The following is a 200326-nucleotide window of genomic DNA, read 5'->3' as shown; positions in this document are numbered from 1 at the left end:
CGCGTCGCCGGCACCCGCCGGGTGGAACTCGAGATCGGCGGCGAACGCCAGCGCGTCGAGATCGAGCTGCCCGTCGATCATCCCGCGGCCCAGAAGAGCCGGGTAGCGTTCCGCCCGGGCCGCTGGAAGCTGTTTTTTTCCGACCAGGCAGGCAGCTCATTCGCGCCGGCGGAACAGAACCCTCGCCAAAACGAGAAGACGCTTCCCCCAGATATCAGGAAGCGGCGTATGGCTGACGCAGGCCCGCTGATTTGAATTGTCCGTATGGAGGTGAGGCGGTTGCGAGCCGCCAGCCCAATGCTGGTTTGCCCAAGCAACCTCGGTTCGATCTAGCGACATGCAAAACAAGACCTAAGCGGCTCGCATGAATCCGTTTCGGCGTGCCGCGCTTCAAACAAAACGAGTGAGCTTGTCGCCAGATTGTTCGGCCCGCCACGCATTTGCTCCTGCGCTGGTCAAGGATCGCGCAGCTTCAGCACAGAGGCAAACAGCGCTCGCAGGCACACGGCAAACGCCGGCGGCTTCAGCTTCGGTGACCAGCCTTTCGCTGTGCGCCCGGCAGACATGCGGGACCGATCGGTTCGAAAGTCTTGTAGGTCAGGATGAATTCGCGGTGCCCGAGTTGTTCGGATTTCGTCGCATGGCCATTGGCGACAGCAAGAACCAGATTGAAGATTTCGTCGCCGACATCCGACAAGGTGGCGGCCCCTTCGAGGATACGTCCGGCATCGACGTCCATGTCGCCCGACAGGCGACGGTATGTTTCGGGATTGGCGCAGATCTTTATGACCGGTGCGACCGCCGACCCCGAGACCGAACCGCGGCCGGTGACGAAGAGCGTGAGGTGACAACCGGAAGCGATGAGCTCCACGATCTCGGCATTGTCCGAGATGTTGGGGAAGCCAAAACGCACGTCCCCGTCCGGCACGACATCCATCAGGTAGAGTCCGCCGCCAGGGGGAATGTCGCCCGGCTTGATGAGGCCCGAAATCGGCGACGAGCCCGATTTGGCATAGGCACCCATCGATTTCTCCTCGATGGTGGATAGGCCGCCATCGGCATTGCCCGGAGCGAAACTGCCATAGCCTAGCGTCGCGTAGTATTGCGCTGCCTTTGCCACGGAGGCGCGCAGCTCGACGCCGAGTCCAGGCGTCACGGCACGGCTCGCCATGATCTCTTCGCAGCCGATCAGCTCGCCGGTCTCCTCGAAAATACAGGCTGCTCCCGCACGGACCAGCCGATCGAAGGCAAGGCCGGCGGCGGGGTTGCCGGTCATGCCGCTGGTGCCGTCCGACCCGCCGCAGATCGTGCCGACGATAAGTTCACTCGCATCCATTGGCACTCTCGCGACCGCGCCCAGCTCTTGCAGGCGTTGCCCGACCCATTCGATGCCGTCGGAAATCGTCGACAAGGTACCGCCGTTTTCCTGGATCGTCAGCGTGGCCACCGGCCGTCCGCTTGCCTCGACGGTGCGGGCGAGCGAGAATTTGTTGAAGCTTTCGCATCCCAGTGACAGCAGCAGTACCGCGGCGACATTGGGATGCGTACACAGACGCTCCATCATCCGCTGCGCATAGGGATTGGGAAAGCAGCCTGGAAAGCCGATCAGATGCACGTCCCTGCCGCGGAAATGGGAGACAATTTCGCGACCGACATGATGCGCGCACTCTACCAGATAGGCCACGATCACAATGTTGCGGATGCCCTTGCGACCGTCCGGCCTGAGATAGCCGAGGATGGTGGACTGTTCGCCGGTCATGATCCGGTCTCCGCTATTACGTGCGTTTTGGTGTAGTCGCTCTTCAGATTGTGAATATGGACGTGCTCGCCGGGTCCGATCGACCGCGTCGCCGAGCCGATCGGGACGCCGTATTTGATGACCTTCATCCCCGGGGCGATCGGCAGCCGCGCCAGCTTGTGGCCGAGCTCCACGGCCTTGATCAGAATGCGCGACTCGCCGCCGACGATGATGGTCTCACCGGCTTCGATGCGCCGGCAGGCGACCAGCACATTGTCGTGATCGCAGAGCAGGAGCAGACGAGGATCGTCCATCGTCGGCTCACATGACGCCGAAGGTACGGAAGGCTTCGCAGGCGCTCATGCCGTCGCGGATCGCGGTTGCGACCTTGTTCTCTGTGCTGACCTTCTCGATCGCGCGCTCGATCGCTTCCTTTTCCGCCTCGCGCGGGATCACAAGCACGCCCTCGCGGTCGCCGAAGATCAGGTCGCCGGGCGTTACCAGGATGCCTTCGATCTCGATTGGGCAGCCATAGTCGATCACCTTGCCTCGCGGGCCCTGGTCCTGGGCATAGATGCCGCGCGAGAAGACCGAAAAGCCGAGCTTTTCGATTTCCCAGGAGTCGCGGATATAGCCGTTGAGGACGGCGCCGGCAGCCTTCAGCTTCTGGGCCCTGGTGGACATCAGCCCGCCCCACAGCGCGTAGCGGAAGGAGGAGCCGCTGGCGATGTAGACATCGTTCTCCGTCAGGCTGTCCAGCGCTTCCATCATGAGGCCGAACGGTTTGTTCGCGAGCGGACCGTGCGCATCCGGCGAACCGCCGGAAAACACGTCCGCCTCCAGCACCGGCATCGCGCGGCCGATGACTTTCATCTCCGGCTGCAACGGCACGATCCCGGCCGGCAGGAACTGCCGGCGGTGGCCCATTACATCGAGCACGTCGCCGACGACGGCCGTGAAGAGTTCCTTGCGGATGACTTCGAAGATCGCCTTGTCAGTATCGGTCGTCATCTGTTTTCTCCCTCGAAAAACTATGGTGTCAGAAGCCGTGCAGCGCGCCGCCGTCGACCACCAGTATATGGCCGGTCACATAGGCTGAGGCGCGTGAGGCGAGATAGGTCATGGCCCAGCCGATATCGGCGCCCTCGCCGAAACGACCCATGGGAATGCGGCTGTTGATCTTGCGCGCCCTTTCCGGATCGGCTGCGGTGGCCTGGCGTAGAAGCGCGGTGTCGATCCAGCCTGGTGCCACACCGTTGACGCGTATCCCGCTGGGCGCAAGTTCGGTCGCGAGCGCCCTCACCATGCCGACATAGGCGGCTTTCGCCGCCGAATAGCCGATCACGTTGGGAATGCCGAGGAAAGAGCTCATCGAGGCGGTGAAAAGAATGCTGCCCCTTGCTTCCGTCACCTGCGGCAGGAAGGCGCGCGAGAGGGCGAAGGCGCCGCCGACATGGACGTTCAGCACCGAATTGAAAGCCTCGACGCTCATCTCGCCGAGCGGCTTCTTGACCGTGTTGCCGGCATTGTTGACGAGGATCGAGACGCGTCCGGATTTTTTTGCCACCTCGCTGGCGAAACCCGTGGCACCGGCAGTGTCGGTCACGTCGAAGACATGGCTCGTGGCGGAAGGCCCCAGCGTCTCGCAGGCGGCAGCGAGCTTCGCGGCGTTGGTGCCGACGATCGTCACCTTGGCGCCGGCTTCGACGAAACAGGTGGCGATCGCAAGGCCGAGACCGCTTCCGCCGCCGGTCACCAGCGCATGCTGCCCCTCCAGCCCGAAGATATCCTTGATGCTCATGCGTCTTCCTTCGCTTCGATCCGGACGACGATCTTGGTGAAGCCTCCGGGGTTCTTGTCCCAGGCTTGCATGGCCGCACCGGCTTCCTCGATTGGCACGACGCGTGAGACGATGCGGTCGCCGGCGTCCCGATGTTGCTTCAGATAGCCGATAACATCGTGGAAATCGGCGATCTCGGAGCCGCGCGACCCGCGGATATCCATCTCCTTGAGCAGGAAGAACTTGGTGTCGTAAGCGATCTTGTTCTTGGCGTAGCCGACATAGACGACCCGGCCGCAGGACGCCACGAGATCGATCGCCTGCCGAAAGGTCGCATCCGCGCCGACCGCCTCGATGACGACCTGCGGACCGTCCCCACTGGTCAGTTCCAGGACATGCGCCAGGACATCTTCGCGCGACGCATCGATGGTGTCAGTGGCGCCGAGCACCTTGGCAACGGCGAGTTTGTCGGCGCTAAGGTCCACTGCGATCACGCGTGAGCCCCGCCTGACAGCGCCGAGCAAGGCGCCGAGCCCAATGACGCCGCAGCCAAGGATGACGACGGTTTCTCCAGCCGAAAGCTCGGAGCGGCGGACGGCATGGAAGCCGACGGCAAGCGGCTCGATCAGCGCGAGGTCCCGCTGGCGCATGCCCTCGACCGGAATGACCTTGCCCGCGGGAACGACGACGATCGAGGCCATCGCGCCCTCGCGCTGGACGCCCATCGTCCGGTTGTCCTTGCAGGCGTTCGGCCTGCCAAGGCGGCACGCATGGCACCTGCCGCAATTGAAATAGGGAAGAATAGTCACGGACTGGCCGACCGCAAGCGCGCTGACGCCGTCGCCGAGCGCCGAGATGGTGCCGGAGATTTCATGGCCCAGGACGCGCGGGTAGGAGATCAGCGGATTGAGGCCGCGAAACGACGTCAGGTCGGAACCGCAATACCCCACATACTCCATCCGCACCGCGACTTCGCCCGGGCCCGGTTTTGGTTCGGGCAATTCGACCAGCGAGATCTTGCCGGGTTCCTCGAGGCAGACAGCTTTCATCATGGCGCTCAGGCCTCACAGATCGTGCTGTTGTCGATGGCATCCCAGTCGATCTCGACCCCGAGGCCGGGGGCTGACGGCGGCGCGGCGTAGCCGTCCTTGATCGGCAGCGGCTGCTTGAGGCCGAAGGCGAAGTTCTCCATTGGATAGAGCACTTCGAAGAAGTCGCAGTTCTTGATCGCCGCGGCGCAATGCAGGTTGACGATCTCCATCGGGTGGAAGATGGCGGTATGGATCTCGCAATTGACGCCGAAGGCTTCGGCGAGGCGGGCCGTCTTCATGACGCCCGTGACGCCGCCCGTCCAGGAAACGTCTGCCCGGACGCGATCGACGACACGCGTCGAGATGCATTCGGCGATGCTGTAAGGGTGCTTCGCAAGGACTTCCGTCCCGACGAGCGGGATTTCGAGGGTGCGGGCGAGCTCCCGCAGCGAATGCACGTCCTCGTCGTATAAAGGCTCTTCCAGCCAGTAGAAGTCGAGCCTTTCCAGCTCGCGGCCGAAGCGGATCGACTGCTCGAGATTGAACATCGAGACCGGATCCGACATCAGCGTGAAATCCGGCCCGACGGCGGCGCGGACCTGGCGATGGACGTCGATATCGTAGTCGAGATCGAGACCGGGTGTATGGAGCTTGTAGGCCCGCAACCCTTCGGCCCTGGCGCGCAGCGCCTCTTTCACATAGTCCTGCGGCCCCGACAGGATCATCGAGCTGCCATAGACCGGCACGCGTTCGCGGAAGGCGCCGAGATATTTGTAGAGAGGCTGCCCGGCGGCGGTGGCCGACAGCAGCCAGAGGCAGGTGTCGAATGGTCCGTAGGCATAGATCGGCAAGTGGCCCCACCAGCGGTCGGCCACCCGGAAATCGTGCCATGCCTTTTCCCGGTCGAGCGGGTCACGGCCGATGAAGAACGGACGCAGCGTGTCGGCAATCAGCCTGCCGGCGCCCGCCGCCGAACGACCGGCGAACCCGAAGGCGGTTGCCTCGAGCCCGGTATCCGTCATCATGGTGACGGTGAGAAATTCGAACTTCGCGAAATCCCCGGTTCGAAACGCGCTGGCGGCAAAATCGCCTGGTTTGCGCTGGCAGCAGCGCACCTTCACATCCGTGATTTTCATGGAAAAACCTTCGATAAACCGATCGCAGCGGCATGTGTGGATCCGGGGGAGTCCCGGATCCAGTCATTCTCAGAAGCGGGGCAGGTCGACTTCGACACCCATCCATTTTTTCTGCAGGGCCTGCAGCTCACCTGTCGACTGAAGCATGAAGAGCTCCGTGTTCAGCCAGTGCAGGAAGTCCGGGTCGTTGCGGCGCAGGCCTATGCCCATCGGCGCCTGCGCCACAACGAACTGCTTCTTGAGGTTAGGATCGTGCTCCTCGACGGCGCGGGCAAGCGCGCCGCTGGTCACGATGCCTTCGACCTGGCCTGCGAACAGCGCCTGGGATGTCGACGCGTCATCGTCATAGCGCTGGATCTGTGCGCCTTCGACGGCCTTTTTGGTCATGACGATGTCGTTCGTGCTGGCCCGCGTCACGCCGATCTTCCTGCCCGCCAGATCCTCGATCTTGGTGATCGGCTGGTCGGCGGGACCGACATAGACCTGCTGGTCGACATAGTACGTGTTGGTGAACGCGATGGCCTTGGCGCGCTCGGCGGTGATCGAGAACGAATAGATCACGATGTCGAGCTTGCCCGAAGTCAGGTTCGGGATGCGGTTGGCTGCCGTCGTGTCGACGATGTTGACCTTGACGCCGAGATCGCGGGCGATTGCCTTTGCCACGGACACGTCATAGCCGTCGGGCTGCATGCTGCTGTCCATCAGGCCATAAGGCGGCGTTCCAAGGCCGACGCCGACATTGATAGTGCCGCGCTGCACGATGGCGTCCAGCGTGCTCTCGGCCTTTGCGGGCAATATCATGGCCAGCATCGCGGCGACCCCGACAGCAAGTCTCTTCAATAGCATGATACTTTCCTCCCTGGTGTGATGAACCGGATCTTCAGTTGGCTGCCTGCTGCAGGCGGCGCTCCAGGCGGCGGCTGGCATGGGACAGTATGGAGCAGATGCCGAAGTAGATGGCCGCGACCGTCAGATAGACGGGCAGCGGCTGGAACGTGGCGCTGGAGACGATCTGTCCTGCTCTCGTCAGTTCGATAAAGCCGACGACCGAAGCAAGCGCGGTGTTCTTGACGACCTGAACGGAGAAGCCGACCGTCGGAGGAATGGCGACGCGAAGCGCCTGCGGGATGATGACGTCGGTCATCGTGTGCCGCCAGCCAAGCGCCAGCACGAACGACGCTTCCCATTGCCCCTTGTTGATCGACTGGATCGACCCGCGCCAGATCTCGCCGAGGAACGCGCTGCTGTAGAGCGTAAATCCAAGGCCGGCCGCGTAGATCGCCGGAAGGTCATAGCCGAGATTGGCGACGCCGAAATAGGCGATGAAGAGAATGACGAGCAGGGGCGTTCCCTGGATGACATAGATATAGGCCTGTGCGATCCAGCGCATCCAGGCGAAGCGGGAGAGGCGCATGAGGGCGACAATCGATCCGCCGATGGCGCCGCCTGCAAGCGCAATTCCCGAGAGGACGACCGTCCACGTCGCACATTGCAGCAGAAACCCGACATGATGGAGATTGAATGTCTGGAACATCGTCATCGCCCTGCAAAGCGGAAGGAGAAGAGGGCACGGTCAATCAGTGCGAAGACGCCTTTGAATGCAGCCGTCAGGACAAGGTAGATGGCCGCGACCACGAGATAGGCTTCCAGGCTTCGGAAGGTCAGGCCCTGCACATCATTGGCGACGCCGGTCAGTTCCGGGACGGAGATGACCGAAACGACGCTGGAGGCCAGCATGATCAGGATGAACTGGCTGGTCAGTGCCGGAAAGATCGCTGAAATCGCCGGCAGCAGAACGACATAGCGGAAGGTGAGATACGGTGACATGCCAAGCGTGTGCGCCGCCTCCCGCTGTCCCTTGCCGATCGTCTGGATGCCGGCACGGACGATCTCGGTGATATAGGCGCCCGCGTAGAGCGTCAGGGAGAGGATGGCCGCCGTCACTTCGGAAATGCGAATGCCGACCGAGGGCAGGCCGAAATAGACGATGTAGATCTGCACCAGAAACGGCGTGTTTCGGATGATTTCCACATAGGCGGCCGCGATTGAGGAGAGGACTTTCGAGCTCGAAAGTCTCATCAGGGCGCCGACGATGCCGACGCACATGCCCAGAACCAGCGCGGCGGCCGACAGGCCGACAGTCAGCATGGCGGCGTGCACGAACAGGTCGCCGCGCGCGAATGTCCCGGAAAAATCTAGGTACCCCACACTCGTCCCCGGTCTTCAAACAAGGTTCGGTTCGATCGCTCGCGCAAGGACTTTTACCTGGCGCAAGGTGTTCTGCCGGCTTCTCTCGAGATGTCGCTGAAGCGCCGCGAGGATCTGGCTCTTCTTGCCGGCGACGATGGCATCGAGAATATCCTGGTGCTCCTCGACCGAGCGGCTGTAATCGCCTGGAATCGAGACGAAGACCGTATGCGTCTGGCCGACAATGCGGGAGTGGACCTCGGAGATCATCGGTATCCCCGCGGCGCCGACGAGCGAACTGTGGAAGGCCCGGTCATGGGAGAGCGCCTTCGCCAGATCGTCGAGCGACGACCCTTTGGCGAAGCGCCTGTGGTTTTCGAGGCTGTCCTGGAGCTTCGCCCGCAGCGCCTCATCGAGCCGTCCTGCGTCGAAGGCTGCTTCCACGGCCCCTTTCTCGAGCAGTGTCCTGGCCGCGTATAATTCCTCGACGGCTTCCTCGTTGAAGCTGCGGACCACCATGCCGCGCCGCGAGGAATTGACGAGAAGCCCGTCCGCCTCCAGCCGCAGGCAGGCTTCCTTGACAGGCGTGGGACTGATGCCCAGTTCCGCCGCCAATTCGTTTGGCAACAGGCGCTGCCCGCCTGCCAGCCTGCCGCCGACGATCCGGGACCGCAGCTCCTGGTAGGCCTGCTCGGCCAATGTTGTCTTGATCATGCTCATGGCCCAAGCATCGGTCAGGTTCCGGTTCGGCGCAACAGAAAAATTAAAAATAGAAAATTTTTTATTTTCCGATTTCGATCTTTCGGGTTACAAGCCAACTTCGCAACAAGGAGGAGTTCATGGACGCCAACGGCAGCGCCTTTGTGAAACTGCGCGATGCGGTGAAGATGTTCGGCGGGTTTCAGGCGCTCGATCACGTCAGCCTTGAGGTGGCGAAGGGCGAAAAGATTGTCGTCTGCGGGCCGTCGGGCTCAGGCAAGTCGACCTTGATCCGCTGCATCAACGGCTTGGAAGACCTGCAGCAAGGCTCGGTGGAAATCGACGGCAAACCGCTGGTCGAGAAGTCCCACGGACGTATGGTTCCGCGCCGGGACATCGGCATGGTGTTCCAGCAGTTCAACCTCTTCCCGCATCTCAAGGTGATCGAGAACTGTACGCTGGCGCCGATCCGCGTGCTCGGAAAATCGCGCAGGGACGCTTCGGAGAGAGCGCTGGAGATGTTGCACAAGGTTCGGATCGCCGATCAGGCGGACAAGTATCCGTCCCAGCTTTCCGGCGGCCAGCAGCAGCGCGTCGCGATCGCCCGCGCGCTCTGCATGCAGCCCAAGATCATGCTCTTCGATGAACCGACCTCGGCTCTCGATCCGGAAATGGTCAAGGAAGTGCTCGACACCATGGTCTCGCTGGCCTCCGAAGGCATGACGATGATCTGCGTGACGCACGAAATGGGCTTCGCCAGCCAGGTGGCCGACCGGGTCGTCTTCATGGACAAGGGCCGGATACTCGAGGAGGCCACGCCGAAGGAGTTCTTCGCAGCCTCGAAGCATCAGCGTGCACGCGAATTCCTCTCGCAGCTCCTTCATTGACAAATTCATATCCCCCAAGGGTCATAGATGAAAATCGCCTCCGTCCGCCCGTTCATTCTCCATCTTCCACTCACGTCGGACTCCATTTCGGACTCGACCCACAGCATCACCCATTGGGGTGTCGTGGGTACGAAGATCGTCACCACGGATGGGCTGGAAGGTTATGGCTTCACCGGCACGCATGCCCATCTGGCCGCCGACCGGCTGATAACGTCCTGCATCGGTGAGTGTTACGCGCCGCTTCTGGTAGGCGAAGACGCCTCGGATCATCAGCGTCTATGGACCAGGCTTGCGCGCCATCCTTCACTTCAATGGGTCGGTCGGGCCGGCATCACGCATCTGGCGCTGGCCGCAATCGATATCGCGCTGTGGGATCTGAAGGCGAAACGGGCGGGCCTGCCGCTGTGGAGTTATCTCGGCGGCGCGCGCACCGATGCCCTGGAGGCCTACAATACCGATATCGGCTGGATTTCGTTCGACCTGGACACGTTGCTGCGCGGCTCCGCGAAAGCCGTCGAGGAGGATGGATTCACACGCATCAAGATCAAGGTCGGCCATGACGACCCAAATATCGACGTCGAGCGCCTGGCGGCTGTGCGCAAACGTGTCGGATCAAGGATCCGGATCGCAATCGACGGCAACGGCAAGTGGGATCTTCCGACCTGCCAGCGGTTCTGCGCGCTGGCGCGCGACCTAGATATCTACTGGTTCGAGGAGCCGCTCTGGTATGACGATGTCGCCAGCCACGCGACGCTCGCGCGCAATACATCGATCCCGATCGCGCTCGGCGAGCAGCTCTACACGATCGACGCGTTCCGCTCCTTCGTCGATGCAGGAGCCGTCGCCTACGTCCAGCCGGACGTCACGCGGCTCGGAGGAATAACCGAATACATCCAGGTCGCGGACCTGGCACTGGCGCATCGGCTTCCCGTCGTTCCGCATGCAGGGGAGATGAGCCAGGTGCATGTGCATCTGAGCTACTGGCATCCTGCATCGACGATCCTCGAATACATCCCCTGGATCAAGGATCACTTCGAGGAGCCGATCCGCGTCGAAGGCGGCATCTACAAACGGCCCGAACGGGCCGGTGCGAGCACGACTGTCCTGGCCGAAAGCTTTGCCCGCTACGGCAAAAGCCTGGGCTAGGGCATTCCAGGAAAATCGCCCGCGGCATCGGGGCGGCGCTATTCCTTCACCGCGCCGGTCATCGAGGAGACATAGTGCTCGACGAAGAACGAATAAAGCACGACGACCGGCAGGGATCCGATCAGCGCGCCCGCCATCAGGGCACCCCACTCATAGACGTCGGAGCGGACGAGTTCGGTGAGCACCCCGACCGGCACGGTCTTGTTTTCGGACGACTGGATGAACGTCAAGGCATAGATGAACTCGTTCCATGACAGGGTGAATGCGAATATGCCCGCCGAGATCAGGCCTGGCACCGACAGGGGCAGCACGATCTTGCTCAGGATCTGCCAGCGGCTTGCCCCGTCTATGAGCGCACATTCTTCCAGTTCGAACGGGATGGAGCGGAAGTAACCCATCAGCAGCCAGGTGCAGAAGGGGATCAGGAAGGTCGGGTAGGTGAGGATGAGCGCGAAGGGTGTGTCGTAAAGCCCGAGGTTGAACACCATCACCGACAAGGGGATGAACAGTATCGAGGGCGGCACGAGATAGGCGAGGAACACCGCGAGGCCGACCTGCCGTGCCCCGGAGAACCGCAGCCGCTCGATCGCATAGGCCGCGAAAACCGACGCCACCAGCGACAGGAAAGTGGCGGCGGTCGAAATGATGATCGTGTTGAGCAGCCAGCCCGGATAGGACGTCTCGAAGAGAAGATAGCGGATGTGCTCCAATGTCGGATGCACGACCCAGAGCGGGTTGAAATTGGCATAGTCGGTCATTTCGACATTGGGCTTAACCGCTGTGATCGTCATCCAGTAGAACGGGAACAAGAGCACGATGACGAACACGAGCAGGGGGAGATAGACCGTCACCACACGGCGCGGCACGCTCTGCAAATAGCCCATGCCGCCTTCGTCGAGCTGCGGCTGTTTTGTCTTCCTGGTGGCAGCCATGTCAGTCTCCGCCCCCCTGCTGCCATTTGCGGCGCTGCAAGCCGAAATAACTGAACAGGATCGCGGCAAGGAGGAAGGGGATCATGGCGACCGCGATCGCGGCGCCCTCGCCGAGCTGGCCGCCCGAAATGCCGCGCTGGAACGACAGCGTCGCCATCAGATGGGTGGCATTTACCGGTCCGCCGCGGGTCAGCACATAGATCAGCTGGAAATCCGTGAAGGTGAACAGCACCGAGAACGTCATCGTGATCGCGATGATGGGGGTGAGCAGCGGCAGCGTCACATGGCGAAACAATTGCCAGCGGCTGGCGCCGTCGAGCGTGGCGGCCTCGTAAAGCGATTGGGGGATTGTCTGCAAGCCGGCAAGCAGCGTGATGGCTACGAAAGGGATGCCGCGCCAGACATTGGCCGCGATCACCGAAGCACGCGCGTTCTCCGGATCGCCGAGGAAATTGATGCGATGGTCGATCAGGCCCATCTGCTGGAGTGCCCAGGACAGGATCGAGAACTGCGAATCGTAAATCCACCAGAAGGCGATGGCCGACAGCACCGTCGGCACCACCCACGGCAACAGGACAATCGCGCGGAAGAACGATTTGAAGGGAAGGTTCTGGTTGAGGATGAGCGCCAGCCAGAGGCCGAGCGCGAATTTCAGGATCGAGGCGCTGACGGTGTAGAGCAGGGTGTTGAAGACGGAGAGCCAGAAGACGGCGTCGCTCCACAGATATTCATAGTTCTCGATGCCGATGAAGATGCCGGGACGGCCGATGCGGGCATCGGTGAAGCCGAGCCAGACGCCGAGCCCAAGCGGATAGGTCAGGAAGACAAGCAGCAATGCCGCCGCCGGCAGCATGAAGCCGAAGCCAAGCGCGTTCCTGCTCTCGGCCAGGCGCGACAGCATCGAGGAACGCGGCTGAGCGGCGACGGACGGCACGGCCATGGGGCGGGCTCCCTGCAAGGGTCTCGTTGATCGGCCTGGCGGCCGCCCTGCGCTTCCGGAGGGTCGGATAGCGCGGGGCAGAGCCGCCAGGCTCAGCTGGCATGGATCAAACGCGATAATACCGGTTTGCGCGCTTCTCCGCCTCTTCCATTGCCTCCTGGGGCGTGGCCTGCCCCGTGACGGCCTTGGCGAACATGTCGACCAGGACATAGTCGGCCATGGTCGCCGCCGAGGCATAGCCGAGCGGCCCGGCATAGCCGTTGGGCCGCAGCGTCGCCGAAGCCTTGGCGTAAGCGGCATTGTTCGGATCGGCTGTCCACACCGGATTGTTGTCGAACGCCTTGAGCGTCTGGCAGCAGTAGCCCGCCGAGGAGGTGATCCAATCTGGCATTTGCGGGTCCTCGAACATGAATTGCAGATAGGCTTTGGCCGCGTTGGGGTAGGGCGTGTAGTCGAAGATGACGGCTGTGGTCACCTGGAACAGTTCGACGGATTTGCCGACAGGACCGATCGGCAGGTTGGTGGTGCGTATGTCCTTGGCCATTTCCGCCAGCTTCGGATCATTGTCCTTGTTGATCTTGGCCGTGTTGTAGGCGGAAATGCCATTGGCGATCACACTGAGTTCGCCGGCCAGGAAGGCGCGATTGTTGTTGACGTCGAGCCAGCTTTCGGTGCCTGGAATAAAAGTCTTGTAGAGTTCCTGCGCGTATTCGATCGCCTTGAGGGTCTCGGGGCTGTTGATCGTCACCTTGCCGCTCTCGTCGACCATCTGGCCGCCATGGCTCCACAGCAGCCAGTGCGCGTAGTTGTTGCCGTCGCCGACACCATGGCCGTGCGTGAAGCCGGCCGGATGCCCCTTCGCCTGCAGGGCCTTGCAAAGTTCGAGGAAGCCTTTCGTATCCTTGGGGAACTCCGAAAAGCCGGCCTCTTTCACCCAGCTTTCCCGATAGACGATGGCATTTCCGATGGTGGCGAGCGGCAGGCCGATGAATTTGCCTTCCCGGGTCGCATATTGCTTTGGTCCGTCGTGCCAGCCGCCATATTTCGACCCCAGATACTCGCCCAGTTCCGTCACGTCGTGCAGCTTGTCGGGATACTGATGCGGGTCGTCGAACCAGACGAACATCAGATCCGGACCTGAACCGACATTGGCGGCGACCGCTGCCTTGGGGCGAATGTCTTCCCAGCTTTCCTTGTCGACACGTACCTCCACGCCCGTCGCTTCGGTGAACCGCTTGGTGTTTTTCAGCCACTGGTCCTCGTCACCCTGCACGAAAGGCGACCAGCGCAGCAGCCTGAGCTTCGCACCGTCCTCCGGCTTGTACTTCAGCCCCTCCTGGGCGAATGCCGGAGAGCCGGCGAAGCGGCTTCCCAAAACGCCGGCAGCAGCGCCGGCCGTCGTGCGGATCACGTCACGTCTGGTGAATTTCATGCTCGTTCCTCCTGTTTGTTTCTCTTGCCCTTTGGTCTCTACAGCTTGCTGCGCGTTTGAAGCCGCTGCCCGGTTTCGCCGTGGAAGAGATGAATGAGGCCGGGTTCGGCGGTGAGCCGGATGGTTTCGCCCGGCGTGAAGGAATGACGTTCCCGGAAGTTGGCCACGATCTCTTCACCGCCGGCTGTCCGGCCGATGAGCTGTACCTCCGACCCGGTCGGCTCGATCACCGCGATGGTGACCGCAATGCCCTGGTCGGACAGCCGCAAATGCTCGGGCCGTATGCCCAGCACCACCGGCTCGCCGCCTTTGACGGACGATGCTGCGTCCAACGGCACGGAAATTCCGCCCGCGCCCCGAAAGGACGGCGACCCGTTCGTCGCGATTTCGCCCCGCAGCAAATTCATGGCGGGCGAGCCGATGAAACTGGCGACGAAGAGATTGTCCGGCCTGTCGTAGAGTTCCAGCGGCGGCCCGATCTGCTCGACGATGCCGTCATGCATGACCACGATCTTGTCTGCCATGGTCATGGCTTCGATCTGGTCATGGGTAACATAGACCGTCGTGGTTTTCAGGCGCTGGTGCAGTTCCTTGATCTCGGCGCGCATCTGCACCCTGAGCTTGGCGTCAAGATTGGACAGCGGCTCGTCGAACAAGAAAACCGCCGGATCGCGCACGATCGCCCGCCCCATGGCAACTCGCTGGCGCTGTCCGCCGGAAAGCTGGCGGGGATAGCGCGCCAACAGCGGCACGAGCCCCAGAATCTCCGCTGCGCGCTGGACGCCGGCGCCGCTCTCAGCCTTCGAAACGCCCTTCAGCATGAGCGAAAACGCCATGTTCTCGGCGACGGTCATATGCGGGTACAGCGCATAGTTCTGGAAGACCATGGCGACGTCGCGTTCCTTCGGCGCAACGTTGTTGACGACACGCTCGCCAATCGCGATCTGGCCCCGCGAAATCTTTTCCAGGCCCGCGATCATCCTGAGCAGGGTTGATTTTCCGCAACCCGACGGCCCGACCAGCGTGACGAATTCGCCGTCGTCGATGTTCACGCTGACGCCGTGCAGAACCTCGACGGTCCCGAATGATTTGTAAACCTCGCTAATCGCGACAGACGCCATCGATCCTCCTCCCGAACGATTCCCGCGACGTCTCTTCGAAGGAACCGCTGACCTCTCCCGGCGACGGCCCTCCAACCTTCATGTGGTCACGCGATACGGAGACGGTAGCGCTACCAAACCTGCCTGTAAAGCAGGCGCTTCGATAAACATCCAGGCTGCATTCCCGGTTGCTCACTGGACTGCCCACCACATGGCTGGAGACAGCAGGGAGATCGGCCACGGGATGAATATCAACCACTTGCACCGTCCGCCGGCCTGGGCAGCCGCGCATGGAATTCGCCGACGATGCCGCGCCGGAAGACGAGCACGCAGACCATGAATATCAGGCCGGTGGCGATGGTCACCGGAAAGCCTGAGGTGGCGAGTGTGTTTTCAAGGCCGACGACGAAGCCGGCGCCGACGACCGGCCCGACCATGGTACCGATGCCGCCAAGCAGCGACATCAGGATCACCTCGCCCGACATCTGCCATGTCACGTCGGTGAGCGTCGCGAACTGGAACACGATTGCCTTGACCGCGCCGGCAAGCCCCGCAAGTGCGGCCGACATGACGAAAGCGGCGAGCTTATACCTGGCGACGGAATAGCCGAGCGAGATGGCGCGGTTCTCGTTCTCGCGGATCGAGCGCAGGATCATGCCGAAGGGCGAGTTGACGATCCGCCAAATGGCGAAGACGCCGATCAGGAAGATGGCCAATACGACATAGTACATGTTGACCGTAGCGTTCAAATCGATGATGCCGAAGAGGTTGCCGCGCGGAACGCCCTGGATGCCATCCTCGCCTTGCGTGAACGGTGCCTGCACGCAGAAGAAGAAGAACATCTGCGCCAGCGCCAGCGTGATCATGGCGAAATAGATGCCTTGCCGGCGGATGGCGAAGAAGCCCATGACCAGCCCGAGCAGGGCCGCGCCGGCGGTACCCAGCAGAATGCCTGCCTCCGGCGGCCAGCCCCATACCTTGACGGCATGCGCGCAGAAATAGGCGGCGCCGCCGAAGAAGGTCGCGTGGCCGAAGGACAACAGGCCGGTGTAGCCGAGCAACAGGTTGAAGGCGCAGGCAAACAGCGCAAAGCACAGCATCTTCATAAGGAAGAACGGGTAGACGAAGAACGGCGCGGCGATGAGCGCCAATACCGCCAGCGCCACCAGCGCGCGTTCCAGCCGCACGGAGGCCGCGGCGCGCTTTTCGTGAAGCGTCAGCTCGCTCATCTCAGGCGTCCCTTCCGAACAGGCCGGCCGGCCGCAGTAGAAGCACGATCGCCATGATGACGAAGACGACAAGGTTCGACGCCTCGGGATAGAACACCTTGGTTAGGCCCTCGGCGAGGCCGAGCATGTAGCCGGTGACGATGGCGCCCAGGATCGAGCCCATGCCGCCGACCACGACGACGGCGAAGACGACGATGATCAGATCCGACCCCATCAGCGGACTGACCTGGTAGACGGGAGCCGCCAGGATCCCGGCAAGACCGGCAAGTGCCGCACCCAGTCCATAGGTGAGTGTCAAAAGCAGTGGCACGTTGACGCCGAAAGCCTGGACCAGTTCTGGATTTTCGGTCGCGGCGCGCAGATAGGAGCCAAGCCTGGTCTTCTCGATCAAAAGCCATGTGCCCAGGCAGACGAGAAGCGATGCCAGCACCACCCAGCCGCGATAGTTGGGCAGGAACATGAAGCCGAGATTGGTGCCGCCCGCAAGTAGCGCCGGCACCGCATAGGGATTTCCCGAGACGCCGTAATAATAACGGAAGACGCCCTCGATGACCAAGGCCAGGCCGAAAGTGAAGAGCAGGCCGTAGAGAGGGTCGAGCTGGTAGAGCCGCGAGAGCGCTGCACGCTCGACCGCAATGCCGAACAGCCCGACGGAGAGCGGCACCAGGATCAGCGCCGGCCAATAGCCGATGCCGAGATGGACAAGCAGCAGATAACCGATGAAGGCGCCCAGCATGTAGAGCGCGCCGTGGGCGAAATTGATGATGCGCAGCAGGCCGAAGATGACGGCGAGGCCAAGGCTCAGCATCGCATAGAAGGAACCGTTGATCAGCCCGACCAGCAGCTGCCCGAGAAAGGCCTGGATGGGGATGCCGAAGATCATCGTCATGGCGCGATCATACTCCGAGCACCTCGTGAAGTTGAGCGTCGTGGGCGGCCAGTTCGCCGACCGGAAACCCGCTCAGCATCTTGCCGTGCTCCATCAGGTAGAAGCGGTCGGCAATGCGGGCGGCGAAACGGAAATTCTGCTCCACGAGCAGGATCGTCATGCCGCGCTTTTTCAACGTCGCAAGCAATTCGCCGATGCGCTGGACGATGACCGGCGCCAGGCCTTCGGTCGGCTCGTCGAGGAGCAGCATCCGGACACCCGTCCTCAGGATGCGGGCGATCGCCAGCATCTGCTGCTCGCCGCCGGATAGCCTGGTGCCCGGGCTGTTGCGGCGCTCCTTCAGGTTGGGAAAGAGCTCGAAGATCTCCTCGACGCTCATGCCGCCCTTGGCCACCACCGGCGGCAGGATCAGGTTCTCGTCGACTGTCAGCGTGGCGAAAATGCCGCGCTCCTCGGGAACGAAACCGATGCCTTGGTGGGCGACACGGTGCAAGGGCAGGCCGATCAAGTCGTTGCCGTTGAAGACGACACTGCCGGTGCGCTTGCGGATCAGCCCCATGATGGCGCGCAGCGTCGTGGTCTTGCCGACGCCGTTGCGGCCAAGCAGCGTCACGGTTTCGCCGCGGAACACATCGAGGTCGACGCCGTGCAGCGCGTGGCCCTCGCCGTACCAGGCATGGAGATCGCGCACGGCAAGCAGCGGCTCACTCATGCTCGGTTCCCATATAGGCTATCCGGACGCGTTCATCCTGGCTGACCGTCGGATAGTCGCCCGCGGCGAGCACCTTGCCGCGCTGCATCACGGTGATCCAGTCGCAAAGATCGGCAACGACGGTCAGATTGTGCTCCACCATGAGCACGGCCCGATCGCGGGCCAAGGCGCGGATGATCCCGGAGATCATGCTGACATCCTCGTGCCCCATGCCGGCCATCGGCTCGTCGAGCAGCAGCACCTTTGGATCGAGCGCCAGCGTGGTGGCGATCTCGAGCACGCGCTTGCGGCCATAGGAGAGATCGCCGGCGAGCCGGTGCGCCGCGTCGTCGAGGCCGACCGTGCCGAGAAGCTCGCGCGCCCGCGGCGTCAGTTGGTCGAGCGCCGAAAGCGGGCGCCAGAACTGGAAACCCAGCCCGCCTGGCCGCTGCAGCGCGACGCGCACATTGTCGAGCACGCTCAGATGCGGAAAGATCGCCGATATCTGGAACGAGCGCACGAGGCCCATCCGCGCCACCTTGGCCGGCGGTGTCCGGGTTATGTCGGTGCCGAGCAGTTCAATCGTGCCGCTGGTCGGCTGCAGGAACTTGGTCAAAAGGTTGAAGATCGTGGTCTTGCCGGCGCCGTTGGGTCCGATCAAGGCGTGAATCCTGCCGTGATGAACGTCGAGATCGACATCCTTCACCGCAACGAACCCGGCGAAATCGCGCCTGAGGCCGCGGGCGGAAAGCACCACCCGCGGCACGGCTCCATCGCCGTCAGGCCTGACGGCCGCGGCGGTTGCCGTCGTCACTTGCTGACGAGCGGGCAGCCGCTATCCGTGGCCTTCATGAAGGCCTGGTCGCCCGGAATGGTCGCAAGATAGGTGTAGTAGTCCCAATCCTTCTTGCTCTCCTCGGGCTTCTTGACCTGATAGAGGTACATGTCGTGCACCATGGAGCCGTCGGCCTGCACCTTGCCGTTGGCGGTAAAGACGTCATTGACCGGCATCGAATGCAATTCCTTGGCCACCGCTTCGGTTTCGTCGGTGCCGGCCTTGTCGATGGCCTTGAGATACTGCGACACCGCCGAATAGGTCCCGGCCTGGATCATGTTCGGCATCCTGCTGGTGCGTTTGAAGAAGCGGTTGGCGAACTCGCGGCTCTTGTCGTCGCGATCCCAGTAATAGCCTTCGGTCAGCACGACGCCCTGGGCCGCCTGCAAGCCAAGGCCATGCACTTCGGCCAGCGTGAACAGAAGCGCCGCGAGCCGCTGGCCGCCGGCGACGATGCCGAATTCGGCAGCCTGCTTGATCGAGTTGGAAGTGTCGAGACCGGCATTGGCAAGGCCGACGATCTTGGCGCCGGAGGATTGCGCCTGCAGCAGGAAGGATGAGTAGTCGGTCGAGCCGAGCGGATAGCGCACTTCACCAAGCACCTTGCCGCCGCGATCCTTGACGAGCTTGGCGGTCTGCTCCTCGAGCGAATAGCCGAAGGCGTAGTCGACGGTGATGAAATACCAGCTGTCACCGCCTTGCTGCACCAGGGCACCGCCTGTGCCGACGGCCTGGGAATGGGTGTCGTAGGCCCAATGGAAACCATAGGGCGAGCACTGCTTGCCGGTCAGGTCGGTCGCAGCAGCGCCGGTGACGATGTCGATCTTCTTCTTTTCCTTGGAAAGCCCCTGCACGGCGAGCGCCACCGAGGAGGTGGTCAGTTCCATTATGGCATCGACCTGCTCGGTGTCGTACCACTGGCGCGCGATGTTGGAGGCGATGTCCGGTTTGTTCTGGTGGTCGGCGCTGATGATCTCGATAGGCGCATTCTGGACCTTGCCGCCGAAATCCTCGACAGCCATCTTGGCCGCCTCGACGGACCATTTGCCGCCGAAATCGGCATAGACACCCGACTGGTCGTTGAGGATGCCGATCTTGACCTTGCCGTCGGAAATTTCGGCTGCCGCCGCTGGCATCGCGGTCCCCACAAGCAGCGCGGCTGAGATGAGATAGGATGCTTTCACTGGTATTTCCTCCCTTGTGGCCACTGTCGAAAACGCCCATTGCGGCCCTGCGACGGCTTCGAGTGCACCGTCTGGTCCCGCGTGAAGAATACGTCCTGTGCTCGCCACAGTTCCAAAGTGCCCGGACACATGGTCACAAGCGCACATTCGGAATGCACAGAGATTCGTAACATCGACATGGAACGTCGAGAACCACTATTTTCGTATCAGCCGCACCGGTAGCGGTGTGCGCTGCTGGCTAGGACTTGTCGCGCGCTATCAGCACGATCTTTGCCGGATCGAAATCGACCGCGACGACGCTGCCTTCCGGCAGGGCGGGTGTGACGACCGGCGACGTCGCAAACAGCTCGACCGCCGGATCGTTTATCGCGACGCGGTATTCCATGTGGTCGCCGAGATAAGAACTCTTGACCACGCGCCCTCTCATCCCGCCGGCTGCCGGCTGGCCGGCGACGAGGCGCACGGCATTCGGCCGGACGGCCAGCACCGCCGGCCCCGCCGCGATGCCGCGATGCCGCATGTCGAGCCGCAGCGGCCCGACCTTCACCTCCGCATTCGTTTTGTTGCTGGCGAGAACCTCGACGTCGAGCAGGTTGGCGTCGCCCATGAAGTCGGCGATGAAAGGGTTCGTGGGTTCGTTGTAGAGGTCGCGCGGGGTCCCGTCCTGGGCGACGCGGGCCGCGTTCATGACGATGATGCGATCGGACACGGCGAGCGCCTCCTCCTGGTCATGCGTCACATAGACCACGGTCAGCGCGAGATCCTGCTGCAGACCGCGGATTTCATCGCGCACGCGCCGGCGCAGCTTGGCATCGAGATTGGACAGCGGCTCGTCGAACAAAAGCACCTTCGGCTCCAGCACGATGGCGCGCGCCACGGCCACGCGCTGCTGCTGGCCGCCCGAAAGTTCGCTCGGCTGGCGCTTCTCGTAGCCGGACAGGCCGACCTGTGCCAGCTTCTCGGCGGCGCGCCCTGCGGCCTCAACCTTGCCGAGCCCCGTCGCCCGCAGGCCGTAGCTGACATTTTCCATGACGTTCATGTGCGGGAACAGCGCATAGGACTGGAAGACCATGCTGACGTCGCGCTCTGCGGCTGACAGCAAGGTGACGTCCTTGCCGTCGATTACGATGCGCCCGTGGCTTGCGTGCTCAAGCCCGGCAATCAGCCTGAGCGTCGTCGTCTTGCCGCAGCCGGAGGGTCCCAGCAGCGTCACCAGGCTGGCCGGTGCGATGTCGAAGCTGACATTGTCGACGGCAGTGACGGCGCCGTATTTCTTGGTGACGCCCTCGAAACGCACTGCCGGTCTGTCCACCACGCCGGGGGCAGCGTTCTTCGCCGTTTGATCCATACGCTTCTCCCGATCAGATTGGTGCCACCACGGCTTGCGCCTCGGCCCGGCGCCGGCCAAGCCGGCGTTCCCCGACCAGCAGCTGGATGGCGATCAGAATGATCATCATGACGACGATCAGCACCGCCGAATAGACGATGGCGATGCCGTATTCGCCGACATCGGCTCGCCCGACGATGTAGACGGTGGCGAGATTGAAGCGGCCGGTCGCCAGGAAGATGACGGCGCTGACGGCGGTCACCGCACGCACGAAACTGTAGATCATCGCGGTCACGATCGCCGGCTTCAGGATCGGCAGGATCACCCGCCGCAAGGTGGCGAAGGAACGCGCGCCCAGTGTCAGCGATGCCTCGTCCAGGCTCTTGTCTATCTGCCCCAGATTGGCGAGGCCGGCGCGGATCGCCACCGGCATGTTGCGGAAGATGAACGAGATGACGATGATCAGTCCGGTGCCGGTCAGTTGCACCGGCGGCACGTTGAAGGCGAGGATATAGCTGACGCCGACGACCGTGCCGGGAATGGCAAAGCTCATCATGGCGAGGAATTCGAACATCGTGCGCCCGGCGAAATGCTGCCGGTCGAGCAGATAGGCGGTCAGGATGCCGAGCGCGGCGGTGAACGGCATCGCCACCAGCGCAAGGCCGATGGTCATCAGCAGCGACGGCCAGGCCGACCCGCTCAGGAACCAGCCATTGACGCCTTTCTCGACGGAGAAAGCGGTGAGGAAATATTCGAGCGTCGGCGTGTTGTCGCGGCCGATCGATTGCACGAAGCCGCCGCCCAGGATGATGCCATAGACCACGACGGTCAGAAGCAACCAGGGAACGACGGCGGCGTAGCAGCCGATGCGCAAGCCCTTGGGCAGCGTGGCCGGCACACCGCCATCGCCCTTGCCGGCGACGGTGACGTAGCTGCGGCTGCCGATCCAGCGGCGCTGGATGACGAAGGCGGCGAGCGTGAATCCCAGAAGCACGATCGCCAGCACCGCCGCACGGCCTTGATCATGCGCAGCGCCCACCACCGCAAAGAAGATGTCCGTCGACAGCACGTTGAAGTTGCCGCCCAGCACCAGCGGGTTGGCAAAGTCGGCCATGCTCTCGATGAACGAGATCAGGAAGGCGCTGGCCAGCCCCGGGCGGATCAGCGGCCAAGTGATTGTGCTGAAAGTGCGCCAACGGCTGGCGCGCAAGGTCTGCGAGGCCTCCTCCATGCTCGGGCTGACGCCCTGCAGCACGCCGGCCAGGACCAGGAAGGCGATCGGCGTGAAAGCCAGCACTTGCGCGATGGTGATGCCGGCCATGCCGTAGATCCAGCGGCTGCGCGGAATACCGAGATGTTCTGACAAAAGATTGGTGACGATGCCGGCCCGGCCGAACAACAGGATCAGCGCCAGGCCGATGACGAAAGGCGGCGTGATGATCGGCAGGATGGAGAGGCCGCGCAGCAGCCATTTGGCAGGCAGCCTGGTGCGCAACGCAATCAGCGCCAGCGCCAGGCCTAGCGCCGTGCAGAAGAATCCCACCATCACCGCGATCGCCACCGTATTCCACGCCACCCCGCAGGAACCGTCGCCGTAGAGGCAGCGCAGGCTCCAGATGTTGGCACTGAACAGCTTTTCGGCAAACAGAGCCGGCACGACATTGCCGTCATTGTCCTCGATGGCGGAAGCGAGGATCGACAACAGCGGATAAGCCACGAACAGGATCAGCGAAGCGATCACGATCAGCAGCGAGCCGACGACAAAACGGTCGCCCTTGCACCAGCCACGCGCGGCCAGCGCCTCGGCGATGAACATCAGCATCGCCACCGCGTACAGCACGGCACCCCAGCCGAGACCCGGCTGCACCGGCCCCGGCGTACTGGCGAGATGCCCAAGCCAGGCAAATCCCCAACCCGAATGGATGATGGAAAAACCCTCGACCGCCAGCCAGGCGAGACCGGCAGCGCCCGCCGCCGCCAGGCCGGGGAGGTTCCGGCGCGCGACGAGCCAGCTTGCCAGGAGAAGTGGCAGGACCAAGGGGAGCAGCCAGAGCCGGCCGTTCAGCGACAGCAGGATCGCTGGTGCCGCCTCCGCCGGACGCGCCAGCCAGTCAAAGGAAAGCAAGCCGCCTTCGACTTGGTACCATGGCAGCACAATGAAGCTCGCCCATGCCAGCGCCAGCCATCCGGCGGCACTGCGCCCCGGGAGGTCATTGGCCATGGGATAGGGCGAAGCCCGTGCCATTCGACATCTTCCTTTGGTATGGTCGGGGTTGCGCCCGCTGCCCCGCAGGCAGCCGGCGGATCGGCCGTACGGACCAGATCAGCCGCCGTTGCGGACCTCATCGGTGAATTTCTTCAACAGCCGCTTGCGCTCCGCTGACGATCCATATTTGGCGAAGTCATAGTCGATCAGCTTGATCTTGCTGAGGTCCGGCGCCTCGGGCGGCACCGGGGTGCCGGTGTTCGACGGGATCTGGTAGCTGCCGTTCGGAGCCGCAAGTTTCTGCGCGTCTGGCGTCAGCGCCCAGTCGTAGAATTTCCGCGCCTCGTCGATATGCTTGGCCCCGGCAACAATGCTCATCGACCCGATCTCGAAGCCGGTGCCTTCACAGGGCGAGACCACCTTGACGGCCGGATTCTGCTTGGCGGCGTTGATGACGTCGTGCTGGAAGGAAATGCCGACCAGCGTCTCGCCCTTGCCCACGGCGAGCGCAGGTGCGGCGCCCGCCTTGGTGTATTCGGCGATGTTCTTGTTGAGCTGCTTGAGATAGTCGAAAGCCTTGTCCTCGCCCATCAGCTGCACGATTGTCGCCAGCATCGTCCAGGCAGTACCCGAGGAATTGGGGTCGGCCATCTCGATCTCGCCCTGGAAATCGGGCTTGACCAGATCCGCCCAGCAGGCCGGCGCCGTCAGGCCGCGCTGTTTCAGGTCTTCCTCGTTGTAGCCGTAGCCAAGCGCGCCGAGATAGATGCCGACGGTGCGGTTCTTGGCGCGTTCAGCCTGCCTCAAAGCCCAGTCGCGCAGGTTCGTCAGCTGCGGCGACTTGTATTCCTGGGTGAGACCTTCTTCCGCCGCCTGAAGATGCGGGTCGCCGGTGCCGCCCCACCAGATATCGGCTTGCGGATTGTCCTTCTCGGCCCGCAGGCGCGCATAGATCTCGCCGGCGCTCATGCGGGTCATGTCGACGCTGACGCCGGTTTCCTTCTGGTAGGTCGTGGCCATGGCCCGGCACCAGGCTTCGTCGACGCCGCAATACATCACGAGGTTGCGATCCGCCGCATGGGTGCCGCCGGCCAGACCGAAAATGGCCAGCACCGCAAGGCCAAGCCACGTCCTGCCTTGTCTGCGATCAAATGGACCTTTCATCGATATTCCTCCCTTTCATGCTCTCTGGAATTGGTTATTCGTCGTCGAGCGGCACTCCGATCACCTGGGACAATCTCGCCGCCACACCCGGCGCCGCAGCAAGCACCGGATTGCCCTTCGCCATGCCGTCGCCGTCGAGAAAGCGGTTGACGCGCCCGCCGGCTTCCTCGACCAGCAGCAATCCGGCCAGGCAGTCCCATGCATTGATATGAAGCTCGGCATAGGCATCCGAGCGGCCGTCGGCCACATAGGCAAGGCCCAGCGCCCCCGAACCGGAGCGGCGCACATTGGCGCCCAGCGACCAGACCAGGGCCACCTTGTCCAGATAGTCGCGGTTGGGAATCCGCGGCGACCAGCCGAACTCCACGGAGGCGCGGTCGAAGGCCTGGGTGCGCGAAACATGGATCGCCGCGCCGTTGCGCGTCGCACCGTGCCCGCGGCGGGCAAAATAGACCTCCCCGATCGCCGGATTGGCGATCCCGCCGATCTCGCTGCGGCCGTTCTGAACGAAGACGATCGAAACGCAGAAATGCGGAATGCCGCGCATGAAATTCGCCGTACCGTCGATCGGGTCGACGACCCACATGCGATCAGAGCCGCCGCTGCCGCCGGTTTCCTCGCCCAAAAACCCGTCCTCGGGAAAGGCCGCGGCCAACGTCGTACGGATGTGATGCTCGACCTTGCCGTCGGTCTCGGTCAGGAAATCCTGCGGCCCCTTCATCTCCACAGGCTGCGCTGCGTCGATTTGGCTGTAGCCCTGCATCGCCATGTTTCCCGACGACAAGAGCAGTTGCCGGCAAACATCGGCGCGCCTGTCGAGTTCGGCTTCGGACATCCGGCTGGCTTTCGGCTGCACCGCCATGCTGTTCACGCTGTCCGTCCAGGCAATGGCAGCTCCGATGCGGTCTGCGAAGAAATGGGCAAGGTAGCCTCCGGCGCCGGCTTCATGCACGGCTGTGCAAAGCTGTTTCATTTACGCATGTGTGTCAAGGGCGGCGGTGACACCTGTGACCGGCTTGCGCTATGCTGCACGTGCGTGCAAGGAATCGGTAAACGGCAGTGGGAGTGTGCATGACGACGCCAAGAGGCCGTAATGGCTTTTCCAGTGCCCAGCAAGTCGCGGACCTTGCCGGCGTTTCGCGCTCGGCCGTGTCACGCACGTTCACGCCCGGCGCCAGCGTTTCGGAAGAAACCCGGGAGCGGGTGCTGCTGGCGGCCGAGCAGCTCGGCTATCACGTCAACCACCTGGCGCGCGGTCTGATGCGGGCATCGACGGGCATCGTCTGCCTTGTCGTCGCCGATGGCGACACGCCCTACCAAGCCCGTATCCTGCGGGCGCTGACACAGCATCTGAGGGATGCCGGCAAAGTGGCCATGGTTTTCAACACGTCGGGCCCCAGCCACCATGTCGACCAGGCGCTGCGCAACACGCTGAACTACCGTGCCGATGCGACGATCGTGCTGTCCGGCACGCCGCCGCAGGAGCTGATCCGAACCTGCCTCGAGAACGGGCAGCGCCTGATCCTGATCAATCGCGACGACCAGTTCGACGGGCCGCATAACATCGGCGTGGACAACGCCGCCGCCGCCGAGGCGGCACTTCACGCCTTTCTTCGTGCCGGTTGCACCAGGCCTGCCCTGGTGACGTCGGCAGCCGGCACGCCCAGTCTGGTGGCGCGCGAGACGGCGTTTCTTGCCGCGGCGCGGAAGGAACGGCTGGAGGTGATCCAGTGGCGCGAGGGCCGCACGGGTTATGCGACTGGGGCAGAAGGCGCAAGGCGCCTGCTGTCGGGCCGGCAGCGACCGGATGCGGCGTTCTGCGTGACCGACCTGATCGCCTGCGGTTTTCTGGACGCGGCGCGCCACGAGTTCGGCGTCGACGTCCCGCGCGATCTCTGCGTCGCCGGCTTCGACGACATCGAGCAGGCTGACTGGGCTTCCTACCGGCTGACGACCTTTGCGCCGCCGATTGAGGAGATTGCCACGCACGCCGTGCGACTGGCCGCCGGTTCGCGCGAGGAAGCAGGCGCCGGCAGTCGCCTGACCTGCCACGCGCCGATGGTCTGGCGCGGCACTGTGAGGCCAGGTCGGGGCTGATGCCGATCGGACTATAGTCCCGGTCGGTGAGCGTCTCGTGTGCTAGATCGCAATGCTGCCGATCGCGGCATCGACGGCGTCGCCCAAACGGTCGACGATAATATCGACCGTGCCGTCGTCGACGATGAATGGCGGTGCAAGCAGGACGTGATCGCCAGCCCGCCCATCGACGGTGCCGCCCATCGGATAAACCATCAACCCCCGCTGCATCGCTTCCGATTTTATCCGGGCATGGACCTTCAGGCGCGGATCGAACGGGGCCTTGGCCGAGCGATCCGCGACAAGTTCGATGCCCTGGAAAAGGCCGCGCCCGCGAATGTCCCCGACATGGTGATGGTTGCCGAAGCGCTCACGCAGCCGTCGTTCGAGCGTGGCGCCTCGCGCCGCGACATTGGCAATCAGACCATCACGCTCGATGACCCGCTGCACGGCGAGGCCGGCCGCACAGGCGAGCGGATGGCCGATATAGGTGTGACCGTGCTGGAAGTCGCTGCCTTGCGAAAAGGCATCGAATATCCGCTCGGACGCCAGCACCGCGCCGAGCGGGGCGTAGCCGCCGCCGAGTCCTTTGGCGACCACCATGATGTCGGGAGCGACGCCCTCCTGCTCGCAGGCATGCAGTGTTCCGGTGCGACCCATGCCGCACATGACTTCGTCGAGGATGAGCAGCACGCCGTGGCGATCGCAAATCTCGCGGATGCGCCTGAAATAAGCGGGTGCGGGTGGCACGGCGCCGAGAGTCGCTCCAACCACGGTCTCTGCGACAAAAGCAATGACCGTTTCCGGCCCGAGTTCCTGCAGCTTCGTCTCAAGCGCATCGGCGGCGCGCAGCCCGTAGGCCTCGCTGCCTTCATCCGGCCGCTGATGCCGATAGGCATAGCATGGTTCGATATGATGGTTTTCGATCAGCATGGGCTCGAACGGCGCCTTGCGCCAGGCGTTGCCTCCCACCGAAAGCGCGCCCAGCGTATTGCCATGATAGCTCTGCTGACGGGCCACGAAGCGGCGGCGCTGCGGCTCGCCGCGCTCGACGAAATATTGCCGCGCCATCTTCAGGGCGGTCTCGATGCCTTCCGATCCGCCGGAGACGAAATAGACGTGATGAAGATCGCCCGGCGCGTGAGCGGCAAGTTCGTCCGCCAGTTCCTCCGCCGGCCGGGTGGTGAAGAAGCTGCTATGCGCATAGGCGAGCCGGTCGAGTTCGGCATGCATCGCGGCAAGAACAGCCGGATGCTGATGGCCAAGGCATGAGACGGCCGCGCCGCCGGAGGCGTCGATATAGCGGCGTCCCTTGCTGTCGATGACGGTGACGCCATCGCCGCCGACGGCAACGGGATAGTCGTGGTGGATCTGGCGATGGAGGATATGTGTCATGACCGTTGCCTGGTTTCGTAGATATGGGTGGAAAGGGTGTCGAACTGACGTTCGACGTCGCGCATGGCGGCCAGCGCGCGATCGCCGGCGGCGGCCGCCAGGATCGCGGCCAGCGTTTCGGCGATGGCAAAGGCCGGCGCCATGGTGTGGAAAAAGGACGGGCTCTCGGTTGGCACGATGATGACGGCGCCCGCCCGGTTGACGAGCGGCGAGACCACGCTGTCGGTAATCGCCACGATTTCGAGCGCGCGGCTGCGTGCATAATCGACGAGTTCGACGGCGGCGCGCGTATAGGGCTTGACGCTGATCGCCAAAAGCACGTCGCCCGCTCCCGCTTCCCACAAAGGATCAGGTCCGGTTCCGCCGACGCCGTCAAGCAGACGCACCGCGCCGCCGGCGAGGCCATAGACGTAGGCGAAATGGCAGGCGACGGGGTAGCTCGACCGATAGCCCAGCGCATAGATGCGCTTGGCGCCTGCCAGCACCGAGGCTGCCCGGGTCACCGCCTCCAGCGTCGCCGGATCGCAAAGCTTCGCCATATGGCGCTCGAGCGTTTCGGCCAGCTCGAAGGCCAGCGCGCCGTCTCCTCCGCGCTTCCGCCGCGCCATCAATGCTTCGGCCTTGCCCAAGAACTCCTTCTCGCCGCGGCGAAGTTGCTCGGCGTAGAGGTCGCGCAGGCTATCGTAGCCGTCGAAGCCCATGCGCTGGGCAAGCCGCGTCATCGATGCCGGGGTCACCCCGGCGCGCTGCGCCTGGACGCGCATCGACAGGAGGGCAACGTCACGCGGATTGTCGAGCACCCATTGCGCCGCCGCGCGAAGCTGGCGCGGCATCGTCTCGAAACTCTCGAGCAGGCGCGAGCGGAAGGCGGGTTCCAACATGGCGCGAATTTACGCCGGCCGTTGACGAGCTGCAATGAATATTTCAATCTGCCAGAAATGAGCGTAGTGTTTCATTCAATCAGAAAACAAGAACAGGGGAAATTCGCATGAAACAGACCATATCCAGTCATTTGGGAGCGCTGGCGGCACTCGCGCTGGCTTCCTTGCCGTTCGCAGCCGCACCGGCTCTGGCCGAGGATCCAATCGCGCTAGGCTGGGTGGGGCCGCTGTCGCCGCCCGGCAACTATTCCGGCGGCCAGGAAATGCAATGGGCGGTGCAGCTCGGAGTTGACGAGGTCAACAAGGCCGGCGGCGTGCTCGGCCGTCAGCTGAAGGTGAGCTACGAGGACACCAAAGGGCAGCCGGCCGACGGCAGCGCGGCGGCGGTTCGGCTCATCACCAAGGACAACGTCGCCGCAATCTTCGGCGAATTCCATTCCTCGGTCGCCCTCGCCGAAATCGAGGAGGCGCACAAATACGGCGTCGCCTGGGTCGGTACAGACGTATGGGCGGATGCCATCACGGCCAAGCAGTATCCGGAAGTCTATCGTCTCGCTCCGGCCAACTCGCTCGTTTACGTTAAGGCAGCCGACTGGACGGTCGAGCAAGGTTTCAAGAACATCGCCATCATCGCCGAAAACACGGACTTCGGCCAGGGCGGGGCCAAGGTCATCGCCGATGAGCTGAAGGCCAAGAACGTCCCCTATACGCTGGCAACGATCGATCTGAACCAGCAGGATTTCACGCCCGCGCTGCTGCGCCTGATGAACCAGAGCCCGAAGCCTGATGCGATCCAGATGGTGATCGCCGGACAGGCACAGTATCAGCTGGTCAAGCAGGCCTGCCAGCTCGGCCTCGCACCGACTGCCGAAACGGCCCTCATCGGCTCCTCGGGTCTGCTGCAGAAGGAAGTGTGGGAAGTCGACGGCGAATGCGCCAACAATCTTCTCATCGTCAACGTCGCGCAGCCCAAGTCGCAATGGAACGACAAGGCCAAAGCATTCGTGAAGGCGTTCACCGAACGCTACAATAGGGCACCGACCGGCGTGGCCATGGAGGCCTATGACACGTTCGGTGTCGTCGTCGAAGCGATCAAGAAGGCAGGCTCGGCTGACCGCGCGGCGATCGTGAAGGCACTGGAAGAGATCAAATATGAAGGGGTGAACGCCACCTACACCTTCCCGACCACCAAATCTCCCGACTGGGCTTTCCATCAGTTCGTCGACGTGCCGTTCACGATCATCCAATACACGGCCGTGAACCAGGCGCCGGAGGATGCTGCGATCGTCTATCCGAAGAAGTGGGCCACCACCGACAAGGTCATGCCCGGCAAATGAACGGCACGCCGGCGGCTCCATAGCCGCCGGCGGCCGCTTCACTGGACAGGCGGCCGACAACGAGGTGATGTGAACCCATGAGCTATTTCCTCCTCCTGGCCGTCAACGGCCTGGTCATCGGCCTCATTTTCGCGCTGACGGCGGCGGGGCTCACTTTGGTCTTCTCGGTGTTGAAGGTCGTCAATTTCGGCCATGGATCGCTCTATATGCTGGGCGGCTATGCGTCCTACTACATCATCGCCTGGTTCCATGCGCCGCCGCTTGTCGGTGTCGCCGGCGCGATGGTGGCCCTGTTCATCTTCGGCGTGCTCTTCGAGAGGCTCGTCATAGCGCCGATGTATACCGACAAGGTCGAGCGCAAGGACGAATACGCCATTATCGTCACCTTCGGCCTCACCATTCTGATCACCAATCTCGGCCTTGTCGTCTTCGGTCCCTTCGCCAAGGCGCCGCCGTCCTTCATGACAGGAGCGCTGATCCTCGGTCCGTTGATCCTGCCTTACGACCGGCTGATCGCTGCGGTCGCTGCCGTCGTCCTGCTTGTCGGTCTGACGCTTTTCCTGAAGCGCACCTCGCTTGGCCAGGCACTCGATGCGGTGAGCCAGAGCCGCGAGTCCGCCGCGGTCATCGGTATCGATCCACGCCGCATGTACACCATCGCTTTCGGCATCGGCTCGGCGCTTGCCGGCGGGGCAGGGGCGTTGATCGCGCCGATCTTCGCCCTGTCGCCGTCGATGGGTGAGTTGCCGGCCGTGCAGGCCTTCATCATCATCGTGCTCGGCGGCATGGGTTCCGTCGGCGGAAGCATTACCGGCGGCATCCTGCTCGGCCTGGTGCAAGGGCTGGGTGTCGGCTATCTGCCGGATCCCAATCGCGCGCTTGCCTATACGCAGGCGTTCGGAGCGCTGCTGCTCGTCATTGCGTTGCTCTTCCGGCCGACCGGCCTGTTCGGCCGCTCGCATCTGCGGCTGGAATAGGGGCACGGCAATGATCCGTCCAACATTCTCGCAATCGGCTCAGGCGATTCTGCTCGTGGTGGCGTTGCTGGTGCCGCTCGGCGTCGGACCATACTGGACCCACGTCGGCGCCATCGCCTGGTACTATGCGCTGCTTGCCGCGAGCTGGGCGCTGCTTGCCGGTTTCGCCGGTCAGTTCTCCTTCGCCCATGTGGCTTTTGCCGCGCTGGGCGGATATGCCTCGGCCTTGTTCGTTGGCCAGATCGGCATGCCGCTGCCGCTTGCCATTCTTGCCGCCATCGCTCTTGCCGTCGTGGCCGGCGCCCTGATCGGCGCGCTCGTCCTGAGGCTTTCCGGGCCTTATCTGGCCCTCTTCACGCTTGCCATTTCGGAAATCTTCCGCCTCGTGCTGGTCGCGGAGGAGGACATCACACGCGGCATGCTGGGCTTGCCGGTGCCCGGCCTCTTTTCCGGTCGATCGGACCTGCCTTATTACTATTTCGGTCTTGCGCTCGTCGTCCTGGCGGTATTGGGAATGAATGCCTTGTTGGCGACCCGCGTCGGTCTTTTTCTGCGTGCCATCCGGGAAGACGAGGGCGCCGCGCGCGCCAGCGGCGTGGATACCACGCGCTACAAGATCCTCGTCTTCGTGGTAACCAGCGTGATCGCGGCGATAGCCGGCATTTATTACGGCCATTTCATCGGCATCCTGACGCCCAACATGGCTATCCTGCCGGAGATGGGTCTGGTTATCGCGATGGCGGTGATCGGCGGCATCGAAAGCCTGCCCGGCGCCGTGGTCGGTGCAGTCGTCGTCTTCCTGCTTTCCGAGACGCTGCGGTCCTACGGCGAATGGCGTTTCGTGCTGATGGGTCTGGCGCTTATCCTGGTGCAACGCTTCGCGCAGAACGGCCTGTATCCGATGGTCGAAAACTGGGCGCGCTTCCGCGCGCGGCCACGGGAACAAGCGCCTGTTCCAACTGCTACCACCGAGGAACCCCATGCCGGTTGAGAAGGACACCGCTTTTTTCTCGGTCAGTGGTCTTGCCAAGCATTTCGGCGGCATCCATGCCGTCGAAGGCTTATCCTTTGCCTTGGCCCGCGGCGAAATTGTCGGGTTGATCGGTCCCAACGGCTCGGGAAAGACAACCACCATCAACATGGTGACGGGCGCGCTCAAACCCGACGGCGGTGCCATCCTCGTCGAGGGCACCGATATGGCGCGCTCGCCGGCCAATCTTTTCGCGCGCCGCGGTGTTGCCCGTACTTTTCAGGTTCCCCGCCTGTTCCGCCGCATGACCGTCCTGGAAAACCTGATCGTGCCGGCGCTTTCCGATCCGGCGGAACGGCGCGCCGCGGCAGAGGACCGCGCCCGTGGGGTTCTTGCTTTCCTGAGGCTCGACCATCTCGCCGACAGTTATGCAAGAGCGCTTTCCGGCGGCCAGCAGAAGCTGCTGGAACTCGGCCGGGCGTTGATGCTCAAACCGAGATTGCTGCTTCTGGACGAGCCCTTCGCCGGCGTCCACCCGCGCCTGCTGGAGGAGATCATCGAGCACATAAGGAGCCTCAATCGCGACGGTCACACCATCGTCGTTGTCGATCACAACCTCGAGGCTATCCAGTCGGTCGTAACGCGCGTCATGGTGATGGCGCAGGGGCGCAAGATCGCCGACGGCGCGGTCGCCGAGGTGCTGCGCAATCCCGAGGTCGTGCACGCCTATACGGGATCCCGCGCAACGCATCGGGAAGCACGATGATGGAAACCGCTTCCCTGCCATCGACCCCGCCGCTGATCGCCTGCGAGAACCTTGTCGCCGGCTATACGCGCGACATCGACATATTGCGCGACGTTTCGGTCAGAGCCTGGTCTGGCAGCATTTCCTGTGTGGTCGGGCCGAACGGCACGGGCAAATCGACGCTTCTCAAGGCGTTGTTCGGCTTCCTGAAACCGAGTGCCGGCCGGGTGCTTCTGCGAGACGTGGACATCACCGGAAACCCGCCCTTCCGGATGCTGGGCCTTGGCCTGGCCTACCTGCCGCAGCGGCCGAGCCTCTTTCCTCATCTCTCGGTCGAATCGAACCTGAAACTCGGTCTCTGGCATGCCAGGCCGAAGAAGACGGTGCTGACCGAGAAACTGGAACATGTCTATGAGCGGTTTCCCGTCGTTCGGGAGAAACGCACGCAGCCTGCCGCCCAGCTCTCGGGAGGCCAGCAGCGACAGGTCGAGATCGCACGCAGCCTGATGGCCGATCCGTCGGTCTACCTGATCGACGAACCGACCGCCGGCGTCGATCCGCAGACCAGCGAGACGATCTACGACATCGTCCGCGATCTTGCCCGCGAACTCGGCAAGGCCGTGCTGCTGGTCGACCAGGATATTCGCGCCGCGCTTGCCATCACCGACTACGTCTATGTGGTCAAGAACGGCACGGTTTTTTCCGAAGGCGCGCGCGCGGATTTCGGTGCCGACACCGACGCTCTTGTCGCACGTTGGCTGTATGCGAGCGGTGAATGAACGGGCAGCTTACGGCGTGGCGTAGCCCGGCGGCTGTTCGAACAGGCCGCCGCGCCGAATCTCGAGCGCCCGCCCGATCCTCAGCGCCAGCGGATCCTGGAAGCGGCGAACCGCGATCTGCAATCCTGCGGGCAGACCATTGACGAGACCGATGGGGACGCTGAGCGCTGCCATGTCGAGGAGGTTCACCATGCGGGTAAACGTCCCAAGCGGCGTCGTTGTCTCATCGATGTCGGCCAATGGCGGCGCGGTAATCGGCGCCGTTGGCGTCAGGAACGCATCGGCGCCTTCGAGATCGCGATGAAACTCGATCTGCGCGGCTCGGCGCCTTGCAATCAACTCGTGATAAGCGGCGAGGCCGATTTCCCTGCCCTTGAGAACCCGCATGCGGATCGCCGTGCCGACGCCGCTGTCCGCGGGTTCCACGTAACGGCCGAGATGATGCCAGGCTTCGACGGCCATGATGTCGCCGGCCAGGGCCTTGTAGGTGTCGTAAGATTGCGGCATCGGCATCCGATCGACATTGGCACCGAGCGCCTCCAGTTCAGCGACGGTGGAGTCGAAGCGGTCCAGGATGCCGGGGTCTACGCCGGCAAGGTCCACGGCCGAGGGGATGCGCAGGCGAAGGCCCGATATGCTCCGCTCGAGCCCGTCGAGCGGCGAGGTCGGCGCCACGCCAAAGGTGGCCGGATCGCCGGGATCGGGACCCTCGAGCGCGGCCAGCAGAAGGGCTGCATCCTCCACCGACCGGGTCATGGGACCGATGCTGTCGAAGGACATGGCAAGCGGCAGCAAGCCGCCGCGCCCGATAAGGCCGAAGGACGTCTTCAGGCCCACGATTCCGCACATGGCGGACGGATTGCGGATGGAGCCCGTAGTGTCGGTGCCGAGCGCGACCGGCACCAGTCCGGCGGCGACGGCCACGCCCGAACCGCTCGACGATCCGCCCGGCGCGCGCGGGATGGCGCTGTCACGCGGGTTCAGGGGCGTGCCGGCGACCGGGTTGGTCCCCCAACTGCCAAAAGCAAATTCCACGGTGTGCACCTTGCCCAGCAGGATCATCCCGGCCGCGACAAGGCGTTCGATTGCCGTTGCCGTGGCGGTTGCGAGTTCGCCCGCAAGCGCTTTCGAGCCTGCCAGGGTCGGATAGCCTTCGACGTCAAGCAGGTCCTTGGCCGCGAAAGGGATACCGTCCAGCGGCCCTTTCGAGACGCCGCGACTGCGACGCTCGTCGGCTTCGCCGGCGGCCTGGAGCGCAGCCCCAGGAAACAGCCGGACGAACGCATGCAGCGAATTGTCATGAACGTCGACACGATCCAGCGCGCGCCGGACGATCTCGGTCGAGGATGTGTTGCCATCGGCGAGCGCGCGGCTGAGTTCGGCGGCGGTGGCGAAGGCGGAAATCCCTTGGGCGGTGGCGTTCATGCTGTCCTACCTGTGCGAGTCGGTGAAATGAAGCATGGAAAACCACGTTGCGGGAGAGCCAATTGGGCCCGGAGATGAAATTGAAGCCGTTGCTGATCATGGTTGCGCCGAACGGGGCGCGCAGAACGAAGGCCGATCATCCGGCTCTGCCGATGACCGCCGACGAACTTGCCGAAACGGCGAGGCAGTGTCTCGCTGCCGGCGCCGCCGCCATCCATGTGCATGTCCGCGATGCTTCAGGCCGGCACACGCTTGACGCCGCGCTTTACCGGGATGCCATCGCGGCGATCCGGGAGCGGACGCAGGGCGTCATGGCGATCCAGATCACGACTGAAGCGATCGGGCTCTATTCGCCACGCGAACAGATGGACCTTGTTCGGGCGCTTCATCCGGTTTCCGTCTCGATCGGCTTGCGTGAGATAATCAGCGATGGCGAGGCGGAGCCGGCCCGCTTCTTCGCGTGGGCCGGTCGGGAAGGCATCGCGGTCCAGCACATTCTCTATGATCGGGCCGATCTCGACCGTTTCATCGATCTGCGGCGGCGAGGCATTCTGGCGGAGCCCACAAGCCCCCGGCTGCTGTTCGTCCTTGGACGCTATGCCGCCGATCAGGAAAGCCGGCCCGAAGACCTCGATGTCTTCCTTGAAGGGCTCGATGCGCATGGTCTTGAAGGCGCCGTATGGTCGGTCTGCGCCTTCGGACGGGGCGAGACCTTGGCGCTGACGGCGGCGATCGCGGCGGGAGGGCACGTGCGGGTCGGCTTCGAGAACTCTCTCTGGCACGCCGATGGCAGCCTCGCCCGCGACAATGCCGAACGGGTCGCGGCAATCGTCGAAGCCGCTGGCCGCACGGGGCGCCCGATTGCCTCTGCCGCGCAGGCGCTTGATATTCTCGGAATTGCCCGCCAGCAGTGAGGGCCCGCGCGCCTTGTTAGGGGATCGGCCGCGCGCCTGCAAATTCGCCAGGGGAGGACGGGCACGGTCTCGAACGGACCCGTCATATCCTTGCATCCAAATCGGGCGGCTTGCCTTGCGAGCCGTCTTCCTTGTGCGTTTTATCGCGGATGGCCCGGAACAATGGCCCCGATGAGGGGTTTGGTCGCGACATAGCGAGCGACGGAGCCAGCGATGTCCGAGCATGTTCCCCCAAACTCCTCCAGTCTCAGCAGACGAAGCTTTATGACCGCGACCGTCTCCGCGGCTGCGGTGACTCCGCTTCTGGCCTCGACAGCCAGGTCCGAGGAGCCTCCGGCTGTTGCCGCCAAGCCAAACGAGCCTGTCATGACAACACTGACCATCAACAAGCAGCCATACAATCTGGCGCTCGACAGCCGAACCAGCCTGCTCGACGCCTTGCGCGACCATGTCGGCCTGACGGGCACGAAGAAAGGTTGCGATCATGGCCAATGCGGTGCCTGTACGGTGCTGGTCGATGGCCATCGCGTGCTCTCCTGCCTCAGCTTCGCGGTGATGAACGAGGGCAAGGCGGTAACCACCGTCGAAGGGTTGGCGTCGACGGATGGCGGCCTGCATCCGATGCAGCAGGCCTTCATCGATCACGATGCGTTCCAGTGCGGCTATTGCACGCCCGGCCAGATCATGTCCGCGATCGGCTGCGTCCACGAAGGACATGCCGGTTCAGAGGACGACATTCGCGAATATATGAGCGGCAACCTTTGCCGATGCGCGGCATACCCGAACATCGTCGCGGCAATCGTCCAGGCCCGCGACCAGATCAGGAGGGCCTGAGATGCATCCTTTCGTCTATGAGAGGCCCGCCAGCCTCTCCGCGGCGGTCGCCCTCGCCTCGCGCTCGGCCACCAGGCATCCGCCGACGCAAGCCCCCGCGCAGTTCATTGCCGGTGGCACCAATCTCGCCGACTATATGAAACTCGGCGTCGCCCGGCCGGAACGCTTGCTCGATTTGAACGGTCTCTCCGAACCGGCATTGCGGCGGATCGAGACCGATGGTGAGGGTCTGCGCCTTGGCGCTCTTGTGCGGATGGGCGACGCGGCCGAGAATGCCGAGATCAAGCGTCGGTATCCGGTGATCGCGGAGAGCCTGCAACTGGCGGCAAGCGGCCAGCTGCGCAACATGGCAAGTCTTGCCGGCAACATCCTGCAGCGCACCCGCTGCGAATATTTCCGCGAAACCTCATGGCCATGCAACAAGCGCGAGCCAGGCTCGGGCTGCGCCGCGATGGACGGGTTCAACCGCCAGCATGCCGTGCTGGGGACCAGTGAGAACTGCATCGCGACCTATCACGGTGACTTTGCCCAGGCCCTGATCGCGCTTGACGCCACGGTTCATGTCCAAGGCCACAACGGGCGGCGAAAGAATCCGTTTGCCAGCCTGCATCGCCTGCCCGAGGACAGCCCTCACATCGAGACCGACCTGGCACCCGACGAGATCGTCACCGCCATAGAGGTGCCCGCCGGCGCATGGACCAGGCGTTCGCGCTATCTCAAGATCCGCGATCGGCAATCCTATGCGTTTGCCCTTGCATCGGCCGCGGTCGCCCTCGACCTCGACGGCGAGACCGTGAACGAGGCGCGCATCGCGCTTGGCGGCGTGGCGACCGTACCCTGGCGGGCAAGAGCGGCGGAGGAGATCCTGCGCGGCAAGGTGCTCGACGAGGCAGCGGCGGCCGAGGCCGCCGAAGCCGCGTTCGCCGAGGCCCAGCCGCGTCGGCACAACGCATTCAAGATAGAACTCGGCAAGCGAACCTTGATCAGGGGGCTGCTCGAAACCCGTGACATGAAGGTGTGATCATGAACGTCGCCGCTCCACAGCCGAAGGAAAACATGGGACAGCCGCTGCCGCGTATCGATGCGCGGCTGAAAGTGACCGGCCAGGCCGAATACGCGGCGGATCTCCCGGCCGCCAACATTGCGCACGCCGTGCTCGCGACGAGCAGCATCGCCAAGGGCAAGGTCGCCAGGCTTTACCTGGATGACGCGCGCTCGGTGCCCGGCGTCCTCGACATCGTCACCTATGGCGACCTCGACAAGGTCGAGACGCCGAAATTCGGAAATACCGGCGCGAGTTCTATCGGGCCGCTGCATGACAAGGCGATCTTCCATGACGGTCAGATCATTGCGCTGGTGGTCGCCGAGACCTTCGAAGCAGCCGAGGAGGCGGCGCAAAGGATCCGCGCGGACTATGCCGAGGAAAAGCCGACCGCCAGTTTCGACATGCCGGGGACAAAGACCATCGACGCCGCCGGCAAAAGCCCGTTGTTCAAGGAGGACGTCAAGGCCGGCGATTTCGATGCCGCCTATGAATCGGCCCCGATGAAGATCGATGCGCGGTATTCGACGCCGACCCAGCATCACAACCCGATAGAGCTGTTCTCGACCACCGCTGTTTGGCAAGGCGACCAACTCACCGTTTACGAGCCCTCCCAGAACGTGACCGGCTGGAAAGTCGAGTTGGCGCGGCAATTGAGGCTCGACCCAGCGAATGTGCGCATCGTCTGCCCCAACGTAGGCGGCGCATTCGGCTCGAAGGGGCCGATGACGGCGCGAACGGCCATCGTGGCTGTGGCCGCCAGGCGGCTTGGCCGGCCGGTGCGCTGTGTGGTCAGCCGCATGCAGGCGTTCGGCACCCAGACCTATCGGGCCGAAACCCGGCACCGCATCCGCATCGGCGCCGGCAAGGACGGCCGCATCACTGCTTTCGGCCATGAGGGCTGGGAGGTGACCTCGAGACCCGATTCCTATGTCGTCGGCGGGACTTCGGCCACCGGTCGCATGTATGCTTATGGCTCGGTGCTGACGCATGTCTCGCTGGTGCAGGCGGATCGCAACACGCCCGGTTATATGCGCTCGCCGCCCGAGACGCCCTACGTCTATGCCCTCGAGAGCGCCATGGACGAAATGGCCGTCGCACTCGGCATGGACCCGATCGAATTTCGCCGGATCAACGAGCCCCAGAAGGAGCCGATCGGCGGCAAGCCGTTCTCCAGCCGGTCGCTAATGAAATGCTACGATCAGGCCGCTGATGCCTTCGGCTGGACGAGACGGGATGCGAAAGTCGGCTCGATGCGCGACGGCGACTGGCTCGTCGGCATGGGCTGTGCGACGGCAGTCTACCCGACCGCTGCCGCGCCATGCGCGGCCCGCGTGCGCCTGACCGCCGAAGGAGACGTGCGCGTGCAGTGCGGCTCGCATGAAATCGGCACAGGTGTGCGAACCGTTGCCGGCCAGATGGCGGCGGAACGTCTCGGTGTCGACATCGGCAAGGTCGCCGTCGAGATGGGCGACAGTGCCTTGCCGCCGGCGCCGGTATCGGGAGGTTCGATTTCCACTGCCAGCGTCTGTTCGGCCGTGCTCAAGGCGTGTGATGCTGTGCGCACGAAATTGTTCGCCGCAGCGGTCGCGGAGGGTGGCCCTCTTGCAGGCTCGCACAATGAGGAACTGGACCTCCACGGGGGACGGATCCTCACCAAGGGCGGGGCGTCGGCAAGCACCGCCGATATATTCAAGGCCATGCAGGTAGGCGCCATCGAGGAATATGCCGAATTCGCGCCGAAGGGCTCGACCCCCGAAGCGCTCAAGAAGCTCTATGCCGGCCAGTCGGAATTCCACGGCGGCGAGTCCGACGCGGATTCGGTGAAATATGCGTTCGGGGCCGAATTCGTGGAGGTGCACATCAACAGCTACACGCGCGAAATCCGTGTGCCGCGCATCGTCGGGGCGTTCGCGGCCGGCCGCATCATGAACACGCGCACCGCGCGCAGCCAGCTGATGGGAGGCATGATCTGGGGCATTGGCCAGGCCCTGCATGAGGCGACCGAGATCGATACCCGCTATGCCCGCTATGTGAACCGCGACCTGCAGGATTATCTGGTCCCGGTGAATGCCGATGTCAGGGACCTTGACGTCATACTGGTTCCGGAGATCGACCATGAGGTCAATCCGGCTGGTGTGAAGGGCCTGGGCGAACTCGGCAATGTCGGCACCGCCGCTGCCGTCGCCAGCGCTGTCTACCACGCGACCGGCAAGCGGATCCGCGACTTGCCGATCAGAATTGACGATCTGATCGTTTGAGGACCGAGACAAAGAGGATTGCTCCGCCGCAACAAGCGTGGGTTTGTCCTCGCCCAGTTTCACTGCCTTGCGGATCGGGATGCTGATGCGTCAGGAACCGACTGTTTCATGCCAGGTGATCCGGAACAGCCGGAACCCTTCTCGCCCCATCGAACGGAACTGACCGTAGGAGCGCTCAGCCTTGGCCGCGCAGGATGCTGACGACGAGCAGCGTCAGCGCCGTATTCCACAGCGCCGGCTCGGCCCGGTATTTGCACCGGCAGCCACCACGCCCTGCGCCTGGTCGATGGCGTGTCCCAGCAGGCGCGGAATGAAAAGCTGCAGCGTCGCGGCGATGAAGGTCGAGACGATGGTGATGGCGACCTGCCAAGGGTGGCGCAGCGTCATGCGCATGATACGTAGCAAGGTGCCAGGGCCCTTGCCCCAGGAGGCTTGCGCCACATGGGCAAACGATTTGCCGCGCCCCGCCGCGCTGCCGATTGCTTGCGTGTTCAAGGACCTATCCAAACCGATCCGGACTTTAGCCCGGACGAATGAAACAGATTCAAATTCAAGTGCCACGATGTTACGCGCCTCCCGCGCGGCCGTTCAAGGGCCAATGACAGCTTCGCGCTGTGCCTGAAATGACACGCCGCTGTTTCGCGCAATGATCGCGCTCATCGTCAGGCTGCCCGCCCAAATAGAAAAATTGTTCGTCCCGGCGGCATCGAAAAGCCGATCGTTCCTTTCCCGGCGCACTGAACTCCGTGAGATTTGGGGCATCGATGGCGGCTTCGGCCGCTGGAAAAGGAGCAGCACATCCACGGGCCCGGGTTTCCGGGCGAAGTTTTCAAGCAGCACCCGGAAAGAACCCGAAAAGGAGCTGACATGCCCAGAATAGTGCCCGTGCTCGATCTGAGCCGTCTCGAACAAGGCGCATCGGAGCGCCGGACGTTTCTGGCGGATCTGCGCTCCGCCTCGCGCGATATCGGTTTTTTCTATTTGGCGGGCCACGGCATCCCATGGGCCGACATCAGCGAGACGCTCGCCGCTTCGCGGCGTTTCTTTGCCTTGCCGGAAGCCGACAAGCTGTCGATAGAGATGGTCAATTCCTCGCAGTTCCGCGGTTATACCCGCGCTGGCGGCGAACTGACCAAGGGCAAGGCCGACTGGCGCGAGCAGCTCGACATCGGCGTCGAGCGCCCGCCCATCGCGCAAGGCCCGGGAATTCCTGCCTGGACGCGGCTGCAGGGGCCGAACCAGTGGCCGTCGGCGTTGCCGGAGCTGAAGCCGGCGCTGCTGGCCTGGCAGGCGAAGGCGACGGCCGTGGCCATTCGTCTGCTCAAGGCCTTCGCGCTGTCGCTCGACCAGGCCGAGGACGCTTTCGATCCGATCTATGGCGGCGAACCCAATCATCGCATGAAGATCGTGCGCTACCCCGGCCGCGAAGCGACCGGCGGCGACCAGGGCGTCGGCGCGCATAAGGATGGCGGCTTCCTGACGCTGCTGCTCCAGGACGACAACAAGGGCCTGCAGGTAGACTATGACGGAAGCTGGGTGGACGTGGATCCGATTCCCGGAACGCTCGTCGTCAACATCGGCGAGCTGCTGGAGCTCGCCTCGAACGGCTATTTGAGAGCCACCGTGCATCGCGTCGTGACGCCGCCCGCCGGCGTCGAACGCATCTCGGTGCCGTTCTTCTTCAGCGCCAAGCTCGATGCCACGATACCGCTGCTCGAGCTTCCCGAGGAACTGGCGGCGCAGGCGCGCGGGCCGGCCAGCGATCCCGACAATCCGCTGTTTCGCGATGTCGGAACCAATGTGCTGAAGAGCAGGCTGCGCTCCCATCCCGACGTTGCGCGGCGTCATTATGCCGATCTGTTTGAGCCCGAGACCCGGGCAGGCTGAGCCATTCGGCAGGTAGAAATTTTTGTAGGGCGGCAAAATTTTAGAATTCTATTCGTCGCCAGCGCGCGAAAATGGGCTCAAGATAAAATTATCGTTCGAGGTTTCCTCCCATTCCTCCGAACGGTGTTCCCCTCTGAAGGTTATGACCTTCTTTCTGGCCGGGCCGTCTTCGCGCCCGGCCATTTTTCTTTGCCGGGAACAGTTTTTGCGGCCTGGGAAGCGCGCCACGACGACACCCCATTTTCTTGGAAATGCTTTCTCTTGCGTTCCACTTGGGAAGGCGCAACCCTGTCCAATCCAGTCACCACCGCGAAAGAGAGATGCTCATGACATCCAATGTCGCCGTCATTGCCGGAGCGGGATCCGGATTGAGCGCCTCGCTTGCGCGCCTTCTCGCAAGGGAAGGTTTTCGTGTCGTGCTGGCCGCCCGCAACGTCGAGAAGCTCGACCCGTTGCTGGCGCAGACCGGCGCCCAAGCCGTGGCAACTGATGTCTCCGATGCCGCGTCGGTGCAGCGCCTGTTCGAGGTCGCTGACAAGGCCGGCCCGCTGTCGCTCGTGGTCTTCAATGCCAGCGGACGCGCCCGTGGCCCGATAGCCGAACTCGATCCAGAGGCTGTCAGGCAGGCCTTGCTGGTGGGGGCCTATGGCGGCTTCCTGGTTGGCCAGCAAGCAGCCAACCGGCTGCTTTTGCAAGGCTCGGGCTCGATCTTCTTCACCGGCGCGACGGCAAGCGTCAAGGGATTCGCCGGCTCGGCCGGTTTCGCGATGCCCAAATTCGGCTTGCGTGGACTGGCGCAATCCATGGCTCGCGAACTGGCCCCCAAGAACATCCATGTCGCGCATTTCGTCATCGATGGTGCCATTGCCTCGACCGTGCCGGGAGAGGCTCCCGACCCGCAGGATCGACGGCTATCGCCGGACGCGATCGCCGAGGCCTATCTCGGCATCCATCGCCAGAACCGCAGCGCCTGGACCTGGGAACTCGAGCTCAGGCCCTGGGTCGAGACCTTCTGATCGGCACGGTGACCTATGCGGCTTTCGCGGGGCTTCCATGCAAGGCGGCGGAGAGAGTCGACATTGCATGGGGATGTCACTATATAGCGGCGGCTTCGATGGCTTGTGCCTGGAAACGGCAACGTCATCGGGCAGCTGTTGTGACAGCCATTGAGATGCAAACGGACCTGAAAACCGTAAGAAGCAAGTAGAAGCAGCCTCTCGAGGCGGGACAGGATTCCCGCCAAACGATACCCGCCCCCCAGAAACAGAAAATGTTCTTCAATCCTCTATTTCCTTTGGCTCTGTGGACCTTGGACGACATCGGCTTGCCGTCCGGTGGCGACTCGGCTGGAATGGGGACATGCATCCTTCACCGGATGCCGACGTTTATGATTACCAACCGGCTTCGCCGCCAGGGAAAAGCAATATGAGTGAGCACGCCATCGAATTCTTGCAGGGATGGATTGGCGAAAAAGTCCATTGCCAGTCCCACGCCAGGATCGAGAAGCAGGCCGAGACGCTGGCCAGGGAATGCGCTGCCAAGGCGGCCGAGGTCGGCATACCGCTGGAGGATATCCAGGAAGAAGTCGGCGATATCCAGGAACTCATCGCCTCCCGGCTCGAGGAAGCGGCCGAGGCCGACGAGCACCAGCAGGCCGCGAGCAAGGCTGCGGAATAATTCAGGAGCAATCCTGTATGAATACGCGGACCATTCGGTCCGCGTATTTGTCTCAGCCGAATTTCTCCTTCAGCCACGCCTTCGGCAGCGCCGGCACGAAATTGCCGTCGCGGCCGGTCATGTCCTCGTTGGCGACCATCGCATTGAGGACGGCTTCCTCGACGCCCTGGACCACGGCATCGAAGAACGGATCGATGTCGCTGTCGGGGATGAACTCGGCGCGAGCGATCCGGCCCGGCGGCGCCAGGGCCGCGTCGGGATTGGCGGTAGAGAAGGCGAGGAAGATGTCGCCGGAACTGTGATAGCCGAAGCCGCCGGTCATGGCGACGCCGAGCGGCACACGGCGGGCCAGCCGCTTCATCTGATGCGGCAGGAACGGTGCGTCGGTGGCAATAACGGCGATGATCGAGCCTTTTTCGGCACGTGGCGTGCCTTCGCGGATCGCGGGTTCGACGAGCTCCGGCCCGGCGCGCAGGCCTCGAAGCGTGAAATTGCGCCGCTTGCCGAAATTCGCCTGCACGAAGGCGCCGACAGTATAGGCACGCCCTTGCCATTCGGTGATGCGCGACGCGGTGCCCGAACCGGCCTTGAAGCCGAAGGCGATCATGCCGGTGCCGCCGCCGACGCTGCCTTCCTCGATCGGTCCGCTGGCGGCACCGTCGAGCGCCTCGGCAACATGCCCTGATGTCACGTGGTGGCCGTTGATGTCGTTGAGGAAGCCGTCATAGGTTTCAGCTGCCACCGGCAGTCCCCAGCCGCTGTCGAGTGCGGCTGGCAGCACCTTGCTCATCCAGCGCAGCGTACCGTCGCGCGAAACGCCGCAGGAATGCGTGTTGGTGACGGTGATGGGGAAGTTGAAGGCGCCGGTCTCCTCGACGATATGCGAGCCGGTCAGTTCGCCATTGCCGTTCTGGCTGAAGATGCCGGCGAAGACCGGTGTGGCAAGGTCGGCCCGCGGCCTGGGCAGGATCGCGGTCACGCCGGTGCGCACCGGTCCCTGGCCTACGACGAGCGGGCCGTCGCCTGAAATCAGCGTGGAATAGCCGACCGACACTCCAGCCACGTCGGTGATCGCGTTGAACGGGCCGGGCGTGCCGTCGAAGCCGATGCCGAAGCTTCGCGCGCGCGGCTTGCCGGAGGGCGTTTTGTGATGATGCGGATTGTCTGTCATGTCACGGTTCAGAATAGGGAGCCCTGGCTGCCGGGCTCCTTGGCCTTGATCGCGGTTTTGGCGGCCGGTCGTGGCCGCGCCGAGCCGCTGGTCGCGACCGCATCCGCCGTCCCGTCGGCGAACTCCAGGGACAGCGCCATCCCCGCCGACAATTCCGCCGCACGCTTGACGACGGCGCCGTCGGCATCCTTCACCAGGGCGAAGCCGCGTGCCAGCACGGCCTTGTGCGACAGCGTCGCCAGCAAGCGGTCGGCCTGGGCGACGCGACTGCGCAGCCGCTCCAGCCTCAGCGATGCCGCATGCGTGCTGCGCCGCGTCAGCGCGGTCAGGAAATCCCTTTGGGTCCGCTGCCGCCGCGCCGTGGGCTCTATGGTGATGCGGCCCTGCAGCGCCGCCAATTGCTGCCGGTGCCGCTGTAGCGACGCCCGGGCGCATTTCGGCAATTGATCGGCGGCGCGATTGAGCTCCGCGCGCCGGGCTCTCGTCAGCGTGCGCAACGCGCCCTGTGCCCGCAGGAGATTGCGCTCGTTGGTCCGCCGCGCCTCGGCGATTCGCTGCGACAGCATTGCCGGCGTCAGTTTCAGGGCGAGGAAGCGTCCCCGCTTGCGTTCGGTCGAAACCATGAGGCCGCGCCCGAGCCGGCTCGCCGCCTCGTCGAGGCGACGACGTGGCAGCGCCAGCAACTGATCGGGCGAGGGCAGCGCACGCGCCGCCGCGCGCACGGACTGGCGCTTGCGCTCGAAATTGCGCGAAACCGCAGCCTTGAGCCGTGCGCCGAGACTGGCGAGCGCCGCTTCGAGGTCGGCCTTCACCGGAACGGCGATTTCGGCCGCCCCCGTTGGCGTCGGCGCCCTCACATCCGCGACGAGGTCGATCAGCGTCCAGTCGGTTTCGTGGCCGACGGCCGAGATCACCGGAATGGCGGAGGCGGCGACGGCACGGGCCAGGGCCTCGTCGTTGAAGCCCCACAAGTCCTCGAGGCTGCCGCCGCCCCGCGCCACGATCAGCAGGTCCGGGCGCTCGATGGTGCCATCCCTTGCCAGCGCGTTGAAACCGGCGACGGCGGCGGTCACCTCGGCGCCCGCGGTTTCGCCTTGCACCCGCACCGGCCAGACGAGCACATGCAGCGGAAAACGATCCTTGATCCGGTGGATGATGTCGCGGATGACGGCCCCCGTCGGCGAGGTGACGACGCCGATGACGCGCGGCATGAAGGGCAGCAACCGCTTGCGGCCCCCCTCGAACAGGCCTTCGGCCTGCAGCCGGCGCTTGCGCTCCTCCAGCAGCGCCATCAAGGCTCCAGCGCCCGCCGGTTCCAGATTGTCGATGACGATCTGGTAGTTGGATTTGCCGGGATAGGTGGTGAGCCTGCCGGTGGCGATCACCTCCATTCCTTCTTCGGGGCGGAATTTCAGCCGGCCCATCGTGCCTTTCCACACCACGGCGTCGAGCCGCGCGCGGTCGTCCTTCAGCGTGAAATAGGCATGGCCGGAGGAGTGCGGCCCGCGATAACCCGAGATTTCACCGCGCACCCGCACATTTCCGAAGGCATCCTCGACCGTGCGCTTCAGGGCGCCTGATATTTCGCTCACCGTATATTCGGTGGCGTTGCTGCGTGATTCGGATGCTGCTTCGCTCATCGGCCGATTGGGGGGTGGTTGCGCGCCGGCGTCAAGCTGGCTGTTTTCAGGTCGGCGTTCAGGTGCGTCTGATCGCTTACCAGCCCGGCAGGATCTGGTTCGGCTTGGTTCGCCGCATCTTGCTGAAGGCGAGTGCCGCGAAATCGAACGTTCCCGCCTCTTCGCCAAGCGGCACCGAGATGTTGTCCAGGCTTTCGGAAATGTGCCGGGCCAGCGCATCGACGATCTCCGGCCGCGAGGTTTGGCCGCGCATGATGCCGATGCGGCAGTCGGGCAGGGCGCCGAAGCCGTCGGCCTCGCCCAGCACCCGCATGCCGGGCCTGAGCGCGCATTCCGGCAGCACCGAGATCGCCAGGCCCGACAACACCGCGGCGGTGATGACCGTTGCGGAAAAGCTGGTGAACAGGATGCGATAGTCGCGGTTCTGCTGGTCAAGCACGTCGACGGCGGCGCGCCGCCAGATACAGTTTGGCCGGCCAAAGGCCATAGGCAGCGTTTCCTGCTCGTGCGTGGCATGGTTGGCCGAGGTGACCCACAGCAGCGGTTCGCGCCGCACCACCTCGGACTGGCCGCGCACGTCGTTATGCGTCACCAGCGCCAGGTCGAGATTGCCGCGCTTGATGTGTTCGACCAGCCCCGGCGTCGGTTCGCAGACGACGGTCAGTTCGACGCGTGGATTGGAACGCGTGAAGCGCGCCATGATCTCGGGCAGGAAACGGTCGGCGTAGTCGTCCGGCGTACCGATCCGGATCGTGCCTTCGAGCCGCCGGTCGTCGAAGGCGGCCAGCGTTTCGCGGTTGAGATAGAGCAGCCGTCTTGCGTAGGAAAGCAGCTTGTCGCCTTCCTCCGTCAGTCTGTTGCTGCGCCCTTCCTTTTCGAACAGCGGCTTGCCGATCCGCTCCTCCAGCCGGCGCATCTGCATCGACACCGCCGACTGGGTGCGGTGCACCTCTTCGGCCGCCCGGGTGAAACTGCCAGTGTCGGCGATCGAGATGAAGGTCTGCAACTGATCGAGATCGAGCGGCGCTTTCATCGGCATGATCCATCACTAGTGTTGATGCTTAAGATTAGAAACATTCGTTGGATTAATCAATCGAGCAATGGCAAATTACTGATGTCCACATGAAGGCATGTGAATCGAAGCCGGAACGGCCGCTGTCGCCAGCGCCGATCGCTTGGTTTTGCCCATTCGAGTCTGAAGGAGACCGACATGGTTACGTTTGATTTCGCCACCGAGACCTCGCGCATCACCACGCGTCCGGCCGTTGCGACGCGCGTGATCAATGCGGTCTCCAATGTCTACCAGGCCTGGAAAAACCGCCGTGCCTTCTATCGCCTCGGCGAGATGTCGGACGCCGAGCTTGCCGATATCGGCCTGACGCGCGCCGACCTGCACGTCGCCATCGACGTGCCGTTTGGCCGCGATCCGACGGCGATGCTGCGCGAAATCGCCAGCGATCGCGTCGAAACCATCGAGGACATCGCCCGCAGGGTGGCCTGATCGGTTGAATTTCGGTCCCGCTGAACCTTTTCATCAGTCAGCGCGACCAAGGTTCATGCAGGCTTCCCACTCCCTGCCGGTCCCCCGCCGGCCTGCCTGCACGCTGCCCGGTCCTCCCAAGGACCGGGCTTTCTTTTTGCGCGAGGCAAAAGCCAAAACCTGGGCGACGGCTACCGCCGATCCATGCCGCGCTTGAACTGGTCGAAAATCGACTCCATGCCTTTCTGGTAGTCGTCGCGCTGCTGCGCTCCGGTCTCGAACATCTTGCCAAACAGATCGTCGAACGGGTTCGTCGGCCTGCCGCTCGGATTGGCCTGCGGCTGCGGCGCCTGGGGCTGCCGCCGAGCTTGGGGCTGCGGCGCCGGCTGCTCGCCGCCTGATGCACCGCCACCCTGCCGCAGCATCTCCTCGAAGATCTTGCCTAGCGGACTGTCGCCATAGGGGCTCTGGGTCTGCTGCGGCTGAGGCTGGTCCTGCGGCGGCTGCGCGCCACCGCCGAACATGTCCTGCAGCACCTTGCCGAGCGGATTGTCGCCAAAGGGGTTCTGTGTCTGCTGCGGTTGTGGCTGGGATCGGCTTTGCGGCTGTGGCGCGCCGCCGCCGAACATGTCCTGCAGCACCTTGCCAAGCGGGTTGTCCATCGGGTCTTGCGATGGCGGGCTCGGCTGCGGCGCCGGCGCCTGGGCGCCGCCCAGGCCGCCTCCCTGGCGCATCATCTGCTCGATGATCTCGCCCAGCGGATTGCTGCCGGCGGCGCCGAAGCCGCTGGCCGCCTGCATCTGCCCCCCGGCCAACTGATTGGTGGTCTGCTTGAACAGCCCGCCCATCATCATCGAGGCCAGGGCCGGCAGCATCTGTTGCAGCACCTGCTGGCTGATACCGGTCGCTTGCGCCGCCTGGCCGGCAACCGCGCGCGACAGATCCTTCGAGCCGAACAGATGCCCCAGAATGCCGTTGCCCTCATTGATGCCTTGCGGCGAGAAGGCCCGGGTCGCGTCCTCGAAATACTTGGCGTGCTGACCGCTCGCCATCGCCGTCATGAAGGCGCCGAGCCCATAGGGATCGGCGGTGTTGCGCCTCAGTCCTTGCGAAAAGGCAGGCAGCAACGCCTCCACCGCAGATTGCGTCTGCTGCATCGAGAGCCCGTATTGTTGGGCAAGCGCCTGCATGCCGCTGCCGTTCTGGGCTTGTGCCAGCATGTCGAACAAGGAAGGCATTGGTCTCTCCTCCGGAAATCCCCGCCGGAGAAGCCTAATTCGTTTCCACCGCCGATTGAAGCGGCTTTTGCAGGAGCTCGGCCGCCTCAAAGCCGAGGGTCAATAGGCGTATTCCATGAACACCGGCTCGATCGAGCCGCCCCAGCGTGTGTGGTAGGCCGACAGCATCTCCTCGGCGCTGGTGGTGCCGCGCGCCACGACCTCGTCGAGCGTGTTGAGGAACGAGGTCTCGTCATAGCCGTCGCGGTTCTTCTTGCCGCGGTTCTTCAGCCCCATGCGCGAGATGGTAAGCACGTCGCGAGCGATGTCGCGCAACGTGGCGTTGCGGAACGGCGCCGAAATGCCTTGTTCGGGCACGGCGTTGCGCATCGCCAGCACTTCCCCGTAGGTCCAGCTCGAGGTCAGCGCCTCCGCCGCATCGAGCGCTGCCTCGTCATAAAGCAGCCCGACCCAGAAGGCCGGAAGGGCGCAGATGCGCCGCCACGGCCCGCCATCGGCGCCGCGCATCTCGAGAAAGCGCTTCAGCCGCACGTCGGGGAAGAGCGTCGACAGATGGTTAGCCCAGTCGCCCATCGTCGGCAATCCGTCCGGGATTTCATTGCGGACGGCCCCGGCCATGAACTGACGGAAGGTGACGTGCGTCATGTCGTGGTACTGGCCGTCGCGGATGACGAAATACATCGGCACGTCGAGTGCCCATTCGACATAGTCGGCAAAACCGAAATCGGGCGAGAAGCAGAATTCGAGCAGGCCCGAGCGTTGGTTGTCGGTGTCGCGCCAGATGTCGCCGCGCCAGCTCTGCAAGCCGTTCGGCCGGCTTTCCGTGAAGGGCGAATTGGCGAACAGCGCCGTCGACAGCGGCTGCAGCTTCAGCGACACCTGCATCTTGCGCCGCATGTCCACCTCGCTCTCGAAGTCGAGATTAACCTGGATCGTGCAGGTGCGGTACATCATGTCGAGGCCCTTGGTGCCGACCTTGGGCATGTAGCGCGTCATGATCTCGTAGCGCGACTTCGGCATTTTCGGCGTCTCGGCCAGCGACCATTTCGGGCTGCCGCCAAGGCCAAGGAAGCGGATGCCCATCGGCTCGGCGATCTCGCGCACCTGCGCCAGGTGGGCATTGCCCTCGCGGCAGGTCTGGTGGATCGTCTCCAGCGGCGCGCCGGAGAGTTCGAATTGGCCGCCGGGCTCCAGCGAAATCGCGCCCTGGCCGGTCGGCTCGACCAGGCCGATGATGCGGCCGTCATCGATGATGGGGTCCCAGCCGAGCTTTGACTGCATGCCTTCGAGGATGGCGCGTATGCCGCGCTCGCCGCCATAGGGCACGGGCCCGTTGCCGTCGACGTAGAACGGGAATTTCTCGTGCTCGGTGCCGATGCGCCACTTGTTCCGCGGCTTGTTGCCCTCGGCCAGATGCGCGACGAGTTCGTCCATGCCTTCGATCGGCCGGAAATCGGTTGTGTCGCGCGCCATCATCAAGCCCCTGCGGCGCTATGATCCCGAAATCGACCTCGATTTTCGGGATATGCGCCAAAATCAAAGTACTACAGCGGCCTTTGCGCGTCGACGCGCGGCACTGCAGGGCGGCCGGAAGACCGCCGGCGCTAGATGGACGAAATGTCAGTAGCCGATCAAGCGAAAAATCCTGAGCCAGAGGTCAACAGGAATTGAACGATGCGGCTCTTCCCATCTCCACAAGAGGGGAGGAAGAAACCCTCACCAATCGCCGATTGTGGCCTGCATCACCGCCAGTGCGGCCACGGCGGCCGTATCGGCGCGCAGGATGCGCGGGCCGAGCGGAATGGCAGTAACGAAAGGCAGAGCGCGCAACAGCTTGCGCTCCTCATCGGAAAATCCGCCTTCCGGCCCGACCAGCAGGCCGAGCTTCCTTTCGCTTACCGCTTGCAGCGCGGGCAGGGGATTGTTGGTCGAAGCGTCCTCGTCGCAGAAGACCAGCCGCCGCTCCGTGTCCCAGCCGGTCAGCAGGCGTTCGAACTTTTCCGCTTCCCGCACCTGCGGCACCGCAAGTATGCCGCACTGCTCGGCCGCCTCGACGACATTGGCGCGCAAGCGGTCGATGGAGGGTTTGGCCACTTGCGTGTGCTGGGTGATGACCGGCTGCAGCACGCCGGCGCCCATTTCGACAGCCTTTTGCACCAGATAGTCGAGCCGGCCTTGCTTCAGCGGCGCGAAGCAATAGACGAGATCGGGCAGCGGCGGCTGCGGCCGTTGCCGCGCCAGCACCCTCAGCTTCACCGCCTTCTTGGATTTGGCCGCGATGGCCGCCGACCATTCGCCGTCGCGGCCGTTGAACAACAGGATCTCGGCGCCCTCGCCAAGCCGCAGCACATGCAGAAGATAATGGCTCTGCTGGTGGCCGGCGTCGAACTCGATCTCCGGCCCGAGATCGTCGGGCACGAACAGGCGTTGCATCTTGTAATTGGCGCGCATGGCCGAGGAATGGGCGAGCCGGCGGTTGCCGTCAAGCCTTGGCGGAAGGATGCCAGACGGGTTCGTAGCCTCGCCTCAGCACCCCGATCGTGGTCGGCGGCGTCAGCAGCCGTAGCGACCGATGAGCGAGGTCGTTGAAATCCTGCGCTCCGCAATATCCTGCGAACGACCAGCGCAGCGCCTTGCCGCGACGCAAGGCGTAGGCATTGCCTCCACCCTCGACCATCGTGCCGTCGGGCAGGCCTGCAAGCTCGTCAGCCTCCACCACCGGCGGCTTGCCGCCCGCGGCCAGCCGCTCCTTGTGCAGCCGCTTGTCGACCTGCGGCGCGCGCGGCTCCGTTATGCCGAAGGCTTCGCCGAAGCGACCCACAAAATCCCTGGCCCGTTCGCGCCGGCAGAAGAAGCAGGGCCGATGGCCCGCCGCCAGCGCCGTCACCTCGTCGAGGAAGAACAGTTCCGTCCAGCCCGCCTTGGGTCCCGATAGATCATCACGTCGCCGGTTGCGGCCCATCGGCTCGCGCCGCACGTCGCCGAAGTCGCAGACGCAGATGATCCAGGCGTGAAGCGCCCAGCGTTTTTTCAACAGCGTCCTGGTCTCGGGATCGTGGATGATGCCGCGATTGCCCATGAACAGGCCGCGCTCGGGCACGGCGTGGATAGCGCCGAACGGATCGACCCGGTTTTGCAGTGGCATAGTTTTCTCCGCGCGCCCGCATCTTGGCTGAAATGCCGGCGCCATGATATCGCTCGTCGCATCGTTTTCACGTCAGCAGGGTTTTGCGATGCGGGTGCTGGTGGTCCAGAACTACGACAACACCGGCCTCGGCCAGGTCGGCGCGGCACTTGCGGAAGCCGGTGCCGATCTCGACATCCGCCTTCCTTACAAGGGCGATCCGCTGCCGGATGATGCGAACGGCCACGACGCCATGGTGGTGCTCGGCGGCGGCCAGAACGCGCTGGCCGATGAGGAATATCCCTATTTTCCGGCGCTGCTCGAACTGACCCGCGATTTCGCCGGCAAGAACCGCGCGGTGCTCGGCATCTGCCTCGGCAGCCAGCTGGTTGCCCGCGCCTTCGGCGGCGAGAACCGCATCGGCGGCGCCAACGAATTCGGCTGGCGCGGCGTTTCGCTGACGCCGGACGCCAAGGCCGATCCGGTGCTGGCCGAGCTTCCGGAAAAGTTCCCGATCTTCCAATGGCACGACGACACCTTCGTGCTGCCTGAAAACGCCGTGCGGCTCGCCGGCAATGATGTCGCCGAGAACCAGGCGTTCCGCGTCGGCCGCGCCGTCTACGGCTTCCAGTTCCACTTCGAGGCCGATCGGCCGCTGGTGAAGGACTGGAGCACCTCTTTCGCGCCGATCATTGCAGCGCGCCACCCCGACTGGGCCGGCAAGCTCGAGGGCGAAATGGCCCGTAACGGACCGGATGCCGATGCTGCCGGCCTTGCCATCGCCCGCGCATGGGTGGCGACGATCTGAGCATCATCTCTGCGGACCAGGGCGTGGCATAATTGGCACGCGGCGGTGAATCCGCCTGGGGAAAACCGGTTTCGTCCTTGGCTTGTGTACGCCCGCCATCCTAGAAGGCGCGCGCTCTGCATCACCGGTGCAACCGCGACGGACCTTTGTGTGGCCCGTGCGACACACCGCCGATACAGAACGTGCCTAGAAGCGCGAAATCGTCGAAACTTTGAGACGTATTTTCGGTTTCAACGCATTGGTAACCGCCTCGTGCACAGATGCAGGAAGCTCAACAAGAGATGACGTCCGTGAAAGCAGCGCTTCTGTCCTTTGCCATGATGTCCGCCATCGTGATTTGCGGTCTCGGCATCTATGCGGCCGATGCCGCCAACAACCACAACGCCGTCGACGGCTACGGCGTCACCGCTTCGCTGCGCTGAATAGCCGGACCGTTCGCGTCGTTTCCGCGACGCGCGCCACTCAAGCTTCCCTTATTGTCATTGTCAGAATGCGTTTGTCGGCGTCCTCGACAACGAGCGCGCTCAGCATGCCTGATTGCCAGGCGAGCGTATCGACATTGACGCGGTTGGCCATGACCTCCGCCTCGGGAACGGGCGTGTGGCCGTGCACCACGATCTTCGGGAAAAGGCCGGCGTGATCGTGGAAAACGTCGCGGATCCAGATCAGATCCTGCGGATTCTGGTTCTCCAGGGCAACGCCTGGCCGGATGCCGGCATGGCAGAAGAAGAAGTCGCCGAAGCTGATTGAGAAGGGTAGCGAACGCAGGAAATCGATATGGTGTTGCGGTACTGCTTCGAGCAGAGCCTGATGCCCCCGTCTCATCGTCTCCATCCTGCCGAACCAGCCGGCGTCGGCCGCGAGGGGCACACCGTAGGATAGCGCCGTCTGGACCCCGCCATAGCGCATGAAAAGCCCGTCCGGGTCAGGGGTATCGAGAAAATCGAGAAATCCGAGATCGTGATTGCCGGCAAGCATCAGGTTTCGCGGATCGCGTTTGCGCGCCTCGATCAGGAAATCGACGACGTCCTTGGAGTCCGGCCCACGGTCGACATAGTCGCCGAGGTGGATGACGCGCCAGTCGCGAGCCGGCTTCCATTCGAGCTCGCTCTCGATCCGCTGATGCATGGCGGCCAGCAAATCGAGCCGGCCATGGACATCGCCGATTGCGTAGAGACGCATGCCGTCCGGTCCGCGCGCGTCCAGGAAATGAATGTCGGGTTCTGCCAACGTATCGCTGTCTCCGTGATCAGGCCGTCGCCGACCTGGCTAGCGCCGGATCTGGTCCTTGCCCATGTCGGTCACCAGACGTTTTCCGCACAGGGCCAGTGTGATGTCCATCTCCTTACGGATGATTTCCAGCGCCTTGGTAACGCCTTCCTTGCCGAGCGCGCCCAGGCCGTAGAGAAACGGCCGGCCGATATAGGTGCCCCTGGCGCCGAGGCACAGTGCCTTCAGCACGTCCTGGCCGGAGCGGATGCCGCCATCCATGTGCACCTCGATCCTGTCGCCGACCGCGTCCGCGATTTCCTCCAGCGCCATGATCGACGAGGATGCGCCGTCCAACTGACGCCCGCCATGGTTGGAAACGACGATCGCGTCGGCGCCCGTTTCAGCGGCCATCAATGCGTCTTCCTTGTCGAGAATGCCTTTCAGGATCAGCTTGCCGCCCCAGCGTTCCTTGATCCAGGCGACATCCTTCCACGACAGATGCGGGTCGAACTGCTCCGTCGTCCATGACGCCAGCGAAGCCACGTCGCCGACGCCCTTGGCGTGGCCGACGATGTTGCGGAACGTGCGGCGCTTCGTGCCGGCCATGCCCATCCACCAGCGCGGACGGACCGCGATGTTGGCCATGTTGGCCAGCGTCATCTTGGGCGGCGCCGAAAGTCCGTTGCGGACATCCTTGTGCCGTTGGCCGAGGATCTGCAGGTCGAGCGTCAGCACCAACGCCGAGCATTTCGCCGCTTTTGCCCGGTCGATCAGGTCAAGCACGAAGTCCTTATCGCGCAGCACGTAAAGCTGGAACCAGAACGGCTTCTTCGTCACCGACGCGACATCCTCGATCGAGCAGATGCTCATCGTCGACAGCGTGAACGGCACGCCGAATTCCTCGGCCGCCTGCGCCGCCAGCATCTCGCCGTCGGCATGCTGCATGCCGGTCAGGCCGGTGGGGGCCAGCGCCACCGGCATGGCCACCTTCTCGCCGATCATGGTCGATTCCAGTGAGCGGTTGCTCATGTCGACCAGCACGCGCTGGCGGAACTTGATCTTCTGGAAGTCCTCCTCGTTGGCCCGGTAGGTGCTCTCGGTCCATGCGCCGGAATCGGCATACTCGAAGAACATCCTGGGCACACGCCGTCGCGCCAGGTCCTTGAGGTCGGCAATGGTGAGAATGTCGCTCATCGTGTCCCCGCTTGATCGATATCGTTCAGGAGCGTTTGCGCGCCGGTTCGGCATCGCCGGCTTCAGAGCGTTGCCTGAGCCTGAGCCGCGATACGCGCTGCCAGTCGCCGCTGCGCTCGGCTTGCGCCATCGACCGCTCGACATAGATCATGTGGTCCATCGCCGCCTGCCGCGCGCCGGCCGGGTCGCCGGCCTTGACCGCGATGTGGATCGCCCGGTGCTGGGCCAGCAGCGCATCGCGCGCGCCGGGCACCGTGAACACCAGCAACCGGTTCTGGAACACGCCTTCCGACAGCAGCCTGTAGCAGGAGCGCAGCGTATGCAGGAGCAGGATGTTGTGCGCGCATTCGCAGATCGCATGATGGAATTCGACGTCGATCTCGGCTTCGTCGTCGAAATCCCCGGTGCGGTGCGCTTCGTCCATGCGTGCCATGATGCGGTCGAGCAGGGCCAGGTCCTCCGGCGTGGCGCGCCGCGCCGCATATTCGGCGGCGATCCCCTCCACCTCGCGGCGATACTCCAGGTAATCGGCCACCGCCTTGCGGTGCGTCGAGATCAGGTCCGCCACCGGCTTGGTGAACAGCTGGCCGATGATGTCGGCGACATATGTGCCGCCGCCCGGCCGCGTCGTCAAAAGGCCGCGTCCCTCGAGCGCCTTCAGCGCGTCGCGCAGGATCGGCCGGGACACATCGAACTGGCGTGCCAGCTCGCGCTCGCCAGGCAGCCGGTCGCCGGTGCGCAGCACGCCTTCGAGGACGAGGCTTTCGATCTGCTGCACCACCTCGTCGGCGGTTCGCGAGTGCTCGATCCTGGAAAAAATGTCGCTCAACGGCATGCCTGGGAGTGTTGAACCGGTGTCGCGCAAGATAAAGCCAGCGTCGCCAACTGGTCAAATTATTTATCCAATTGGCCGAAGCGTGTCGGCTTCCCCGCTCGCGCCCCTATCCTCTTCGGCTAAACTTTGCTGTTTGCGTCAGGAGCCTATTGGCTCTAGAGGACGCAACTGCAAGAGGGTTCAAAGAAACCCGGGGAACAAGCCGTGTCGCACGACCCGTCCAATCTCGAATTTCAGCCGCGCGCCAAGGGCAGCGTGCTCGGATTTCCGGCGCATGAGGGACGGCCCGGCGCGCTGGGCGAAGTCCATGCCCGTCCGCACCCGCTGATCGAGAAGCCGCGTGTGCTGATCCAGCTCGCCTTCATGACCGAGGGTGGCGCCGGCGTCGATCATTCGGTGCTTTCCGAGTTGTCGCGCCGGCTCGGCATAGCCGCGCCCGACCGTCAGGCCCGCCATCACGCCATGAGATGGGGCCAGGGCTCGTTGCGCTGGGAGCGGCATACCGAATTCTCCACCTATCTGTGGGAAGGGCCGCTTGCCGAAGGCGGCAAGGGCCAGGAGGATTCGCCGTTCGGCAACGGATTTTCTCCACCCGGAACCGTTATTTCAGGCATCCGGCTCGAGATCCGCAAATGGACGCAGGCGGGCGAGCGGTCGATCGCCGGCTTCGATCCGACCAGCCTCTGCTATTCGCTGGTCGAACGCGGCAATGCTGCAATCGTCACCGATTTCCGCCAGGATGGCGACGGCCTGACCCGTATGCTGATCCTTGACCGCGGCCTGACGCCGGCCAGCACCGGCGCCTTGTCGCAGCGGCTGATCGACATCGAGACCTATCGCACGCTGGCCATGCTCGGCCTGCCGCTGGCGCTGGCCTTGTCCGGCCGCGCCCGCCGTATCGAGGACAGGCTGGCCCAGATCACGCTGGAGATGAAACTCGCCGAGACCCGCGACAGCCAGAAATTGCTTGCCGACCTGACCGAACTCGCGGCTGAGTTGGAAGCTGACGCGGCGTCGAGCCTCTACCGGTTCGGGGCCAGCCGTGCCTATGACGGCATCGTCGGCGAAAGGCTGGAAGCGCTGGAGGAAGAGGCCGTACAGGGATATGACACCTGGGCGGGGTTCCTGCGGCGGCGCATGGCGCCTGCCATGCGCACCTGCCGTTCGGTCGAGGAGCGTCAGGCCAATCTGTCGCGCAAGCTGACGCGCGCCACCACGCTGCTGCGCACCTGGGTCGATGTCGAGGTCGAGAAGCAGAACCGCGACCTGCTCGCCTCGATGAACAATCGCGCCCGGTTGCAACTGCGCCTGCAGCAGACCGTCGAAGGCCTGTCGGTCGCGGCCGTTTCCTACTATGTCGTCGGCCTCGTCGGCTATGTCGCCAAGGGCGCCTCGATCTTCGGCCATGCCTTCGCGCCCGAAGTGGTCACGGCGGCGTGTGTGCCGCTCGCCATCCTGCTGGTCTGGTGGGGCGTGCGGCGGGTGCGGCGCATGCATTCCGAGCCGACGAAACATCCGGGCGAGTAGGCGCGCCTTTACTTCCCACAGCGTAAAGCGCGCCAGCGGCAGATTGCCGCTACGGAAGGCGTCCGTTGCGTCCGTGTCCGCTCTCGGTCAAAGCGGGGTTTGCAACCGACGCCCTTCACTGGTAAAAGATTTTGACCAGTCACGCGAGATGAGGCTGCCGATGTCCGGCCTTGCCATGCCCAAGCCAGACGACGCCACGATGCGCCGGCGCGGCGAGATCGTCGCCGACATGCGCATTATCGTGCCGGGCGAGGGTGTGGTCGACGCGGCCAACGAAATGCGCGCCTTCGAAAGCGATGGCCTGACCGCCTACCGGCAATTGCCATTGGTCGTGGTGCTTCCCGAAACGGTGGCACAGGTTTCGCGCGTGCTGAAATACTGCAATGACCGCAACATCCGCGTCGTGCCGCGCGGCTCCGGCACCTCGCTGTCGGGCGGCGCGCTGCCGCTGGAGGACGCGGTGCTCCTGGTCATGAGCCGCTTCAACCGCATTATCGAGATCGATTTCCCCAATCGCATCGTCGTCGCCCAGCCGGGCGTCACCAATCTCGGCATCACCACCGCCGTCGAGCAGGAGGGTTTTTACTACGCCCCCGACCCATCTTCCCAGATCGCCTGCTCGATCGGCGGCAATGTCGCCGAAAATTCCGGCGGCGTGCACTGCCTCAAATACGGCCTGACCGCCAACAATGTGCTCGGCATCGAGATGGTGCTGATGAGCGGCGAGGTGGTGCGGCTCGGCGGCAGGCATCTGGACGCGGAGGGCTACGACCTGCTCGGCGTCATGACCGGCTCCGAAGGCCTGCTGGGCGTCGTCACCGAAGTCACCGTGCGCATTTTGAAGAAGCCGGAGACGGCACGTGCGCTGCTGATCGGCTTCCCGACCAGCGAGCAGGGTGGCCAATGCGTCGCCGACATCATCGGCGCCGGCATCATTCCGGGCGGCATGGAGATGATGGACCGCCCGGCGATCCACGCGGCGGAGGATTTCGTCCATGCCGGATATCCCCTGGATGTCGAGGCGCTGCTGATCGTCGAGCTCGACGGGCCGGGCGTCGAGGTCGATCATCTCATCACCGCGGTCGAGGCGATCGCCATCCGCAACGGTTCGACCACCTGCCGCATTTCGCAGTCGGAGCAGGAGCGGCTGAGCTTCTGGGCAGGGCGCAAGGCAGCCTTCCCCGCGGTCGGCCGTATCTCGCCCGACTATTATTGCATGGACGGCACCATCCCGCGCAAGGAACTGCCGCGCGTGCTGGCCGGCATGCGCGAGCTCTCCGAAAAATACGGGCTCGGCGTCGCCAATGTCTTCCATGCCGGCGACGGCAATTTGCATCCGCTGATCCTCTATGACGCCAACGTGCCGGGCGAACTCGACAAGGCCGAGAGTTTCGGCGCCGACATATTGCGGCTGTGCGTCAAGGTCGGCGGCGTCTTGACCGGCGAGCATGGGGTGGGCGTCGAGAAACGCGACCTGATGCCGGAAATGTTTAACGGGATCGACCTCGACCAGCAGATGCGCGTCAAATGCGCCTTCGATCCCAATCATCTGCTCAACCCGGGAAAGGTGTTCCCGCAGCTGCGCCGCTGCGCGGAGCTGGGGCGCATGCATGTGCATCGCGGAGAGTTAGCGTTTCCGGACATTCCGAGGTTTTGAGGGTTATGTCAGCGCCTGAACGCCCCCCTCTGTCCTGCCGGACATCTCCCCCTCACGGGGGGAGATTGGCAGCTTCGTCGCTTCGCCCTTCCGCCAACGCTGGAGATTGGCGAAACCCGGCGCGGCATCCAATCTCCCCCCTTGAGGGGGAGTTGTCCGGCAGGACAGAGGGGGGCGCGAAGGAACGCGGCATTCCCGCATATTGCGCATCGGCGCCATGACCACCTTCACTCCCATCACCCCTTCCGAAGTTCTCTCCACCGTCGCCTGGGCGGCGGCGGAAGGCTCGCCGCTCGAAATCCTCGGTCACGGCTCCAAGCGCGGCATCGGCCGTCCGCTGCAGACCGAGCACACGCTCGACCTGTCGAGGCTCGCCGGGGTCACGCTCTATGAACCAGCCGAACTGGTGCTGTCCGCAAAGGCCGGCACGCCGCTGGCCGAAATCGAGACGCTGCTGGCGCAAAACGGCCAGCAACTCGCTTTCGAGCCGATGGATTACGGCCCGCTGCTCGGCGGCGAGCCGGGCAAGGGCACGCTTGGTGGTGCGCTTGCAGCGAACCTCTCCGGCCCGCGCCGGCTGAAGGCGGGGGCGGCGCGCGACCATATCCTGGGCATCAACGTGGTGTCCGGCCGCGGCGAGGCATTCAAATCCGGCGGCCGCGTGGTCAAGAATGTCACCGGGTACGATTTGTCCAAGCTGATGGCCAACAGCTGGGGCACGCTGGCGGTGTTCACCGACGTCACCTTCAAGGTGCTGCCATCGGCCGAGACCGAGGTCACGCTCGCTGTCCGCGGCCTGCTCGACGATGCGGCCGCCGCGGCGATGGCGCTGGCGCTCGGCTCCAGCGCGGAAGTATCGAGCGCCGCGCACCTGCCGGAGCGGATTGCCGCACGGGTTGCCGCAGGCGTGCTCGGCAACGATGCGGCCACGCTGCTGCGGGTGGAAGGTTTTGGCCCCTCCGTCGTCTATCGCATCGCCGCGCTGAAGACGTTGCTCGGAAATGCCGGACCACTCGAAGAGATTTCCAGCGAAGCGTCGGCTGCCCTGTGGCGTGACGTGCGCGATTGCAGGCCTTTCGCGGACAACAGCGACAAACCGGTCTGGCGCGTATCGATGGCGCCTGCCCAGGCGCACCAGATGGTTTTCACGCTGCGCATGCAGGCTGCCGTCAGCGCCTTCTATGACTGGCAGGGCGGACTGGTGTGGCTGCGCATGGAGGAGGGTGACCCGGAAGCGACGCTGCTGCGCGGACTTCTGAGAAAACATGGCGGCGGCCATGCGACATTGGTGCGCGCGGCTCCTTCGCACCGTGCCGCCCTGCCGGTGTTCGAGCCGCAGGCTCCCTCACTGGCAGCGCTCAGCCAGCGGCTGAAGCACGAATTCGACCCCAAGAACATCCTCAATCCCGGCCGCATGGCCTAGGACATCAAGAGATGCAGACCAATTTCTCGCCCGCACAGCTTGCCGACCCGCATGTTGCCGAGTCGGAAAAGATTCTGCGCAAATGCGTGCATTGCGGTTTCTGCACCGCTACCTGCCCGACCTATGTGACGCTGGGCAACGAACTCGATTCACCGCGCGGGCGCATCTACCTGATCAAGGATATGCTGGAAAACGGTCGCCCCGCCGACAAGGAGATCGTCACCCATATCGATCGCTGCCTGTCCTGCCTCGCCTGCATGACCACCTGCCCGTCTGGCGTCAACTACATGCATCTGGTCGACCATGCCCGCGCCCATATCCAGCAGACCTATAGGCGGCCGCTGCTCGATCGCCTGACCCGCGCCATGCTGGCCCTCGTCCTGCCCTATCCCCAGCGTTTTCGCGCCGCGCTCAAATTGGCGAAACTGGGCAAGCCGTTCATCGGCCTGTTCGAGAAGATCCCGGCATTGAAGCCGCTTGGCGCAATGCTCAAGCTCGCGCCGGAATCGATCCCGGGAGCATCGCCGATGGCTTCGCCGGGCACCCATACCGGGCAGGGGGCGAAGAGGGGCCGCGTCGCCATCCTCACCGGTTGCGCGCAATCGGTGCTCGATCCCGCCATCAACGACACGACCATTTCACTGCTGACGCGGCTTGGCGTCGAGGTCCTGGTGCCGCCGGGCGAGGGCTGTTGCGGCGCGCTCGTCCATCACATGGGCCGCGAGCAAGCCGCCCTTGCTTCTGCAAGGCAAAATGTCGATGCCTGGACCCGCGCGATTGAACAAGGCGGGATCGATGCCATCATCATCACCGCGTCGGGCTGCGGCACGACCATCAAGGATTACGGTTTCATGCTGCGGCTTGATCCGGCCTACGCCGAAAAGGCTGCACGTGTCTCCGCGCTGGCCAAGGACATTACCGAATACCTGACCGCCATCGACCTGCCCGAACCGGTGCGCAAGCCGGGCACGGTCGTCGCCTATCATTCGGCCTGTTCGATGCAGCACGGCCAGAAGATCACCCGCCAGCCTAGGGAATTGTTGGCCAAAGCCGGTTTCATCGTTCGCGAGCCGCGCGAAGGGCATTTGTGCTGCGGTTCGGCCGGCACATACAACATTCTGCAGCCGGATATTTCGGCCAGGCTGCGCGACCGCAAGGTGAAAAACATCGAGGCTACCGGCGCTTCGGTCGTCGCGACCGGCAATATCGGCTGCATAACGCAGATCGCGTCTGCCGCGAAGCTGCCGGTGGTGCATACGATCAAGCTGCTCGACTGGGCCTATGGCGGGCCGAGGCCGGAAGGTGTCGCGGAACCCGGCCTGATCGCCGCTGAGTAGGGGCCGCCCCGGCGTTATTCGGCCGCCAGCCTGTCGATCGTGCCGTAGGTCGCCTCGTAGAGCGCGCGCTGGCGGCTGAGCGCCACCATCGTGTTGCGCAGCAGGATCGCAACGGTGATCGGGCCGACGCCGCCCGGCACCGGCGTGATCCAGGAGGCCACGTCCTTCACGCTGTCGGTGTCGACGTCGCCGACGATACGGGTGGAACCGTCCGGCAGCGTCTCGGAATTGATGCCGATATCGATGACGGCCGCACCCGGCTTTACCATGTCGGCCTTGATCAGGCGCGGCTTGCCGACGGCGACGAACAGCGCATCGGCGCGGCGCGCGTGCGCGGCGACCGAGCGCGTCATGTGGTGACAGACCGTGACCGTCGCGCCTTCGCTCATCAACAGGAAGGCGATCGGCTTGCCGACGATCTCGGAGTGGCCGACCATCACCACTTCCAGGCCCTTGAGGTCGAGGCCGGTTTCCTTGAGCAACTCGACCGAGGCGGCCGCCGTGCAGGGCGCCAGATCGAGCTGGTTGTAGACGATGTTGCCGATCGAGGCCGGATGCATGCCTTCGACGTCCTTCAGCGGATGCACCGCCGCCTGCAACGTCCTGATCGGGATATGTGCCGGCACCGGCCGCTGGATGATGATGCCGGTAACGCGCGGATCGGCGTTCAGGCCGTGGATCGCCGCTTCCAGTTCGCCCGCGGTGATGGTGGCGGGAAAGCGCCGTTCGTCGAAATCGATGTCCGCCAGCTCTGCCTTGGCGCGCTGGTTTCGTACATAGACATCCACCGCCGCCGTATCGCCGACGGTGATCGACACCAGTTTGGGCGGGAACCCTTCGGCCCTTGCGATCGCCGCATCCTCGCGCACGGCGGCGATGATGCGCCGGGCAACCGGGCCGCCCTTGAGATAGCGGCTGTCGTCGGACAGTGACATGATCGGACTCTTCTGACCTGAGCGTTGCCTTGCCATAGCAAAAGAACAGCGGCAATGGCAGCACGAATGCGAACCGTCATGCCTTTTGCGCGACGTGCGGGCGCGGCAGTGCTTCGTCCGAAACGGAAAGGGCAGCACGGTTTCCCGTGCCGCCCTTTCTGACCGGCCGCATCCCCATACGGCCCGTCCCCCGTTATTCCTTCCGATCCCGGGAAGCGCTGCGCTTCCGGATCGGGTGATTCGCAGCAACTATTATATCACCTCGACAGTGGTTCCGACATCGACCCGTTCATAAAGGTCGACGACATCCTCGTTGCGCATGCGGATGCAGCCCGACGACACGGCGCCGCCGATCGTCCAGGGCTGGTTGGTGCCGTGGATGCGATATTCCGTACTACCGAGATAGAGCGCGCGCGCGCCGAGCGGGTTCTCCATGCCGCCGGCCAGGTAGGTTGGCAGGTAGCGCCCCTTGGCGGCCTCGCGCTTGATCATCGCGGCCGGCGGGCGCCAGTCCGGCCAGACCCGCTTGTTGGTGATCTTGTGCGTGCCCGACCATTCGAAGCCCGGCTTGCCGGTGCCGACGCCATAGCGCCGCGCCTTGCCGTCCTTCTCGACCAGATAGAGGAAGTTCTGGGTCGTATCGATGACGATGGTGCCCGGCTTCTGGGAGCCGTCATAGGCGACTTCCTGCGGCAGGTAGATCGGATTGATCTGCGGGCGCGCGACCATGCGCTTGGCCGGGGCCTGCACGGCCGCCGTTTGCACGCGGTCGGGCTGCGCATAACGCGGGCGCGGCTGCTGCGCGACCTGCCGGTTCTGCCGCACGATGCCCGGCGCATGGCCAAGCTGCAGCACCCAGGGCGCGGAAAGGTCGGGGCTCACCATCACCGGCGGTCTGTCGGCATAGCGGTCTCCGGCCGTGGAAGGTGTGACGCCGGCAGCAACCGCAGCCACGGCGCCGAGCACGGGAAACAAAACTCTCTTCATCGGGAAAGCACCTTGATCGTCTGACAAACCGGGTGGAAACGACCTCCCGGTTCAGCGATCATTGGCGCGGGAACAGCAACCGAAACATGAATCGGAATGTGTAAAATGCGGAACTGTCGGTAAACCTTTCGGTGTGGTTACCGCCGCGTTCAGGAATCTGGTAAAGCCAAGGTAAAGCAGCGCAACCAGCGCGTTAACGAATGGAATTCTCGCCATGGACAAGGAAAAAACCGGCCTTCTCGCCGGACCCGACGGTGTCGCGCGCTGCTTCTGGCACGGCAATCTGCCCGACTACCTGCATTATCATGACCATGAATGGGGCCGCCCGGTGGCGGACGACCGCCGGCTGTTCGAGAAGATCTGTCTCGAAGGCTTCCAGTCGGGCCTGTCCTGGCTGACCATCCTGCGCAAGCGCGAGAATTTTCGCGCCGCTTTCGCCGGATTCGATTTCGACAAGGTCGCCGCCTTCACCGACAAGGACGTCGAGCGCCTGCTCGGCGATGCCGGCATCATCCGCCATCGCGGCAAGATCGTCTCGACCATCAACAACGCCAAACGCGCCCGCGAAATGGCCGATGAATTCGGCTCGCTCGCTGCCTGGTTCTGGAAGTTCGAACCCGGCAGGGAGGAACGGCCGCAGGTCGTCGACCTCGCCCATCTGCGCGCCAATCCGACCACGGCGGTCTCGATCCGCATTTCCAAGGATCTGAAGAAGCGCGGCTGGACCTTCGTCGGCCCGACCACGGTCTACGCCTTCATGCAGGCGATGGGTCTGGTCAACGATCATCTCCAGGGGTGTGTGTGCCGCAAGGAGGTCGAGAAGGAGCGGAAGGCTTTCAAACGGCCGAAATAGCCTCAGGCGCCGTTGGCACTACCCAGGAACAGGCCGGCGACGATCGCGACCACGGTGGCGACGGTTGGATAGATCACCAGCAGGCCGGTCACCAATGCGTCGCGCAGGGAAGGTCCGGTATCGGCGTGTACCTCGAACGGTCCGGCCGGCTGGCCGATCATGCTGGGAGCATGGACATCTGCGGCGCGCAGGCGTGCCGGCATGTCGCCCGCATCCCTGTTGTCGTGAAATTCCACCGCGCTCATCATGTCCCGAACCCCTCCATTGCGGTGCGCTGTATCGGCCTCGATTATGTCGGCACGATGCCGCGCCGATGGCGGGATTGTTTCATTTTCGGTGCGTTTTTGTTTCGGCGAACGCCCGCGTGCCTTCTCGCATGCATGGAGACAGCGCCTGCCGCCGGCCTTGCCCGGTAGGACCTGTTCGGTTAGGACACGCCCGTTGCGAAAATCGCAACGCTGTTGAGTTTTCAGCAACACGAAACACCGGGCGAATCCATGGCCGACAAATCGGAAAAGACGAAAGCGCGGCTGCCGCGCGGTTTTGCCGACCGCAGCGCCGAAGATATCCGCGCCGTCGAGAAGATGATGGCGACGATCCGCTCGGTCTACGAACTCTACGGTTTCGAGCCCGCCGACCAGCCCCTGATCGAATACACCGATGCGCTCGGAAAATTCCTGCCCGACCAGGACCGGCCGAACGAAGGCGTGTTCTCCTTCCAGGACGACGACGACCAGTGGCTGTCGCTGCGCTACGACCTGACCGCGCCGACGGCGCGTTTCGTCGCCGAGAATTTCGAGCGCCTGCCAAAACCCTATCGCAGCTACCGTTCCGGCTGGGTGTTCCGCAACGAGAAGCCCGGTCCCGGCCGCTTCCGCCAGTTCATGCAGTTCGACGCCGACACGATCGGCACGCCGGGCGTCGCGGCCGACGCCGAGATGGCGATGATGATGGCCGATGTGATGGAAGCGCTCGGTATCAAGCGCGGCGACTACGTCATCCGCGTCAACAACCGCAAGGTGCTGGACGGCGTGCTCGAGGCGATCGGCCTCGGAGGTGAAGGGAATACGAGTCGTCGGCTGACCGTGCTGCGGGCGATCGACAAGCTCGACAAGCTCGGGCCGGAAGGCGTGCGGCTTCTCTTGGGACCAGGGCGCTGGGACGGCGGCAAGGAAGGCGAGGGCGACTTCGCCAAAGGCGCCGGGCTGAATGATACGCAAGCCGAGGCGGTTCTTCTGGCGACGGCGCGAAACGCGCAGGCCGGCCAGGATGCCAGCGTCGGTGCGAACGCCGTCTACCAGGAGGGCGTTGGCGAACTCGCGACCATCGAGGCCCTGGTCAGGGCGGCGGGATACGGCGAAGATCGCGTCGCCATGGACCGCTCCGTCGTGCGTGGTCTCGAATATTACACCGGCCCGGTCTTCGAGGCCGAGCTCCTGGCCGAGATTCCCAACGAGGATGGCCAGATCGTGCGCTTCGGTTCGGTCGGCGGCGGCGGCCGCTATGACGGGCTGGTGTCGCGCTTCCGCGGCGAGCCGGTGCCGGCGACGGGCTTCTCCATCGGCGTTTCCAGGCTGATGACGGCGCTGAAGAACCTCGGCAAGCTCGACAGCACCGACGTGATTGCGCCGGTCGTCGTGCTGGTCATGGACAGGGACACCGAAAGCCTCGGCCGCTACCAGAAGATGGTCAGCGAACTGCGCGCCGCAGGCATCCGCTCGGAAATGTATCTCGGCGGCGCAGGCATGAAGGCGCAGCTCAAATATGCCGACCGTCGCGGCTGTCCGGTCGCGATCATCCAGGGCGGCGACGAGCGCGCCAAGGGCGAATTGCAGATCAAGGACCTGATCGAAGGCGCGCGCCTGTCGGCCGAGATCACGGATAATGCCGAATGGCGCGCCGCCCGCCCGGCACAGGTCACGGTGGCGGAAAGCGAGCTGGTGGCGCAGGTGAGAAAGATCCTGGCGGAGCAGGCTGAGGAGAGGGCGCGTGGCAAATAGAGGCCGCGTTCTACGGCGCCCCCCTCTGTCCTGCCGGACATCTCCCCCTCAAGGGGGGAGATCGGCTGTCACCATGGCTTTCGCCAATTTTCAGGATTCCAAGAAGGGCACCAGCTGCGAAGCAGCCAATCTCCCCCCTAGAGGGGGAGATGCCCGGCAGGGCAGAGGGGGGCGCCGTAGAGCACCAGCCTTGACCTGGATCATTGGCGTCTCCGGTTTGGGACCAGAGGGTCGTACAGCGCTGAGGTTTGCAAATTGACCTCCCGCTATCCCGCCATCGCGGCCGACATCGCCGGCCTGTTCGCGACCCGCGACACGCATGCGGTGGAGGTCGCCGTGCTGCAGCCGGCCGATCCCTTCCTCGACATGGCCGGCGAGGATTTGCGCCGCCGCATTTTCCTGACCGAGAGCGAGACCGGGCAGACGCTCTGCCTACGGCCGGAATTCACCATTCCCGTCTGCCTCGATCATATCGCCAGCCAGGCCGGTACGCCGCGTCGCTACTCCTATCTGGGCGAAGTGTTCCGCCAGCGCCGCGAAGGCGGCAACGAGTTCTTCCAGGCCGGCATCGAGGATCTCGGCGACCGCGACACGGCCGCTGCCGATGCCCGTTCGGTGGCCGACGCGCATGCACTGCTGTCGCTGGCGCTGCCGGGCCAGCCGCTGGCGATCACGCTCGGCGACCAGGCCATCTTCGAGGCGGTGCTGGCGGCTCTCGGCCTGCCGCGCGGCTGGCGCATGCGGCTCGCCCGCGCCTTCGGCTCGGCGACGATGCTGGAGGCAGCCCTTGCCGATCTCGCCAATCCGCCGCGCAACAGCCAGCTCTCCGGCCCGGTCGCGGCACTCGTGCTCGACGGCGATCTGGACGGTCTCTCCGCGCATATAGCCGGCGGCATGGAACAGGCCGGCCTGTCGGCTTCGGCCGGACGCGCGCCGGCCGATATCGCGCGGCGGCTGATCGAAAAGGCAGAACTGCGCAGCGTGCGGCTGTCCAACGAAGCCTTCGCGGCGCTGAAGACCTTTCTGGCGATCGACGTGCCGCTCGATGGCGCGGCCCAGGCGCTCGAGAGTTTTGCCGGTGCCGCCGGGCTTTCGCTGGGAGCCGCGCTGGAAAAGTTCGCGGCGCGCGCCAAGGCCGTCGAGGCGAATGGCCTGCCGGCGCAAAAGATCCGCTATGACGCGGCCTTCGGCCGCCCGCTCGATTATTACACCGGCCTCGTCTTCGAGATCGCGGCGCAAGATGGTGAAAGGCCGCTGGCCGGCGGCGGCCGCTACGACCGGCTGCTGACGCTGCTCGGCGCCAAGACGCCGATCCCCGGCGTCGGCTTCTCGGTCTGGCTCGACCGCATCGAGGCATTGCGGGAGCGCGCGCCATGATCACGCTGGCGATCCCGTCCAAGGGCCGGTTGAAGGAGCAGGCGCTGGAGGTGCTGGCGAAAGCCGGCCTCGCCATCAGCCTGCCCGGTGACGAGCGCAAATATCACGCCCGCGTCGAAGGCATGGACAATGTCGAGGTCGTTTTTCTGTCCGCCTCCGAAATATCGGGCGAGATCGGGCAAGGTGCCGTCGATCTCGGCATCACCGGCGAGGACCTCGTGCGCGAGAACCTCGCCGACTGGGAGGCGCGCGCCGAAATCGTCGCCCGTCTCGGCTTCGGCCATGCCGATGTCGTGGTGGCCGTGCCCGACATCTGGCTCGACGTCGAGACCATGGCCGACCTCGATGATGTCGCCGCCGATTTCCGCCAGCGTCACGGAAGGCGGCTCAGGATCGCCACCAAATACTGGCGGCTGACCCAGCAATTCTTCTCGCAGAAGCACGGCATCCAGGTCTATCGCATCGTCGAGAGCCTGGGCGCCACCGAAGGCGCGCCGGCGGCCGGCCTTGCCGATGTCATCGTCGACATCACCACCACCGGCTCGACGCTGCGCGCCAACCATCTCAAGGTGCTGGCCGACGGCGTCGTGCTGCGGTCGCAAGCGTGTCTCGTCGCGTCGCGAAAGACGCGTTCCACGGCCGACGAGGCGATGCTGCGCGACATAGCGGCCAGCATGGCCTCGGTGAAGGGATAGCCTGTCCAGCATGCCTCGGCGATCGTCGTGCCTAGCGGCGGACAATTTTGTTCTTGCTTTGTGCCGGCCACTATGCTACAAATATCGCTATGGTGATGATTTGTGCCCCCGCCCTTCGAGGCGGGTTTTTCGTTTCTGCGCCATTCTCACGACCCTGCCATTCTTATGACCGTGGAAGGCGGTGCGGCCCGTCTTCGAAGCCTTGGCCCTACCTTCGGCGGGATTTCCACCATCGCGGCAGGCTGATAGGCTCGGATGTCCTGGGAGGAGAGAGCGATGCCGGTCAATCTCGACGAGCTGAAGAACGCCACCAATCTGCGCGGACGCGGCGCGTACGCCGGCAGCGTCTTTGTCGCGCCCGTCGACGGCAGGGCGCATGTCTCGGGCGAGCGTGGCGTGCCGCTGCTCGACAAGACCATTCCCGCACTGTTCTCCGACACGGCCGGCAAATACGGCACGCTCGATGCCGCCGTCTTCGTCGGCCAGGATAAGCGCTTCACCTGGAGCGAGCTTTCCGACACGGTGGATGCGCTGGCCGCCGGTTTCCTGGCGCTGGGGCTCGAAAAGGGCGATCGCGTCGGCATCTGGTCACCCAACCGCTGGGAATGGCTGGTGACGCAATTCGCCACCGCCCGCATCGGCCTGATCCTGGTCAACATTAACCCCGCCTACCGGCTCACCGAGCTGGACTATGCGCTGAACAAGGTCGGCTGCAAGGCTCTGGTCACCGCGGCCAGCTTCAAGACCTCGGATTATCTCGGCATGATCGAGACGCTGGCGCCGGAGATCGCGATGGCGACACCCGGCAAGCTCAGGGCACAGAAACTGCCCGCGCTCCGGATCGTCATCCGCATGGGCGAGGAGAACTCGCCCGGCATGTTCAATTTCGCCGATGTGCTGGCGATGGCGGGGCGCGACGAGCATGACAGCCTCGACCGCATCTCCGAGGGGCTGAAGCCGGACGACGCCATCAACATCCAGTTCACCAGCGGCACCACGGGCGCACCCAAGGGCGCGACGCTGACCCACAACAACATCCTCAACAACGGCAATTTCGTCACCTCGGCCATCAGGTTGACGGTCGACGACCGGCTTTGCATTCCCGTGCCGCTCTACCATTGCTTCGGCATGTCGATGGGCACGATGGGCTGCGTCACCAAGGGCGCGACCATGGTGTTCCCTGGCGAGGGCTTCGATGCCGGCGCCACGCTGAACGCCGTGGCGCAGGAACGCTGCACCGGCCTCTACGGCGTGCCGACCATGTTCGTCGGCCTGCTCGACCATCCCGATTTCGCCGTCTTCGACCTGTCCACCCTGCGCACCGGCATCATGGCCGGCTCGCCATGCCCGATCGAGGTGATGAAGAAGGTGGTGTCGCTGATGCATATGTCCGAAGTGACCATCGCCTACGGCATGACCGAGACCAGCCCGGTCTCCTTCCAGAGCAGCGTCGACGACCCCTTGGAAAAACGCGTCTCGACCGTCGGGCGCGTTCATCCCCATGTCGAGGTCAAGGCCATCGATGCCGATGGCGCGACCGTTGCCGTCGGTGCGCCGGGCGAACTCTGCACACGCGGCTATTCCGTGATGAAGGGCTATTGGGACGACGAGGACAAGACCCGCGAGGCGATTGATGCCGACGGCTGGATGCATACGGGCGACCTCGCCACCATCGACGCCGAGGGCTATTGCAACATCGTCGGCCGGGTTAAGGACATGGTCATCCGCGGCGGCGAGAACGTCTATCCGCGCGAGGTCGAGGAGTTCCTCTATCGACACCCCAAGGTGAGGGAGGTGCAGGTGTTCGGCGTTCCCGACGCCAAATATGGCGAGGAGCTCTGCGCCTGGATTGTGCTCAAGCCCGGCCAGATCGCCACCGAGCAGGAGATCAAGGCCTTCTGCGCCGGCCAGATCGCGCATTACAAGATCCCGCGTCACATCCGCTTCCGCACGGAATTGCCGATGACGGTGACCGGCAAGCCGCAGAAATTCCTGATGCGTCAGGCGATGGTGGAGGAGCTGGGGTTGGTGGCGCAGAAGACTGCGTGAGGGCGTTTCCGCGCGCCCGGGTGGGCTGCGTGGGCCAGGAAGGCGCGGTTGCCAAGACGGTGGGCAGATTACAGAACCCCCGCTGCTCGCCGCACTGAGGCCGGCATGTCCCACAAGAGGGACCGTGTCGATCAGATTGTCGAGCCTATCGTGCGAGATAGGCTCGAGCCCAGCTTGAGCAGATCGTCGTCTGATTCATCGATTATTTGTCATCCCTCCAGGTAAACGCGATGACACCAGTCCATCCAGCGAACCTTCAACGAGTGCCTCTCATGCCTCCCGCGTACTATTCCTTGAGGCTGCCCTGGCGGCTTAGGTTTGGGTTCGAGACCCAAGTCGCGATGTCGCGCAGAAATTTCCACACATCATCCTGTGCAGGTCTGACATATGCAGGCAGGGACGGGTCCGATCCCAGGGCGGCAAACACCTCGCTCAACCAGACCGACTTGTTGCGGTTACAATCCAAATGGGGAAGCCATGATTCAAGTTCGCCGGAGCGCACCGTGAACAGGCCATACGTCTCCATCTGGTTGAAAAAAGCTACAGCTGTAGCGAGCTCATCGCCGGCTAACAGAGCGATCCCTCCCTGCCTTTTATAATCAGGGTTGGCGGCATTGAGATATCCTCTTACCGTTTGGCGGGTGTTCCGGAGGCCCTGTCGTAGTCCTTCCGGTATGCCGGCGGCATCGAAGTATTTGGTGCAGACCTGCCCGTCCTCTTTGATCCAGTCGATATCGACCACCAACGCTGACGGCACGCCAACTTGGCGTAGCTCCGCCACGATTTCCGAAGCGGTTTGCTTGTTGTGGGCATTCAGGAATGTCGCATGGCGAACGTTTGGCGGAGAATATAGACTTAAGCGATTATTGATTTCCTCGTAGAATGCGCGATCGGCGTCGGCCTCCACGACCACGGCAGATTCATAAAAAAGAGCTGAGACTACCCCCACAGATCGCAGCAAGGGATCGTTCATCATTTGCGACAGCCGCGTTGCTGGTAATAGCTGTGCCGTTCCCCTTCCCGCCCGATGGGTAAGTCGCACGACATCGATTGGCACGCCTGCTGACAAGCATCCCATAAGGAAATGCGGGCTGTGCGTCGCGGCGAAAAGCTGTTTGTCAGCTCCGATCTTCAACCCTATCTGCCTACCAAGCGTATAGGCAAGGCCGGGATGTAAGAACGCCTCAGGCTCATCGATAATGAGCACTTCGACCTCGCCTGCAATGACCTCCGACAGCACACCAACAAACGCCTTTGTCCCGTCACTCGATGCGGATAGAGCGTGCGTATTTCGAAAAAACTCAATGGCTTCGGCTGTAAAAGCGCGCTCGATTTCTGCAGGCGGCCTCGTTTCCGACAATGCATACGAGAATGCGCCCATGTTGGTCGCATCGATCACAAGATGCATGTGGAAGGAATCAAAGATGATGTCCGATAGAGCATGTCGAAGGGCATCATCTTGGAACAACGCAGCGATCGTCGTCTGGGCCGGATCGGTCAGTCTTTGTGCCTGAGACTGGGTTACAAGCCCCAGGCGATTCTCGCCGGTCAAATTGAGCGCGAACATGCTTAAAAGATGCTGAGAAATGTATTGCATGTTTAAGCTTGGATCGCGCGGACTCTGGTTGAATTGTTTCAACAGGTGATCGAGCAGGTATTGTTCATTGACTTCTTGGCGACCCATATTCCTACGGATAAATATTCTTCGCTCGGGCGTCTCTCCGGCTTCGGGAACGCGAAATTTTGAAATTTTTTGCTCCGCGAGCTCTCTCGTAACATTTGCGATTTTTACTGCAGAAATCACATGTTGGTCGCGGGCGTGATTGAAGATAAATTCGTTGGTGATGTCGCGAAGAGCGGAACTTTTGCCGCCGTTGTTTGGCCCAACGAATACCGTCACGCGCCCTGGAATTATTTCCAGAGGCAGCGCTTCGGGCTTAGGACCGTGTTTGAATGTGATCCGTTCGACCAACATGCTTGTGATGATTCCTCTTATGAATACTGCACGGTTTCCAGCTATTCCAGAAATCTACAACTGCGCAAGCATTCAATGCACTTTCGGTATTGAGTTTAGGCCCGGCAATCTATTAATGACTGCAATTGGCGCAGAGACGCCGTGACTACGCGACCAAGGCGGTGTCTGCTTTTCAGGTATACGCTACGGTGGCCTCTACGTCCGACTTGGGGCGCATAGCAGCCGTTCAACAAACGCGAAGTTTGCCTTGCACCGGCAGCAAGCCTGGAGGGCATCGCCTCAGTCCTCACTCCTTCACCGCCCCCCGTCGTCGAGGAGGCTCGACGAGAATGAAGGCACCACCACCGGCAGCGAGCCGATCAGCGCCGCCATTCATAGACGTCCGGGTGCACGAGGTCGGTAAGCACGCCAACCGGCACGTCTTATTTCGCGCGTCACATCCGCTTCCGCACCGAATTGCCGATGACGCTCACCGGCAAGCCGCAGAAATTCCTGATGCGCCCGGCGATGGTCGAGGAGCTGGGACTGGTGACGCAGAAGACGGCGTGACGGCGTTTCCGGGCGCCGAGGAGCGGTGTTCCTCGTGACGCGCAGGGGTAAGGAATTGCACGCGCAATGGATTCCCCGGTGGCTATCTTCCCCTGTGAAGGAATGCGCGACGAGGAATCGGAAAAGCGCTCGCTGCGGCATTCGAGAACGGGGGGGCATAGGAGGGTGACGCGGCTGTACCGCAACGATGAGGTGCCAGCCGAACGATGTTGGGTTCGCGCTCCCGGCTGGTGCCTTGCCTATGCTTAGGTAACAATCCGGCATCATACCGCTTCGCGTGAACGGCTGAGGACTTCCCGCCACGCGTCCGACGCAGAAGCGGGAAGTCTCCGTCTCTCCCGGACTTACGCCTTGGCGGCGTTCTGTGCAGCCTCGAATACATCGCGTGCGGACGTCGTGCCCGCTACGTGCTCCGTTCCCTCGACGCCGAGGTCCATCCACCCTGCATTCACGGCTTCGAACATTTCTTCGGCAGGTCCGGAGTGGCCTTTCGGGATGCCGAATTGCTCGAAGGCTTCCGCCCACCCTGCACGCGGGATTGCAAAGGCTTTCACGTCGCGATTGAGGACCTCACCCAGCTGCCCCGCGACGTCATCGGCGGTGACCATCGAACCAACCTCGATGACGCGCTGGCCCGACCACGCCGGCCCGGTCAAAAGGGTTGCGACCTCCGCGCCTATGTCGTTTGTCGCGACCATGGTCGATTTCCGGTTTGTCGGATTGTAGTAGACCGGTAGCGTTCCGCCTTCGGCGACCTGCAAGCCGTAGAGGAAGTTTTCGAAGAACCCGCCGGCGCGCACAAATGCGATTGGCGATTTCAGGTCGCGAAGACCTTGCTCCAGAAGCGACAGGGCCGTGATCACCCCGTGCCCGCTGGTTCGGTTCGCGCCCATCGACGAAAGCGCAACCACTCGCGGCGGCGCTGCCTTGGTGAGCGCCTCGACATAGTTTGCAATCATGCCCTTTGCTTCTTTGTAATCGGGCGAGGGCGCCCAGACAGGGGGCAACATGACGAACGCGCCTTCGACGCCTCCGAGCGCTTGCTCGATGGCTGCCGGATCATTCCAATCGCCCTCCACCAGCTCCACGCCCTTGTTCGCCCAGTTGGCAGCCTTCTCGCGATTGCGGACGAGCGCGCGTACATCCTTGCGGTGCGCCAACAGATGTTCTGCCGTTGCGCCGCCAACTTTTCCCGTGATTCCCATGACTAGAAACATGTGTTTTCTCCTGATGTCGGGGGACAGGGCACTGCCCCGGTTGGTTCAATGGATGAGTGGTAGAATGGCCCGGACTCGGGGATCGCGCAGATAGAGGCCGCCCCACGCCAGCGCGCCCAGAAGCAGGGAAATGATCTCCGGCGGCGATCCCAACTCACCAATGCGGACGTGGGCGCAGATGGCGCCGCCCAAAAAGCCCGTTACCAGGATCGCGCCGAGGACGGCGGTGGCCGGAATGGCGTAGAGGATGGCGCAGGCGAGTATGATCGGGCCCATGACACGGGTCAGGTCCATCGCGAACCCGGTTTCCTGCAACATGCCCGCGATCTGTGCCGGCGCGAAAAGCTGAATGGTGCCGTCTGCCACCAGAGCGATAACGACAAACGCGCTCATGATCCGGCCGGCCCACAGGGCGCGATGCAAGGTCACGGTTTCGGCTGCCTGACGCGGGTTCATGGTTTCGGACACTTGTCGTTCTCCGATGGGGAGATCCCATATCCGAAACTTACTGTGCCTCCTGAGTGTGATAAACACCGAGAAAATGAACCAACTGTTCTCTTTATAAAAAACAATAGAGGTACGAAAATGCAGAATCTCGAGCACGTCCTCATTTTCATAACGGTAGCGGAAATGGGCAGCTTCACCCGCGCGGCCGATAGCCTGGGCATCCAGAAGGGGAGGGCCTCGACGGCGGTCCGGAAGCTGGAAGAAGACGTCGGTGCCAGGCTCCTGCACCGCACCACGCGCAGCGTGCGCCTGACGGAGGACGGGCGCGCGTTTCATGCCCGTGCCCGCGATCTGCTGGCTGAAGTCGATGATCTGCACTCGATGTTCGCCGGCGATCGCGTGGCGCTTCGCGGGCGCTTACGGGTCGATCTTCCGACCGAAGTGGCGCGCACGACGATCGTGCCGGCCTTGCCGGAGTTCATGGCGGCTCACCCCGAGTTGGAGCTGGAGGTGTCGAGTACCGACCGGCAAGTCGATCTGGTTCAAGAGGGGTTTGACTGCGTCTTGCGACTTGGTCCCATCGGAGACGAGACGCTGATTGCCCGCCCGCTGGGCCTGTTGCGCATGGTCAACGCCGCCAGTCCCGCTTATCTGGCGCGCTATGGCGTCCCTCGGTCGCTGGACGACCTCCAGCGCCAGGAACATCGGACAATTCATTTTTCGACGATGCTGGGCGCGAGACCGCATGGATGGGAATATCCGGACGGCGACGGCTACTCGACGCGTCAGTTGCCAGGCGCGCTACACGTCAACAGCGCGCAGACCTACGACGCTGCCGCCGTCGCCGGCCTTGGCCTGATTCAAGCGCCGCTTCTGGGGATTGGCCAATACTTGAAGAGTGGAGCGCTGGTGGAGATCATGCCCGATTTGCGTCGCCGGGCGATCCCCGTGTCCTTCGTCGTAGCACATCGCAGCAATCTGTCGCGCCGCGTCCGCGCATTCATGAAATGGATCGAAGATGTACTGGCGCCGTATCTCGAATAGCGGGACGAACATCTTCGTCCCGCCTCGAAATCAACATTCTGGGTATGTCTGCCGGTCGGCGGCCCGGCGGGCCAACAGAATGCGACACCGAAACCGGCGGGGCCGACATGAGATATCGCTGCTCGCAACCTATCCGGGGCCGCCCGTCTGGACGAAATCGGGGAGAGAGGAACCGTCCCTCTCTCCCCCAAGACCTCACGGGCGAACGCGGATGACCGTTTTCCCCGCGCGTCGCTCGGTCGAGTTGAAGGCGGCGATCGCCTCGTCGAGAGGAGCGACTTTGCCGATGTTCGTCCGCAGCCGTCCGTTCCGCACCCGCTGGACGATCTCGCTCAGCTGGGCACGATCGGCTTCGACGACGAAGTCGACCGCCAGGCCATCCACGGGCCTCGCCTCGGCCGGGCCGACGACAGTCACCATCGTGCCTCCGGCTCGGATCAGCGCCGCGGACCGCTTCTGGATGTCGCCGCCGATGACATCGAACACCAGATCGACGCCGCGCACGTCTTCGAGGGCGTCGTTCTCGAGGTCGACGAATTCGTTTGCGCCGAAGTCGAGCGCCTTCTGGCGGTCGGCAGAGCGTCCGGTGCCAATGACGTAGGCGCCGGCCTCTCGTGCGAGCTGCGTCACCATCGACCCGACGGCGCCGGCCGCGCCATGCGCAAGGACGCTCTGCCCCGCCTGAAGACGGCCGTGCTGAAACAGTCCCTGCCACGCGGTCAGGCCCGAGATCGGCAGGCTAGCGCCCACCGTGAAGTCGACATCGCCCGGCAATGGCGCGAGGTTGCGGGCCTCGATAGCGATATACTCCGCCAGGGTGCCGTCGCGATACCAGTCGGCGAGGCCGAACACCCGCTGGCCCACCGACAGTCCCGTCGTACCGTAGCCCAGGGCGGTGACCACCCCGGCCAGCTCGTGCCCGGGGATCGATGGCGTCCGGTCGCCGTCGACGCGATCGGTCCAGGTCGAGGGCCACGTCAGCTCGGTCGGGACGAACCCCGACGCATGGATCTCGACGACGACATCGTTTATCGCCGCCTGCGGCTCGGGCCGCTGCACCACCTTCATCCCGGCCGTTCCTGCAGCCTGGTCCGTCACTACGATCGCTTTCATGGGAATTGTCTCCTCAGACATTTGTTGGTTCGGGGTAATTTACGGGCGTGGAAGGTCTTCGATCTCTCACGCAATCAGCCATTGGCGCGGCGCCTTCCACGAGAGCGGCAGTTCTTGCCATCCTTGTCTCCGTAAGATCTGGAGTTGCTGGGGATTATGCAAAGTCCAGGACATCGGCCACCGGCATGCGCGGCTTCTGCGGCCAGTTGCCGGCTCGCTCCGGGCCGACGGTCAGCAGCATCACCGGCACTTCGTCTTCGGCCAGGCCGAACTCGCGGTGCACGGCCTCGGCGTCGAAACCGATCATCGGCGTCGAACCCAGGCCCAGCGACCGGGCCGTGTAGATGATCGCCGCGGTGCCAAAGGTCGCGGAGCGTACCGCCTCGTCGCGCTGGCGCCGCGGCTGATCGTCATACAAACCGCGAGCGGGGATCTCCCATTCCGGCACCAGGTGCGCCGGCATGATGCCGGCCTCCACCACGGGCGCCAGGCGGGCTGGGACGGTGCTGGCATCGGCCAGCCTGCCGATGATGATGAAGGTCACGGCCGCATCGGTGATCGCCGGCTGATTCCAGGCGATCGGGCGCAGCCGTGCCTTGGCTTCCGGCGAGCGTACGGCGATGAAGCGCCAGTTCTGCAGGTGGAAGGAGGTTGGCGCGGACGTGCCGATACGCACCAGGTCGCGGATTTGGTCGTCGCTCAGGGTGGCAGCGGGATCGTAGTACTTGGCGGCGCTGCGGCTTAGGATCGTTTCGATGACGGCATTCGTCGCGAAAGCGTTTTCGCTCTTCCCGGTTTGCGCGAAGATCTGGGCGGCTACGCGGGTTGCGGGTCCCGTGGTGGCGAGGCAGTTCATTGGATGGCTCCCTTATCAAGTGATTGCGGAGCCTAATCTACGGGGAAGAGTGATTATTTCGAGGCTGAATTAGCTCAATGTGATGCGCGAAAGGATCAAATTGCGCTTTCTCGATTCCGGACCGCGCGTCTTACTCGCCCTTGTGCGCCCGTCGCCGCCACTCCCCCGGCGTCATCCCCGTCCTTTCGGCGAAAACACGCCGGAACGCCGAAACGGATTGATACCCGACGGTCTCGGCCACGGCCTCGGTGCTGATCGCCGGCTTCTTCAACTCGTTGGCGGCCAGGCTCATGCGGAGATCGGTCAACAAATCGAGCGCGGAGCGACCCAGCTTGTCCTGGAACTGGCGCATGAACGTAGCGCGCGACATCCCGCACAATTCGGCCAGATCGGGCAGTTTCCAGGGCCGTGCCGCATCGGCGAACATCGCGGAAATGGCTGGAGCAAGCCGGGGATTGCCGGCCAGGGCCAACAAGCCTTCGGGGGCTTTCCCGGATTGGCTCGCCGCGCGCAGTACCAGTGTGAACAGGGCCGAAGAAAGCGCGTTGAGAATGGCGCGTCCTCCGGCTCTGTCTCCGGCGGACTCCATTCGCATCAGCGTCACCAGGCCGGCCAGTTGGCTGGAGGCGGAGCCGATGCCGTTTTCTTCATCGCCATCCTTGGACCGCGCCACCAGATCCGCAGGCAGGTAGTTGCGGACAAGCCGATCATGGGGCGGCGCGATAAAAAATCGCCCACACAGCAGATCCAGTTGCTCGCCCTGGCCATCATTCTCGCTCAGCATCCATCCGGCAGCCCCCCGCCGTTGCTGGGTAGGGATTGGTATTTGCCCGCTGCCGTCGTGCAGCACATGCGCCGCGCCGTGAGGCAGCAGCACAATATCTCCACTCACCAGCTCCCTTGCTGCTCTCGTGTCCGGATCCTCCAAAATGGCCCGGCCCCTGACGATGACATGGTAGGGAATTTCGTTTGCGGCAGCCTTGCTCCAGGCAATGCGCCACGGCGCACCGTAGGCGCAGCGGACCTCGAGCTGGCCGGTAACGGTGATGATTTGCAAGAGATGGCTGAGCCAGTCCACTTCAGACATTGGACCTCGAAAACCGGAAATGGTGAAACATCTTATCGCAATTGTGCACTGGTTCTATCTGTCGCTCACATTTCCAAACCCGGCTACGCTCGCGCCTGGATCGCGAGCGAGCCACCGAGCGCCGCACGATCGGAACAGGGGGCCTGTATCAGGCGCCGCGGCCAAGTGCAGTTTCTTTCGCCTTTCAAAACGGATGCACGACCCAACTGCGCAGGCTATATTGTCCCATCGGGCCGACGTCATCGAAGGGGAGGGCATGACATGCAGGCAATGCCGATAGCGCACCACGTCGCGCAACCCGAGGTCGTGCCCTCCGTGACCGGCTATCCGGCCGCCGTCCTGTGCTGGCTGCTTTCGGCTGGCGTCTATATCGCGGCCAAATGGGTGGCGCCTGAAATGCCGCCCTGGGGCCTCTGCTTCTGGCGGCTGACGCTTGCCTGCGCCATCCTGCTGCCGATCGTGCACCGTCATCACGACGCGATGATCGGACTGTTGCGAACGCGCGTCGTGGAGGTCGTTGCGGTGGGGGCGATCGGCCTCACCCTATGTCAGGGTATGATCTATCATGGCCTCAACGACACCGACGCCACCACGGCCGGCATCATCATGGCGCTGTCGCCTGTCATGACGATGGTGCTCGCCCGTTTCGTGCTTGGCGAGCCGCTCGGGCTGTGGAAGTCGCTAGGCGCGCTGGTTGCGCTCGCCGGGATGATTTTCATCGTTGCCCACGGGAACCTGACGGCGCTGCTGCAACTCAAGTTCAACGCCGGCGAGCTCTGGATCGTCGGCAGCGCGTTCTGCTGGGGCCTGTACACCGTGCTTTTGCGCCGTGCCAAATTCGGCATCGAACTCCTGCCGATGGTCGTGCTGCTGCTCGGCGCCGGTGCGCTGGTCGCCTTGCCGTTCCATGTGTGGGAATTGTTCAACGACGAACGCTCCGCCATGGACGTCCACAGCATTCTCGCGCTCGCCTATCTGGCCGGTCCGGGCGGCGCCTTGATGTACTATCTCTACAACAAAAGCGTGGAAACGCTCGGTGCGAGCCGAGCGAGCATGCTGCTCTACCTGCAGACGGTGTTCGTCGCTGTGTTAGCCTATCTGCTGCTCGGCGAGGGCTTGCACGATTACGATCTGGTCGGCGCGGCCTTCATTGTCACCGGCATCGTACTCGCCACCGTGGTCAAACCCAGGCCAGCTCAACCACGCGTGGCGTAGATAAATCGAAGGTCAGGGCGGTTCACTGTCGAAACAGGCGCGCAGCAAATGCAACCCTTCTTCGATGCGGGGCGTCGGAATGGCGCCATACCCCAGCATGATGCCGGCTCGCGGTATGGCGTTCACGGCGAACCGTGACAGGATCTGGACGGCGACGCTGCGATCGGCTGCGCGGCGGGCGACCTCGGCGATCCGGTCCGCCGACATTTTCCGGGCAAGAGCGGTGAGATGGAGGCCCGTTGTCGATGGGATGAGCTCGAGATGCCCGGCAAAATCATTGACGATGGCGTCCGCGATGATCTGGTGCCGTTCCCGGTAGATCGCGTTCACCCGACGGATGTGACGCGCAAAGGCGCCCTCATCGATGAAACGCGCGAGCGCTGCTTGCGCCGGGGTCGATGAATGCCAGTCGCTGACGAATTTCGCTTTGTGCACGGCCGCTCGCAGCGATGGCGGCGTCAATATGAAGCCCAGCCGAAGCGTCGGCAGCATTGTCTTCGAGAAGGAGCCGACGTAGATGACCCGGCCTTTTGCGTCGAGCGTCTGCAACGGCTCGAGGGGACGGCCCCCGAAACGGAACTCGCTGTCGTAGTCGTCTTCGATGATGGCCGCGTTATTTCGCTCGGCCCAGGCCAGCAGCGCCTGCCGGCGCGGCAGCGTCATCGTCACCGAAAGCGGAAATTGATGAGACGGCGTGACATACACGGCTCGGACTCCGCGCGGTAGCGCATCAACGACCAGGCCCTGGCGATCCACCGGTACACCGACCACACGAATACCCAAGGCCTTGAACAAATGCCTCGGAGGACCGTAGCCCGGATCTTCAATGGCAATTGCATCGCCCGGTGCCAGCAGGACGCGTGCCAGGACATCCAGTGCCTGCTGCGTACCGTTTGTGACAATGATGTCGTCCGCAGCCGCCCCGATCCCTCGGGAGATGCCTATGTGCCTGGCGATTGCGACCCTGAGATCGTGATGTCCGGCGGGATGCTCGTAAGTGCCGGCGGTCGCTTCGCCCGAACGCAGCGCCCAAACCACCGACCGCCGCCACGCCCCGTGCGGAAACAGCGAAGCATCGCAAAACCCGGCGTGAAAGTCGAACCGAACCGGCTCGAATGCGGGTGGTGGGGCTATCGCCTCCCAGATCTGGCGTGGCTGGAGCACGCCGGTAGATCGGCGTCCGGTCTTTTCTCGCCCGGCCGGCACGACCAATTCGCTGATGAACGTCCCAGACCCCTGCCGGGATGTCACGAACCCTTCCGCGGCGAGCCGTTCATAAGCCACGGTCACGGTGGCACGCGACACGGCAAGCGTCCGCGCCAGTTCGCGGCCAGGCGGCAGAGGGTCGCCGGGCCGCAGCCGTCGATCCAGAACGGCGCGCCGTATCTGACGATAAATCTCGCCGCTGAGATTCTTGCGCCCGACCAGGCTTATGTGAAAGGCGGTCATTGTTCAGCAACTGGAATTGGTCTGACGCAGGCACTGGAATTCAGCCTGCCACCAGTCCTCCTGCGTCCTGCCGGCTTAGCGGCAGCGCCCTGCAAGTGTCGTCATGCCAATTGGAATTGGACTGGCCAAGAATCCATGAATTGGCACTTCTATCGGTCCTCTAGCCTCCTTACCATTGCTTCGGCGGCAAGGGAAGAAGCGGATGGCTGGCTATGGGAGGCTGAAATGCCTCGAGCGGAGACTCGAATCCATCACCCGTCGAGCGTGCGACTACCTTGGTCTGTGCCGAAAACCACAGTCGCGGCCCTCAAGACTTGGCAATTATCCGTCTCAAGAGGTCGGGCAATCGCGGATTTGTCCCCCGAGCTGTTGAGGGACATTCGGGTCCATGCCATCGATCTGCCGGACCACGGGGCCGATCCTACGCCGGTCGCCACGGCTGACCCTATTCGCGCCATCGGCGCGGCCTTGCGAGCACAAGGCCGCCGCCGCATGCTGGTGGACCATTCGATCGGCGGCATTTTCGAAACCCGCGCCGTCGAGACCACCGCGCGGCTCGAAGCTGCGAACCAACCGTCAACATTTTGGGGAGAGTGCCATGCCCAACCATCAGCGCTCTGCTACGCGCACGACAACGCTTGCCCACCAGCCCGGTTCGATCCCGGGCGAGACAGGGCTGCGCGCGGCCGACCGACCAATCGTCACCAAGCAAGAGCTTCCTTCCGCTGTCCCACTGATGGCGCTTTCGACCGGTTTCTGGGCCTTCAAGACTCTGGCCGCCGCGCACGAGTTGGACCTCTTCAGCCGCCTTGCGAGCGGCGCCGCCATCACGGTTGCCGGTTTGGCGGAAGCGCTCGGCCTGCATCAACGACCGGCCGAGATGCTATTGACCGGCTGCGCTGCACTTGGGCTCCTGGAGAAAACGGACGGCCGCTATCGCAACACGCCCTTAAGCGAAACTTATCTCGTGAAGGGTAAGCCGTATTACTTCGGTGGCTTCGTGCAGATGGCCGACAAGCGACTCTATGCGGGCTGGGGAAGGCTTGCAGAGGCGCTGCGCACGAACCGGCCAACCACATGGGATCCGGCAGTGCAATCCTCGATGTTCGAGGGCGAGGATCCTACGATGCTGGCGCTTTTCTGGGAGGCGATGCATTCGCTTTCCACGATGACCGCGCGCAAGCTCGGCGAAGCCGTGGATCTCAGTCATTTCCGCCGCCTCCTGGACATCGGCGGCGGATCGGGCGCGTACGACATCGAGCTTTGCAAACAATATGGGGCGCTGCGTGCGACCGTGTTCGACTTGCCGCATGTCGCCGCGATCGCCGCGGGAAAGATCGCCGAGGCCGGCTTGACCGACCGCATCGAGACCGCGGACGGCAATTTCTTCGAACAGCTTCCCGGGGATCACGACGTGCATCTCCTGTCGATGATCATGCACGATTGGGACGAGGCGAAGAACCGCGCCCTGCTGCGCCGATCCTTCGAGGCTTTGCCAAGCGGCGGCGCGGTCGTCATCAGCGAGCTTCTCGTCAATGATGAAAAGACCGGCCCGGCGCCGGCCGCGCTGATGAGCCTCAACATGCTGATCGAGACGGAAGGACGAAACTACACCCCGGCCGAGTATTCGGCGTGGCTCGAGGAAGCCGGATTCAGGCACGTCGAGACGGTCTGGTTCGATGCTCCCGCCGCGAACGGCGCCGTGATCGGCCGCAAACCGTAAGGCGCAACGTAGAGCGGATCAGGTGCGCCGCAATCGGCTGGCCGGGCTGCGTAACGGCAGCCCCCGACGGGAGCACGACAAAGGTCATAGGAGAAGCCAAGAACAAACCCAAGGGAGAAAACCATGTTTCCAGCGTCAGTTCGTCTCGCATTGCTCACGGCCTCGGTCGTCGCCCTTCCATCATACGCCGCCATGGCCGACGACGCGCAGGTCGCGCGTGGCGAGTACCTGGTCACGATCGCCGGCTGCAACGACTGCCACACGCCCGGCTACTTCTTCGGCAAACCCGATATGTCGCGTTTTCTTGGCGGCTCGGATGTGGGCTTTGAGATACCTGGCGTCGGTGTCTTTCCCGGTCGAAACATCACACCCGACAAGGAGACCGGCATCGGCAGCTGGACCCCGGAGCAGATCGTCGCTGCGATCCAGACGGGCCAGCGGCCGGACGGCCGCACCCTGGCGCCGATTATGCCCTGGCCTGCTTTTGCGCATCTCACAGCGGACGATGCCATGGCGATCGCGGCGTTCCTGCAAAGCGTGAAGCCGGTAAGCAACAAGGTCCCGGTCCCGTTCAAGCCTGGCGACACGGTGTCGAGATCCATGATGCGGATCATACCGCCGGGCGGAACCGCTGCCGCTGCACCGAAATAGGCCGAAAACCGGCCTTCCACCGGACGTCGTGCTCGACGCCGCCCGGCGTCGTCCCGGAGCATGGCCAAAATGGCATCCGCGCCGGCCTCGCCATTCGCGGTCAGTCCCACAGCCATTTCCACACGCGGAACTGACGGCGGCTGACGCCGCAATCGCGCATCAGCTGCTTCGTGCAAGCGCGCTGATGCTGTCGAGCAGCGGCTGTTGGTCGCCGACCCAAAACCAGTGGTCGTCACCGGCGACCTCGATGAACCGCGCGCCCGGGATCCCGGCGGCCAGGAGCCGCCCCGCCTCGACGCGCACGGCGCGGTCGCCGGACCGGTGCAGGACAACCGTCGGGACGGAGACCTTTGCGAGCAGGGAACGGACATCGGTATCACGCAGGGCTTCGAGCAGGCCCGCGACCGCGCCGGGGCTGGAGGCTGCCCTGAGCAATCCCGCCCACCAGGTCTCCGCCTGGCGGTCTCCGGTGAGGCCCGGGGCGAACGTCTCGATTTCCGCCGGGCCGCCCCAGCCGGCGATCAGCCGCTGCTTCCACAGATCGTATTGCGCGGCGGTCAAGGCGAAGGGATAGTCCGACGCGCGGCTGCCTTTCGCGAGCGAGCCCCACAGGACAAGGCCGATGAGCCGATCCGGATGATCGATGGCGAAACGGACACAACCCGGCCCGCCTTCCGAGGCGCCGATGAGCAAGGCCCGGCTGCTGCCGGCCGCGTTCATGACTGCCAGAATATCCTGCGCTGTCGTTTCGACTGTGGCACGGACACCGACACGGTCGGAAAGTCCCATGCCGCGCCGGTCGAACAGGATCAGGCGGCCCAAGCGCGAAACCGCTGATATCCAGGCGCGGCAGCGTCTGTCTTCCCAGATACGCTCGACATGCGAAATGAAGCCGGGAACAAGCACGATGTCCGTCGGTCCGCTGCCGACGATCTGATAGGCGAGATGGATGCCGTCCACTTCGACGTAGCGCGTCCTGGGCACGTCCAAAGTGACATCTTGAGTTCGCTCCCGCACCAGGGCAAGCGTGGCCGGGTCCGGCGCTACGCCGAGTTCGTCTCGTAACAGCCGGACACAGCTTTCGGCCTGGCGCTCGGCTGCCGCCCTGTCCCCGGCCGCCAGGTGGGCGCGGATCAGGTGACGGTGCGCACTTTCGCTCAAGGGGTCGAGTGCCGCCAGGCGCGTCGCATGCACCACCCCGCTGCGTGGTTCGCCGCCGGCGATCTTCGCTTCGATGGTACGCTCCAGCGTCTGCACCAGTCGGCTACGCAAGGCCTCGCGCCTGAAAAAGACCCATTCGTCGAATTCCGGACAATCCGGGAGTGAGAAGCCGCCGAGATAGTCGCCCTTATAGATGTCGGCCGCCTCGTCGAGCGGGCCGACATTGCAGGCATGCTCGAAAACCTTGGAGTCGAGCTCGACGAAAAGCGCCGGGTGTAGGCTGAGGGATGCCCCCGTGGCGGCGATGACCTCCGTGCCGAACGCGATGCGAATTTTATGCAGTGTGCGCCGAAGGCGTGCTCGTGCGGCTTCTTCGTCGGTTTCGGGCCACAGAAGCGTGGCGGCGACCTCGCGCGCCACGGGCCCGCCGGCCTCGGCGACATAGATGAGGAGCGCGGCCGCCTTGCGCAAGGCGAGCTCCACCGGCTGCCCGTTCAGACGGAACTCCGGAAACCCCAGAAGTCGGAACTCCAATCTTTCCATCGACCCGTACGCGGCCGAGCGGGGACGTTCAGGGGACGCCGGCCTTCTATCCATCCCACGACGTCGGGCCGATCGGGCCCGATCAGGAGACTCCTTGGAGCGAGAAATGTCACCGGTCAATACTCTCAGCCAGCATTGCACGTCCGAGGCCATTGCCGGGGGTGGCGTTCCCATCGGCGTCAAGAACGCAGGGAAAGGAGGCTGAGACATGTGCCAATCCTGTCTCTCCTGGTACGCACGCTGCATTGCTCCCTACCTCGTCCACGCCGGCTGTTCGGCAAACGTGTTCGCGCGCATGCGAAGGCGCCTGATCCCGCGGGCGCAGGGCATTGTCGTCGAAGTCGGCTTCGGGTCCGGCCTGAACCTTCCCTATTACGACGCCGCCAGGGTGGAGCGGCTGGTCGGCATCGATCCCGACGGCACAATGCTTGGCCTGGCCGAACCGAAGATCCGTTCCCTGCCGTTCGACGTCGACTGCATCCGGGCCAGCGGCGAAAGGCTGCCCTTGATCGATGGCCTCGCCGACACGGTCGTCGTCACCTATGCCTTCTGCACCATTCCCGACCCTGACGCGGCGCTGACCGAGATCCGCCGCATATTGAAACCTATGGGCCGGCTGATCTTCATCGAGCACGGCCAGGCCGAGGGGCCGCGCGGCCGCAGATGGCAGGAGCGGCTGAACAAGCCGTGGGGACAGATCGCCGGCGGCTGTCATCTCAACCGCCAACCGCTGCACTTGATCCGAGAGGCGGGCTTCCGCATCGTTGAAGAGGAGCGCGGGCGGTTCCCGCTGCCCTTCTGGCAATTGGGAAGCCACTACGCCGGCGTCGCGGTGCTCCGACAGGGTGACGGGCCATCACCCCAGGCCAGATCGTGCATTACGAGGTCCCACGCACATCCGCTTCCGCGCGGAATTGCCGATGACGGTCGTCGGCATCCCGTTCCTGATGCGCGAGGTCACAGAAGATGGCGTGAGGGACAGCTTCTCGCACCGGAGTTAGCCGACATTCAAACCGGGTGCATCCACGTCTCAGATGGGGCTTTGCAACCCTTCTGTTATCAGCGTTCCGATCATTGAATCATAAACCGCGAGCTGAACGGCAGGCTGGCTGCGCCGACGGCTTTCGGGCTGATGGTCACCCGCGCTGGCAACGCTTGGACAGTGGCAAATTCCCGGCCGATATCGGCGCACAAGGCCTTGGCGATTTTCTGCGGCGCATAGCTGGACAGGAGGACCGTCCTGAACTCGACAAACTGGGTCAGCGCCGAGATCGATGCTTTCAGGCGGTTTGAGCATTCCCCCAGCCATTCGGTGTAGGCCTCTCCAAGATCAGGCCACTCAGGGCTGCTGCTCCAGATGATTTCGGACGAGCGTCCGCGCATGGCCAGTTCGCTTTCCAGGCGCATGAGGCCATGATCGAAGCTGGCACTGGAGTTTCCCTTATAGATCTGGTGGTTGAGGATGAGCCTGCTCTGCAGCCTAGCTCCGAGATAGAAGAACAAATAGTCGTTCAGCGGCTTTGCGACGCCGAACATGCTCTCGCCGCCGGCCGCCGCGGTGATGTCGTTCTGGACGAAGACCGGCAGCTTGATCTGCTCTTCGATCTCGCTTTGCAAAGCCTTCAGGGACGTGCTCGATCCGTTGCCGGTTGCAGCCATGGCGTCGACCTCATCGGGAACGGCCAGCCCGATACCCGCGACCCGGCTGCGCGCCTCGACCGGCAGGCTCGTCATGGCTTGCCTGATCGTCGCAAGCAAATCGCTGCTTTGCGGAAACGGATTGGCTTCATCCGCGGGCAACTGCGTGTGGAAGCGCACGGTGCCGATGAAGTCGATGAGCGCGATGTCGATCCTGCGCCGGCTGAAGCCGACGCCGACCGCGTAGGCGCCTTCCGGGTTGAGTGAAAGCGGGATGGTGGGGGGCCCGACACGGCCGCGCTGCGCCTCGCCCTGCGAGACCAGCCCTTCCTGTTCGAGGGAGCGGACGATGACCGAGGCCGTCTGCGCCGACAGACCGGTCTTCTCGCCGATTTCCATCCGCGATATGCCCTCGTTCTGAAGCAGCAGCGACAGCACCAGACGCTCGTTGTAGCTGCGCACGCTCAACGCGTTCAGCCCGCTCGCACGATCGGCGATGCGCAAGGGATTGGGTGGTGCAAACCTCATGTCAGGCAAGGGTCGCCCCATCGGTAAGAGCGCATTGCCGGGCGGCGGTATGGTTGCTCATGTCGAGCGGCTCCAGCCGATCGCATCGACCGCGCGGGCGAGTGCGATGCCAAGCAGTCTGTGCGCTTCGGCATCGATGTGAAATCCGTCCGCTTCGCTGCAGGACACCACCGAGCCAGCATCGAAAAAGTGCAGTTCGAGCGAATCCGCCAGCACCTCGAACTCGAGCGCCAGCAGCCGCGATTTCTCCGGTGCGCCGGCGAAGATGGACTTCCACTCCTTGACGTCGTCCTGCATCGGCGGCGGTGCGACGATCATGATTTCGGGTGTGGTGCCGCCCGGACCGGGCGCCAGTTCCTTGATGTCGTAGACAAGGCAGCCGATGCCCATAGCCACTTCCGACGGCGGTTTGTTGAAGCGGATCTTGAGGTCATTGGTGCCGAGCATGATGATGACGAGGTCGAGCGTCGCATGGCTCTGCAGACAGGGGCGGAGATAGGTTCTACCGTTCTTGTGTGTCCCCTCGATCGGATCGTCGTGGACGGTGGTTCGACCGCTCAATCCTTCCTCGATGACATACCAGTCGGGGCCTAGCTGAGCGCGCAGTATCCCCGGCCAGCGCTCAGCCGGGCCATAGCGCTCGAGCGGCCCCTTGCCGGGGATCTGGCCGTGCGTGTTGGAGTCGCCGTAGCACAAGACTGATCGCATGATTTTCCCGCCGGGACTGACCGCGCGCCGGTGCAGGACGAGCGCTCTTCATGATGAATAGCGGAGTGGCGAAAGGCAAGCAACGGAATAGTCATTCAACATGACTAACTATTGACAGGTCAAACCCACTATGCTTCTAAAGTGCCCGGAGGAGTTCTCGACCGTCATCATTGTCCAGCCGAAATTGGGCCTCGACACACATGTGTTCGGGGGCGGGAGAATTGCGTGCATAGGTCGGTTCGCGACGACAAGCATGCATCGGGAGAGCGTCTCGCGGCCCGTGCGCGTCCGTACGGCCGGAGCAACCACAAGGAGGAGTTCAATGTTAGGATTGCTGAAAACCGTCGGGCTGGGGATGCTCGTTGTATCAGCGCTTGCCGTAACGTCCCTGGCGCACGCGGAAGATGTCAAGCTGATGGACGGCGTCGCGCCGCGCCCCGACGACACGCGCATGACCGAGGCCGGCGCATTCAAGAAGGATCCCCCTTGGGTCATCGGAATGAGCGACTTCGGCGTCAACGCCAACACCTGGACCGTGCAGGTCGCGCATGAGGCGGAAAATGCCGCGGCAAAGGACAAGCGCATCTCGAAGTTCATCCTCCTCGATGCCGGCTTCGATCAGAAGAAGCAGGTAGCCGATATCGAGGATCTGATCGCCCAGCATGTCGACGCGATCATCGTTCAGCCGGTGACCAGCACGTCGGCCAACGCCAGCATTGCCAAGGCGGTCGCCGCCGGCATCCCCGTCATCCTTCACACCGGCCGCATCGATTCCGATGCCTACACCACCGAAATCCAAGGGGGAGCCGAGCACTTCGGCAAGGTAATGGGCGACTGGCTGGTGAAGACCGTTGGCGACAACGGCAAGATCTGGGTCCTGCGCGGCCTTGCCGGCCACCCGGAAGACACCAACCGCTACAATGGGCTACTGGAATCGCTCAAGGGCACACATGTGCAGATCATCGCCGAGGAGCATGGCGACTGGCAGTATGACAAGGCCAAGAAGCTGTGCGAGACGCTCTATCTGAACAATCCGCAGGTCGACGGCATCTGGTCGTCCGGCGCCGACATGACGCGCGCCTGCGTCGATGTCTTCAAGCAGTTCGGCACGCCGATCCCGCCGATTTCGGGCGAGGGCAACAATGGCTATTTCGGCCAGTGGATCACGGATGGATTCAAGTCGATCTCTCCGGAATACAGCCCGGCCCAGGGTGCTGCCGGCGTGCGCGCCGCTGTAGCCCTGCTCGAGGGCAAGCAACTCTACAAGCGCTATGTCTACAACCCTGATGGCTGGGACAAGGACAAGGCCGCGAAATACTATCGCGACGACCTGACGGCCAATGTCTGGTGGCCGAGCGAACTCCCCGAAGACAAGCTCAAGGAATATTACGGCAAGAAGTGACACGCCGTGGCCGGCGGGGAGTGGACAAGCGTCCCCGCGGGCCCTTCCAGTGGTGAAGCGAGGGTTTAGTGGCCAATCTTATCGAGATGTCGCACATTTCGAAGGCATTCGGGGGAAGCAAGGCGCTCCACTCCGTTTCCCTCGATCTGAAGGCCGGCAGCGTTCACGCCCTGATGGGCGAGAACGGCGCCGGAAAATCGACCTTGATGAAGATCCTGGCGGGCGTGTATCAGCCCGATTCCGGCGGGATCTTCATGAATGGGGAAAAGCTCGATCTGAAGTCACCGCGCGCCGCGCTCGATGCCGGCATCTCGACCGTTTTCCAGGAACACTCGCTGCTGCCTAATCTGTCGATCGCCGAGAACATGTTTCTCGGCCGGGAGCCGACGAACCGGTTCGGCTCGATCGACTATTCCGCGATGAACAGCCGAACCGCCAAGGCACTCGGCGAACTCGGTCTCACGCTAGACTCCTCGCAACTCGTTTCCAACCTGACCATTGCCGAGCGGCAATTCGTCGAGATCGCGCATTGCATCCAGGCCGACGCCGGCGTGCTTATTCTCGACGAGCCGACAGCGGCGCTCAACGCGGCCGATGTCGATGTGCTCAACCGCAATATCCGCCGCCTGCGCGATAGGGGAAAGGCAATCGTCTATATTTCGCATCGCATGGAGGAAATCTTCGAGCTGTGCGACACTGTGACGGTGCTGAAGGACGGCGCACTGGTCGGCACCAGAACGGTGTCCGAGATCACCACAGACGAACTCATCGCCATGATGGTCGGGCGCGAACTCCAGGACCTGTTCCCAGATCGCACGGGCGACAGGGGCGGCGAAATCCTGCGCGTCGAGAATCTCAGGATCACCGAGACATCGCAGCCTCTGTCGCTGACGTTGCACAAGGGCGAGATCGTCGCCCTCGCCGGGCTTGAGGGACAGGGCCAGCAGCGCTTCCTGCGCTCCTTGATCGGCCGCTACCATCCTTTTGGCGGGACGATTTCCATTAGCGGCAAAACGCTCGACATGCCGCTCTCGACATCATCAGGCGTTCGCCATTTGCAGCAGCTGAAGGTCGGTTTCGTCCCCGAGGACCGCAAGGAGGAGGGGCTCTTTCTCGCTTTGCCGATCGCCCACAACATCGCCATCGGATTGCATTCGAGGCGACGCGAACTTGCGCCGGCGCGGCCCTATCGAAGCGTCGTTGCCAGCATGATGGATGTCATGAACATAAAGGCGACAGGGCCGTCCGCTCCGGTCGGTTCGCTGTCGGGCGGCAATCAGCAAAAAGTGCTGCTCGGGCGCTACCTCGCCGCGGATCTCGATCTTCTCCTGGTGGAAGAGCCGACCCGCGGCGTCGACATCGGCGCCAAGTCCGAGATCTACCATCTGCTGCGCGACTTCACCCGCAAGGGTGGCGCGGTGCTGGTGCTGTCGCGCGAGACGATCGAGCTGATCGGGCTGTGCGACCGCATCTATGTCGTCCACCACGACACAATCGTGGCCGAAATGCCGGCAGCACAGGCGACGGAGCACAAGATCCTCGACGCGGCCCTGACGGGCGGCTCGGCGCGCCGGCACTAGGGGCCTTCCATGTATCGTAGCCTGTCCAACATCGTGAGTGGCCGGAACACACGGCAGGGCCAATGGGGTCTTCCATTGTTGGTTGCCTTGCTCATTTCGCTGTGGCTGTCGGTTCAGACGACGCAGTTCGCAACGGCCGAAAACCTTTTCAACCTGGTTGCGCAGGCGATGCCGCTGGTCATCGCGGCGGTCGGACAACTCGTCGTCGTGCTCGTCGGCGGGCTCGATCTATCGGTCGGCTCGGTCATCAGTTTCACGACGGCGGTGCTGGCGCTCGACCAGCCGGCGATCGTGCTGATCCCGGCGGTCTTCGTGCTGGCCGCATTCATCGGGCTGATCAACGGCCTGGCGATCACCCGTTTCAACGTCCATCCAATCATCGCCACGCTATCGACGCAGTACATTGTCCTTGGCATCACGCGCATCTTGCGTCCCGTCTCCGGCGGCACCGTTCCGGAGATCGTCATTGCTGCCGTCTCAAGCAGTTTCCTCGGTATTCCTTATCCGGTCTTTTGGGGAATCGTCGTGATGCTGTTGGCCTGGAAGCTGCTCTACGGATCGCGATACGGCCTGCATCTGTTTGCGATCGGCGGCGGCATCGCGTCGGGGGCCGAAAGCGCTGCCCGCAATTTCGGCGTCTCCGATCGCCGAAACATCATCCTCGCCTATGTGGTCTGCTCCTGTTTCGCGGCCGTTGCCGGTGTCTTCCTGGCCGGGCGCATCGTGTCGGGTGATCCAAATGTCGGGTTGCTTTTCGAACTCGACACGGTCACCGCCGTCGCACTTGGAGGCACCCAGCTTTCAGGCGGAATCGGCAGCCTGCACGGCACGGTGATCGGCGCGCTTGTGATGGCACTGCTGGCCAATGGCATGAACCTCGCCAACGTCTCGCCCTTTGTCCAGACGGCGATCAAGGGCGGCATTCTCTTGGCCGTGGTCGGGCTGCAATCCCGCAAGAAGATGGGGCTCTGAGCGATGACTGCCGTTCTCGCAAACCCGATCGCCCAGCGTCTGCTTCGCATACCGCCGTCCTACTTTGTCTTCCTCGTGCTTCTGGCCACGCTGTGGGTCGCACGGCCGAACATGCTCAACCTCAACATCATGGGCATCTTCATCAGGCAGATCGTTCCGCTCGGCATTCTCGTGCTGGGGCAGCTCGTCGTCATGCGCGTGAAGTCGATCGACCTCTCCGGCGGCGGCATCATCCTGCTGATCAACTATTTCATCTCGTCGGGCAGTTTCCCGGGCGCGTCGCTGCCCTTCTTCGTCGTACTGGCGCTCGCCACGGGCCTCGTCATTGGCCTGTTCAACGGCTTCATGATCGGCATCCGGCGGGTGTCGGCCGTCATAGTCACGCTGGCCGTCAGCATCATCCTGGTCGGACTGGTGCAGTTCCTGTCGAGCGGCAATCCACCCGGCGATGTGCCGAAACTGTTCAACGACCTCTACAACACGAAGTTCCTGTCGGTTCCGACGCCGGTGCTGTTCTGGATCATGCTGACCGCCGCGGTGTGGCTGCTTCTGTCGCAGACCGTATTTGGTCGCTACGTGGCCTCGGTTGGCGAGAATGCCGACGCTGCCCATTTTTCCGGCGTGCCCGTCCAGCGCACGGTCATCCTGGCGCATACGCTCGCTGGCCTGATCGCGGCGATCGCGGCCCTGGTACAGACCGGTTCGATCGCCGTCGGCAGCGTGCGCGTCGGTCTCGACCTGCCGATCCTGGCAGTCGCGGCGACGATCCTTGGCGGCGTCGCCTTCGGTCGCGGCGACGGCGGCGTCTGGGGACCTTTCTTCGGCTCGCTGTGCTTCGCGCTTTTGTTCGTCGTGATGACGGTGCTCGGCATCGACGAACCCGGCAAGCTCATCGCCCAGGGCGTCATCATCCTCGGCGCGGCGATCTTCTATGGAGTGCGCGTGCGAACGCCATAAATCGAAACAGCCAAAGGCAAGCCGGCACCGGCGTTCGCCTGGATCGATAAATCTGCACGTTCAGACAACTGCAAACAGATGGAGAAACATGGATGTCACCGCCAAAAAACATCATGTGCTACGGCGACTCGCTGACCTGGGGCTGGGTTCCGGTCAAGGAAGGTTCGCCGACCTACCGCTACCCCTATGACCAGCGCTGGACGGGCGTGATGGCGGCGGCGCTGGGAGCGGGCTACCACATCATCGAAGAAGGGTTGAGCGCGCGCACGACCTGTCTCGACGATCCCAACGATCCGCGCCTCAATGGCGCCAATTATCTGCCCTCGGCCATCGCCAGCCATCTGCCGCTGGATCTGGTCATCGTCATGCTGGGCACCAATGACACGAAGTCCTATTTTCGCCGGACACCCTACGAGATCGCCAACGGAATGGCGAAACTGGTCGGGCAGATCCTGACGAGCGCCGGCGGTATCGGCACGCCTTATCCGGCTCCGAAGGCGCTGGTCATCGCGCCGCCGCCGCTGACCCCGATGCCCGATCCCTGGTTCGAGGGTATGTTCGGCGGCGGCCACGAAAAGTCCAGGGAGCTGGCCAGGCAGTACAAGGCGATGGCGGATTTCATGAAGATCGACTTTCTGAATGCCGGCGATTTCGTCACCACGGACGGTATCGACGGCATCCATTTCACCGCTGGCAACAACGCCGATCTCGGCCGCGCGGTCGCCGACAAGGTCAAGTCTATTCTTGAGCCAAGCCGCGCCAGCACCGCCGCCTGAAGTCGCGACGCCCGCCGGCTTGCGCAACAGGCCGGTTCGCAGGCGTGTCGCATTCTTCCTGTATGCCATTATGGACCCAACGATGAGCCCGGTCCGTAATTCTGCCCAACACGTTCCGTGGCACTTGACCCACTTGCTTTTATGAAGACGAGCTATCCACTCAAGCCGTTCAACAAGCGCACATTCGAGGTTTGCCTGGGCCGATAGTAAGCTTGGGCTCCTCGTCCTTCACACCGCCTGCACCGCCGCCGCCAATCCTCGTATGATCTTCGCCAGCTCCCTGCACTCATTGTGCAAGGTGCTGTTGCGCCGCCAGGCAAAGCAGATCGTGCGCTGCGGCATGGGTTCCTGGAACGGCACGATCTTGAGATCGGGGATAGTGCCGGCAGGTCCCGTGGCCATTTCCGGGATCAGCGTCACGCCGAGCCCGTGCGCCACCATCTGCAAGAGCGTGGTCAGGCTGGTGGCGCCGTAGCTTGCCATCGCCACCGGCCGCACATTGCCGCAGACAGCCAGTGCCTGTTCGCGCAGGCAATGGCCCTCCTCCAGCAGCATCAGCCTTTCCAGCGCCGGGCTTTCAGGCGGCACCGGCGGCGAGGCGAAAGCCGGATCGCCTGACGGCACGGCCAGGAAAAACCGGTCGGGGAACAAAGCCTCGGTCACCAGGCCGGGATGGTCGAGCGGAAGCGCGGCGATGAAGGCATCGAGCTTTTGCGACGCGATGTCCTCGACGAGCGAGGCGGTCACCGCCTCGCGCAGTTCGAGCAGCAAGTCCGGGAAATGCATTTTCAGCTCGGGCAGCGCACGCGGCAAAAGATAGGGCGCGACGGTCGGAATGATGCCCAGCCGGAAGCGCCCTCCCATGGCAGGGCGGCCACGCCGGGCGATGGTCTCGACCTCGCGTATGTCGGAAAGGATGCGTTCGATGCGCGGCAAAAGGGCTGCCGCCTCGTCGGTCATGCGCACCGATTTGCCGCCGCGTTCGAACAGCCGGCAGTTCAGCCGCTGCTCCATTTCCGCGATCTGCGAGGACAGCGCCGGCTGGCTCACGCCTGCAAGTTTCGCCGCACGCCCGAAATGCAGCGTCTGCGCAAGTGCGTCGAAATAATGCATCTGGCGGACGGTTAGGCCTATCATAAGAAAATCCTATTGAAAGGAACAGGAAAGGCAATTTGTTTTTATCGGCAGGCTGGCCTAGTCTGGAATCATTCCAGGATGGCGGCGCTGGCTGCCCGGAACCCTCGGCAAAATTGGAGTGCAAGATGGACGCGAAAACCGACGACAACAGCGCGGGCAACTGCCCTGTCGCGCATGGACCCGGTGCCAGGACCAACCGTGACTGGTGGCCCAACCAGCTGGACCTCGGCGTTCTCCACCAGCAGTCGAACCTCTCCGACCCGATGGGCGAGGACTTCGACTATGCCAAGGAGTTCGCGAGCCTCGATCTCGACGCGGTGATCAAGGACCTGCACCATGTCATGACGGATTCGCAGGATTGGTGGCCGGCCGACTTCGGCCATTACGGGCCGCTGTTCATCCGCATGGCCTGGCACAGCGCCGGCACCTACCGCATCGGTGACGGCCGCGGCGGTGCCGGCGCCGGCCAGCAGCGTTTCGCACCGCTCAACAGCTGGCCTGACAACGCCAACCTCGACAAGGCGCGCCGCCTGCTGTGGCCGGTCAAGCAGAAATATGGCCGCAAGATCTCCTGGGCCGACCTGCTGATCCTCACCGGCAATGTCGCCCTGGAATCGATGGGCTTCAAGACCTTCGGCTTCGCCGGCGGCCGCGCCGACGTTTGGGAACCCGAGCAGGACGTCGATTGGGGATCGGAAACCAAATGGCTCGACGACGAGCGCTACTCCGGCGACCGCGAGCTTCGCGGCCATCTCGGGGCCGTGCAGATGGGCCTGATCTACGTCAATCCGGAAGGCCCGAACGGCAAGCCTGATCCGCTTGCCTCGGCACGCGACATCAGGGAAACCTTCGGCCGCATGGCGATGAATGACGAGGAGACGGTGGCGCTGATCGCCGGCGGCCACACCTTCGGCAAGACCCACGGCGCCGGCGATGCCTCGCTGGTTGGCGCCGAGCCGGAAGGCGCCGGCATCGAGGCGCAGGGCCTCGGCTGGTCGAGCAAGCACGCGTCGGGCATTGCCGGCGATGCCATCACTTCGGGGCTCGAGGTCACCTGGACCACGACGCCGACCAAATGGAGCAACAACTTCTTCGACAACCTGTTCAATTACGAATGGGAATTGACGAAAAGCCCGGCCGGCGCCCATCAGTGGACGCCGAAGGGCGGCGCAGGTGCCGGCACGGTGCCGGACGCGCATGATCCCTCCAAGCGCCGCGCGCCGGCCATGCTGACCACCGATCTCGCGCTGCGGGTCGACCCGGCTTACGAGAAGATCTCGCGGCGGTTCCACCAGAATCCGGATCAGTTCGCCGATGCCTTCGCCCGCGCCTGGTTCAAGCTCACCCATCGCGATATGGGCCCGGTCGTTCGCTACCTTGGCCCGCTCGTGCCGAAGGAAGAGCTGATCTGGCAGGATCCGATCCCGGCCGTCGACCATGAACTGGTCAGCGAACAGGATATCGCATCGCTGAAGGCCAAGATCCTGGCCTCGGGCCTGTCGGTTTCCGAACTGGTCTCGACCGCCTGGGCTTCGGCCTCGACGTTCAGGGGTTCCGACAAGCGCGGCGGCGCCAATGGCGCCCGTATCCGGCTGGCGCCGCAGAAGGACTGGGACGTCAACCAGCCTGCTGAATTGGCCAAGGTGCTTGCCACGCTCGAATCCATCCAGAAGGCGTTCAACGCGGCACAGACCGGCGGGAAAAAGATCTCGCTGGCCGATCTGATCGTGCTCGGCGGCGTCGCCGCGGTCGAGAAGGCGGCAAAGGATGGCGGCAACGAGGTGAAGGTGCCGTTCACGCCGGGCCGCATGGATGCCTCGCAGGAACAGACCGACGTCGCCTCCTTTGCCGCGCTTGAGCCGAAAGTCGACGGCTTCCGCAACTATGTCCGGGGGCCGCAGCCGATGTCGATCGAGGCGATGCTGGTCGACCGGGCACAGTTGCTGACGCTGACCGCGCCGGAGATGACGGTGCTGGTCGGCGGCCTGCGGGTGCTCGGCGCCAATACCGGCAAGTCCAGGCACGGCGTGTTCACCGACAGGCCGGGCACGCTGACGAACGACTTCTTCGTCAACCTGCTCAGCATGAACACGGTCTGGGATCCGGCCGCCGGTTCGGATGAGATCTACGAAGCGCACGACCGCAAGACCAAGGCGGTCAGGTGGACCGGCACCCGCGCCGACCTTATCTTCGGCTCGCATGCGCAGCTGCGTGCGCTGTCTGAGGTGTACGGGTCCGCGGATGCCGGGCAGAAATTCGCCAGGGATTTCGTCGCGGCGTGGACCAAGGTGATGAACGCCGACCGGTTCGACATCGCTGCCTGATCCGAGCAAGGACTTCTCGACCCAAGAAAAAGGCGCGGGGCTTGGCCCCGCGCCTTTTTCTTGTCCAGGCTTCCGAAGTCAGTCCTTTTCGAAGACGCGCGCCTTGGCGACGACGCCGGCAATGGCGCCGCCGATCAGCGGCGCGACGATGAACAGCCAGAGCTGGCTGATCGCGGCGCCGCCCGAGAACAGCGCCGGGCCAATGGAACGGGCCGGATTGACCGATGTGCCGGTCACCGGGATCATGGCGAAGTGGATACCCGCCAGCGTCAGGCCGATGACCAGTCCAGCGAAGGCCGTCGCATGCCTTTCCGCGGTAACGCCGAGGATCACGGTGACGAAGGTGAAGGTGCCGATCAACTCCCACAGGAACGCGGAAGAGACGCCCCATTTCGTCTCGTCCCAGCCATTGGCGCCGAAGCCGCCAGTGTGTCCCCCGGCCTGGCCGGAGACGATGATCCACAGCGCCAGCGATGCCAGGATGGCGCCAATGATCTGTGCGATCCAGTAGGGGATGACGTCCTTGGCCGGCAACCGGCCGGCAAGGAACACGCCGAGTGTTACAGCCGGGTTGAGATGCGCGCCCGAAATGGGGCCGATCGCGTAAGCGGCCGCGATAAGGCCGATGCCGAAGGCCAGCCCGATGCCTTCTTGTCCCAGCGGCAGCGCGCCGCCGAAGCCGCCCGTCACCACCGACCCGGTGCCGATGAACACCAACAGGAATGTGCCTAGAACTTCCGCCAGATAAGTCTTCATTGCCCTCTCCTCGTGACGATCCGCCGGTCCACGCTTTCCGCGCCGCGAATCATGGCGGCAAGAGTATTCCCAACCGAAAAACTTGGAAAGCTGAGTTGTCGCATCCCTACCGTGCTTGCAGCCGCCAGTTAATAACATTAGAGAGCTTGCATTTATTGACGATCTGCTGTTGACCGCACCGGAAGATTTATTGATCGAGCGGTTTTCGCCGATCTCAACAGGCGGCCTGCCGTCGCGAGAGGGGGCGGGGTTCAATCTCACCGTGAAAGGCTCTAAGAGCAGACCGAGATGATGCGCTCGATTTGGTGGACTGAAGAATGCGACTAGGCGGACGGCTGGCTGCGGCCATCGAAGTGCTGGAAGACATTGGCCGGCGTCACCGGCCGGTGGCCGATGCGCTGAAGGACTGGGGCCTGTCGCACCGCTTCGCCGGCGGCGGCGATCGCGCGGCGATCGGCAACATCGTCTACGATGCGCTGCGCCGCAAGCGCTCGGCAGGCTGGCTGCTGGGCGAGGACACGCCGCGCGCCATCGGCTTCGGCGCCCTGCTGCTCGAATGGGGCCAGACTGCGCGCTCGCTCAACGAAGCGCTCGACGGCGACAAATTCGCGCCGCCGCTGCTGACGGCTACCGAACTCCAGGCAACCGACGAGCGGCGGCTTGCCGACGCCTCGCCCGCGGTGCGCGCCGACATACCGGATTGGTGCGAGCCGCTTTTGCAACGCGCGTTCGGTGAGGCCTGGGTCGAGGAGGGCGCGGCGCTCGCCACCCGCCCGCCGCTCGACATCCGCGTCAACACTTTGCAGGCCGATCGGGCCAAAGTGCTGGCGGAACTTGCCGAAACCGGCGCCAAGCCAGCCCAAATCGCGCCCCAAGGCATTCGCATACCGCCGATCGACGGCGACGGCCGGCATCCCAACGTGCAGGCCGAGCCGGCTTTCCAGAAGGGCTGGTTCGAAGTCCAGGACGAGGGATCGCAAATCGCCGCCGCTCTTGCCGGTGCCGAGCCTGGAATGCAGGTGCTCGATTTCTGCGCCGGCGCCGGCGGCAAGACGCTGGCGCTATCGGCGGCGATGGGCAATACGGGTCAGGTCTTCGCCCATGATGCCGAGAAGGCGCGGCTGGCGCCGATCTTCGACCGCATCCGCCGCTCGGAAAACCGCAACGTGCAGATCGTCACCAAGCCGGCGGAATTGTCGCCGCTCACTGGCCATATGGACCTCGTCCTGGTCGACGCGCCTTGCACCGGCAGCGGCACCTGGCGGCGGCGCCCGGATGCCAAATGGCGGCTGACGCAAAGGCAGCTCGACGCCCGCAAGGGCGAGCAGATGGCGATCCTCGATGCCGCAAGCAGCTTCGTCAAGCCGGGTGGCCTGCTAGTCTACGTCACCTGTTCGGTGTTCGACGAGGAGAATGGCGACCAGGTCGCAGCGTTTTGCCAGCGCAATGGCGGTTTTGCCCCGGTCGACCATCGCCGGCTCTGGGACAGCCGTTTTCCCGGCCATGAAACGGCGATGCGGCTCGGCGCGCTGGGCGGTATCTGCCTGTCGCCGGCGCTGAGCGGCACCGACGGTTTCTACATCTGCGCGCTGCGTAGGGCTTCCTGAATGGAGCGGAAAGCGAAGCCGTCCTGCGCGCCCTCGAGACCAAATTGCTGCAGTGCAGCATTGGATGATTGCTTGCCGCTCACGCCTCTGCAATAAGCTTTTCCGGCAAAAGTGAAAGCAGCGACGGCCATGGCAGCAAAGATCGTACCCGCTCCGGACTATGAGGACCGCGTCAGGGCGTCCTTCGCGCGCCAGCAGGCGATGGCGACCATCGGCGCCGAATTGACGCTGGTGACGCCCGGCATCATCGAAATCGAGATGCCCTATTCGGCCGCACTCACCCAGCAGCACGGTTTCCTGCATGCCGGCGTCATCTCGACCGCGCTGGACTCGGCCTGCGGCTATGCGGCCTTCTCGCTGATGCCGGAGAATTCCGGGGTGCTGACCATCGAATTCAAGGTCAATCTGCTGGCGCCGGGCAGGGGTGAGCGCTTCCTGTTCCGCGGCTCGGTCACCAAGCCCGGCCGCACCATCATCGTCGCCGACGGCCAGGCCTATGCCTTCGCCGCCGACGGCGAAGCCAAGTTGATCGCCACCATGACCGGCACCATGATGACGATGGTGGGCCGCGACGGGATTGCTGGGTGAGTCGCAGGTTCGCCGCAGGCGAATTCATCGTGCCAGTGGCACGATGAAAGGCCACGAACGCCGGGAGCTGCCGCAGGCAGCGGGTCCCGGCGAGCAGGCGGTGAAGACTGCAGGACAGGGAGGAGTAAATCATCATGACCGACAAAGTGTCGCGCCTGTCCGGCAAGGATGTCCTTTTCGTCATGGCTGCACAGGCCGAATACGGGCCGCATCTACAGCGGCTGTTCACCCCGCTGATGACCGGTGTCGGCCCGGTCGAGGCAGCCGTCCGGCTTGGCGCCGAATTGTCCTGGCTGAAGTTGCAAAAGGCGCTGCCGGACCTCGTCGTGTCGCTCGGCTCGGCCGGCAGCCGGACCTTGGAGCAGACGGAAATCTATCAGGCGGTCTCGGTCAGCTATCGCGACATCGACGCCTCGCCGCTCGGCTTCGAGAAGGGCGCGACGCCGTTCCTCGACCTGCCGGTGACGGTGTCGCTGCCGTTGCGGATTCCGGGCATAAAGCAAGCCACGCTGTCGACCGGCGGCGCGATCATCACCGGCGCGGCCTTTGACGCCATCGCGGCAGACATGGTCGACATGGAGACCTTCGCCTGCCTGCGCGCCTGCCAGTTGTTCGACGTGCCCCTGATTGGGCTGCGCGGCATTTCCGACGGTGCGGCTGATCTCAGGCATGTCGGCGACTGGACCGAATATCTGCACGTCATTGACGAAAAGCTGGCGGATGCCGTCATGCGCCTCGAACAGGCGATCGGCTCGGGCTTGCTTCGGACGGCATCTCCCGGTGACGTGACGGGACCGGTCTAAAAGTCAGGTTCGCAACCCATTGCGTCGACTCGTTTCTTTCTCTAAACGCTCGCCATGAAAACAGCCAATCAACCCGACACCGTCCTGATTGTCGATTTCGGCAGCCAGTTCACCCAGCTCATTGCCCGCCGCATCCGCGAGGCCGGCGTGTTTTCCGAGATCGTGCCGTTCCAGTCGGCCGAGGCGGCATTCAAGCGCATCAATCCAAAAGCCGTGATCCTATCCGGCGGTCCGGCCTCGACCACGGATATCGGCAGTCCGCGGGCGCCGCAGATCGTCTTCGAGGCCGGCGTGCCGGTGCTCGGCATCTGCTATGGCCAGATGGCCATGTGCGTGCAGATGGGCGGCGTTGCCGAAAGCTCCAATCATCGCGAATTCGGCCGCGCCTTCGTCGAGATCGAGAAGGAAAGTCCGCTGTTCGAGGGCCTCTGGGCAATCGGCCAGCGTCACCAGGTGTGGATGAGCCATGGCGACCGCGTCATCTCCTTGCCCAAGGGGTTCGAGGTGTTCGGCAAGTCGGAAGGCTCGCCCTTCGCCATCTTCGGCAATGTCGAGCGCAAGATGTATGGCATCATGTTCCATCCGGAAGTGGTGCATACGCCCGACGGCGCCCGGCTGCTCAGGAATTTCGTCCACAACATCGCCGGCATCGAGGGCGACTGGACGATGCGCGCCTACCGCGAGCACGCGGTCGAGGCGATCCGCAAGCAGGTCGGCAAGGGCAAGGTCATCTGCGCGCTCTCGGGCGGGGTCGACTCCTCGGTCGCCGCGCTGCTCATCCACGAGGCCGTCGGTGACCAACTCACTTGCATCCTCGTCGACCATGGCCTGATGCGTAAAGACGAGGCCGCCGGCGTCGTTTCGATGTTCCGTGAACATTACAATTTGCCGCTCATTCTGGTGAACGCGTCGGATCGCTTCATCGGTGCGCTCGAAGGCGAGGCGGATCCCGAGAAGAAACGCAAGACCATTGGCCGGCTCTTCATCGAGGTGTTCGAGGAAGAGGCCAAGAAACTCGGTGGCGCCGATTTCCTGGCGCAAGGCACGCTCTATCCCGACGTCATCGAAAGCGTCTCCTTCACCGGTGGCCCGTCGGTGACGATCAAGTCGCACCACAATGTCGGCGGCCTGCCCGAGCGCATGAACATGAAGCTGGTCGAGCCGCTGCGCGAACTGTTCAAGGACGAGGTCCGCGCACTCGGCAAGGAACTCGGCCTGCCCGAGAGTTTCATCGGCCGCCACCCGTTCCCGGGCCCGGGCCTTGCCATACGCTGCCCCGGCGGCATCACGCGCGAGAAGCTGGAGATCCTGCGCGAGGCCGACGCCATCTATCTCGACGAGATCCGCAAGGCGGGGCTGTACGACGCCATCTGGCAGGCCTTCGCCGTGCTCTTGCCGGTGCAGACGGTCGGCGTCATGGGCGACGGCCGCACCTACGAATTCGTCTGCGCGCTGCGCGCCGTCACCTCGGTCGACGGCATGACGGCAGATTTCTATCACTACGACATGGCCTTCCTGGGCGCCGCCGCCACCCGCATCATCAACGAGGTCCGCGGCATCAACCGCGTGGTCTATGATGTGACGTCGAAGCCGCCGGGAACAATTGAGTGGGAGTGATTCAGGCCCACTCAAACGCCGCCGAAAATACGCCAATCCGCGACTTAAGTACGTCGGAGCAATGAGGCTCGTGACGGTGTTTTTTGCCTAAGGCATAGAGGAAAAAGGAATTTCCTGCCACGAGCCTCCAAATTGTACTGACGGTACTTTTCAGGACGCAGTAGGGATGTTGACGGATGCCGCCCTTAAGGCCCTGAAACCAAAAGAATATCTACAAGATTGCTGACCGAGATGGCATGTATGTCCGGTCATGCCCGGTGGGGCGATCTCATTTCGGCTTGATTACAGGCGCCGCCTGAACGACGCCAAGAGTTTTGGCGAGTTTGGAAAGAACTGGCTCTCCGCCGCGCCGATGGCCGACAGTACGCGCGCCATGCGGCGCTCCATCCTCGAGCGAGAGCTTCTTCCGGTCTGCGCAATCGCCTGCTGAGGGAGATCACTCGGACAATCTAAGAGCCATTGCGGCAGCATCGTCGAATGTGGTGCTCCGGCGACCGCTATCCACGTGCGAGAGATCCTGAAGCAGATTTACGGTTTTGAGATTCTCCACGGGGAGAAGATCGCCAACCCCGGCTGATGACGCGAACGACGTCTTTGCGCCGTATATCAGTCGAACAGACTTGCTCTGCAAACTTCTGAAAGGGGACATTTGTCCCTGATCGCAGCATAGCAGCATATGACCCTGGCAGTTGCATTGGCCCCTCGAACGCAAGGTCGGCTTTCTAGCCTAAGGCCATCCCGAACGCGGCAGATCCGCTATCGACCGGGTGTTCTCACGCCTCCTGTCTGGCGTGGATATCGGCTCCACCGGGGCCGAAAGCGTGCCGCGCCAAGCACGCGCACTCAGGCCTCTAGTGGTCGAAACGCTTCATCCAAGCAAAGGAATCGGTAGTGGGGCGATATTCGGCGCCGAATGCGCCATCATAGCCGGCGTCCGCGATTGCGCGCAGGAGCCAGCCATAGTCCACCTCGCCGTGATCGGGCTCGCTACGATCCGGTACGGCGGCGAATTGGATATGGCCGATCTTGTCGGAAAATTGCCTTACCGAGTTAAGCAAATCGCCTTGAATGATCTGCATGTGATAGCAGTCGAACATTACCTTTACCGCACCGTCTGTCGCATCGATCACACGCAATGCGGTGGAAAGGTCGGAGAGGAAATAGCCCGGCGCATCGCGCGGGTTCAGGGGCTCGATCAATATGCCGATGTTGTGCCGTGCCGCCGCCTTCGAAGCGTACCGCAAATTGCCGGTGAACGTCGCGAAGGCTTCGTCGCCGATTGCCTTTCCTGCCATCACATGGATGTTGCGGCAGCCTGTTACGGCTGCCCATTGAACCGCCTGGTCGATCGCCGCGCGCGCTTCCGTTTCACGGCCCGGCAGCGCGGAGAGACCGAAATCACCCGCCCCAACATCCCCCCGGGCCGTGTTGATGCCAAGCAGCGGAAGACCGGTTTCGGCGAGCAGCGCCGCGACCACCGATGCGTCGGTATCGTACGGCCAATGCATCTCGACCGCCGCGAAACCGCGCCGCTTGACCGAGCGGATCGCATCCGGAAGCGATAGGTCACGAAAGAGAAATCCCAGATTGGCCGAAAGTTGCATCAGTCGTCCCACTCCACGTCAAAGTGTTCCACCAACTCGCGAATTTGCGGAGCCGCGAGGATCCTGGGCCGCAAGCCCTGGGTGAGAAGCGTGAGCTTGGCCGTTTCCTCAAGTTCCTCCATCGCGTAGGCGGCGGCTTCGAGATCCTTGCCGGCGACGACGGGTCCGTGGTGGGCCAGCAATACGGCCGACCGTTTCCCAGCGAGTCCGCGCACGGCGTCTCCCATCGCCGGATCGCCGGGCCGGATGTAGGGCAGCAGTTTCACCTTTCCCAGCCGCATGATCGAATAGGCCGTCAGCGGCTTGAAGACGCTGTCGGGATCGATGTCGGGCAGAAGCGAAACCGCGACAGAATGGGTCGAATGAAGATGGACGACCGCTCCGGTGCGCGCGCCGCGTGTCTCGTAGAACGCCTGATGCAGCGGCATCTCCTTCGTCGGCTTGTCGCCGTCCAGGAACCGTCCCTCAGCGTCGAAGAGCGACAGGCGGGCGGGGTCGAGCGCGCCAAAGGACGATCCTGTCGGCGTGACGAGCAGCCGACCATCGCCGAGGCGGGCGGAGATGTTCCCCGAGCTTCCCGCAGTGAGGCCGCGCGCGAACATGGACGCAGCGATGCTGCAGATCTGATCCCTGAGTCTTGTTTCATCGCTCATCGTAGAACGCCTCCCGTAAGGACGTCGGCTGCCTTTTCGAAGAACCCGGCCGAACCGAAATTGCCCGATTTAAGGGCGAGCACCATATCCGGGTCACGGGCCTTCAACGCCGGAACACCGGGGTCGATCTCCGGTCCGATCTCGAATGACGAAATGTTGAGCGCTGATACGACGGCCCCCGATGTCTCGCCGCCCGCCGTAACCAGCCGGCGTACGCCACGCGCCGAAAGCTGACGCGCCAGTTCGCCGAAAAAACCTTCAACCGCCGTCGCGACGCGCTCCTTCCCGTAGCGGTTCTGTGCGGCGGCGACGGCTTCGGGATCGGCCGACGAGAACACCAGTGGCAAGCCGTGGTGCTGATGGCCGATCGCCCACTCGGCATATTCAACAGGATTGGCCGTGCCGTCCACGACCGCATCCACCTCCACAATGCGCGTCGGATGGTTTTTCCGGTGCTCGGCAATCTGGCGCCGGCTCATGGTCGAGCACGAACCGCAAAGCGCGGCCCCTGGCCCCTGTATTCCCTTCCAATGCGTGGCCGCCGTGCCGATCAACCCGGCCCGACGAAAGTTGGCCGGAAGTCCCAGCGCTATTCCCGAACCGCCGCTGAGCAGGATATCCGCTTCGGCAGCCTCGCCAATGGCGACAAGATCCTTGTCCAGAATGGCATCGACCACGACGTAGCGAGAGCCGCTGGCAGATGCCGCCTCCAGAGCATCCCTGATCGGGAGGGGGCCTCCCGCTACGACATCGTAGGGGACATGGCCGATCCCGCGCGCGGTCTGTCGCGCAAGCCAACGCCGCAGATCGGGATCCGTCATCGGCGTAAGCGGATGTTTCTCCATGCCGGATTCACTCAACAGCCGATCGTTGACGAAAAGATGCCCCTGGTAGATCGACCGGCCGGTTGCGGGAAACGCCGGACAGACGATCGCGCGTGCCGCTCCCAACGCGTCGCCAAGAGCGTCCAGCACGGGACCGATATTGCCTTCGGGCGTCGAGTCGAATGTCGAGCAGTACTTGAACAGATATTGGCGGCAGCCTTGGCGTCGAAGCCACTCCAACGCCGCGAGCGACTGCTTCACCGCCTCCGAGGCGGATATCGTTCTGGTCTTCAGGGCAACGACGCCCGCGTCAACCGAGCGGTCGGAGGCGGTGTTGGGAACGCCGTTGTACTGGACCGTGCGCATGCCCCCCTTGGCAAGCGTGTTGGCCAGGTCGGAAGACCCGGTGAAATCATCGCCTATGCAGCCCAGAAGCATCGGAATTTCCCACATTCAACTTTCACGAAATGCCCGCGATCGTGCGCTGCCTCAAGGGGTGGTTCGAGGGGCGTCGTCCGCCAGGTAAACCGCGATCAGTTCGTCGACCGTGCTTTCGGCCACAAAGCCCAGACTGGTGGCCAGCCTGGGCGTGAAGGATTTCGGCCAGCCGGCAATGATTGCCTCGATCGCCTCGTCCGGCGTGCGGTCTATCAACGCCTCGGCTTCGGCCCCTGCCACGCGGCGGAGCGCGGCAATCTGGTCGGAGACCGTGGCCGCGACACCCGGCATGTTCAGCGTGCGCCGGGCACCCAGCGCGGATGTATCGAGCATCGCGGCATGGATGAGGAAGGCTACCGCCGAGCGCGGGCTCGCCAGCCAATGCTTGACGGTCTCCTTCACCGGCAGCACGGAGCGCTGCCCGGCGAGTGGCTCGCGCAGGATGCCGGAGAAGAAGCCCGAGGCTGCCGCGTTGGGAATGCCGGGCCGAATGACGATCGTCGGCAGGCGTATCCCGACGCCGTCGAGGAAGCCGCGGCGCGAGTAGTCGGCCAGCAACAGCTCGGATATCGCCTTCTGGGTGCCGTAGCTGGTCAGCGGGGCAAGGATGTAGTCGTCGGGAATAGGGTCGGGCAGAGGCGCGCCATAGACAGCAACCGAGGAGGTGAACACCAGCCTGGGGATATATTTCCGCCGGGTTCCTTCCAGCCGGATCGCCTCGAAAAGAGCGCGCGTGCCGTCCATATTGATGCGATAGCCCTTCTCGAAATCGCGTTCCGCTTCGCCGGACACGATGGCAGCGAGATGGAAGATCACATCCGCGCGGCGCGCGGCCAGATCCTGCGCTGTGCCGGGAGCGGAAATATCGGCGGCAATGGCTTCGACAAAACCTATGTCACCGGTTGGCACCGGCGGCTTCGTCACGTCCGCCAGCGTCATCCGGTCGATCTTTCGATCTCCAAGCGATGCTGTCCGCGAAAGCTCGGCCGCGAGTTTGCGGCCGATCATTCCACCAGCGCCAATGATGAGTATATGCATGGATGCTCCGTTCTCTTCCGGGACTGGTTTGTGATGCCGCTTCAGACCTGCCTGAGCGCGCGCACGACTGCGTAGGCTTCGAGCGACAGGGTTTGCGTTCCGTCATGCGTCAGCCGATCGAGCAGATCCGGTTGGCGCGATGCCGCGACGAAAGATGAGGCGTCAAGAATTGCAGCGCGCGCGAAGCCTTCGGGGAGGCGCACCTCCAGCGCGTTGGGCGAGGGGTTGCATAACCACAGCTCGGTGCCTTTTTCGGTAACCGCCGCGATCCCTCGCACTGCGCCAGGAACCGACGATCGCGGCGGACGGAGCGGGCAGCCTTTGAGCTTCGCCAGGCCTCGCACGATGTGCCAGACAGGATAGAGCTCGCCCTTGCCTTCGAACCAGGGCTGCGGAAACGACGTCGGCACGGAGAGGACGCCGAACGGGCCGACCGCGGCGCCGAGCGCGATGGCCGCCGCGCCGCCTTCCGCGAAGGCGGCGAAGTAGCCGAGGTTCCAGGCCGCTCCCATGACGCCCCGCTGGCGCGGATCATTGAAATTGACCGCCTGCCGGATGTTGGCGGGATTGGCGACCGGCGCTTCACCATAGGGATTGTCGCGCAACCCGATTGCGGACGGCCCAACGGAATATGGGCGGCCCTTGGCGATCGCCGGCACGGTCCTGGCAATATGCGGCAGGCATTCGAGCGTCTCCATCAAGGAGCGGTCGTCACCAGCGTGGAAGATCGCCGCCGTCGTGAATGTCACGAGGTCTATCGCCTCGGCCGGGGGACGTTTGCGGTTGAGCTCGGTGAAGAAGCTGAACATGCCTCCGCCGATGCGAGATCCGGGGAAGGCCGCGCGCGCGGCCGTATAGAGCTTCGCCGCATCCGGCGCTGGCGGCCAGATGCTGCCGGGCAGCGTGCATTTAAGATCGGGTGCGGGCGACACCAGAACCGTCGTGAAGCGATGATCGAGCCTCGCGGCCACCTTGCCCAGGGAGTCGATTTCCGCCGCGGCGCCAGCATCGTCGGCATGCTCGACCACTGCTTCGAGCCAGGGTTGGGCGCCCATTGCGATGGCGATCTCGACCTGCCTCGCCAGCGTTTCGGCATCATGGCCGAGCCGCGGATCGTAATGGCAGATGACATGGGCGACGCCGAGCTGGGCAAGCGTCTCGACATGCCGCAATGCGGCCGAAGCGTCATCGGGATGCAATCCGACGCCGAGAGGTGGAATCGCGTCCGCCGCCTCGCCGAGCGTCAGGGCGGCGATGCCTCCCGCCTGACGCGACGGACCCTTGGGAGAGCCCTTGACGGTCAGGGTGATCTTCTGTTCGACGACCTCGCCGGGCTCGATCCTGTATGGCCAGGGCAGAGCGAGGGGACGAACATAGGTCTTGTAGGAGGCGTCGGTCCAGTTCCGCTGGTCCTCCATCTCGAACGCGTCGCCCTCCATAAGGCAGCTGACCTCCAGCCCGCCGGGAGTACGGTGCGAGATTTCACGCAGATCCATCATCGGCTGCACCGGATCGATCTCCACAGGAAACCGTGTCTCGACCCTCTCGCCGCTTGTGTGCGTGATCGTGGCGGCCGCGCCGCTTATGCCCTCTATGGGATGCAGGACGACAAAGCCGGTCCGGTTCGTGAGAAGCCCGGTCGGCGTGGTTCCGCGAGCCGAATAGGTCAGAACGCCTGCCGCGGTACCAGCGATGCCCACGTCATAGCCGAAGGTCTCGCCTTTGCTGGCAACGCTTGCGCGATAGGCCACACGAAAGCGATCGTCGTCCTTTTCGACGACCAGGTCGGTGATCTTCGGAATGAGCGTCGCCCAGTCCTTGTCGCGGACCACGAACGAGATTGCGCGGATCACCTCTTCGCCATGCATGCGGCAGTCGCGCAGGTTCGCGCCGTCGAAAAGCACGCTGAGGGGCCCGGCGCTCAGTAGCCGCTCCTCTGCCGGTAGTTCTTCGGTGCCGTAGAGGCGGACGGCGCGGGAAGGATCGGACTGTGTCATAGGATTCTCCCGGTCTCAAACGCGGCGCGATTTCCAGGTGATGAGGCGCTCGGCCAGCAAGGCGAGGATGATGATGGCGCCGATGGCGGTCCCCTGCCAGAACGGCGAGACGCCGAGCAGGTTGAGGCCATTGCGGATCATCACCATGATCAGAACCCCCATCAGCGTGCCGAATATCGTGCCTCGTCCGCCGTAGAGGCTCGCGCCACCGATGACCACGGCCGCGATGGCGTCGAGTTCAAGCTGGTTCCCCCCGATCGGGTCAGCCGACATGATCTGCGCCAGCGAAAAGGTCATCGCCGTCGCCGAAAGGGCACCGGACGCCACGTAGGGAAAGATCGAGTAGAAGAGGGTGTTGAGGCCGGCCGCCCGGGCGGCTTCGATGTTCGAGCCGACCGCGTAGATGGTTCGCCCGCCCTTGGAATATGTCAGCCACGCCCAGGTGGCGAGGTAGAGCGCGATGAGGAAGATGACGTTGGCGGGGATGCCCAGCAGGTTCGTGTAGACGATATTCTGCAGCCCCATGGGCAGTCCCGAAATCGAGCGCTGTCCCGACACGATGTAGGCGAGACTGCGCCCCATCGCCATGACCCCGAGCGTCACCACGAAGGGCGCCAGGCCGAACACTGCGATGAGAACGCCGGAGAAAAGCCCGATCAGGGCGCCGCAACCTATGGCGAGCGCGATCGCCACCGGAATGGGGAATTCCTTCAGGAGTAGGGCGAGGATGATGCCGGTCACGCCCGCGACCGACCCGACGGAAAGGTCGATGCCGCCAGTCAGGATCACCAGGGTCATGCCGACGGCAACTATGCCAAGCACCACCGATTGGTCGAGTATGTTGAACATGTTCCGCTCGGTGAAGAAGTGCGGCGAGATGAACGACAGGATCACCGCAAGCACCATGGCGAGGCAGAGCATCCGGAACTCAAGCGTGCTGGCGAATCTGGGCATCGCAAAGGATCGTGTGGGCGCGTTCATGCGTCGATCTTTTCGTCTTGAGGTGTATCGAACAGGCCGGCGATCCGGGCCGACAGGGCCCCGGCGTCCGGCAGCCTGGAGCCGGCCGGCAGGCTGAGCCCGATCCATCCCAGATCGTGCCCTCGGCGATTGGACAGTGGTGCAAGCAAGGTAGAGCGGCCGTCATTCTCGGTCACGATGCCGGGTTGACGCCTTCCAAGCGCGAGGGGGATTGCCGTCTCCTGCGCAAGATAGACATGCCCGGCCGCGAGTCCCATCGTTGCACCCGGCGTACCCTCGGCGAGGGCGAGGCAGACGAACCGGTCGTCGTCGATCAATCCCCAAAATGCCGTGCCGCCATGGCTGGCGACAAGATCGCGCAGGAATGCCGTGTTGCGCTCGGCTGAGCTTCGGGGCGCGGCGAGCAGCGTCAGGCTCTCTTCGCTCAGTCGCGAGGCGGGCAGGTCGGCGATGGTATAGCCGTCACTCACCACGACGACCCGCTCGCAGATCCCCAGTAATTCCTGGAAATCCGAGGAGATCACGACTACGGCTATCCCCCTTTCGGCCACCTCGCGCAGCAGCTCGTAGATTGCCTGGCGTGTCCCTATGTCGACGCCTTTCGTAGGCTCGTCGAGGATGAGCACTTCGGGCTCGATCAGCAGCCAGCGCGCGATAATGATCTTCTGCTGCATGCCGCCGGAGAAGTGCAGAAGGTTTGCATCCATGCGGTCGGTCGGAAGGTCGAGACGCGAAATCAGCTCGCTGGCCTGCTTGCGGCGCGCCGAATGGCCTCGCCCGAAACCCCTGTGCTTGCCCATCTGGGCGAGGAAGAGATTTTCGCCGACCGTCATGTCGGGCACGATGTTCTGGGCCCGCCGGTCCTCGGCGACCATTCCGAGACCGGCGCGGATTGCCGCGATAGGGCTGTTGGGGGCAATCTCCTTGCCGCCGACAAGGACGCGCCCGCGGCTGCGGTGGCGCAGTCCGAATATCGCTTCGGCGCTCTCCGAGCGTCCAGCTCCGACAAGCCCGCCGAGGCCGAGAATTTCACCCCTGCGCACCGTGAACGAGACGTCACGCACGAAAGGCGGGGCTTTGAGCCCAATTACCTCCAGAGCCACCGGCTGCTCGTTAGTGGTCACTCGCGAGACGGCCTTTCGATACACATTTCCGATGTCGCGTCCCACCATGTGGCGGATGACGTCGGCCTGCGTGAGCCCCGCCGTAGGCACGCTTTCGGCCACGGTCTTGCCCTCGCGCAGGATTGTGACGCGATCGGTGACTGCGAAGACCTCCTCGAGCCGATGCGACACGAAGGCGAGTGCCTTCCCGCTGTTTTTCAGCCGTCCCATGATCTCGAACAGCCGGTCAACCTCGATCGGCGAGAGGGAGGCCGTCGGCTCGTCGAAGATGACAAGATCGGCGTTGAGGGCCAACGCCTTGGCTATTTCGACGAGTTGGCGTTGCGCTGCCGAGAGCCGGCGCACCTCGATGTCGAGTGGCAGTACGTGGTCGTGGCCAAGTTCCGACAGGATGGTCTGCGCCCTGTGTCGCAACTGGCTGAAAGACAGACGGCCCGGCATCGCGTAGCTGGGTAGGAAGATATTCTCCAGCACGCTCATGTCGGGCGCCAGACTGGTTTCCTGTGCCACGAGGGCAATGCCGGAACGCAGCGCGTCGCGCGCGGATCCGACGGTCAAGGGAGCACCCTTGAAGAGTATCTCGCCCGATGAAGGCGGCAGGTGTCCGCAAACGATCCGTGACAGCGTCGATTTTCCCGCGCCGTTCGCGCCCAGCAATCCGCAGATCTCGTACCGGCAGAGCGCTATCGACGCGTTGCTGAGCGCGTAGGCGTTCCCAAACAGGCGGGTGACGCCACGAGCCACGAGAAGCGGCTCGGGAATCTTGCTGCTGTCTACCATCCGAGGACACACTCCAAGTGGTACGAATAAAGCGTCCGGGGGAGGGTGCCCCCGGACGGCCTATGTCGGCCAGGCCCCGATTACATCTCGTTGGCGAAGACCGTTTCCTTGATGGTTGGAAGCTCCTGCTCGATGTTCTTGCTGGTCACGATCTTGATCGGCACGAGGATTTTCTTTTCGGGAGTCTTGCCGCCGAGATGGTCGACCATCGCGCGTCCCGATTCCTGGCCCATCAGATACGGCTGCTGCATGCCCGAAACGACCAGTTCGCCCGACTGCAGCAACGGCACGAATTCCGGCACGCCGTCGAAACCGGCAACCAGCACGTCGCCGGTGAGGCGGGCCGCCTTGATTGCCTGCAAGGCGCCCAGCGTCGGGCCGTCGGTCTGGACGAAGAGGCCCTTCATGTCCGGATTCGCGGTCGTCATATCCTGCGTGAACTTGAAGGTTTCGTCCGCGGTGTAGGTCTGCATCTGCTGCAGCCCGGCTTCCTTGGTGATGCCAGCCTCTGTCATCGCGTCCTTGAAGCCCTTGGTGCGGGCCTGGCCGTTGAGGCGGGCCTGGCTGATGCCGACAATGCCCACGCTGCCGTCCTGCTTGCCGGCGGCCTTCATTGCCTCGGCCAGCGCTTTGCCGACGCCGTTCGCGCCCTGATAATTGTCAGAGATGATGAAGGACACATAGTCGCCGCTGTCCGTGCCGATGTCGGCGATGACCACGGGAATGTTCGCCTGCTTGGCGAGATCGAGCACGGCCGGCGCGGTTGAACTGTCTGTCGGAGAGATGATAATCCCGGCGACGCCGCGGGCGATCGCGTCCTTGGCATTTTTAAGCTGGGTCTGGGCATTGTTGCCCGAATCCAGCGCCTGATAGGTGTAGCCTCCCTTGGTTGCGACATTCTCGATGCCCTTGGAGAGGTATCGCCAGAAGGCAAGATCAAGGCCTGGAGTCAGATAGACCAACTCCTTGGATTCGGCGAGAGCGGCGGTCGCCGTCCCGGCAATGCCGGTCAGCGCGACAACGCCCGCGAGGGCTGCGGTGGCAAAAAGGCGTCTTGTCAGCATGGGAACTCCTCCTGTTGTGCTGCATGGTTGCCCGGCAATCCGCCCCTATTCTTATCCCTTTCGAGCGGATTGCGTTAAAAGCTGCTTGGTCGTGGTGTAGATGCGTGTTTCGTGGATCGCGAAGGCCCTTGCGGCCGCCTCGGAATCGCGCGCCTCAAGTCCCGCAAGAATGGCACGGTGATCGGCGATGCTCGTTGCGATGCTTGAAGGCTGGGCGACTGCTCGCCGCCGATGGTCGAGAAGGTAGGAATAGAGATCGGCGGCGATATCCGCCAGCGCGGCATTGCCGCCCGCCCGATAGATGGCCGTGTGAAATTCGCGATCGCAAATGAGGAAGCGAACGGGATCGTCGATCGCCGCTTCCTGCGCCTCGATCGACTTTTGCAGGGTCTCGAGCGTCGCGGCTTCAACCCGGACGGCCGCGGCCCGCGCCACCTGATCTTCGATCAGCAACCGCGCCTCATGCACGTCGTCAAGACTGTATCTGGAAATGTCGCGATAGCGGGCCGATTGAACCGCGAGTTCCCCGACTTCCGTCGAGGCCACCACTGTCCGCGTGCCCTGGGCGACGGAAAGGATGCCCTTTGTGGAAAGGATCAGGATCGCGCCGCGCACCGTCTCGCGGCTTACCGACAAAGCGCCCGCAAGTTCACGCTCGCTTGGCAACGGGTCCCCCACGTCAAGAATGCCGGTCGCAATGAATGTCGCGATCTTCTGGACGACGAAGTCCTTCATCGAATGCTTCGGCACGCCGCCAAGCGCACTCCCGTCGTCGGTCAGAATCGCTCGTAAGTCCATCCGTCCTTACATCCGAAGAGGTCTAGTGGTCCGGTATATGTACCAGTAGGCCTGCTTCAGCTGTGCGTCAATAGCGAGACGCGGCCGTCAAATCTCGGCTGACAAGAGATATTGCTTTGGGAGCGGTGAGAACGTTCTCAGCCCGCATACTCTCCGGCACAGCTTCGCCACTCACCTGCTTGAGCAGGATGTCGACATCAGGGTCATCCAGGTGCTGCTCGGGCACAGCAAGCTCGAACGACAGCGCTCACCGGCGGAGCGGGAGTCTTCCTTCCATGGATTTCGGGCTGCTCTTGTTCTAACCCTAATACGGCCAATTTCCGGATAAATCGATATGAACGCCCGATACTCGTGATGGATAGGAGTGGCGGGACCATGCTAGCCACGAGGCAGACAGACCGCAGGCCTGTCGTGCTTCACTCCAGCTTAAGCGCTTCGGCTCATATCGAAGGTCGCTGCCGGATGGCGTGAGGGTTATCCGAAAGGGAGAGTTTCGATGTCTGGACACGGGTATGAGGGTGGGCGGCTCGATCTCCCCTTCGTTGGGCTTAGCACCTTCGGTAAACGGCCGATCTGCCTTGATTGGGACAAGATCGACGCGGATGTCGCCGTGCTGGGTGTGCCCTTCGACATGGGGACCCAGTACCGCTCCGGTGCACGTTTCGGCCCCCGCGCCATCCGCGAGGCCTCGACGCTGTTTTCCTTCGGTCATGCCGGCGCTTACGACCATGAGGACGACCAGATCTATCTGCCGCTCGACAAGGTGCGGATCGTCGATATAGGCGACGCGGATATCGTGCATACCGATACCGTGGCCAGCCACGCGAATACGGAAATGGCGGTCCGCAAGATTCTTGAACGCGGAGCGCTGCCCGTCGTTCTGGGCGGCGACCATGCCATCAACATTCCCTGCGTCAGGGCGTTCAGCGAACATGGCCCCATTCACATCGTGCAGATCGATGCGCATCTCGACTTTGTCGACGTGCGTCATGGCGTGCGCGAAGGACACGGCAATCCGATGCGCCGCGCGGCCGAACAGTCGCATGTTAGCGGCCTCAGCCAGATCGGCATCCGCAACGTCTCCTCGACCGCCCGCGACGGTTACGAGGATGCGCGCCAACGCGGCTCGACGATCCTTTCCGTCCGCCAGGCCCGCAAGCTCGGCGTCGAAGGTGTTCTGGCGACCATTCCGGAAGGCGTACGCTACTATGTGACGATCGACATCGACGGTTTCGATCCGTCGATTGCGCCGGGCACTGGCACGCCTAGCCATGGCGGCTTCCTGTATTATGAAGTAATGGAAATGCTCCGGGGCCTTGTGAAGCGCGGCGACGTCGTCGGCATCGACCTCGTCGAGGTGGCCCCGGCTTACGACCCTTCGGGCATCACCGGCTTTCTCGCAGCACAGGTACTCCTGAACTTTCTCGGCTATATCTTCGTCGAACACGGAGCGCGCGGACGCTGAACGAAAGGAATTCAACGATGCCAACGAACGCAAGTAACGGTCAGGTTCACGTCATTCCTGCCCGCAAGGGCGTGGCGACGCGCGTTGCCCAAGGCCAGGTGATCACCGTCATCAACACCCACGGCACCCAGGTGGTGGACACCTGGGCCTTCTGCGCCGACGATATCGCGGAATTCATGTCGATGGAGCACAGTCGTGGAGCCATGCTCAAGGTGAACCCACAGAACGGCGACACGCTGTGCAGCAACAAGCGGCGTCCGATGCTGACTCTGATACAGGACACGTCGGGTGGCGTGCACGATACGCTGATCGCCGCCTGCGACCGCTATCGCTACCAGCAGTTGGGCCATGTCGGGCACCATGACAACTGCACCGACAATCTGGCGGCGGCCCTCGGCGCGGTCGGGCTGACGCCACCCGAAACCCCTTCGCCGCTCAACCTGTTCATGAACATTCCCGTCGGCGAAGACGGTTCGGTCGCCTTCGAGGCACCGGTGGCGGGACCGGGCTCCTATGTGTCGATGTGCGCGGAAATGGATTTGATCGTCGCGTTCTCAGCCTGCCCGCAGGACCTCATTCCGGTAAACGGTCAAGGCTGCGTTCCCACCGAAGCGCATTATCGGATCGACGCCAAGGCGCCGCGCCTTTAAAGCGCAGCCCTGCATCCAGACCATTGATCCCGAAAGGCGGCTCTCGCTTTTCGGGATCAATGCATAACGGAATTTTTACATGCCGCGTACCTTGGGCATCTTGTTTTTTGCGTCGGCGGCTTGCCCTTTTCCGGTCGATTTTTCGGCGCTCCCCACCCTTTTGCGCAGTTCCTGAAAAAAAATCCTCTGCGACAGCGAGGCTTTCTTGTGCTTTGGCGCGATGATGACGAAGGGCGAGCGGATCTGCGCCTCGGGAATAAGCAGCGCCTTAAGCCGGTTGTTCTGTCTAAACGTGACGGTCATGTGATCCGGCAGATAGCCGACGAAGTGGCCGCTCAGGATATACATCGCCTGCGCCTCTATATTCGAAGCATAGGCGCCGACATGCGCGTTGGGGAAATGCTGCAATTCCGACTTGTTGGCATAAGGGCGCACCACCATCTGCGATGCTTCCACATCAGCCTTTGTCACCAGCTTGCGGGAAAACAGCGGGTGGCGCTCGCTGCAGTAGAGCGAGTTGATTTCATAATGGAACTCGGTCTGCGAATAGCCGGGCAGCAATTTGATGCGGGGGGAGATCGCGAAGTCGATCCCACCCTTGGCGGTTTCCGCGATAAGCTGTTCAGGCGAGCCGATGGTGATGCGCAGATCGACTTCGCTGGCTTTCTTGATGAACTGATGAATGACGTCATCGAGGCCCAGGGCTGAATCGGTAACGGTGGCATCGACGATTCCGACGCGTAGCACACCCGTCGCCTTGGAGCGCAGTTCGCCCAGCTGCATCTCGAACGCCGACAGCGCTGAAGTCAGCGAATGGGAATATTCATAGACCGCGGTGCCCCTATCGGTCAGTTCGAAGCCGCGCCTGCCGCGTTGGCACAGCGAAAACCCCAGCCGTTCCTCCAACGCATTGATTTGGAAACTGATCGTCGACTGGCTCATCGCCAAAGCAAGCTGCGCTCCGGTAAATCCGCCATGCTCGACCACCGAGCGGAAAACCCTGAGCGCACGAATGTCGGCAACCGACAGACGCATTCTGACACTCCTCCCTGAGCCTCTCAGACGGTGTTGGGTATCAGCCTTACATCGTCAACTTCGATGTATAGTCTATTCCTTCCATGTTTATCAAAGATTCAATCCTGCCATGCTGCCCTACCAGATGGTGCCGTGCCGTCATGCCACTGGGGAAGCAAACAATCGGGCCGGCATTGCAGCCGGCTGACGACCTGGAGGTCTAAGGCTCGTCACGCATGCGAGATTCCTGAGCGCGTACAGAAGCCTCGGACTCCAAATAATCCATAATAAACGGGAACATACGAAACTGGAGGAAGTTATGCGATCCGCTTTGAAACTGTGCACTTCGACGCTGTTGGCCGCGTCGCTCTCGCTCGCCGTGGCGAGCATTGCCACCGCCGCCGATCTTCTGGATCGGATCAAGGCAAAGGGGGAAATCACCATCGCGTCCGAGGCCCGCTACCCGCCGTTCGAATATGTCGAAAACGGCAAGATCGTAGGCTACGGAGTTGACCTCTTCGAAGAAGTCATGAAGGCGCTGCCGGACGTGAAGGTGAACCGGCTCGACCTGCCGTTCCAGGGCTTGCTGCCCGGTTTGCAGACGGAGAAGTTCGATGCCATCATAACCTCCGTCACCGTTAACAAACAGCGCTACGATACCTACAGGCTGTCTCTGCCAATCGCCGACGCGTCGTTCTCCTACGTCAAGCGCAAAGGCGACGCCGCCTTGAACACGCCCGAAGACCTGAGCGGCAAAAATGTCGGCACGCAGGCCGGCTCGGCACAGCTCAAGGGCACCGAGGCCTTTTCCGAGAATTTAAAAGCAAAAGGCCTAGCGCCGATCGCCAACATCCAGACCTATGTCGACTTCAATGAAGCCTATGCCGATCTCGCTGCCGGGCGCACGGATGCCGTCGTGAATTCCCTGCCCAATCTGCTCTACCTGCAGACGCAGCGCGGCGACGTCTTCGAAACCATCCGCACAACGTTCGGGGACCCGACCTATTTCAGCTGGGCCTTCCGCAAGGACGACGACAGCAAGGCGCTTGCCGACTTCATCGATGACCAGTTCCGCAAGCTCGCCGCCGATGGAACCATGGCCAAACTTCAGGAAAAGTGGTTCGGCTTCACCATGAAACTGCCGACGGACGCTCTGCCCGAACCCAAGAGCTGACGAGTCGGCATCCAACGCCCGGATAAAGGTGAGGCTTTCCAGCCTCGCCTGCCTAAAAACGCACAGGCTGCAAGCCTGGCCTCAAGTCCATAAGGTCTGACGACTTGGCAATGTTCGCCCTCATCCAGAACAACCTGCCCATCATGCTCTGGGGCGCGGGCATGACCATCCTGGTGTCGGGCGTCGCCATCATCCTCGGCATGCCGCTCGGCCTCGTCCTGTGCTTCGGCGTCACCTCGAAGAAGGCGTGGCTGCGCTGCTTTTCGCGCATCTATCAAAGCGTGTGGCGCGGCACGCCCATCCTCGTGCAGTTGCTGATTATCTATTATCTGCTGCCGCTCATCGGCATCAATGTAGCGCCCATCCTCGCGGCCATCCTCGCGCTGACCCTGAACACGATCGCCTTCCAGGCCGAGATATTTCGCGGCGGACTTTTGGCCATTCCACCAGGGCAACTGGAGGCGGCGCGCATGGTAGGCATACGCAAATGGGCGGGGCGCCAGCATATACTCGTGCCCCAGATATTGCGCCTCGTCATCCCGTCGCTGGTCAATGAGACCATCAGCATCCTGAAAAACTCATCGCTGGTCTCCGTTATCGCGGTGACGGAACTGATGCGGGTAAGCCAGCAGATCGTCGCGACCACCTATCGCCCGTTCGAAATCTACATCACCGCCGCCGTCATCTATATCGTCATCAATTTCCTTCTGTCGCTGATCGGCCGCATGGCCGAGCAACGGCTGGCGCGGAGGGCCTGAGCCATGGCGCAATTCTTCGACCTATGGGTGCAATACGGACCGCTGATGCTGGCCGGCCTGGCGACGACGGCCTGGATCTGCGCACTTGCCACAGCCCTCGGACTGGCGATCGGCCTGTTGCTCGCCTGCCTCGAGAGCACGCCGTTCACGCCACTGCGCTGGGCCGTTCGTGCCTATATCGAGATCATGCGCGGCCTGCCGATCCTGATCCTGCTGTTCGTGCTCTATTATGGCGGCCCGAGCATAGGCCTCCGGCTGAGTGCCGAAGCGGTGGGTGTTTTCGGCCTCGGCTTCTATGGTGCCGCCTATTTCGCCGAAATCTTCCGCTCCGGTTTCCAGTCGATCTCCAAAGGCCAGATCGAGGCGGCGCGCATGGCCGGGCTCTCAGGCACGCAGATCATCCGCCATATCAAGCTGCCGCAGATGCTGGTCATGATCACGCCACCGATGGTCAACCAGATCATCATCCTCATCAAGGAATCCGCGGTGCTGTCCATCATCACCGTTGCCGAGCTGACCAAGAACACGACGCAATTCGTCAACGAGACCTACGCGGTCATCGAACCTTATCTCGCCGCCGCCCTACTGTACTGGCTGCTGGTCGAGGCAGTCGCGCAGCTCGGCAAATATGTTGAGCGCCGGGTGCGGTTCTAGGCCGCTCAACCACCAATTTGGGAATAAACGATGGCCACTGAAACCACCGAACCCGTCATCAAAATCCGGAATCTGACCAAGGATTTCGGCACATTCGCGGCCCTGTCCGGGATCTCGCTCGACATCAACCTCTCCGAGGTCGTCTGCATCATCGGACCCTCGGGGTCGGGCAAGAGCACGTTGCTGCGTTGCGCGAGCTTCCTCGAGGAATATACGAGCGGCGAGATCGAGATCGAGGGCCGGTTGCTCGGCTACAAGCGCGGTGCCGAAGGACTGGTACGAGAAAGCGACCAGAACATCGATTCCGTGCGCCGCAACGTCGGCATGGTGTTCCAGCACTTCAACCTATGGCCGCATATGACAGTGCTGGATAACGTGACGCTGGGATTGCGTCTTTCCAAGCGCGCTCCCGCCGCCAAGGCGAAGGAAAGCGGGCGCCGTGCGCTGGCCAAGGTCGGCCTCGCGGATTTCGCCGAGCGCTACCCCTCGCAGCTTTCCGGCGGCCAGCAGCAGCGCGTCGGCATCGCCCGGGCGGTCGCGATGGAGCCGCATGTGATCCTGTTCGACGAACCGACCTCGGCGCTCGATCCCCAGCTCGTTGGCGAGGTTCTCGACACCATGAAGCAACTGGCCGTCGAGGGCATTACCATGGTGGTGGTGACGCACGAGATGGGCTTTGCCGCCCAGGTCGCCGACCGTGTCGTCTTCATGGACCGCGGCAAGGTGATCGAACAGGGCCCGCCCGCCAAACTCTTCAACGATCCGCAAAGCCCGCGCTTGCGTGAATTCCTCGACACTTGGAGACAGCGCAACATGCTGTTCCAGAGCGAGCCCACCGCCGGCCAGTAGGGCAGCGGCACAATCGACACGACAAGACGGAGGACCGTACCATGAGCGAAGGTTTGAGCCCGGCAGGTGTTCCCCGCATGTATGGCGACGTGCCACCCTTCATGGCATTTCCCTATGTGCGCGATCTGGCAGGTCTTTCCGCCGACGCTGTGGTGGTGGGCATGCCCTATGACGGCATCGCCACCTTTCGCGGCGGCGCGACCCGCCGCGCCCCGCAGGAAATCCGCAAATACTCGCTTCTTTATGGCAGCTACAGCTTCGACTGGGACCTCGACATGCTGGCCCATATCACCGTCGCCGATGCCGGCGACATCGATGTAGTGCCGGGCGACAATGCCGCCAGCTACGCCCGCCTCGAAGCGCGGCTTGCCGCGGTGTTGGTCAACGGGGCGGTGCCGCTGACCATCGGCGGCGATCACGGCATCAGCTATCCGGCGGTACGCGCGGTCTCCGATGCCGGCGACACCCCGGTCGGGCTCATCGTTTTTGACACCCATCTCGATCTCAGCGAATCCTTCGGCGGCGACCGCCTCACCCGCGCCTCGCCCCTGCTGCGCATTGCCGAACTCGACAAGGTGGCCCCTCGCCGCATCGTTGTCATCGGCGCGCGCGGCCCCCGCAACCTGCTCGAATGGACCCCGCTTTACCGCAAGCTCGGCATCACTGTGTTTTCCATGGAGGAAGTCGAGCGCCTCGGCATCGAAACGGTTGCCGAACGCGCACGCGCCATCGCCAGTGCCGACGGCGCGCGCCTCTATATCAGCCTCGACATCGACGGCGTCGATCCAGCCTTTGCCCCGGCAACCAACAGCCCCGAACCAGGCGGCCTTACCTCGCGCGAGATCATTCGCGGCGTAAGGATAGTGGCCCGCGACGGCTTTGCTGGGTTCGACCTCGTGGAGGTATCGCCGGATTTCGATGCTTCCAGCGGCACCACCAGCATCCTGGCCGGCCGGCTGCTGGCCGAGGCCCTGTTCTGCCTCGCGGCCAAGCGCGCCGGCAAGCAGAACGCCTGGCGCGACGCCCACAGGTCCGACTTCCAACAGAAATAGCACCACCTTCGGAGTGCGCCTCGCGGTCAAGCGACCCGATGCGCCAACAGGACACAAGACCATGAGCATTACAAATTTCCAGCCACTCGATTCCGGCAGCGTTCCGCGTTTTGCCGGCCCTTCAACCTTCATGCGCCTGCCCATGGCTACCCCCGAGCAGGTCGACATCGCGCTGATCGGCGTCCCCTTCGACGGCGGCACCACCAACCGGCCGGGCGCGCGCCATGGACCGCGCGAAATCCGCAACCAATCCAGCCTGGTGCGGCGCGTCCACCATGTGACGGGCGTCTCGCCTTTCGAACAGGTGCGTGCCGGCGACTGCGGCGACGTGATTGTAAACCCGCTCGACCTGCCCGGCTCGCTGGACACGATCAGCGCCTTCTTCGAAAACGTCCACCACTCCGGCGCCCGGTCTCTGGTCGTCGGCGGCGATCATCTGATCACGCTGCCCATCCTGCGCGGCATCGCCAAGGAACCGGCCGGCCTCATTCACTTCGATGCCCATTCCGATACCTATGACGAGTTCTTCGGCAACCGCTATAATCACGGCACCCCGTTCCGCCGTGCCGTCGAGGAAGGCCTGCTCGATCCCAAGCGCATGGTCCAGATCGGCATCCGAGGAGCGATCTCCGATGTGGAAAACTACGATTTCGCCCGCGAGGCCGGCATCCGGATCATCTTCATCGAGGAATTCATGGAGCGCGGCGTGGGCGCGGTGATGGCCGAGGCGCGCTCGATCGTCGGCGACGCGCCGACCTACGTCTCGTTCGACATCGACGCGCTCGATCCGTCTTTTGCCCCCGGCACCGGCACCCCGGAGATCGGCGGCATAACGACGCGCGAGGCCCAGAAGATGATCCGAGCGCTGGCCGGCGTCGACATCATCGGCGCCGATCTGGTCGAAGTCTCGCCGCCGCTCGATCCTTCGGGCGTCACCGCGCTAACCGGTGCCACCCTCCTGTTCGAGCTTCTCTGCGTCATGACGGTGCAAATACCGGCTAAATGAGACCCATGTGTGGAGTGCGCCCCTCGGGCCGGACAGGATGAACAAGCAGAATTGACTTGGAAGCCGGGCTTTCGAAGGATGGAAGCCCATGGTGGCTTATCGCACGCACAGCATCGAGTTCAAACGTCAGGTAGTGCAGGAGTTCCTGTCCGGCGAGACGCTGCATGGTCTCGCCAAGCGGCACGAACTGCCGCGTAACCTGATCCGCATCTGGGTTCAGAAATACGAGGCCGGCTCCTTCGACGAAGACGTGGCGGCGGCCGACACAATGCAGACCTATGAGGCGCGGATTGCAGCGCTGGAGCGGCTGGTAGGCCGGCAAGCCTTGGAAATTGAGTTTCTAAAGGGGGCTCTGAAAAGCGCACCACGTCCAAGAAGCGGGACTACATCCGGATCAAAATTCCTCCCGCCTCCAACGCCCCTGCTACCGATTGAGCCCCGGAGGCAGGGCAAGGAAGCCATAGTGCGTCGGGAACAAGCGGCGACACCGATCCGCCGATCTCGAATTCCCATCCGAAGAGTTCCGCGTAAAGCGGCGCAGGTTCGCAGGATCACGCCCTATTGTCTCAAAGTGGATGATTGGCCTGGCCATGATGTCCAACCTTTTAGACGGTTCGCAAAACAGTCGCAGCCCGAGCGGCAGCGGCTGCTGGCTCGGCAGGTGAAACACCTCCCAGGTCGCCCGCATCTGGCCACAATCGTTCTGTGCGACAACACCGCGGGACCGTCAGATCGGGGCGACGATGCGGAGAAGGCAACGGTTCACCGACAAAAAAGGCACGAGAGAAAAGAGCGCATCTCGGATGTTGCGCGCGAGTCGATCGAGGTCGAGCGGGCGGCACGGGATGCGAAGACAGCTCGGCTCCGAGAGCAAGGGCTGATGACTGAGATTCGCAGCTCAGCACCTAAGAAGGTGCAGCCCCGATAGCTGCTTAAGGGAGGCAGCGATGCTCGATACCCATACAGACATTGCGCGGGCGGCTATTGAAGCCACCTTCCTGCCACGTCGCGCCGCATTTCCGCGCGATATTGATCACTCCCGACGCGTGCTCGCGGCATCACGCGAGCTTCTGAAACGGCTGCGCCAAAGCCATGGCGATGACACCTCCCGAGCTTGGGAGGATGCAGACCCGGTTCCCTTCGCTATCTCAGCGTTCGATGCCGATGTTCTCCGGGCAGTGTTCAAAGATTTGGTGTTGGGAACATACGCGCCCAAATGTCAATGGCGCGATCTGGCTAAGACCCTGGTACTCGAATACGCCGGGTGCGATCAGGTCGAAGTTGGCTTGCTGGATTGGATCACCAGGAAGTAAGTACCTTGTGCCAAGTCGAGTTGAGCGCGTGTTCTAGATCCACCAGGCGCGCCACGAGGGGGTTGCGACGTCTCGACTTCAGGAGTTTATCTCAACTGTCCGAAGGGCGATTTGACATACCCAACCCGCCGCCAGCTATGGCGGAGGTCGGGTTCGTTCTAGGTCTCAGTCGTAGACTTTGACGATCTTGCGGGTGCCCGGGTCCACCAAAACCGTGCGGTTGTCGATCACCACATACCGGTATTTGACATTGGGGACCTCATGGAGCTCGACCGTGTCCGGCAGAGCCGTGCCGACATTCAGCTCAAGTCCGAGAAGGTTCACGGAAGCCAGCGGTTGCTTCTTCACGTATTTGCGCACGACGGTGTCCTGTTCCGGTGTGATGACAACATCCTGTGCCGCAACTGCGCCGACGCCGGCCAAAAGCAATAGCGCGGCAGCGGTGCTGGTAAGGTGGATCCTCATGGTTTTTCTCCTGTTGTTCCGGCGACAGCACAAGTCTTCTGTGCGCCAGGCAACTGAACACGTCGGCAGGCCGAACGTTCCTCGATCAGGCTTCAGTCGGAATCCTGACCAGACCAAAGGCCGATCACAAAACGCAATGGTCTTATCTCTTGAGACTAGGCGGAACGGCTTAGGGCTAGGCTAGTTGCTTCTCCAGACTCGGAGAAAGCAGATGGATAAAAGCATTGGCCAAGCGCGTTGGTTGCTCGCGCCAACTTTCGCCGCAGCCGTCACATTTTTGGTGATCGGCATATTCCTTGGCTGACATGTCGTGGATCGGCACAGCTACGTCCCTTCCTGTGCTGATAGGGCCCGCAAGCCGCTTCGGTGGCTGGCGGGCCCTCTATTTCCAGTATGTTTGGTGAGCAAAAGACAATGACATCGATCCAGAGAACCAATGAGAGTGGCAACGCAAACCAACCGGCAAATGACAACGATGATCATGCGCCTGCGCTACTGGACGCTGTTTCTTTGACGAACGAGGAAAACATTGCCGACCTTGTCAGGCGAACCGAGCGCGTGGCGATTTTGGTGGTGTTGGGAATGGGGGGCTGGTTGATGTTAGTCCCCGCTATCTACCTTGTACTGAGCCACCGAATATGAATGAACAATTACGCCAGCATATCCTAGGATCGCGCATCTTATTGGGCTGCAGCACCTGATCTGGAACTCGAGCGCGGCCCATTGTTGACCGGCTCGCTATCGTCCATACGCGCAGCAGACGTAGCGCCGGAAACTTCAGCGCACCTCTGCCGCCGTCAACGCAAGCTGCGCCGCGATGGACTGACGCGACGTGGTCCAACCTAAAACACACCACCAATGCCTATGCCGCCACTGATGTCCGGTGGGGGAGGCGCGGGACGTCTCGGGGCGGCCTGCGAGCGTTTCGCAGTCGTCCGTACGGAGCCGTTTCGTGAAGGGGCGGCGTCCGACGCTATCTTAGCCGGCTTGGCCTTCACGATGACCGGCTGCTTGCAGATTCTGCCTGAGCGCAAAAAGAGATCGCCCAGCAGTCCGACGCTCGGCTCCGTCGTCGCCGCGACTTGCTTGGTATTCTTGTAGTAGTCGGTGAGAGCACGGATTGAACCCGTGCCCCAATCTCCATCAATCTGCATCCGGTAGCAACCCAAGCGACGAAGTTCGGTCTGAACGTTGCGCGCAAGATCGGCTGTCTTGTCTTTGTCCGCCTCGCCCATGGATGCGCCGACAATGAGCGTTTCGAGACCGGAGACGACGCTTTGGCGAGCGTCCTCAACCCTTTCGGTCGGAGACAGATTGGCGACCTGTGTGCCAACCGGCTCGGGTGAACTGGCGGACGGTGCCGGAATCTCGACCGACCGCAACGTCTGTCCGACGATTAGCACGGCGGTCTGCAGGTCATTGGAGGCAAGCTCGACTTGCAATCTCTTCTTTGCCGCGGGGTCCGCAAGGATGCGTGAAAGGCTTGCGCTCAACTGTCCCGGATCGAGTACCTGTTGCTCCGTGAAATAGAACTGCTCACGCAGGTTCGATTGATCCCACGGCACTTGACGGCCAACCGTCAACGCTTCGGTTTCGTTGCGGACGCGGATCATCATATCCGAAATGCTGAGCCCGGGGATCTCGAGATTCTTCAGCAGCGCAATGGTGAACGGGCTGTTTTCGCCGCCGCCATCGGCCGTGACATTGCCTGGCTGGGTGGCAAAGGCAACGAACGTGTTTTCACCGACTTCAACTTGCGCCAGACCATTGCCGGCACCGGCACCGAGCGGATTGTTGCGGCACGCGTCCAGGAATATGAACGTCTGGCGGTCGCGGCGCGCGAACCGCGCGATCACATCATTCAGCTTGATGGCCGTGGCGGTGAGTTTTTCCAGGCTTTCAGGATCGGGCGTATCGACCGGGAGCAGGTAGTTTTCGCCGTTCAACTGCACGCCATGACCGGCGTAGATAATCAAAACTGCGCTGACGGTAGGCAGCCTTGCATCAGCTTCTCGAAAGATTCTGGAAAAATCTTGGGTCGAAAGATCGGTGCCCGTCAGGACCTCAAAATTTAGCCGCTTCAAGCTCTCTGAGAGCTTTGCGGCATCATTTGCGGCATTGGGGAGATGCTCAAGTCGGCTGCTTTGATAGTTCGAATTCCCGATGACGATCGCTAGCCGGTTGCGTGGCTGCGGCGCCGCGGTCGGCTCGACCGCGGCGCGAGCACCAGCTGAGCCAAGAAGCAGGAAAATGAGAAACAGTGGGACACGAAACAGAAGTCCGTTGCAGTGGGTCATGTCAGCACGCTCGCTCCGGCCTGCCTCAATCTTGGTCCAGCAACTTCCCGACGCACCACGACGCAACCACAATCAGCCTGAGCGCCTGCCCTCATACCGGCGAAGGTCACCAAAATTTATACCAAGAATCCTGTCAAAGATAGGGAAAAGGGATTTGTATGCGATCAGTCATTGGACTGTGGAGGACAAGATGCCGACCAAGATCAATCTTGCGCTGCCGGTTTATGGAGCAGCCTACAAAAGCGTGTTCGTTCGCAGCCTGTTCGCGGCCTTAACTCATAAGAGCCTGTCCAACTACGCCTTCACGCTGTCGGAAATCGAGTACACGGATATTCCATTTTCGCGGAACTATCTGCTCACGAATTTCTACTACAATAAACCGGATTGCAGTCACATTCTGATGATCGACAGTGACATGGGCTTTTCACCTGATCTTATCGCGGCGATGCTGGCGCTGGATAAGCAAGTCGTCGGCACCCTTTATCCGCGGCGCCGGATCGATCTGCGCAAACTCCATTCCCTCTCGACACTGCCCTTCGACAAAGCCTTTGCGCAAAGCCTGGAGTTCATCGGAACCGTCGTCGAACCTCGGGAAGAGCAAGAAGGCTTTGTCCGGGTAACGTCATGCGGCACGGGCATCTTTCTGGTCTCCCGCGACTGCGTGACGGCCATAATCGAGAAGTTACCCGAGACGGTCGACCGGTCTCGTTACAGAAAGAGCAAGTACACCGCTCAGTTCGAGAATTTCCTGACGCCATTTGCGAAGATTGTGACGCCGGAACTGGACCTCCCTACCGATTTCTCGTTCTGTCACCGCTGGGTTGAGCAGTGTGGTGGCGAAATATGGGCAAGCTACCATCGCAAGATTGCACATGCGGGAGATCTGACTGTTTCGGCGGCCTATTCTGATCTTTAAAGATGCCTTTGAAGTTTGGCCACTGCTTTTGACAGGCTCATTTAAGTTTACGATAGTGTCCTTGTCGCCACAGATAGCCTTATAGTCTCCTGAGAACGAACGCCAAACCATTGCCGCCCAGCAACGCGACGCGTACAGTGCCGGTTAAGCAGTCAACGATCCCATGAGATGGATCGTTGATCTATTTAATTGCCTTGATTTGTGACGGTATCGATTTCTCGTAAGGTGGGGTCGAATGAGAGTGTCGCGCGAGGCCTATCAATGGACGGGAGTCTCGTTGCTCGCCTTAGCGGCGGCGTCCACGTTCCAAGTCTCTGGCGCGGCGGCCTGCTCCGCTACTGCAAACGGCGGCGGCACTCCCTTCCAGGCGACATCGGTTACCGTGAACTGCACGACGACCGGGGATTTTCAGGACGTCGATGGCGTATTCACCACCCGATTTAGCGGGTTCGAGAACTCGTCGGAAGTCATCGTCAACGACTACGACGGCAATGGCGACGACGTCGTGAGAATTTTTGGCGGCCTCCTGACCGATAAAGCGGCGACAACACCCGGTGTAGGCGGCCTGCCTGCGGGAGGGTCGACCTCCTTACAGCCGGCGGACGGTACAATCGAACTCCTCGGCGGCAACGACCGGTTTGAGATGTTCTATGGGGATTTCTTGGGGGTTCCGTACGCCCCAACCGTCGCGGCCAATCTCAATACCGGGGCCGGGGATGACCTGGTCGTCATTCAGGCCGGCAGTATTCAGGACATTGACCTTGGAGATGGTGCCGACAGCGCCGTGATATTCGGTGACGGTACACAGGTTGGCAATGTGACCGGCGGCAGAGGTGACGACCTGTTATCGATCGGCATCCTCACTACCGAGGAGGGAATTTTTTTCAGCGCGCCGACCGTCGGCGTTCTCTCCGGGGGCGATGGCAATGACACCATCATCATTGCGGGGGGCACAGTTGATGCCCTGGATGCCGGGGCTGGCAATGACCGGGTCAGCGTCAGCGGCAGTGCCGCGGTCGACCTCGACCTCGACGGAGCTGCCGGAAACGACACGATAACGGTCGCTGGCAACGCCACCATTGGCGGCAGCATATTCGGCAATGACGGCGACGACACCGTCAACATAAACGGCGGAACCATAGGCGCCACGACAGGCGGCAACATCACCGGCGGCCTAGGCTTCGACAGCGTCTCGGTCTTCGGCGGCGACATAAAGGGCGGCATCGACGCCGAACATGTCCATTTGTCGGGTGGCACGATCGAGGGTGACATTACCGGCCTTGGACCCAACACGCTAACCATTGATCATATCGGCGCCGTCGAGCCGCTCATCCTTAGCGACGGCGTGCTGTTCAGCGGTACAGGCGCCAACGGCACAGCCGTCGACACCGACCTTGCCGCCGGCGGCAAGAGCCAGAACTTTGCCGGCTTCGACAATTTTTCGGCCGACCATTCGACCCTTCGCTTCAGCGGTGGCACGCAGGGCATAAACCAACTCAACCTCGGTAACGGTTCAACGCTGTTCATCAACGGCAACGTCGCTATGCCGGGTTCGATCATCGCGACAAATTCCCTGATCAACATGATGGACGGTGTCGCCGATGACGTGTTGACGCTCGGCGGCCTCGCCCTCAACAGCGCCACCATCAGCCTCGACATCAACCAACAGACGCTACGGTCGGATCAACTCGTTGCCAATGCGTTTTCGGCCGCCGGCACCAGCACCATTATTGTCAATCTGCTGGGCACCCCCCAATTCGCCCAAGTGACCAGTATCCCGATCATTGTCTCGGCCAGCGGACCGGTTGCCGGCACCTTCCGTCTCGGAAGTATTTCCGGCACGCCGGGTTCGCTCTTCAGCTATGAGATCGTAAACGGCCCGAATGGCGGCTTGTTCCTGCGTGCCACGCCGGCCAGTTTCGGTATTGCGGCGGCGCCGACCAGCGCGACCAACGCGGGCGCGGTCGAGGTGGCACTCGACGCTCTCTACGGCATAAACCGCGACGCGATAGATGCTGACCTCCACCTTTCGCCTGCATCCGGATCTGGAATGGTACCGGTTTCTTCGAGCTTCGGGGTCTTTGCTTCCGGCCAGTTCGCTCATACCGAGCATGACGGCTATAACATCAGTGGCGGCGGCTTGAATGGCCCGGGCCCGAGCTTCGATGCCAATGATTTTTCGGCCGCCATCAGCCTGGACTTCAATGCCGCCAAGCATTTCCAGTTCGACAATGAGTATGGCCTGAACATCGGTGTATTCGCCGGCTACGCCTCGACTGACGTCAATCTCGGGGCCTTCCAGGGATTTGATGCCATAGGGGAAGGTAACAACAAGGCCGGACTGTTCGGCGGCTACGCACTGTTGCGCAAGGACTACAATTACGCGCTGGTCTCGGCCTCCGGTTTCTTCGGCCGAAGCGACGTGATGAACGGGGTGCTTGACACCACCGGCAGCTATGACACCGAGGGCTACGCGGTCACGGGATCTGTCGGCCACATCTTCGCGCTGGGCGAACGCACCCGTTTCGATCTGCGTGGCGGCCTGCTTGGTGTTTCATTCCGCGGCGATCCCTACACTGACAGCGGTGGCAATCAGTTCGGCAAGAGCCGGCTTTCATTTGGCGCCATCAAGTTCGAGCCTGGCATTTATGGCGATTACACGCTGAGCAACGGTATGGTGTTCAGCCCCTATGCGCGTGGCGAATTGCAGCAGCGTTTCGGTTACAAGAACACGACCGAGATCGGTACCAGGACGATCGCCTTCGACGATGCGGATTTTTCCGTGGCGCTATCGACGGGGTTCAACCTGAAAGTTTCGGAGTTGACGACCGTCAACGGCGAAGTCCGTGGTAAGGCCTCGTCGGATAGCTCCACTATTGGCGCCAAGCTCGGACTTAAGATAGCTTTCTAGCGGTTCCTCGATCCGCGGATCATCCGCGCCCGCGCTGAGTTCCTGACGTCTTTGGGATGGGAATAGCAGGACCTTCGAATCCCCCGCACTCAGGCAAGGTGCGGTATCGCGATGCCGGGATCGCGGGCTGGCCAAACACACCAACCGGGATGCTCGCCAATTGGCAGCAAGTGCTCTATGCTCTCTGGAGACACCGCATGGTCGTGATGTCGATACGGGGTTCTGTTGTCGTAGGCAGGGGGAGCCATGTTCGAAGTTCTCGGAGTCTGGCGCAAAGCACGGTCAAGAAGCAGAGTCGCCGCGAAGACGCTTGGCTTGATCGTTTCGTTGTTCGTGTTGTTTTTGCCCGGACTGGGAACGGCGAACGCGCAGACGAACTGGGCGCTCGATCCGACCGCTTCGGTCCTCACCTATCAGTCGGTCAAGAAGAACACGATCGTCGAAACCAACAAGATCAGGAATATTTCCGGCAGCCTTACTTCGACCGGCGACGCCAAGGTCTCCTTTGACCTCAACTCAGTGGATACCGGGGTCGACCTGCGCAATGTCCGGATGCGGTTCCTTTTCTTTGAGACCTACAAGTTTCCAACCGCCGAACTGACAGCGAAAGTGGATCCGGCGGCATTTGCCGACCTCGCCACCAAGCGACGTATGAAGGCGGTTCTTCCATTCCGTCTCAACCTGCATGGGGTCGACAAGGATCTTGAGGCCAACGTCGTGGTGACCATGATCAGCGACACCATGGTGTCGGTTGCCTCGGAGGCCCCTGTCGCGGTGCATGTGGAGGACTTCGGTCTATTGCCCAATGTCGACAAACTCCAACAGGCGGCCAGTGTGACCAACATTGTTCCTACCGCATCGGTGTCGTTCGATTTCGTGTTCACGGCCGAGGGGAGCAAGCCGCTCCCCGCCCAGACCGTTGCGGCAAGCACTGAGGTCGGGCCCGTCGTCACCGATGCGACGAAGACCAACTTCAACGATGAGGAATGCCTCAACAGGTTTGCGGTGTTGTCCCGTACCGGGGCGATCTATTTTCGCCCCGCGAGCGCGCGGCTCGATGCCCAAAGCCGCCCGCTCCTCGCTGAGGTCGTCGGTGTCGTCAGCAAATGCCCAGGCCTAAAGGTCGAAGTTTCCGGACACACCGATGCCGATGGACCGGTTGCAGAGAACAAACGCTTATCGGAGCGCAGGGCTCAGGCAGTGGCCGACGCCATTGTTGGGGCGGGCATTCCGCGCACGCAGATCACGGCGACCGGCTACGGCGAGGAACGCCCAGTCGCCGGCAACGACACGCCGAAGAACAAGGCGCTCAATCGGCGGATCGAGTTTTCCGCCACCAAGCTCGTCAACTGAGGAAGGATCTGTTGTCCCGGTGGGTTTCGATCTGATCGCCCGTCGCAGTAGCCTTCTGCGCGCAATCGGGCTCGCGGCAGTTGCGCTGCTTTTCACTTTGACGGCAGCCGATGCCGAGCGCCGTACAGCGCTGGTGCTTGGCAACTCCCAATATCTGCACGCCCCGGCACTCGCCAATCCGGTGCGCGACGCCAAAGCCATCGCTGAAAGCCTGAAAGATCTTGGTTTTGAAGTCGTTTCCGGCTTCGATCTGACCAAGTTGCAGACCCAGACGACAATAGCGCAGTTCGCAAAGCAGGTGCGCGGGGCGGACATCGCGCTTTTCTTCTATGCGGGCCATGGCTTGCAGGTTTCAGGCAGCAACTATCTTCTTCCGATCGATGCCGCCTTGGAGGACGAGACTTCGCTCGATTTCGAGGCGGTGCCTGTCGATTTCGTTCTGCGACAGATGTCTCGCGAGACCAGCATAAGGCTTATTTTCCTCGACGCCTGTCGCGACAATCCTCTAGCCGAGGTGCTGGCAAAGACCGCCGGCGTCAGGGGAGCAAAAAGCGGCCTTGCGGAAATCTCGATCGAGAATGGCGGTGCCGGTACGCTTGTCGCGTTCGCCACCAGTCCAAATCAGGTCGCCTACGACGGATCCGGCAAACATTCGCCGTTCACCTCGGCGTTGCTTGCGCACATTGGCGAGACAAATGTGTCCATCACTGAGGCGATGAACCGTGTTACCGCCGATGTGTTCAAGGCAACCGCTAGCAAGCAGCGCCCCTGGAGCAACGTCTCGCTGACCACCGAGGTCGTCCTGCACAAGGTTGATCTCAACTCACCGCTGATCGTCGGTGAGGCGGGCGTTCCCGGACCGCAAGGCGACTCGGATACGCGCAATGCCACTGCTAATCCGTCGAGCTCCGCCAATGACGCCCAACTCGCACTCAATGTGCTCCGTCAGAAAATCCCAAAACTCGCCTCTGACGACCCGATCTTTTTCGACGTTCCGATCGATTTCGGCGACCCCGAAATCGATGGGAAGAGTATTGCGGAACTCATAAAAGGCGAGCCACGCTTCAGTCCGGTGGAGGGCCTCGACAATTCGGTATGGCAGGGCAAGCACTGTGACGGCTGCCATGAGTGGAACGAGACCCGACTGTGTGATCAGGCAAAGAATTTTGCCGCCAACGATGTCTCCGTTCTGCGCTTGCAGCATCCGCTTGGGACACGCTTCAAGGTGGCGCTCGCCAAATGGGCTCAAGGCGGTTGCAAGTAGGCGGGACGGAGGGCGTCCTCCAGTTCTGTGGGTGCCGGTCCTGTGGGCGAGTGCCCCTAAGATGCATCCGTTGACTGGTGGAGGGCCTCGATCTCGGCCATCTGGATACCGATTTCGACGAACGCCGACAGCACCGAGAAACGGTCCACGAGCGCCACGCGTGCCAGACCGGCCAGAATTCCGGCATTGATTGCATAGGCAGCAGGAGAAGGCTGCAAATCCAGTGCCGGCATCGCGGCCACGGCCGACCGATCTTCACGCGATCCCGCAGCCAGGATAATCCAGCCGACCGGGGTTGTTGGCGATTTTGCCGCGGCGGCTCTGATCTCTGTTCGATGGCGGGGGCTGTCGGGTTCGCTCACCCAGTCGCGGACAAGACCGAGCAACCGGTGATCGGTCTCATCGAAGAGGTCGCTCAGATGGCTTAGGCATTCGTGGGCCCACCAGACCGCGGCCCGCTCGGGAAGCAGGTAGGCGCAAAATGTAATCGCTTCCTCAGGAATACGCCCGGCGAGGAGGTCGCGGCAAAACGCGATCGAGTGCTGTTCGGTCGGAGGAGTGCGCATGTCCCTGGTGATAGCGGGACAAGCTGCGAAAAGATCCCGTGCCGTTTTGAATCGGAGCCCATGGGCCATGAACGCCGCGCTTTCATCGAGGAACTTTGGCCACTCAAGCCTCCGGCACGGCGCGGGTCAAGTCTCAAGCCGTGCCACGGCCAAAACAGTCGCGATGATCGCACCTCCAACGTTTGGCCACAGACAATTGCGCTGGAATTTGATATGCTGGCGGTCGATCAAAATCGGATACTCAAACAGGAGGAGCGCTATGCAGTGGAGTCGTTCAGCCTTTGTGTTGGCGGTCGTGTTTTTCTCGAACCATGCTTCCGCCGATCCGGCTCGGAAATCAGAAGACATCGTGAAGTTTTTTGCCGGCGCAGCCGATCTTGGCAAATCTCGAGGAATTTGTGTCGGTTCCGAAGAGGAGTGCAACAAGAGCAACACCAATGGGCAGCAGGAAGGCAGATCCAACCTCGACATGCTGATCAATTTCGGGCTGGATTCGGCCCAACTCGACGCAACCGCGCGCGCTGAGCTCGAAGAGTTCGCCAAGGCTTTGAAAGACAACCGGCTGAGCACGTTCAACTTCGTCGTCGAAGGCTACACCGATGCGACGGGCACGCTGCGCTACAACGAAGGTCTGTCACAACGAAGAGCGAAATCGGTGGCAGCTTTCCTGACGGCCAGCGGTGTCGAGGCCGCGCGCATCAACGCCGTCGGCATGGGCGAGAAGAACCCTCGCAACGCCAACCCGTACGATCCTGCCAACCGCCGCGTGGAAATGCGGATAAAAACGCAATAACCGTCGAAACTGCGCGGCAAACCGAGGGGGAACCCTTCTGCGCAAGAAACTCATGCCAGACCTGACGCTCAGAGCGTATTTGGGATCGAGCCCATGAGAGCAGTGATGGCCTGTTTGTATTTTTCGAACTCCGGCGACGTCTGACGGATTTCGGTGGTCGTTGTCTGTGACCCGGCGTCGGTTGCCAGATGAGTCAGCTTCTGGCCCATTTTTCTTTCGGCCCAGTCCACCACGTAGCTGGCTGTCTTGCCGGTGAGGAACGGGTTGGCCTGGATGACGGCCGACCCCAGGACAGCGCTCAGCTGCGCCGAACCTGATGCCGACAGAACCTGATGCGCGCCTTCCATTCCAAGGAAATGACAGAGATAGAGCCGGCCGGCCGTGATTTGGTGGCCGCGCTGGCGCAGGTAGGCCTCGCCTTCGCGCGCCAGGTTGCGCACCATCTCTCGCGAGATCGTGGCGTCGTAGCGCAGGGCGAGTAGGTCGTCGGTCGACAGCGTGCGTGCAAGCTCCGGGCGGTAGGTATTCATCATCCTGATCCAGGTCTTGGTTATGAACTGGCCGGCGCCCGTCGCGGAAGAATTAGGATTCTTGGCGCGAGCACTACCGCCACTTTCGACGTGAACGATGCGCTCGGTGAGCGTTTCGACCGCGGAATCGTTCGATGCGACCGCGGTAACCGTGCCCAAGGGGTCGATCGCCTCGCCATTTTGGTAAAGCTCGAAATGCAGGTGAGGGCCGGTCGATAATCCGGTGGTGCCGATATAGCCGATGACGTCGCCTGCCTTGACCTTGGTGCCGACGCCGGCTTCGATTGCAAATTTCTGCATGTGCGCATAACGCGTCTCGCGGCCGTTTTTGTGCAAAATCTTGACCAGATTGCCGTAGCTTCCCCCATCGCCCTGGAAGGTGATCTCGCCATCGAAGGCGGCTGTGATCGGCGTGCCGACGGGTGCCGCCCAATCGACGCCCTTGTGGATGCGCACGGTCCCCAGAATGGGGTGCTTTCGTGGTCCGAAGGTGGAGGTCATGACGCCATTCACCGGCGTGACCATGCCGTTGGTGACTGTCAGCGAGCGTACCTGATCGTCACCTGTAACACACGCAAACTGGCCGTCGCTTTGCTGGAAGACAAAACAGTCGAGGCTTTTCTCGCTCCCCTGCACGCCCACATACAGAACCCGTCTCGCGCCCTCGTCCTTGCCCCTGGGCGTCTGTGAATAGATCATCACCAGACGCTGGTCCTCGCTTGCAAAGGCGTCCAGATCCTGTCCTCTCGAAAGATACATGATCGCCTCGCCGATCACGCCGGTTGGAACATTGTTGCGGGCTGCCGTCGAATAGATGGCGTCGAGCAGACGATACTGTCGTTTATGCGTGCCTTCTTCCTGTGCGCCCGAATAGTTGAACAGATCTTCGCGAACCCAAGGATCAACACCCGACACGAAGGCGCCCGCGCCGTTGCGCGTCAGCGTGCCGACGAACAGGTTCTTGGCGTAGATCGAAACCTGCATCAGGGACATTGCGCTCGTGTCGCGCGTCGGCCTGAACCCTCGCATCGCAACGACGTAACCCGCTGCCAGGCCGTCCCGGTGGAAAAGCGCGCTCAGGGCCTCGCCTGCCAGCTTGGCATCCTGCGCGGAGAAGTGCGCATCCAACGCTACGCTGTCCAGACTGCGATCATTGAGAACCTTCACGAACGTGTCTTCGGTCGCCGCGAATCGCTGGTACTCATTGGTGACGGCTACGACGCTCGTGTTGTTCTCGATCTCGGTCTTCTGGAATGCCGGCAGGGCTGCATCGCCTGCATCGATCGTCTCACCCCATCCGGCTTCGGGATCGTCGCTGTCGGCTTTCTGACCGGAAGCCGCTTCAAGTTCCCTGGCGGGAGGCGAGGGTTGAAGATCGTTCTCCAGATCGCCCGATGGCGCGGCAGCGGTTTTTCGTTGCGCTTGGAAGAATGCGAAATCCTCCTGCGTCGACGGTATCGTCGTCATGAATTTTTCGCTGGCGCTCAGCATGACGTCTGACAGGACTTCGAGCTGGGGAGAAACGTCGGCCTGATCGAGTTCTGCCGGACGCGGGACCACTCGGCCTTTGGTTGCGGCGCCGGCATCTGGCGCAAGGGTGATCCACATCGGGTCCCCCGCCAGATCGATCAGCGCTGGCACGTAGACGGATGCGTCGGCCGGCACATCGTCCGCCCCCTCGACCGCATGCAACTCCTCGTCTTCGTCGCCGAATGACCAATAGTCCGCGGTCAGGTAAAAACCGGCGGCCACGCAAAGCAGCACAGCCGAGGTCAAACCCACCATCAACCTACGCCATAGCGTGCGCCTGCGAAGGGCGGCGCGCGCCTGCTTCTTCTGTCTGAAGCTCGTGTCGATATGGTGTGTCACGGATTGCTTGCGGTCAGGAAGAAGGTCCACCGCACCTGTTCGAGGGTGTCGACTTCCAGAAACCGGGCGGTGATGTGGCCGCGCTGCCAGCATTCGTCACTGCCGCGGATCGAGAAACGTCGCCGTTCGATGCACATTTCGGTCAATCCGGCGAGGATGGCATGACCAAACACGTCAGTTGCATAGATGTAGACGTAGCGGTTGGTCAGTTCCTCCCGGATAACGTTCACGCATTGGTTTGCGCCGATGGTCCACCATCCATCGGTCTGGTCCGCATTGTCGACCTTCTGGCCGACGGCGAGATTGACGACATCGAGTGTCTGATTGCAGACCGTGAACTCGGCTCGCGCTTGGCTGGACAACAGCAGGGCGAGGAGAGCGCCCAAAATGATCGCGAGTTTCATGCGCGCCCTCGGGGCAGATAGGGCTGGAACCGGACCTGCTGCTTTTCGGGCAGGGCAGACCAAGCGGTCAAACACCAGCGGCGGCGTTCCATGCTAGGCCCACGCTATCCGCCGAGCCGGAAATACTTGGCAGTGGCTGAGAACCGAGATCCGTCGGTCTCGACTTCCTCGATGATTTTGGGCAACAGCGCCGAAGCTGGCGTGGGATCGGAGAAGGCAGCCGACTGAATGTCGCGAGGGCCCGTGATCACCAGTATTATCTGCGGCACGGACTTTCCAGCAGCCTTATCGGCCGCGCCGAGACCAATCGGGATCCTGAAGGTCGCCTTGTCCGACCCCGTGACGATGCGGTCGTCGAGATTGAACACCATGCCTTTGTGGTCGATCAGCAGAACGCTGGAGATGAGCCCTCTGCGCGTTACCAATGTACCGCTAATCGGCGTACCGTTCGGCACAGATGTTCGGTCGAGAACAAGCTGCGGCTGGTCGGCCGCGGTCTGTCCCAGAAAGCGCAGAAAATTGGTTACCTCGCATTGGCTTGGCTCAATGAGGCGGACGCTGATGTCTGGCTCGACATGGAATTTTGCCTGGAAATCGCCGAGCATGCGTTCGAATGGCTGGACGGCCGTGCCAAATCCTTCGATTGCGGCGGCCTTGTCGGTAGCAGATGTGACGGCGGCATAGAAACAGTCGCCGCCGCCGAAGGCGCGAACCCAGGCGACGCGTTGAGCGATATCGTCGACCGCCGGGGGGATCGCTGGTTTGGGCACGTTCAACGCTACAACGCGTTGGTTCGGCTGCTTGCCTGTCGGCAACGCAGAAATCTGGCTGTTGCCGTTGGCATCCACCGCTGGACCTGCATTCGATTTCAGTTCCGGGATTGGGGCCGCCGGCGGGCTGGCCCGTGGTTCGGGCTTTTTGGTCTCGACAACCTCCGTCTCAGCCGGCGGCGGAGTTTGGACCGTTTCGGCTTCTGGCGGAGTTGGAGCGGTCGTAGCGGGCGAAGTCGGCTTTTGCCTATCGCCGGCCGTCGTGTCAGGCTGGATTGCCGGCGATGCCCTTTCGGGCGGCGGCGCGTTCGTCGCGATTGGCTTCGGCGGCGCCTCGGTTCGTAGAGGTATGTCGACGGGCTTGGCCGACGGCAGTCTTTGAGCTGCCACAGCATGTGGCTTATCCTCGGCGGGCGGTGTGCCGGCCTGCGTTTCCGGCTGCGCCGGCGGAACAACCTTTGGCGGCTCGGGCGCGTTCGCTACATCCTGCGTAGCGGCGGGCTGTGACGTTTGGGGCGTGGGCTTTGCTGGCTCTGCCGCGGAAAGCGACGTCTTGCCGACAGTCGGCGTCGCGGGCGTCATGACGCCGCCCAGATAAAGGCCGCCTCCAGAGGCCACGGCTAGCGCCGCCAAGGCACAGAGCGCGATCGTTCGGGTCCTTGTGGATTTGCCAGGCACCTCGGCCATGGCCGTACGTGCAGCGCCGAGGGGGGCCGGGCGCGGCGGTCCAGACAAATGCGCGGGCCGCACATGCTGGACGAAGCGCGGCCTACCTGAACCCGTCGCGTCTGCGTCGTCGTGCCGCTCGACCTCATTCTTGCTGGCTGGAGCAGCGGCTTGCCCTATCGGCGGCAAACCCGGCCGAGCGCGGGGCGCGAGGGAAGTCGGCGGGATTGTCTCCTCGTTGTCGTCACGTGTCATCCTGGCGATTTCGGCCATGCTGACGGGCCGGTCTCGCGGATCCGGTTGAAGCATGGCTTCGACAATGCCGCGAAAATCGTCATCGATATCGGAGAGATTGGGCACGGTCCGGCGCTTTTCGATGACTTCGAACTGCGAGCCGCTCATATCGACCGGCTTGCCGCGCAAGGCGGCAACCAATACCAGCCCAAGGCTGTAGATGTCGGACTGCTCTCTGACGTCGCCGCTGTAGAGCCCGAGTTGTTCGGGCGAAACATAGTTGTACTTTCCCGCGAACCTTCCGCCTATCAGGGTCTCTCCGCCCACCGTCGCCGAGCGTGCGATGCCGAAATCGATGATCTTCGCACGGTCAACCCGGTCCCCCGGCAGAATAATGTTATCCGGCGAGAGGTCGCGGTGTATTGCTCCGGCCTGGTGCACGGCGCTTAGACCGGAGGCGAGGCGATGGCACAGCTTTCGTACCTCTCCCGTCGGCATCGCCCCACGTCGCATGATGTCGAACAACGACGCTCCATCGACGAATTCCATGGCGAGGTAGGGACGACCGATCCCCGGATCGATCGTGAAGACGTGATAACGCACGACCGCGTCATGCGACAGGTGGTTCAGGATAGTTGCCTCTTTGCGAAACAGGGACAAGATCGTTTGGTCGCGCGCGAATTCCGGCAAAACGATCTTGATCGCGACGTGGTCGCCGGTCTGGATGTTGTGGCCCCGGTAGACTTCGCCCATGCCCCCGAATGCGATCCGCTCGTCAAGTTCGTAGATACCGCTCAGTTGCGTGCCCACGGCAGTGTTGGCCGCGCCTGGCGATATCCGCGTCTTGTCGTCGGCGCTCATCAGCCCCGCCCCCGCGCTTTGTACAGAGCTGGACGGGGCGACTGGCTATCGTATCCGCCCGCGACCCTGACAAGCACGATGGTCACATTGTCTGTTCCGCCACGCGCCAGAACCGTTTCCAGCAGGTTTTCACACGCCGACTGAGGTGTCGCGGACACTGTCGCAGCCTCGATCTCGGCATCGGTGACATGCGCCGTCAGGCCATCGGTGCTCAGCACAAAGATGTCCCCCGGCAGAATTTCACCTTGCTGGAAATCGATGACAATCTCGTCGCTGACGCCGACTGCCTGCGTGATGACATTGCGGCGCGGCCAGGTGAGCGCTTCGGCTTCGGTGAGCATGCCTTTATCGATGAGTTCCTGAACCTCGGTATGGTCCTTCGATATTTGCGAGATCGAGGCCTCGCGGATCAGATAGACGCGGCTGTCACCAGCCCAGAGGCAGGCGAACCGCCCGTCTATGGCAAGCAGGGCGGCAAAAGTTGAGCCGATCGTTATCCCGCGAGACTGGGAGATGCGGCGGATCTCGGCATTAGCCCTGCTCAGCCTGTCTTCGAAGCGCGCCCGAAGATCCGGTGCGGAGCTGGCAATCCCGATCGTTGCCAGATGATTGACGATACTGGCCGAAGCGACTTCTCCGGCGTCGTGACCACCCATCCCGTCGGCGACCAACCACAGGCCAGCCTGGGGCTCGACCAGGTAGTTGTCTTCATTGAGCTCCCGCACACAGCCTCTGTGGCTCACGCCGAAGCTTTCAATGGGAAGGGCGACATTGTTCAATTTGCCACCAAACGCTTCACCCAGCGTCCTCCGCGACGCGCCTTCGGGCGCGTTCGTGCCACTTTGCCACAGGCTCAAACATTAAAGTATCGAAAACTAAAATATGTGTGTGCCTGGTTTTGCGCTTCTGCGGCTTACTGCCCAGGATCATCTCAATCTCAGAACGCCTTGGGACAGGTGAATCCGGAAAGAGCAGGGAGCAGGAAGGGGTTGGTGCCGGACCCTGTCTGGATCGTGTAGGTCACGTCGCGCCCGCCGATCACGAAGCGGGCCTGCACGCTGCCCTCGTTGCCCGTGATAGCCGCCTTGTTCAGAAGCCGCTTCAAGGCCCACGGCCCTTCAAAGGTGATGGCGGACTGGCGACCCGGCATTTCTGGCGTCAGGCTGAGGCTCGCGGATGGGATAGCCGTACCGGTAGGCCACGTCACCGTGCTCGGCCCATTTCCGGTTTGGTTGCTCTGAACGGTCTGGCCATCGATATCGAGTACGGCCATGTCGGCATCGCCATGCAGCGAGAAGGGTGTGAATGTGACGCTGACGGAGGGTACTGAAGCGCCCGATGGAAAAAAGGCAATGCGGATTTCCGCAGCCAACTGGAAGTCCTTCAAGGTCGATTTCGACAAGTTGCGTCCAAAGCGCGTATCCTGTTTCCAACGCCAGTCCTGGCCGGTCATGTCGATCAGCGAGGCCAGATTTTGTGCAAAGAACCGGTCCATCAGTCCGCCTGGGGCGAACAGCTTCGCGAAATCGGCCATGGCGACGTCCTCGGTGCTGCTCCCGTCGAAGGGGTAACGGCCGTTGATCGCTGCCTCGCAGGGGGCTGTGACCGTCTGGTCGAGTATCTGGTTCAAGTTTGTCACCGAGGTTTCGGCGACGTTACCTTCGAACTCATCTGCCGTCGTGTTGACCATCCGGCCAAGTTGCTTGGGCAGACGCGAGACATTGGCGCGAAGGGTGGCAATCTGTAGCTGCAGATTACCGTTGAGCCGCTCCACCTGCGAAGGAACTTCGGTGGCCAGTCGCAGGCTTTGATAGATGTCGCTGAAGTTCTGGGTTAGTGCGTCGATCGGGCGATGTCCGGCGGGCCCGTTCACCAGGACCTGGAATGATTTGAATCGCGCTTCAATGTTCGCGCCCGGATTCAAGTTCTGTACGTCAGCGGGCTGTGCGCCGGCGCGGATTTGCGATTTGCCGTTGGCTATGTGTATGCCGATACGGGCTAAGCCCTTGGCTAATTCTGCGGCGCTGCGTTGCTGGTTTTGAGCCGCGGATTCTGTCTCGGCGCCAGGACCGTCACCTGGGTCCCGTGTCAGCGCCGTCTCGTTGGCGATCGCCGAAAACAGCCGCTTTATCGGCGAATTGGGGGAGGCAGCGGCTGAAAGCGCGGTGTAGTGCGGCTTGTCTGTCAGCATCGCCTTGAATTTCAACTGGTCGAGAACGCTGTTCCACGCGACGGCGAACGCCTTGCCGTAGCGATCGAGAAGTTCGGGGCCGAGCCTGAGCAATTGCTGATCGATGTCGCCTTGCTCTCCGCCACCACCGAGAACCCACTGCTCGTCGACGAGCATCTGCGCAATGCGCGAGAGTTGGGCAAGGTAGAACCTGTTGAAGCCGGAACTGGTGTAGAGACCGGGAACACGAAGGTCCGCCAGCTCGCTGCCATCGATACGTTCGAACAGCAGTTGGGCTTCGGGACCACCTTGCTGGGAAACGGAGAAGTCATCCAGCGCCGCCGCGTAGATCGCCGACTTGATCAAAGCGGTCGCTCGATCGGCAAGGCTCATGCGCTCGAGAGAGCGTTGTGCGGCTTCAACAAGGGGCTGGTTCAGTTCGAAAACGGGGTCATAGGCGTCGTCCAAGGCGAGCATGGCGCGCAGGTGCTTTTCGAGGTGCGCTCGTCCCTCGCGGTTGTTTTCGCCCGGGTATCGGTTCTGTTCCCAATCCTGCTTCATCCAGGAAACGATCAGCGCGTCATCGACCTTCGGCGCCTTGCCACCAAGCATGAGGTAGATTTTCAACGGCTCGTAGAGTGCGGCGGGATCGCCCATCTTGGCTTGGATCGTTCGCTCGGCCTGGATCAGCAGGCGCGAGCGCAACATGCGTTCCAGGCCTTTCCGATAAGCGGTCCGGGACGCGGAAAGAAGTCTTTCCCGCTGACTGAGGCCGAACGTCTCCCCGATCGGTGTCGCTAACTCAGCGGCTTCGAACCCGGCCGGCAGGTCGCGCAACTGGTCGAGCGGGCCGATGACGTTTTCAAGGTCGACATCGGTAACCGTGGCCGCCTTGAGCAGCGTTTCCGCCGTCGCGCGATATTGGCCCATGGCAACCGTTGCGGACGCGATCAGCGAGCGGTTGGCCGCGAAGCTCAGAGCGAGCGTACCGAGTGCGGCAGCAGCGATCAGCGCTATCGCACCGAGGCCGCCAAATCTGGCCACCGCCGCCCGCCTCGCAGCTGATTTATCATACGAAACCCATCCCGATTCGGCAAAAATGACGTCCGTCAGCAGATCATGCAAAAAGAAGCTTTTGCCGGTTCCGGAAAGATGCGGGCGGGAATTGCCGCCGAAATTGCGGCCGATTGCGCCCAGCACCTGATCGATGGGCGTTCCCTCTTGCGTGCCTGACGAAAAATAGAGTCCACGCAGGCTGGCGTTCACCTGGCTGCGGGACGGATCGAATAGACCGGCGACAAAACTGGTTATGCGCCCCCTCAGCGCGCCGAACTGAGCCGGAAAGCCGAAGATGGAGATGCGCGTGACCGGATCAGCCTCTTCCTGGAGGCGGTCGGCCATCTCGTCCGCGAGTCGTTCCGCCAGCCCATCGAGTTCGGCAGGAGCCGCGGCGGCCATGTTCCTATCGCGCTCCGCCGTCTGGAATGTCGTGCCCCATACCTTGCGTCTGCGCGCCTCGTCGAAACCGCCGAAATAATCCGTGAACCCTGAAACCAGATCGGCCTTGGTGAAAAGCAGATAGACGGGAAACTGGATCTTCAGCGTCTCGTGAATTTCTCTCAGGCGGCTGCGTATCTCGACGATGTGGGCATCAAGCTGCTGATCATCGAAGCTCATCACATCGGCAAGGCTGATGGCCAGGATGACGCCGTTTATCGGTTGTCTGGTGCGGTACCTCTTGAGTAGTGACAGGAATGCGAGCCAACTCTTCTTGTCAATCTCGGGATTGGAGTCCTGCGTCGTATAGCGTCCTGCGGTGTCGATCAGCACGGCCTGATCGGTAAACCACCAGTCGCAGGCACGTGTTCCGCCAACACCGACCACCGGTTGGGCGTCCCCCGAACCGGCAAGCGGAAAATTCAGGCCTGAATTGACCAGGGCCGTCGTCTTGCCGGCACCCGGCGGGCCGATGACAACGTACCAGGGGATCTCATAGAGAAAGTTGCGCTTGCCGCTCGACCGTTTGAGCGCCGCCACGGCCTCGTTCATCCGCGCTTCGAGCACCCGAGAATCGTCATCGCGGTCGTCATTGTGCGCAACGACGGCTTCGAGCGCTTTTTGCGCCTTCCTCGCTTTCCAGAAACGCAGCGCGTAAAAAAGCGCCAGCAGCGCGAGGATCACACCAATGATCGTCGCGCGCAGCCACCCAGGTCCGAGCGGCCGGATGTCGGCGAAGCGGATCAATGGCCCGCCAAACCACACTGCCGCGGCGAAGCCGGCCAGCGCGATCACGCTGAATATCCGCAACAGCCAACGCGTCATGGGTGGTTCCAGCGGGCCGTGCTCACAGTGTTTCCTCCCTGGGGATCATCACATCGACACGGCGGTTCTTGGCGCGGCCATCCGGTGTCGCATTGTCGGCGATTGGCTCGTCCTCGCCCTTGCCCTCGACCGTCAGTCGCGAGGGATCGCTGAATTTCACTGCCATCAACACTTCGACTGCCTTCGCCCGGGCGACGGAAAGGTCGAAGTTGGATTTGAACGCGCTCGACTTTCGTGGTTTCACATTGTCCGTGTGGCCGACGATCCGGATTGGTCCAGGCTCGTGTTCCAGAGCCGCGGCGATGTCGGTGGCAATGGGCTGGAATTCCGGCCTCGCCTCGGCCCTGCCGGACTGGAACAGCAGGAGATTGTTGATCTCCACGACGATGAAGTCGCCCTTGGTGCCGATGGTCAGCCCGCCGCCTTCGAGATCCTTGGCCAATGCCGCACGAATACGATCAATCTGCGCGGTGGCCGCTGGTGGGGTGACTTTCGCCGGCTCAGCCAACGGCGCCACGCCGGCGCGTTCTATGACGACTGGTGTTAATGGGTCGAGCGCCAGCAATTCACCCGCGACCGCCTCACCTTCATTGGTGATGAAGACCCGCAACGCGAAGAACGCCGCTGTCAGCAACGCGGTCGCCGCTGCCGCGACGACCCAAAGCGGCAGGCGGGCGGAGGACTGCGCCATCGCCGCCGCTAGGCCCTGCCAATGCGGCGAGATGTCTCCACCGGAACGCGGCCTGAAATAGCGAAGCGTCTCGTAAACGTCGCGACGAACGCGTTCGAGATTGTTGTCTTGTCGCGTCACGCCTCGATACTGGCCTTCGAAACCCAGCGACAGGCAGGCATGCATCAGTTCGAGCAGATCGTAGTGTTTTTCGGGACTGGCCAGGATCTTGTTCAGCGCTTCGTAGAAGCCGGTGCCGGTGGTCCCGAGGTGAAAGAATTGCCGCAGCATCCCGTGTGGCGCCCAGGCGTCATTCCTGGGCCAGGGCAGGTTACCGATGAGATCGTCGGCGGTTTCGCAGAGGGCGAATTTCGCAATCCGGGCATCCTCTTCGGCAACGCCTGACTTCTCAACTATCCGGTCGAATTTCTCAATCGCCTCGGTGATATGTTGCGCCAATGGCGCCGCCTGTCTTTCAACGGGCAAGAGCCTGAGCTGTCCGAGCAGCATCAGCAAAGGTGCCGCCGCGGCGAGAATGGGATTTGCCGCGGCGTATTTGATGCCGCTCCCGGCGTTGAATAGGCTTTCCTGCTCGATGCCTGTCCTCGGCGCAGTCCCAGCAGAGCCTGTCGGCGCCCCAACATCGCCGGGGCCACCTTGATAAATCACGGTTCCGGATGCCCAGCCTGGCGACCGCCCGCCGCCTGGATCGAACACCGTCGAATCCTTGATTGGAGAGGACTGGCCTCTGTCCGCGACGGGCAGCTCGGGAATTAGCGTCGATTTTTGCTTGCTCCGCGGATTTGCGCGAATGACCGTCTTGCCCGCCGGGCCGAAGGGGTCGTCCTTCGAACTCATCGCAGATCGTCCGTGCAGGCGGGGCGCCGGCGATGGGGTGAGACGGGCGCAGAACGGTTTCCGGCCAGGTAAAGGAAAGGCAGCCGCTGCCGGCCGTGGCAATGGCTAGAAGATGCTATCACGCAGTGACATGACATTTGCCGCAGACCCTCAGCTCAATGAGTCTTACCCGCTTGGCGAACTGTCTTATGCGATCGTAATCTCAGAAATCGTCGATTGGAACCGGACGCCGGGCGTCAGCGAGACTTTTCTTCGCCGACTGCCGTGCCATGCATTTTTGGCCATATGCTTTTTGGCCATACGTTTCCCGGGGCCGTGCCTTCCTGGGACCTCCTATTTCTGCTTGCCGGCCTTGGCGTAGGCCTCGCTGAAATAGGCCAGGAATATATCAAGCATGCCGTTTTCATGTGCCTCCTCCATGGTCCGCCATGTCGCGACATAGACGTCCCAGGCTTGGCTCTTCTTCTTCGTAAACGAGGTAGGCGGGAGTTTCCTGCCGATCGCCTCGGGCGACAGGTCGTCAAGCAGCCGGGAGAGCGCGGTTTGCATCGCGGTATAAGTGGCAAACTCGTGAGTCTTGAGATCGCGGAATGCATCTTCGATGCTGCGCCTGGCATCAAGATAGCCGGTCCTGCGCCGGGCGAACATGATTTCCAGGATGTCGTCGGTTCCTGGAACGAACTTCATCGGATTGTTGTCGGCGGCGCTGATCATCGTTCGCTGTGTGCTTTTGGCCAACATTTTCGCGGCCGCGCGTGCTTTCAGCAGCAGGGTCAGCTCCTCGACCACGTCCCGCAAGACCGCGCCGATTTCGGCGGCAACTTCATGGGGGTCGCGCGATTGAAGCAATTCCGGCGAAATGCCGGCTGCGATCGCGATCTCCCGCAGCACCTCGTCCCTGGTTGAGGGCAGGGCGGGCGACGGGAATGTCGGCGCGGAAATGCGCTGTGCCGACCGTTGCTGCGCGGGCTCGAAGAAAGGCCCATCTCCGAACTCCAGCGGCCGGCCTGTCGCGACCGGCGTTTCCCGCTGTGTCGAATCGCGGCTGGGGTGGTCTGCCGTGGCGCGCTCTTCTTCGACCGATACCAAGACGACATAGCGGCCGATCAGCATCCGGTCGCCATCGACCAGCCGATGCGGGCCACTCATGCGCTGGCTCGATCCATTGATGAAGGTCCCGTTGCGCGAGATGTCGTACAGCCAGAACGCGCCCGCCTCGTATCGAACCTCGCAGTGCCGACCCGAGATGAATTTGTCGGGGTCGGGCAAGGTCCAGTCACAAGCATCGCGCCCGATTTCGAAGCCGCTATCACGCGCCACGTAGCTGGTCGAGGTGCCAGCGAGCAGGGCGTCGACATTGTTGATCCGCAGACTGATGTACATCCAAGATCGCCGTCGATCGTTGATCGATACTCCAACATTCTAGCAGCTTGCAGGCAAAACAGGACAGCGGCGTTTCAAGCCGACGAGTCGAGGGGTAAGATTCTGTCGCCCGCCCGTCCTCTTTGGTCAGCGGGAAAACATGTGGTAGGCTAAGCATGGCCTGGCGTGGCGGATTTGGAAAGTTCCTGAACGTAACACCGCTAATGACACCGTTGATATAGCGGGAACTTCAAATCCATCACATTGGCGGCCGCGTCCAGGAGGGGGCTCGACCCATGCCGAATGAACGTGCCACCGTTGTCCGCACACCGGTTGGCTCCGACTTGCTGACCTTCACGCATCTTGTCGGACGCGATGAGATCAGCCGTTGCTTTGCCTACACGGTCGGGTTCGTGAGCACAGACTCCGATATCGACCCGTTGAAGATGCTGGGCGGGCCTGTCTCGATCGAAGGTGAATCCGATCCAAAGCGCTGGCTCAGTGGAATCGTGTCGGAGTTTCGGCTCACCCGCATGGAGGACCGGCTAGCCTACTACGAGGCCGTCATGAGGCCGTGGCTCTGGTTTCTCGGCAACACCACAGATTGCTATATTTTCCAGAACAAGAGCGTCGTTGACATCGTCAAGGATGTCTTCAAGAAATACGGCATCTCCGAATTCGATCTACGCCTGCAAGGGTCCTATCCGGCGCGTGAATATTGCGTGCAATACGACGAGACCGATCTGGACTTTGTGCAGCGGCTGCTGGAGCACGAAGGTATCTTCTATTTCTTCGAGCACGATGACGGCAAGCATACGCTTGTCCTGGCTGACGCGATGAGCAAGCTGAAGCCTGCGCCGGGCTACGAGAAAGTGCTCTATAACTTTGAAGGTCAGGGCTCCCGGCGCGACGTCGAATACATCACCGAATGGATACCGGGCAGCTCGGTGCGCCCAGGCGCCTATGCCCACACCGATTATGATTTCAAGAAGCCGGGCGCCGACCTTATGGCCAAGTCGGCCCAGCCGTTCAGTCACAAATTGTCCGCGGGTGAGAACTACCGCCAGCCGGGCGCGCATCTCGAAGTAAGCCGGGGCGACAGCCTGGCTTCGATCCGGCGCGAGGAGATCCAGGCCTTGCACCAGCGCATCGCCGCGGCCGGCACCGTGCGGGGCTTGTATTCCGGCTGCACGTTCAAGCTGGACGGTTTTCCGCGCGAAGACCAGAACCAGGAATATCTGGTGGTCAGCGCCGAATACAGGCTGTTTGACCCCGGCTATAGAGCCCAGGCCGACGTCGAAAGCGAGAGTTTCAAAGTGGTCCTCGGTGTGGCGCCGACAGCCTTGCCCTATCGCCCGCCGCGGACCACGCCACGACCGATCATGCGCGGCCCGCAGACGGCGACGGTGGTCGGTCCATCCGGCGAGGAGATATTCACCGATAAATATGCGCGGGTGAAGGTCCAGTTTCATTGGGACCGCGTCGGCAAGAAGGACCAGAACAGTTCCTGTTTCGTACGGGTGTCGCAGAGTTGGGCCGGCAGTGGCTGGGGGTTCATCCAGATACCGCGCATCGGCCAGGAGGTCATCGTCGACTTCATCGAAGGCGACCCGGACCTGCCGATTATCACCGGCCGGGTCTACAATGCCTCGCAGATGCCGCCCTACGGCCTGCCTGGCAACGCCACACAATCGGGCTGGAAGTCGGATTCTTCCAAAGGCGGTAGCGGCTACAACGAACTGATGTTCGAGGATAAGGCCGGCTCCGAACTGGTCAATTTCCAGGCGCAGAAGGATCACAACCTTCTGATCAAGCATGACCGCACAAAGCTGGTCCAGCACGATCAGTCCGACCGCATTGACCACGACGCCAAACACTCCGTCGGCCACAACCTCGACGAGGACGTCGGCAACAACAAGACGGTCAAGATCGGCGTCGACCAGACCACCAACATCGGCTCGAACGACACCGAGACAGTGGGCGCCAACCGCTCGCTGACAGTCATGGCCAACGAGACCATTCATGTCGTGTCGAACTCGACGGAGAACATCGACGCCAATCATTCTCAGACGGTGGGGATTGTACAGACGATTACGGTGAAGGCGGCGCGTATTGACACTGTCGGCGCAGCCGAGACCCGCAGCGTTGGCGCCGTCCAGACGAACACCATCGGCGCGTCAAGGTCTGTCACCGTTGGCGCCGAGCAGAGCCACGATATCGGCGCGGACGACAGTTGGAATATAGCGGCGGCGCAGAGCGTCAACGTCGGCGCGGATCAGAGTTTCGCCGTCGGCGGGGCACAGTCGTCCGAGATCGGCAAGGCACGAACAGCCAAGATCGGCGCGGATGACGCCACCGACGTGGGTGGCGCGCATGCGCTCCACGTCGGTAAAGGCAGCGGCATTCAGATCAAAGAGGATAGTTCGATCAATGTCGGCAAGAACCTGATGATCGAAGCTGGCGACTCGATCACGCTCAAATGCGGCGATGCGTCGATCACCATGAAAAAGGACGGTACTATTGTTGCCGACGGCAAGGACATTACGATCAAGGGCAGTGGCAAGATCAACATTAAGGCCGGTGGCGACGTGGTCGTCAAAGGAAGCAACATCCACAACAATTGAGGGCATCATCATGCAAGTGCTGGATCGTATCGACGGCGTCGTGATCGGCCTGCTGATTGGTTTCGCAGACGGGGCGCCGCTAGTTGTCTTCGTTGGCAATCCACGCGAGACAGCAATTGCGGCGCGCAGTCTGACCGAGCTGGACACTTCGTCGATCGGGTCGGAACTGGCGTTGCTTTTTGAAGGTGGCGACCCGATGCGGCCGCTGGTCGTCGGACGTATCGTCGATCCAGCTCACAAGGAGAGGAAACTGTCAGTTGTCCGCGAAGGCGACCGTGTCGTCATCAGCGGAGAAGAACGGATAGAACTGCGCTGCGGCCTGGCATCGATTATCCTAGAGAAGGATGGGCGCATCACAATTCGCGGCAACCAACTGACGAGCCACGCAAGCGGCACCAACCGCATCCGTGGCGGAGCCATCCATCTCAACTGAGGCGTTCACGATGCAGCGGATCGCGTCTATCGCTGCCATGGTGGACCAGCACGCCAGCGACGCGGCTTTCCTCTGGTCCCGTCGACGACGTGAAATCGATGGTCCGATCCTGGGCGAAACCGATATCGGCCGTATCGACCAGCGCCTGAATGCAAATCTCGAAGGGCTAATGGCTTCCGGAAAGGCCGGCTGGGAGGCGGCTCAGGCGCATTTCGCCGACTACGCCGAGCCCGGCGAGCTTTTCGTGCTCTGCGTGCTGGCGTTGCATTGGGGCGAGGCCGAAACCGTTGCCTCGGTGGTCGACGCCGCGGGAACGCTGGGCGAGGATGGCGCGTCGGGCCTGTCCGGCGCGATAGCGCGTACGCCGCGCGAAAATCTGAGTTCGTTCGTGGCGGAATGGCTGGACGCGCGCGATGCGCGGCTGCGCGGCCTCGGCCTCGCGGCACTCTGGCATCATCGCGTCGATCCCGGTACCCGCCTTGGCGATTTGCTGGGCAATCCGGACTCGAATATTCGCAGGCGTGCATTTCGGCTTGCCGGCGGGCTCAAACGGCGCGACGTCCTTCCGACGGTGCTGGACGGACTCGACGGCCACACGTCGAAGGAACGCCTGATCGCCGCACTTGCGGCTTGCCTTCTTGGTCAAGCGCGCTTGGCTCACCCGGTGCTTGACCAGATCGTACTGGCAGAGCCGGCCCTCGCGCCTGCAGCGATCGAGATGCGCCTTTTGACGACGCCCCTGAAGGCCGGCAAGGGCTGGCTGCAGGACCGTCTGAAGCAGCCTGCCTTGCGCGCCACTGCGACAGCGGCAATCGGCCTCTTTGGCGACCGGTCGGTCATGCCGTGGCTGATCGCCAAGATGCGTGAGCCAGAGCTTGTCTTCGCCGCCGGGCTGGCGTTGCGCGATCTGTTCGAGGTAGATCTCAATGATACCGACCTGTTCACGACAGACGCGGCCGCGCTCGGCAAGGAATTTGAATCCCTGACCGCCAGCCCGCTTCCGGTCGCCGATCGCGTGTCCGCGTGGTGGGACGGGGGATGCGGCGGGAGCAATCACGAGACCTTCCATTCGATGCGCAGGCTTCGGCTGGACGCAATACGCGCCGCACTCGCCAATCCGGATACACCCCTAATCGATTGGCGCCGGACGCGCCGGTTCCCGGCCTGGATGTGAACGAACAACGCGCGAGTTCAGCGGTCGGCCCCAGAGCATAGTCGTTCACAAAACGTCAGCCGCCACCATCAGCGCCATCGCCCCTTCGGTAGCGCCGTTGCCGGTGGTCTTCTGCTTGATCCCGTGGCGCTTGGCAGCGCCCTCAGCCTCTCTTGACCGTGCTGTATCGCTCGACGGGCCGCCTCTGTCGTCGAGGCGCTCCCAGGCAGAATGTGGCCCATAGCGCTTCCTTTGACTAAGGATGCACCATCAAGGCCTGGGATCAAAAATATAGCTGTTCGTTCAGGCGCATAGGGGATGGTCCTCCTCGGGTATGCAGGGGAGCAAGTGATGGCACCTCCTGGAACAATAATTCACCTTTCGCGCCAAAAATTTGTTATTATTGTTATGATATAGGCCCTCTGGGCGGTGTTGGGGGACATGACCGACTCTTTTCCATTGGTGCGCGCTGCGGAAGCCGAGGATTTGGCGGCGCTGGATCACGCGGTCTTTGCCGGCGGCTGTTTCAACAACGCCAAGACCTCGGCCGCCGCGTTGTCGAAAGATATACTGAAGCTCTATTACGAGGACTTCATTGCGCAGTGGGACAGTTTCCTGCCCGACGTCAAGCTGGCCCGGTTGACCGCCCTTTCGGCTCATAGGGAAGACCTCAAGGATCTGTTGAGCGCAGACTCCGCCCTCACGTGGTTGGTGACGGCAATCGTGTGCAAAACCGAACTGATGCGCTGCAATGACGAACCAGCGCCCGCTTGCGACAACAAGGCCGTCGACGGCTCGCCGGTTATGATGGTGAGCGACACGGGCAGTTGGGCGTGGCTGCGAATGCTGCGGACGGCGCGGTTCACCGCGACATCACTCGCGGATGTCTACAGCCTGCGGGTAGGGGCTGTAGGCTATTACGGGGACTTGACGCTCAAGGCGTCAAGTATCGACTACCCCTACAATTTGCAAATGTTCAAGAAGTTCTCCTGTCCGGCGCAGATATGACGACAGGTTTTTTCGGCAAGATCCCCTCGACAGGTGACTTTATCACCTGGAATTTGCCGCGCGTCCTCACCGACCGCTGGGACCGCTGGATGTCGATTGAACTGCGTGACAGGCCCGATACGGGCGAGCTCAATCCGCGCATATGGCGCTTCTCGGTCCGTGCGGGCATCTTTGGCGACCAGCCAAATGCGGGCGTCTGGCGCATGAGCGAAGACAGGGCCGGCCGGCGCTATCCGTTTGCGATCGTTCGACTCGGCCCACCGCCGGAGGCTACCGACCGATGGTTTGATGAAATGGCGCGGCTGATCGCGGGATGCGTCGACGATTTCTGGCCGCCGTCGCGGCTACAGCAGCGCATCGTGGAACTGCCGCCGCCGGGCTATGGCGCGTCGCCGGAACGCATAGCCTTCTGGACGGACGACTGGGAAGTGAGGGAACTGGCTTTTGCCGACATCTACGACCTCGCCGACAATGGTCTGATTGCCATGCGTCAGGCGTCCACGCCAGCCGAGGCCTAAGGCATGCCCTGCACGGTGTTCGCGGAAAACATGGGGTGGTTCCACAAGGGCAGCAACGGCCAGGCGATCGCGCCGGGTGACGTCTGCTTGACGCCGCCCCCGCCACCCGCGGGGCCGGTTCCGGTGCCTTATGTCAACATGGCGTTCGCCAAGGACCTGATCAAGGGAAGCAAGAGCGTCAAAGCGGATGGCGGCAATCCGACGGCGCTGGAAAACGTTTCCGAGTGCTCGATGTCCACCGGCAATGAACCGGCGACGCCAGGTCTCGGCGCGGGCGTGGTGACGCACAAGATCAAGGGCAAGGCCAGTTTCACACTGTGGTCGTTCACGGTGAAGGTAGAAGGCAAGGGCGTTTGCCGGCACGGCGATCCTGTGCTGCAGAACACCATGTGCACTCCGCCGAATTGCACGACCCTTGGCGCATTAACGACGCTCAGGGCCGAGTTGGGTGACCTGTACAACACGCCTTGCCCGAAGAACAAACCCTATAGTCAGGCCTGCCGGCCGGGCCGCTCGGCCGAGCAGCGCGACGCGGTCAATGGCAAGCCTTGCTGGGAATGCAAGGGCAAGAGGGCAACCGGCACCGCCCCATTCCATCGGGAAAAGAGGGGGAGGAGGAAGAGCAAGAAGCAATGGACCAAGAATGAGGACGGCTCATGGGAAAAGAAGGAGTATCGCACCCACGACCACCAGCCCCCGCTGAACGAGGCATGGGACAAGGGCGGCTGCCATCTCGGAGTGGAAAAATTCAAGGAGATGATGCGCAAGGCGAAGTTCGCCCGACCGCATTGTGAAGAGCACTACATGAGCCAGGGCTCGAAGGTTAAGGCGAAGGTAGCCAGGAGCAGGAGATGAGAGGCACAATCGATGAACGCGCGATACGACGATCTCCAGGCTGAATATGTCGCCGATCTCCGCAAGATTGTGCCGCCCGTGATGACCTGGTGGAGGGAACGCGCTGGGCGCGGTCCTGAAAAAATGCAGGACGCAAAATCCCTCAACGCGTTCGAACAACGATGGCCGATGGGTCCCGTTGCGCATCCCAGAGTGCTTGAGGTCGTCCGGATCTATTACCTGCGCATCCTCGAACTGAACCGCGAGAACGAAACAAACAAGCAGCCGGACGCTGCGCCGGAGGAGGGCGATTGGGGGTCCGATGACGACTCAGATGACGTCGACTTTGCGCTCCCGGTCGATTTGCTGGTCAACGACCTCAAGACCGCGGCTCCTGATCTCTTTGAGATCATGAGCTTTCTCGTCTTCGTTCCGGTCGGCCTGTCTCCAGGCGGGGAGTATTGCTGACATGGCGTTCAAGGTCGTCCACAACATCGAAAAAGGCGTAAGGCAGCTTTTGAACGCGCCCAACGATCTCGCGGGCCAGGTGCCGGACCAGGGCAAAGCCAAGCCGATTGCCGAAGCGACCGAGCAGCACAGGGAAATGTACGCAGAGTACATCGCCAACTTCGAGGTTGCGTACAAGGTCGCGGACAACTGGTGGCAGGGCAACGTGCAGGCTTTGGTTGAGGAAGGTTATGACCACGACGAGGCGGTTGACCTGGCATTCGACAAGCGTCTGGCCGGTCCAGCATCGGCGCCCGAAGTCGTCTGGTTCTTTCGCAACTACTGGCTCGAATTCGACGAGGTCAACCGCTCGTTGCCCGCGGCCGATCGCGTACCCCCGCAGGTCGCGATGCTGCAATGGCTGGTCGAGGAAAAGCACGAGGATTATGTGCAATTGATAACGTGTATGCCGTACTGGCCGATCGGTCTTGACGAGAACGGCAACTGGACCTGACCCATGTCGTTCGATGTCGAGGTCGAGAACCGAACACCATTCAGCGTTATGACCCATGTCCAGCATGACGCGGACGGTCAGGAGGTGCTCGTCGCAATGTTTTCGGCGAGCTTCGAGGCGCCAGAACGGGACGCCAGGCTGGACATTGCGGCGGCTCAGTTGCCCGTGATCCTCGGAGATGTGCCGCGTGGCGTGCCGGGCCTATCGTCAAACCGTTATGACGCCGACATCGCACCGCGAAAGCCGGCTTCCGAGATCGTCGTCAACGGCACCGCCTATTCGCCGAAGGGCAAGCCGGCGCATGAGATGCAGGTCGGCTTTCGCGTCAACGGTCTGCAGAAGGTGCTACATGTGATCGGGGACCGCATCTACGACGCGGGCGCTTACAGTGAGCCGCACCCTTTCCGAACCATGCCGGTCATGTATGAACGCGCCTTTGGCGGCATGACTACCGCCGCAGCCGATGCCGAAAACCCAGTCGGCATCGGCTTTCGCCATGCTGTCTCGGCCGACCCGTCCGTCAGGACACATGCGCCCAACATCACCTATCCGGACCAGATGTTCCGCGGCCCGCAGGATCGGCCGAGGGCCGCAGGCTTCGGGCCGATTGGCAGGAATTGGCGGCAGCGCCTCCAATATGCGGGCACCTACGACCAGGCCTGGATCGACAACCAGTGGCCCTTACCGCCCAAGGATTTCGATCTGCGGCACCACATGAGCACGCCCCCCGACCAGCACCTGCCGCGCATCGTAGGCGGCGAAGACGTGCGGCTCATCGGTCTGACGCCGTCCGGCTGCTGGGATTTCCGGATGCCGCGTGTCATCGCGCCGATCCGCCTGCTCTTCTCCGACCGGGTCGAGGAGCGCGAGTTTGTGGCCGACACGGCCATCATCGAGCCGGACCTCTGGCGCATCACCCTGAAATCGCGCATCGCGCTCCTCACCCGCCGCAACGCGCCCGCGCTGCGTGCAATCGTTTTCGGCCAAGTCACGCCCGCGCTGCTCGCGGCGAAGCGCAAGCGCAAGCAGTATTTCAGCCACTATGGCGGCAACGGGACATTGCGTGACCGGCCGTTATGGCAACCGTGAAGGCGCCGGTCTACCTCGCGGGCGCGGGCGCGGTCACGGCCGCCGGGTTGAACGCGCGCCAGACACTGGCGGCCATTCGCGCTGGCCTGTCGGCATTCAATGAAATCGTGGTCGAGCCATTCCCCGCTACCCAGATCGCCGCACGCGTACCGACGACCTGGAAACTGCGCAAAACCGATGGTGAGTGGCTGGTGAACATGGCCGTTCGGGCCATCATGGAAGCACTCCGTTCGGGGCCGTTCGCGGCGGCGGCGACGGCGCTAGTCATTTCGCCGCCTGAGAGCTTTCGCAGCCATCCGGCTTTTGCGACCGTACCGTTTGTCGATTTTCTGCCTGCCGTGATGCTAGGTTGCGGCGGCAGCTTCCATCCGGCGTCGATCGCGGTGGATGGCGGCGCGGCGGCCAGTGTCAGCCTGCTTGAACGCGCGTCAGACTTGTTGAGCAGGCCGGGTGTCGAACAGATCATCCTGGGCGGGGTCGACAGTTTCCTCAACGACGTCGACCTGGACCGACTGCGGCAAAGCGGGCGCCTGAAGTCGTCGGACGGCGCTCAGGGGCTGGTCCCCGGCGAAGCGGCGGCCTTCGTCAGGCTGACTAGCGCGCCGGAGGGTAATGGCGCAGTTGCTCCCGCTGTCGTCAATATCGGCGTCGCGCGCGAGGAAGACAGTGTCCTCTCCGACCGTTTCAGTCAGGGCCGTGCCATGCTGAGCGCGTTGCGCGCGGCGGTTGCGAGCAACGGGCCGAAGGAATCCGACATTTCCTTTGTCGTCAGCAATTCCAACGGTGAGCGTCATCGCGCACTCGAGCAACTGGTTGTGCACCCGCGCTTCTATCGCACGCTGCGAGAATTGACCCCGACGGCGTATCCGGCGATGACCGTCGGCGAGGTTGGTGCTGCGGCAGGTGCGCTGGCGTTGATGCTGGCGGCGGACGGCATGCGACAAAACTATGCGCCGGGGTCTGCAGCGATGCTCGAGATAGCGTCCGAAACAGGCCTGAGGACGGCAGCCGTGGTCGCGGGAATGCGCCGGCGTTGAGGCCGGAAGGGGCGTGAGCGCCGCCGTTGGCGGAAGAGGGCTGAGACAGATGTCACGTCGCCTGGCGCAATGCCCTTGCCACCACTTCCCTTATGAAAGAAGCCCATGCTCTCGGCGAAGGCAGTAAGGCCCATCGTCAGACATCTTCGATTGCGGGCTTGGTGGCGCGCAGCTTCGGCAAGGCGTTGTCGGCGAGGTCGTGGATATCAGCGAAGCTAAACTCGATGACGTCGAAGTCATCGCACCAGAACGTTATGGCGGAAGCGTCGCCCGTGCTCGTCTCTCTCAGCAAGGCCAGCGTCTCTGCTAGCTTGGTGGTTGACCAGTTTCCTTCCACAGCGCCGTTAAGGCAGGCGGCGATTTCGTCAAACCATCTGGCGGTAGGTTCCGGTGGCGGTCCAAGCCGCACAATGGCAAAGGGGTATCGGCGCCCGACACGGTCCTCGCTCATGCGCCATGCGCCGGCGCAGGGCGGGTCACCAAAAATACCGGGCTGCATGGTAAAGCGCCAGACACGCGAGTCCAACTCACCTTCATCCGGCCGCGCGCGCAATTCCATCGACATCCAGCGGTCCCAGCGGTCGATGAAAGTCTGCGGCAGGTTCCAAGCGACGAAATCCCCCGTCGCCGGGATCTTGCCGTAGAAGCCGGGCGCGTTCATATCTGCGGTGGACATGTGAACTTCTTGAACATTTCCAGATTGTAGGGGTTTTCGACGCTGGCGGCCTTGAGCTCGAAATCGGCGTACATGCCTTTCGTGCCCAGGCGCAGACTGTAGACATCCGAAAGCGAGGTTCCGGTGAATCGGCCGCTGCGCAACATCCTCAGCCACGCCCAACTGCCGGTCTCGTTGAGCATGATTTCGGGCGATCCGTCGATCGGCTGGAAGGCGAGCGAAATGACCCCGGTGCCGTCCTTGCCGGGCCAGGTCATCGGTTGCGGCCGCGTTGCGTTGTTGTAGTAGACGAGGCTCTGGCCATCGAGATTGAGCGTGACGCGCGTGAGGTTGGGAGACAGATCCTTCGGTTCGAGCGTGAAGCTCATCACCGGTCCGGCACCCCCGGGGAAAAGATCGTCGCGGATGTGCCTGGCCTGCTCGAACGCCGCCAGCGCCGAAGGGTCGAGGCCGAAATCGGCGCGCCACTTCCAAGGCTCGCCGGTCGTGTCGACATAATTGATCAGGTGGTCGTTGATGAAACCGTCGATCAGCCCGGCGGGCCCGAACAGGCGGGCGAAATCGCGCACGTTGACGTCGACCGCACTGGCTTCGCTGAAGGGATAGCGATTGTTCAGCGCCGCCTGGCAGAAAGGCAGTATGTCGGCCCGCCAGATGGCGTTGAGTTCCGAAGTGACCGCCTTCTGAGTCAAATTGCTGGTGTCGCCGGCTATCCCGCCCAACCAGCTGTTGATGGGATCTGGCAGGATCTGGGCCTGCCTTGCCACCGCGCCCGTCAGTTCGGCAAGGCCCCCCTGTTTCTTGATGGCGTCCTGTGGATTGGGGTTCGCGGTGACCGTTTGCAGGACGTTCGAAAGCGCGGTCAGTGCGACAACGGCAGCATCCAGCGCCGGTGGCTGGCCGTCGACCTCTGCGATGGTGCTCTTCAGCGGTTTGAAATGTTCGGCCACCAGATTGCCGGTCAGGTCCACCTCACTGGCGGATCCGGCGCGGGGAAGTAGTTTCGCACCCGATGTCGCCAGTTTGCCCAGCTTGCCCAGCTTGCCGAGCAGTTTCGAAGCGCCCTTGGCTGCCGCCTTGTCGTCGGCAGGCGCTTCGTCGGAACGGGTCAGTTCTGTCTCCTGAACGACCGCCGTAAGCAGCCGCTTCAGCGCTGAATCCGCACTTGAGAGGTCTTTCAGGTTTTCGCCGGCGACATTGAGATCGGTCAATGGTGCAAGCCTCATGTCGCGCAGGAAGCTATCCCATTGCGCGATGTAGTCGTCGTAGTAGAGCTTCAGAATATCCTCGGACAGCGCCGAGACGGATGTCTCGGCATTTTCCGAGCAACCGCCGGCGAAAACCGCACGATCGAGCGCCGCCTGGGCGGCGACATCGTCGATGCGGTCGAGAATGACGTCGTGAAAGCCGGAATAGGTGAAAGCGCCCGAAATGCCGACGCGTAGTGTCTTGCCCGAACGCCGTGCAAACACCTTGCCGCCGTTTGGGCCGGCGAAATTGGCCGGTATCCACTCCTTCAGCCCGGCTACTGCCGGATCGGCCAACAACTGCTTGTAGCCACGCGCCGGCAACGAAATCGTGCAGACCGTTTTCAGAGCTTCGGCAACCAGGGCCTGGTCCGGCGCGACATAGCTTTCGTCGACCGTCATCCGGTGGATCGCGGCCAGCTGATGCTCTTCGGCGTCGGCTGTCGGAAATGGCGCCGCGGCCGCGAATTCGGGCAGACTGTTCACCCACCAGTTCTGGGCGTAGTCTGGATCCATCTGCGACAGGCCGGTCATCATGCGATAGGTCTTGAGCGCACCGAGCATGAAGTCGGGATCGCGGATCTGGCGCCACATCGTCGCCTCGAGCAGGGCCACCATCCGGGGCTCGAGCACGTTGCGGAGGGCGTGGTCATAAGTGTCGGCCTGTGCCCTGACCAGTTCCGCCGAGGCCGATGGGCCAAGCAGATCGTGGGCAGCGCCCGGCGGTGCTGTCCGGGCATTTGCGACCGCGTCCATCGCCTCGAGCGCGCCGTCCATGGCAGGCCGCTCCACCGATGCCGGGGTTGCGGCAGCGGAGGTCAGCGGCGTTTGCAGCGCTTCGAACTGGCCTGCCTGCGCCGAGATCGCATGGCGGTTGTCAAAATAGGACCAGGTGAACAGTCCGCCGGCCAGCAACGTCGCCGCCGTGCATGCTGCGGCCGCACCCCGCCACATCCAGGCGCGGCGGCGTTGCGCCAGCGGGTCGAATGTACCGAGGCCTGCTTCCTTGAAGATGACTTCAGTGAGGAGGTTCTTCAGGAAGAAGCTGCGTTTCTCGACCCGAGATGCGGGCAGGGCGCGCCGCGGCGGAAGACCGAAGGAGGAAGACAGCGCGGCGGTCAGCCGGTCGATAGGCGCCCCTTCCTGCGTCGCCGATGTCAGGTAGAGGCCGCGCAGCCAGGCAGCCTCCTCATACCGGCTTTCGCCGAACATGGCTTCGACCAGCACCTGAATCGGTTCGGACAAGCTTGCCAATTGTGCGGGAAATCTGAAGATTTCGGCACGGGCGGCGAGTTTGTCCTCGTCCTCCAGGCGCGTCACCAGGCGCCGCTCGAGTTCGGTCGCCAGCGTCGCGATTTCTCGTTCGATGGTCTTGCCATCCACGCGCGCATCCAGCGCGAAGGTCGTCCCCCACACCTGTTCGCGCGAGGCGGTCGACAGGCCGCCGAAGAAGGGCTCGAAGCCCTTGATCAGGTCGGCCTTGGTCAGCATCAGATAGACCGGCAGGCGGATTTCAAGCCGGTCGTTGAGCTCGGCCAACCGGCGGCGGATCTTGCGCCCGTGCGCCTTGATGGCCTCGTCGCCCTCCGAAAGGACGTCGATCGAAAGCGCGACGATTACGCCGTTCAGCGCACGGCGGCCGCGATGTTTCTTCAAGAGGTCGAGGAAACCGAGCCATTCGGCCGCGTCGACATCCGGCTGGCTCTCCTGCTGGACATAGCGGCCGGCAGTGTCGATCAGAACCGCGTTTTCGGAAAAGAACCAGTCGCAGTTGCGCGTGCCACCGACCCCCTGCAAGTCGTCTGTGAGGTCGATCGGAAAATTCAGTCCGGACTGCCGCAAGGCGGTGGTCTTGCCGGTGGCCGGCGGCCCGACGATCACATACCAAGGCATCTCGCGCAGGAACTTGCGCCCGCCCAGCTTGCGGCGCCTCAGTTCGGTCATCACCTCGGCGAACTTGGCGCCCACGGCGGCGACGTTCTCTTCGCCTGGGCTGAGCGGCTTTTCCACCGCTGGCGCGGCAATCTCGGCGACGAACATGCGGTTGGCGCGGATCGCCCGGCGCTGGGCAACGATCAGCCAGACCAGCCAGAAGATGACCAGCAGCGCGATGATGACGATGCGCACATTTTCGGAGGCGAAGGGGTCGTAGGGACCAACCCTGACGATCGGACCGAAGATCCAGATAACCAGGGATAGCAGCGTCAGGCCGATCAGCGTCCACAGCCAGCGCGATGTCAGGACCGCCCAGAGGAAGCGCAGGATGAACATCTCACAGCCTCTTTTCGACGAGCACCTCGACGCGGCGATTCAAGGCTCGCCCCTCGCGCGTGCTGTCGCTGGCCACAGGATCGGTGGCAGCCCGGCCCTCCGAATGGACGCGATCCTGCGGCACTCCGTTTTGAACCAGCATGTCGGCAATCGTCCGGGCGCGAGCCTCGGATAGTCGCTGGTTGGTCGACAGCGGGTTGGTCTTTTGCAAAGGAACGCTGTCAGTATGGCCGACCACCGTGATGTTTCCGATCAGCTCCTGATTGGCGAGGATCACCTTGGCGATCGAACCGATCAAGGGTTCGAAACCATCGGTCAATTGTGGCCGCGATGACTGGAATAGTTCGGGGTTGGAGGCCTGGATGATCAGCTTGGCCAGTGAAACGCTCTCCGTGCCGCTGAGAGCAGATTTGAGCTCGGCCGGCGCCCCCGCCTGGAATTCCGGCAACAGCGCAAAATCCACTTTTTCCGGTGGCGGGGCGTCGACTTTGGGCGACGCGCGGGTGATGTCGCCGCGGGCAGGCGGTGGCAGGGCACGAACAAGTGCGGAAAGCTCGACCGCCTGGCTGCTCAGTCCCATCGACAGCCCGATATGGATCGCCGCGGCTGCAACCGCAGCACCGAGCGCCATGACCCAGATCGGCACGATGAAGCGCTGCGGCTGGTCGGAGGCGATGACACCTTTCCAGTTTGGCGCTAAAGGCGCGCCTTCGGCGTCGGCATTGCGCAGGAAGCGGGCCGCCGCCACGCGAACCGCATTGAGCGAGCGGTCGCCTGAGCGGCCGGGCACGCGATATTTGCCACGGAAGCCGAGCGCCAGGCAATGGTACTGCAGTTCGAGCAATTCTCGGTCCCGGTTAGGATGTCGTTCCAGTTCGTCGAGTCGCGTGAAGAATTGCGTGCCGGCATCGACATCGCCGCGCAGCATGACGACGAGCGGCTGCCGCGGCCAGGCACTGGCCCCGCCCCAAGGCGTGTTCAGGGCCAGATCGTCGAGCAACGCAGCCACCACCCAAGCTGCCTGGTCGGCTCGCTCCATCGAGGACCCCGTCGACATAGCCGTGTCGCGTGCCCGAACCAGTTCTTCGAGCAAGCGGGTGCGCAAGACTTCCGGATTGTCTGGCGGCATTGCGCTTTCGAGCTCGGGGGCGAACTCGAGCAAGGGCGCAAAGGCGTTGACAAGCGCGTTCGGGTGGGTGCGAGAGCGTTTTACCAGTGCCGGCGAAAGTGGCGCCATGGGCCGTGGCATCGGCGCGCCGCTCAATCGTATGCGAGTGCGTTCGCGATCCTCCGACAGTCCGAAAGGATCATCGCGGCTCATGATCTCACCTGTTCACCGAATAGCAGTCCACCTGCGGCTCGCTTGGCAACACGCCCGAAACACCGATGACGAAGCCTGGTGCGTCGAGCAGCGAGGCCCAGTGTTCGCTTTTCTGATCCAATTCGAGGCACAGTCGATCGCCGTCGTAAGGGATTTCGCGTGGCTGGGAATGAAGCGGTTTTAGCGGAATGCCGGGCAAGCGCGATTTCCACAGGCCCTCGAACTCGTCGGCCGAGCCGACGGTCGCCTGATTGACGAAGATCTTGCGCAGGGCATCCTCCGACAGCTCCGAGCCGACCCGGATGACGATGCGGCTGGCCACCAGCAGCTTTGGGTTGTCGATGCGAATTTTCCAGACATTGGTCGAGTGCCGCATGACGGGCAGCGCACGCGATTTCGGCTCGATGTAGCGAAGGCTGAGAATGAGCGAGCGCAGCGCGTCCGCCAGCGCCGAATAGGCAGGGCCGGGCGCCATGTGATCGTAAGCGGGCAACTCGCCCAGCCGCCGCGCGCTCGATCCGTAAGTTGCCATCGAACCGGCGAGCCCGGCGAGTTCCAGGTAAAGCTCGGCCGGATGGAAGACATCCTGCGCCAGCATGTGAGCCAGACGCGGACGCGCCGCATTGGCGAGATTGAGCATCAACAGATCTTCGACGCTGCGCCCAGGCCCGCCCATGACCATCTTGCCATGCGCCTCGGCGATCTGGTCGAGGCCGGTGACAACTTCCAGAAGCAATTGCCGATACCAGGCCACCGCGCCGGTAACCAGTGCCGGTGGCAGGAAGGTCTCGTCCAGAGAGACGCCGCCATCGGCTCGAACTCCGTTGAGGTCGGCTATCGGCAAGGCGGTGTAGCCACCAACCGACTTGCCAGGTGCAAGCAGCAGCGCCTGCGGACGGGCGATTTCTATTTCTTCAGGATCCGAACCGCCCTGGACAGCGTCGCGCACCGAAACGATCCGCCCGTGATATCGCGCTCCAGAGGCGGCGGCGTGTGCCGGATCGAAGCCGACACCACCGGGAGGCTCCAGCGGCAAGGCGACCAGCACCGGCCCTGCGCCCGTCTCGGGGGTGACCGGCAGCGGTCGCGGCGCGTCCATCCAATCCGGAATGGAAAAAGGTGTCCCATCCGGGAAGATGCCCCGGGCCGACAGGATCGCGACCTGGCCGGATTCCAGCAATGCCTGGTCCAGCGTCAGCTGTCGAAAGCCGAACGTATGCAGGTGTCCGGCCTGCAACGCGCCGCGCACCGTCGCCTCGAAGAAACGATCCTGCTGCTGGAAATGCTGGGTTCGCAGGAAAAGTCCTTCGGACCATAGCACCCTGTTTGCATCGCTCATGCCGCAACTCTCTGCATTGAGCTCCCTTACCTTGGCTGCTAGGCGGAGATGCCGCCGCTGCCCAACGTGACATTGATGGTGAACTTTGATCCCGGCGACACCGACTTGGTTGTCCGCCAGTTCCTGCCGCCAGGTTCGCGGATCAGTGCAACGAAGCCCAGAGCCGTCGCGTCCGGCTCGACCGTGATGGTCTTGGATGCGGATTTTCCGGGCCCGACGGCGATCTGGTCGGACCCGATAAGATCTCCTGCGAGTGCGCTGCCGGCATCCCCCTGCAGCGCAAAATAGTCGGCGGAATTGAATTTACCGGTGCTTTTTAACCGCATCACGAGAACCGTCACCGGCCGGTCGCCGCCACCTGGCCCCGGATTCATGCCGGCCCCGCCGGTCACGTTGACGGTGATCACCGACGGCTTTGGCGGACCGCTCTGGCACGCTGCAACCAGCCCGGTCGCGCCCAGGGCAATCATCAATTCACGTCGGTCGATCATGGCTTACTCCTCCTCATATGCATCTCGAAAATCAGTGCCGATTTCGCCAAGGAAGCTTTTTTCCGCGCTTTCGGCGATTTCGCGATGGCGTTTTTGATAGAGCTCCCACAGCTTGGCGCCGCGCCCGCCCGAAAGCAGGGTGCCGATCGCCGAATTCGATTTCAGCTCGTCCTCGATCGCTGCGGGATCGAAACGATCGATCATCCGTCGCAAAGCGGCCTGTATGCCTCGCCAAGCGCGCACGTGATGTTGCGCGAGATCGCGAACTGCATCGGCGATTGCCGCCTCCCCGGCGAGAAATCCGGGGCTGCGCTCGGCGACCAGCGTCACGATGGCGTCGTCGACCGTCGGCAGAAATTTGAGCGGATTGACTTCGGAAGCACCGACCATTGTCTGGGCGACGCGAGCATTTCCTTTCTCCTCGGTCCGCTTGCGCAGAAGCTGCATCAGCCCTTCCATCATCAGCCGGTATTCGCGGCCGAACTTCTCCATTTCCACGATGCTGTCGCGCCCGGGGAAATCGGCTTCCTCGACGCCCATGCCGCGCAAGAAGGCGGCGCGGAGCGCCATCTCGGCGGGCTGCGCGCTTGCCGGCGGGCGGGCAGGTTTGGAAGCAGCACCCATGCGCGCTGGAGGCAGGACATCGGCCGGTTGCGCGGGAATATCCCAGGGATTGGCGGATGGTGGCCGTTGGGCAATGCGCTCGCGCTGGCCGGTCGAGGCCGAGTTATTTGTCGAACTGGGCGAGGAGACCGGTCCGAAACCAAAATCATCGTTGAAGTCGGACAGCTTTCCCGCTGCGGATTCAGCTCCGTGGCTGGGAGGGGGGGGCCGGTCGAGGCTGAATGGATCCGCCCGGCTGCCCACCCCGCCCTGCTCGACATAAACGGCGGCGTTTTTCGACACCGGCGTTGAAACCGGATCGAGGCTGAACGGGTCGTCGAAAGCAGGCGAGTTGCGCTGGCCGGAAGACGCGCGCTCGAACGCCCCTGGGATCGGCTGCTCGAACGGGTTCGGCAGATCAGCAGGTCGAGGCCGTTGCGGCGCTTCTTCGACCTTGGCGGAAAAGAAGTCATCGCGGCCGATGCTTACCGGCGCCCGCGATGCCGCTGGCAGACGTTCTGGTACCGGCTGGATGACTGCGGGCGCTTGAGCGGCCGCGATCTGCAGGTCGACACAGACGACGTAATCGCCCAGCCTGAGCCGCATGCCGCTTTGAAGGCGTGCGGACTTGCCTGGACCAAGCGGGCTATCGGAATCGTTTATGAACAAACCGCTGCTCGATGTGTCGGTGACGAAATATCCATCTCGCCCGCCAGAGATTTTGCAGTGAGCGCGTGAAACGAACATGTCGGGATCATCGATCTGCCAGCCTGCATCGGCGCTGCGGCCGATCACCAGCTCACCTTCGTCCAGGCGAGTTTGCCGCACCGCCTGGGTGCGTGGCCCTTGCTCTAGCGTTAGCAGCAGACTCATGCCGCGCCCCCCGCCATTTCCGGCCGCCATCCGACGATAGTGCGCAGCCGCATATCATCAGCATCTCCCCTTTCAGCGGGTCGCGCAAGCCAGGCGGTTCGGCCGAGCTGCACCGCTCCAATACGGGGCGGCGGCACTGCTTCACGCGCAAGCACGATACGCAGATCGACATCGAGAGATTCTCCGACCACGTCGCGAACCGCGTGCTGGAACAGTTTGAGCCGCTGGCTGCCCGGCAGGAATGTCTTGAAATCATCATACTTCAAAGGGCCGACCCGCAGTTCGATCCTGCTTTGGCGGGTGAAAACGCGTGGGCCGATCGTCGCCCCCCGACCGAGCACAGCAAAGGATTTTGCGAGGCGGGTCTGGAGGCCTGCTGGTATGATTGTCCAGGCGGCGACGAATTCCTTGATCTTTACCGGCACCTTGAAGGCTTCCGCCAGGAACAGTGTCAGTCGTTCCGGGCCCTCGACCTGGCTGGCGAGCGAAGCCGCCTGGCGAAGCTTCACCATGTCGAGATCGATGTTTCGGGTGCCGGGAAGTCCGATACCGGCCATGGCCGCAAGCATGGCGCGAACCCGGCCACCGACCGCGCGTTCAACCTGAACGGCCGGATTCGCATCCGCCCACGCCCGATAGTAAAGGGCGATCATGCGGTGCTGCAGAATGTTGACGAAATCGACGAAAGTAGTGTCGCTGGTCAGCTGTGCGTTGGCCCCGGCGAACCACCGCTGCGACAGCCGGTCGAGCACCCAGCGCGTCAGATGCAGCGGCATTGGACCCTCGGGGCCCAAGAGACCCAGATTTGCAATCGTGACCCGGGCCGGCTTGCCGTTGTCGGCTTCGCGGAAATAGACCAGGTCCCTGGCCGAGAAGGCGAGGCGCACATGCTGGCCAAGCCTTGCCGGCTCACGGTCGGGACGGCCGGAATGGCCGAACACGGCATTTTGCTGTTCGAGACGGCGCAGCAATTCGAAAAAGTCGAACCCTTCGGACAGACCTTCAGCGGGGTTTGGGCTGGGCTTGTCTAGATCAGGGAGCGATTGCCGGGCGTCATCGGCCATGGCACATCCTCCTGCTTCTGCAGCAGCCGCGTGCGGGTCCGCACGAAACCGTTTATTCCGGCATATCGGGCGAACAGCCGCGCCAGCAAAGCCGAAAGCAGCAAAGTGCTTTGGCCAGCCAGGATGGATTCATCGACATGCAACGTAACCTCGGTGCCGCGTCCGAAGCACATCGGCCCCTCGATCTGAAGCCGCTCCACGACCGGCCGCGAGTCGATGCGGGCGATCGAATGTACATTGCGAGCCAGGCTGGGATCGCCTCGGTCGGCATAGATATCGAGAAGCGCATGCAACGGGTCGACGCCGCGGCCCTCCTTGGCAAGGCTGAGGAAGTTAAGCATGAGCTGTGCCACCAGCCGCCAGGCGAGATCGTCGGCGCGCGATTCACCCTCGGCCCCTGTGGGCAGTGCTGCGGGGATCGCCGGCTGCGGTGGACGCAGGGCTCCAAGGAGCCTGACGATTTCGACCGGGTCGCCGGCCTCAAGCGTCAATGTGGGATTGTCATCGAGGATCGGCAGGTCACGATTGGTGCACAGTGCTACGACGTCGAGACGCTTCAGAGGTCGGTACGCCGGGCTAGCGAGCGGTCGCGATACGGCCAGGAAAACGTCGTCGCCGGTGTATGACGTGCGCGTTAGACCGTCGCGCCGTTCGTCTTCGGTCGCGCGCCGAGGGCGCCGCTCGGTTGAGTAGACCCACCCACTGCCGCTGTTCTGCCCCAGGCTGAACAGTTCCGGAATTTCGGCGTCGTTGCCTTCGGTGTCGGCGTCCTCAACACGAATGATCCGATAGATTTCAAAGTCGCGCGCCCGCGTGCGGTCTGCATGCAAAACCTGGCGTGTCTTACGCGCATCGATCTCGACGACGTTGCACTCACGTTCGAAAAGATTGATGATCGGCGTTGCGAAAAGTTCGAAGTCGGCCGATGTCAGATCGGCCAACTCTGGCACCGGACGCCTGAATTGGAAGACGATCTCAAGCCCTCCGTCGCATCGACGCACGACAGGCTGTAGCCCCGAAACCCGCACATAGTGGAAGCGCTCGGGCATTATGAAGTATTCTCGCAGGAGGCGATATCCTTCGAATGTCGGGCGGGTACGCGGCATCAAGGCTTCGTCGTCGCTGATGCCAACCATTTCGGGCGCTGGCAAGGGCGACAACGGGTTGGTCTTGCCCTCAGCGCGTGCGCCAACGGTTGAGCAAGTGCCGAAGATCGCGTCGAATAGCAGCGGCGCCTTGGTTCGCCCGGCAAAATAAATATCGAGCCGGTCGAGCGTCAATTCGTGGAGCTTGCCTTTTCCGGTCGGGGCCAGCGTGATGCGGAGCGCCGCCTCGCCGCGCACACCGCCGACCGTGGCCATCCCGGCCGCCGCCAACGCGCTGCGGTCCTGAAAATAGCTGACCGAAGTGATTGCTATCGGCCACAGGGTCGTCTCTTGCGCGGTCGAGAAAGTGCAGCGCGTCGAAAGGCCGGGCCGCAGGCTGGAAACCAGCCGGGTGTTGCGCCTGACGACGTGGCCGTCGAGCATGGTCTGGACCTGCTGGCCTGGTTTGAGCACCACCATCGCCGTTGCCGGCGCCGGGGTGACCAGATCGGGATAAAGAACGTCGAGCACACTGCGCGAAAATCGCGAACGCTCGGCGTCGACCTTTAGCCGGGTGCGCGCCGCGAGGAAAGCCACGCCATCCAGCAGCCGCTCAACATAGGGGTCCGGACAGGGGACCGTGTCGAGGGAAAGGTTGCGCGCGACCGCTGGATGCATATCGGCAAATTCGGCCGCAAGGCCGCGGATGTGGGTCAACTCCTCCTCGTAATATTCGACGAAGACCCGATCCATCTCAGGCGTCCCTGATTTCGGTCCGCGCCGCGCCGTTATCGAGATTGATCGTAGTGCGCAGGCGCATGCGTTCCGGTGTCGGGGTTATGATCAGCACACCGTCAATCTCGATCTTGAGGCCCGCGGTCTTGTCGCCAAGCGTCACTGTGACCTTTGTTGCGCTTTCCTTGAGGCGGGGCTCGAAGGTGGCGAGCACCGCACGGATCTCACGCGCCAGCACATCGCGATCAAAGTCGCGCGAAGACCTGCCCGAGAAGGAGGGGACGCCGTAATTGACCACGCTCCGGCGCACCTCCGGGAAATCTGCGAGCGACGGTGGGTTGTCCGATACCTGTTCATTTTCCAGATCGGACAGGAGCGGCGTGGCCTCGAAGCGCTCGGTATTGAAGAGCGCCTCGACGTCACGCCGCACTGCTTCTCTGAGCACGCGGGCTGACACCACAACGCCGCGACTTTCGATCTCGACCCGATGCTGGGTCTGAAAGGCCAATCGATGCAGACGCCGTTTTTGCTCGGCTGTGAGTTCGGCATCAGCGTCGATGGCCCGCGCGCTGGCGCCAACGAGGGCGTCGACACGGTCGGCGCCAAGCTCGTCGAGCAAGACATGGCGCAGCCCGTCTATCTCCGAGGTCAGACCAGGCAGGTCATTGACGAGGCGATCCCAAAGCGACGGCTGGACGGCCTCGCTTTTTGCCCGCAAGCTGCCGGTACTGTGCTGCTTGCCAGCGTCGGGTCGCCGACCCTCACTTGCCGACATAGACATCCATTTCGGCTTCATCATTGCCGTCATAGACGAACTTGATCTTCTTGTAGGCGAAGCTGACCTCTTCCTGGATCAGGTCTTCCTCATCCTCGGCCTGCGACATGTCGTATTCCATGATCGAGGCGTCGGTGAGGGTGACGACCAGATAATCCTTAGTCTCGCCATCGATCGTCCGACGTGCCGAGAACACCACTTCATCGAGGGCCTTGTTCTCGAACAAGGCTTTCTTGAGATAAGGCGAAGATTTGTCGTAGTGTTTGATGAACTTGATCATGCCCATGGACACGCGCCCCCGACGTGAGAGCGAATTCGGGTCATAGGGTGCGACCATCTTGTAGTCGACGCCATGGATTTCGATCTCATCATCGTGGCCGTCGCGGGTGCTGGGGCCCTTGATATCGGGAACCTTCAGAAAACCATCAATCTTTACTGGCATTGTCTCTCTCCACCATTGTCAAAAAAAAGATTGTTGTTGCTGCAATCAAGTCTTAACGGACGGCAGTTCCGACACCAGTCGAAGCGAGGCATTGATGCCCTCCAGCTGGTAATGCGGGCGCAGATAGAAGCGGGCGTTGTAGTAGCCCGGCCGCCCCTCCACGCTGTCCACTTGGACCTCGGCGGCGGCGAGCGGGCGCTTGGCGCGCGCCTTGTCGTCGGCAAAGGCCGGGTTGGCCAGCACGTAGCGGTTGATCCACTCGGTCAACCAGATCTGCATGTCGGAGCGTTCCTTAAACGACCCGACCTTGTCTCGCGCTATGGCTTTGAGATAGTGCGCAAAGCGCGAAACCGGGAACAAGTAGGGCAAGTTGGCGCTCAGCCGCTCATTAGACTGCGCATCGGGGTCCACCAGTCGGCCGGCGCGCGTTTCGTCGTCCTGTAACGAATGGGCACCGATGAAAGCCGCAAGATCCGTGTTCTTCCGGTGCAGGATCGGCATCAGGCCAAGCTTGGCGAGTTCCGCCTCACGCCGGTCATCAATGGCGACTTCCGTGGGGCATTTCATCGCTATCGACCCATCATCGGTCGGGAAGCTGTGCACCGGCAAATTAAGCACCGTTCCGCCGTTCTCGACGCCGCGGATCTGGGTACCCCAGCCAAACAGCTTGTGGCTGCGGTTGATGTTGACGCCCATCGGGAAGGCGGCGTTCATCCAGACATACTTGTTGTGATCGCCCTGCACCTCTTCCTCGAAGGTGAAGCCCTTCACCGGAACGGTGTCCGTGCCATATGGCAGCCGGGCCAGGACGCGGGGCATGGTCAGCCCAATGTAGCGAGCATCCTCGCTTTCGCGCAGCGACTGCCAGGAGGCATAGGCCGGGTTGGAAACGATCTGCTGCAGATCCTGAGGGTTCGGCAATTCCTGCCAGCTATCCATACGAAACAGTCGAGGCGAGGCGGCCGCGATAAAAGGCGTATGCGCAGAAGCGCAGATGCCGGAGATGTTGCGTAGCAGACCGACGTCGCGCGGGTGGTTGGAAAATTCGTAGGCGCCGATCACGCAGCCGATCGGCTCGCCGCCAAGCATCGAATATTCGTCTGTGTAGACTTTCTTGAAGATCGGACTCTGATCCCACATCTGGCCTTCGTAGTCTTCGAGCGTGTCGGCCAGCTGCTCCTTGGAGATGTTCATCACCCGGATTTTAAGCTTCTGGTCGGTCTCGGTGTTGTTGACGAGGTACCACAGGCCGCGCCATGTGCCTTCCATTTCGCGCACTTCCGGCGCGTGCAGGATCTCGTTGACCTGAGCCGTCAGCATCTTGTCGATACCGGCGATCAGCGACTTGATCGACTTGATGGCATTGGACGAGATGGTTGTGGTGTCGGAACGGGACTGCGCTGCGAGCGCGAGATTGCGCACGAGTTGCTGCAGCTTCTCGCTGTCGTCTTTCTTGACCTTGAAATCCTTTTCGAGGAGTCCACTGAATTCTCCAAGGTCTATGGCTTCGGCCTCGGCGGCGAGGGTGGCGGTCTTTTGCTGTTCGGCCATGGTTTATTCTCCCGCCTTGTCGTCGTCAGTCAGCGCCTGGCTGGCGATCTTGCCAAGAAGTGGCTCGTTGTTCAGCAACTGCGCGATACGCTTTTCGGCGTCTACGCGGCCATCCATGAAGCCCAGCAATTCCTCGAGCTGACGACGCATCTTGAGGATCTCGGCCAGTTGCGGAACCTGCTCGGCGATCTTGTCGGGGGCGAAATCGCCCATTTTGGTGAAGGTGAGATCGAGCGCCAGTTCCTCGTCGCGCTCTTGGCCTTCGGCCTGCGGCAGCGTGTTCTTCACCCGCGCTTTGACGCGGGGTCCGAGCGCCTCCATGAACTTGGGGAAGCGGTTCGCGTCGGTCTCGACGAAGGAGCGGTCCAGAACCGACTTTGACGCTTCCTTGGTTTGCGAAGCACCGGAAAGGTCGGCCATCACGCCCATGACAAACGGCAGTTCGATCGTCGTCGGGCTGCCGTAGGTTTCCACGTCATAGGCGATCTGCACCCGTGGCGCGCGATTTCGTTCGATGACCTTGGCTTTGCTTTCGGCTGGCATGTGTCTTACCTTTCATCTTTCTGTGCCGTCTTCTTGACATCGGGAACGCCGGCAAGAAGCCGAAATTCCTTCAGTCCCGACGGGGCGAGATCTTCCATCAGTTCAACGAAATCCATATGCACCATTCGGCGCACGCGCCGCGCCAGGTGCGGGATCGGGCTGGACGGTTCGGTGCTGTCATAGAAGGCGACGACGAGATCGAGGCATTTGACGACATCGTCGCGCGAGGAGATCCGGTCGGGCAGGCCGCTGTCGCCGGATTCTGCGTAGCTTGCCACGCTTGCCATCGTATCGGCTCCATCGCCGTTGCGAACACGTGCTGCCGGTTCTGCTGGCGTCGCGACCGGCTTTGCGAGGCCGTTCGCGGCAGTGGCACCGGTCGCGTTTCGTTCGAGGGTCGTCAGCAGACGCTGCAGAAACCGCTTTAACTCGGGAAGCGTGGCGCCAGCGCCTTCGAGGCGGGAGTTAAAGGCGGCTTCGACGCTCTCGAGAGCGGCGATCGCGGCGCGGGCGTCGGCTATGAGCAACGTCATTTCTGGCCCGGCCTGATCAATCAGCGCCGCGCATGCGCTGCGCACCCGGTTCACCAGTTGGCTGTGCTCGCTTGCCAGCTTCGCCTTCTCGGCCGCATTCAGTCCCGAAGCAGCCTCCTGCAGCATGACCCGCTCGTCAAGCGAACCCTTCTCCAGATCCGCGCCCAGGATCGGCCCAATGGCGCGCGGCGCAAAGAATGTCATTTTCCGCAAATCTTTGAGTAGACCGTCCTGGCCGTTCTGAAGGTCGGTAAGCGCATTGATGCGGCGCAAGGCTGCTTCGCGCGGCGTGGCACCGGACCGCAGGGCCGGATGCATGGTCGTCCAATGCTGATCGACAGTTTGCGCGATGAGGGTCAGGCCGGCAGCCAGGCCGGCCAACCGATGCTCGTTGGCCAGTCCACGCGTAACAATGACGAGAAGGCGCAGGTCACGGCCGTGAGACCGCAGCTCTTCAGCCCTGGTAAGCACGGTAGGCCAGTCTATCGGAACGTCGACTTCAGTGTTTTTGCTGCCTTGGAACTCGACTTTCTTCTGCTGTTCCGTCAGTCGCTCCAGCTCATGAAAGGCCGGGTCGTTGCGCAAATCCTCCCCTGACGGATTTTCACCGTCGAGCGGAGTAAGCCAAAGTGCGACATCAATCACACAGACCCCCAGCGACCGGCCCTCAACGGCACCTGACCCAAGGTTACCACACTGATGTGCCGTACGCCAATTAAAGCCGCTGCTTAAAAGCTAACGAAAGCTGACCACCGCGTGTTCGCTATGGGATGGCTTGGCGAGACTGCCGAACCCAATCGGCAAAATACACCACACGGATGCGCGAATTCTTCTGCCGCCAGTGGTTCGGGCTTCCAAAGGCTGACGGCCCCGCGAACGGCCTTGGCGACGCCGTCCATCGGGCGCTTTGTCAAGCGACGGCTTATGTGGCAGGTTGTCGACTGGCAGATTGCAGGAGCAGGTTCGATGGAACAGCGCCGGTCGTCACAGAGCTTCAAGCGTAAGGAACTGGTCGGCAAGCTCAATCCTGTCGGCGTGCGCGCCTTCAAGGCAGCCGCGGACACCGCCAAGCTGCGCGGCAACCCTTACGTCGAACTCGTCCACTTCATCGAGCAACTGGTGCTTTCCGATCGCTCGGACGTGCAAATGATCATCGCCGATGCGGGAGTGGATGCCAGCCGGCTCACGGCCGATATGACCCGCGCCGTGGACAAGCTGCCATACGGCGCCACATCGATCGAGGAATTTTCCGACCACATCTTTCATGCCATCCAGGAGGCCTGGAACTTGGCGACGCTTGAGTTCAGCGTCGAGGAAGTCCGCAGCGCGCATATTCTGCTCGCTTGCCTGAAGACCCCGGTCCTAGAAGGCCTGCTGTCGAAGATCAGCGGCGCATTCGACGAGATCGACGCCGACGCGGTGATCGCGCGGTTCGCCGATGTCATGGAGGGCTCACTCGAAGCTGGCACCTCGACCACGGTCTCCGCAACGGAGATGCCACGGCGGGCTCCGGGTGGGGATTCGGCGCTGGCGAAATACGCCACCGACCTGACCCAGCGCGCCCGCGACGGCAAGATCGATCCCGTCGTCGGCCGCGACCCCGAGATCAGGCAGATCGTTGATGTGCTGATGCGGCGGCGGCAGAACAACCCGATCCTGACGGGCGAAGCCGGGGTAGGCAAGACCGCGGTCGTCGAGGGCTTCGCCTTGCGCATTGCCCAGGGCGATGTACCGCCGATGCTACAGGGCGTCAGCGTGCGCATGCTCGATGTCGGTTTGATGCAGGCCGGGGCAAGCGTGAAGGGCGAGTTCGAAAAACGGCTTAAGGCTGTAATCGACGAGGTGCAGTCGTCCGAAACACCGGTTATCCTTTTTATCGATGAAGCTCACACCTTGATCGGCGCAGGCGGCCCTGCTGGAACCGGCGACGCGGCCAATCTCCTGAAGCCGGCGCTGGCACGCGGTGAACTGCGTACCGTCGCGGCAACGACCTGGGCTGAATACAAGCAGCACATAGAAAAAGACCCGGCGCTGACCCGTCGGTTTCAGGTGGTAAAGATCGACGAGCCTTCCGAAGCTGTGGCCGTTCTCATGTTGCGCGGGGTGGCCGGAGTTCTCGAGCAGCACCACCAGGTGCAGATACTGGATGAGGCGATCGAGGCGGCAGTGGGCCTGTCACACCGCTATATCCCGGCGCGGCAACTACCCGACAAGGCGGTAAGCCTTCTCGACACCGCTTGCGCCCGGGTCGCAATCTCGCAGCATGCCACGCCGGCCGAGCTCGAGGATATCATACGGCGTCGCCAGGCGCTGGAGGTCGAGCGCGGCATCATCGATCGTGAGGCGGCGATCGGGATCGAGGTGACCGAACGGCAGGCACGGGTCGACACCGGACTTGCCGAAACAGGGGTCGCGCTGGCTGCCGCGCAACAACGTTGGGACCGCGAAAGAGTTTTAGTTGCCGAGATACTCGAATTGCGTGCCCGGCTGCGCGGCGACGGTATGCCGCTCGATGCGATGGAAACGCCAGCGGATGCCAACGCCTCTGAGTCTGAGTTGCCTGAGATCCAAACGCCCAAGGACAAGGCATCCGATCCCAAAGTGAAAACGGCTGTTGCCGATGGACTTCCACCTGATCCGGTCGCCGATCTTACCCGGTTGCGCGAACGCATGGCTGAACTGGCCGAGGCGCAAGGCGAGGCGCCGCTGATCCTGCCCTCGGTTGATCGAAATGCCGTGGCCGCGGTGGTCCAGGACTGGACCGGCATCCCCACGGGGCGCATGCTGTCGAGCCAGACCGAAAAAGCCCTCCGGCTCGCGGCCACTCTGTGCGAGCGCGTGGTTGGCCAAGAGCATGCCATGGAGATGATCGCCAAGCGTGTGCAGACCAGCCGCGCCGGGCTCGGCGCGCCGGAAAAGCCGGTGGGGGTGTTCCTGCTTTGTGGCCCCTCCGGCGTCGGCAAGACCGAAACCGCGCTGGCCTTGGCGGAGACGCTTTATGGTGGCGAACAGAACCTGATCTCGATCAACATGTCGGAGTTTCAGGAGGCGCATACTGTCTCGACTTTAAAGGGAGCGCCCCCCGGCTATGTCGGCTACGGCAAGGGTGGCATCCTGACAGAGGCGGTTCGGCGCAAACCCTATTCGGTGATCCTGCTCGACGAGGTCGAGAAGGCGCATCCGGACGTCCACGAAATCTTCTTCCAGGTTTTCGACAAGGGCATGATGGACGACAGCGAAGGGCGGCGCATCGATTTCAAGAACACATTGATCCTGCTCACCTCGAACGTCGGCTCCGAAGTCATCATGGACCGGACGAGGAACGGCACGGTTCGGACCGGCCTCGAAGATCTGGATACGGCCTTGCGCCGGCCGTTGCTGAAGGTTTTTCCGGCGGCGTTTCTTGGACGGGTGGTAACCATTCCTTACTACCCGCTGTCGGATTCGATGATCGAGGCGATCACCCGTCATCAGTTCGCCAGGATCGCTCGCCGGCTGCGTGCAACCAGTGGCGCGGAACTGGTGATCGGCGACGGCGTCATCGATCTGGTCAGGGCACGCTGCACGGAAATCGAATCCGGCGGGCGGATGATCGATGCCATCCTAACCAACACGCTTCTGCCGGAATTAAGCCGCGGCGTGCTCAACCGGTCGCTTGACGGTGAAAAGATGACGAAGGTGACCGTTGGAACCTCCGACGGGGGCTTTACTTATTTCTTCGAGTAATTTGGGCGGATGGTACCGGCGCATCAAACGGCTTTGCATCCGCGCGGTGGATTGAAGGATGTCTTCCACGGCATGGCGCAAAGAGCGCGGCGAGGCTTTTGTCCGCGCTTGCCTGCAAAAGGCAACCAAGCACGCAAAGGAGTTCCTTTGGGCTGCTAGACCGCTCGCCGTCGCTTGCCGTCATAGTCCCCGGGTGTGCTCATTCTGGCCCCTGGATTATACTGAACGTGAATATGCGGAAACATAGGCCCTTGATCGTTCACCAGGACTAAATACTTGGCCTTGCCAAGTTCAGAGTTAAGCTCCTGCTGCAAAAAGTATCCTAAAAGGATTGACAACATACCGGTCCCGCGATCCGCCAGCTTTTTCGTCCTAATATCAACCGCATTGCCGGAATGATGCAGGGACCAGCGGGAATGATTATACCACTCTTTTCCAGCAGTAAGCTCAAGCTCAAGCCGCCTCGGCGCATGTTGTCTGAAAACGCGTCGAATTATCGGAATGGCCTCCTGCATTTGCGGGCTGAGGCCGCTTTCAATCGTTCTCTCCCTCATCGCAATCTCCATGAAAAGAAAGCGTCATTCCCTTACCACAACCATCACACGTACGCCTCATCCATGAATATCGCAGGGCCGAGATGGAGCTTTTTGTGAGTGCAAACGTGACGCCTCAGATCGTATGCAGCCGGTGCACCATGCCATGTTGCCGTCGTCGCCCATTTTGGCGAGCGGTTCTCTGTCATGCATCGTGGCAGGATTGTCGAGTTCGGCCCACTACCCGATCATTACTGCTCCCCACTCAAACGCCGCCGAAAATACGTCAATCTGCGGCGCAACATACTGAAAACAAAAGTAAAAAGTTCCATAGATAATCAGCGACAATCGGCGCGCAGATAGCTACTTCGTCGGCAGGTAGTCGTGCCGAAACCACGTCCCAATTCGCCAAGCGCCCGATGGGCTCACGGCAATTGGGGATTGCTGGTGGATTGCGGTAATTCGTTTGGTCGTGCTGGAATTTGATACGAGTGTCATTCCAAGTACCTGGCGACCATCGGCCACGCCGCAAGTTGGCAGCTATCTGCAGCCAGCTTTAAAAGCCAATGACCATCCACGGATCGGTGTCGTATCCGAGGCGCGGCTTTTCCGGGGTTGCTCCATCCGGCATTTTGGCCGTGCCAGTCAAACCGCAGTCCAGATCTCTCACCTGCTTCTTGGTCGAGTGCTTCGTAGAGCACAGGGCCGCAGCATCACCGACCACCACTTTCTTTTCCTTGGCAATGGTGCCACCAGTCGCAGCGATCATGATAGCCGCGCAAAATATAGCAACTCTCATCGTACTCCCCCACGGTTGCGCATCCTCAAGATGCCGGACATTACGTTACGTCATTTTTATATTAGCACAAGCGAATATTTAATCCTCACGCCCGCCTCCTGCCAATGGCCTCGAGGCGGGCTGCTCCTCCATTTCGCGATGGCCTTCACGCCAAGCTCGTCCGCTGGATCATCGCCACGAGCGATGCCGACAACGTGATGACCGGCGGCGGCGAGCCGCGCCGAGAGCGCGCGGCCGATGCCCTTGCTGGCGCCGGTGACGAGAAATGTTCGCTTTGTCATGATGTTTCTGCCTGTAGTGAAAGAAGGGCGGTCAGGCGCACCCAGATCCAGGATCTGCGCGGGCACAGGGCGACTCCGCCGGAACCTATGGAGGTCGTCTCGACCGGCAGGAGTGCGTGGCGCTGCGCCGGACTCCTGCTCGGCCTATCGTCGTGTCAGGCGGCCCTGCTTGCGGCGCCATTCTTCGAATAGGTGGGGAAGTCCGTGTACCCCACCTCGCCATTGCGGGTGTAATAGACGGACCGGTCCGCTACGGCCAATGGCCAGCCGCTCCGAAGACGCTCGACGAGATCCGGGTTCGCGATATACGGCCTGCCGAAGGCAATCAGGTCCACCAGCCCGGTATCGAGCGCTGCCTGGGCGCGCTCGACGTCATTGAAGCCGCCGCACCAGATGAACGCGCCGGGGAACGACGCTCGCGCCTTGGCGAGCATGTCGTGGTCGAGATGGCGCGCCTCGAATGTGGCCGATTCCATGTTGCCGTCGGGCAGCAGTTCGTAGAGCAGATGGACATAGGCCACGCCACGGCGCCCGAGCTGCTCGACGATGTACAGGAACGTCTCCTCGACGAGCGGATCAGCGGGCATTGAACCATATTTGCCGAACGGTGAGAGGCGAACCCCCACGCGTCCCGCGCCGAATTCCGCCACGACCGCGTCGACGACTTCCATCAGGAAGCGCGCACGATCTTCCATGCTGCCGCCGCCGTAGCGGTCGGTACGGGTGTTGAGCACCGAGTTCATGAACTGCTCGATCAGATAGCCGTTGGCGGCATGGATCTCGATGCCGTCAAACCCGACCTCCCGCGCATTGGCGGCGGCTTTGGCGAAGGTTCCCACCATGGCCGTCACTTCCTCGGTGCTGAGCGGCCTCGGCGTCTCTGCCGCCATGAAGCGCAACCGGCCGTCCGGGCCATGGGCGAACACCTCTGAGCCGACGGCCTGTTCCGCGGTCACGCCCACTGGCGCCTGGCCGTTCGGCAGAAGCGAGGAATGCGCCAGTCGGCCGACATGCCATAGCTGCATGAAGATGGTGCCGCCCTGACGATGAACCTCTTCGGTCACCGGGCGCCAGGCCTGCTTCTGGGCTTCGGAGTGAATCCCGGGAATCCGCGCGTAGCCGTGGCTGGACTGATCCACGTCGTTGACTTCGGAGATGATCAGGCCGGCGCTAGCTCGCTGACCGTAATATTTGACGGTCAGTTCGTTCGGGAGGTCGCCATCTGTCGGAAGAGCACCCTCGGAGGTGCGGGTGCGCGTCATCGGCGGCATGACGATGCGGCTCGTGAGGTGGACGGGACCTAGATCGAAGGAATCGAATAGAGAGGGCATGGGGCGGCTCCTGTGGAGAATTAAAGCTCCAGACGATATAAAGGGATACTCCTCAGCAGATTAGTGCCGGCCTGGTGGACTCACTATTGCGTCTGAAGCTACAATAGGCGGATGAACTCGCGTTTCGATGGCATCGCCGAATTCGTAGCCGTTATTCGGCTCGGTAGTTTCACCGCGGTTGCGGCGGAAATGGGCATGGCCAAGTCCGCGATCGGCCGGGCGGTGTCGCGTCTGGAGGCGCGCTTGGGCTCCAAGCTGCTCCACCGGACGACTCGCCGCCTGACCTTGACGCCTGCCGGAGAGGCCTGGCTGGAGCACTGCGTCGCGGCACTCGACGAACTTGAGCGTGGCGAGAGCGCCCTCGCGCTCGCGCGGGACACGCCTGGCGGCGAAGTCCGCATCGATCTCCCGACGGCGTTCGGTCGACTGCACGTCATGCCCGTACTGTTAGGGGTTGCGAAACGCTATCCGGCGCTGAACCTCAATGTCAGCTTCACCGACCGGCGGGTCGACCTGATCGGCGAAAACATCGACCTCGCCGTGCGTATCGGCAATCTTGAGGATTCGACCGACCTCGTCGCGCGACAGATTGGGGTCCAGCAGACGGTGATAGTCGGAGCACCTGGCTATCTCGCACGGCGGGGCGTTCCGCGATCCTGGAGCGATCTTGCCGGACACGATTGCATCGTCGGACGACGGCAAGGCAACCGCATCGCCTGGCTGATGAAGCAACCCGACGGCTCGACAGCGCGGCAGGCCGTCCCCGTCAAGCATGAACTGCAGGATTTCGAGACGGTGCTAATGGCCGCTAAGGCAGGACACGGTCTGACGCAACTTCCGTCATGGATGGTGGAAGGCGATCTTCAAGACGGGGCCCTTCAGATTGTCCTGGAGGGCCTGTCAGGCGGCGAACTGCCGATCAGCGTCCTGTGGCCGCAGACAAAGGCGCTGCCGGCGAAGATTCGCGTTACCATAGACGGCCTCGTTCAGTGGTCGCTTGTTTCAACGAGTGTCGCTGCCTAGCAACGTCTTACTTGGAGCAGTCTCAAATCGGCTGTCCGCCGTCGATCCGCCTAATCGCCTCGAAGAGCCGATCACAGGATTTTGCCAGGTTCTTGCCCGGCGTGGTGGCGACCCCGAGCAAGAGGCCGGATTCGGCAGTGGCGGGCGACGCATACCACGCGGAGAGCGCTGCGGGCGACATCCCGAAGGCCGAAACCTCGCGCGCCACCGCAATGTCCGATATTTCCCTCGGCAGCTTCAGCAGCACGGCCAGGCCCGGCGTTGCAATCTGGTCGGCATTCACATTCGCCCAAAGCTGCTCGAGCAACGTCGCGCGCCTTGCGACATAGGCCCGCTTCGTGCGGCGGAGATGGCGAATATAGTGGCCCTCCCGCATGAATTCGGCGGTCGCGAGCTGCACTGCCGGTCCCGGGGCGGGCGCTAAGCACGCCGCGACTTCAGCGAAAGCGCATACGAGGCTGGCCGGCACGATCGCGAAACCCAGCCGAAGGGTCGGGCTGATTGTCTTGCTGAAGGACCCGATGTGAATGACGCGCCCGTCGCGGTCGAGCGACGCGAGCGCCGGCGCGGCCCTGCCGGTCAGCTGAAGCTCGCTCAGATAATCGTCTTCGATCACCCAGGCCTGGGTCGAAGCTGCCCATTCGAGCAGGCGCAGGCGCCGCTCGAGCGACAAGGTCGAGCCGAGCGGCGCATGTTGACCCGGTGTGACCAGGGCAAGCTTCGCGGTCGGATGCTGGCACAGTGCGTCATCGAGATCGATGCCGTTGCAATCGACCGGGACCGGAGCGAGAGACAAACCGGCGAGTTCGAGCCCCTTTCGGGTCCATGGGAAACTGGGCTCCTCGATCCAGGCGGTCTCCCCCGCCAGCTTCAGAACGGATAGCGCCAGGCCGAGCCCCGCACCGAAACCTCCAGTGATAATGACCTGCGACGGCAGACAGATGATGCCCCGTGCTACGGCGAGGTAGCCAGCGATTTCCCGCCTCAACTCGAGTTCGCCGCGAGGATCGGGGTAGAGGGCGGCGGCAGCGGCTTCGGCGCGGATGGCGTGCGCGCGTATCCGCGCGAACAAGGTGGCGGGGAAGATATCGCTTGCGGGGATGCCCATCTGGAAGATCCGGGGACCCTGCGTCATCTCCTGATAAATCCGCATGAAGGAGCCTTCATCCGGCACCGGCTCGGATTTCGCGACGGTGCGGGGGCGCTGTGCGACGCGCGTTCCCTCAGCTGGCGTTGCCTCGATCAACTGGGCGGCCGCGAGCTTCTCATAGGCGGTCCGGACGGTGCCGCGCGCGACACCCAGCTGCGCCGCCAAGTCCTGCCATGAGGGCAACCGTGCGCCTGATTCCAGAACGCCTTCCTCGATTGCGACGGCCACGCCCTTGCGAATTTGCTCCGCAAGGGAAGTCTTGGCGGCGCGATCCAAATCCAGGTCCAGCGGCTTGCTCATGAAGCCTCAGTACACGATTTTTTTGCGTTCTTGGTGCTTTTTCCTGGCCCGATTCGCCGGCATCTATCCGTGCAAGGAGATGCCAATGCGAATTCGTGCCATTTTCACCGCCGCCTGCGCCGCGATTGCCATCGTCGGGCCGGCCTGGGCGCAGGACGACCAATCGGAGACGGTCACGCCGAAGTTCGAGCAAGTGATCCCGAACATCCCCGGCAAATCGATGGCCGTGGTCGAGGTCGATTATGCGCCGGGCGCCGCTTCCCAGCCGCACCGGCATGCCAGGTCCGCCTTTATCTTCGCCTATGTCGTCTCGGGCGAGATCGAGTCCAAGGTGAACGATGGCGAGACCCGCATTTACAAAGCGGGCGAGAGTTGGTCGGAGCTGCCCAACGCAACCCATTCGGTTAGCCGCAACGCCAGCAAGACCAGGCCGGCGAAGCTGCTTGCGGTCTTCGTCGTCGATTCCGACGACAAGGCCCTCACTACTCCCCTCAATTGAACGGATCGGAACGATGGCCAAGAGGCTCGACTACAACCAGATCGCCCCGAGCGGCGCCAAGGCGCTCGGCACCGTCTACGGCTATGTTCTCCAGAGCGGCTTGCCTGCCGAACTGGTCGAGCTCGTCTATCTGCGGGTCTCCCAGATCAACAACTGCGCCTATTGCCTTGACATGCACACGCGTGACCTCGTCAAGAAGGGCGTGAAGATCGAGAAGATCGCGCTGGTGCAAGCCTGGCAGGAAGGCGGCAGCCTGTTCAGCGAGAGAGAGCGCGCCGCGCTTCGCTGGGCCGAGAGCGTGACCAATGTTGCACAGACCGGGGTTCCGGACGCCGCCTATGAAGCCGTGCGTGCCGTCTTCGATGAAAAGCAGCTCGTCGACCTGACGATCGCGATCAGCCTGATGAACAGCTACAACCGAATGGCCATCAGCTTTCGGAATACGCCCCAGGCCGTTCTCGAGAATTGATGGAGCAGAATAATGAATGGTAACGTGATTTCCAGGATCAAGATCCCGGACAGCAAATTGGCGCGCGATGCGACCGAGTTCGTTCGCGACAGGAAATCGAGTTCCTTTTCAATCACTCTGTTCGCTTGCGCCTTCTGGTGATCGTAACCTGACAGATGGCGGCCCTAAGGAGAGGCGGCTCAACTCGCAAGCCGGCAGCCCCATTGTCGTCGGTCAGAAGTGTGCACGGCGATTCCGAAACCGGCCGTTCCGTATGCGGCCTGAGAAGCGGTACACTCACGTTTCAGCTTGGACTTTGCAGCTATTCCCGCTTGTATCGCGACCGAACTCACGACCGAAGCGCTCGGAGAGGACGGCTTGAAGGCTTACGGCTCAATGACTGCGTTTCAGCGCATGGGCGATCCGGCAGAGCTCGGGGCGGCGGCACCCTTCCTCGCCTCATCGGACAGCAGCTTCATGACAGCGAGGTAGCGGTCGACGGCGGCCTAGCCCAACTCTGACAGCCGTCTTCCAAGTTCATTGAGCAGGCCTTCTCAGGTGCAAACTGGTCAAGGGTTTCAATCATTTGATCGCTGCCATCCTTGACCAGGATCCGGCCGTAAAGGGCGGCAGGAGAGTCATAATCCTGGCGAGCGATGATGAAGACGCCGCGGCGCAGATTGGTACGCTCGCGGAAAATCTCGGCTTTGCGCCGATAAAGCTAGGCGGGCTTTCCGAAGGCGACTGCTCGTGCAGGCGCGCAGGAACAACTGGGGCCGGCTGGTCTTCAAGGACCTGGTCAAGTTTGACTGATGAACATGACGTCCCCACCGGCAGGGACACGATGCACGCATCGGATCGAGCACTATCCGATGCGTGCGGCCGAGGTGATGCTTGGAAGCAAACGATGAAGTGCTCCGCCTCTCGTCAGCAGTATGATGAATACTTAGTTTTGACGGTCGAGCGCAGCAGAAGCCGATCCGGTCGACGGGTTCGCCAGGATGGCGCCCGTAATGATGCGAAAGAGATGATCGGCCCGCGGCGCGAATGAGGGTTGGTCGACCGCCCAGCCGAGCGCCGTCATCAGGGCGAACAGGTCATCCCCATTCATGTCGGGCCGCGCCGCGCCTTCGGCCTGTGCGCGGAGCAGCAGTCGCGCGCTGGCCGAGTGCACCGCTGCGCATGAAGCGTAAAGAGCGGAGTTCGGATTCGTGTGGGCGGCGGCCATCATGGCGACGACGCCCCTATAGCTTTGGGCGAACGCCAACCACTCCTGGAACCAGGAGATGAGCGCTTCGTCAGGCGAATCCGAGGTTTCGAGTTCATCTGCCCTCTGAGTCAGTGCGTCCAGATTCGTACACAGCAGCGCCTCGAACAGGGCTTCTCGCGTCGGGAAATGACGAAGCAGCGTGGCTAACCCGACCTCGGCCCGACGGGCGATATCGCGCATGGATGCATTGATACCGTGCTCGGCGACGACGTCACGCGCGACCGCGAGGATATGGCGGTAATTTTTTTTTGCGTCGGCTCGCATGAGATGCCTTGATAAGTGGATCAGTGATCCGTATATGTGGATCGATGATCCGGTTACTAAGCGGATCGGTGAACCACTAAATAGAGTGCGTCTGCACAAATGGCAACAAAGGCGCTGCCCGCCCCGCAAGGAAAATGAACATGAGCACTATCAGCATCATCGGGTCAGGCGGTATGACCGCAGCGATCGGCGACCTCGCCGCCAAGGCCGGACCGTCGAGGTGATGAGCCGCGACGGTGCCAAGTCGCGGGCGCTGGCCGAGCAGGTCGGAGCCGGCGCGACGACCGGAACGTTTGGCGCCGCTCCGGTCGGGGACATTGTCATCCTGGCGGTTCCCTATTCGGCCGTTCTCGACGTGGTGAAGCAGTACGGCGAAAAGCTGGCAGGCAAGCTCATTGTCGACATCACCAACCCCATCAAATCCGACTTCACGGGTTTCTTGACTCCTGAAGACAGTTTCGGCGCGCAGGAGATCGCCAAGGTTGCTCCTGCCAATGCCACTATCGTCAAGGCGTTCAACACCCAGAACGCCCGGGTCTTGGCTGCCGGTCCAATCGGGGGCCATCCATTGGACGTGTTCATCGCCGGGGACGACTCTCAAGCGAAGGCGCGCGTCTCGGCGTTCATCGACAGCCTCGGACTACGTCCGATGGATACCGGGCGGCTGATTATGGCCCGAACGCTGGAGCACGCCTGCATGCTGTGGCTGGGCCTCATGACCCACTCCGTCAAACACACCAACTTCTCAATCCGCGTCAGCCTCCTCGGCTGAGCCCGCGGCACCACGTCTCGCATCACATTACCCAAGGAGCAGCAGCATGCGCGTTTTCGTTACTGGCGGGACCGGCCATATCGGTTCGTATGTCATCCCCGAGCTCATCGCGGCCGGACATGAGGTCATTGGCCTGGCCCGGTCGGACACGTCCGCGACTGCGGTATCGGCACTCGGCGCCAAGGTACGTCGCGGGGATATCACCGACCTCGATGGGCTCAAGGTCGCGGCGGCGGAGTCCGACGGCGTCATCCACGTCGCGCACCGGCAAGACCTGCTGCCCTCCGGCGGGATCGACGCCGTGGCAGCCGCGGAGCTCCAGATCATGCTCGCCTACGGCGAGGCGCTGGCGGGGACCGGAAAGCCGCTCGTCGTCTCAGGGAGCATCGGCTCGCCGGGGTGGGAAGGCCTGGGCCGGCCAGCCACCGAGGAAGATCCGGCTCTTCCCGGCGGCGAAGCATACAAGGGCACCCTGCGGGTTCGCAACGCCGTGGAACTCGCCGTGATCGGCTTAGCGGGACGGGGCGTGCGGTCTTCGGTCGTCCGAATTCCTCCCATCGCGCACAGCACGACCGATGCCGGCTTCCTCCAGCTGCTGATCGGTCTCGCGAAGGAGAAGGGCGTAATCGGTTACCCCGGAGACGGCGCGAACCTCTGGCCGGCTGTGCATGCCCGCGACCTGGCCTCCCTGTTCCGCCTGGCGCTGGAGAAGGGGCCGGCTGGCAAATATTGGCACGGGATTGAGAGCGAGGGCATCCGGTTCCGCGAGATCGCTGAGGCCATTGGCAGCCGTATGGGCATGCCTGCTGTGCCCATCCCTGCGGACGTACTGATGTTGCCGGGCTTCTTCGGCTTTCTCGCGAACTTGGTCACGCTGGACCTTCCGGCGTCCAACGCCATCACCCGCCAGACGCTCGGCTGGGAGCCAGCTCAGCCGGGCCTGCTCGAGGACCTCGACAACGGCCATTACTTCCCGGCGGATCGTATCGCGATCCCGTGATCCGTCCACCCAACTCACAAGGAGACAACACATGAGCACTATCAGCATCATCGGCTCAGGAGCCATGGCCGCCGCGATCGCGGGCCGTGCCGCCAAGGCCGGACATACCGTCGAGGTTGTCAGCCGCGACCCCGCCAAGGCGCGGGTGCTCGTCGACCAACTTGGAGTCGGAGCGACCACCGGGACATACGGCGCCGCCCCCGCGGGCGACATCGTCATCCTCGCCGTGCCGTACAGCGGTGCCGCGGCGGCGGTAGCCGACTTTGGGAAAGCGCTCGATGGCAAGGTGATCGTCGACATCGCCAACCCGGTTGCCCCCGACCTCTCGGGCCTCGTCACGCCCCACGGCAGTTCCGGCGCGCAGGAGACCGCAAAGGGCCTCCCCGCCGGCGCGCATGTTGTGAAGGCATTCAACACGATCTTTGGTCACGTGCTTGCGAAGGGTGGACGGCTCGACGCGTTCATCGCAGCCGACGATGCGGAGGCGAAAGCGCGCGTCTCGACGTTCCTCGAAAGTCTCGGGCTGCGTCCGCTCGACGTGGGCGGCTTGCACATGGCCCAGACGGTGGAGGCGCTCGGTTTGATGATGATTGGCCTCGCCAAAAACGGCGCCGGCACCTGGAACTTCGCTATGAACGTCGATATCGGCTGAACCACCGACATCAGCCCTCCGCTGCACTACAGCCAAGGAATCGATCATGATCACTCCCTTCCAGATTCCCTATGATGCGGACCAGGCCGCTGACCTTCGTAGCCGCCTCGCACGGACGCGTTGGGCCGACGCGGTAACTGACGACTGGACCATGGGAACCGAGCGCGGCGTCCTCAACCAGTTCATCGATTTCTGGCGTGACGGCTATGACTGGGCGCAGCGACGAGACCGGCTTAACCAGCTTCCCCATTTCCGGACGACGGTCGACGGCCATGGCATACACTTTCTGCATTTTCGCAGCGGCCAAAGGGGATCGATCCCGCTACTGCTGATGAACGGCTGGCCGTCAAGCTTCGTGGAGTTTCAGCGTATAGCACCGCTGCTTACCCAGGGAACGCCGGCATTCGATGTCGTGATCCCCACCATGCCCGGCTTCGGCTACTCGGACAGGCTAACCCGGCCCTACGAGGCGGAGCCCAGCGACCTCTATCCGAAGTTGATGACGATGCTGGGCTATGGGCGGTTCCTCGTGGCCGGGACTGACATCGGCTCCGGCCTTGCCACCCGGATAGCGCTTCGGTATCCGGCGCGTTTGCTGGCTCTCCATGTCTCGGCGGTCGCGCCGAAGCCGATTCCAGAAGATGCATCGCCCCTGTCGAAGGCCGAGATCGACTATGACGAGCGCCTCCAACTGTGGAGCCGGGAGGAAGGGGGCTATCAGGCGATCCAGAGCTCGAGGCCACAAACTCTCGCCTTTGGGCTTGCCGACAGTCCTGTTGGCCTAGCCTCGTGGATTGTCGAGAAATTCCGGGCCTGGACGGACTGCGATGGCGACGTCTTCTCTGTCTGGCCCCTCGAAGCCTTGATTGACACCCTGATGATCTACTGGATGACCAACACGATCGGGTCGTCTGTCCGCTACTATTACGATGCCGCCCGGCTGCGGCCGCCGCTGCGGGCAGATGACTTCGTGCATGTCCCCACCGCCGTCGCGATGTGGCCACATGATCTGGCGCTCGCGCCGCGCGAGCGGGCCGAGCGGCTCTACAATGTGCAGAGTTACACCGTCTTTCCGCGTGGCGGGCATTTTCCGGCCTGGGAAACGCCGGAACTCTACGCCGACGATTTGCGAAAGATCGCGCTCGCCGCGATCTGAACGAACAAACGTGTTCCGCTTCACCCACGAGCGGGCACGGATCGTGGAGATTGCCCGCCAGCGGCGTGCCGAGCAGGCGAGGCTGGCCAAGCTCGAAGAACAGCGGGTGGAATATCTCGATCGCAAGCTCGCGCAGCCAGAGCAGCGTGATCGACTACGGACGTTTCTGATGACGCTTCCCGCTGACTCCATCTCCGAGGAAACGTTCGGGCGAAGAAGGAAGGTTACCGCTAGAGCCATTCACGGTCCACGATCTTCGGCATACGGGATCAGTGTTTTGGTACATCTGCCCCAGACGATTTTTCCATCTCGAAGCGAGCTAGCAAGTCACTATCGTCGCCAATTGCCGGCTTGATGCTGCCTTGGCAGCCCGCTTCCAAGTTCGCGTTTCCGGCTCCTTTGGAGCGTTCCGTGCACGAATTGCAGGCCCCTCCGGCCGTTCGCATCGCGATGGACGTGAGGGCATTGTTTCTGATCACCAGATTGGCGCTTCGCGCATTGTCTCGGGCACGACCGGTTCGAACCCTCCGATAGATCTCCGTGCCTGACATATCGCCGCGTCCGGCTGCCATGCAGCCGTATTTTCGGCGATTGCTTGCCTGTGGTCGATCACTCGGCATGGGGTTCATCGATATCTCTATTCCCACAATGAATTTGCGAGCGAAGGAAAGAGAACGAAAATAAACGAAACAAACGGATATGGGGAGGCGCATGGACGCGCAGACTAATCCAGAAAGCAGGCAGTGGATCCAGGCGGTCCGTGCCGACAGTCTTCCTGTCGACGATGCGACGCGCATCGAGCACCAGGGGGTATGTATCGCCATCTTTAATCTTGCCGGCAAGTTCTACGCCACTTCAGGCATTTGCACGCACGCCCACGCCTTCCTTTCGGAAGGCTATATCGACGGCCAGACGGTGGAGTGTCCTTTGCATTAGGGACTGTTCCACATCCCCACCGGCACACCGCTTTCACCGCCCGTTACCGAGCGGCTGAAGACCTACGAAACCAAGGTGTCGGACGGCTACGTCCACATCCTGGTGGAAGGAGGAGTGACTTGAACTTGTCGGGATATATCCCGGGCTGAAAGCAAATATGGAGGAGACCTAAAATGCTGAAATTATCACGTCGCCATCTGCTGAAGACAGCCGCGGCGCTTTCCGTTCTCGCTGCTGCACCGCTGACGACAGTTCCGGCCTTCGCCGAAGACTCCGTCCACGCCGTTCTCAATGGCCTGATCAAGAAATACTCCGACGAAGCCAAGGCGGGCATATCGAATGCCGACGTCAGTGCGCTGTTCGAAAAGGACGGTTTCCGGGACTATCTCAACGTCTATCCGGTCGGCGACCTCGCCGGCGGATTCGTCTGGAAGCCGGGCATGGGCGCCAGCTTCGTCGGCCCTTACAGCAAGCTGCAGATCAAGGCGCCTTTCACGGATTATCTGCCGTTGCCTGAAGGTCCGGTGCTCGACGCCAGCAAGAAATATCGCATCGGCCTGGTCGTCCATGGCTTCAATCATCCCTGGCTGATCAGCCTCGCCGACACCGCCGCCTGGGAAGCCAAGCGCCATCCGAATATCGAACTGGAGGTGATCGACGCCGAGTTCGACGACAACAAGATGGGCCAGGTGATCGATACGTGGATCGCCAAGCAATATGATGGCATCGTGCTGTGGCCGAACCGTGAAGCGCCGATGGGCCCGCCCGTGGACCGTGCCATAGCCGCCTTGGCGCCGGTATTGTTTCCAGGACCGAGTACCTTCCGGACGATCGTTTGACGGCGCTTTCGATCTCGGATCACAAGCCGTTCACGCAATCCTTCGCGGCGTGTCTGAAGGTTCGCCAAACGCTACGTCCGATAGAGGCTTTCATGCAGCTGGTCAGGGATCATTAGAGTGACCGCGGTACTTCCGCCCTTTTAGGGCGTTGCCCAGCAACCAAGTGCCTTTTTGCGCCGCCGCATGGCATTGCTGCCGGCGCAATCGGTTAGTCCGCAGCCCAAAGCTCTACGACCAATTGCGGCCGCCGCATGGCGCAGGCTTGACCGCTCCCCGCTCTTCGAACGGCGCCTATACGCCGTTAGGCCCACCCCAGCCTTCGCGACCTTGTGGTCTTCAAATATTCGGTCGCGCGCTGCTCGAAGAAGTTAGCGCGCGACCAGGTCTCGGCGTTGATCACGCGGTTGTAGATTGACTACTGCTCCTTCTTGAACAAATCCTGGAAGATGAGGTGGCCCCAGGTGCGGCCGCGTGCGTGCACAAGCGCGCCACCCTCGTCGAGCTTTCCCAGCTTGACGGGTGCGAACCCGAGTTGTTTGGCCAAGGCCGCCACGGCGGCGGTCGCGTCCTCGTCGTCACCAGACAGAAAGACGACCCGGTGGCCGCCCTCGACGATCGGATCGGCAGCCAGGGTGGCCGCAGCCAGGTGATTGAACCCTTTGACGAGCTTGGCGCCGGTGAACGCCTTCGCGACGAAGGCGGAGGACGGCAGACCGTCCAGCTCTTCGGGGAGAACTCCAAAAGTGTTCATCGCGTCGATGACCGTCTTGCCTTCCCAGTTCGGCAGGGCTTTCGCGACCTCGCGATGCTCCCAGAACGGGACCGCCAAGATGATTGTGTCGGCCTCGAGCGCATCCCGCAGCGACTTGGCAATGACCGTGGGTCCAATCGCCCGAGCCTGCGGCGCCAATGCCTCGGGCGGCCGGCGACTTGCGACGGCCACCTTGATGTTCTTACGGGCGAAGGCCTGCGCGAGGGCCTGGCCTATTTTACCGAATCCTACAATCGCATAGCTCATAATACTTCTCCGATCCGTGTTGATGTCGATTCCCGGCCCTCAACGGCGCTGGTTAATTGAATGGAGTGCCGGCCGGGCGTGGCGCCTCAGAGTTGCGCAAGGCCGCCGTCGACGGCGACCTCGCTGGCGGTCATGAAGCTGCTGTCCGACGACGCGAGAAAGGCGGCGACGGCCCCGATCTCCGCCGGATCAGCCATTCGCTGGAGCGGTGTCATCGCGGCGAAGACCTTCTGGCCCTCCTCGCCCAGCGCTTCTTTCGCGAGTTCGGTGGCGGTCGCCCCGGGCGACAGCACGTTGACCCGGATGCCGGTGCCCTTCAGGTCCTCCGCCCAGGTCCGCGCGAGGTTGCGCACTGCCGCCTTGCTCGCGCTGTAGGCGCTCATTGCCGGGGCGCCCGTGGTGCCGGCGCTCGATCCGGTCAGGATTATCGAACCGCCTTGGCCCATCAGCGGCAGCGCCTTCTGGACAGTGAAGATCGTACCCTTCACATTGGTGTCGAAGGTTTCGTCGATGTGCTCGGCGGTGATCTCGCCGAGCGCAAGCTGGCTTCCCGCCCCGGCATTGGCGAAGACAATGTCGAGGGTTCCGCGCTCGGCCTTCACCGTCGCGTAGAGTCGGTCGAGGTCGGCCTCATCCGAGACCGAGCCCGTCACCGCGCGGGCATTTGGCCCGAGCTCGGCCAGAGCCGCGTCGAGCGTTTCCTGCCGGCGGCCGAAGATGAAGACGAAGGCGCCCTCCTCGATGAAGCGCTTTGCCGCGGCGCGGCCGATGCCGGTAGCGCCGCCGGTGATGACTGCAACCTTCCCGTTTAGCTTTCCCATGACTTTTCCTTCCAGGCTCTGCCTTTGATCGTTCGGGAAGAACCCCGAGAGCCTGGAAATAAGTCTGCAGGGGTCAGGCTTTGAGTGCGGAAGTGCGCACATCGGTGGTGCAAAATCGATCCGGTCGGACGACTGCCGCCAGCCGCGACGAATCGGTGTCCGTCGTTCGGAATTGGGCCGCGCTCGTCGACATAAGCTATGATAACCGCCCACACTGCTGTACGACTGCGTTGGATACGGGCTTTGGAAAGCGCACCGCGCGGTGCGGGATCGCGCCATGATCGACTGGGATGATGTTCGCTATTTTCTGGCCGTGGCGCGCGGAGGCTCGGTGCGGGCCGCCGGCGAGCGCCTCGGTGTGAACCACTCGACCGTGCTGCGACGCGTTGCACAGCTCGAGGAACGCCTTGGGGCGCAGATGTTCGAAAAGCTGCCTTCGGGCTACCGCCTGACGGCTGCGGGCGAGGAGGTGCTCGAGCTCGCGAACCAGATGGAAGCGTCGTCGCACCAGTTGGAGACACGCGTCTTCGGGCGCGACCAGAGCGTGCGCGGGCTTCTGCGGGTGACATTGGCTCCGACCCTTGCGACACACCTGCTCATGCCTGATTTCGCCGAGTTCGCGCGTCTGCATCCGGACATCGAGATGGACGTCTTGTCGTCCGGGGAGCTGGCAAATCTGACCAACCGAGAGGCCGACGTGGCGATCCGCGTCGTCTATGACCGCAAAACCCTGCCGCTCAATCTTCACGGCCTGAAGGGGCCAGAGTTGTTCGGCGGCGTCTATATGTCCCGCGATCGACTTGCCGCCTGGCATGCGGGCGCGCCCGATCCCGTCCGGTGGATCGTCATAAGCATTCATGGAATTCCGGACTGGGCTCGCGAGGGCGAGGTTCGCACCACGGAGGTTCCATTCAGGACCACGGACGCCGAGGCACAGATCGTTGCGGTACGGCAAGGGCTCGGGATCACGACACTGCCGTGCTTCGTCGGAGATGCCGACCCCCTGCTGGTGAGGGTGCCGGGTACCGACCTGCACATGTACGGAACGCTCTGGCTTCTCACGCAGGGGGAGACACGCAAGACGAAGCGCGTGCGGCTCTTCACGGAATTCGTATCCCGCAGGCTCGCCGCGTACGCTCCGCTTCTCGCGGGACTGTCCATATCGCGCGACCGACGCCTGGCGGGTTGACGGCCTGCCTTGCCGACGGCTTTCCGGGGGGCTTGCCGGCTGCTTATGATTGCCGCTTTCCGGCTATCATTGGCGCCGCCTCAGGTGGAAAATGCTTCGATGGAAACTGTCCGATTTCCCAAGCTCACGACACCAAGGCTCGTGCTTCGGGCGCCGAGAAAACGGGATATCCCGGCATGGTTTGCGCGCGCGACGGATGTCGAATCCGCCTCTCTTGCCGGCGATCCTGTTCCCGACGACATAAGCGCGGGCGAGCGATGGTTCGCCCGTTCGCGTCAGCGTTTCGCTGACGGTACGGCGATCCAGTGGTCCATAGATCAAGTAGGAGTTTCGGAAGCGATCGGGACAATAACCCTGTCCTTCGGCGCAACCGACGCCAAGGCAGCCGCATTGGGATTTGTGCTCGCGCGTGCGCATTGGGGGCACGGACTGGGCAGCGAGGCGGCGCGCGAAGTTCTCCGCTACGCTTTCGAAACTCTGGCGCTTGAACGGGTGACGGGCGAAGCGGCGGCGCGCAATTTTGCCTCGGTGCGGATATTTGCGAAGCTTGGATTCAAACATGTCGAGAGCTTCATCGATGAGTCCGACGGCGAGCGTTGCGAGCGCTTTACGCTCGACCGAGACATCGGGCCGTCACTGTTGGCAAGCAACGCGATGCGGACTGCTAGGGCTCTGAGCCATGCCCAATAGCGTTGCTCCGGCGAGTCGATACTGAATCTGCGCTTGCGCGCCATTCTCTCGACAAGACCAACGGCTGGACGCGATCGAGCGCAGGCAGGTTCAATTGGTGCTGGTTGTGGCAGTGAACCCGCACTGCTTCTGTTCCATATCGATCTGCTTCGTGATGCGGACGGCGTTCTGTGCGTAGGCTTCCGTCACGGAGCCACTATTCACGGTCTTGTCCTTCAGCGGACTCACGCCTGCGCAGAGGTGGAAAACATGCGGCTCGGTGGACTTCGCGGCTCCGTTTTCGGGCGCGATCCAGTAGACGACATCCTGACCTGCGGGGTGGCTCGCGTCTCGCGTCGCCGCCGCCACCGCCGCGGTGTCCGTCGCGATCGCCTGCGCCTGAGCGGCGACGTCGGGGGAACAGGCGGTGGTGGGCTGCCCCGACTTGATCTGGGCTGCGCATACGTTCATATCCTGGGTGTATTGTTCGACCGACGGGGGTTTGAAGCTGATCCCCATGACCGTCGCGAGCACGGCCAGCGCAGCGCCGACGCCGCCGGCAACCTTCTTGGTCCGCGGATCCATGTTTTTGTCGGTGAGGATCAGGAAAACCAGCGGGAGAAAGGCAATCAGCGTGATGATTGCGCCGAGCTGGTTTTGGAAGAAGAACCTGGCCGTGTCGGATGCACGGGCCGGATCATGCCTGTTTGCCGCCTTCCACAGCAAGTTGCCGGCGATTGCGAAAATCGCGATGCCGACCAGAAGGCCGATGATCAGCGGCAGGTGTGCCTGATCGAATTTGTTCTGGCGAAGCAGCATAATCCCGTAGATTTCGCCGCCAATGGCGACGATCCACGAGAGTGCGGCGAAAAGACGAAGACGCGTGGCGGAGGACTTCTGGCCCTGCGTCGCTTGCCAATCCTTGGTAACGTCTGACTTGTTGTCGGTCATTGACCAGATCCCCTGATATCGACACTTAGGCGGGCGGCGTTAGCAGCGTCATTGAACGAGCATTACTTGCCTTAGCGATGCGGGCAAAAATGTGAGCGCCACGGCAGGCTTAATCCTCATACATATTGCGCATGAGTGAATCCGTCCATACTCATTGAGGCAGACGCCTATGCAGCGATGGCTCCGTTAATCTCTGGCCCGAACTGACGACACCAGCCGAAAATCGAAATTGCCATTGCCATCTCCGTGGTTCCTTCCTCGGCGGCTCTCGCACACCCTGCGGCGCCCGAACATTCGCTTCTCGCACTGTGGGGTTATGATAGCCTGGGCGACCGAAAGATCGAATACGACGCGAATTCCACAATGACGATGACCACGACACCAACTGCGGTATTGCGCGGCATGGAGCTCAGCATCCCTCGCGAGAATGCACCCGGCGGACTATGTCCGAGCGATCACCAGGGAGGCGTGGCGTCGATGCTCGCCGCGCTCGCCCGATGAACCGTTGGCAACTTGCTCATGGACGGTATCTCGATCTTGGTGCGAGATCGTTACTGATGGGGATCTTGAACGTTACGCCGGACAGTTTTTCCGACGGTGGAGAATTCGATCGGCCGGAGCGGGCACTCGAACAGGCACGGCGTATGATCGGCGAGGGCGCGGCGATCATTGATGTCGGGGGCGAGTCCACCAGGCCCGGCGCCGGCAGCGTTTCGGCGCTTGAGGAACAATCGCGTATCCTCCCGATCATCGAGGCGCTGTCGTCGGACGGCGACTGCATCGTTTCGGTTGACACCTATCGGGCCGAGACGGCGCGTCTCGCGGTCGCGGCGGGTGCACATATCGTCAACGACGTACACGGCCTGCAGCGCGAACCCGACATTGCGCACGTCGCAGCGGAAGCCGGCGCTGGCCTCGTCATCATGCACACCGGGCGCGACCGGAAAAAGTTGGCCGATGTAATCGCCGACCAGTTCCTGTTCCTGAACAGATCGCTGGAGATCGCGCGCAACGCCGGCATTCCGGACGACTGCATCGTGCTGGACCCAGGCTTCGCTTTCGCCAAGAGCGGAGAGGAGAACCTTGAACTCATGGCTCGCTTCGGCGAACTGCGCGCTCTTGGTTTTCCATGGCTCGTCGGCACCTCGCGCAAGAGGCTTGCCCATCACCTGGTCGGCGAAAGCGACGAAGGGCGGGACGTTGGCACAGCTGCAACCAGCGTCATCCTGCGGTTGAAGGGTGCTTCGATTTTTCGTGTGCACAATGTCGGGATCAATCGCGATGCCCTGGCTTTCGCCGACGCAGTGCGCGAGCGCGAGAATACGGCGGAATGAAAGAACCTGTCAGGCGGGCTCGGTCACGACGCCGATACGCCGGTAGGTGAATGGTTCGTCCTCCGAAGGAACTGTCGCGGTACGCTTGGCTTCGTCGATCAGCATCGCCATGCGCGCGTGGATCGGCGACTTCGCGCAAGCCGGATCCGTTGCGGCGGCATCGCCGGCGATCGCCATCGCCTGGCAGCGGCAACCGCCCCAGTCGATCTCGCGTCGTTCACAGCCGCGACAGGGTTCCTGCATCCAGTCCGTGCCGCGGAAGGCATTGAACGCCGGCGAATCGGCCCAGATCGAGGAGAGGGTGTGTGGTTTGAAACGCTCGAAGCTGAGCGACGGGATCGTCTGCGCGGCATGGCACGGCAGCACGGTGCCGTCAGGCGCCACCATGAACGCGTCACGCGCCCAGCCACCCATGCACGGTTTGGGGTAGATGGCGAAATAGTCTGGTGTCACGAAATCGATGTTGATAATGCCGGCCAGCCGCTCGCGTGCTTCCGCGACGATTTCCGCCTGCCGGTCGACTGCTGCACGCTCGGGCATCAGCTGATCGCGATTGATCAAAGCCCAGCCAGCGTACTGGACGTTGGCGATCTCGAGCCTCTCCGCGTCCAGCGAAAGGGCAAGATCGATGAACTCCGGTACCTCCTCGATGTTATGGCGATGGATCGGCGCGTTGATGGTGAGAGGCAAGCCGGCAGCTCGCGCGCGGCGTGCCGTCTCCAGCTTCTTGTCGTGGCTGCCTTTGTGGTTGCCGATGCGTTCGGTGGTCTCAGGCCGTGCGCCCTGAAAGCTCAATTGCAGATGGTCGAGCCCGGCTTCGGCAAATGCTTCGATGCGGCCTTCGGCGATGCCGACGCCCGCGGTAATCAGATTTGTATAGACGCCGCGCGCTGAAAGTCCGGCGATCAATTGCTCGAGGTCGCGGCGCAGCGTCGGCTCACCGCCTGACAGATGCACCTGCAGAACACCGAGATCGGCGGCCTCCGAGAACAGGCTGAGCCAGGTCTGTGTGTCGAGTTCGCGATTGGCCTTCTGCAATTCGAGCGGGTTGGAGCAATAAGGACATTGCAGCGGGCAGCGATGTGTCAGTTCCGCCAGCATGCCGATAGGAGGGAGGAGGGGCGTGTTCATAGCTTCACCAGCAGCTTGTCCGACCACTCTTGCAGGAAGGCGATGACGTCGGCCGCCACGGCCTCCTCCTCGGCCTCATAATCCGTGGCAAGGCCGGCGATGATTTCGCCGACCGTGGACCGTCCGTCGCAGCGCCGCAATATGTCGAGGCTGATATCGTTCGGCCAGAATATTCTCTCCGGTGACAGCACGGCGAATGCCTGCCGCACGGAATCGTACTGTATGCGCACGTGCTTCGGCAGGAAGGGTATCGATCCCAGCGACACCAAGGCTCTTTCGCGCAGCATCATCATGGGGCTGCCTCGGGGCGGAAGGCGCCGGGCGGTATGTTTCCCGGCTCGCCATAGGCGTGTTGAAGCGCATCAAGCATGGCCCAGAGTATATCGCATTTGAACACCAGCGCATCTATTGCCTGCTGCTGGCGTTCCGCCGTATCGGCATGGCTGAGCACGTAGGTGAGGGCGAAGTCGGCGTCGCGCGAGGCTTGTTCGGGCCGTTGCTTGAAATAGGCCAGCGTATCCTCGGTGATATAATCGTATTTGGCCAGCATCGCCGGTACGCGCTCGCCGATGATAAGCGGTGAGAACATCTCGGTCAGCGACGACGCGACCGCCTCGAACAGCGTTCGGTTGGTGCAAAAGGAGAGGTATGCCCCCACGGCGAACCGTGTCGCCGGCAGTGCCAGCCTTTCGCTCTTCACGGCCTCGGCATCCAGGCCGAGCGAGGTTGCCAGATGCAGCCAGCGCGCGATACCGCCGCTCCAGCCGTCCTCGCCATCATGGTCTTCGATACGTTTGCGCCAGGCGGCGCGAAACGCCGGATCCTCGGCATGTGCGAGGATCATGGCATCCTTGCGCGGGATGACAGCCTGGTAGCAATAACGGTTCAGCGCCCAGGCCTTCATCTCGGCCTTCGACAGCGCGCCGCTGGTCATCCTGTGATGGAAGGGATGATGATTGTGGTAGCGCTCGGCGCCGACCTGCCTCAGCACGGCTTCGAGATCGCTCGTGGACAGGCCGCCTTTGGCCGCATCGCGGAAATCGTTCAAAATTCCATCTCCATGCCGTCGCCTGCGACTTCCCAGCCTGCCGCCTTGACCGCCGCGTGTTCGGCCGAATTCTCGTCAAGGATCGGATTGGTGTTGTTGATATGGACGAAGACGCGGCGGCCCAGCCTCACATCGGCCAGGCTGGCGATCGAACCCGCGTCTCCCGAAATCGCCAGATGCCCCATGCGCGTGCCGGTTTTCTGACCGACGCCGGCGACGATCATCTCGTCGTCGGTGTAGACAGTGCCGTCGAACAGAAGACAGGCTGCATCGCAAAGACGCGCGCGCAGCGTCGCATCGATGCGCGCGCAGCCTGGGATGTAGAAGACAGAATCGCGGCTGCCAATACCCGCAATTCGGACTCCAATCGTGTCACCGGCGTCGGAGCTGAAATTGGCATCCGGATGGTCTTTGTCCTCCAGATAGAGTGCTATCTTTCCAGGCACCGGAAAGCTCTCGATCATCACGCCGGTCTCGCTGCCTTCGGCATCGCAGATGACCAATTCTTTCGCTGTCGGCAGGATGCGCCGCGGCACGACCGCCGGATCGAGAACGTTGAAAATCGAATTCGCCTCCAGCGTCGCCAGAACCTGCGCCGTTGCATAGATGGCGAAAGGCTGCCGCTCGCGCAGGCTGAGCAGTCCGGCGATATGATCGACATCGGCATTGGTCAGCACCACCGCGCGGATAGGGGTCGAGCGCAGCGGCGCGTCGCCCGCAGGTTGCAACTCTGGCGTTGCCGCGATCTGCTGGCGAATGTCGGGTGAGGCATTGAAAAGGACCCAGCCGACCCCATCCGCCGAGGCGATGACACTTGATTGGGTTCGTGAATGCACGCCAGCCATCCCGGAGCGGGCCGCACGACTGAGACGATAATTGCAATTCCATTGCGGAAAGCCGCCGCCTGCCGCCGATCCGATGATCCTCAAACGCATGAAAATGCCCGCCCCGCGGCTTCTCTGACCAGCAGGCAATTTGCAGCCCTGAAAAGTGCCGCGCGCGCCCTACACGCGTCAAAACCTTTCGCCAAAACCCTTGCGGGGATGCGTGCCCCTGTTGCCAGGGACACGCACCTCTGCGGCCTACCTCTTGGGAGTAATTTCGGCAGGCAGATACCGAGAAATTTCCATGCCCGCAGCAACCTGGCACATGGTCGGTTTTTTCCAGTTCTTCTTCATGACATTTCTCCTCTTATACCAGTCCGTAGGGACCGATCCCTGTTGTTAGCCAACCATTGCAGGGCACCAAAGCAATGGCTCGTCCATCACGTCTCAAAATGGACAAATGAAAAAGTAGGTTTTGAAAAATCGAAAAGCAAAACTACCTGGAATAATTGCATAACCTTTCTTCAATTGTTCGTTTCATATGGTTTTTTCACCTCCAGCGGAAGATTTGCACCTTCCCACCCATCAGCGCCGAGTGGATACCAGATTACCGAACTGTAGCCCCACTCGATCGCCCGTTTAGCGGCATTCCAGGACATCCAGCAATTCGTCATGCAATAGAACAGAATCGCTCGCGATTTGTCCGTGCCGGCCTTGGCTTCGAGGCCTTGGCGAAAATAGCTGGTGGTCTCTTGCGAAATAGCGCCGTATCCCACGTTGGCCAGCCATGTACTGCCTGGAATGTCCTTTCTAACCTTGTCTCTCCATATCGTTCCTGCCGGCAAATTGGTCGGCTTGGGCGTGTTCGGCATCACGTCGAAGAAGACAGCTTTCTTCGCTCGCCACAGCGCTTCAGCTTCCGCCGTCGTCACCACCCTGGC

The 200326-nt window shown here is 62.6% G+C and carries 183 protein-coding genes and 5 pseudogenes (1 of these 188 running past the window's edge); 87 read left to right on the top strand and 101 right to left on the bottom strand.

The window, feature by feature from the left end; translation table 11 throughout:
• A partial coding sequence (locus tag LB541_RS17900; RefSeq protein WP_224619170.1) for a TOBE-like domain-containing protein occupies positions 1-255 on the top strand: 255 nt, incomplete at its 5' end.
• Positions 256-523: 268 nt separating this feature from the next.
• Here the strand turns inward: LB541_RS17900 and LB541_RS17895 are convergent.
• The 10 genes from LB541_RS17895 to LB541_RS17850 all read right to left on the bottom strand — a co-directional run bounded on the left by LB541_RS17895 (position 524) and on the right by LB541_RS17850 (position 8592).
• The gene (locus tag LB541_RS17895) at positions 524-1759 is read right to left on the bottom strand and encodes a UxaA family hydrolase (protein ID WP_140632392.1); all 1236 of its coding nucleotides are present in this window, start codon (positions 1757-1759) and stop codon (positions 524-526) included.
• Positions 1756-2052, bottom strand: coding sequence for a UxaA family hydrolase (locus LB541_RS17890; RefSeq protein WP_140498421.1), 297 nt, complete (start codon positions 2050-2052; stop codon positions 1756-1758). Before LB541_RS17890 ends, LB541_RS17895 begins: the two co-directional genes overlap by 4 nt.
• A 7-nt stretch (positions 2053-2059) precedes the next feature.
• The gene (locus LB541_RS17885) at positions 2060-2749 is read right to left on the bottom strand and encodes an RraA family protein (RefSeq protein ID WP_140498420.1); all 690 of its coding nucleotides are present in this window, start codon (positions 2747-2749) and stop codon (positions 2060-2062) included.
• A 28-nt stretch (positions 2750-2777) separates the two neighbouring features.
• Positions 2778-3539 (bottom strand): SDR family NAD(P)-dependent oxidoreductase, encoded by a 762-nt coding sequence (locus LB541_RS17880; RefSeq protein ID WP_140514976.1) that lies wholly within the window; start codon positions 3537-3539, stop codon positions 2778-2780.
• On the bottom strand, positions 3536-4570 hold the full coding sequence (locus LB541_RS17875; protein ID WP_140632389.1) for a zinc-binding alcohol dehydrogenase family protein: 1035 nt from the start codon (positions 4568-4570) through the stop codon (positions 3536-3538). The genes LB541_RS17880 and LB541_RS17875 overlap by 4 nt, the downstream gene beginning before the upstream one ends.
• Before the next feature lie 5 nt (positions 4571-4575).
• Entirely contained in the window at positions 4576-5685 is a 1110-nt protein-coding gene (locus LB541_RS17870) for an enolase C-terminal domain-like protein (protein WP_140514980.1), read from the bottom strand.
• A gap of 69 nt (positions 5686-5754) precedes the next feature.
• Positions 5755-6531 (bottom strand): transporter substrate-binding domain-containing protein, encoded by a 777-nt coding sequence (locus LB541_RS17865; protein ID WP_181165309.1) that lies wholly within the window; start codon positions 6529-6531, stop codon positions 5755-5757.
• Between the two features lie 34 nt (positions 6532-6565).
• The gene (locus LB541_RS17860; RefSeq protein WP_140632386.1) at positions 6566-7219 is read right to left on the bottom strand and encodes an amino acid ABC transporter permease; all 654 of its coding nucleotides are present in this window, start codon (positions 7217-7219) and stop codon (positions 6566-6568) included.
• Between the two features lie 2 nt (positions 7220-7221).
• Entirely contained in the window at positions 7222-7893 is a 672-nt protein-coding gene (locus LB541_RS17855) for an amino acid ABC transporter permease (RefSeq protein ID WP_140632383.1), read from the bottom strand.
• Between the two features lie 15 nt (positions 7894-7908).
• Entirely contained in the window at positions 7909-8592 is a 684-nt protein-coding gene (locus LB541_RS17850) for a GntR family transcriptional regulator (protein WP_140581261.1), read from the bottom strand.
• A 119-nt stretch (positions 8593-8711) separates the two neighbouring features.
• Here LB541_RS17850 and LB541_RS17845 point away from each other — a divergent pair, with 119 nt between their 5' ends.
• Both LB541_RS17845 and LB541_RS17840 read left to right on the top strand, forming a co-directional pair.
• The gene (locus LB541_RS17845) at positions 8712-9458 is read left to right on the top strand and encodes an amino acid ABC transporter ATP-binding protein (RefSeq protein WP_224619168.1); all 747 of its coding nucleotides are present in this window, start codon (positions 8712-8714) and stop codon (positions 9456-9458) included.
• Between the two features lie 27 nt (positions 9459-9485).
• Positions 9486-10604 (top strand): mandelate racemase/muconate lactonizing enzyme family protein, encoded by a 1119-nt coding sequence (locus tag LB541_RS17840; protein ID WP_140632378.1) that lies wholly within the window; start codon positions 9486-9488, stop codon positions 10602-10604.
• 38 nt (positions 10605-10642) lie between these two features.
• Here LB541_RS17840 and LB541_RS17835 read toward each other — a convergent pair whose 3' ends face one another.
• From LB541_RS17835 to LB541_RS17775, 13 genes are all read right to left on the bottom strand, one after another.
• On the bottom strand, positions 10643-11536 hold the full coding sequence (locus LB541_RS17835) for a carbohydrate ABC transporter permease (protein ID WP_140498410.1): 894 nt from the start codon (positions 11534-11536) through the stop codon (positions 10643-10645).
• Between the two features lies 1 nt (position 11537).
• Positions 11538-12437: a carbohydrate ABC transporter permease gene (locus LB541_RS17830; protein WP_411908976.1), complete on the bottom strand. Its 900-nt coding sequence runs from the start codon at positions 12435-12437 to the stop codon at positions 11538-11540.
• A gap of 145 nt (positions 12438-12582) precedes the next feature.
• On the bottom strand, positions 12583-13908 hold the full coding sequence (locus LB541_RS17825; RefSeq protein WP_140498408.1) for an ABC transporter substrate-binding protein: 1326 nt from the start codon (positions 13906-13908) through the stop codon (positions 12583-12585).
• Positions 13909-13946: 38 nt separating this feature from the next.
• The gene (locus LB541_RS17820; RefSeq protein ID WP_140514990.1) at positions 13947-15029 is read right to left on the bottom strand and encodes an ABC transporter ATP-binding protein; all 1083 of its coding nucleotides are present in this window, start codon (positions 15027-15029) and stop codon (positions 13947-13949) included.
• Between the two features lie 230 nt (positions 15030-15259).
• Positions 15260-16237 carry a branched-chain amino acid ABC transporter permease gene (locus LB541_RS17815; protein ID WP_140665561.1) on the bottom strand — a complete coding sequence of 326 codons (978 nt, stop codon included), beginning with the start codon at positions 16235-16237 and terminating at the stop codon, positions 15260-15262.
• A 1-nt stretch (position 16238) separates the two neighbouring features.
• Positions 16239-17126, bottom strand: coding sequence for a branched-chain amino acid ABC transporter permease (locus LB541_RS17810; RefSeq protein WP_140581249.1), 888 nt, complete (start codon positions 17124-17126; stop codon positions 16239-16241).
• A gap of 7 nt (positions 17127-17133) precedes the next feature.
• On the bottom strand, positions 17134-17838 hold the full coding sequence (locus LB541_RS17805; protein WP_224619166.1) for an ABC transporter ATP-binding protein: 705 nt from the start codon (positions 17836-17838) through the stop codon (positions 17134-17136).
• On the bottom strand, positions 17831-18631 hold the full coding sequence (locus LB541_RS17800; protein ID WP_181167435.1) for an ABC transporter ATP-binding protein: 801 nt from the start codon (positions 18629-18631) through the stop codon (positions 17831-17833). The genes LB541_RS17805 and LB541_RS17800 overlap by 8 nt, the downstream gene beginning before the upstream one ends.
• Positions 18628-19836: an ABC transporter substrate-binding protein gene (locus tag LB541_RS17795; protein WP_224619164.1), complete on the bottom strand. Its 1209-nt coding sequence runs from the start codon at positions 19834-19836 to the stop codon at positions 18628-18630. Before LB541_RS17795 ends, LB541_RS17800 begins: the two co-directional genes overlap by 4 nt.
• 238 nt (positions 19837-20074) lie before the next feature.
• Positions 20075-21184, bottom strand: a complete 1110-nt coding sequence (locus LB541_RS17790) for an ABC transporter ATP-binding protein (protein WP_224619162.1) — start codon at positions 21182-21184, stop codon at positions 20075-20077.
• A 13-nt stretch (positions 21185-21197) separates the two neighbouring features.
• Complete coding sequence (locus tag LB541_RS17785) at positions 21198-23408, bottom strand: ABC transporter permease (protein ID WP_224619160.1); 2211 nt, start codon at positions 23406-23408, stop codon at positions 21198-21200.
• Positions 23409-23486: 78 nt separating this feature from the next.
• Positions 23487-24533 (bottom strand): ABC transporter substrate-binding protein, encoded by a 1047-nt coding sequence (locus tag LB541_RS17780; protein WP_140581246.1) that lies wholly within the window; start codon positions 24531-24533, stop codon positions 23487-23489.
• Positions 24534-24567: 34 nt separating this feature from the next.
• Complete coding sequence (locus tag LB541_RS17775) at positions 24568-25368, bottom strand: inositol monophosphatase family protein (RefSeq protein WP_181172228.1); 801 nt, start codon at positions 25366-25368, stop codon at positions 24568-24570.
• Between the two features lie 236 nt (positions 25369-25604).
• Here LB541_RS17775 and LB541_RS17770 point away from each other — a divergent pair, with 236 nt between their 5' ends.
• Positions 25605-26630: a substrate-binding domain-containing protein gene (locus tag LB541_RS17770; RefSeq protein ID WP_140581243.1), complete on the top strand. Its 1026-nt coding sequence runs from the start codon at positions 25605-25607 to the stop codon at positions 26628-26630.
• Between the two features lie 42 nt (positions 26631-26672).
• On the opposite strand, the gene LB541_RS17765 is transcribed toward LB541_RS17770, so the two are convergent.
• Positions 26673-28004: an aspartate aminotransferase family protein gene (locus LB541_RS17765; protein WP_224619158.1), complete on the bottom strand. Its 1332-nt coding sequence runs from the start codon at positions 28002-28004 to the stop codon at positions 26673-26675.
• Positions 28001-28885 carry a MurR/RpiR family transcriptional regulator gene (locus LB541_RS17760; RefSeq protein WP_140515002.1) on the bottom strand — a complete coding sequence of 295 codons (885 nt, stop codon included), beginning with the start codon at positions 28883-28885 and terminating at the stop codon, positions 28001-28003. Before LB541_RS17760 ends, LB541_RS17765 begins: the two co-directional genes overlap by 4 nt.
• 107 nt (positions 28886-28992) lie before the next feature.
• On the opposite strand from LB541_RS17760, the gene LB541_RS17755 reads away from it, so the two are divergent.
• The 5 genes from LB541_RS17755 to LB541_RS17735 all read left to right on the top strand — a co-directional run bounded on the left by LB541_RS17755 (position 28993) and on the right by LB541_RS17735 (position 33693).
• A complete protein-coding gene (locus LB541_RS17755; protein ID WP_140524814.1) occupies positions 28993-30222 on the top strand; it encodes an ABC transporter substrate-binding protein in 1230 nt (409 codons plus the stop codon).
• A 77-nt stretch (positions 30223-30299) separates the two neighbouring features.
• A complete protein-coding gene (locus LB541_RS17750) occupies positions 30300-31199 on the top strand; it encodes a branched-chain amino acid ABC transporter permease (protein WP_140524813.1) in 900 nt (299 codons plus the stop codon).
• 10 nt (positions 31200-31209) lie between these two features.
• A complete protein-coding gene (locus LB541_RS17745; RefSeq protein WP_140566420.1) occupies positions 31210-32190 on the top strand; it encodes a branched-chain amino acid ABC transporter permease in 981 nt (326 codons plus the stop codon).
• Positions 32180-32935: an ABC transporter ATP-binding protein gene (locus tag LB541_RS17740; protein ID WP_224619157.1), complete on the top strand. Its 756-nt coding sequence runs from the start codon at positions 32180-32182 to the stop codon at positions 32933-32935. Before LB541_RS17745 ends, LB541_RS17740 begins: the two co-directional genes overlap by 11 nt.
• A complete protein-coding gene (locus LB541_RS17735) occupies positions 32932-33693 on the top strand; it encodes an ABC transporter ATP-binding protein (protein WP_140566425.1) in 762 nt (253 codons plus the stop codon). Before LB541_RS17740 ends, LB541_RS17735 begins: the two co-directional genes overlap by 4 nt.
• Positions 33694-33702: 9 nt before the next feature.
• On the opposite strand, the gene LB541_RS17730 is transcribed toward LB541_RS17735, so the two are convergent.
• Positions 33703-35118, bottom strand: coding sequence for an amidase (locus tag LB541_RS17730; RefSeq protein WP_140649878.1), 1416 nt, complete (start codon positions 35116-35118; stop codon positions 33703-33705).
• A 74-nt stretch (positions 35119-35192) separates the two neighbouring features.
• Between LB541_RS17730 and LB541_RS17725 the strand changes: the two genes are divergently transcribed.
• The 4 genes from LB541_RS17725 (at position 35193) to LB541_RS17710 (ending at position 40169) form a co-directional block, all read left to right on the top strand.
• Positions 35193-36032, top strand: a complete 840-nt coding sequence (locus tag LB541_RS17725) for a 3-keto-5-aminohexanoate cleavage protein (protein ID WP_140515010.1) — start codon at positions 35193-35195, stop codon at positions 36030-36032.
• Between the two features lie 213 nt (positions 36033-36245).
• Entirely contained in the window at positions 36246-36866 is a 621-nt protein-coding gene (locus LB541_RS17720; protein WP_140649876.1) for a (2Fe-2S)-binding protein, read from the top strand.
• Between the two features lies 1 nt (position 36867).
• The gene (locus tag LB541_RS17715) at positions 36868-37887 is read left to right on the top strand and encodes an FAD binding domain-containing protein (protein WP_224619156.1); all 1020 of its coding nucleotides are present in this window, start codon (positions 36868-36870) and stop codon (positions 37885-37887) included.
• A 2-nt stretch (positions 37888-37889) separates the two neighbouring features.
• Positions 37890-40169 carry a xanthine dehydrogenase family protein molybdopterin-binding subunit gene (locus LB541_RS17710; RefSeq protein WP_140558655.1) on the top strand — a complete coding sequence of 760 codons (2280 nt, stop codon included), beginning with the start codon at positions 37890-37892 and terminating at the stop codon, positions 40167-40169.
• 213 nt (positions 40170-40382) lie between these two features.
• On the opposite strand, the gene LB541_RS17705 is transcribed toward LB541_RS17710, so the two are convergent.
• Together LB541_RS17705 and LB541_RS17700 are read right to left on the bottom strand one after the other, a co-directional pair.
• On the bottom strand, positions 40383-40664 hold the full coding sequence (locus LB541_RS17705) for a hypothetical protein (RefSeq protein ID WP_224619155.1): 282 nt from the start codon (positions 40662-40664) through the stop codon (positions 40383-40385).
• Positions 40665-40757: 93 nt separating this feature from the next.
• Complete coding sequence (locus LB541_RS17700) at positions 40758-40973, bottom strand: hypothetical protein (RefSeq protein WP_140498386.1); 216 nt, start codon at positions 40971-40973, stop codon at positions 40758-40760.
• Between the two features lie 63 nt (positions 40974-41036).
• Between LB541_RS17700 and LB541_RS17695 the strand changes: the two genes are divergently transcribed.
• The 3 genes from LB541_RS17695 (at position 41037) to LB541_RS17685 (ending at position 43733) form a co-directional block, all read left to right on the top strand.
• Positions 41037-42056, top strand: a complete 1020-nt coding sequence (locus LB541_RS17695) for an isopenicillin N synthase family dioxygenase (protein ID WP_140515014.1) — start codon at positions 41037-41039, stop codon at positions 42054-42056.
• A 326-nt stretch (positions 42057-42382) separates the two neighbouring features.
• Positions 42383-43072: an SDR family NAD(P)-dependent oxidoreductase gene (locus LB541_RS17690; RefSeq protein WP_140498384.1), complete on the top strand. Its 690-nt coding sequence runs from the start codon at positions 42383-42385 to the stop codon at positions 43070-43072.
• Between the two features lie 409 nt (positions 43073-43481).
• Complete coding sequence (locus LB541_RS17685; RefSeq protein ID WP_140498383.1) at positions 43482-43733, top strand: DUF768 domain-containing protein; 252 nt, start codon at positions 43482-43484, stop codon at positions 43731-43733.
• Between the two features lie 52 nt (positions 43734-43785).
• Here the strand turns inward: LB541_RS17685 and LB541_RS17680 are convergent, their stop codons facing one another.
• The 3 genes from LB541_RS17680 to LB541_RS17670 all read right to left on the bottom strand — a co-directional run bounded on the left by LB541_RS17680 (position 43786) and on the right by LB541_RS17670 (position 47577).
• On the bottom strand, positions 43786-44904 hold the full coding sequence (locus LB541_RS17680; RefSeq protein WP_140558658.1) for a P1 family peptidase: 1119 nt from the start codon (positions 44902-44904) through the stop codon (positions 43786-43788).
• A gap of 8 nt (positions 44905-44912) precedes the next feature.
• Positions 44913-46544: an exodeoxyribonuclease VII large subunit gene (gene xseA / locus LB541_RS17675; protein ID WP_224619154.1), complete on the bottom strand. Its 1632-nt coding sequence runs from the start codon at positions 46542-46544 to the stop codon at positions 44913-44915.
• A gap of 76 nt (positions 46545-46620) precedes the next feature.
• Positions 46621-47577, bottom strand: a complete 957-nt coding sequence (locus LB541_RS17670) for a LysR substrate-binding domain-containing protein (RefSeq protein ID WP_140498380.1) — start codon at positions 47575-47577, stop codon at positions 46621-46623.
• A 177-nt stretch (positions 47578-47754) separates the two neighbouring features.
• Here LB541_RS17670 and LB541_RS17665 point away from each other — a divergent pair, with 177 nt between their 5' ends.
• The gene (locus tag LB541_RS17665; RefSeq protein ID WP_140524803.1) at positions 47755-48045 is read left to right on the top strand and encodes a DUF1127 domain-containing protein; all 291 of its coding nucleotides are present in this window, start codon (positions 47755-47757) and stop codon (positions 48043-48045) included.
• Between the two features lie 170 nt (positions 48046-48215).
• Here the strand turns inward: LB541_RS17665 and LB541_RS17660 are convergent, their stop codons facing one another.
• From LB541_RS17660 to LB541_RS17645, 4 genes are all read right to left on the bottom strand, one after another.
• The gene (locus LB541_RS17660) at positions 48216-49262 is read right to left on the bottom strand and encodes a DUF937 domain-containing protein (protein WP_140581224.1); all 1047 of its coding nucleotides are present in this window, start codon (positions 49260-49262) and stop codon (positions 48216-48218) included.
• Positions 49263-49361: 99 nt separating this feature from the next.
• Positions 49362-50735, bottom strand: a complete 1374-nt coding sequence (locus tag LB541_RS17655) for a glutamate--cysteine ligase (protein ID WP_140498377.1) — start codon at positions 50733-50735, stop codon at positions 49362-49364.
• A gap of 243 nt (positions 50736-50978) precedes the next feature.
• The gene (locus LB541_RS17650) at positions 50979-51713 is read right to left on the bottom strand and encodes a 16S rRNA (uracil(1498)-N(3))-methyltransferase (protein WP_140498376.1); all 735 of its coding nucleotides are present in this window, start codon (positions 51711-51713) and stop codon (positions 50979-50981) included.
• A 31-nt stretch (positions 51714-51744) separates the two neighbouring features.
• Entirely contained in the window at positions 51745-52407 is a 663-nt protein-coding gene (locus tag LB541_RS17645; protein ID WP_140498375.1) for a hypothetical protein, read from the bottom strand.
• A gap of 88 nt (positions 52408-52495) precedes the next feature.
• Here LB541_RS17645 and LB541_RS17640 point away from each other — a divergent pair, with 88 nt between their 5' ends.
• The gene (locus LB541_RS17640) at positions 52496-53194 is read left to right on the top strand and encodes a type 1 glutamine amidotransferase (protein ID WP_140498543.1); all 699 of its coding nucleotides are present in this window, start codon (positions 52496-52498) and stop codon (positions 53192-53194) included.
• Positions 53195-53475: 281 nt separating this feature from the next.
• Complete coding sequence (locus tag LB541_RS17635; protein WP_181165325.1) at positions 53476-53616, top strand: hypothetical protein; 141 nt, start codon at positions 53476-53478, stop codon at positions 53614-53616.
• Positions 53617-53656: 40 nt separating this feature from the next.
• On the opposite strand, the gene LB541_RS17630 is transcribed toward LB541_RS17635, so the two are convergent.
• The 3 genes from LB541_RS17630 to LB541_RS17620 are packed head-to-tail and all read right to left on the bottom strand — an operon-like array spanning position 53657 to position 56429.
• Positions 53657-54424, bottom strand: coding sequence for a metallophosphoesterase family protein (locus LB541_RS17630; RefSeq protein WP_140498373.1), 768 nt, complete (start codon positions 54422-54424; stop codon positions 53657-53659).
• 39 nt (positions 54425-54463) lie between these two features.
• On the bottom strand, positions 54464-55600 hold the full coding sequence (locus LB541_RS17625) for an alpha-hydroxy acid oxidase (RefSeq protein WP_140623977.1): 1137 nt from the start codon (positions 55598-55600) through the stop codon (positions 54464-54466).
• A gap of 25 nt (positions 55601-55625) precedes the next feature.
• On the bottom strand, positions 55626-56429 hold the full coding sequence (locus LB541_RS17620) for a FadR/GntR family transcriptional regulator (RefSeq protein WP_140515030.1): 804 nt from the start codon (positions 56427-56429) through the stop codon (positions 55626-55628).
• Positions 56430-56639: 210 nt separating this feature from the next.
• On the opposite strand from LB541_RS17620, the gene LB541_RS17615 reads away from it, so the two are divergent.
• The 4 genes from LB541_RS17615 to glcF all read left to right on the top strand — a co-directional run bounded on the left by LB541_RS17615 (position 56640) and on the right by glcF (position 62379).
• Entirely contained in the window at positions 56640-57962 is a 1323-nt protein-coding gene (locus tag LB541_RS17615; protein ID WP_140581214.1) for a DUF3422 family protein, read from the top strand.
• Positions 57963-58122: 160 nt separating this feature from the next.
• Entirely contained in the window at positions 58123-59619 is a 1497-nt protein-coding gene (locus tag LB541_RS17610; protein ID WP_140623975.1) for an FAD-linked oxidase C-terminal domain-containing protein, read from the top strand.
• Between the two features lie 217 nt (positions 59620-59836).
• The gene (gene glcE / locus LB541_RS17605) at positions 59837-61042 is read left to right on the top strand and encodes a glycolate oxidase subunit GlcE (protein WP_140623973.1); all 1206 of its coding nucleotides are present in this window, start codon (positions 59837-59839) and stop codon (positions 61040-61042) included.
• An 11-nt stretch (positions 61043-61053) separates the two neighbouring features.
• Entirely contained in the window at positions 61054-62379 is a 1326-nt protein-coding gene (glcF, locus tag LB541_RS17600) for a glycolate oxidase subunit GlcF (protein ID WP_140632325.1), read from the top strand.
• 14 nt (positions 62380-62393) lie between these two features.
• On the opposite strand, the gene LB541_RS17595 is transcribed toward glcF, so the two are convergent.
• The gene (locus tag LB541_RS17595; RefSeq protein WP_140498366.1) at positions 62394-63314 is read right to left on the bottom strand and encodes a bifunctional 5,10-methylenetetrahydrofolate dehydrogenase/5,10-methenyltetrahydrofolate cyclohydrolase; all 921 of its coding nucleotides are present in this window, start codon (positions 63312-63314) and stop codon (positions 62394-62396) included.
• A 252-nt stretch (positions 63315-63566) separates the two neighbouring features.
• The gene (locus LB541_RS17590; protein WP_140632322.1) at positions 63567-64301 is read right to left on the bottom strand and encodes a L,D-transpeptidase; all 735 of its coding nucleotides are present in this window, start codon (positions 64299-64301) and stop codon (positions 63567-63569) included.
• 214 nt (positions 64302-64515) lie between these two features.
• Here LB541_RS17590 and LB541_RS17585 point away from each other — a divergent pair, with 214 nt between their 5' ends.
• Positions 64516-65154: a DNA-3-methyladenine glycosylase I gene (locus LB541_RS17585; protein ID WP_140560407.1), complete on the top strand. Its 639-nt coding sequence runs from the start codon at positions 64516-64518 to the stop codon at positions 65152-65154.
• Positions 65155-65156: 2 nt separating this feature from the next.
• Here the strand turns inward: LB541_RS17585 and LB541_RS17580 are convergent, their stop codons facing one another.
• Positions 65157-65402: a hypothetical protein gene (locus LB541_RS17580; protein WP_140560408.1), complete on the bottom strand. Its 246-nt coding sequence runs from the start codon at positions 65400-65402 to the stop codon at positions 65157-65159.
• A 249-nt stretch (positions 65403-65651) separates the two neighbouring features.
• Between LB541_RS17580 and hisS the strand changes: the two genes are divergently transcribed.
• From hisS to LB541_RS17560, 4 genes are all read left to right on the top strand, one after another.
• Positions 65652-67154, top strand: coding sequence for a histidine--tRNA ligase (gene hisS, locus LB541_RS17575; protein ID WP_224619153.1), 1503 nt, complete (start codon positions 65652-65654; stop codon positions 67152-67154).
• Between the two features lie 255 nt (positions 67155-67409).
• Positions 67410-68531: an ATP phosphoribosyltransferase regulatory subunit gene (locus tag LB541_RS17570; RefSeq protein ID WP_140560501.1), complete on the top strand. Its 1122-nt coding sequence runs from the start codon at positions 67410-67412 to the stop codon at positions 68529-68531.
• The gene (gene hisG / locus LB541_RS17565) at positions 68528-69226 is read left to right on the top strand and encodes an ATP phosphoribosyltransferase (RefSeq protein WP_140560410.1); all 699 of its coding nucleotides are present in this window, start codon (positions 68528-68530) and stop codon (positions 69224-69226) included. The genes LB541_RS17570 and hisG overlap by 4 nt, the downstream gene beginning before the upstream one ends.
• Positions 69227-69502: 276 nt before the next feature.
• Positions 69503-71275 (top strand): AMP-binding protein, encoded by a 1773-nt coding sequence (locus LB541_RS17560; RefSeq protein WP_224619152.1) that lies wholly within the window; start codon positions 69503-69505, stop codon positions 71273-71275.
• 286 nt (positions 71276-71561) lie between these two features.
• On the opposite strand, the gene LB541_RS17555 is transcribed toward LB541_RS17560, so the two are convergent.
• The 3 genes from LB541_RS17555 to LB541_RS17545 all read right to left on the bottom strand — a co-directional run bounded on the left by LB541_RS17555 (position 71562) and on the right by LB541_RS17545 (position 75484).
• Entirely contained in the window at positions 71562-73250 is a 1689-nt protein-coding gene (locus LB541_RS17555) for an ATP-dependent nuclease (protein ID WP_224619151.1), read from the bottom strand.
• 893 nt (positions 73251-74143) lie between these two features.
• The gene (locus LB541_RS17550) at positions 74144-75016 is read right to left on the bottom strand and encodes an NmrA family NAD(P)-binding protein (RefSeq protein WP_224619149.1); all 873 of its coding nucleotides are present in this window, start codon (positions 75014-75016) and stop codon (positions 74144-74146) included.
• A gap of 45 nt (positions 75017-75061) precedes the next feature.
• On the bottom strand, positions 75062-75484 hold the full coding sequence (locus LB541_RS17545; RefSeq protein ID WP_140524788.1) for a DoxX family protein: 423 nt from the start codon (positions 75482-75484) through the stop codon (positions 75062-75064).
• Between the two features lie 117 nt (positions 75485-75601).
• Here LB541_RS17545 and LB541_RS17540 point away from each other — a divergent pair, with 117 nt between their 5' ends.
• On the top strand, positions 75602-76507 hold the full coding sequence (locus tag LB541_RS17540; RefSeq protein WP_140498353.1) for a LysR family transcriptional regulator: 906 nt from the start codon (positions 75602-75604) through the stop codon (positions 76505-76507).
• 195 nt (positions 76508-76702) lie between these two features.
• Here the strand turns inward: LB541_RS17540 and LB541_RS17535 are convergent, their stop codons facing one another.
• The 3 genes from LB541_RS17535 to LB541_RS17525 all read right to left on the bottom strand — a co-directional run bounded on the left by LB541_RS17535 (position 76703) and on the right by LB541_RS17525 (position 79563).
• Positions 76703-77620 (bottom strand): NADP-dependent oxidoreductase, encoded by a 918-nt coding sequence (locus LB541_RS17535; RefSeq protein ID WP_140498352.1) that lies wholly within the window; start codon positions 77618-77620, stop codon positions 76703-76705.
• Between the two features lie 154 nt (positions 77621-77774).
• Positions 77775-78476 (bottom strand): nitroreductase family protein, encoded by a 702-nt coding sequence (locus LB541_RS17530; RefSeq protein WP_224619148.1) that lies wholly within the window; start codon positions 78474-78476, stop codon positions 77775-77777.
• 130 nt (positions 78477-78606) lie between these two features.
• Positions 78607-79563 carry an AraC family transcriptional regulator gene (locus LB541_RS17525; protein ID WP_140896265.1) on the bottom strand — a complete coding sequence of 319 codons (957 nt, stop codon included), beginning with the start codon at positions 79561-79563 and terminating at the stop codon, positions 78607-78609.
• A 261-nt stretch (positions 79564-79824) separates the two neighbouring features.
• On the opposite strand from LB541_RS17525, the gene LB541_RS17520 reads away from it, so the two are divergent.
• The gene (locus LB541_RS17520; RefSeq protein WP_140557296.1) at positions 79825-80778 is read left to right on the top strand and encodes a DMT family transporter; all 954 of its coding nucleotides are present in this window, start codon (positions 79825-79827) and stop codon (positions 80776-80778) included.
• 12 nt (positions 80779-80790) lie between these two features.
• On the opposite strand, the gene LB541_RS17515 is transcribed toward LB541_RS17520, so the two are convergent.
• Positions 80791-82227: a PLP-dependent aminotransferase family protein gene (locus tag LB541_RS17515; RefSeq protein ID WP_224619147.1), complete on the bottom strand. Its 1437-nt coding sequence runs from the start codon at positions 82225-82227 to the stop codon at positions 80791-80793.
• Between the two features lie 598 nt (positions 82228-82825).
• Between LB541_RS17515 and LB541_RS17510 the strand changes: the two genes are divergently transcribed.
• Both LB541_RS17510 and LB541_RS17505 read left to right on the top strand, forming a co-directional pair.
• Positions 82826-83950 (top strand): acetylserotonin O-methyltransferase, encoded by a 1125-nt coding sequence (locus LB541_RS17510; protein ID WP_224619146.1) that lies wholly within the window; start codon positions 82826-82828, stop codon positions 83948-83950.
• 123 nt (positions 83951-84073) lie between these two features.
• Positions 84074-84601: a c-type cytochrome gene (locus LB541_RS17505; RefSeq protein ID WP_140524782.1), complete on the top strand. Its 528-nt coding sequence runs from the start codon at positions 84074-84076 to the stop codon at positions 84599-84601.
• A 159-nt stretch (positions 84602-84760) separates the two neighbouring features.
• Here LB541_RS17505 and LB541_RS17500 read toward each other — a convergent pair whose 3' ends face one another.
• Positions 84761-86305 carry an alpha/beta hydrolase gene (locus LB541_RS17500; RefSeq protein ID WP_224619143.1) on the bottom strand — a complete coding sequence of 515 codons (1545 nt, stop codon included), beginning with the start codon at positions 86303-86305 and terminating at the stop codon, positions 84761-84763.
• Positions 86306-86588: 283 nt separating this feature from the next.
• Here LB541_RS17500 and LB541_RS17495 point away from each other — a divergent pair, with 283 nt between their 5' ends.
• Positions 86589-87383 carry a class I SAM-dependent methyltransferase gene (locus tag LB541_RS17495; RefSeq protein WP_224619140.1) on the top strand — a complete coding sequence of 265 codons (795 nt, stop codon included), beginning with the start codon at positions 86589-86591 and terminating at the stop codon, positions 87381-87383.
• On the opposite strand, the gene LB541_RS17490 is transcribed toward LB541_RS17495, so the two are convergent.
• Positions 87377-88447 (bottom strand): ROK family transcriptional regulator, encoded by a 1071-nt coding sequence (locus LB541_RS17490; protein WP_224619139.1) that lies wholly within the window; start codon positions 88445-88447, stop codon positions 87377-87379. The genes LB541_RS17495 and LB541_RS17490 overlap by 7 nt on opposite strands.
• A gap of 81 nt (positions 88448-88528) precedes the next feature.
• Positions 88529-89179, bottom strand: a complete 651-nt coding sequence (locus LB541_RS17485; RefSeq protein ID WP_140566495.1) for an SGNH/GDSL hydrolase family protein — start codon at positions 89177-89179, stop codon at positions 88529-88531.
• 355 nt (positions 89180-89534) lie between these two features.
• Between LB541_RS17485 and LB541_RS17480 the strand changes: the two genes are divergently transcribed.
• From LB541_RS17480 to LB541_RS17460, 5 genes are all read left to right on the top strand, one after another.
• Entirely contained in the window at positions 89535-90581 is a 1047-nt protein-coding gene (locus LB541_RS17480; protein WP_411961462.1) for a substrate-binding domain-containing protein, read from the top strand.
• A gap of 68 nt (positions 90582-90649) precedes the next feature.
• The gene (locus LB541_RS17475; RefSeq protein WP_224619137.1) at positions 90650-92161 is read left to right on the top strand and encodes a sugar ABC transporter ATP-binding protein; all 1512 of its coding nucleotides are present in this window, start codon (positions 90650-90652) and stop codon (positions 92159-92161) included.
• A 9-nt stretch (positions 92162-92170) separates the two neighbouring features.
• The gene (locus LB541_RS17470) at positions 92171-93133 is read left to right on the top strand and encodes an ABC transporter permease (RefSeq protein ID WP_411969795.1); all 963 of its coding nucleotides are present in this window, start codon (positions 92171-92173) and stop codon (positions 93131-93133) included.
• Positions 93134-93136: 3 nt separating this feature from the next.
• Positions 93137-94090 carry an ABC transporter permease gene (locus LB541_RS17465; RefSeq protein ID WP_224619133.1) on the top strand — a complete coding sequence of 318 codons (954 nt, stop codon included), beginning with the start codon at positions 93137-93139 and terminating at the stop codon, positions 94088-94090.
• Positions 94091-94182: 92 nt separating this feature from the next.
• Entirely contained in the window at positions 94183-94866 is a 684-nt protein-coding gene (locus LB541_RS17460) for an SGNH/GDSL hydrolase family protein (protein ID WP_140498341.1), read from the top strand.
• 228 nt (positions 94867-95094) lie between these two features.
• On the opposite strand, the gene LB541_RS17455 is transcribed toward LB541_RS17460, so the two are convergent.
• A complete protein-coding gene (locus LB541_RS17455; RefSeq protein WP_140498340.1) occupies positions 95095-96003 on the bottom strand; it encodes a hydrogen peroxide-inducible genes activator in 909 nt (302 codons plus the stop codon).
• A gap of 125 nt (positions 96004-96128) precedes the next feature.
• On the opposite strand from LB541_RS17455, the gene katG reads away from it, so the two are divergent.
• Positions 96129-98327: a catalase/peroxidase HPI gene (katG, locus tag LB541_RS17450; protein WP_140685132.1), complete on the top strand. Its 2199-nt coding sequence runs from the start codon at positions 96129-96131 to the stop codon at positions 98325-98327.
• Positions 98328-98405: 78 nt separating this feature from the next.
• Here the strand turns inward: katG and LB541_RS17445 are convergent, their stop codons facing one another.
• On the bottom strand, positions 98406-99083 hold the full coding sequence (locus LB541_RS17445) for an MIP family channel protein (RefSeq protein ID WP_140685133.1): 678 nt from the start codon (positions 99081-99083) through the stop codon (positions 98406-98408).
• A gap of 317 nt (positions 99084-99400) precedes the next feature.
• Between LB541_RS17445 and LB541_RS17440 the strand changes: the two genes are divergently transcribed.
• From LB541_RS17440 to LB541_RS28635, 5 genes and pseudogenes are all read left to right on the top strand, one after another.
• Positions 99401-100690 carry an RsmB/NOP family class I SAM-dependent RNA methyltransferase gene (locus LB541_RS17440; RefSeq protein WP_224619131.1) on the top strand — a complete coding sequence of 430 codons (1290 nt, stop codon included), beginning with the start codon at positions 99401-99403 and terminating at the stop codon, positions 100688-100690.
• 129 nt (positions 100691-100819) lie between these two features.
• On the top strand, positions 100820-101278 hold the full coding sequence (locus tag LB541_RS17435; RefSeq protein WP_027146613.1) for a PaaI family thioesterase: 459 nt from the start codon (positions 100820-100822) through the stop codon (positions 101276-101278).
• A 134-nt stretch (positions 101279-101412) separates the two neighbouring features.
• Complete coding sequence (locus LB541_RS17430; protein WP_224619129.1) at positions 101413-102081, top strand: 5'-methylthioadenosine/S-adenosylhomocysteine nucleosidase; 669 nt, start codon at positions 101413-101415, stop codon at positions 102079-102081.
• A gap of 54 nt (positions 102082-102135) precedes the next feature.
• Positions 102136-103698 carry a glutamine-hydrolyzing GMP synthase gene (gene guaA / locus LB541_RS17425; RefSeq protein ID WP_140498335.1) on the top strand — a complete coding sequence of 521 codons (1563 nt, stop codon included), beginning with the start codon at positions 102136-102138 and terminating at the stop codon, positions 103696-103698.
• 166 nt (positions 103699-103864) lie between these two features.
• Positions 103865-104269 (top strand): annotated as a pseudogene (locus LB541_RS28635) (integrase arm-type DNA-binding domain-containing protein); the annotation flags it as partial.
• A gap of 280 nt (positions 104270-104549) precedes the next feature.
• On the opposite strand, the gene LB541_RS17420 reads toward LB541_RS28635, so the two are convergent.
• The 9 genes from LB541_RS17420 to LB541_RS17380 all read right to left on the bottom strand — a co-directional run bounded on the left by LB541_RS17420 (position 104550) and on the right by LB541_RS17380 (position 114999).
• Entirely contained in the window at positions 104550-105302 is a 753-nt protein-coding gene (locus LB541_RS17420) for a hydroxypyruvate isomerase family protein (RefSeq protein ID WP_318012621.1), read from the bottom strand.
• Positions 105302-105955, bottom strand: coding sequence for a 3-oxo-tetronate 4-phosphate decarboxylase (otnC, locus tag LB541_RS17415; protein WP_140498333.1), 654 nt, complete (start codon positions 105953-105955; stop codon positions 105302-105304). Before otnC ends, LB541_RS17420 begins: the two co-directional genes overlap by 1 nt.
• Complete coding sequence (gene otnK, locus LB541_RS17410; protein ID WP_224619128.1) at positions 105952-107217, bottom strand: 3-oxo-tetronate kinase; 1266 nt, start codon at positions 107215-107217, stop codon at positions 105952-105954. The genes otnC and otnK overlap by 4 nt, the downstream gene beginning before the upstream one ends.
• Positions 107218-107268: 51 nt before the next feature.
• Positions 107269-108255 carry a D-erythronate dehydrogenase gene (gene denD / locus LB541_RS17405; protein ID WP_140581158.1) on the bottom strand — a complete coding sequence of 329 codons (987 nt, stop codon included), beginning with the start codon at positions 108253-108255 and terminating at the stop codon, positions 107269-107271.
• Positions 108256-108296: 41 nt separating this feature from the next.
• On the bottom strand, positions 108297-110252 hold the full coding sequence (locus LB541_RS17400; RefSeq protein ID WP_224619127.1) for a hypothetical protein: 1956 nt from the start codon (positions 110250-110252) through the stop codon (positions 108297-108299).
• A gap of 15 nt (positions 110253-110267) precedes the next feature.
• On the bottom strand, positions 110268-111206 hold the full coding sequence (locus LB541_RS17395) for an ABC transporter permease (RefSeq protein ID WP_224619126.1): 939 nt from the start codon (positions 111204-111206) through the stop codon (positions 110268-110270).
• Between the two features lie 23 nt (positions 111207-111229).
• Positions 111230-113137, bottom strand: coding sequence for a sugar ABC transporter ATP-binding protein (locus LB541_RS17390; protein ID WP_140685136.1), 1908 nt, complete (start codon positions 113135-113137; stop codon positions 111230-111232).
• A gap of 80 nt (positions 113138-113217) precedes the next feature.
• Positions 113218-114201 (bottom strand): substrate-binding domain-containing protein, encoded by a 984-nt coding sequence (locus LB541_RS17385; RefSeq protein WP_140498327.1) that lies wholly within the window; start codon positions 114199-114201, stop codon positions 113218-113220.
• A 51-nt stretch (positions 114202-114252) separates the two neighbouring features.
• Entirely contained in the window at positions 114253-114999 is a 747-nt protein-coding gene (locus tag LB541_RS17380) for a FadR/GntR family transcriptional regulator (protein WP_140649849.1), read from the bottom strand.
• A 106-nt stretch (positions 115000-115105) separates the two neighbouring features.
• Here LB541_RS17380 and LB541_RS17375 point away from each other — a divergent pair.
• The 3 genes and pseudogenes from LB541_RS17375 to LB541_RS17365 form a co-directional block, all read left to right on the top strand.
• Positions 115106-115237: pseudogene (locus tag LB541_RS17375) on the top strand (tyrosine-type recombinase/integrase); the annotation flags it as partial.
• 258 nt (positions 115238-115495) lie between these two features.
• On the top strand, positions 115496-116464 hold the full coding sequence (gene speB, locus LB541_RS17370; RefSeq protein WP_140498325.1) for an agmatinase: 969 nt from the start codon (positions 115496-115498) through the stop codon (positions 116462-116464).
• 17 nt (positions 116465-116481) lie between these two features.
• On the top strand, positions 116482-117114 hold the full coding sequence (locus LB541_RS17365; RefSeq protein WP_140649848.1) for a DUF1989 domain-containing protein: 633 nt from the start codon (positions 116482-116484) through the stop codon (positions 117112-117114).
• A gap of 75 nt (positions 117115-117189) precedes the next feature.
• Here the strand turns inward: LB541_RS17365 and LB541_RS17360 are convergent, their stop codons facing one another.
• Positions 117190-118149 carry a LysR family transcriptional regulator gene (locus LB541_RS17360; RefSeq protein WP_140649846.1) on the bottom strand — a complete coding sequence of 320 codons (960 nt, stop codon included), beginning with the start codon at positions 118147-118149 and terminating at the stop codon, positions 117190-117192.
• A gap of 298 nt (positions 118150-118447) precedes the next feature.
• Between LB541_RS17360 and LB541_RS17355 the strand changes: the two genes are divergently transcribed.
• From LB541_RS17355 to LB541_RS17320, 8 genes are all read left to right on the top strand, one after another.
• The gene (locus LB541_RS17355; RefSeq protein ID WP_140649844.1) at positions 118448-119302 is read left to right on the top strand and encodes a transporter substrate-binding domain-containing protein; all 855 of its coding nucleotides are present in this window, start codon (positions 118448-118450) and stop codon (positions 119300-119302) included.
• Positions 119303-119412: 110 nt separating this feature from the next.
• A complete protein-coding gene (locus LB541_RS17350) occupies positions 119413-120060 on the top strand; it encodes an amino acid ABC transporter permease (protein WP_140515083.1) in 648 nt (215 codons plus the stop codon).
• Positions 120061-120063: 3 nt separating this feature from the next.
• The gene (locus LB541_RS17345; RefSeq protein ID WP_140498320.1) at positions 120064-120714 is read left to right on the top strand and encodes an amino acid ABC transporter permease; all 651 of its coding nucleotides are present in this window, start codon (positions 120064-120066) and stop codon (positions 120712-120714) included.
• A 30-nt stretch (positions 120715-120744) separates the two neighbouring features.
• Entirely contained in the window at positions 120745-121563 is an 819-nt protein-coding gene (locus LB541_RS17340) for an amino acid ABC transporter ATP-binding protein (RefSeq protein WP_140498319.1), read from the top strand.
• A 41-nt stretch (positions 121564-121604) separates the two neighbouring features.
• Positions 121605-122615 carry an agmatinase family protein gene (locus LB541_RS17335; protein ID WP_140498318.1) on the top strand — a complete coding sequence of 337 codons (1011 nt, stop codon included), beginning with the start codon at positions 121605-121607 and terminating at the stop codon, positions 122613-122615.
• A gap of 61 nt (positions 122616-122676) precedes the next feature.
• Positions 122677-123621 (top strand): agmatinase, encoded by a 945-nt coding sequence (gene speB / locus LB541_RS17330; protein WP_140498317.1) that lies wholly within the window; start codon positions 122677-122679, stop codon positions 123619-123621.
• A gap of 88 nt (positions 123622-123709) precedes the next feature.
• Positions 123710-124549: a transposase gene (locus LB541_RS17325; RefSeq protein WP_224619125.1), complete on the top strand. Its 840-nt coding sequence runs from the start codon at positions 123710-123712 to the stop codon at positions 124547-124549.
• A gap of 19 nt (positions 124550-124568) precedes the next feature.
• Positions 124569-124934, top strand: coding sequence for a hypothetical protein (locus LB541_RS17320; RefSeq protein ID WP_140498316.1), 366 nt, complete (start codon positions 124569-124571; stop codon positions 124932-124934).
• 165 nt (positions 124935-125099) lie between these two features.
• Here the strand turns inward: LB541_RS17320 and LB541_RS17315 are convergent, their stop codons facing one another.
• Positions 125100-125399 carry a DUF1236 domain-containing protein gene (locus tag LB541_RS17315; protein WP_140498315.1) on the bottom strand — a complete coding sequence of 100 codons (300 nt, stop codon included), beginning with the start codon at positions 125397-125399 and terminating at the stop codon, positions 125100-125102.
• A 414-nt stretch (positions 125400-125813) separates the two neighbouring features.
• Between LB541_RS17315 and LB541_RS17310 the strand changes: the two genes are divergently transcribed.
• Positions 125814-126041 carry a hypothetical protein gene (locus LB541_RS17310; RefSeq protein ID WP_140498314.1) on the top strand — a complete coding sequence of 76 codons (228 nt, stop codon included), beginning with the start codon at positions 125814-125816 and terminating at the stop codon, positions 126039-126041.
• 200 nt (positions 126042-126241) lie between these two features.
• Here LB541_RS17310 and LB541_RS17305 read toward each other — a convergent pair whose 3' ends face one another.
• A complete protein-coding gene (locus tag LB541_RS17305; RefSeq protein ID WP_140498313.1) occupies positions 126242-127696 on the bottom strand; it encodes a caspase domain-containing protein in 1455 nt (484 codons plus the stop codon).
• 190 nt (positions 127697-127886) lie between these two features.
• Between LB541_RS17305 and LB541_RS17300 the strand changes: the two genes are divergently transcribed.
• The 4 genes from LB541_RS17300 (at position 127887) to LB541_RS17285 (ending at position 134140) form a co-directional block, all read left to right on the top strand.
• On the top strand, positions 127887-128612 hold the full coding sequence (locus LB541_RS17300) for a hypothetical protein (RefSeq protein WP_224619124.1): 726 nt from the start codon (positions 127887-127889) through the stop codon (positions 128610-128612).
• 235 nt (positions 128613-128847) lie between these two features.
• Positions 128848-131523, top strand: coding sequence for an autotransporter (locus tag LB541_RS17295; protein ID WP_140685143.1), 2676 nt, complete (start codon positions 128848-128850; stop codon positions 131521-131523).
• 246 nt (positions 131524-131769) lie between these two features.
• Entirely contained in the window at positions 131770-132876 is a 1107-nt protein-coding gene (locus LB541_RS17290) for an OmpA family protein (protein ID WP_140649834.1), read from the top strand.
• Between the two features lie 19 nt (positions 132877-132895).
• Positions 132896-134140 (top strand): caspase domain-containing protein, encoded by a 1245-nt coding sequence (locus tag LB541_RS17285; protein ID WP_224619123.1) that lies wholly within the window; start codon positions 132896-132898, stop codon positions 134138-134140.
• Between the two features lie 56 nt (positions 134141-134196).
• Here the strand turns inward: LB541_RS17285 and LB541_RS17280 are convergent, their stop codons facing one another.
• Positions 134197-134706: a DUF6931 family protein gene (locus LB541_RS17280; protein WP_224619122.1), complete on the bottom strand. Its 510-nt coding sequence runs from the start codon at positions 134704-134706 to the stop codon at positions 134197-134199.
• 67 nt (positions 134707-134773) lie between these two features.
• On the opposite strand from LB541_RS17280, the gene LB541_RS17275 reads away from it, so the two are divergent.
• On the top strand, positions 134774-135499 hold the full coding sequence (locus tag LB541_RS17275; protein WP_318012620.1) for an OmpA family protein: 726 nt from the start codon (positions 134774-134776) through the stop codon (positions 135497-135499).
• 68 nt (positions 135500-135567) lie between these two features.
• Here the strand turns inward: LB541_RS17275 and LB541_RS17270 are convergent, their stop codons facing one another.
• The 7 genes from LB541_RS17270 to tagH (LB541_RS17240) form a co-directional block, all read right to left on the bottom strand.
• Complete coding sequence (locus LB541_RS17270) at positions 135568-137898, bottom strand: M23 family metallopeptidase (protein WP_224619120.1); 2331 nt, start codon at positions 137896-137898, stop codon at positions 135568-135570.
• Entirely contained in the window at positions 137895-138302 is a 408-nt protein-coding gene (locus LB541_RS17265; protein ID WP_224619119.1) for a DUF1036 domain-containing protein, read from the bottom strand. Before LB541_RS17265 ends, LB541_RS17270 begins: the two co-directional genes overlap by 4 nt.
• A 104-nt stretch (positions 138303-138406) precedes the next feature.
• Positions 138407-140833 (bottom strand): serine/threonine-protein kinase, encoded by a 2427-nt coding sequence (locus tag LB541_RS17260; protein ID WP_224619117.1) that lies wholly within the window; start codon positions 140831-140833, stop codon positions 138407-138409.
• On the bottom strand, positions 140833-141612 hold the full coding sequence (locus tag LB541_RS17255; protein WP_224619115.1) for a PP2C family protein-serine/threonine phosphatase: 780 nt from the start codon (positions 141610-141612) through the stop codon (positions 140833-140835). The genes LB541_RS17260 and LB541_RS17255 overlap by 1 nt, the downstream gene beginning before the upstream one ends.
• Positions 141613-141770: 158 nt before the next feature.
• Positions 141771-145325: a type VI secretion system membrane subunit TssM gene (tssM, locus tag LB541_RS17250; protein WP_224619113.1), complete on the bottom strand. Its 3555-nt coding sequence runs from the start codon at positions 145323-145325 to the stop codon at positions 141771-141773.
• Between the two features lie 22 nt (positions 145326-145347).
• Complete coding sequence (gene tssL / locus LB541_RS17245) at positions 145348-146853, bottom strand: type VI secretion system protein TssL, long form (RefSeq protein WP_224619102.1); 1506 nt, start codon at positions 146851-146853, stop codon at positions 145348-145350.
• A gap of 333 nt (positions 146854-147186) precedes the next feature.
• On the bottom strand, positions 147187-148236 hold the full coding sequence (tagH, locus tag LB541_RS17240) for a type VI secretion system-associated FHA domain protein TagH (RefSeq protein WP_224619099.1): 1050 nt from the start codon (positions 148234-148236) through the stop codon (positions 147187-147189).
• Between the two features lie 275 nt (positions 148237-148511).
• On the opposite strand from tagH (LB541_RS17240), the gene tssI reads away from it, so the two are divergent.
• The 3 genes from tssI to LB541_RS17225 are packed head-to-tail and all read left to right on the top strand — an operon-like array spanning position 148512 to position 152446.
• A complete protein-coding gene (gene tssI / locus LB541_RS17235; RefSeq protein WP_140623906.1) occupies positions 148512-150839 on the top strand; it encodes a type VI secretion system tip protein TssI/VgrG in 2328 nt (775 codons plus the stop codon).
• Between the two features lie 7 nt (positions 150840-150846).
• A complete protein-coding gene (locus LB541_RS17230; RefSeq protein WP_140557457.1) occupies positions 150847-151272 on the top strand; it encodes a DUF6484 domain-containing protein in 426 nt (141 codons plus the stop codon).
• A 10-nt stretch (positions 151273-151282) separates the two neighbouring features.
• Positions 151283-152446: a hypothetical protein gene (locus LB541_RS17225; RefSeq protein WP_224619097.1), complete on the top strand. Its 1164-nt coding sequence runs from the start codon at positions 151283-151285 to the stop codon at positions 152444-152446.
• A 105-nt stretch (positions 152447-152551) separates the two neighbouring features.
• Here LB541_RS17225 and LB541_RS28700 read toward each other — a convergent pair.
• Positions 152552-152667, bottom strand: a pseudogene (locus tag LB541_RS28700) (IS481 family transposase); the annotation flags it as partial.
• 199 nt (positions 152668-152866) lie between these two features.
• Here LB541_RS28700 and LB541_RS17220 point away from each other — a divergent pair.
• Genes LB541_RS17220 through LB541_RS17190 form a run of 7 tightly spaced genes read left to right on the top strand, consistent with a single transcriptional unit; the run spans position 152867 to position 157872 of the window.
• Positions 152867-153433, top strand: a complete 567-nt coding sequence (locus LB541_RS17220) for an ImcF-related family protein (RefSeq protein ID WP_411969793.1) — start codon at positions 152867-152869, stop codon at positions 153431-153433.
• Positions 153430-153951 (top strand): type VI secretion system-associated protein TagF, encoded by a 522-nt coding sequence (gene tagF / locus LB541_RS17215; RefSeq protein WP_140557358.1) that lies wholly within the window; start codon positions 153430-153432, stop codon positions 153949-153951. The genes LB541_RS17220 and tagF (LB541_RS17215) overlap by 4 nt, the downstream gene beginning before the upstream one ends.
• 3 nt (positions 153952-153954) lie before the next feature.
• Positions 153955-154806 (top strand): DUF4150 domain-containing protein, encoded by an 852-nt coding sequence (locus tag LB541_RS17210; protein WP_140557359.1) that lies wholly within the window; start codon positions 153955-153957, stop codon positions 154804-154806.
• Positions 154807-154818: 12 nt separating this feature from the next.
• Entirely contained in the window at positions 154819-155253 is a 435-nt protein-coding gene (locus tag LB541_RS17205) for a hypothetical protein (protein ID WP_140557361.1), read from the top strand.
• A gap of 1 nt (position 155254) precedes the next feature.
• On the top strand, positions 155255-155746 hold the full coding sequence (locus LB541_RS17200; protein ID WP_140557363.1) for a hypothetical protein: 492 nt from the start codon (positions 155255-155257) through the stop codon (positions 155744-155746).
• Between the two features lie 3 nt (positions 155747-155749).
• Entirely contained in the window at positions 155750-156835 is a 1086-nt protein-coding gene (locus LB541_RS17195; protein ID WP_224619095.1) for a DUF2169 domain-containing protein, read from the top strand.
• Positions 156823-157872, top strand: a complete 1050-nt coding sequence (locus tag LB541_RS17190) for a hypothetical protein (protein ID WP_224619093.1) — start codon at positions 156823-156825, stop codon at positions 157870-157872. The genes LB541_RS17195 and LB541_RS17190 overlap by 13 nt, the downstream gene beginning before the upstream one ends.
• Before the next feature lie 136 nt (positions 157873-158008).
• On the opposite strand, the gene tagF (LB541_RS17185) is transcribed toward LB541_RS17190, so the two are convergent.
• From tagF (LB541_RS17185) to tssA, 13 genes are read right to left on the bottom strand one after another with little or no spacing between them, the layout of a single operon-like run.
• Positions 158009-158548: a type VI secretion system-associated protein TagF gene (gene tagF, locus LB541_RS17185; protein WP_224619091.1), complete on the bottom strand. Its 540-nt coding sequence runs from the start codon at positions 158546-158548 to the stop codon at positions 158009-158011.
• Entirely contained in the window at positions 158530-162066 is a 3537-nt protein-coding gene (gene tssM, locus LB541_RS17180) for a type VI secretion system membrane subunit TssM (protein ID WP_224619089.1), read from the bottom strand. Before tssM (LB541_RS17180) ends, tagF (LB541_RS17185) begins: the two co-directional genes overlap by 19 nt.
• A gap of 1 nt (position 162067) precedes the next feature.
• On the bottom strand, positions 162068-163387 hold the full coding sequence (icmH, locus tag LB541_RS17175; RefSeq protein WP_224619087.1) for a type IVB secretion system protein IcmH/DotU: 1320 nt from the start codon (positions 163385-163387) through the stop codon (positions 162068-162070).
• 4 nt (positions 163388-163391) lie between these two features.
• On the bottom strand, positions 163392-164726 hold the full coding sequence (gene tssK / locus LB541_RS17170) for a type VI secretion system baseplate subunit TssK (protein ID WP_224619085.1): 1335 nt from the start codon (positions 164724-164726) through the stop codon (positions 163392-163394).
• A 38-nt stretch (positions 164727-164764) separates the two neighbouring features.
• Positions 164765-165217: a type VI secretion system lipoprotein TssJ gene (tssJ, locus tag LB541_RS17165; protein WP_140498291.1), complete on the bottom strand. Its 453-nt coding sequence runs from the start codon at positions 165215-165217 to the stop codon at positions 164765-164767.
• A 3-nt stretch (positions 165218-165220) separates the two neighbouring features.
• Entirely contained in the window at positions 165221-166693 is a 1473-nt protein-coding gene (tagH, locus tag LB541_RS17160; RefSeq protein WP_224619174.1) for a type VI secretion system-associated FHA domain protein TagH, read from the bottom strand.
• The gene (tssG, locus tag LB541_RS17155) at positions 166690-167757 is read right to left on the bottom strand and encodes a type VI secretion system baseplate subunit TssG (protein WP_140623890.1); all 1068 of its coding nucleotides are present in this window, start codon (positions 167755-167757) and stop codon (positions 166690-166692) included. The genes tagH (LB541_RS17160) and tssG overlap by 4 nt, the downstream gene beginning before the upstream one ends.
• A complete protein-coding gene (gene tssF, locus LB541_RS17150) occupies positions 167721-169595 on the bottom strand; it encodes a type VI secretion system baseplate subunit TssF (RefSeq protein WP_140557375.1) in 1875 nt (624 codons plus the stop codon). Before tssF ends, tssG begins: the two co-directional genes overlap by 37 nt.
• A 1-nt stretch (position 169596) precedes the next feature.
• The gene (gene tssE, locus LB541_RS17145; RefSeq protein ID WP_140498535.1) at positions 169597-170352 is read right to left on the bottom strand and encodes a type VI secretion system baseplate subunit TssE; all 756 of its coding nucleotides are present in this window, start codon (positions 170350-170352) and stop codon (positions 169597-169599) included.
• The gene (locus LB541_RS17140; protein WP_115143971.1) at positions 170339-170794 is read right to left on the bottom strand and encodes an Hcp family type VI secretion system effector; all 456 of its coding nucleotides are present in this window, start codon (positions 170792-170794) and stop codon (positions 170339-170341) included. The genes tssE and LB541_RS17140 overlap by 14 nt, the downstream gene beginning before the upstream one ends.
• Before the next feature lie 45 nt (positions 170795-170839).
• Positions 170840-172345, bottom strand: a complete 1506-nt coding sequence (gene tssC, locus LB541_RS17135; protein ID WP_140498288.1) for a type VI secretion system contractile sheath large subunit — start codon at positions 172343-172345, stop codon at positions 170840-170842.
• Positions 172346-172348: 3 nt separating this feature from the next.
• Complete coding sequence (tssB, locus tag LB541_RS17130) at positions 172349-172888, bottom strand: type VI secretion system contractile sheath small subunit (protein WP_140498287.1); 540 nt, start codon at positions 172886-172888, stop codon at positions 172349-172351.
• A gap of 5 nt (positions 172889-172893) precedes the next feature.
• On the bottom strand, positions 172894-174066 hold the full coding sequence (gene tssA, locus LB541_RS17125) for a type VI secretion system protein TssA (protein ID WP_140557377.1): 1173 nt from the start codon (positions 174064-174066) through the stop codon (positions 172894-172896).
• A gap of 321 nt (positions 174067-174387) precedes the next feature.
• On the opposite strand from tssA, the gene tssH reads away from it, so the two are divergent.
• Positions 174388-177147, top strand: a complete 2760-nt coding sequence (tssH, locus tag LB541_RS17120; RefSeq protein WP_140581094.1) for a type VI secretion system ATPase TssH — start codon at positions 174388-174390, stop codon at positions 177145-177147.
• A gap of 155 nt (positions 177148-177302) precedes the next feature.
• On the opposite strand, the gene LB541_RS17115 is transcribed toward tssH, so the two are convergent.
• From LB541_RS17115 to LB541_RS17100, 4 genes are all read right to left on the bottom strand, one after another.
• Complete coding sequence (locus LB541_RS17115; protein WP_140498284.1) at positions 177303-177701, bottom strand: hypothetical protein; 399 nt, start codon at positions 177699-177701, stop codon at positions 177303-177305.
• Between the two features lie 535 nt (positions 177702-178236).
• Positions 178237-178449: a hypothetical protein gene (locus LB541_RS17110; protein ID WP_181168590.1), complete on the bottom strand. Its 213-nt coding sequence runs from the start codon at positions 178447-178449 to the stop codon at positions 178237-178239.
• A gap of 86 nt (positions 178450-178535) precedes the next feature.
• Positions 178536-178826 carry an SDR family NAD(P)-dependent oxidoreductase gene (locus tag LB541_RS28695; protein ID WP_411969792.1) on the bottom strand — a complete coding sequence of 97 codons (291 nt, stop codon included), beginning with the start codon at positions 178824-178826 and terminating at the stop codon, positions 178536-178538.
• An 89-nt stretch (positions 178827-178915) separates the two neighbouring features.
• Positions 178916-180091: an alkene reductase gene (locus tag LB541_RS17100; RefSeq protein ID WP_140498282.1), complete on the bottom strand. Its 1176-nt coding sequence runs from the start codon at positions 180089-180091 to the stop codon at positions 178916-178918.
• 111 nt (positions 180092-180202) lie between these two features.
• Here LB541_RS17100 and LB541_RS17095 point away from each other — a divergent pair, with 111 nt between their 5' ends.
• Positions 180203-181114, top strand: a complete 912-nt coding sequence (locus LB541_RS17095; protein ID WP_140498281.1) for a LysR family transcriptional regulator — start codon at positions 180203-180205, stop codon at positions 181112-181114.
• Positions 181115-181136: 22 nt separating this feature from the next.
• Here LB541_RS17095 and LB541_RS17090 read toward each other — a convergent pair whose 3' ends face one another.
• Positions 181137-182564 carry a PLP-dependent aminotransferase family protein gene (locus LB541_RS17090; protein WP_224619076.1) on the bottom strand — a complete coding sequence of 476 codons (1428 nt, stop codon included), beginning with the start codon at positions 182562-182564 and terminating at the stop codon, positions 181137-181139.
• A gap of 85 nt (positions 182565-182649) precedes the next feature.
• Between LB541_RS17090 and LB541_RS17085 the strand changes: the two genes are divergently transcribed.
• From LB541_RS17085 to LB541_RS17070, 4 genes and pseudogenes are all read left to right on the top strand, one after another.
• Positions 182650-183063: a cupin domain-containing protein gene (locus tag LB541_RS17085; RefSeq protein ID WP_140632215.1), complete on the top strand. Its 414-nt coding sequence runs from the start codon at positions 182650-182652 to the stop codon at positions 183061-183063.
• Between the two features lie 13 nt (positions 183064-183076).
• Positions 183077-183532, top strand: a complete 456-nt coding sequence (locus LB541_RS17080; protein WP_140498278.1) for a carboxymuconolactone decarboxylase family protein — start codon at positions 183077-183079, stop codon at positions 183530-183532.
• Between the two features lie 306 nt (positions 183533-183838).
• A pseudogene (locus LB541_RS17075) lies at positions 183839-184032 on the top strand (SDR family oxidoreductase); the annotation flags it as partial.
• A pseudogene (locus LB541_RS17070) lies at positions 184033-184324 on the top strand (NADP oxidoreductase coenzyme); the annotation flags it as partial.
• 133 nt (positions 184325-184457) lie between these two features.
• Here LB541_RS17070 and LB541_RS17065 read toward each other — a convergent pair.
• Complete coding sequence (locus tag LB541_RS17065; RefSeq protein ID WP_224619071.1) at positions 184458-185045, bottom strand: TetR/AcrR family transcriptional regulator; 588 nt, start codon at positions 185043-185045, stop codon at positions 184458-184460.
• Between the two features lie 34 nt (positions 185046-185079).
• On the opposite strand from LB541_RS17065, the gene LB541_RS17060 reads away from it, so the two are divergent.
• The 7 genes from LB541_RS17060 to LB541_RS17030 all read left to right on the top strand — a co-directional run bounded on the left by LB541_RS17060 (position 185080) and on the right by LB541_RS17030 (position 190400).
• The gene (locus LB541_RS17060) at positions 185080-185817 is read left to right on the top strand and encodes an NADPH-dependent F420 reductase (RefSeq protein ID WP_224619069.1); all 738 of its coding nucleotides are present in this window, start codon (positions 185080-185082) and stop codon (positions 185815-185817) included.
• Between the two features lie 46 nt (positions 185818-185863).
• Positions 185864-186817, top strand: coding sequence for an SDR family oxidoreductase (locus tag LB541_RS17055; RefSeq protein WP_224619068.1), 954 nt, complete (start codon positions 185864-185866; stop codon positions 186815-186817).
• A gap of 31 nt (positions 186818-186848) precedes the next feature.
• Positions 186849-187469 carry an NADPH-dependent F420 reductase gene (locus LB541_RS17050; RefSeq protein ID WP_140515117.1) on the top strand — a complete coding sequence of 207 codons (621 nt, stop codon included), beginning with the start codon at positions 186849-186851 and terminating at the stop codon, positions 187467-187469.
• Between the two features lie 46 nt (positions 187470-187515).
• Complete coding sequence (locus tag LB541_RS17045; RefSeq protein ID WP_224619065.1) at positions 187516-188625, top strand: epoxide hydrolase family protein; 1110 nt, start codon at positions 187516-187518, stop codon at positions 188623-188625.
• A 10-nt stretch (positions 188626-188635) separates the two neighbouring features.
• Positions 188636-188980 (top strand): hypothetical protein, encoded by a 345-nt coding sequence (locus LB541_RS17040; RefSeq protein WP_140673521.1) that lies wholly within the window; start codon positions 188636-188638, stop codon positions 188978-188980.
• A 356-nt stretch (positions 188981-189336) separates the two neighbouring features.
• Positions 189337-189561, top strand: a complete 225-nt coding sequence (locus LB541_RS17035; RefSeq protein WP_224619063.1) for a Rieske 2Fe-2S domain-containing protein — start codon at positions 189337-189339, stop codon at positions 189559-189561.
• 173 nt (positions 189562-189734) lie between these two features.
• Positions 189735-190400, top strand: coding sequence for a sugar ABC transporter substrate-binding protein (locus LB541_RS17030; protein WP_140673523.1), 666 nt, complete (start codon positions 189735-189737; stop codon positions 190398-190400).
• 415 nt (positions 190401-190815) lie between these two features.
• Here LB541_RS17030 and LB541_RS17025 read toward each other — a convergent pair whose 3' ends face one another.
• Positions 190816-191418 (bottom strand): NADPH-dependent F420 reductase, encoded by a 603-nt coding sequence (locus LB541_RS17025; RefSeq protein ID WP_140649822.1) that lies wholly within the window; start codon positions 191416-191418, stop codon positions 190816-190818.
• Positions 191419-191504: 86 nt separating this feature from the next.
• Entirely contained in the window at positions 191505-192239 is a 735-nt protein-coding gene (locus LB541_RS17020) for an SDR family NAD(P)-dependent oxidoreductase (RefSeq protein WP_140498268.1), read from the bottom strand.
• A 277-nt stretch (positions 192240-192516) separates the two neighbouring features.
• On the opposite strand from LB541_RS17020, the gene LB541_RS17015 reads away from it, so the two are divergent.
• Together LB541_RS17015 and LB541_RS17010 are read left to right on the top strand one after the other, a co-directional pair.
• The gene (locus LB541_RS17015) at positions 192517-193428 is read left to right on the top strand and encodes a LysR family transcriptional regulator (RefSeq protein WP_140739779.1); all 912 of its coding nucleotides are present in this window, start codon (positions 192517-192519) and stop codon (positions 193426-193428) included.
• Positions 193429-193527: 99 nt separating this feature from the next.
• Positions 193528-194118 (top strand): GNAT family N-acetyltransferase, encoded by a 591-nt coding sequence (locus LB541_RS17010; protein WP_140557397.1) that lies wholly within the window; start codon positions 193528-193530, stop codon positions 194116-194118.
• Positions 194119-194208: 90 nt separating this feature from the next.
• Here LB541_RS17010 and LB541_RS17005 read toward each other — a convergent pair whose 3' ends face one another.
• Positions 194209-195048 carry a hypothetical protein gene (locus LB541_RS17005; RefSeq protein WP_224619060.1) on the bottom strand — a complete coding sequence of 280 codons (840 nt, stop codon included), beginning with the start codon at positions 195046-195048 and terminating at the stop codon, positions 194209-194211.
• Positions 195049-195605: 557 nt separating this feature from the next.
• On the opposite strand from LB541_RS17005, the gene folP reads away from it, so the two are divergent.
• Complete coding sequence (gene folP, locus LB541_RS17000) at positions 195606-196382, top strand: dihydropteroate synthase (RefSeq protein ID WP_246679502.1); 777 nt, start codon at positions 195606-195608, stop codon at positions 196380-196382.
• Positions 196383-196391: 9 nt separating this feature from the next.
• On the opposite strand, the gene pqqE is transcribed toward folP, so the two are convergent.
• From pqqE to LB541_RS16975, 5 genes are all read right to left on the bottom strand, one after another.
• Positions 196392-197513 carry a pyrroloquinoline quinone biosynthesis protein PqqE gene (pqqE, locus tag LB541_RS16995; protein ID WP_140557402.1) on the bottom strand — a complete coding sequence of 374 codons (1122 nt, stop codon included), beginning with the start codon at positions 197511-197513 and terminating at the stop codon, positions 196392-196394.
• A complete protein-coding gene (pqqD, locus tag LB541_RS16990; RefSeq protein WP_140665675.1) occupies positions 197510-197806 on the bottom strand; it encodes a pyrroloquinoline quinone biosynthesis peptide chaperone PqqD in 297 nt (98 codons plus the stop codon). Before pqqD ends, pqqE begins: the two co-directional genes overlap by 4 nt.
• Complete coding sequence (gene pqqC / locus LB541_RS16985; RefSeq protein ID WP_140498254.1) at positions 197803-198561, bottom strand: pyrroloquinoline-quinone synthase PqqC; 759 nt, start codon at positions 198559-198561, stop codon at positions 197803-197805. Before pqqC ends, pqqD begins: the two co-directional genes overlap by 4 nt.
• On the bottom strand, positions 198558-199496 hold the full coding sequence (gene pqqB / locus LB541_RS16980) for a pyrroloquinoline quinone biosynthesis protein PqqB (protein ID WP_140665679.1): 939 nt from the start codon (positions 199494-199496) through the stop codon (positions 198558-198560). Before pqqB ends, pqqC begins: the two co-directional genes overlap by 4 nt.
• Positions 199497-199909: 413 nt before the next feature.
• Positions 199910-200326, bottom strand: partial view of a PQQ-dependent catabolism-associated CXXCW motif protein gene (locus tag LB541_RS16975; protein ID WP_140515131.1) — the 3' portion only. The gene runs 144 nt beyond the window's last position; the window shows 417 of its 561 coding nt (coding positions 145-561); its start codon lies beyond the right edge, outside the window; it ends in the stop codon at positions 199910-199912.

The sequence above is a fragment of the Mesorhizobium sp. BR1-1-15 genome (genome assembly GCF_020165475.1).
Lineage (GTDB): Bacteria > Pseudomonadota > Alphaproteobacteria > Rhizobiales > Rhizobiaceae > Mesorhizobium.
The sequence above is the reverse complement of the archived record's forward strand: the minus strand, read 5'-3'. Positions and strand labels throughout refer to the sequence as shown.

Bases quoted from the DNA above. Each gene is read 5' to 3' on its own strand.
- LB541_RS17895 (WP_140632392.1), bottom strand. From the start codon at position 1,759: ATGACCGGCGAACAGTCCACCATCCTCGGCTATCTCAGGCCGGACGGT.
- LB541_RS17890 (WP_140498421.1), bottom strand. From the start codon at position 2,052: ATGGACGATCCTCGTCTGCTCCTGCTCTGCGATCACGACAATGTGCTG.
- LB541_RS17885 (WP_140498420.1), bottom strand. From the start codon at position 2,749: ATGACGACCGATACTGACAAGGCGATCTTCGAAGTCATCCGCAAGGAA.
- LB541_RS17880 (WP_140514976.1), bottom strand. From the start codon at position 3,539: ATGAGCATCAAGGATATCTTCGGGCTGGAGGGGCAGCATGCGCTGGTG.
- LB541_RS17875 (WP_140632389.1), bottom strand. From the start codon at position 4,570: ATGATGAAAGCTGTCTGCCTCGAGGAACCCGGCAAGATCTCGCTGGTC.
- LB541_RS17870 (WP_140514980.1), bottom strand. From the start codon at position 5,685: ATGAAAATCACGGATGTGAAGGTGCGCTGCTGCCAGCGCAAACCAGGC.
- LB541_RS17865 (WP_181165309.1), bottom strand. From the start codon at position 6,531: ATGCTATTGAAGAGACTTGCTGTCGGGGTCGCCGCGATGCTGGCCATG.
- LB541_RS17860 (WP_140632386.1), bottom strand. From the start codon at position 7,219: ATGTTCCAGACATTCAATCTCCATCATGTCGGGTTTCTGCTGCAATGT.
- LB541_RS17850 (WP_140581261.1), bottom strand. From the start codon at position 8,592: ATGAGCATGATCAAGACAACATTGGCCGAGCAGGCCTACCAGGAGCTG.
- LB541_RS17845 (WP_224619168.1), top strand. From the start codon at position 8,712: ATGGACGCCAACGGCAGCGCCTTTGTGAAACTGCGCGATGCGGTGAAG.
- LB541_RS17840 (WP_140632378.1), top strand. From the start codon at position 9,486: ATGAAAATCGCCTCCGTCCGCCCGTTCATTCTCCATCTTCCACTCACG.
- LB541_RS17835 (WP_140498410.1), bottom strand. From the start codon at position 11,536: ATGGCTGCCACCAGGAAGACAAAACAGCCGCAGCTCGACGAAGGCGGC.
- LB541_RS17830 (WP_411908976.1), bottom strand. From the start codon at position 12,437: ATGCTGTCGCGCCTGGCCGAGAGCAGGAACGCGCTTGGCTTCGGCTTC.
- LB541_RS17825 (WP_140498408.1), bottom strand. From the start codon at position 13,908: ATGAAATTCACCAGACGTGACGTGATCCGCACGACGGCCGGCGCTGCT.
- LB541_RS17820 (WP_140514990.1), bottom strand. From the start codon at position 15,029: ATGGCGTCTGTCGCGATTAGCGAGGTTTACAAATCATTCGGGACCGTC.
- LB541_RS17815 (WP_140665561.1), bottom strand. From the start codon at position 16,237: ATGAGCGAGCTGACGCTTCACGAAAAGCGCGCCGCGGCCTCCGTGCGG.
- LB541_RS17810 (WP_140581249.1), bottom strand. From the start codon at position 17,126: ATGACGATGATCTTCGGCATCCCCATCCAGGCCTTTCTCGGGCAGCTG.
- LB541_RS17805 (WP_224619166.1), bottom strand. From the start codon at position 17,838: ATGAGTGAGCCGCTGCTTGCCGTGCGCGATCTCCATGCCTGGTACGGC.
- LB541_RS17790 (WP_224619162.1), bottom strand. From the start codon at position 21,184: ATGGATCAAACGGCGAAGAACGCTGCCCCCGGCGTGGTGGACAGACCG.
- LB541_RS17785 (WP_224619160.1), bottom strand. From the start codon at position 23,408: ATGGCACGGGCTTCGCCCTATCCCATGGCCAATGACCTCCCGGGGCGC.
- LB541_RS17780 (WP_140581246.1), bottom strand. From the start codon at position 24,533: ATGAAAGGTCCATTTGATCGCAGACAAGGCAGGACGTGGCTTGGCCTT.
- LB541_RS17775 (WP_181172228.1), bottom strand. From the start codon at position 25,368: ATGTCCGAAGCCGAACTCGACAGGCGCGCCGATGTTTGCCGGCAACTG.
- LB541_RS17770 (WP_140581243.1), top strand. From the start codon at position 25,605: ATGACGACGCCAAGAGGCCGTAATGGCTTTTCCAGTGCCCAGCAAGTC.
- LB541_RS17765 (WP_224619158.1), bottom strand. From the start codon at position 28,004: ATGACACATATCCTCCATCGCCAGATCCACCACGACTATCCCGTTGCC.
- LB541_RS17760 (WP_140515002.1), bottom strand. From the start codon at position 28,885: ATGTTGGAACCCGCCTTCCGCTCGCGCCTGCTCGAGAGTTTCGAGACG.
- LB541_RS17755 (WP_140524814.1), top strand. From the start codon at position 28,993: ATGAAACAGACCATATCCAGTCATTTGGGAGCGCTGGCGGCACTCGCG.
- LB541_RS17750 (WP_140524813.1), top strand. From the start codon at position 30,300: ATGAGCTATTTCCTCCTCCTGGCCGTCAACGGCCTGGTCATCGGCCTC.
- LB541_RS17745 (WP_140566420.1), top strand. From the start codon at position 31,210: ATGATCCGTCCAACATTCTCGCAATCGGCTCAGGCGATTCTGCTCGTG.
- LB541_RS17740 (WP_224619157.1), top strand. From the start codon at position 32,180: ATGCCGGTTGAGAAGGACACCGCTTTTTTCTCGGTCAGTGGTCTTGCC.
- LB541_RS17735 (WP_140566425.1), top strand. From the start codon at position 32,932: ATGATGGAAACCGCTTCCCTGCCATCGACCCCGCCGCTGATCGCCTGC.
- LB541_RS17730 (WP_140649878.1), bottom strand. From the start codon at position 35,118: ATGAACGCCACCGCCCAAGGGATTTCCGCCTTCGCCACCGCCGCCGAA.
- LB541_RS17725 (WP_140515010.1), top strand. From the start codon at position 35,193: ATGAAATTGAAGCCGTTGCTGATCATGGTTGCGCCGAACGGGGCGCGC.
- LB541_RS17720 (WP_140649876.1), top strand. From the start codon at position 36,246: ATGTCCGAGCATGTTCCCCCAAACTCCTCCAGTCTCAGCAGACGAAGC.
- LB541_RS17715 (WP_224619156.1), top strand. From the start codon at position 36,868: ATGCATCCTTTCGTCTATGAGAGGCCCGCCAGCCTCTCCGCGGCGGTC.
- LB541_RS17710 (WP_140558655.1), top strand. From the start codon at position 37,890: ATGAACGTCGCCGCTCCACAGCCGAAGGAAAACATGGGACAGCCGCTG.
- LB541_RS17695 (WP_140515014.1), top strand. From the start codon at position 41,037: ATGCCCAGAATAGTGCCCGTGCTCGATCTGAGCCGTCTCGAACAAGGC.
- LB541_RS17690 (WP_140498384.1), top strand. From the start codon at position 42,383: ATGACATCCAATGTCGCCGTCATTGCCGGAGCGGGATCCGGATTGAGC.
- LB541_RS17685 (WP_140498383.1), top strand. From the start codon at position 43,482: ATGAGTGAGCACGCCATCGAATTCTTGCAGGGATGGATTGGCGAAAAA.
- LB541_RS17680 (WP_140558658.1), bottom strand. From the start codon at position 44,904: ATGACAGACAATCCGCATCATCACAAAACGCCCTCCGGCAAGCCGCGC.
- xseA (WP_224619154.1), bottom strand. From the start codon at position 46,544: ATGAGCGAAGCAGCATCCGAATCACGCAGCAACGCCACCGAATATACG.
- LB541_RS17670 (WP_140498380.1), bottom strand. From the start codon at position 47,577: ATGAAAGCGCCGCTCGATCTCGATCAGTTGCAGACCTTCATCTCGATC.
- LB541_RS17665 (WP_140524803.1), top strand. From the start codon at position 47,755: ATGGTTACGTTTGATTTCGCCACCGAGACCTCGCGCATCACCACGCGT.
- LB541_RS17660 (WP_140581224.1), bottom strand. From the start codon at position 49,262: ATGCCTTCCTTGTTCGACATGCTGGCACAAGCCCAGAACGGCAGCGGC.
- LB541_RS17655 (WP_140498377.1), bottom strand. From the start codon at position 50,735: ATGGCGCGCGACACAACCGATTTCCGGCCGATCGAAGGCATGGACGAA.
- LB541_RS17650 (WP_140498376.1), bottom strand. From the start codon at position 51,713: ATGCGCGCCAATTACAAGATGCAACGCCTGTTCGTGCCCGACGATCTC.
- LB541_RS17645 (WP_140498375.1), bottom strand. From the start codon at position 52,407: ATGCCACTGCAAAACCGGGTCGATCCGTTCGGCGCTATCCACGCCGTG.
- LB541_RS17640 (WP_140498543.1), top strand. From the start codon at position 52,496: ATGCGGGTGCTGGTGGTCCAGAACTACGACAACACCGGCCTCGGCCAG.
- LB541_RS17635 (WP_181165325.1), top strand. From the start codon at position 53,476: ATGACGTCCGTGAAAGCAGCGCTTCTGTCCTTTGCCATGATGTCCGCC.
- LB541_RS17625 (WP_140623977.1), bottom strand. From the start codon at position 55,600: ATGAGCGACATTCTCACCATTGCCGACCTCAAGGACCTGGCGCGACGG.
- LB541_RS17610 (WP_140623975.1), top strand. From the start codon at position 58,123: ATGTCCGGCCTTGCCATGCCCAAGCCAGACGACGCCACGATGCGCCGG.
- glcE (WP_140623973.1), top strand. From the start codon at position 59,837: ATGACCACCTTCACTCCCATCACCCCTTCCGAAGTTCTCTCCACCGTC.
- glcF (WP_140632325.1), top strand. From the start codon at position 61,054: ATGCAGACCAATTTCTCGCCCGCACAGCTTGCCGACCCGCATGTTGCC.
- LB541_RS17595 (WP_140498366.1), bottom strand. From the start codon at position 63,314: ATGTCACTGTCCGACGACAGCCGCTATCTCAAGGGCGGCCCGGTTGCC.
- LB541_RS17590 (WP_140632322.1), bottom strand. From the start codon at position 64,301: ATGAAGAGAGTTTTGTTTCCCGTGCTCGGCGCCGTGGCTGCGGTTGCT.
- LB541_RS17585 (WP_140560407.1), top strand. From the start codon at position 64,516: ATGGACAAGGAAAAAACCGGCCTTCTCGCCGGACCCGACGGTGTCGCG.
- LB541_RS17580 (WP_140560408.1), bottom strand. From the start codon at position 65,402: ATGATGAGCGCGGTGGAATTTCACGACAACAGGGATGCGGGCGACATG.
- hisS (WP_224619153.1), top strand. From the start codon at position 65,652: ATGGCCGACAAATCGGAAAAGACGAAAGCGCGGCTGCCGCGCGGTTTT.
- hisG (WP_140560410.1), top strand. From the start codon at position 68,528: ATGATCACGCTGGCGATCCCGTCCAAGGGCCGGTTGAAGGAGCAGGCG.
- LB541_RS17560 (WP_224619152.1), top strand. From the start codon at position 69,503: ATGCCGGTCAATCTCGACGAGCTGAAGAACGCCACCAATCTGCGCGGA.
- LB541_RS17555 (WP_224619151.1), bottom strand. From the start codon at position 73,250: ATGTTGGTCGAACGGATCACATTCAAACACGGTCCTAAGCCCGAAGCG.
- LB541_RS17550 (WP_224619149.1), bottom strand. From the start codon at position 75,016: ATGTTTCTAGTCATGGGAATCACGGGAAAAGTTGGCGGCGCAACGGCA.
- LB541_RS17540 (WP_140498353.1), top strand. From the start codon at position 75,602: ATGCAGAATCTCGAGCACGTCCTCATTTTCATAACGGTAGCGGAAATG.
- LB541_RS17535 (WP_140498352.1), bottom strand. From the start codon at position 77,620: ATGAAAGCGATCGTAGTGACGGACCAGGCTGCAGGAACGGCCGGGATG.
- LB541_RS17530 (WP_224619148.1), bottom strand. From the start codon at position 78,476: ATGAACTGCCTCGCCACCACGGGACCCGCAACCCGCGTAGCCGCCCAG.
- LB541_RS17525 (WP_140896265.1), bottom strand. From the start codon at position 79,563: ATGTCTGAAGTGGACTGGCTCAGCCATCTCTTGCAAATCATCACCGTT.
- LB541_RS17520 (WP_140557296.1), top strand. From the start codon at position 79,825: ATGCAGGCAATGCCGATAGCGCACCACGTCGCGCAACCCGAGGTCGTG.
- LB541_RS17515 (WP_224619147.1), bottom strand. From the start codon at position 82,227: ATGACCGCCTTTCACATAAGCCTGGTCGGGCGCAAGAATCTCAGCGGC.
- LB541_RS17510 (WP_224619146.1), top strand. From the start codon at position 82,826: ATGCCCAACCATCAGCGCTCTGCTACGCGCACGACAACGCTTGCCCAC.
- LB541_RS17505 (WP_140524782.1), top strand. From the start codon at position 84,074: ATGTTTCCAGCGTCAGTTCGTCTCGCATTGCTCACGGCCTCGGTCGTC.
- LB541_RS17500 (WP_224619143.1), bottom strand. From the start codon at position 86,305: ATGGAAAGATTGGAGTTCCGACTTCTGGGGTTTCCGGAGTTCCGTCTG.
- LB541_RS17485 (WP_140566495.1), bottom strand. From the start codon at position 89,179: ATGCGATCAGTCTTGTGCTACGGCGACTCCAACACGCACGGCCAGATC.
- LB541_RS17480 (WP_411961462.1), top strand. From the start codon at position 89,535: ATGCTCGTTGTATCAGCGCTTGCCGTAACGTCCCTGGCGCACGCGGAA.
- LB541_RS17470 (WP_411969795.1), top strand. From the start codon at position 92,171: ATGTATCGTAGCCTGTCCAACATCGTGAGTGGCCGGAACACACGGCAG.
- LB541_RS17465 (WP_224619133.1), top strand. From the start codon at position 93,137: ATGACTGCCGTTCTCGCAAACCCGATCGCCCAGCGTCTGCTTCGCATA.
- LB541_RS17460 (WP_140498341.1), top strand. From the start codon at position 94,183: ATGTCACCGCCAAAAAACATCATGTGCTACGGCGACTCGCTGACCTGG.
- LB541_RS17455 (WP_140498340.1), bottom strand. From the start codon at position 96,003: ATGATAGGCCTAACCGTCCGCCAGATGCATTATTTCGACGCACTTGCG.
- katG (WP_140685132.1), top strand. From the start codon at position 96,129: ATGGACGCGAAAACCGACGACAACAGCGCGGGCAACTGCCCTGTCGCG.
- LB541_RS17445 (WP_140685133.1), bottom strand. From the start codon at position 99,083: ATGAAGACTTATCTGGCGGAAGTTCTAGGCACATTCCTGTTGGTGTTC.
- LB541_RS17440 (WP_224619131.1), top strand. From the start codon at position 99,401: ATGCGACTAGGCGGACGGCTGGCTGCGGCCATCGAAGTGCTGGAAGAC.
- LB541_RS17435 (WP_027146613.1), top strand. From the start codon at position 100,820: ATGGCAGCAAAGATCGTACCCGCTCCGGACTATGAGGACCGCGTCAGG.
- LB541_RS17430 (WP_224619129.1), top strand. From the start codon at position 101,413: ATGACCGACAAAGTGTCGCGCCTGTCCGGCAAGGATGTCCTTTTCGTC.
- guaA (WP_140498335.1), top strand. From the start codon at position 102,136: ATGAAAACAGCCAATCAACCCGACACCGTCCTGATTGTCGATTTCGGC.
- LB541_RS17420 (WP_318012621.1), bottom strand. From the start codon at position 105,302: ATGCAACTTTCGGCCAATCTGGGATTTCTCTTTCGTGACCTATCGCTT.
- otnC (WP_140498333.1), bottom strand. From the start codon at position 105,955: ATGAGCGATGAAACAAGACTCAGGGATCAGATCTGCAGCATCGCTGCG.
- otnK (WP_224619128.1), bottom strand. From the start codon at position 107,217: ATGCTTCTGGGCTGCATAGGCGATGATTTCACCGGGTCTTCCGACCTG.
- denD (WP_140581158.1), bottom strand. From the start codon at position 108,255: ATGCATATACTCATCATTGGCGCTGGTGGAATGATCGGCCGCAAACTC.
- LB541_RS17400 (WP_224619127.1), bottom strand. From the start codon at position 110,252: ATGACACAGTCCGATCCTTCCCGCGCCGTCCGCCTCTACGGCACCGAA.
- LB541_RS17395 (WP_224619126.1), bottom strand. From the start codon at position 111,206: ATGCCCAGATTCGCCAGCACGCTTGAGTTCCGGATGCTCTGCCTCGCC.
- LB541_RS17390 (WP_140685136.1), bottom strand. From the start codon at position 113,137: ATGGTAGACAGCAGCAAGATTCCCGAGCCGCTTCTCGTGGCTCGTGGC.
- LB541_RS17385 (WP_140498327.1), bottom strand. From the start codon at position 114,201: ATGCTGACAAGACGCCTTTTTGCCACCGCAGCCCTCGCGGGCGTTGTC.
- LB541_RS17380 (WP_140649849.1), bottom strand. From the start codon at position 114,999: ATGGACTTACGAGCGATTCTGACCGACGACGGGAGTGCGCTTGGCGGC.
- speB (WP_140498325.1), top strand. From the start codon at position 115,496: ATGTCTGGACACGGGTATGAGGGTGGGCGGCTCGATCTCCCCTTCGTT.
- LB541_RS17365 (WP_140649848.1), top strand. From the start codon at position 116,482: ATGCCAACGAACGCAAGTAACGGTCAGGTTCACGTCATTCCTGCCCGC.
- LB541_RS17360 (WP_140649846.1), bottom strand. From the start codon at position 118,149: ATGCGTCTGTCGGTTGCCGACATTCGTGCGCTCAGGGTTTTCCGCTCG.
- LB541_RS17355 (WP_140649844.1), top strand. From the start codon at position 118,448: ATGCGATCCGCTTTGAAACTGTGCACTTCGACGCTGTTGGCCGCGTCG.
- LB541_RS17350 (WP_140515083.1), top strand. From the start codon at position 119,413: ATGTTCGCCCTCATCCAGAACAACCTGCCCATCATGCTCTGGGGCGCG.
- LB541_RS17345 (WP_140498320.1), top strand. From the start codon at position 120,064: ATGGCGCAATTCTTCGACCTATGGGTGCAATACGGACCGCTGATGCTG.
- LB541_RS17340 (WP_140498319.1), top strand. From the start codon at position 120,745: ATGGCCACTGAAACCACCGAACCCGTCATCAAAATCCGGAATCTGACC.
- LB541_RS17335 (WP_140498318.1), top strand. From the start codon at position 121,605: ATGAGCGAAGGTTTGAGCCCGGCAGGTGTTCCCCGCATGTATGGCGAC.
- speB (WP_140498317.1), top strand. From the start codon at position 122,677: ATGAGCATTACAAATTTCCAGCCACTCGATTCCGGCAGCGTTCCGCGT.
- LB541_RS17325 (WP_224619125.1), top strand. From the start codon at position 123,710: ATGGTGGCTTATCGCACGCACAGCATCGAGTTCAAACGTCAGGTAGTG.
- LB541_RS17320 (WP_140498316.1), top strand. From the start codon at position 124,569: ATGCTCGATACCCATACAGACATTGCGCGGGCGGCTATTGAAGCCACC.
- LB541_RS17315 (WP_140498315.1), bottom strand. From the start codon at position 125,399: ATGAGGATCCACCTTACCAGCACCGCTGCCGCGCTATTGCTTTTGGCC.
- LB541_RS17310 (WP_140498314.1), top strand. From the start codon at position 125,814: ATGACATCGATCCAGAGAACCAATGAGAGTGGCAACGCAAACCAACCG.
- LB541_RS17305 (WP_140498313.1), bottom strand. From the start codon at position 127,696: ATGACCCACTGCAACGGACTTCTGTTTCGTGTCCCACTGTTTCTCATT.
- LB541_RS17300 (WP_224619124.1), top strand. From the start codon at position 127,887: ATGCCGACCAAGATCAATCTTGCGCTGCCGGTTTATGGAGCAGCCTAC.
- LB541_RS17295 (WP_140685143.1), top strand. From the start codon at position 128,848: ATGAGAGTGTCGCGCGAGGCCTATCAATGGACGGGAGTCTCGTTGCTC.
- LB541_RS17290 (WP_140649834.1), top strand. From the start codon at position 131,770: ATGTTCGAAGTTCTCGGAGTCTGGCGCAAAGCACGGTCAAGAAGCAGA.
- LB541_RS17280 (WP_224619122.1), bottom strand. From the start codon at position 134,706: ATGCGCACTCCTCCGACCGAACAGCACTCGATCGCGTTTTGCCGCGAC.
- LB541_RS17275 (WP_318012620.1), top strand. From the start codon at position 134,774: ATGAACGCCGCGCTTTCATCGAGGAACTTTGGCCACTCAAGCCTCCGG.
- LB541_RS17265 (WP_224619119.1), bottom strand. From the start codon at position 138,302: ATGAAACTCGCGATCATTTTGGGCGCTCTCCTCGCCCTGCTGTTGTCC.
- LB541_RS17260 (WP_224619117.1), bottom strand. From the start codon at position 140,833: ATGAGCGCCGACGACAAGACGCGGATATCGCCAGGCGCGGCCAACACT.
- tssM (WP_224619113.1), bottom strand. From the start codon at position 145,325: ATGACGCGTTGGCTGTTGCGGATATTCAGCGTGATCGCGCTGGCCGGC.
- tssL (WP_224619102.1), bottom strand. From the start codon at position 146,853: ATGAGTTCGAAGGACGACCCCTTCGGCCCGGCGGGCAAGACGGTCATT.
- tagH (WP_224619099.1), bottom strand. From the start codon at position 148,236: ATGTACATCAGTCTGCGGATCAACAATGTCGACGCCCTGCTCGCTGGC.
- tssI (WP_140623906.1), top strand. From the start codon at position 148,512: ATGCCGAATGAACGTGCCACCGTTGTCCGCACACCGGTTGGCTCCGAC.
- LB541_RS17225 (WP_224619097.1), top strand. From the start codon at position 151,283: ATGCAGCGGATCGCGTCTATCGCTGCCATGGTGGACCAGCACGCCAGC.
- LB541_RS17220 (WP_411969793.1), top strand. From the start codon at position 152,867: ATGACCGACTCTTTTCCATTGGTGCGCGCTGCGGAAGCCGAGGATTTG.
- tagF (WP_140557358.1), top strand. From the start codon at position 153,430: ATGACGACAGGTTTTTTCGGCAAGATCCCCTCGACAGGTGACTTTATC.
- LB541_RS17210 (WP_140557359.1), top strand. From the start codon at position 153,955: ATGCCCTGCACGGTGTTCGCGGAAAACATGGGGTGGTTCCACAAGGGC.
- LB541_RS17205 (WP_140557361.1), top strand. From the start codon at position 154,819: ATGAACGCGCGATACGACGATCTCCAGGCTGAATATGTCGCCGATCTC.
- LB541_RS17200 (WP_140557363.1), top strand. From the start codon at position 155,255: ATGGCGTTCAAGGTCGTCCACAACATCGAAAAAGGCGTAAGGCAGCTT.
- LB541_RS17195 (WP_224619095.1), top strand. From the start codon at position 155,750: ATGTCGTTCGATGTCGAGGTCGAGAACCGAACACCATTCAGCGTTATG.
- LB541_RS17190 (WP_224619093.1), top strand. From the start codon at position 156,823: ATGGCAACCGTGAAGGCGCCGGTCTACCTCGCGGGCGCGGGCGCGGTC.
- tagF (WP_224619091.1), bottom strand. From the start codon at position 158,548: ATGTCCACCGCAGATATGAACGCGCCCGGCTTCTACGGCAAGATCCCG.
- tssM (WP_224619089.1), bottom strand. From the start codon at position 162,066: ATGTTCATCCTGCGCTTCCTCTGGGCGGTCCTGACATCGCGCTGGCTG.
- icmH (WP_224619087.1), bottom strand. From the start codon at position 163,387: ATGAGCCGCGATGATCCTTTCGGACTGTCGGAGGATCGCGAACGCACT.
- tssK (WP_224619085.1), bottom strand. From the start codon at position 164,726: ATGAGCGATGCAAACAGGGTGCTATGGTCCGAAGGACTTTTCCTGCGA.
- tssJ (WP_140498291.1), bottom strand. From the start codon at position 165,217: ATGATCGACCGACGTGAATTGATGATTGCCCTGGGCGCGACCGGGCTG.
- tagH (WP_224619174.1), bottom strand. From the start codon at position 166,693: ATGAGTCTGCTGCTAACGCTAGAGCAAGGGCCACGCACCCAGGCGGTG.
- tssG (WP_140623890.1), bottom strand. From the start codon at position 167,757: ATGGCCGATGACGCCCGGCAATCGCTCCCTGATCTAGACAAGCCCAGC.
- tssF (WP_140557375.1), bottom strand. From the start codon at position 169,595: ATGGATCGGGTCTTCGTCGAATATTACGAGGAGGAGTTGACCCACATC.
- tssE (WP_140498535.1), bottom strand. From the start codon at position 170,352: ATGTCGGCAAGTGAGGGTCGGCGACCCGACGCTGGCAAGCAGCACAGT.
- LB541_RS17140 (WP_115143971.1), bottom strand. From the start codon at position 170,794: ATGCCAGTAAAGATTGATGGTTTTCTGAAGGTTCCCGATATCAAGGGC.
- tssC (WP_140498288.1), bottom strand. From the start codon at position 172,345: ATGGCCGAACAGCAAAAGACCGCCACCCTCGCCGCCGAGGCCGAAGCC.
- tssB (WP_140498287.1), bottom strand. From the start codon at position 172,888: ATGCCAGCCGAAAGCAAAGCCAAGGTCATCGAACGAAATCGCGCGCCA.
- tssH (WP_140581094.1), top strand. From the start codon at position 174,388: ATGGAACAGCGCCGGTCGTCACAGAGCTTCAAGCGTAAGGAACTGGTC.
- LB541_RS17115 (WP_140498284.1), bottom strand. From the start codon at position 177,701: ATGAGGGAGAGAACGATTGAAAGCGGCCTCAGCCCGCAAATGCAGGAG.
- LB541_RS17110 (WP_181168590.1), bottom strand. From the start codon at position 178,449: ATGATCGCTGCGACTGGTGGCACCATTGCCAAGGAAAAGAAAGTGGTG.
- LB541_RS17100 (WP_140498282.1), bottom strand. From the start codon at position 180,091: ATGCCCTCTCTATTCGATTCCTTCGATCTAGGTCCCGTCCACCTCACG.
- LB541_RS17095 (WP_140498281.1), top strand. From the start codon at position 180,203: ATGAACTCGCGTTTCGATGGCATCGCCGAATTCGTAGCCGTTATTCGG.
- LB541_RS17090 (WP_224619076.1), bottom strand. From the start codon at position 182,564: ATGAGCAAGCCGCTGGACCTGGATTTGGATCGCGCCGCCAAGACTTCC.
- LB541_RS17085 (WP_140632215.1), top strand. From the start codon at position 182,650: ATGCGAATTCGTGCCATTTTCACCGCCGCCTGCGCCGCGATTGCCATC.
- LB541_RS17080 (WP_140498278.1), top strand. From the start codon at position 183,077: ATGGCCAAGAGGCTCGACTACAACCAGATCGCCCCGAGCGGCGCCAAG.
- LB541_RS17065 (WP_224619071.1), bottom strand. From the start codon at position 185,045: ATGCGAGCCGACGCAAAAAAAAATTACCGCCATATCCTCGCGGTCGCG.
- LB541_RS17060 (WP_224619069.1), top strand. From the start codon at position 185,080: ATGTGGATCGATGATCCGGTTACTAAGCGGATCGGTGAACCACTAAAT.
- LB541_RS17055 (WP_224619068.1), top strand. From the start codon at position 185,864: ATGCGCGTTTTCGTTACTGGCGGGACCGGCCATATCGGTTCGTATGTC.
- LB541_RS17050 (WP_140515117.1), top strand. From the start codon at position 186,849: ATGAGCACTATCAGCATCATCGGCTCAGGAGCCATGGCCGCCGCGATC.
- LB541_RS17045 (WP_224619065.1), top strand. From the start codon at position 187,516: ATGATCACTCCCTTCCAGATTCCCTATGATGCGGACCAGGCCGCTGAC.
- LB541_RS17035 (WP_224619063.1), top strand. From the start codon at position 189,337: ATGGACGCGCAGACTAATCCAGAAAGCAGGCAGTGGATCCAGGCGGTC.
- LB541_RS17030 (WP_140673523.1), top strand. From the start codon at position 189,735: ATGCTGAAATTATCACGTCGCCATCTGCTGAAGACAGCCGCGGCGCTT.
- LB541_RS17025 (WP_140649822.1), bottom strand. From the start codon at position 191,418: ATGAGCTATGCGATTGTAGGATTCGGTAAAATAGGCCAGGCCCTCGCG.
- LB541_RS17020 (WP_140498268.1), bottom strand. From the start codon at position 192,239: ATGGGAAAGCTAAACGGGAAGGTTGCAGTCATCACCGGCGGCGCTACC.
- LB541_RS17015 (WP_140739779.1), top strand. From the start codon at position 192,517: ATGATCGACTGGGATGATGTTCGCTATTTTCTGGCCGTGGCGCGCGGA.
- LB541_RS17010 (WP_140557397.1), top strand. From the start codon at position 193,528: ATGGAAACTGTCCGATTTCCCAAGCTCACGACACCAAGGCTCGTGCTT.
- LB541_RS17005 (WP_224619060.1), bottom strand. From the start codon at position 195,048: ATGACCGACAACAAGTCAGACGTTACCAAGGATTGGCAAGCGACGCAG.
- folP (WP_246679502.1), top strand. From the start codon at position 195,606: ATGGGGATCTTGAACGTTACGCCGGACAGTTTTTCCGACGGTGGAGAA.
- pqqE (WP_140557402.1), bottom strand. From the start codon at position 197,513: ATGAACACGCCCCTCCTCCCTCCTATCGGCATGCTGGCGGAACTGACA.
- pqqD (WP_140665675.1), bottom strand. From the start codon at position 197,806: ATGATGATGCTGCGCGAAAGAGCCTTGGTGTCGCTGGGATCGATACCC.
- pqqB (WP_140665679.1), bottom strand. From the start codon at position 199,496: ATGCGTTTGAGGATCATCGGATCGGCGGCAGGCGGCGGCTTTCCGCAA.